Genomic DNA, 169,901 nt, shown 5'->3' with positions numbered 1-169,901 from the left:
CCCCCCCCCACCGCCCGCCCCCCCCCCCGCCCCCCCCCCCCCCCCGCCCCCCCCACAGGGTAAGGGCCCCCCCCCCCCCCCCCCCCTCCCCCGCCCCCCCCCGTCCCCCTGGGCCCCCCCCCCCCCCCCTCCCCCCCCCGCCTGCCCCCGCCTGCCTGCCCCGTCCGCCCCTCCGGTTTCCGTCTGACCCCTTCGGCCCTCTTCCCGATTTTCCCCGGCCTCACCGCCCCTCTTCCCCGCTCTTCCTGTCCTGTCCCGCCCGGCGCCCTTTTCCGGCCGGATATAAATCTTATCCATGATTCTGTAACGAGTCAACGCCGCCAGTTACCTATCTTTGCCGGTGTATGAAACAACGTGCATCCATGAATTCGTCAAAAAACCGCACCGTCGATGCGGTCTTCCCCGTTTCGGGCATGAGCTGTGCGGCCTGCGCCGCACGGGTGGGGCAGGTGCTCCGCCGTCAGGAGGGGGTCGCCGAGGCCTCGGTCAACTATGCCGCCTCGACGGCCGGCGTCCGCTACGACCCGGCGCTCTGCACCCCCGAGACCTTGCGCCGCGTGGTGCAGGAGGCGGGCTACGACCTGCTTCTCTCCAGCGAGGGCGAGGCGTTCGACGCCGCCGAGCGCGAACGCGAAGCCGAATACCGTGCGCTGCGCCGCCGTGCCGTGTGGGCCCTCTCTCTGGCGGTGCCCGTGGCGGTCGTCGGAATGGTCTGGGGAGGACAGCCGTGGGCCGGTTACCTGCTGTGGCTGCTCTCGACACCGGTGGTCTTCGTGCTGGGCGGCGGCTTCTTCCGCCGCGCCTGGCGCCAGCTCCGCCACGGCGCCGCCAACATGGACACGCTCGTGGCGGCCAGCACCGGAGTGGCCTACCTCTTCAGCATCTTCAACCTTCTCTTCCCCCGCTTCTGGCTCGAACGGGGGGTCCAGCCGCACCTCTATTTCGAGTCCGCGAGCGTCGTGGTGGCCTTCATCCTGCTGGGGCGGATGCTCGAGATGAGGGCCCGCCGGAGCGCCTCGGATGCCGTGCGCAAGCTGAGCGGACTGCAGCCCGCAACGGTGCGCGTCGAGCGGCCGGACGGGGTGGAGCTCATCCCCCTGGCGGCGCTGCAGCCGGGCGACGTGGTCGAGGTGCGTGCGGGCGAGCGGCTGGCGGCCGACGGCCGGGTCATCTCCGGCGGGTCGCACGTCGACGAGAGCCTGCTCACGGGCGAACCGCTTCCCAGTGCCAAACATCCGGGCGACCGCGTCTTTGCCGGCACGGTCAACGGCAGCGGCAGCTTCCGCTTCGAGGTGACGCGGCGCGGCGATGCGACGCTGCTGGCCCACATCGTCCGTGCGGTGCGCGAGGCGCAGGGGAGCCGCTCGCCGGTCGAGCAACTGGTCGACCGCGTCGCCCGCGTCTTCGTGCCGGTCATCTTCGCCGTGGCGCTCCTCTCCTTTGCCGCATGGTGGCTCCTGGCCCCCGAGGAGGGCTTCTCGCACGGGGTGCTGGCGGCGGTGACGGTGCTGGTGATTGCCTGCCCCTGCGCCCTGGGGCTGGCCACGCCGACGGCCGTGATGGTGGGTGTCGGCAAGGGGGCCGAGGCGGGCATTCTGGTGCGCGACGCCGAGAGCCTCGAGACGGCCGGACGCATTGACACGGTGGTGCTCGACAAGACGGGAACCCTCACCGAGGGGCATCCCGAGGTGAGCGACGCCCTCTGGGCCGAACTGCCGGCCGATGAGGAGGAGCGCCTGCGCGACGTGCTCAGCGCCCTCACGCTCCGCTCGGAGCATCCGCTCTCGGAGGCGGTGGCCCGTTCGCTGGGCGAGCGGCAGCGCCTCGAGGTGGAGCACTTCGAGACGCAGGCCGGCCGCGGCGTTGCGGGAAGCGTTGCGGGGAGCCGCTATCGGGTCGGCAGCGAGGCGATGCTGCGCGAGGCGGGTATCGAGCCCGACGAGGCGATGCTCCGCCGGGCCGGGTCGTGGAGCCGCGAGGCGAAGAGTCTGGTGTGGTTCGCCGACGAGCGGCGTGCGCTGGCGCTGCTGGCCGTCACCGACCGCGTGCGGCCCGGTTCGCACCGGGCGGTGGAGCGGCTGCGGCGGCGGGGCGTCGAGGTGTGGATGCTCACGGGCGACCGTCCGGATGCCGCCCGTGCCGTGGCCCGCGCCGTCGGCATCGAGCGGGTCGAGGCGGGGGTGCTGCCCGACCGCAAGTGCGACTTCGTGCGGCAGCTGCAGGCCGCCGGGCACCGCGTGGCGATGGTCGGCGACGGCATCAACGACAGCGCCGCACTGGCGGCCGCCGACCTCAGCGTGGCGATGGGCAGCGGCAGCGACATTGCGATGGATGCGGCGATGGTGACCGTGCTGACCTCCGACCTGGGCAAGGTCGACGAGCTGATGACCCTCTCGCAGCGGACGCGGCGCACCATCCGCGAGAACCTCTTCTGGGCCTTCATCTACAACCTGACGGCCGTCCCCATTGCGGCCGGCGTGCTCTACCCCTGCTGCGGATTCCTGCTCGACCCGATGATTGGCGGCGCGGCGATGGCGCTGAGCAGCGTCAGCGTGGTGACCAACAGCCTCCGGCTGCGCCGCGGCTCGCTCTCCCCGGCGGATGAGCCGGCCGAAGAGGCCGCCGACGAGGAGCGCCCGACTGCGGAGGCCTCTGCGGAGAGGGAATGCCCGCTCCCGACCGGGAAGGAGCGTCCGGCGGAGTCTGCTGCGACGGTCTGCCCGGTGGAGCCCTCTACGGCCCGGGCGCAGGAGTGCACAGCGCGTAAAACCTCCGGACAGGCCCCGGCCGAGGGTGCCGCCTCGGAGCGGACGATTGAAACGGAATCAACAAACAATCAAAACAGGAATACTATGGAAAAAGAGATGAAATTCAAGGTCGAAGGGATGATGTGCAACCACTGCCGGACGCATGTCGAGCAGGCGCTCAACTCCATCGAGGGCGTTCAGGCCAGCGTGACGCTGGAGCCGCCCGTAGCGACGGTCCGCTGTGCCGAGGGCATCACCGTCGAGCAGCTGCAGCGCGTGGTTGCGGAGCGTGCCGGCGACTACCGCCTTACGGCGCTCTGAGAACGGCGCCCCGGCCCCGGCGCGTCGCTCCGAGCAGGTTGCGCCGGGGCGGTGCTCTGAACAGGTCGCGCCGGCTGCGGCATCCCGAAGAAGAACCCCCGGCGTGCCGCATGCCGCATCTTGGCGGCCGTGCGCATCCCGCACTCCGAGGGAAAAGCCCCGGACTTCGAGGAAAAAGCCCCGGACCCGCAGCAGGGTCCGGGGCTTTTTATGCCTATGTTGGAGGAAGCCGGTCGGTCGGGAACGTTGCCCTGCCCGAGGCGGGGGCGGCGAGGCCGCATCGATGAAGGTCGGTTGTACCGGTCGGCAAATCCGTACCGGCAGGTCGGTCGGGCGCGGGCGGTAGAGCTGGGCTCAGGCGGCCGTTTCGGAGCCCGCTGCGGGGCCTTCCTCGGGAGCGGCCGAGCGCAGCGCCAGCCGCTTGACCCAGACGACGAATCCGCCCGTGAGGATGAGGTTCAGCACGAGCGTCAGCGCCGAGATAATCAGCGCCGGGCCGCCCAGATTGTAGCCCAGGGCGATGAAGATGACGCCGGCTCCCACCTCGCCGCGGGTGAACATGCCAATCGAGAGGGCCAGACGCTCGCTCTTGCGTCGGTCGCGGTAGAAGAACATCGGCACGAGCTTGCCCAGGTTCGAGAGCGCCGAGACGGCCACCACGTGGAGCAGCATGATGCCCCACGGCATGACGGGCTGCGAACCGGTGACCGAGTGGCCTCCGGCGAGGCTCTCGACCGGATGGGGCGCCCCGGTGACCAGCGGCATGCTCAGCCCGACGAGGAACATGAAGAGGAACGAGACGCCGGTCGAGGCGCGCTGCTCGGCGGGGGTGTCGATGTGGCGGTGGCGCATGACCATGCCCGTCACGAAGGCCGGCAGCAGCACCTCGATGTGGATGCTGTGCTCGGGACCGTAGAGGTGCTTGGTCACCAGATAGACCGCCTGCGTGGCGGCGAAGACCACCACGGCGTAGCCTAGCACGGCCTTCCAGTCCTGCCGCACGTCGTAGTGCCCGAGCCGCCGCCAGCCGAAGGTGAGCAGCACGATGACCACCAGCAGCACGGCGAAGAGCTGCCAGCGCATCCCTATCATCATAATCTGCAGCGGTATCATCAGCAGGATGGTGTCCAGGTCGTCGAAGATGGCCAGCACCTGAATCTTGCGGTAAATCCAGCTCGACTTGAGGCTCAGCGCCGCCAGCATCGTGAAGAGGATGCCGGCCGAGGTGGGGGCCGCAAAGCGGCTCAGCAGCAGGTTCTCCTTCCACGCCTCGGGCGAGCTCCAGAGGTCGGAGGGGAGCAGCACGAAGACGTAGTAGAGGGCGATGAGCAGCCACGGCAGCGCGGCGGTGGCCATGGCGATGAAGTAGTCGGCCGTATAGCTCTTCCAGCGCGACTTGTCGATTTCGAACTCACGTCCGACGTTTATCATGATGAAGGCCAGACAGATGTAGAGCAGCGTGTCGGAGCCGGTCTTGAAGGCGGCGTAGCCCTCGCCGAGCACTCCGGGGAGCAGCTGCGAGGCGACGAGTCCCAGCATCAGAAGCAGGGAAAAGGAGAGAACTTTGCGCATGGGCGGGATGCCTGAGGCGTTTTTTTAAGGGTTTGCGGGTTGATGTTGGGGAACAAAGATAGAAATTTGCGGCGAATTGCCAAATTTGCGGCCCGCTTTGTGTGAAAAAATAACGGAGAGGAAATACTCTTTTCCCGATAATTTTGTACCTTTGCGGTGCAAATCGCACGAAACCGATTGGAAATTAAGTTATTCAAACCATAAAATTATTACGACTATGCAGATTGTAGAGATTCACGCAAGGGAAATCCTCGACTCGCGAGGCAATCCGACCGTTGAGGTCGAAGTTCGTACCGTATCCGGCGCCTTCGGTCGCGCAGCTGTTCCGAGCGGCGCATCGACGGGTGAGAACGAGGCCCTCGAGCTCCGTGACGGCGACAAGAGCCGCTATCTGGGCAAGGGCGTACAGAAGGCCGTGCAGAATGTCAACGACGTAATCGCCCCCGCCATCATCGGCATGAACGTTTCCGACCAGGTCGGCATCGACAAGGCGATGATTGCCCTCGACGGCACGAAGACCAAGTCGAACCTCGGCGCCAACGCCATCCTGGGCGTTTCGCTGGCCGTGGCCCGCGCTGCTGCCGACTACTTCGGCATGCCCCTCTACCGCTATATCGGTGGTGCCAACGCCAAGACGCTGCCCGTTCCGATGATGAACATCATCAACGGCGGTTCGCACTCGGATGCCCCCATCGCATTCCAGGAGTTCATGATTCGCCCCGTGGGCGCTCCCTCGCTCAAGGAGGGTCTGCGCATGGGCGCCGAGGTCTTCCACAACCTCAAGAAGGTGCTCCACGAGCGCGGTCTTTCGACGGCTGTAGGTGATGAGGGCGGTTTCGCTCCCGCACTGAACGGTACGGAGGATGCTCTGGATTCGATTATCAAGGCCATCGAGAAGGCCGGCTATGTTCCGGGCAAGGATGTCATGATTGGCATGGACTGCGCTTCGTCGGAGTTCTACAAGGACGGCATCTACGACTACACGGTATTCGAGGGCGAGAAGGGTGCAAAGCGCACTTCGAAGGAGCAGGTAGAGTACCTCAAGGGTCTGATTGCCAAGTACCCCATCGACTCGATTGAGGACGGTATGTCGGAGAACGACTGGGAAGGCTGGCAGATGCTGACGGCCGAAATCGGCGACAAGTGCCAGCTGGTGGGCGACGACCTCTTCGTAACGAACGTCGACTTCCTGAAGAAGGGTATCGAGATGGGCTGCGCCAACTCGATTCTCATCAAGGTAAACCAGATTGGTACGCTGACCGAGACGCTCGACGCCATCGAGATGGCACACCGCGCCGGCTACACGTCGGTAACCTCGCACCGTTCGGGTGAGACCGAGGACTCGACGATTGCCGACATCGCCGTGGCTACCAACTCGGGCCAGATTAAGACCGGCTCGATGTCGCGTTCGGACCGTATGGCCAAGTACAACCAGCTGCTCCGTATCGAGGAGGAGCTCGGCGACGAGGCTATCTACGGCTACAAGAAGATTTACCGCAACAAGTAATTCCGATACGCAAGGCTCTGCTGAGAGCCGCAGGCGGAGGTGCACCCGACGGTGCGCCTCCGTTTTTTTATGCCTTTTTGTGCCTCCGCCCGCTTCCCGGCTTCCCCGCTTTCCGGCTTCCCCGCTTCCCGGCTTCCCCGCTTTCCGGCTTCCTGCTTCCCAGCTTTTCTGCTTTCCTGCTTTCTGGCTTCCTTCCCCCTTTTCTCCTTCCCTTCCTCCTTCCCCTCCGTCCCTCCTTCTCCTCTGTTTGCGGCCTTTGCCGGAGCCTCCGGTTTCCTGTCCGCTTTGGATGGAATGGCGTGGGAGAGGTCCATGCCCGGATGCCGTTTGGCCTCTGCCTGCCGTTTTTTGGGGGGCTTCGCGGATACCCCGGGTTCCGCCCGCTTTCGGATGGAGGGTGCGGGAAGGGAAGCTCCGCCGGGCCCTTGATGTGGGCTGCGGCGCGGGTCCGCTTGTCGGCCGGTCCGGGCCTTTGGTGCGAGCCGCGGCGTGGTGCCTATTGGCGGGTGGGGCCCAGACACGGAGACGGGACCGCCGGACATGAAAAAAAGCGCCGCCCCCAGTGTGGGGAGCGGCGCCTTCGTTTTGCACTTTACAGGTCGGGGCGGGCAAAGCGGCCTTTCGGCAGCAGTCCGGAGTGGGGAGGTCGCCCTCCCGGTCGGGTTGGGCTTTCGGTGTGGGCCTCGGGTTGCGGGGCCTTTCAGCGGCCGGGTCGGGCCCAGACATGGAGACGGGACCGCCGTACATGAAAAAAGCGCCGCCCCCGATGTGGAAAGCGGCGCTTTCGCCTTGTGTTTTGCCGGCCTGGGACTGGCTCAGACGGTCATAATCTCCTTCTCCTTGCGCTCCAGAACGCCGTCGAGCAGCTTGGTGAACTTCTCGAGCAGCTTCTGCGTCTGCGTCTCGCCATCCTTCGACTCATCCTCGGGCATGCCCTCCTTCTGAGCCTTCTTGAAGGCCTCCACCGCGTCGCGGCGGGCGTTGCGCAGGCTGATGCGGGCCGTCTCGGCCTCACCGCGCACCTGCTTGACCAGCTCCTTGCGCCGGTCCTCGGTCAGCGGCGGAATCGTCAGGCGAATCTGCTCGCCGTTGTTCGAGGGGGTGAGTCCGATGTTCGAGTCGAGAATCGCCTTCTCAATCACGCGCAGCATCTTCTTGTCCCACGGCTGGATGAGAATCGTCTTCGCGTCGGGAACCGTGACGCTCGCGGCGCCCGATACGGGTACCTGCGAACCGAAGTAGTCCACCATCACTCCGTTGAGCACCGTGGGCGACGCCTTGCCGGCGCGTACGTTGATGAGCTCCTCCTCCAGATGGTCGATGGCCTTCTGCATGCGTGCGGAGGCTTCGTTGAGAATCGTTTTGGTATCCATGTTCTTATGCGTTTGTTGTATTGTTGTTCGTAGTGCGTTGCGCCGTCAGTTGCCAAGCGTCTGTTCAATCTTGGCCAGCAGGGCATCGAACTCCTGCTCCTCGTAGCCCACGCTCAGGGCGACAATCCGGCCGTCGCGGTCGATGAGGAAGTTGCGCGGGATGTAGTTCTCGGCGTAGAGGTCGTAGACCTGCTGGTCGGGGTCGAGCCCCATGGCGAAGGTGTAGCCCGTCTTGCGGCGGAAGGCCTCGACGGCCGAGCGCTCCTCGCCCCGCGATACGGGCAGGAAGACGAAGTCGCGGCCGGCGAAGCGGTCGATGACGTCGTGCTGTACCCGCTTCAGCTCCTTGCGGCAGGGCGGGCACCACGTGGCCCAGAAGTTGAGCAGCACGACCTTGCCGCGCAGCGACGAGAGGGTGGTGCGGCTGCCGTCGAACATCTCGACGGTGAAGTCGGGAGCCATGTCGCCCACCTGGACGCGCGTCGCCTCGACGGGCATCTCCTCCTCCGTCGCGGCGGCCGTTTCGGTGGTCACCCCCTCGGCGGCCGTACTCTTTTCGCCGCCATCGGGCAGCAGATAGACCAGGGCGCCCACGACGACGAGCAGTACGAGCAGGAGCCACAGCGTGTTGTTGCTTCTCTTTTTGGTTCTTGTTGCCATATTCGTTTCTTGTCTGGTTGTCTGGTTCATTTTGGGCTCGGTTTCCGGCGGGTCGAGTGCCTTCCCTGCGGTTGGTCCATCCTCCGCTCCCTTCCGGCGGGTCGGCTGTTCCTTCCCTCCCCGGTGTCACGTGCCGGTTTCGGCATCCCTTATTCCCGGCGCCCCTTATTATTTCCTGCACCTCTTTATTCGCCGCCCTTATTCCCGGCGGCGGAGTGCTCCGTAGAGGAGCTCGCCAGCGCCCCAAAGGGCCAGCAGCGCAAAGAGCAGCGGCACCTCGCCGCGCAGCGTTCCGAGTACCGCCAGCGCCCCCGCGCCGCACAGCAGCCGGCCGACGGCCCATGCGTGGCGGCGCAGATAGCATACCTCCCGGCGGCCTCTGCCCCCTCTGCCCTCTTCGGCCTGCTCCCGGATGCCGGCCCCGGGTTGTGCCTCCGCGTACCTTGCCCCGGGTTGTGCCTCCGCGTCCCTTGCAGCTGGTTCCGGCGTCATCGCATCGGGTCGTATCTCCGGCTCCCTTGCCCCGGGTTGCGTCTTCGCGTCCCTTACCTCGGGTTTCGGCTCCGGGCCCCTGGGGGCGGGGTCGGTATCGCTCCGCTTCCGCATGGCGGCAGCGCGGCGTTATCGTCCGACGACGGTGCCGATGGGCTCTCCGGCAAGCACCTTGCCCAGATTGCCCGGCGTGTCCATGTCGAAGACGACGATGCCCAGCCCGTTCTCGCGGCAGAGCGTGAAGGCCGTCAGGTCCATCACCTTCAGCCGGCGGTCGAGCACCTCCTCGAACGAGATGCGGTCGAACTTCGTGGCCGTGGGGTCCTTCTCGGGGTCGGCCGTGTAGATGCCGTCCACGCGCGTCCCCTTGAGCAGCACGTCGGCCTCGATTTCGATGCCGCGCAGCGCCGCCGCCGAGTCGGTCGTAAAGTAGGGGTTCGACGTGCCGCCGCCGATGATGACCACCTCGCCCGCCTCGAGATACTCGATGGCCTTCGCCTTGGAGTAGTATTCGCCGATGGGCTCCATGCGAATCGAGGTGAGCACGCGCGCCTTGACGCCGTTGTCCTCGAGCGCCGACTGGAGTGCCAGCGAGTTGATGATGGTGGCCAGCATCCCCATCTGGTCGCCCTTGACGCGGTCGAAGCCGCGCTTGGCGCCGCTCAGCCCGCGGAAGATGTTGCCGCCGCCGATGACGATGCCGATTTGGAAGCCTTCGGCCGCAGCCGCCTTGATTTGCTCGGCGTAGGACTGGAGCTGTGCCGGGTCGAGCCCGTATTTCTGGGAACCCTGGAGCGATTCACCGCTCAGTTTCAGAAGAATTCGTCTGTATTTCATGCAAGATGACAGTTATCGTTTTGCGAAGATAGGAAATTTTTTCGGAAAAAATCGAGCGCCATTTCATTCATTTGAGGGGCCCGGACGGCTCCTGCGGCGGAGCCTGCGCCGCTCGACCCGGTGCAAGATGCTGAGCGGCAGAGCCATGAAGCCTCTGATGAGCCACAGCAGCAGAGCCGATATGGCGTAGATGAGCATTGCGGCGAGGGCTGAGAGCGCGAAGAAGAGCAGCGGAATGGCGATGAAGAATTCGGCCATGAGCAGCAGCCACCGTCCGAGGGTCCGTATGACGGGGACGTCGTGCCGTTCGTCGATGGCGGCCGCCAGCTGCGTCTCGAGGCTGCGGTACCAGAGCGCGTGGCTGTAGAAGCGGATGCGGCGGCGGATGTCGACCGAGAGGGCGACCTGTCCGAGGTTGTCGCTGAACCAGACCTCGCGGTTGTGGCGGAAGTAGTCGCGGAAGCGCCACCCTGCGAAGAGGAGCGTGTCCCGATGGGGGCGGTGGTAGAGCTCGATTCCGCTCTCGGCGAGGAAGGCGTCGATGAGCTTCGGGTCGCCGGCCAGGGGCTTTTCGAGGAGGGTCGTGTCGCTGTCGTGCGCCATTGCGTGCCGCTCGAAGAAGCGCTGTGCGGCCAGGCGGTTGGCCCGTTCGTGCCGTTCGATGATTGAGTCGTTGAGGTAGATGTCGTTGACGGCCAGATAGAGGGTCCCGCTTCGGGTCACGGGGCGGAATTCGCGTCCCTGGTCGGGGCTCAGCACCTGGACGCGCTCCGCAAAACCGGCGGCGGTGTGGTCCGAGCTGCAGGGCTCCGCGTCGGGGACAATCTGGTAGAGAATTGCGCCGAAGCGGGCTTCGGGGACGATGCACTCCTCGCTTCCGGCCACGACGGAGGGCTGCCGGCCCGTTCCGGCGCCTCCGCCCGGCTCCTCCCGCAGCGAGTCGGTGTCGACGAAGCGCTGCTCGTCCGCGGCGGAGGCGTCCAGCCAGGCGTAGGGCGGGCGTCGGTTTTCGCGTGCGGCCCGCACGAGCTGGGGCAGCGAGCTGTGGAAGGCGCCCGAGACCGAAATCTTGACGCGGTCGCCCTCGTTGAGGGTGATGCCGGTGTCGGCCCAGAGCTGCGAGGTGTTGAACAGATAGAGCGCCTGTTCGCACTGGCAGGCCTTGCGGGGCATGAGGGCCCCCGTGCGGCTCACCGCGATGTCGTTGCGGTAGAGCACCACGTCGTGGATGAGGAAGATGGCCAGCGAGACGAGGAAGATGAGGTAGCCGACGGCCAGTGCCAGCAGCGTGCAGAGACGGAGCTGCTCCCGGCGGCTCCGCTCGATGACGGCGTTGAGCAGGTCCTCCTCCTCGATGGAGAGGTCGCGCAGCCGTTTCCGCGGGGAAACCGCCTGCAATACTTCGCGCAGATGTTTCATGGCCCGCTATTTTTTGCGTTCGACGACGATGAGGAACGACCCCACGTTGTCGTCGTACCACGCGTTGTAGTACCGTTGTTCGTTGTAGTAGCTCATCTCGTTGCGCGAAAGCGTGTTGCAGGGCTCCTGCCCGTCGAGGGCGGGATAGGGGCCGAAGTTGTAGCACGCGCCGTTGCGCGCCCGGTAGAGCGCACAGAGAGCAGGCTCCTTGCCGAGCGCCTCGAAGAGGCGGAAGTTCCGCTCGCGCGACTTGTCGAAGTTCCACCCCTGCCCGGCGGGATGCTGCGCGCGGAACTCCCGGATGAAGCGGTCGACGGCCGGCTCGGCGCCTCCGATGCAGTGGAGGTTGTCGAGCACCATTTCGTAGATGATGTCGGGGGTCAGCACGATGTCGTTGACGGCGAAATGGAGGATGCCGTCCTGGTTGATGTGGAGCTCCGTACGCTCCTTGCCAATCAGGTAGAGGTCGTTGGTCTCGTGCGCACCGTCCTCCGTGAGCGAGAAGGCGGTCAGATGGCGCACGTCGACCGTGCCGCTGTTGGCGATGCCGCCCGGGATGACCTGCATGAGCAGCGCATCCTGCTTCTGCTGGGGAATGATGCGCCACCTGGCCCGCAGCGGGTCGCGCTGCGCCGAGGCGTGGAACCCTTCGGTGTCGCTCCACGGGTCGCGCAGACGGCTGTTGTTCTCGGTGTCCTCCTGCAGGTGGTGGATGGCCGAGTGCGAGAGGCCCGAGGCGCGGATGGTCAGCACGTCGCCCCGCTTGACGGCGATGCCCGAGTTGGCCCAGAGCTCGGCGGTGTTGAAGAGCCAGTAGGTCACCTCCTTGTCCTCGTCCTTGATGGTCATGGCTCCCAGCGCGTTGGTCTGGATGTCGTTGTAGGGGTAGATGCGCTTGACGGTGAGGACGATGGCCAGCAGTGCCATGAAAATCAGGCAGGTGACGAGCGTGATGAGCAGCGCCGCGTTGACAATCTTGCGGCGGTCGGAGACGATGTCGATGAAGGGCTGGTAGCGGGTGATGCGGACGATGAGCCGTTCGGGCTGCTCCGCGTCCCTGCGCGGGGGCTGTTTGTCGGCGGAAGCGGGATGCTCGGTTCCGCTGCCGGAGGCGTTTCGGGTCATGGGCGGATGGTTTGGGGTTCTGTTCTGAAGCGGCTGCTGTTGCAGACGTGCGGCGTGTTGCGCCACACCGTCGGAGGCTGCTGCGGCACACCGCATGCGCTCTTTTCCAAAGATACGAAAAAATCCGCTTCCCGCGACAAAAACGTCCACGAAAAGGGAGGAATGAAATTCGGCGGTGCGCCTCCGCCGGGCGAAAATGGGGCCGGCATGCACGCGTTTCGCAAAAATCACTATCTTTGTACTGCTTTTGTACAGACATGCCTTCCGATTACTACAAACTGCTTGACAAAGTCGACTCGCCGCGCGACCTGAAGCGCCTCTCCGAGGAGGAGCTGCGCCGCTATTGCGACGAGCTGCGCCACTATATCATCGAACAGTGCTCGGTCAACCCCGGCCACCTGGCCTCGAGCCTCGGTGCCGTGGAGCTTGCCGCGGCGCTCCACTACGTCTACGACACGCCCGACGACAAGATTGTCTGGGACGTGGGACACCAGACCTATCCCCACAAAATCATCACCGGCCGCCGCGAGGCCTTCCGCCACAAGCGGCAGCTGGGGGGCATCAGCGGCTTCCCGCGCATGGCCGAGAGCGAGTACGACGCCTTCGGCGGGGGCCACGCCTCGGTCTCGATTTCGGCCGCCTTCGGCATGGCCAAGGCCGCCGAACTGCGGGGCGAGCGGCGCAAGGTGGTGGCCGTCATCGGCGACGGCGCCATGACGGGCGGTCTGGCCTTCGAGGGGCTCAACAACGCCGGGGCGAGCAAGGGCACCGACCTGCTGGTGATTCTCAACGACAACAACATGGCCATCGACCAGGCCACCGGCGCGCTGAAGAACTACCTGCTCAAGATTTCGACCTCGGTCCATTACAACCGCCTCAAGCAGCGGCTCTGGGGCGTGCTGTCGCATACGCCGCGGCTGCTGCGCCTCTGCCAGAAGACGGGCAACGCCATCAAGCAGGGGCTGCTCAACAAGAGCAACCTCTTCGAGAGCCTCAACTTCCGCTACTTCGGCCCGGTCGACGGCCACAACCTCAAGGATCTGGTGCGCACGCTGCGCGGCCTGCACGACATCGGCGGCCCGAAGCTGCTCCACGTCATGACGGTCAAGGGCAAGGGCTACCTGCCGGCCGAGCACGACCAGCCCGTATGGCACGCCCCGGGGCGCTTCAACCCCGATACGGGCGAGCGCATCGTCTCACCGTCGGGCACGGCGCGCTACCAGGATGTCTTCGGCGAGACGCTCCTCGACCTGGCGCGGCTCGACCGGCGCGTGGTGGGCATCACGCCGGCCATGCCCTCGGGCTGCTCGATGAACATCCTCATGCGCGAGATGCCCGAGCGCTGCTTCGACGTGGGCATCGCCGAGGGCCACGCCGTCACCTTCTCGGCCGGTCTGGCCGCCGCGGGGATGGTCCCCTTCTGCAACATCTACTCGACCTTCATGCAGCGCGCCTACGACAATGTGATTCACGACGTGGCCATACAGCATCTGCCCGTGGTGCTGTGCCTCGACCGGGGCGGCATCGTGGGCGAGGACGGCGTGACGCACCACGGTCTGTTCGACATGGTCGCCTTCGCCACCGTTCCCGGGCTGGTCATCGCCGCGCCGATGAACGAGACGGAGCTGCGCAACATGATGTACACGGCGCTGCAGTGGGGCGGACCCTTCATGCTCCGCTATCCGCGCGGCAACGGAGTCGGCGCCCCGTGGCGTGGCTGCCCCTTCGAGACGCTTCCCGTGGGGCGCGGCCGGCGGCTGCGCGAGGGGCGCGACGTGGCGCTGCTCACGGTCGGTCCGGTGGGCAACTTTGCGGCCCGCGCCGCCGAACGGGCCGCCCGCGAGGGGGTCGAGGCGGCGCACTACGACCTGCGCTTCGTCAAGCCGCTCGACGAGGAGCTGCTCGACGAGGTGGGACGCACCTTCAAGCGGGTGGTGACCGTCGAGGACGGCTCGCTGCGCGGCGGTGTGGGCGAGGCCGTTGCGGCCTTCTTCAACCGGCGCGGCTACCAGGTCGAGGTGCATGCGCTCGGCGTGGGCGACGCATGGGTCGAGCACGGCACGCCGGCCCAGCTCTACGCCCTCTGCGGCTACGACGAGGAGGCGATTCTGCGCGCGCTGCTCGGACGGTAGCGGCGGCGCGGGCCATACGACAAAACAGGGCGGCATCGCTCCTTCCCATCGGGGAAGAGTCGATGCCGCCCTTGTTCGTATCTGCGGCTGAGGAAGGTGTGCGTGCGCCGGGTTGCTGCCGCGCTATTCCCGGACTGTTTTCGCGCCGCCGGGATGCCGTCTGGGCGGGAGGCGCCGCCGTGCTGCCAGGTTGCTGCCGCGTTGTTTCCGGGCCGTTTTCGCGCCGCCGGGATGCCGTCTGGGCGGGAGGTCCCAGCCACCGCAATGCCGCCGCGCCTTTGTCGGCTCGCTGCCGGACCGCTATCCGAGCGTGAAGCACCAGCTGTCGCCGCGGCTTGCCGCCGGGTCGAAGCGGAATCCCTCCCAGTCGAAGGTCTTCAGCTCGTCGGGCTCGCGCAGCCGGCCGCAGAGCAGCCGACGGGTCATCTCGCCGCGGCACATCTTCGTATAGACCACCACGGTACGCAGCCGCTCCCCCTCGCGGATGCGGAATTCTGGGGTCACCACCCGCACCTCGCGGCTGAGGCGCTTCCAGTCGAAGAGACGCTTCATCTCGGCGCTGGCCAGATTGACCAGCACGCCGTCGTCGGCCCGCACCTGCTCGATGAGGGGGTCGGTCAGCCGCGTGCGCCAGAAGTCGAAGAGCGGCTCGTCGAGCCCCGGCAGCCGCACGTCGCCCTCGAGCCGGTAGGGGCGGATGGCGTCGAGCGGCCGCAGCAGTCCGTAGAGGAACGAGGTGATGTGGAGGTGCTGCTGGGCATAGTGCAGGTCGTCGGCCGTGAAGCGCTCGGGGGCGATGTGGCGGAAGACAATGCCCGTGTAGGCGGCCAGCGCGGCTACGGCCTCGCCGTCGGGGTCGTGGAAGCGGAGGTAGCGCTGCCGGTTCTCGGCCGCCAGGGTGCCGTTCACGCGCAGCAGGCGGGCCAGCTCGTCGGTCGTCAGGGCGGCCATGCGGACAGCCAGCTCTTCGGCCTCGCGGAGAAAGCGCGGGGCGGTTGTGCGGGGCACCGCAAAGGAGCCCTCGGAGGACATCGTTTTGGCGCAGGAGAGGAGTATCTGCATGGTGTGTCGTCTTTTTCGGGTGCGTCAGGCTACCGAGCAGGCGATGCCGAGCGCCTCGACCCGTGCGGCAATGGCACGGAGCTCCTCGCGTGGAACCTTTTCGAGCGTCGGGCAGGGGGTGTCGCGGTCGAGCGAGTAGACCATCACCTGCCGCGGCCGAATCTCGCCGATGAGGCGCAGCCAGGCCGAGACCTCCTCCTCGGTGGTGTTGTCGACCCGCCGTCCGTTGCACTCGCCGCGCAGGAACATCGTCTGGACGATGAGCTGCCCCTCGAAGAGCTTCATCTGCTCCACGATGCGTGCCACACGGTAGTCGGGGCTCTGCGGGTTGTTGATTAACCGTACGGTGGCGTCGAAGGCCGAGTCGAGCTTCAGAATGTTGTTGTCCACGCGGCGCAGGGCGCGGCGCACTTCCTCACGGTGGAGCTGCGTGGCGTTCGAGAGGACCGAGACCCGTGCCGTGGGGCACAGCTCGTCGCGCAGACGGAGCGTATCGTCGATAATCTGTTCGAAGTGGGGGTGGAGCGTCGGCTCGCCGTTTCCGGCGAAGGTGATGACGTCGGGCGGCGTGCCGTCGGCCACCATGCGGCGGAGCGTCGCTGCGAGGTGCTCATGCACCGCCTCCCGGGGGTTGAAGCGCCGGGCTCCGGGGTGCTCGGCATTCCAGCCGCATTCGCAGTAGATGCAGTCGAAACTGCAGAGTTTCGATTCGACGGGGAGCAGGTTGACTCCCAGCGAGAGGCCGAGCCGCCGCGAGTGGACGGGGCCGAAGATGATGTCGTGATAGAGTGCAGTCATGCGGCAAATTTATCGATTTTTCGGGGAATCGCACCCCGCCGGGCTATTTTTTCGCGGGGCCGGGCCGTTGAAATCCTTTCCGTCCCCAAATAGTTCCCGGTCGGGTATGACTGCCAATTTGTTGGTGCCCTCTTTGTTGGAATGAGGCTGTTCCGGATTTTTGAAAATCCGGAACAGCCTCGAAATATACTTCACACAATACTTCCCGAATCAGAGGGGTGCGGCATAAAATCGAAACAGAGTGAAGAGCAGGGTCCCTGAGCGTGTGATGTTATTGCAGCAAAAAACGCAGAGAAGGGGTAATCTCGACTTTTTGTTGCTTGACGCCATCCACAAGGTATATTTGCTTGTTTTGCTTGTCTACAACAAGGAACAGATACAACTCACGTCGTTGGGATGACGGCATACCGTGATAGTCTGGCTTGTTGGGAGTGGTCTGCACATCCCGGTTTTTATAACACAAAAAACTTTCATACAACTTGCTCTGGGCCAATATGCTAGGAATATTGTCTATAAAGAAATCTTTCATGTCAAAGAAAAATTTATTATTGATAAAGGGGAATATGAATCGGGCTGTTTCATTCATGGAACATTGTTGGTAAATGCGATGGATGTCTTCTTCTGAATTGATTTTCGAGAGCATCTCTCGAATCTTGCTGATTGGGTCTTCACTGAAAAATGATGCTTCCATGGAGGATTCTCCTTTGTGGGACATTTGATATTTCCCACTGCTGAATGTCCAAATGTCATATCCCCTGTCTTTTCCCACAAAGTATAGATTACCGGGCTTCAGATAGGACGGCAGCGGCTTTGCTTTTTTCTTGACGACTTTGCTTAAGTCATAGAATCTTAATGGCCAGGGATTCTCCGATTTTTCATGTTTGAAGAAATCTTCCACCCTCGCAATTACATGATTCTTCAAGTTGTTGCGCAATTCCAAGGAGTCTTTCGAGTATTGAGCAACCGTTTCCGGTAAAAAGCCGCTGAAATCTCCCTTGATGACAGAACAGCTCAACATCTTGTCTTTGGCCCAGTAGGCTTGAATCACCCCTGTCGATTTATACCACAGAATACAACAGCTCATGTTGTCTGGTACGGTAAATTGCAAGACAGTATCCGTTCTGTTAGTCTGATAATTCCTTACGATGGTCGAACCGACTAATGTGACAGTCGGGCTCCATAGATTCCGAAAACGACCGGACCCATCTCCGTATTTGATTGTATGGTTGCGCATTACTGGAATGTCCGCTTTACTCATGCTGCGAACGGATGTTCCGGAATAACCTAAATATTTGGATGCGATATTGTTCATCTTATGGAATCTTGGGAACGCCTCTATCTCTTCTTGTGTCAATAGACTGCCTCCATATAGTTTGTGAATGTAACCGGCGCATGTATCGCGGATTTCCAGGTAGGCTTTTGTTAATCGCTCTTTTGCTTGCTCCTCTCGTCTCGCGAATGTCATCAAAGTGGTAGCGACCCGATTGTCAATGTATTTGTATGCTTCGGGCAAAGAGATGCCTAAAATCTCGGAGATGGCCGCCGCTGCGAGATGTTTGCTCTCTCGTGTGTCGTGTTTCATGTATACGGTAACGGCCTTGTTTGCCGCCTCAACCTGTTTGGCGGACCAATTCTTCTGTTGCCCGAATGTCTGTGCAGGTGCTGCCGATGCCAGCAGGAGCCATAGCACATAAAATACCTTGATTATCTGTTTTCTGTTCATCTTATTGCTCTTGAATTGATTAAACGTAATTGCCTATTTTGTCCGGCTCAGGATGAAGGGGTCGAGCGTCAGGCCTTTTTCATCGGCGCCGACGTAGTACAGATTGCCGTCGGGACGTATGAGCAGCCGGTCTCCCTTCCCGATTGTTATTTGATTGCCCTCGACCCGGTATTTCAGGATGCTGGTCTCTTTCTCTCCCGTCGTTCCCGAGAGCATCGTCAGCATCTGCATGTCGCGATTCACCATGGAGCTTTCGTTGGTCATCTGTACGCGGTTCCCCTCGAGAAACGTCAGGGTCATGCGGATTCTCACATCCATGGCGTCCGGAGCCATGCCGAACATGGCAAAAAGCATCCCGGCGTTCTTGATGCGGCCGATGCTGCTGCCTTCGTATGTCCCGAAGATATAGTCGTCGGCATGGGGCGACACGTCGTACCCCTTGTAGAACGAGAGCTCTTCCGTGCCGAGGCTGTCGCATGGAGCAAGAATCAACTCAAACCCGGCGCAGGTAAGGGTCAGCTGCCCGTTGGAGCGTTGGGGCCGTAAAATGAATCCAAGCTCTTTCCCAATGTAATAGAATGCGCCGTTGCGGTAGCCGTCGTAGACCAATGCCGAGTTCTGTTTGCCGAAAATGGCATTGGAATAGATTGTCAGCGAGTCGCCGTTGAAGACGGCGCACGCCTTGGAGAGCTTTTGCATGTCGCGGATACGTCGAATCTCACCCGTCCAGGGCCCTGAAAAATAGAGCGCCGCATCGGCCGGGACTTCGCGCTTCCGATAAAATGCCAGCATTTCGTCCGTAAAATCGCTCCCGGCGGCGGGCTGCAGGTCGATGGTGTAGTCGGGACCGTAGACGCAGAGCGTCTCCCTGTCTGAACCGCTCTTCGTGTATTCGAATCTCATCGTGAATTTCTCTCCCCCGGTATTGGCGAAAGTGTACATGTCGTTTTGTTTTCGCTGTCGGACCAAGGTCTCGTTCCCGACTCCGAAGATGGCGTTGGAGTAGATTCTCAACGTGTCGTTCGACAAAGCCAGAGAGACGTCGGAGAGCTTTTCGCCGTCAGCTGTACGGTACAAGGCTCCTTCCCATATGCGGTTTTCGTACGGCTTGGGACCGCATCCGGTGAGTAATAAGGTCAGAAGGAGCATGTTTAGAAGCAGAAGTTTTTTCATGACTGCACGTTTTGGTGTGTTTTGTGATAGTCGGGTTTTCATAGTTCAAGAAGATGCGCTGTGCGTGTGTCTGCATGTCCTGATTCAGCCATCTCGGGACTGTCGAAAGCTATGTTTCCATGTCTTTTGGTTTTAAGGATTGAATATTCTGACTGGTATTCTTGCCTTGGTGCATGCATCAACAAAAAGTGCGGAACCTGCAGCCTTCCATTCGGACAACAAGCACCGCCAAGCGCTCTCAACCCTCAATAGAAAAACAAGCAGTCCGCACCATGCAAGTGCAGACCGTGCTTATTCTTCCCGGGTTGAACAGGTAACGGAATCGTCACCTCAAAATTGGCGGTTTTGTTGTCCTGGGAATCCTAAGATTCACGTGTCTTATATCATGTCGCATGTGGCAAACCGCATGCATGGCACAAATATAAGATTTTTGTCGCACAAAACATAAATGTTGGGACTGCTTTTGATGTTGCAAATGTAAGGCCGGTCGGCTGCAGGTCCAAATCCATTACGGTGCATTGCGATTCATTTCCGAAAAATGTATCTTTGTGCCGGTGGAAAACAGGGCGGAACATATCGAACAGCTGAAGCGTGCGGTGATAACCGCATTCGGGCAGACACTGGATGCTCCGACCGATTACGAACGGTTGTCTGCGGATATTCGGCTTAAAACGGGAGAACTGATCAGTGCCTCGACGCTTAAACGCCTGTTCGGCTATATCAAACCGGGGACGATTCCGCGCCCGTCCACCCTGTCAGTCCTGGCTCGCTATGTGGGAAGTACCGGATGGAGCGATTTCTGTTCCGGCTGTTCGGGAGAGGCAGGTCCCGAATTTCGCGAAGCTCCGGAGACGGCTGCCCGCCGTCGCCGGCCCGTTTCTTGGGCGGTGGTGATTCTCTTTCTTGTCGGGCTCCTCGGGCTCACGGTTTGGAACCTTGTCCGGGAAGAGGGTGTGCAGGGGGTTCGTTCGGAACGAGGAGAGGCGCTTCCGCATGTGGTTTCGGATGCGGAAGAAACCGATGAACAGAAATACGAGCGTCTGTTGCTTTCGTTCGTCGCCCTGTCCAAGGAGAAGTGTGATTCCGTGCGGACCTGCCGGCACAATATGGATATCATTTCCTACCGGGAGTTGGTCGACAGTGTCTATTTCCCGTTCGTCTTCACCTTTTTGCGGGACTCTGTCAGGCGGCAGGCAGAACGCCTCTTCCCCGATGATGAATTGTCGAGGGTGCGCTATGGCAACGATGTCTGGGAGCGATGCCGTGAAATATGTGCGGATTTGATGCGCGAAATACCCTCCGACGAACTTCTGAAAGCCTACACCGACTCCGCACCCTCCGGCTCGGCCCATTGACGGTGAGCGGTCCTCCTGCGCTCCATGTGCGCATGCTGTGTTGTCGCGCAGCTGCCGTTTGTTTGGGGTGATTCCGCCGGTACGAGCGCAAAAAAGGAGCCTCGACGAAGGCTCCCCGGAGTGCGGATAAAGGTATTCCGATACAATAGAAACCTGTCTGTATATCAGAATATTAAGCGAACTTTCAAGGCTTGGTTACCGCCTTGCCCACCGGTTTTCTGCGCTGCGTTGCATCGCGTCTGTATCTTCTTGTCAGACAGTGCAAAAGTAGTAAAAACCCCGGAATTCTCCAAATGCGGAAAATTTTGCGGAAGCAGGCGGTTTTTTGTATATTTGAACCTATAGGTCGAAGGTGGTAGATAGCCGTTCGATTGGATTCGGCCATAGGTTAAGTTTATGAAAAAGGTTTGCATCTCAAAATATCGGTCAGAGTCTGCGACTTTGGATCGGCCAAAACAGCATGACATGGAACAAGATTACCGGTTGGCAGTCTTGTCGGCAGCCATTCGGGCTGGGGAAGCAAGTGGCGAGGCATTCGGATTCGATCCCCAACGGCATTTACTGTGGCTGAAAGAGCAACGATCGAGGTAACTATGCCGGTAGTTTATTAGAGATTTACAGAATTCCAGATTTCTGTAAATCTCTAAATCCAGGATTGAATATTTATCCAATTCCGGGGTGATATGGGAGGTTGTTTCGACAGGTCGGTAGAGGAGGATATAGTTAGGGACAGTCGTTTAATTCCGTCATTATGAGTCAATCGGCAGACTGTCCCGGTAATTTTTCCGATCGAACTCATCTTTTTATATTTTCGGCTCCGTTTCGGAGCCCCTTTTTTCATTTTTGGACCNTACAACGCACCTGAAACGCAATCTGCTGAGTTGCGTGCGCAACGGCGACAAGGGAGATCTGGCCGGGGATCTGCGGCAGGTCTTCCGTACAGGGGATCGCAGCTATACGGTGGAGAGAGCTTGGGAACAATGGCAGGCGCTCTGTGAGAAATGGGGGCAGGATTACCGCAGTTTTCGACGACGGGCGGAGGATCCGGCCTACAAAGCCTACTTCACCTATCTGAACTACGAGGCAAGGATTCAGTCAATGATCTACACGACGAACTGGATTGAGCGTCTGCAGAAGGATTTTCGACGGGTTACACGCATGCGGGGAGCCATGCCCAGCGAGGAGTCGGTACTGCTGCTGATGGGTAAAACGGCCATGGATAAGAAATCCTACCTGAGACCGGTGCCGCGGATCGACTTGGATCGGGAATTATTCCCCGAGTGAAGACTATAACACAAAAATTAGATCCACACGCCGCGGCGTGTGGATCTAAAAACAAGAATTGTTATATTTGCATATCTGAAGAATCTGAAGGCTCCTTCTCAGACACACTTTTTGAAACACTACCACAGTCCCTAGTTAGACCCGCATGAAACAATTCATGCGGGTCTAATGGAATGTTTCGGATAATTAGAACTATTAACCGGCTACGAGACCGCCGTCTACCAAGTAGTGGGAACCAGTGCAGAAGCTCGAAGCGTCCGAGGTTGGGTAGTAGACCTCCTCGGCTACTTCTTCGGGTAGACTGGCATTGCCACGCATATAGAAGCAATACCAATTCCGGCGAAGCCACCAGTAATAAAGATGGTTTTCATGTTTTATAAATTATATTGCTCACCTTAGAAATTTATTTCGCATATCTTCATAGGAAGTTATTACGCCATATTTTATATTGCTCGTAGAAACCTCATTGAATAATTTCTCTGCGCATGCTATTTTTGCTTTTTCTATACCTCTGATATCCATCGATTTTAACGATCCTTTGGTTTCTGCAATAAAGAATACATGTTTTACAGAGCCAATATAGAATGCAATAGCCCAATCCGGAGCGTAGTTTCCAACGGGAGTTGGTATCTGGAAGGATCGGGGCAGTTTGGCGTAAACACATACCTCTGCCGCCGCATCCATATCTTTTGCAAAGTCCCGCTCTTTTACAGAATCAGAAAAGACATAATCCAAAATGTGCTTTTTCGCAGGATATGCCTTATCCAGACTTTGTATGGGCTTCTCTCGGGTGAATATGCTGCTGTCGTATTTGCCTTCAATCAGATTGTAGGATATGTGCTCGATAATCATCGTCGCTTTTTCCTCCCGAATCAGTTTGATCGTATTGCGGATAAACTCTTCGGGATTATTGCGGAACATGGCCAACTTGGATGGAGTCAGACCATTGAGAATCTTGACTACCGAACGGCGTGTCAGCGTGGCTCCCCGGGCAATCTCGCCGACGAGATCGTACGCGACTGACGATGTGGATAAGGTATTCAAGGTTTTCGAGGCTGAAGATGTTTCGTCGAATGCATCCACCGTTTGTTGCTCGCCGGAGACTACGACATACCGCAATTGATTGACATGTAATTTGGCGTTTATGCTTTCTATTGCATGGTCAATAAGTTCATTGCTGTTGTAGTGAACCGTATAAGCATATTTGTGGTTGATCTCGTTCCACAAGGCCTGGAACTCTTTCTTGTTGAAGTTCTCATTGAGCCTGTTGTTCTGAACATTGGGCTTATTCCCGTTCTCGAACATCTTGCTGACGGCATCTTGGGTTGCCTCATCGTACAGGGCGCGGATCAACATCTGAATACCTTCAGCCATCGGCGCGAGTTTCCGGGACATGGGGGCAAGCGTATTGTTTTCCAGATCGGATTTGTATTGTTCGGTAATCTGATCCTTGTCGTCAATATAGTCGTTTTCCCACAAATAGCTCCGAATGGCAGTTGCCTCCTCTTTGGTGATTGCATGCTTTTCACCATCACACAAAACAAACATCCCCGTAAAGTATGCAACATCGGCTTTTGTCGGACGCTCCCGCAATACCTCCTTGGTCTCACGCTGCAGGGCGTCGACAAAACTGCTGTAACTCTCATTGGCAATGACCGTCAGTCGGTTCAGATCGTGTACGTTCTCGCCCAGGGTTTCAAAGTCCATTCGAACGCCGTTCCTGTCCACACACAGACGCAGTCCCCGGCCTACCTCCTGACGCTTGGCCACGGCGGAATTGGAGTGACGCAACGTGCAGATCTGGAAAACATTCGGGTTGTCCCAACCTTCCCGCAGGGCCGAGTGCGAGAAGATAAACCGCGTGGGCTCATCGAAACTCAACAGACGCTCCTTGTTCTTCAGAATCAGATCGTAGGCCGATATGTCGTCGGAGATATCCTTGCCGCGTTTCACTTCACTGTCCACGGAGCGCCCCTTTTTGTCGATCGAGAAGTAGCCCCGATGAATGTCGCCCACGTTGAACCGCCGCAGATATTGCTGATAATCCGAATCGAAGAGCGACAACCGCTCGTTGAGCATGTTCGTGTACTCCTCCTCGAATATCTTTGCGAATATCTCTTTGACCTCGTGTCCCTCCGCGTCGTAGCTTTTGTATTTGGCCACCTCGTCGACAAAGAACAACGACAGCGTCTTGATTCCCCTGGCAAAAAGTTCGCTCTCCTTTTCGAAGTGCGACATGATCGTCTCCCGAATTTGCACCCGCTGCATGGCCAGTTCGGTGGTGTCGCCGAATACCTCTCCCTTGTGGAGCGTAATGCCGTTGAGGAAGGTCACGGAGTTGGCATAGGGATCAATCTCCGAGATGTCGAATCCATCGTATTGAGCCAGCCCGCTTTCGCTGATCAGCTTGTCGCCGACCCCGAACGTGTGAGCTTTGCGCTTTATGCCCGACGGGGTGTTTATCTCCAGATCGATACGGGCCATGGGAGGCCTGTTTTTCGACAATACGATGCTGTCGAGGTAGAGATAACTCGACAATCCGCGCAGATTCTTGATCTCGAAGCCCTTCACCTGAATCTTTTTTACCAGTTTCATGTTGTAGGCATCGAGTGCATCGAGCGCGTAGACCGTATTGTGCCGAGTCTTGTGCGTGGCCGAGTAGTTCAGCATAAACAGCGGCTGGAATTTGGCCAGCGCCGTTTGCGTGACCTCGCCCTCCATCTTCTGGGGCTCATCCATGATGATAATTGGATGGTTGGCGGCAATCACATCAATCGGCCGGCGGCTTCCGAATTCGTCGCGCTGCGAGTAAATGATGCGGCTCTCCTTGCTGCGTCCCCCTTCCTTCATCGAGGCGGCAAAAGCCTGCGTATTGATAATCATCACGTTCAGCCCGGCATCCGACGAGAATGAATCGAGTTGTTGCAGGTTGGCACTGTTGTAGATAAACCAGCGGGCCTTCTTGCCGTAATACTCCATAAAGTGGTCTTCGAGCATCCCGAAACTCTTGGCCACCCCTTCGCGGATGGCGATACTGGGCACCACGACGATGAATTTCGACCAGCCGTACCGCTTGTTCATCTCGAACATCGTCTTGATATAGACGTAGGTTTTTCCCGTACCGGTCTCCATCTCGATGTCGAGACTGCAGGCGCCCAATCCCCTGGACAAAGCCTCGGAACGTTTGATGTTGTTGCGGTCCTGTATCTTGTGGATGTTCTCCAGCAGCTCCGAGGCGTTGAGCCAAACCTCCTGGTTCCGGTAGCCGGTCTCCAGCTCACGTTCATCCATCCGGGTTTGGTATTCCTTCTCCCGCTTGCCGAGGTCGCGACGGTATGTGGCATTCCCCTGCGAAGGCTGTCCGGCAAACACATCGACCGTACTCTCCACCGCATCGGTCTGGTATTGCTGTATCTTGAATCTGAATTTCACGGTGTATATAATTATTCTTCGATTATGCCCAGCCCATTACATCTGGAACAACGTGTTTGAATATATGAGTTTCCATTGCATGCGCTGCAACGTACTCTCGTGTAGGGATTTCCATTACAATGTTCACACGTCTCATATCCTTCTGTTCTGACGGGTTTAACACCTATAGTTCCTAATCCATGACATGCCCGACAGGTTGCAAATCGGGAGCATTCTCTATAACCGTAACCTTTGCATATATAACACTCCTCAGTGCATGAACCATGGCATCTAGGACAAACAATCCATTCTCCCCGAATGTTTGTCCTCCCGGAGCCTTTGCATAGCGCGCAAGTACGATGGCCGGCTCCACCGCAACTATTACATTCTACATATCCATTACCATCGCATATGGGACAATTAACTTGTCCGCGGCCGCCGCAGGTACTGCATGTGATACTTTCCCGGGTTTGTCGACTTACCCATTGTTTGCCACTTCCACCACAATAGCTACACGCCACATTGGTATATCCATCGCCGTCACATTGGCTGCAACGAGTATTTACAGATCCTGTTCCATTGCAGTCGGGACACTGTCTGCTGGCACTTTTGTGATTCTCCCAAGTTCGGACTCTGCTATTTGTATTTCCTCCACAAGATACCAGAGAGATAATAACAAAGAAAGAAAATATGAGATTCTTCATCGTGTGATAAATTGAAGGTTAGCAATTAAGTTATTTCATCTCTACAAAATCCGACGGATGGTCTCCTTGCTGTATGCGTTGAAAATCTGGTCGAAGTTGTCCAGCACGTTGTCCGTGGCGGCCGAGGCATCGCGCATCACAAAATAATAGGGCTGCATGCGGGCAATCTCCGTGATCACCTGCTCGTCGATGTCGCGGTCAAAGCAGGCTACCAGGTAGTTGCCGTCGACCGCATAGACCTTCTTGCCGTGAATCTCGCGCTCCTCGATGCGGCTCGACAAGGGCAGATTGCACTCCGGCATCACCTGGAACAACAAATCTTCCGCCGTACGGTCCGGCTTGATGTTGTCCTCGAAGGCCTCGAAACCCAGGGTCTGTTCGATGGGCGTCTGGGCCGGGGTGTAATAGACATCGGCCATGTTCGAGGAGTCGAGTTTCAACACGCGGAATCCGGTGTCGAGACGGTCGATTGCCTCCTTGTCCTTGTTTTCCTCCTTGATCTTCTTTCCGGCCCGGCGAATGCGCTCCTTGCCGAGTTCACACAAATTTACCGGCCGTTTTAGGGTCGTTAATAAGTCTATGGCATTCTGAATAATCTCTTTTTGGCTTTTTGAAGATGCAGCAGCTAAACTTCTATAAAGATCTTCAGCAATCTGAACCATAATATATTTCCTCTTTGAGGTTGGCTTCTCATAATTCAATTGCATTACAGCTTCTGCAGTTGTAGCTGATCCGGAAAAGAAATCAAGAACGATAAAATCTTCAGTATCGTTGTCTAAGAACCCTAACAAGTATTTAATCAGACTTACAGGTTTCGGAAAATTAAATACTTTTTTGTCGAATAAATTTAATTGATATTCTCCTGCATTCTCATTTGTGTCTACTCCTACTTTGCTGTTGATTAAATTGGTGGGAACTTCGGGGGCGTATTCTAATTTTTCATATGCAGGGCTAAATTTCATTGTTGGAATTGAGATAATTGTCCCATTTGCCAATTCGTTGTCTAAATACGATTGTTGCCATTTAAATTTAGCTTTTAAAGAAAAAGTTTTGGTGAATAACCCATCTTTAACCTCAACATCATTTAGCAGTTCAATATCGTATTTGTCAGTTCCGTATTTGCCAGCAGGAATAATTCCATTTGGAATTTTTGTCCGAACCACATTTGCCGGGAATTTAAGAATTCCAATTGGATTAGGTTGATTTAATAATCCATTTGAACTCGTTGAATATTTTTGTACGCCTCTAAATCGAGTTTCATCTTTCTTTTTTTGGTAGCAAAGTACATATTCAATAATTTGTCTACATTTAATTGAAAGATTCTCCGGAGTTTCTGTTTTTGCCCAATTGAATATGTCAATAAAGTTCTGTTCTCCATAAATTTCATCGCATACTTTTTTAAGATTTACTACCTCGTTGTCGTCGATCGAGATAAAGATCACCCCGTCGTCCGACAACAGGTCGCGGGCCACTTTCAAGCGGGGATAGATCATATTGAGCCAATCGGTATGGAAACGACCGTTGGCTTCGGTATTGCGCTGCATCGGGTCGATGGTTTGGTGGCCCTCCTCATCGAACAGCCCGCTGCGCTGTTCAAACTCCGTTTTGCCCTGGGCAAAGTCGTCGTTATAGACGAAATCGTTGCCGGTGTTGTAGGGCGGATCGATGTAGATCATCTTCACCTTGCCGAGGTAGTTCTCGCGCAGGAGTTTCAGCACGTCGAGGTTGTCGCCTTCGATGTAGAGGTTTTGGGTGGTATCGAAGTCGACGCTTTCGGCACGGCACGGGCGCAAGGTTTTCGAGGTCGGGGTATTGGCCAGCCGGATGGCCGCGCGCTTGTCGGGCCAGGTGAACTGGTAACGCTGTTCGGGGCCTTCGACCACGTCGTGAGCCAGGAGTTGGCGGAGTTTGTCGAAGTCGATGGCCTGTTCGACGCGACCGTTGCTGTTGATTCGTTCGGTCAGACACTCGGGGAACAACGCCCCGATTTGTTCTATATTTCTATCGGCCATATCCGCCGTCTGCATCTTCAGGTGTTCCATGGGGATTATTTCTTTTTTATTGATAACACAAGTGGAATCGTGTATTTTATGCGACTGATTGTTTGGCTTTCGACTTTCGACTCAACGTTGCCTCCAAAATTGAAGGCAACAACCTTGATACCTGCCCCGCCACTTTTTCCGTCGCTTTCTGTGGCTGTTATGGCAACATCAAAATCAACGTCAATAACGTTACCTTCGACAGTTCCTCTTACATATCTATAATCGCCATTAGATGCGAGTCCGTTTTTGGGAATATATCCTCCTATTTTTTGTAATTGCGAGTCAGCCTCATTAGCCCCTTCTACAATTTGTACTAACGTTTGGGTTGTAAATTCCTTTATGTCCATATTTATTCCAATTCTTTTTTCAGTTTCTTCAACTCTTCGAATAACTCCGATTTCCGCCGCGGCTGCCGCTCCGAACGGGCCTTGCGTTCCAGCACCTCGATCTGGTGAAGCAGTTTCGCGCGGCGGTCGTCCTGCACAATCTGTTCGGCAACGCTGCGCCCCTCGGTGGGGGTAACGGCTCCGATCGAGGCGACAATTTCATCCCATACGGCATCGAGATTCAATCCCCGGAGCGGTATGCGGACACTCCCGGCGGGTTGCCAGGCCGAGAATATCATCCGCGAACAAAAGAGCGCCAGCCGGACCTCTCCGTCGAACGATAATGCAAAGATAAGATTTTGTGGGATTAATCGGACCAGCAGTTCCAGATTCTTCGCCTGACATTCACGGTGTTTGAGCTGGACGTCAAGCAGATAAAATTTTTTCACCCGTTCGCCCTCCGCAAGGGCCGGAACCGTGGCCGGAGAGACCTCGGCAACGATGTCGATGCGGCTGATGTCGGCATCGAACCGGTCGCGCTGCGCCGCCCGCAATTCAAAACGGGAGTAGATCGTCTTCTTGGGGAGCGACCGGCGCATCTCGGTGGAGGAAGGAAGTCCGTACATGGGTTATTGGATAACGATGAAACAGATCAGTTCGAAATCATCGAGCCCCTTGATCTCGTCGGCGAACAGGCGCCCCGGGGCCCCGCTCAGGAAGCTGTCCAGATCGCTCTCGGCCTTGACCTCCACGATGGAGGCGATGGCCCGGTTGAGCAGTTCCGAGTAGTGGCGCATCTCGCGGCCGTCGCGGGTGAGGCGGTTGAATTCCCGGCAGAGCGTCGCATCGGGTTCGCTGTGGCCCTTGCACAAGCGGCGAAGCCGGTCGAGCAGCTCTTTGGGGGCGAGGTGGTTGATGACGACGGAGCCCGTTTCCGAAATATAGACCAGATAGAACGGATGGAGGCGGTTCTGGCGGTCGATATTGACCGAGTTGTTGCGGTTTTTCAGAACATAGATGACCCCCGGTGGGCAGTTGTCCGTATGGTTGACGACGGCATGTAATCCGAAAGGGGTATGTTCGATATCGGGATTCGTCTTCATGTAATCCAGCAGATCGAGCCGGAATTCATTCAGCCCCAGGTCCATGATGGAGATGCCCGACGACATCTCCTCGATGTCGACCACCTCCGATTGCAGTCGTTTGAGCTGTTCGCGTCGGTATTCCAGGTCGCCCTTCTCCTCGGGTGAAATCGGGTTGTCGTCTCCCGTTGAGGTCAGAACCGACACCTTCATGCGGGCCTCGACACGTCCCTTGAGGTCGATATATTCGTCGAGCGTCATGTCCGGCCAGTAGTTGACCAGCTGGATAACAGCGTTGCGTGACCCGATGCGGTCGATTCGTCCGAAGCGTTGAATGATCCGCACGGGATTCCAGTGGATGTCGTAATTGATCAGATAGTCGCAATCCTGCAGATTCTGTCCTTCGGAGATGCAGTCCGTGGCAATGAGCACATCAATCTGTTCGTGGATATCCGGGAAAAGCACCTCTTTCTCCTTCGATATCGGCGAGAAGAGGGTCAGCACGGTGTTGAAATCGAGTTTCTGGCGCAGGCGCAGAGTGCTTCGGGCCTCCACATCGCCGGTAACAAGCGCCGTGTGGAGACCTGTCTTTTCGTGAATGCGTTCCGCCAGATTGTTGTACAGATACTCGGCCGTATCGGAAAACGCCGTAAAGACAAGAACTTTCATGTTCCCGTCATTGATCGGGTGTTCGAATTTGTGGCGTAAGTCGGCTATGAGCTGCTGCAACTTGCAATCGTGTTCCGGGGTTATGTCGGCCAGCATGAACAGCAGCAGGTCGAGCGTTTCGAGATCCTCGGAAAGGTATCGCTTCCAGCTGACGTAGTCCATGTCCTTCAACGCGATTTGTGACTTACGGCCTCCAATGAAAAGGCTGTCCTGATCGTCGATATCCAGTCCGGAGGTGAAATCGAAATCGTCGATGGCGGTCGTTTCCGTATCGTGGCTGTCGATTTTCCGGATAGTGGCGTTGATGAAGCTCTGGATACGGGTGAGGGTCAGTCGGAAAGAATTGACCGAACTTTCAAGCCGTTTCAACAGATTGCTGCTCATCAACTGACGCAGACCGCTCTCCCGTCCGGCCATGGTGAGGTTCGCATAGCCCTCCTGCGAATCGCTTTTGGTGTATTTGGCACGCGAACTGGGCAAGATGAATAGCGAAGGCGTATAGATGGCCAGATTCAGTTGCTGAAGAAGTCCGAATATCTCGTTATAATTGATTGCCCGATCCAGATCGGTCAGGTGAGGCCGACGAGATATCGGAGCAAGCCGCTTCGGGAATTGGCCGATATCGGCCGTATCGTAATATTGCTCGATGTGTTTGCGGCTGCGGGCAATCGTAACGGAGTCGAGGACCTCGAAGAAGTCAAAACTCAACTTGTCGAGCAGCGCTTTGGTTGTGCGTTCGGCCTGTGGTAGACGAACCCAACTGTTGTATGCAGCTTGAGCCTGTCGGAAAATATCGTCTATTCCGTTCTGGGTATTCAGCAGAGAGTTGATATTGGCTGCATCTCCTTCATAAGCCAGAGCGATCTGATTCTTGAGATCGTTGAACCGATTGTTTACGGGAGTTGCGGACAGCATGAGGACCTTGGTCCGGACGCCTTGTCGGATTACTTTGTTGAGGAGTTGCAGGTAACGGTTTTCTCTTGGGTTCTCATCATTCTCATCCGTGGATACTTTACCTCCATTGCGGAAATTATGCGATTCGTCTATGACGACAAGATCATAATTTGACCAGTTGATATGTGTCAGGTCTATTCCATTGGACTTTCCGCTTTCGCGGGACAGATCGGAATGAAAAAGTATGTCATATCGCAGCCGATCCTTGGCTATGGGATTGTTCTTATAGTTGCTGCGGTAGGTTGCCCAGTTGTCGTATAGTTTCTTGGGGCAAAGGACCAGAACTGATTTGTTCCGGGTTTCATAATATTTTATGACTGAAAGGGCTGTGAATGTTTTGCCCAGACCAACGCTGTCGGCCAAGATACAGCCGTTATATTTTTCCAGCTTGTTTATGATGGCCAGACATGCATCTTTCTGGAAATTATACAGTTTGTTCCAGATGATGCTGTTCTTGAAACCGGTGGCCTCATTGGGCAGGACATCTTCGGATATATCTTCCAGAAATTCGTTGAAAATATTGTACAATGTGACAAAATAGAGAAAATCGGGAGCGTTCTCCTTGTAGGCATTGGTTATGTTGTCCAGAACTTCGTCTGTGACAATCTGCATTCGGGAGGTGTCGTTCCAAAGTTGATCGAACAGGGCCAAAAATTGTTGAGACATGGGGAAATCCAATTTGTTGACCATTGTATATGCATTATTGCCTCGTTCACACCCCAATTCGACTGTGGTGAATCCGGCAATGGGCATATAACTTTTGTTGTCTATATTGGCAAATCCCATCATGTTCTCATTCGTCCGATTGGATTTGAAGCAAGCCTTTCGTCGGATCCACTCCGCACACTCTTTGGCAATGGCTTTTTGAGATAACTCGTTACGAAGCTTTATTTCGAATTCTGAACCATATAGATTGCGTTCTCGGTTTAATCTGGGGATGTAAAACTCCCGTTTTTGCTTGTTGGCTTTTTCAGTAATAAAAGTCGGAGACGTAAAGATGAAGCGTAATTCTTCGATATCTTTCAATTGTTTTTTCAACTCCTGAAAGGCATAAATTGAAAAACAAGATGCTGCAATGGCAATTTTGCTTCCCGATTTAATCTCTTCGATAAAATCGTCCTTCAGGGTCTTGTCTATATTGTTGATTATCTCCATGACTTATATGCATATATAAACACGAATTTAGTTAAAAAAATTTAATTCAGATGAATTGGACAAGATCCCGCTTTGATTTAATTGTTTTTTGGTATTGATGATTTATAACGTAGCTCTTAATGCCGTCGCCCGCGGCGTCTGCGCTGTTGTTCCTGCTGGGTTTGTTCCGCCTCGTCGGGATCAAACCTCGGACGCAGCAAATCGTCCAGCAGGTAGCTGAACGAGGGTGTCAGGGTCGGAGCCGATTGGCGTTCGGGAGCAAGCGCCTGTCGGCTGTTTCGTTCCAGTGCGGTGTCGATTTTCGAATAGCTGAACTGCCGGTCGATCTTCGAACCGTTGAACGGGTAGCCGTTTTTTGCAAACACGACACCCTGCACGTCGGAAGTGCCTCCGCGCATCCGGAACTCCGTAGTGACACCTTCGCGGCGCAAGGCCGTCATTAGCTCCTCCCAGTTGCGGCAGCGGGGGACGGCATCGCACAGGGCATGGTAGATTTCATATTTTGTCTTGTCCGGTTCGCGTAGCCGGTACTCCTTGACCTGCTCCTTGCCCGATGCAAAGTAGAGCCCGTAGCGGGCGGTCAGTTGCTTGCAGAGCCGCTCCGAACGGTAACGGTCGTTGTGGTCGGAGATCGTCCGTCCGTCGTTGCCCACGCGGTTGAAGAGAATATGCAGGTGGGGATGTTCCCGGTCGCGGTGGCGGACAATGATAAGTTGCGTATCCTTAATCCCCATCCGGTCCAGATACTCCACCGCAATGGAGAGCAGCAGTCGGTTGTTCAACCGTGCGGCATCCCGAGGCGAAAAGGAGAGAACAACGTGTCCCACGGGTTTCGAAACCCTGGGGTTTTGCGCAGCCTGCCGTTCGAATCCGCGGATGATGGAGGGCGTGTCCTTGAACAGAACGCCCATTCCGGCCAGGCAGTCGGCGCCCTTCCCGGGACCGAAAATGTATTGGACGGCTCCGCCGAAGGAGCCGCCTTTCGAGAGTTTGGCAATCATGGCAGTTTGTCGATTCGGGTGAGCAGCGCATCAATTCGGTCGACCAACGCCGCCAAAGTGGCGGTATCGCGTCCATACCCGGCCACATGCGCCATGCGGGCGAGTTGGTTGAGGTTGTTCGCCATGCCGGTGAGCTGCCGCAGCAGGGTGAGCATCTCGGGAGTCATCCGAGCGCGGACGATGCTCCGGGCAAGGGCGCGCCGGGCGTATTCGGCACACACGAGACCGGCGACCCGTGCCTTGCGGCACAGGGCGTCGTAATCGGTCTCGTTCAGGCAGACGACCAGCCTTCGTTTGAGTCGTTCCGTTTCGGATTTGGGAGGGCGGCCGCCTCGCGGGCGGTTCGGATTCTTCGGACTTTTCATCTGTGTAATGTATAATAGACCAGCGGGATGGATTCGGAAGGTTTCGAGTGTCTCGAAACATAAACTTGCTTTTATTACAACCCGGAATCTCCCTCCGCGGCAGCCGAAGCCAGTTTTTCGCCGAAAGCCTCCATTTCTCGGCCGATCACCGTCTCGGAAAATTTGGCGTAATGGCGGGTCATGTTGGTGTTAGAGTGCCCAAGAATTTTGGCCAGGACGTCAATCGGCATTCCGTATTCGACCGCCATGCAGGCGAACGTATGGCGGGCGCAATGCGTGGTCAGCACCTTGTCGATGCCGCAGACGATGGCGATCTCCTTCATAAAGGCATTCATCTTCTGGTTGCTCGGCAGGGGCAGCACCCGTCCGCGGGCCTGGCAGACTGCGTCGTGCTCGTAGCGGCGGAGGATCTCCAATGCCATCGGGAGCAGTGGAATGCGGCTCATTACGGCGGTCTTTTCGCGCGGCTTGTGGATCCACCAGCGTCCTTCGTCGTCGCGCGAGATGTGTTCGCTCCGCAGGTGGTCGGCATCGGCGAAGGCCAGTCCCGTAAGGCAGCAGAAGACAAAAACGTCACGTATACGGGCCAGCCGATGGTCGAGTTGCTTGCGGGTCAGGATTTCCAGTTCGCGGGCCGTGAGGTGCTCTTTGGCCTGCGCCTGATCCTCCTTGAGTTTGTAGTAGAGGAAGGGATTCTTGGCAATCCATTCGTTGCGCAGGCAGTAGAGTACGAAGTTGCGAAGACAGTCCATGACGGCCACGGCGCCGTTGTGGCGGCAGCGGTGTGCCGTTTGCAGGAAGAGGCTGAATCCGTCGAGAAACTCGTAGTTCATCCGCTCGACGGGAATATCCTCCTCCGGGCCGCGCTGGGCGAGGTACTGTTTCAGATAGCGTAGCAGCCGTTCGTACTTGTCGGCTGTCCGCTGGGTGATGCGCACGCCGACCTCTGCCTGCCGCCGTTGGACGTAGTCGCCCAGCCCCGCGATCAACATCATGGTGTTTTTAAGCGGGTTGAAGTAACGCTGTTTGATTTGCAGGGCATTGGCCTCGAAACCTTCGGCAAGCAGTTTGCTGCGGATGTCGAGAATCTGTACACGGAATTCGTCAAGCATCTCGTTGATCTTCACGGATAGGCGGCTGGTCCCCATCATCCGTTCTTTTCGCTGGTTCCACAACTCGGGTCGTCCCTCGCAGTTGAAATAGATCTCCTGACGGAAACTGCCCGTTGTAATTCGGGCATAAATGGTTGCGAATCCGTCTTTTTTCGTTCTTCCCTTTCGCATCAGGAAGAGAATCCTGAAACTCTCTTGTCTCATGGTTTTGTAAAATTTAGAGGTTAACAAAACGCTGACAAGAAAAATCTATTGCGATGCAAAATGCAGCAGTTCAGTGTATTATAAGCAAAAAAGGTGGCAGTTTGCTCGCCTGGCTCCCGATTTGACCCCTTTGCCACCAAATTGCCACCCGAAGGTTTTCGGCGAAATACTTTTCGGTGGCGGAGGCCGGGATGCTGATTATTGCAATCAATTTATTGATATACAATCATTTCGCGCTGTTCTGCATCCGGATTCCCACAAAAAAAGGAGCCTCGAAAAAGGCTCCTTTGTGCGGATAAAGGGACTCGAACCCCCACGCCGTAAGGCATCAGATCCTAAGTCTGACGTGGCTACCAATTACACCATATCCGCGTTCGAAAGACAAAGGTAGCGAAAAATTCACAAATCCCAATCCGGGGCGGCCGTTTCTGCTTTTTTTTCGCTATTTTTGTGACCCCCAACCGAGTCATTATGCCTCAGATTGTTACCCTTGTCCTTTCGCCCAAACAGGCGGCGGATACCCGCTTGTGCGATACGCTCGCCGCGCGTCGTCTCGGCCTTGCCGCCGACGAGGTGGCCCTCGTGCGTGTCGTCAAGCGTTCGATTGACGCCCGCCAGCGGCAGCCCAAAGTCAACCTGACGCTCGAGGTCTACGTCGACCGCGAGCCGCTGCCCGCACCCGTACACTTCGACTACCCCTCGGTAGCCGGCCGTACGGAGGTGCTTGTCATAGGCTCGGGCCCGGCCGGCCTCTTCGCCGCGCTGCACCTCATCGAGCTGGGGCTGCGGCCGGTGATTCTCGAACGCGGGCGCGACGTCTCGGCCCGCAAGCGCGACATCGCACAGATTAACCGCAACGGAGCGGTCGACCCCGATTCGAACTACGCCTTCGGCGAGGGCGGCGCGGGAACCTTCTCCGACGGCAAGCTCTTCACGCGCAGCAAGAAGCGCGGCGACTACCACAAGGCGCTCGAGACGCTGGTCTTCCACGGCGCCGACCCCTCGATACTCTACGAGGCGCATCCCCACATCGGCACCGACCGCCTGCCCTACATCATGCGGGCCATCCGCCGGACGATTCTCGATGCCGGGGGAGAGTTCCTCTTCGAGCGGCGGGTGACCGACCTCGAGCTGCGCGACGGCCGCGTGACGGGCGTGCGCTGCGGCGACGAACGCATCGATGCGGCGGCCGTCATCCTCGCCACGGGCCACTCGGCGCGCGACATCTACGAGCTGCTGGCGCGCCGCGGTGTGCGGCTCGAGGCGAAGCCCTTCGCCATGGGGGTACGCATCGAGCATCCCCAGGCGCTCATCGATTCGATTCAGTACCACTGCGAGCGGCGCGGCGAGTACCTCCCGGCGGCGGCCTACTCGCTTGTCAGCCAGGAGGGCGGACGCGGCGTCTACTCCTTCTGCATGTGTCCCGGCGGATTCATCGTCCCGGCGATGACCGATGCGGCGCAGTCGGTGGTCAACGGCATGTCACCCAGCGGCCGCACGTCGCCCTTCGCCAACTCGGGACTGGTGACCGAAATCCGCCTCGAGGACTTCGCCCACCTGCGCGACGAGTGGGGCGAGCTGGCCGGTCTGAAGTTCCAGCAGCAGTTCGAGGAGCTGGCCCGCGAGCGGGGCGGCGACCACCAGGTGGCCCCCGCACAGCGTGTGGCCGACTTCGTGGCGGGACGCCCCAGCACGACGCTGCCGGCGACCTCCTACCTGCCGGGCATCACCCCCTCGCGTCTCGACGAGTGGATGCCCCGCTTCATCGCCGAGCGGCTGCGGGCGGGCATCGCCACCTTCGGGCGGCGCATGCGCGGCTTCTTGACCAACGAGGCGGTGGTCGTCGGCGTCGAGTCGCGCACCTCGTCGCCCGTGCGCATCCCGCGCGACGAGGCGACGCTCATGCACCCCGAAGCTGCCGGGCTCTTCCCGGCGGGCGAGGGTGCCGGCTATGCCGGAGGCATCATCTCGGCGGCCATGGATGGCGAACGAATTGCCGAGGCCGTCCGCAACTACGTCAAATAACTCGATTCAATGGATACCCCCTCCCTTTCAAACGACCGACTTGCCGCCCCCGCGGTGTCGGTCGTCATCCCGGTTTACAACCTTGAGGGCTACCTTGCCCCCTGCATCGAATCGGTCCGGCGCCAGAGCTACCCCGATTTCGAGGCCATCGTCGTCGACGACGGCTCGAAGGACGGCTCGCTGGCCGAAATCCGGCGCCTGACCGCCGGCGACGACCGCTTCGTGGTGCTCTCGACCGAGAACCGCGGCGTGGCCCGCGCCCGTGAGACGGCGCTGTCGCGCTCGCGCGGACGGTATGTCTGCTTTCTCGACGGCGACGACTGGTGGGAGCCCGACATGCTCGAGCGGATGGTTGCGGCCATCGAGGAGCGTGCGGACTGCGACATCGTCTGCGGCAACTACACGCGCGTCTGCGCCTCCTACCGGACGGTCGTCCGCGAGGGACGCACGGCCGACCTCGAGGGGCTGGGCTACCTGCGCGAGGTGATGACCTTCGGCGTCGCCCCCTCGCTGTGGGGCAAGCTCTTCAGACGCTCGCTCTTCGACGGCACGCTGCTCCACTATCCCATGCGCCGGGGGCAGGATACGCTGGTCAACATCCAGATTGCCTGCCGCGCGCCGCACGTGCGCTTCATCGACTACGCCGGGTACAACTACCTGCAGCGCCCCGGTTCGGAGATTCACCGCCGCATCAGCTTCGACTACTGCCGCAGCTACGCCGAGGTGGTTGACGACATCTTCCGCCGCAACGCCGTGCGGCTTGCCGACAGCGGCGCCGACCTCTACCGGCTGGTCAACGAGCTCTGGTGGTACATCCGCTACATCGACCGCAGCAGCAGCCCCTGGCGGGGCGACGACCCCTACGTATGCCGGCTGCGCGACCAGACGCGGGGGCTGCACCGCATTCTGAGCGGCTTCTTCTCGCGGAGCGAGCTGCTGATGTTCGCCCTCGACCGCTGGCATGCGTTGCGGCCGGCAGTCGTGCTCCTGCTCACGGCGCGCCGCTGGGGCACGAGTCTCCGCCGCCGTATGGCGCATTGAAAATTTTCGCTATATTTGTCCTTATGGAGCACTCCGGAACCATCATCCAGATATTCGCGACCCCCGCGTGGGGCGGTGGCGAGCAGTTCGTCTACGACCTCACGCGCCGCCTGCTGGCCGACGGCCGGCGCGTGGAGCTGGTTTCGCGCCGGAGCCGCATCATCGGCGAGCGCACGGCGGGCCTCGGGACCGGGTGCCGCACGATGCCCCTGAAGGGGGCCGTCGACCTCTGGTCGGCACTGCTGCTGGCGCTGCTGATTCTGCGGACGCGGGCCTCGGTGGTCCATGTCCACCACTTCAAGGATGCCTTCACGGCGGCCTATGCCTGCCTGCTGAGCCGCCTCTTCGGCGTGAGGCCCCGCATCGTGCTGACGCGCCATCTGGTGCGGCGCGGCAAGCGGGGATGGCTCTACGGCTGGCTCTACGGCCGCATCGACCGCATCGCCTTCGTCTCGGAGCTGGTCCGACGCGAGTTCCTCGCGGGCGAGCCGCCGGTCGACCCGGCCAGGCTCTGCGTCATCCACAACAGCGTTCCGGAGCCCGTTGCGGCGTCGGACGGGGAGCCTGCCGCCGACCTGCGCCGTCGTTTCGGCATTGCGCCCGCTACGCCGCTGCTGCTCTTCTGCGGCCGCCTGGTCCCCGAAAAGGGGTGCGACGTGCTGCTGCGCGCCTGCGCGCGGCTGGCCGAGCACGACTTCGCGCTGGTGCTGGTCGGCACGGGCGAGGAGCGCTTCGTCGCCGCACTCCGTGAAACGGCCTCCGAAGAGGCGCTGCGCGGCAAGGTCTTCTTTGCGGGCTTCGTCCGCGGGGCCAACCGGCTGCTGCCGCAGGCCGACCTCTGCGTCTCGCCCTCGGTGGTCAGCGAGGCGGGCAGTCTGACGGTGCTCGAGGCGATGCAGGCGGGGCGCGCCCAGGTCTGCTCCGACAACGGCTCGCAGCCCGAATTCATCGACGACGGGCGTACGGGGTTGCTTGTGCACCCGGGCGACGAAGAGGCGTTGGCGCAGGCGCTGCGGCGGCTGCTCGACGATGCCCCTCTGCGTGAACGCATGGGGCGCGAGGCCCGCGCCGATTTCGAGCGCAGCTTCTCCTACGACCACCTCTACGCACGATACCTCAATCTTTACGCATAAGATGCTTATTCCGTCATGAATCTGGATTTCCGAAGCCTCCGCATCGCATTCGACGCCAAGCGCATCACCCACAACGCTACGGGTCTGGGCAACTACGGCCGGACGATGGTCGCCATGCTGGCCCGCTTTGCGCCGCAGAACCGCTACGACCTCTATACGCCCGACCCGGGACGCGATGAGCTGCGCCGGCGGCTCGACGGTATCCCGCAGCTCACCTTCCGCTATCCGCACAAGCCGCTGCACGGCCCCTTCAAGGCGTTGTGGCGCTCGTTCGGCCTGAGCCGCGAACTGGCGCCCGACACGGCGCTCTTCCACGGCCTGAGCGGCGAACTGCCCTCGGGCCTCCGCAAGCGGGGCGTTCGGTCGGTGGTGACGATTCACGACCTGATATTCCTGCGCTTCCCGGCCTATTACAAGCCCGTCGACCGCTGGATTTATACGCTCAAGTTCCGCAGCGCCTGCCGCCGTGCCGACCGCATCATCGCCATCAGCGAAGCGACCAAGCGCGACGTGATGCACTTCTTCGGTATTCCGGAGCAGAAAATCGATGTGATTTACCAGGGGTGTGACGAGCGTTTCAAACATCCGGTCGATGCGGCGCTGCTCGACGACGTGCGCCGGCGCCATGCGCTGCCCGACCATTACATCCTCTCGGTGGGGAGCATCGAGGAGCGCAAGAATCTGCTGTTGCTGCTGCAGGCCGTCGCCCAGCTTCCCGCACCGCGCCACGTCGTGGCCGTCGGCAAACGCACGCCCTATACGCAGCAGGTCGAGGAGTTCGCCGCGGCGCATGGACTGACACCCTATCTGCATGTGCTCGAGGGCGTTTCGTTTGACGACCTGCCGGCGCTCTACCAGGGTGCCGACCTCTTCGTCTATCCGTCGCGCTACGAGGGGTTCGGCATCCCGATGATTGAAGCGGCCAACTGCGGCGTCCCCTCCATCGGCGCTACGGGTTCGTGCCTCGAGGAGGCCGGAGGCCCCGGCGCCCTCTACGTCGACCCCGACGACCCGCAGGAACTGGCCCGGCGGATTGAGGAGGTGCTCGGCGACGAGGCGCTGCGCCGGCGGATGGTTGCCGATGGACGCGCCTGGGTCGCCCGCTTCGAGCCCGAGGTCATCGCCTCGGAGCTGCTCTCGACCTACCGCAAGGTACTTGCCCTGTAGAAGCGTTCGGGAAGGCATTTCCCCGTGTCGCGGTGGGAACGATGTTACGGGATTGTTAAATTTATTTAGAATATTCCTAAAATATTTGCATAATTCACCGAACAGCCTTATCTTTGCAACGAAGTTTTAAGGTTCATTTTAGGTTAGTAGTTTTAGGTTGGTGAGGAAACTGTGGAGTTCGGGCTCAGCCCGATTCCGGGTTTCCTTTTTTTGTGCCCCTTTTTGCGCTTCGGTTCTGCCCGGACCCAGTTTCCGGCGGCTCCGAATTTTTTTATTTTCAGCCCCTCCTCTTCCGGGGTGTCTGCTGCCCTGCTTTTTCTTCCGAGCTGCTCTTTCTCCTTTCCGAGTTGTTCTTTTTCCTTTTGGGCTGCTGTCTTCCTTCTGAGGTGTCCGGTGCCCTGCTGCCTTTTCCCTTTGCCTTCTTTCCTCGCCTCCTTTCCCGTGCGCCCTCTTCCTGCACGCCCTCTTCCTGCACGCCCTCTTCCTGCACGCCCTCTTCCTGCACGCCCTCTTCCTGCACGCCCTCTTTCCTCACGCCCTCTTCCCCGCGTGCCCTCTTTCCCGCACGCCTTTTTTTCGCGCCTCCTTTCCCGTGCGCTCTCTTTCCCGTGCGCTCTCTTTCCGCGCTCTCTTTCCCGCGCGCCCTCTTCCCCGCGCGCCTCTTTCTGCACGCCCTCTTTTCGCGCGTCTCGCACCTTCCTTCCCCGCCTACACTCTTCCCGGCTTGAACCCTCTCCCCAGCTTGAGCATTCTCCAACCGGCACCTCGGCTGAACGGAACGGCTGCGGATGGAACGGTTCGAAATGGGGTTCTAATGTCTGCGCAATCGTTTTCGGTGCCTCTACAGGCCCATCCAGGGCGGTTTATGTTACCAAATTGTTAAATATATTTAGAATATTACTAAAATATTTGCATAATTCAAAACGGCCCCGTATCTTTGCAGTGAAGTTTTAAGGTTCATTTAGGTTAGTAGTTTTAGGTTGGTGAGGAAACTGTGGAGTTCGGGCTCAGCCCGATTCCGGGTTTCCTTTTTTTGTGCCTTGTTTTGCGCTTCGGTTCTGTCGGGACCCTCTTCCCGGTGGCTCCGATTTTTTTTGCCCGCAGGCGTAGGTTTTGCCGCCGCTTCACTAGGTCGGACCGAATGGCCTTTGCCTCGGACGGAACCGTTTGTCGGAGACGCATCATCCTGCTTTCCAACGGTTTCAAGCGGCCGTGGAAATCAGTAGAAGGCTGTTTATGTTATCAAATTGTTAAATATATTTAAGATATTACTAAAATATTTGCATAATTCAAAACAGCCCCTTACCTTTGCAGTGAAGTTTTAAGGTTCATTTAGGTTAGTAGTTTTAGGTTGGTTGAGGAAATCGGCAGGTTGCAGCGGTCCGACTGCTGCTAAGACCGACGGGGCGGTGCTCGTTCCGGGGTCGAATACCTCCGATTGAACCTCGTTTTCGATGGGGGTGGTGCCCTGTCGAAAAAAACGGTTCGAGCTCTCTTCGTGAGAGTCCGGACCGTTTTTTTGTTGTCTGGAGTTGTGCGGCGGGGATGCCGCGGCGGGCTGCGAAGTGCGCGTATGGTTTTGGTTTGCAGTGGATTGCCGCCGAAGGAGGCGAGAGGCGGGAATTTTGCGCCGGGTGGCTGGTGCCGTCTGCCGGTCACAAGACTTTGGGGGCCGGCGGCTGGTGGGGGCTGTCGGTTGCCTATGGCCGGGTGCCGGGTGCCGGACTTCAGCAGACGCCGGAGTTCGGGCGCTGGGCCTCGGCGGCTGCTTGTCGGAGCCCGTCGGGTCAGAGCTGTTCGAGCTCGGCGCGGCTGACCAGCACCTCGATGTCGCCCAGCGCATTGTCGCCGATTTCGTAGGGGGCGTAGCGGAAGAGGATGCCCTCGTCGGTGGGCTGGAAGTTCTCGCACGGGAGGATGTAGTCGGGGAAGAAGCCCAGCGCGGCGAGCCCCTCGTCGTCGGAGACGTGGTACTGCGCCCGCAGCCGGGAGCGGATGAGGCCGGCGAGGCGCTCCTGTTGCTGTGGGGTGAAGAGATCGCCCAGCGTCAGTTCGTAGCCCCCTTCGAGCGAATAGGTGTGCGTCGTGGTGTCGTAGAGGTCGTGGGGACCGCCCAGATAGCCCGAGCGGGTGATGGTGTAGACGAGCAGCGTGTCGACCCGTGCGGCGGTCGCCTCGACCGAATAGCTGTAGCGGGCCGCCTCGTCGCCCGGAAGCATCGAGCCGTCGGCGAGCTGCTCAACGGCCGTGCGCATCGCCTCGCGGGCCGTGCCGGTGAAGCCCTCCAGCTCGAAGAAGTAGGCGATGTCGGCCTCCTCGATGGCCTGCAGCGCCGGCGAGCGGTCGGCCTCCTCCAGCGAGAGGAAGCGGTACTGGATGTCGTATTGCGCGGCGCCCGCGTGCACGAGCGTGTCGAGCGCCAGCGTCTCGAAGCGGGGTTCGCTCTTCTTCGGGGTGCAGGCCCCCAGCATGAGCGCCAGGAGCAGCAGGGGGAGGATGCCGGTTCGTTTCATCGTGAAAAGGTGTTTTCTCGGGAAGCGCCGTTTTGCAGCTTCCTGAAATCAAAGATAAGACAACTCGGTCGATAATGCAAGCGCCGGCCGCGGAATCGCCGCCCCGGCGGGAGGGTGTCGGGGGCGTTGCAGGGGCGATGGGGCCGTGGAAGGTGGTGCGCCGCGGCGCCCGGTGGGTGCGGCGGGGTAATCTGCGGTGCGCTCCGGTGTGCTCCGGTTGCCGGATGGGGGCGGTGTGCTCCGGTTGCCGGATGGGGGCGGGGCGCCCCGGTGCCCGGTGGGGCTCGATGGCGCTCGGCGGGGTCCGGCGAAAGAGAGCAGCCCAGCGCCTGTCCATCCGCTGGCTGTCCACCTGCGCTTGTCCACCCGCGCCTGCCCGCAGTCCCTTGCGGTGTCCGACGGCGCCCGATGGGGCAGTGGAAGGAGGCGCGCTCCGGCGCCCCGAAAGCCCCCTGGCGGGCGGTTTTTGCAGAAAAATGCACTTTTTTTACCGAAAAATTTGCAGATTCGATTTTAGTCGCTATCTTTGCACCACAATTCAACGGTGGATTCATCTAAGGGTTAGGATACATGCCTCTCACGCATGACATAGGGGTTCGAATCCCCTATCCACTACCAATAAGGCGACCGAACTTCCGGTCGCTTTTTTTGTCTCCGCACCCCACCCCGAAACCCCTGTACCCATGCAGCGCTACACGAACCGCAACATACTGAAAATCACCCTTCCGGTGCTGGTAAGCCTCCTCATGGAGCAGCTCGTGGGGCTGACCGACACCATCTACCTGGGCCACTACGGCGACGGGCGCACCGAGCTGGCCGCCTCGGCGCTGGCCGGTGTCTTCTATCTGGTGGTCTTCATGCTGGGCTTCGGCTTCAGCGTCGGGGCGCAGGTGCTCATCGCCCGCCGCAACGGCGAGGGGCGGCTGCACGAAATCGGCCCCGTCTTCATGCAGGGGTCGCTCTTCCTGCTGCTGCTCGCCGCCCTGCTCTTCGCCCTCTCGCGCCTCTGCGCCGAGGGGCTCTTCTCGCTGCTCGTCGAGCAGCAGGCGGTACGCCGCGCCGCCGTCGACTACCTCGACTGGCGCGTCTGGGGCTTCTTCTTCTCCTTCGCCGCGGCGATGTTCCGCGCCCTCTACGTGGGGACGACCCGCACGCGGATTCTTACGGCCAACTCGGTGGTGATGGTGCTGACGAACGTCGTGCTCAACTACCTGCTGATTTTCGGCCGCTGCGGTCTCCCCGAGCTGGGCATCGCCGGTGCCGCCATCGCTTCGGTGGCCGCCGAGGCGGTCTCGGTCCTCTTCTTCCTCCTCTACACGCGGCTGCGCTTCGACTGGCGCCGCTACCGCCTCTTCCGCTTCGGCGGTGTGGACCTCCGCCTGCTGGGCCACATCCTGAGCATCTCGGTCTGGGTGATGCTCCAGGAGGGGATGGCCTTCCTCAGCTGGTTCCTCTTCTTCGTCTGCATCGAGCGGCTGGGGACCGACCAGCTGGCCGTGACGAACATGGTCCGCAGCATCGGCTCGGTGGTCTTCCTCTTCGTCAACGCCTTCGCCTCGACGGCCAGCTCGCTGGTGAGCAACCTCATCGGCGCGGGTCATGCGGAGGAGGTGCGCCCGCTCTGCCGCCGCATGACGCGCCTCTGCTTCTCGTTCGTCGTGCCGCTGGCGCTCCTCATCGCCCTCTTCCCCGAACGGGTGCTGGGCTTCTATTCGGACGATGCGCGGCTGGTCGCCTACGGCGTCCCCTCGCTCTGGGTGATGCTCTCGACCTACGTGCTCTGCGTGCCGGCCTTCATCGGGCAGTTCGCCGTCTCGGGAACGGGCCACACGCGCGTGACGCTGGGCATCGTCCTGGCGGCCATCCTCTTCTATATGGCCTATACGCTCTGGCTCACGCTCGTGCTGCGCGCCGACGTGGCGCTCTGCTGGACCACCGACCACCTCTACTATCTGGTCACGCTGCTGCTCTCGGTGCTCTACCTGCGCAGCGGCCGTTGGCAGCGGGGGACCGTGTAGCGCTCCGTGCTGCGGCAAAAGTGGGGCGGGCGGCGGAGCGAAGCTGCGGCCCGAAGGAGGCGGGTGGACGGTCGGGTGAGCGACAAGGGGTCGGATAGAAGAGAGCCGGCCGGGCCGAAGCGGGTGAAACGCGCCGCCGGAAAGGATATAAAAAAGGGTGTCGGTCGGGAAGGAGGGTGCCGGAAAGGCCAACGTGTCGCTCTCCGCACCGCACGCCGCCCATTGCGGGTTGCGCGGTGCATTCCGTCCGGCTGTGGGTTGCGCGGTGCGCCCCTTCCGGCGGGCACAAAAAAACGGCGGTCCGAAGGCCGCCGTTGCTGCATGGGGGTATGTCGTGCGCCGTTCTATTTGTCGAACTTGCCCTTGAACTTCTCCAGCTGGCGCTTCAGCGCGTCGATGGCTTCGTCGACCGACTCTTCGAAGCTCTTCGAGCGGTGGTCGGCCACCAGGTCCTCGCCCGGCATGTGGAGCGTGATGGTGGCTACCTTGTTACCCCTGTCGTGGTCCTTATCGAGTTTCATGACTACTTCTGCGCCTGTCGAGCGGTCGGCAAAACGGTCGAGCTTGGCCATTTTGTTCTCAACGAATTCGAGCAGCTTCTTGTCTGCGTCGAACTTCACGGATTGAATCTGTACGTTCATAGCACAAAGATTTAAGAGGTGTTATCACTTCCCACCCTTTTCGCGGGGATGGGCCTTGTTGTAGACCTCCCGCAGCCGTGCGATGCTGTTGTGGGTGTAGACCTGAGTGGCCTGCAGCGAGGCGTGGCCGAGGAGCTCCTGGATTTCACGCATGTCCGCTCCGCCGTTGAGCAGATGGGTGGCGAAGGTGTGCCGCAGCACGTGGGGGCTTCGCTTGCCCTGAACCCCGCCCCGTGCCAGCTCTTCGCGGACCACCCGGTAGACGACGCTGCGCGAGATGCGTTTTCCTTTCTGAGTTAAAATTAACGCTTTTTCCGAAGAATTGCAAATATTTTGCCGCTCGATTAGCTCCAGGTAGTGCAAAATCTTCTCGCGGAGGAACTCCATGACCGGAACGATGCGCTCCTTGTCCCCCTTGCCGCGCACGCGCAGCGAGGTGTAGTCCTCCGAGAAGTCCGTGCGGTCGATGCCCACCAGCTCGGCCAGCCGCAGCCCGCAGGCGTAGAGCAGCAGCACGATGAGCGAGTTGCGCTCGGTGGTGAACCGCTCGCTGTCGAACTCGCACTCGCCGACGATGCCCGTCATGCGGCTCTCGGGGACGAAGGCCGGCAGCCGCCGCGAGGTCTTGAGCGCGTGGATGCGCTGGAAGACATTCTGCTCGACGATGCCGCGGCGCAGCATCCACTTGAAGTAGGAGCGCAGCGACGAGACCTCGCGGTTGATGGAGGCCGCCCCGAGCCGCCCCTGCTCCGAGAGGTGGAGAATCCACTCGCGGGCCCGTTCGGCGGTCACCCCGCGGGGGTCGAAGTGTTCGTCGTCGGTGCCGAGCCAGGCGTAGAACTGCTCGATGTCGTGGCTGTAGTTGCGCACGGTGAGCGGCGAGTAGCGCCGTTCGGCGGCCAGATATTGAATGAAATCGGGGAGCATGAAACAAAGATAGCGTTTTTTCCTATTTTTGCGTATCGAAAAAACAGCTTGACATGATGAAACGAAGAGTTCTGTTTGCACTTTTGCTCGCCCTGCTCTGCGGCTCCCGCGCCGCGGCGGCCCGCATCGATACCCTTTCGCTCGACAGCCGGGTACTGAACCGCCCGGTGACGGTGGTGGCCGTGCTGCCCGACGGTGCTTCGGAGCACCACCCCGCGCCGCTGCTTCTGCTGCTGCACGGCTACGGCGGTGACGCCTTCTCGTGGCTGAAAATCAAAACCGGGCTCCCCGCGCTGGTCGACCGCACGGGAATCGCCCTGCTCTGCCCCGACGGTGGGCAGAGCTGGTACATGGACAGCCCCGTCGACACGACCAGCCGCTATGAGAGCTTTCTGGTCGGGGAGCTGATACCCTATGCCGACGCCCACCTTCCCGTGGCGCGCGACGCCCGCCACCGGGCCGTAGCCGGACTGAGCATGGGGGGCTTCGGGGCCATGCGGCTGGGGCTGCTCCACCCCGACCTCTTCGGTGCGGCGGGGAGCATGAGCGGCGGGCTCGACATCCGCCCCTTCCCCGGACGGTGGGAGCTCGACCGGCTGCTGGGACGGCAGTCCGAGTCGCCCGAAAACTGGGAGCGGATGACCCCCATCAACCTCATCGCGCAGCTCGACCCGGCCCGCACGCCGGCGCTCATCATCGACTGCGGCTACGACGACTTCATCTTCGAGGTCAACCGCGCCTTCCACCGCGAGCTGCGCCGGCGGGGCATCCCCCACGACTTCTGCGTCCGCCCGGGGGGGCACGAGCTCTCCTACTGGGCCAACGCCATCGACTACCAGATGCTCTTCTTCAGCAAGTTCTTCGCCGCTGCCGACGCCGAGGAAGAGAGGGCCTTCGACGGCGGCTCCTCTGCGGCTGCCTCCTCCGACGACGACGGCGCCGCGGCTCCGGCTGCCGCATCCGACGCCCGACCGGAGGCACAGACCGGCCGTTGACCAACCTCTGAAATCTCCGCCTCTGATGGAAAAACGCAAAACCTCCGCCCGCCGGAATGCAACCCCGGCCCGTCCCGCATGCCGGCCCTCCTCTGCCGGACGCCCTTCGACCGCCTCCGCCCGCCGCTCCTCCGACGGTGAGGACCGCTCCGCTGCCCCGTCACCCTCTGAGCCTTCGACCGCTCCGGTTCCGGCTTTGACCGCCCCGGCTCCGGCTTTGACCGCTCCGGCAGCGGCGGCCCGTGAGCGCTGGAAGCCCGGCACGCTGATTTACCCGCTGCCGGCCGTGCTGGTGAGCTGCGGCGCCACCCCCGAGGAGTACAACCTGCTGACCGTCGCCTGGACGGGCACCGTCTGCACCAATCCGCCGATGTGCTCCATCTCGCTCCGCCCCGAGCGCCACTCCTACGAGATTATCCGCCGCACGGGGGCCTTCGTCATCAACCTCACCACGCAGGCGCTGGCCCGCGCCACCGACTGGTGCGGCGTCCGCTCGGGTCGTGACTGCGACAAGTTCCGCGAGGCGGGGCTCACGCCGCTCCCCTCCGACCGGGTCGAGGCGCCCCTGGTGGCCGAGTCGCCCGTCAACATCGAGTGCCGCGTGCGTCAGCGGCTGCCGCTCGGTTCGCACGACCTCTTTCTGGCCGAGGTGGTCGGCGTGCAGGTCGACCCCGCCTACATCGACCCCGCAACGGGGCGCTTCGACCTGGAGCGGGCCGGGCTGATTGCCTACTCGCACGGCGAATACTTCGCCCTGGGGCGCAGCCTGGGCCGTTTCGGATGGTCGGTGCGTAAAAAATCCCGCCCGGCGGCCGAAAGCCGTCCGGCGGGAAAGCCGAAGTCGAAATCGAAGAGCCGGTAGCGCGTCGTCCGGCCGTAGGAGGCGGCACGAGCTGTACGGAGCAGGCGCTGCCGGTGTCCGGACGCCCCGGGGCGGAAGGCGAATGTTTGCGCCGCGGTGCTGTGCCTCGGATGCGGTGCAGCGTCGCGTGGAACGCGTTGCGTTGCGGTGAAGCGACGTGGGGGTGCTGCGGTGCCCGCCCGTTGCGCCGCGCCTCTCAGCTCTGCTGCGAGCGGTACTCGTTGGGGGTCTGGCCGGTAACCTTCTTGAAGAGGCGCGTGAAGTGCTGCGGATATTGGAATCCCAGCGCATAGGCCACCTCGCCGATGCTGCGCCCCGGGGCGAGCATCAGCTCCTTGGCCGCCTCGACCAGCTTGAGCTGGATGTACTCCTGGGCCGTCTTGCCCGTCTCGCGCTTGACCAGGTCGCCGAAGTAGTTGGGCGAGAGGCAGAGCTCTCCGGCGAAGTACTTCACCGTGGGGAGCCCCTCGCGGCGGGCGCGGTCGCCGGTGAAGTAGTCGTCGAGCAGCCGCTCGAAGCGGCTCAGCACGTCGTGATTCACATGCTGGCGCGTGATGAACTGCCGCTCGTAGAAGCGCAGGCAGTAGTCCAGCAGCATCTCGATGTTGATGGCTATCAGCCGCCGGCTGTGGCGGTCGATGGCGTGCTCGAGCTCGTTGCGGATTTTTCGCAGCGAGTCGATGACCAGCTCGCGTTCGCGTTCCGAAAGGTGCAGCGCCTCGTTCACCTCGTACGAGAAGAAGGAGTACTCCTTCATGTTGCGGGCCAGCGACGTGCCGCGGATGAGGTCGGGGTGGAAGACCAGCGCCCACCCCTTGGGCTGGAACTTTTCGCCGTTGTCCTCCACGCCGATGACCTGTCCCGGTGCCAGACAGACGAGCGTCCCCTCCTGATAGTCGTAGTGGTGGCGGCCGTAGAGCAGGTCGCCGCACTTCACCTCCTTGAGAAAGATGGCGTAGAAGCCGAAGGTCTGCCGCTGGTGGCGGATGGGTGAGACCTCCGACATGTCAATGACGCTCACCAGCGGGTGGAGTGTCTCGATGCCGAGCTGGGCGTTGTACTCGCCGACCGATTCGATGTGGAGGATTTGCTCCCTTTCTCTCTCTGCCATGGATGCCGTGGAATTGGTTTCAGGACAAAGATAGCTCTTTTTTGCGGGAACGGAGCGCCGGCGGCCGCAAAACCGGAATCGGGGTAGCGCAATCCGGAATCGGGATAGATGCCCGCGCCGTCGGTGCGGATTCCATGCCCCGGTACGGGCCGGATGCTGTCCCGGCCGGACAAAGCGCCGGGCGGAAGAGCCCCCGACCGGACGCGCCCGGGCGGATGAAGCTGCGGGCGGAAGAGCCCCCCCGACCGGGCGGAAGGCCCCCGCTGCCCCGCGCGGAGCGGGCGGCGCAGGCAGAAACCGGAATCGGGGTAGGTTTTCCCGGAATAGGGTTGGGCGGAGCTGCGGCGCGATGCGCTACCTTTGCATCGGACGGAAAGGAGCACCGCCGGTGCGGGAGGCCGACGCGCAACTTCTGCACACATCACACACCGCATCGCCCGACCGGTATTCGCTGCCGGTCCGCTGCCGGCCTCCTCACGGCGGGGCTTTCCTCCACCGTCCGACCAACGCACGAAAAAAACGAACAGCCATGAATGCAAGACTCCGTATGCGAACCGCCCTGCTGGCGGCTGCGGCGACGCTTCTGCTCGCGCCCGCACTCCATGCCCAGCAAAATGCCCGGCAAAACACAACACCGACAACCATGGATAAACAGACCTCTTTCCGGCAGATTTTCCCGCAGGGTGCGGAGAATCCGCCCGTCAATGCACAGTATTTCACCGGGCGCTCCTACCTGGCGCCCCTGACCGCCAACAAGGCGCTCAACGTCCCGCTCTACAACGTCACCTTCGAGCCCGGCTGCCGCAATAACTGGCACAGCCATACCGGAGGCCAGATTCTGATTGTGACCGCCGGCCGCGGCTACTACCAGGAGCGCGGCAGCGCGGCCCGCGAGCTGCTGCCGGGCGACGTGGTGGAGATTGCCCCCGACGTCGAGCACTGGCACGGGGCCGCCCCCGACAGCTGGTTCTCGCACCTGGCCGTCGAGTGCAACCCCGCCACCAACCGCAACACGTGGCTCGAACCGGTCGACGACGAGTCCTATGCCGCCGCCGTGGCCGGTGCGCAGCCTTCACCCGTGCGGCAGTCGCAGGAGAGGCTGCCGCTGACCGACGAGGCGGCCCGCAACCTGGCCGCCTGGCAGTCGGACGAGACGGCACAGCTCGCCCTCACGGACCCCGAGCTGGCCGCCGCGGTCGGCAACTTCGCCTTCGACGAGGTGCGGCGCGTCGGCGGGCTGAGCTCCGAGGAGCGTATCCTCGTGACGATGGCGTCGGCCATTGCGCTGGGGAGCGAACCCCTCTACCGGCAGACGGTCGGGGCGGCGCTCGATGCGGGTCTTTCACCCGAGATGGTCGAGGAGGTGCTCTACCACGCTACCCCCTACGTCGGCTTCGCACGGGTTGAGGGGCTGCTCGGCCTCAAGAACCGGCTGCTGGCCCGGCGGGGCGTCGCGCTCCCGCTCAAGGGCCGTGCGACCGTCACCCGTGACGAGCGGCTCGAAAAGGGGCTCGCCCTCCAGAAGTCGCTCTTCGGCGAGGCCATCGACCGCATGTATGAAACTTCGCCCGCCGACCTGCTCCCCCTGCAGCGCGCCCTCTCGGCCAACTGCTTCGGCGACTACCAGACCCGCACGGGGCTCGATGCGCGGCAGCGCGAGCTGCTGACCTTCGCGATGCTCGTCTCGCTGGGCGGCTGCGAGTCGCAGGTCAAGGGCCACATCCGGGGCAACGTCGCGGCGGGCAACGACCGCAGGGTGCTGCTGGGCGCCGTCATGCAGCTGCTGCCCTACATCGGCTATCCGCGGACGCTCAACGCCGTGGCCTGCCTCGAGGAGGTGCTCCCAGCCGACGCGCGGTAGCCCCCCCCCGATGCTGCCTCTCTCCGCAACGGGCCGGAAGCGCACATGCGCCTCCAGCCCGTTCTCTTTTCCGGCGGTGCGTTCCGCGCAGCCTTTTCCGGCAGGCCCTTTCCAGTACGGTCTTCCCGTCCGGCCCTTTCTGGTGCGGTCTTTTCCGGCGGCCCTTTCCAGCTCCGGTCTTTTTCATCGATGCGTCCTTGCTCGGTCTTTCCCGGCGACTCGTTTTTGCGCAGCCTTTCCCGGCGGTTTTTCCATCGGGGCGCCCCGCCCGACGGACAAAAAAGGTGAAAACGGCGCCGAAACGGGCGGAAAAGGCGCCTGACGGAGGGTCGAGCGGATTTATTTCCTATCTTTACGAAAAGTTCCCCTCCGACATGAAGTTCAAATTCGGTCTTCTGCCGCGCGTACTGGCGGCCATCACCGCGGGCATCCTCTGCGGCCTCTTCTTCCCCGAGTGGCTGACGCGCGTTGCGGCCACCTTCAACGCCCTCTTCGGGCAGTTCCTCGAATTCATCATCCCGCTGCTCATTCTGGGGCTCGTCGCCCCCGGCATCGCCGACCTGGGACGCAACGCCGGGCTGCTGCTGCTCCTCACGGCGGCACTGGCCTACGGCTTCACGCTCATCTCGGGATTCGGCACCTACGCCGCCGGGCGGCTGCTCTTCCCCCTGATGCTGCGCGGCGCAGCGGCCGGCACGGCGGCCGAGGCGGTCAGCTTTGCCCCCTACTTCACCGTCCCCATGCCGCCGGTCATGGGGGTGATGTCGGCGCTGCTGCTCGCCTTCGTCCTCGGACTGGGGATGGCCTATGCGCAGAGCGTGCGGCTGAAGGAGGTGATGAGCGAGTTCCGGAGCATCATCGAGCGGACCATCTCCGGGGTGCTCATCCCGCTGCTGCCCCTCTATATTTTCGGCATCTTCCTCATGATGACGCAGTCGGGACAGGTGGCCTCCGTGCTGGAGGTCTTCGTCAAGCTCATCGTCGTGATTTTCGTGCTGACGCTCCTGCTGCTCGCCTTCCAGTTCCTCACGGCGGGGGCCGTTGCCCGGCGCAACCCCTTCGTGATGCTCCGCACGATGCTGCCGGCCTATGTCACGGCCCTCGGCACGCAGTCCTCGGCGGCAACCATTCCCGTGACGCTCGAGCGGACGCTCCGCCTCGGCGTGCGCCCCGAGCTGGCCTCGTTCGTCATCCCCCTCTGCGCAACCATCCACCTCTCGGGGTCGATGATGAAGATTGTCGCCTGTGCGCTGGCCGTCTCGATGCTCGCCGGGCTGCAGCTCCCCACGGCGACCTTCGTCGGCTTCATCCTGCTGCTGGCGGTGACGATGGTGGCGGCCCCGGGCGTTCCGGGCGGCGCCATCATGGCGGCCGTCGGCCTGCTGGAGTCGATGCTGGGCTTCGACGAGACACTCGTCGGGCTGATGATTGCCACCTACATCGCCATGGACAGCTTCGGTACGGCGACCAACGTCACGGGCGACGGCGCCGTGGCGGTCATCGTCGACAGCATCGACCGTCGGAGCAGACGGTCATAGCAGACGGTCGTAAGCGGACGCGGGGCGCCCCTTTTCCCGAAAAATAAGTATTTAAGCGTACGCGCAAGGGTCGAAAAATGGCTAACTTTGGCCGTCAAATGCGATTTTGCGTACTCAGGTACGCCCCCCGAACCGAACTGAACATCAAAATTAGGATAGAAATGGTTGATATTTTTTCCCGTCTTGAGAAGAATGCCGGCGGCCCGATTGGCCAGTACATGGCCTATGCCCACGGTTATTTCGCATTCCCCAAACTCGAGGGCGAAATCGGTCCTCACATGCGTTTCCGCGGCAAGGAGATGCTCAACTGGAGCCTGAACAACTACCTCGGTCTGGCCAACCACCCCGAGGTGCGCAAGGCCGATGCCGAGGGCGCTGCCCAGTTCGGCATGGCGGCTCCGATGGGCGCCCGCATGATGAGCGGCCAGACGAAGTACCACGAGCAGCTCGAGCGCGAGCTGGCCGAGTTCGTCGGCAAGGAGGATGCCTTTCTGCTCAACTTCGGCTACCAGGGCATGCTCTCGATTATCGACTGCCTGCTCACGCCGCGTGACGTGGTGGTCTACGATGCCGAGGCCCACGCCTGCATCATCGACGGCCTGCGCCTGCACAAGGGCAAGCGCTTCGTCTACGGCCACAACGACATGGAATCGCTCCGCCTGCAGCTCAAGCATGCCACCGAGCTGGCCGAGGAGCAGAACGGCGGCGTGCTGGTCATCACCGAGGGCGTCTTCGGCATGAAGGGTGACCTGGGCAAGCTCGACGAGATTGTCGCCATGAAGAAGGACTTCCAGTTCCGTCTGCTGGTCGACGACGCCCACGGCTTCGGTACGATGGGCAAGGGCGGCCGCGGTACGGCTTCGCACTTCGGTGTGGTCGACGGCGTCGACGTGCTCTTCAACACCTTCGCCAAGTCGATGGCCGGCATCGGCGCCTTCGTGAGCGGTCCCCGCTGGCTCATCAACCTGCTGCGCTACAACATGCGTTCGCAGCTCTACGCCAAGTCGCTCCCCATGCCGATGGTCATCGGCGCGCTGAAGCGTCTGGAGCTGATTCGCAACCACGCCGAGTATCAGGAGAAGCTGTGGGTGATTGTCCGCGCGCTGCAGAACGGTCTGCGCGAGAACGGGTTCAACATCGGCGTTACGAACTCGCCCGTGACCCCCGTCTTCATGAAGGGTGGTATTCCCGAGGCGACGAACCTGATTGTCGACCTGCGCGAGAACCACGGCGTCTTCTGCTCGATTGTCGTCTACCCGGTCATCCCGAAGGGCGAAATCATCCTGCGCGTGATTCCCACGGCAGCCCATACGCTCGACGACGTGAACTTCACGCTCGAGGCCTTCAAGTCGGTGCGCGACAAGCTCGAAAGCGGCTACTACGCTTCGCTGCCGATTCCGATGCGTGCGGACGAGGGCTTCAAGGTCCGTTAATTCGACCAATCGAAAGGGTCAACCCCGCAAAGGTCCGGAACGGTTCGGTTCCGGACCTTTTTTTATGGGGAGGTACGGCTGTTGGGATGAAAAAAACGTGCTTTTTTGCGGGAAAATTTTGCGGAATCGAAAAAAGCGCTTATATTTGCAATCCCAAAACACGGGTAACAGGCCTCTCGGGAGGCGCCCGGCGGCGGGAACCATGCGGAAATAGCTCAGTTGGTAGAGCGCAACCTTGCCAAGGTTGAGGTCGCGGGTCCGAGTCCCGTTTTCCGCTCCGGAGGGGGCCAGAAAAGAAACCCGATAGGAAGCAAAAAGTCTTGTATATCAGCGATATGCAAGGCTTTTTCTTATATTCTCCCACTCTTGTTGACGCAAAAGGCAGCAAGTATTTCACGCCTTAATCGTGACCTTTTTTGCTCGGACCGAAAATAGGTCACGATTTAGCTCTATTTCGCTGATTTGTATTATTTTACTCTACAACATTCCAGTGCTGAAGACGTTTAATTTATCCAAAAACCAAGCAGCCATGTTGCCACGAACCACCTTCAGCGTCGTCTTCTTCTGCAAGAAGACCAAAGTCACGAAAAAGGGCAAGGCCCCGATCTATGCCCGTATCACTACGACCGGTCAGTCGACCGAAATCTACACACAGTGCCAGATCGAGCCCGAACGCTGGAATCAGCGCCTCGAACGCTCTCTCTACAAGGATGAGGTCGACCAGCAGATCAACCGCATCGTAGCCAGCTACCGGGCCTCAATCCTTGCCGCCTACGACCGCCTGATCCAGGAGAACAGGACGCCGACCTGCTTTGCCGTCAAACAACTGCTGGGCTCCGCCTCTTCGAGCCGGATGGTGCTGGCGGAGTTTGGCAAATACTGCGAGAAACGCCAGCAGGAGGTCGGCACCCGTATCACGCAGCTCACGGCCAACAAGTACCACCGCCTGCTGCGCTACATGACCGAATATGTCCGGCAGGTGTATGGCAAAGAGGATCTTCCGCTGGAGACGATCGACTATGCCTACGTCGATGGATTGAACACCTACATGCAGACGGTTTACAACTGCCACAACAACGGGGCGGTCAATTTGCTCTGCTGTTTGAAGAACTTCCTGCTCTATGCCGTCCGCAACGAATGGATCGAGAAGAATCCCTTCCGCTACTACAAGATGAAGATCGACAAGACGAACGTCAAGGTCCCGCTGACGAAGGCGGAACTGGACCTGCTGCTAAGGCGACAGATGCCCAACGAGCGGCTGGACCGCATCCGGGATGTCTTCTGCTTCTGCGCGCTGACGGGACTGGCCTTCACGGATGTCGACCACCTGCGGCGGGAACACTTCACAACGGACGAGGAGGGACAACTGTGGATCCATAAGCCGCGGGAGAAGACTGCGGTGATGAGCCGTGTTCCGGTGCTTCCGCAGGCGGCGGCCCTGCTGGAGAAGTACCGCGACGATGCCAACTGTCGGGCGCGGGGCAAGCTGCTGCCCGTCCCGTCGAATACGAAGATGAATGCCTACCTGAAGGAGATAGCGGATATCTGCCAGATTCAGAAGCATCTGACCACGCACTTGGCGCGCCATACGTTTGCAACGCTGGCGATTGAATACGGGATGCCGATCGACATCATCGCCAAGATTCTGGGCCATACGAATACGAACATGACGCGGCGCTATGCGAAGATCTCCGAGGCGAATATCAGTCGGGAGATGCGCCGCATCGGCAAGGTCTTGACGGCGTAAACCGGTTGTGTTATTTCGGGTAACAGCCGGTAAGCAAAACAGGCGTGATGCCGTCGCAAACGGTATCACACCTGTCATTTACGGTATGGAAACCTTACCAACTAACCGGTTCGTTCAGAATCACGCCGTCGGCAGCGTCCTCGGCCGTAAAGGTGCCGCCCTTGTACTGTACGCAGAGCATGACAAGTGCCTCGCGGCCCGTATTGCGGACGGAGCGCCGCCCGGCAGGAGCTACCCGCACGACCGAACCTTCCCCGATCGGGAAGATCTTGCCGTCGACCTGGAATTTACCCTCGCCCGAGAGAAAGAAGTAAAGTTCCTCGTGTGTTTTGTGGGTGTGCAGGAATCCGGTTTCCGTACCGGGAGCGAACGACTGGAAGGAGAACTCCGCACCCGTTGTCTGCAAGGCGGCACCTCCGAAGACCTTGCCCGGAATCTTGACGGCCGGATTCAGTTCCAGTACGAATTCGTTCAGTTCGCTCAACTTGCCGAGCCCGATAGCACTGAAATTTTCGGCTTCGGCGATTTTTTCAATCTGTTTCATCGTTTATCGTGTTTTAAGAGGTTTTCCGTTTACGGCATCCTACCGCTCCGAGGATCGGTTATTGAGCCGGATCTTTTCATGGTAGAAGTAGTTGACCACGACGGGACGGCCCTTCTCGGAGCGTCCGTACGGCAGGTTGTTCACCCGGTAAGGCATTCCGTTTGCTGCGGCATAGGCGGCCATCTCGAGTTCGAGCGCCTGCCAGTAATCCGTCCGGCGGCGGTTGTAGATCTCCTCGTACAAAGACACCAACTGGGGGTGCTTCTCGCGGATGTAGGCCAGGATCGTTGCCTTGAACGACCCGCGCAGGTTGAGATTTTCGAGCCATACGAGATCGGCAAACTCCCGGACCCGTTCGATGATCGCCTTCGGGTCCGTGATGCCCGGAAAGATCGGCGAGACAAAGCAGACGGTGCGGATCCCCGCCTCGTAGACCTGCCGCATGGCTTCGAGACGCCGCTCGATACTCACGGCACGGTCCATGTCGGCGCGGAAGGCCTCGTCCAGCGTGTTGACCGACCACGAAACCGTCACGCGCGGGAATTCGCGCAGCAGATCCAGATCGCGCAGCACCAGATCCGACTTCGTGCAGATCAGGATCTCGGCCGTCGTGCCGCGCAGCTGTTCGAGCAGCAGGCGGGTTCGTCCGTAATACTCCTCATAGGGATTGTAGCCGTCGGTCACCGAGCCGATGACGATACGCTCTCCGTCGAAACGGTGCGGATCGGCGATGGGCTTCCAGTGCTTGACGTCGAGAAACGTTCCCCAGGGTTCGGTGTGGCCCGTGAAGCGCTTCATGAACGAGGCGTAGCAATATTGGCAGGCGTGAGGACACCCCACATAGGGATTGACCGAATAGCCGCCCACAGGCAGCGACGAACGGGTCATGACGCTCTGCACGTCGATGTCGCGAATCAGTTCCTGTTCCATACTCTTTGTTTGAATGCTTCGGGTAACTCTTGTATCATGCCGCTCTCACCCATGATCGGCAACAGATCCTCCTTCATGAAGACCGCCACGCCCTGCACCCGGGCCTGGGCGACAATGCCCCTCACCCATTCGGGCCGGGCATCGACCTTGCCGCGGCGTCGTCCGGTCTCGGTGCCGACGACGATCCACTCCACGCCCGTCAGGTCGAGCCCTTCGATCGGCCCGAACAGCGGTTCGAAGGTNTGGGCGATGATGCCCCTCACCCATTCGGGCCGGGCATCGACCTTGCCGCGGCGTCGTCCGGTCTCGGTGCCGACGACGATCCACTCCACGCCCGTCAGGTCGAGCCCTTCGATCGGCCCGAACAGCGGTTCGAAGGTCACGTGGTAGTGACGGGCCCTAGCGTGTTGGCGCAGTGTGGCGATACGTCCCTTCTCCGCCTCGCACGTCACGGTGACACCCATCCAGACGTTGTCGTCGTCGGTCTGCAGGTCGAGCCGTTCGGGTCGTTTGGTCAGAAAGAGGTAGGCGTGCTGCGGATTACGGGCCATGCGATCGAAAACTTCCGTCGTCCACTCGGGCCGCCAGTCCGAGAAGTCGCTCATGCCGGTCATTAGAAAGACCCGCGGGTCGCGGCTTTCGAGAATGCGGAGCTTGCGGGGCATGTACTCCGGGACGGAAAAATCGTCGGTCATGTGGAAGCGTCGGCAGTTGTTGCGGGCATAGCAGTAAGTGCAGCCAACGGTGCAGCCGACTACCAGATTCAGATTGCGGATCAACGATTTGATGCAGACACTCATGGACGGATGTTTTTTCACAGACGAATCCGTATCGGATCCTCCGTCGGCAAAGGTCCGAAGATTTTTTGCGCAAAACTATGCCCGAAAGGGGGTAATGTATGCCATTTTGATAAATGATGTCGTATCTTTGTCTTCGGACAAACCGGATGCGAGCGATGAAGACAACGACAAATCCCCGACGGCTGGTCACCGTGCCGTTCAGCAAGACGCAGTGCGGCGTCGACTTCTACATCAATACGGGCCGCAGCGAAGAGATCCGCGGCGTACTGACCGAGAATCCGCTCTTCCGGACCGACTTCTTCGAGTTCTTCTTCCTGCACAGGGCCCGAGGCGTGCTGTTGCTCGGCGGACGCCGCATCGAGCTGCACGACGGCATGGTGCTGCTCCTCTCGCCCCACCAGCAACAGCGCTGGCTCGTAGACGAGGCGGAGCTCGACTACACGTTCCTAATCTTCCGCGAGGATTTCATGCGCACGTTCCTCGCTGACAAGCTCTTCGTCTACCGCCTGCTCTACTGCTACCAGACCGACACGCCGCCGTGGTTCGATGCCGCAGCGGAACAGCTGGCGGAATACGACCGGCTGCTCGAAAAGATCAAGGCGGAGCTGCGCGCCCCGACGGCGGACAGCTACAATTTGATCGTCGCGGTGCTCTATTATCTGCTGGTGACGCTCAACCGCGATTATGCCGCCGCCTACGGACTGCCCGTGACGTTGCCGCGCAATAACTGTGCATTCCGCTTCAAGGCGCTGCTCGAGGAGCATATCCGTGAGGTGCAACGCGTCGAGGAGTATGCTTCGATGCTGCGCGTGAGCCGCGTGACCTTGAACCGGGCTGTCATGGATCAGTTCGGCGTCACGGCCGTACACCTGCTGAAACAGCGGCTGCTGGAGGCTGTGAAGAACGACCTACTCTTCGAGAGGCGCAGCGTCAGCCAGCTGGCCGATGCGTACGGCTTCTCGGATCCGAGCCACCTGATGCGCTTCTTCAAGCAGCAGACCGGACGGACCTGCTCGGCCTACCTCGAAGATTATCGGCGCGGCGCGGGCGAATAAGGCCTGTCGGAATCCGCAACCGGTCTGCGACTCCAGTCCCTCCCGGTGATTCGGAGATGCGGTTTGCATGACTTTCGTCCCAAACTACCCTTTTGAGCTTCCGGCTCGACAGCCCGTATCCCGTCTCTGTCCGTGTATTATCATAGGCACGTTTGCCATATGCGCAAATCAGAATGGCTATAAACCGGCGTTTTCACCGCAGTTTGTCCACCCTCGCGACGCCAACCGACGCCAACCACTGCCACATCACTTTGCGAGCGAAACTTTTGAGGGGCAGCGCACGTTATCCGAGTGCAAGCTTGCAGGAACAAAGATTCATAAACCGGAAAAAAAGATGAAATGCCGTGCCTTTCGGATCCGGGATCGCTGAATGTTCGGCGGCCTCATCCACACAGAGAGCAACCCTCAAAGACGGGTTGCAGCATAGTCAAACCAAACAGAAAAAAAGAAGACCATGGAAAAGATCGTATGTATCGGGGAGCGGAGTTGGCAACGGCTCCTCGAACGGGTGGAACACCTCTCCGCCCTTGCCCAGCGCTTGGAACGCCGTTTGACGCCACCGCAGGACGACGGGTGATTGGACAGCGAAGAGGTGTGCCGGGCACTGAACATCACCAAACGCACGCTGCAAAGCTACCGGGACCGAGGCGCGATTCCCTGCTCGCGATTGGGCGGTAAATTCTACTACCGACGTTGGGACCTGGCCGCATGGCTCTCCCGCAAAACCGTTCAAACGCAATAGCCATGCCGCTGGATTATCTCAACGAAGCGAGCGACGAGATACAACGCTTGTTCGCACGGCTGGACAACGTGGAGCGTATGCTGCGGAAGGCCTCCGAGGAGCGTTGCCCGATGATCGGCGAGGAGCGCTATCTGACCGGAGAGGAGGTCTGCACACGCCTGCACCTCTCGCCGCGCACCCTGCAGACGCTGCGGGACCGGCGGCAGATTCCCTTCACGGTACTTGGCACCCGCCTGCTGCTCTATCCCGAATCGGGGATCCGGGCGGTGCTTGACCGCAACCTTCGGGCGGCTGCCGAGTAACAGACTACACGAGCTCTCGAATCAGATGATTCGAGGGCTTTTTTCGTGCATATACCTGCCACTGGCCCATCTCGCAACTACCGGCAAGAAAGCGCAATCGCGCCCCATGGTGAAACAAAGCGGCGGCGGGTGTCGTTATCCTCGAAACGACGCAAAAATCACCGACCATGACAACGCCATTCATCCCTTCCACGGCTCCCCACTGAAGATCCGACCACCTTCCATCGGTTGCCCACCGTCCCCGGTTGGACGACGATAAGCCCCGATCCGTTCGGGTTAAAAGCTGCACGCTTCCCATTCTTGCCGCGACATGAACCTCCTGCTGTTTGCCGGTACGGGAGCGCCTCCGCGCTGACGCCTTTGCGACCCCGGGATTCCGCACCGTTCGACTTCAAACGTCGAATGTGCTGCTGAATCCCGGGTCCGAAAACCGAAAGGAGCGAGGTTGTGTTCTCGTGGCACAAAAACCCCGCATCGGGTTTTTGGCTGCCACACCGAACCACCTCGCCCTGCGGGGCTGCCCCGCCCGGTCTGCTCCCGAGGGTCGCATCCCGAACCATCCGCCGCTCGCCCGGCTCGCCGCAGATTCGGGGCACGGGACGTCGCTCCAGCCCGACGAAACACGCTGCGCGAAACAACCCCAGTTTGTTTGTTCCACTGCCAACGTCCTCGAGCCATGGAGGTAGTGAAACCCAAGGGAGGTCGCCCGCGGAAGAGCGCGGCGATCTTGCGTTCACGCACAGTACGTTTCCGCGTGAGCGAGGCGGAGTACCTCCGGGTGCAACGTAAGGCAGCGGCCTGCAATCTGACCCTCTCGGAGTATGCCCGCCAGGCGGTCACCTCGGGACGGATCCTGCGGCGGATCGGTCCCGAGGAGTTGCGCCTGGTCTCCGAATTGACGCGCGAACGGAATAACCTGAACCAACTGGCCTTCCTCCAGCACGCCTTCGGGGTTGCCTCCCACGAAGAGGAGCTGAGGCGGATCCTCCGCTTCTACGACGAGGTGATCGGACGGTTGAAACAAAAACTCTAAGACGATGATCGGCAAAATCGTAACCGACAAATCCTTTGGCGGCGCGGTGCGCTACCTGCTCGGCAAAGAGCCGGGAAAGGCTTACATTCTGACGAGCGACGGCGTGGAGCTCACCTCCCGGCAGGCGCTGATCGGCAGCTTCGAGTTCCAGCGCCGGGCCCGCCCCGATGTCAAACGGGTCGTCGGTCATATTTCCCTATCGTTCCACCCCGACGATGACCCGCGGATGTCGAACCGGTTGATGCTCGACTTGGCACGTGAGTATATGCAACGCATGGAGATTACCGGCACGCAGTACCTTGTCGTGCGCCACACCGATACGAAACATCCTCACCTGCATATCCTCTATAACCGGGTACGCTACGACACGACGCTGGTCCCGGACCGCAACGAACGTCTGCGCAATATGCGTATCTGCAAGGAGCTCAAGCAGGAGTACGGGCTGACCTTCTCGCACGGCAAGGAGCAGGTCGCCACGGAGCGGCTGCATGGCCCGGAGCAACTGCGCCATCGCATTTACGACCACCTGCGGGAGCTGCTGCCCGACTGCACTTCCTGGACGGCATTAGCCAAAGAACTGGCCAAACGACAGGTCGCCACGACCTTTGTCCATCGAGGCGGTGATCCGACGAAGGAGATCCAGGGTGTGACCTTCACCTTGGAGGGGCATACGTTCAAGGCCTCGCAGGTGGACCGCAAGTTCAGCTACGGCCGACTGTCGCAACGGGTCGAACAGAATCGCCTCCGGCAGGCGATGATCGAGCAGATCCGCAACTACACGGACGAACAACGTCCGCAGGTTTCGGCTATCCTGCAAAAGTTGGAGACGGAGAAGCAGCAACAGCCACCAGAACAGCCGTGTCCTAAACTGTCGATTGCTGGCAAGCCCTTGACCAAGGAGCAGATCGAGATGCTCCGCGAGGGTGAGCCGATCTACGTGCGGGGAACGCAGTCGGAGGGTTATGTGGTGATGGACGACCAGCTGCAGATGGCGTGGGTCTATCAGGACGATCCGCGGGACTGGGTGGAGTATGGGAAATATACGATGCGGCGCATGGACCGGGACCGGATCGAAGCGGGCTACGTGGTGCGGGCGCTGGTGAAATGGTGGGGAGGCACGACGGCACGTCCCTACCTGTGGAAGGAGAAGGCATCGGATACAACCTACCGGGAGAGTTGGGACGATCCCCGCGAGCCGCGCCCTGCCCAAACTCAAAAGCATCAGGACCGTCCGCGACGCATCATCACCCCGAAGAAGGAGTCGCGTGGCCCGAGTAGGTAACGGGAGAGCGGATTGTTGCAACTTTTTGCCGGAAGTCCTTCCCTTTCCACCCGTCCGCAAAGATCCGACCTGCCGGCACCGGCTGCAAGGCTATACGGAGCGTCCCATGGGGACGGCCGTGCATCCATCGCCGCCAAGCCCGGGCTGGGCGCTATCGGGTGGAAAAGGATGGATTGGAAAAGATGGATAATCTCATAAAAACACCACCTTATGTTGGCGGATGCAGGCCAAACGGTCGTTGCCCCGCTGGTTGACGGGTAGAATCACGTCGTAACGAAGCGGTTGTGCCCATCCGCCCTGTCGGTTGAGCAATCCGTAGCGGCCTCGGCGGCCGATGATATTGAATTGAGCAAAGTGGTTGGTCAGCACATCGTATCGCGGAGGAATGATGGCGCGGCCCTCGAAATCCACCAGTCCGTATTTCCCGTTGCGGCGGATGCGCAGCAGGGTGTCGCCATAGGGTGCCGCACGGTCACAATCCAAACGAATGAGTCGCCCGCTGCGGATGCGCAACAGTGCGTACCCCTCGCCGTCGCGTACCAATGCCCGGCCTGTATCGTCCAGCAGCCAGGCCTCATTCCAGCACGCTTTCGTAAGATGACATCCGCCCGAGGTCTGAAATCCCGTCTTGCCATTTTTGTAGTAGTATCTGATTCCCATATACTCTGCCTTTTCGACAAAGTAAAAGCCCTGCTGTGCGGAATGGCGGCACAACAAGGCTGAATCTGGAGAAAAGAGACTACAGCTCGATCGATTCATTGTCCTGCGGACAGCGAATCGTCCGATCGGGGAAAAGCGTGGCAAAGCGTTCCGGCACGGTGGTGTGAATCGGGATCAACAGCCCGGGATCGACATGCCGTACAATCGATTGCAACGATTTTGCATCGGCGTGGCCGCTGGTATGGATGTGCGGATTGGCAAAACCCCGCTCCCGGATCCAATCCATGAATTCGGACTCGTCTTTTTCGTATCCCTCCCAGATCGAGGTAACCACAACAGACGGTCGATGGCTGTATTTCTGCATGTAAGGCAGCATTGAGGGGCGGATGAGCCAGACATATTTGCCCGGGTTGTGCCCGATGTCTGTCGTATCAACCGTAGGCAGCGCTTTCAGGCGCTGCACAATCTCCGGATCTCCTGCCTTTTCAAACCGCTTTAGCTGGGCGTGTTGGCAGAAATACCGGAAGACATCGTGCCCTTCGAACGGAGAGAGCGGCGACGGGATCGACGGCTTGAAACGATGAACCGCTTCCAGCACATACGCGACGTAGGTATCCACAATCAGCTTACGCGAGCAGACGAGCGCTGCCTTGTAGATCTGGACGATGCGGTCAATATTCTGTCCCGAGCACCAGACATAGTGCAGTTTGTCGGCATCGGTGCGGAACTGCTCCTTGAAACGTTCGCAAATCTCCGCTTCGTTCATACACGCTTTCTCGGTGGCCAGATTGGTCCCCTCGAGCAGCAAGCAGTCGACCTTCCGGGGCAGGTTGTGGTAGAGAAAGCCTTTCACCCCGTGGCGGCGGATGTCTCCGCTGTAGAGGATTCGCCGGCCTTCGGCTTCGATCAAGAAGGCGCACGCATCGTAGGCGGCGTGGTCAACCGTGTAGGGTGTGATGCGGATATCGCCCACGGTTACCGGCTCGAACTTCCGGTCATCAGCCTCCTTGGAGAGTATTCTGATATGGCACAGATAGTCGGCATCGCCACGTCCATGGATCACCTCGGTGACGTGCATCATGGCCGCCGTCCCGGCCGTAGCGTAGATGGCCACATCCCGGTGCGTATCGGGCAGCAGACCGTGGTGGTCGGCATGGTAGTGGCTGATGAAGATGGCATCGGCATCCTGCGCCCATTCGAGGGCCTCGCGGCGGATTTGCTCCTGCTGCTCCTGGGGCCGGGAGTCGAAATCGAGCGGCAGACCCAGATCGAGCAGGATTTTAGTCTGCCGGGTTCGTATCTCAACACAACTGCCGCCGATTTCGTGTGTTCCGCGGTGGATGACTATCTGCATAGCTCTTTCTCTAATGCAGCCTTATTCATAAGGCCGCTTTTGTATAATCCATATCCCATGAAGGAAGAGTTAAAAAAGAGACAATCCTCCATTTCCTGCAGTTCAAGCCGAAGTTGGGTACTTTGGGTTTTATAATTCGCCAGTACGCAGGCAAACTCTACTTTGGGCTGGATCTGGGTTACATCCTTATACTTGTCGGCGTTGTCGCCCAGTTTGAAGCCCGGAATCAAACCCAAGATCCGTTTTTGTCGGAACAGGTTGAGCATGTCATTCTGGAAGTTCTGGACCCGGTCACAATCGGAGACGAAGTCGCGGAAATCGTCCTGGTGGATTTTCAATCCGGGTGATTCCGTTGTCTTGTCGTCTTTGACGCTTTGTGTTGATCGGATGGATTTGTATCCTTGTTTGACCTCTATGATAAACAAGCGGGGAATAGCCGTTTTCGCCAGTTTATGAGCGGCCGGAGTCGATTCCCATTCCAGTGCGACAAGGTCGAAGCGTTTGTCTCCGTATTGGTATTCGCTGTCGATGATAAAATAATCCGTATCGAAGGAGTTACATGAATAATTGTTCTCCTTGATAATCATTTGCTGGATATCCTTTTCTCCCAGATGATTTTTTACATTGGTGGTGTAGATATCCACAATGTGCTTTGCTTCGGTAAGATAGGCATGAATGTTTTCCAATGAGAATTGAGGTACTTGAGCCCCAGGCATATATCGGGGATCAATACTGCCGTAATGTCCTTTATCTTCAAATATTCTCAAAACTGAACCACCTCGATAATAGATCGAGACATAATTGCCTCGCATTTCGAGATCCAGCGAGTTGTCTGCCTTTACATATTCGAGAACGGGATAGAGATCGTTTTTGTCCATGAAGCGGTTCATGAACAATTCACTGATAGAGTGAGCCATGGTATTGAATTTTTAGATTGGTTTTTTACAAAAATACTACTTATTAGCTTAAATCTTTGATTATACTTTTTTATTTTGTGTCGAAATCGTGGATTTTATTGATCGCCTCCTCGAACGACAGCGCATCGCCCTTCGGCAGATCCCGATACTCGCTGGCAATACGCATGATCGGTGAAGCAAGGCGTCCGAAACTGCCTTCGTCGACGTGGCGTTGTTGATAGCCGCATGCGGTGCAGGTGGCCGAATGGCTGCTGCGGCCGCTCAACGGTGACCCCGAGAAGGAGTAGATCAGCATCTGCCCGCCGCATTTCGGACATAGACGCGTGTAGTTTTCTGCGTACTCGGTCCACGCCCGGACCACCACGCCTAGCGGATAGGGTCCCGAATCCTTCATCGAAACATAGGCCATGCGGATACGCATCGGCGTGCGGGCCCCGAAGAGCTGCAGATCGGTAAGAATCCGTTCACGTTGCTGCCAAATGAGCGGCACTGCCTCCGCAAAAAGTTCCCATTGGCGCTCATGTGTCTGTTTGTCTGTTTTTTCTGTCATCATCTTCGTTCGATTTTCTTTTTTACTCATTTGTCGGACGGCAGTACAAAACATGGAGCCCGTCAATGATGCGCCGCATCTCCTCCCGTACATTGTCCGGCGAGAGCACCTCAAAGTTGCAGTGGCAGTTTAACATGGCCTGGTAAAACTCCGGCGTCGGTGCCACGTGAAATTCGAAAATGGCATAGTCGTCATGCGTCTCGACCTCCTGCTGCGAAGCGTGGAGGGGCAGCGTGCGGAGATACTTGACGCCGTCGCCCGCGACCCGGACCCGGATCGTGCAGGGGCGGATATCGTCATAGACCGCCACGCCGAAGGCCCCGGCCAGGTAGCCGGCCGGATCCAGCTCCTCGGGCGGCGTAAAGCGATCGTCGGTCACGCGGATCTTCACCATGCGGTCCAGCGCATAGAGCTTGATCTTCGCATTGTCGGGCTTGTCGGCGTAGAGGTACCAGCGCCGGTCGCGGAGCTTGACGAAAAGCGGCTGAAGACGGAGGTCGAAGGCCTCGTCCCCCGTGAAGGGCTGATAGGTAACGACCACCTGCCGGTTCTCGCGCATGGCGTCGAGCAGTTCGGGAAGATGCCCCCGGGCCGAGGGAACCTCCTCGACCAGCACGCGGTTATGCAGCGTGCGGGCCTCGCGCAGCGACTGCCCGACGGCAAAACTATCGAGCAACCAGTTTGTGATGTTGTGCGAGTTGAGATCCTCGCTGTTGGCAACAGAGTAACGGTTGGTGCGTTCGTCGCAGACGATCGAGATATCGAACAGTTCCTCGACCGCGTCGCGGTGGGAGTGGAAGGTCCGCCGCGCCAGCGGACGACCGTCATAGAGCGCGCTGCGCTGCCAGCGGGCGCGGATCTCGGCCAGCGTGATCGGCCCGTACCGGTGGATCGTATCGGCCAGCCAGATGTACCTTTTGAAGAGATTGGATGCCATGATGTTTGTCTTTTTCTGGTACAAAGGTAGCAAGATTATGTGCTGAAATATTGCACATAGTTGGAATTTTTCATGGTATGCCATTTTTTTCAAAAAAGAATGCATGCGCCGGATTTCGGCAGATTACTGGTTGAACTTTGCCGGAGAAAAAATACGGAAATGATGGAACATCTTGAGACGAAGAGGGGCACGAGCCCGAAAACGGAGGTTGATCAGCCATTGGTAAAGAACCCGAAGGAGCCGGCGTGGACCTTGATCGGAGCCATCGAGCAGATCGTGAATTTGGCCATAGAACTGAAACTCGAAACGCCCTTTTCAGAAAAGGCCCATTCGGCGTTGACGTATGTGTCCGAATGCATGTCGCTTGATGAGGAGCAGGCATTGGCCTTTGCCCTCTTTATGGAGAAAAGCACCGATCCGCGGATTCAGATCAGCGATTTTTCCGACCTGATCGGTTGCCGTACGGTGCGGATTATCTCGTTGATGGCCGCAGCCGACCGCCTGGCACAGCGCCACCTCATTTGGCGACTCAAAAAGGAGAACACGCTCTTCTACTCCGTCCCGATGGAGGTCGTGGAGGCCGTCAAGGAAAACCGCGCCTTCGAGCCGGCGCCCATCGACAACCTGACTGTCGAGCAGCTCTTCGACCGCATGGAGAAGATTCTTGACCGGATGAAAGAGGACCGGAATCTGCTGCTCGCCGATCTGGATGCGCTGGTGGCAGCCAATCCGGAATTGCCGTTCTGTCAGACGCTCCAAATCTATGATTTGTCCGAAGACGTGGAACGCCTGCTGTTTTACGTCTTCTGCCATCTCTATGTGAACAAGGGCAAGGCATACCTCCGGATGCGGGACTGGCAGGACTATTTTACGGGGGATGAGCAACGGTTCCTTTCCTGGATGATGAATGCCTCGGATCTCAAACTGTGCGAACGGAAAATCATCGAGCCCTATAACGCAAACGGATTGGAAGATCCGGAGTATTTCCACCTGACTCGCACGGCCCGGGAGGCTCTTTTCGTCGGTTTGCGTTATGTCGAGCACAAGAGTCGCAAGGGGAGGGATCTGCTCGACTGCACGACCTTTGCCGCCAAGGAGCTCTTCTACAACCCGTCGGTGCAGCGACAGATCGACCGGCTGGGGGAACTCCTCGCCCCCGAACACTTCACCGACATCCAGCAGCGGCTGGAGGCCGGCGGCATGCGCAAGGGCTTTGCCTGCCTTTTCTACGGAGCGCCGGGGACAGGCAAGACCGAGACGGTCTACCAGCTGGCACGCCGCACGGGCCGCGATCTGATGGTTGTCGATGTTTCGCAGATCAAGAGCTGTTGGGTCGGCGAAAGCGAGAAGAACATCAAGGAGGCTTTCGATCGTTACCGCGCCTATACCCGTTATTCGAAACCGGCTCCCATCCTGCTCTTCAATGAGGCAGACGCCGTGCTGGGCATCCGCCAGGAGGGAGCCAGCCAGGCCGTGGAGAAGATGGAAAACTCGATCCAGAATATCATTCTGCAAGAGATGGAGCAGTTGGATGGCATTCTGATCGCTACGACCAACCTTACACAGAATCTGGACCGGGCTTTCGAGCGGCGGTTTCTCTACAAGATTGAGTTTGAGAAACCCTCTGTGGAGGCGAAGAGCCGGATCTGGCGGTCGATGATCCCGGCGCTTGACGAACAGACCGCCGCCACGCTGGCCGAAAGGTACGATTTCAGCGGCGGACAGATCGAGAACATCGCCCGCAAACGGACGATTGACATAATCCTGCAGGGCGCGGAACCTTCGTTCGAGCAACTCGACGGATACTGCCGCTTGGAAGTGCTTGGGCAGCCGGAGCGGTCGCGGCGCAAAATCGGATTTTGAGTTTGTATTTGGACTGAAGATTTCTTATCTTTGTCGAAAGCATTGGGATGCAAACGAGTGCATGATGACCGCATCGCGGGAGTGACCTTTGAGGAAAATGCTTCACGTAATGCGCTGATTGTTAACGAGGAATATGCTTGGGTCGGAAATCCGTTTTCCGCTCCAAAGCAGAAGGGAGAATCTTTAGGGATTCTCCTTTTTTGTTTTTGTATGCCGGTGCATGAGGGGACTCGGCACCTGCGACCTTAAAACGCCCCTACCATGGGCCGGGGGGATGTATCCAAAAAGTGGAGGGGGGCTCTGGTATTCCGACTGCGTATCCTCCTGAGCGGAAGGGCGGATGGACAAAGCATTGAATCTTCGTCATCCGCCCCCCCCCTCATTTCGTTTTCCCTTTCTTGCCCTTTCCCTTGCCCCGTATTTCGGTTCCGTCGTCTCGTTGTGCGAGGCGCAGGGCCGGGGTCGGACCCTGCTTCGATTCTGCAGAGAACAGCTTTTTGTCTGGGGGTGCTTCGGAGTCTCTGCGGTCCTGGGTCCCGGGATTACTCCTTGTCCGAAAATTCGTGAACGAAGATGCCCGTTCCGTCGTAGGAATAGAAGTATTTGCCGATTTCGTCGCAGTAGGTGTTGAAGTCGCTGCCGTTGAGCCGTTCGACGTCGTACTCCTCCGAGAGTTTGATTTCAACCTGTTTGTTCTCCAGCTTTTTGAGCTTGTTGCCGTTGCAGAAGAACTGCTCCAATGCGATGCACGGCGTCAAATCGACCCGTCTCAGGGCGTTTTGGGTGAGATTCATGTACCAGCATTGCGATAGATTCGTGAGCGTGATGTCCTCAAGTTCGTTGTCCTGGAAGCTGAGCTCCTGGATTTTCCCGTTGTGACTCAGGTCCATGGACGTCAGGCGGTTGAAGTCGCAGCGCAGCATCTCGAGATTGGTCAGTGTCGAGACGTCGAGCTTGTCGAAATTGTTCGAGTCGATGCGCAGACTCTTGAGGCTGGTGCAGTTCGCCAGTCCGGTCAGTGCGGAGGAGTTCATGCCGCAGTTTTCGATGCTCAGGTCCTCGAGTCGGGTCAATCCGGTCAGGTCAAGCTCCTTGAATCCCGTATTCCCGATGTTGAGGAAGGTGAGTGTCGATGCGTATTTCGACAGCTCCATTCGGGTCAGGTTTCCGTTCGTATGCACGGCAAGAATCGAGAGGGGTGCTCCGTCGGGCAGAATCAGTTTGTCGTCCGAGAGCGAATTGTAGGAGCAGACCAGCTCTTCGAGAGCCGTGCATCCCGTCAGGTCGAGCGATTCGAGATTGTTGTTGCAGCTCAGGCTGCGCAGTTTGTTCAACCCTGCGACCTTCAGTCCGTCGGGCTTGCAGGCCGAGTTGGCCATGATGTGGGCCTCCTCGAGATTCTTGAGCGGGGTAAGGTCGAACTCGGTGCAGCTGCTGAACATTATCCACAGATACTCGAGTTTGGTGAGCTGGAGAATCTCCTCCATGGAGGAGAGCAAGGTAATTTCGCTGCACTTGAGCCGCTTCAGAGAGGTGAAATACCGGATGCCATCGATGTTCGAGATACCCGTTTCGGAGTTGATGTCAAACTCGCCATCATAGGCGGCCGCATCGGTGATGGAGTAGAAACCGCTTCCGCCGGCGAGCTTCTCGTTGAGCTACTCTCTGAAGGCTGCATCGGGAATGAACTCTTCGGTGAGCAGGTTGTCCGGCCCGAACTCCGAGAGGTCGACCTGCGCCTCGTCGCTGAAAGCGCCTCGTCCCGCCTCGTTCTCTCCGGCAACCTTGTAGATGCCGTTTTCACTGACCGTGCATTGCGGTTGTTCGGTCGTTTCGAACAGAGCACCGTCCTTGAACCATACGTAGCGCAGCGCATCGTCGAGCGGAGCGATGGAGAGCAGGGCCGTCTGCCGGTCATCCTGCACGGTTACGGTTATCTGCCCGGGCCTGGACGGCTTCATGACAGGGTCGGAATCCGATTCGGAGCTGTTGACGCACAAAAGCATGGAGGTCAACGCAATTGTCGAGAGAAGTCTGTGTACCATAACTGTGATGATTGTAGGGATTTGTTTTTCCAATGCTAATTAAGTCAAAACCCTCCGAAACCCAATCGCCCGGAGGAGTGAACTCCCGTTTTGGAAGGATGAACTCCGATATTTGCGGAGTGAATCCGAATATGAAGACGAAGATTTTGTCCGATTGGGAAATGATTTTTATCTTTACGTTGCAAACGCAGGAATGTTTATGCGGAGACTTGACGGGAAATACCTCCTTGTCGGAACAGGAGTCGGCATACTCTTCGACATCATCCTTCAGCTGTTCTACAACCTGGTGCGTCACAACGAACTGCTGCCCTACGATTCGCCGGGAGCCTGCCTGTCGGACCTGCTGTACAACATGGTCCCGTGCCTGTTGATTCTGTTGTCGAACTACCTTGTGATTTTCACGTTGTGGAGCCGGTTCCGGAGGAAGCCGGCACTATGGCTGAAGATGACGGTCGACGCCGTGCTGTCGTTCCTGCTGCTCTTCATCATCAACAGGCTGTTTCTTGTCGTGGCGCGGATTTTCCAACCCGAGACGACGGTCGATGTGCCCGGGACGATACTCTACAACATCGTTATTTTCATGTGTGTCGAGGTTGCCTATCATGTGGCTGCGGCCTATGAGCTGCGCCACAGGCAGGATGTCGCCCGCCAGGAGCTGCTGGCCTACAAGTACAATCTGCTCAACGCCTAGGTCAATCCCCACTTCCTGTTCAATTCGCTCAACAACCTGCTCTACCTCATCCGCAGCAATCCCGACGGGGCGTGTGAATTCACCCGCAATTTGTCCCGTCTGTACCGCCATGTCCTCGAGGTGCGCGACAAATCGACGGTTCCGCTCTCCGAGGAGCTCGATTTCATGTGGCATTACGTGTCGATTCTCTCGATTCGCTACAACAACGCGCTGAATGTCGATTTCCAGGGGCGGGAGCATGTCGGCGGGCATCGGATTCTGCCGCTCGTGCTGCAGATGCTCATCGAGAACATCGCCAAGCACAACGAAATATCGCTCCGGAAGCCGATGACCGTTTCCGTCAGGGTCGAAGCGGAGCGAATCGTCGTCTCGAATCCGATACACCCCCGAAGCAACGTCGCTTCGAGTTCGTTCGGACTCGGCTACATCCGCGAATGCTACAGGCTCCAGGGCGGTACGATGACCTACGGAGGCGACGGAGCGTGTTTCCGGGTCGAACTCTCATACCTTGACCGATGAATATGATGAATTACATAATCATAGAAGATGAACAGTTCGGAGCCCGGATGCTTGCCGAGGCGATAGGCCGGCTCCGCCCCTCTTACAGGTTGCTGTGCATACTCGGCACGGTGCGTGAGAGCGTGGATTATTTTCGCCGGCATCCCGATGACGACTCTCTGGTTTTTATGGACGTGGAGCTCTCCGACGGCCAGTGTTTCGAAATCTTCAACCAGTGCCGCGTGGGCAATCCCATCATCTTCACCACCTCGCACGACGAATGGGCCATCCGGGCATTCCGCGTAAACAGCATCGATTATCTGCTCAAGCCCATTGAGGACGGGGATTTGCTGCGCGCCGTCGAAAAGCACGAATATCAGGTCGGCGTTGCGGAGGCGAATGTCCGGAGGTATGTCAGTCTGCTCGCGGCGGTCGGGGGCAGGCGGACCAGTCAGAACCGGCTGCTGGTCAGCTGCGGAAACCGTTATGTGGCGGTCGAGGTGGAGGAGATGGCGCTCTTTGATGCGGACGACAAGTATGTTACGCTCCACACATTCTCCGGGCAGGAGTATCTGGTGGATTACAAACTCAAGGAGTTGGTCGAGCTGTTGCCGCCGGAGCTTTTCCACCGGGTTTCCCGGAGCTGCATCGTCAATCGGAACGTCATCCGGGAGGTCCGCAAGTTCGACCAGGGGAGGCTGAAGATAAGGTTCAGGAGCCCCTGTCAGGAGCGTGAGGAGCTTGTCAGCGCCTCGCAGCGCGACTCCTTCCTGGAGTGGTTCGGACGATAGTTCCCGCTCCGCTTCAAAAGCGACAAACCCCTGCCGCACAGGTCGGCAGGGGTTTGTCGTGATGTCGAGCCGGGGGCTTCCGGCCTTGTGCCTGTCGGGACGGGGCCGGACCCCTTCCGCTACTTCCGCTTGCCGGCGGGACGGGCGCTCCGTTTGTCGGCGAGCAGGCGCCATACCCCGGCGCTGAGCGCCGCACCGACCAGCGGCGCCACGATGAAGAGCCACAGCTGCGCGAGCGCCGTGCCCCCCTCGAAGAGGGCCGGGCCAATCGAGCGGGCCGGATTGACCGACGTCCCCGTAATCGGGATGCAGACGATGTGTACCAGCACCAGCGTCAGACCGATGGCCAGACCCGCCAGGTTGCCGGCGCCCTGCTTGGCGTCGGTGGTCCCCAGCACCACCAGCACGAAGATGAAGGTGAAGACCGCCTCGGCGATGAAGGCCTGGAGCATCATGCCGTCGGCAAAGCTGTTGGCGCCCGTTGCGGTGGGGCCGCCGTGGCTGCCGCTCGCCGTCAGCGCATAGAGGATTGCCGAACCGACGATGGCGCCGATGACCTGGGCAACCATGTATGCGGCCGCCTCACGGCCGCTCATGCGCCCCGAGAGGAAGACTCCGAAGGTGATGGCGGGGTTGATGTGGCACCCCGAGACGTTGCCAATCGTATAGGCCATGGCAACGACCGAGAGACCGAAGGCCAGCGCCACTCCGATTGTTCCGACGCCGGCGCCCACACCGCCGGCCACACTCCCTGCGAATACGGCGCTGCCGCATCCCATCAGGACGAGGACCATCGTCCCGACCATTTCCGCTAAGTACTTTTTCATTGGTTCAAGGGTTTTAGGTTGTATGGTTGAGCTAAAGTTACGGATAAAAAACGGGATAACCAAAACCCGAGGGTGCGGGAACGGTTGCGCGGCGCGGCTTTCTCCGCCCCGGGCGGCGCTTTGTCGCGAAAAAATGGCTACCTTTGCCCTCCCACCCGTTTCAAGATATTCGATATGGAAGAACTGACACTCACGACGCCGGCGCTGCTTTTCCCGGCCATCTCCCTCATCCTGCTGGCCTACACCAACCGTTTCCTCTCCTACGCGCAGCTGGTGCGTTCGCTCCACGAGCAGCACCGGCAGCAGCCCTCGCGGGTGACGCGGGCGCAAATCGAGAACCTGCGCCGCCGGCTGCGCCTGACCCGTACGATGCAGGCGCTCGGCGTGGCGAGCCTCTTCCTCTGCGTGGTGACCATGCTGCTGATTTACGTCGGCCTCCAGAGCCTCTCGGCCTATGTCTTCGGCGTGGCGCTGCTCTGCCTCATCGGCTCGCTCGGCGTCTCGCTCCACGAGGTGCGCATCTCGGTGCGGGCCCTCGAAATCCACCTCCACGACATGGAGGAGTAGCGCATCCGCTGCCGCCGCCCCTTCGCAGAAACAACCCGAGGCCGCTGTCTCCCCGTCGGGGTGCAGCGGCCTCTCCAAATCCGGTGTATGAAGAAAAGCAGATTTCCCGTTCACGAAGGGAGCGGCAGGGCTTCGGGCCGGGCGTTCCCGCGGGTGAAACCGGAAAAGAGCTTCAAGGTGTGTGTTCCGGTACCTTGCTCCTTTCACCGACAAAGATAGCGCGCCGGTGTTGCATCCCGATGTCGGCCGTGTGACATTGCGGCTATAAAAAAGGGCCCCTGCTTGTGGCGGGGGCCCTTGCGGCGTTGCGGCGGGGGAGAGTCCTCGGCGCCGTGCTACTTCTTGTGCTCGAGGAAGTAGCTCTGCGACTTGAGCAGGTTGCGCGCCTGCAGCACCATGGTCTTCGTCTCGTTGAGCACCGTCAGGTAGAGCACGCTCGAACGAGTGCCGGTGCTCTCGTCGTCGTGGATGCGGCGCAGCTGGCTCTTGACCGCCCCGACGATGGTCTCGAAGAGCCGGTCGCGCATCTCCAGCACCTTGTCCAGCTCCGAGAAGTCCTTCGAGCGGAGCATCTCGTTGATTTTGACGAATATGGCCTCCACGTCATCGTTCACCCGCATCAGGTCGACAATCTGCTCCTTCGAGAGCCCCTCGTGGTTGTTGTCGATGTGTTCGAAGGCCGGGCGCGTGATGTGGATGAGCGCCTTGGTCACCTCCGAGAGGTAGTCGACTACCTGGACGTAGAAGTGTCCCGTGTCGATGTCGCTGTTGCGCAGGCGGCGCAGCGTCGGCATGATGCCGTACTTGCGGGCGCGGGCCTCCTCGAAGAGCCGGTTCGAGGCCTGCACCATCTCCTTGAGCACCTTGCGGTTCTCCTTGAAGACGGCCACCAGCGTGCGGTTGTAGATGCGCGTCACCTGCTCCATGGTGGTGCAGACCTCCTCGATGCAGGTGTAGAGCACGTCGTCGGCCGTTTCGGCCTGCTCGATGCGGGACTTCTCGGCCTCCTCCTTCAGCTCGGGCGTCTTGCGGTGGCTGCGGATGAGCAGCCAGGCGCAGATGGCCGTGAGTGCCACGGCGGCAATCCATCCGCCCCAGAGCAGCAGCAGCGTGACGCCCAGCGCGATGACGAATCCGCCCAGCGCGGTGATGAACCATCCCGAGATGACGGCCATCACGCCCGTGATGCGGTAGACGGCGCTCTCGCGGCCCCACGAGCGGTCGGCCAGCGACGAACCCATGGCCACCATGAAGACCACGTAGGTGGTCGAGAGCGGCAGCTTGTAGGAGGTGGCCACGGCGATGAGAATCGAGGCGGCCGTGAGGTTCACCACGGCGCGAATCATGTCGTAGGGGGCCGACGAGCGCTCCTCGACGGGCAGCGGCTCGAAGCGGCGGTCGATGGCCGCCTGCAGGCGTGCGGGGATGAGGCCCGACCAGAAGTTGTTGAGCATGAGCGTTGCGCGGACCAGCACGCGCGAGGCGAGCGTCGAGCCGAAGCGCTCGTCACCCTCGTGCTGCGAGGCGAGCGAGAGCTCGGTTTCGGTGACGTGGCGCGACTTCTTGGAGAAGAAGAGCGTCAGCACCATGATGACGCCGGCGGCGACCAGCAGCAGGAAGTTGGCCTGTGCGGGGTTCATCAGCTGTCCCATGGTGAGCTGCTCGGTGCCGGCCTCGAGGGCGATGCGGTAGGAGTCGTATCCGGCCAGGGGCACGCCGATGAAGTTGACCAGGTCGTTGCCGGCGAAGGCGAGCGCCAGCGAGAAGGTGCCGGCCAGGATGGTGACGCGCATGATGTTGAGCCGCATGCGCTGCAGCAGCCACAGCACCACGGAGGCGGCGGCCCACAGCACCAGCAGCGTCAGCAGGGTGTGCTCGGCGACGTATTCGTTGATGTAGGGGGGAATGAGCCCCGAGCTCTTGAGCCCCTTGAAGAGGGCGAAGTAGATGATGCCGGCGAAGGAGATGCCGCACCATACGGCACCGTAGCGGCGGAAGGCGGGGGCGTAGCGGAACGAGAAGATGAGGCGCGAGATGTACATGAAGAGGATGCCCGCGCCGAAGGCGAGCGCCACCGAGACCAGAATCGCCGCGATGATGACCATCGCCTTGCCCGAGTTGATGAACTGCGAGAGGTTGGAGAGCTCGAAGGCCGGGTCGACCCAGATGCGGTGCAGCGCTGCGGCGACGGCGGCGCCCAGCAGTCCGAAGACCATCGAGACGGTGGTCGAGGTGGGCAGTCCGAGCGTGTTGAAGAGGTCGAGCAGCAGCACGTTGCCCAGCATCATGCCCAGGAAGAGCATCATCACCTCCGGGAAGGTGAACTCCGAGGGGTAGAAGACGCCGCTGCGGGCGACCTCCATCATGCCGCTCGAGGTGAGCGTGCCGATGAGGATGCCGGCCGAGGCGACCCACAGAATCGTGCGTCGCGGCGCGACTTTCGACCCGAGGGCCGAGTTGAGGAAGTTGACCGCGTCGTTGGCCACGCCGACGACGATGCCCAGTACGGCCAGCACGGCCAGTACGATGACGATGAAGGTGAATAGAGGTGACATACTCCGGTTGATAAGGTTTCGTTGCTCTTTGACGGGTGCCGCATGCGCGTGATGCGACGCTGCAAAGGAACGAAACAATTGTTACAGAACCGTTACAACCGGATTTCGTCTCGGTGACGGATGCCCTCAGGAGTGCTTTCGGAGCGTGAAGATGAATTCGAGGCCCCCCTGCGGGCGGTTGTGCGCCGTGATTGTGCCGCCGTGGATGGCGATGGCGTTGCGGACAATCGACAGGCCGAGCCCCGTGCCGCCCATCTTGCGCGAACGCCCCTTGTCGATGCGGTAGAAGCGTTCGAAGATGTGGGGCAGGTGCTCCTCTTCGATGCCGATGCCGTTGTCGGCGAAGGAGATGGTGCACGACTCCTCGTCGTCGGCCAGCAGGCGGATGAAGATGTCGCGTCCCGAGGAGTAGGCCGTGGCGTTGTCCGTCAGGTTGCGGAAGACGGAGGTGAGCAGCGAGGGGCTGCCGCAGACTTCGACCGGCCCCGGGAAGTCGCAGTGGACGCGCAGCCGGCGTTCGGGCGGCAGCAGCTGGACGTCGGCCGCCACCTCGGCGATGATGTCGTTGAGCACGACGGGCTCCTTGCTGATGAGCTGGCTCCCCTCGTCCATGCGCGTGATGATGGAGACATCGGTGAGCAGCTGTCGGAGGCGGCCCGTCTGGGCCAGGCTCTTCTCGAGGAAGGCGCGTTGCCGTGCGGCGTCGATGCCGGGGTTGGCCAGCAGCGTCTCCAGGTAGCCCTGGATGGCCGCCACGGGGGTCTTCAGCTCGTGGTTGATGTTGTTGGTAAGCTGCTTCTTGATGCGGATTTTCTCCTGCTCCTCGTGCAGCATGAGCTCGTGCTGGCGGTCGCGTTCGGCGGTCGCCTTCTGCAGCTGGGCGTAGAGGCGGATGATGTTGTTCGAGATGTCGCCCAGCTCGTCGTGGGGGAAGGGCTCGCTCTCGGCGATGACCTCGCCGCGCTCGGCCCGCTCGGCGAAGTCGCGCAGGCGGACGATGTTGTGGCCCAGGCGGCGCGTGGCGAAGTAGCCCGCCACGCTCATCAGCAGCGTGACGCCCAGCATGAACCAGAGAAAGCCCCGGTCGGCGGCCAGCACCTCGCTCAGTTCGAGGTTGTAGGGGAGCGCCGAGCGGACGATGAGGCTGTCGCCCCGCATGGCCGAGTAGAAGTAGTGTCCGTGGGTGCTCTCCGAGAGGCGCTCGAGCGTATATCCCGAGCCGTTGATGAGCGCCGCGCGCACCTCGGGACGGTTGAGGTGGTTGGCCAGTCGGGTCGTGTCGCTGCGCGAGTCGTAGTGGACGCGCCCCTTGTGGTCGAGAATCGTCAGCCGCAGCCCCGGGAAGCGGCCGGCATTCCCGGCCATGAGCGAGTCGGGCCGCACGCCGGCGGCCAGCTCGTCGAGCAGGCGGAGGTTGAGCAGCTGGAGCCGGGCGTCGAGCCGCTCGATTTTGAAGTATTTCTCGCGGCCGTACTGGTAGGCGACGAAGCAGCCCACGAGCACCCACGAGATGCCGAGCAGCAGCAGGAAGAGCCGCCGGTGGTAGGAGAGCCTACATTTCGAAACCGTAGCCATAGCCCGGGCGGGTGACGATGTGTTCGCCGCAGGCGCCGATTTTGCGGCGCAGGCGGGTGATGTTGACGTCGATGGTGCGGTCCAGGACAATCACCTCGTCGCTCCAGACGCGGTGGAGAATCTCCTCGCGCGAGAAGATGACGCCCGGATGGCTCAGCAGCAGGGCCAGAATCTCGAACTCCTTCTTGGTCAGGCGCAGCTCCTCGCCCTCGAGCGTGCTGGTCTTGCTGCGCAGGTCCATGTGCAGGGGGCCGTAGTCGAGCGTCTCGGGCTCCTCCTCGCGCTGGGCCGTGCGGCGCAGCACGCTCTTGACGCGGGCCAGCACCTCGCGGATGGAGACGGGCTTGGTGATGTAGTCGTCGGCGCCGAGGTTGAGCCCCGCCACCGTGTCGTCCTCGCTGTCCTTGGCCGTGCAGAAGATAATCGGCACGCCGGCCGTGGCGGGGTTGGCCTTGAGCTGCTGGGCCATGCGGAAGCCGCTCATCTCGCCCATCATCACGTCGAGCAGGATGAGCGAGTAGCGCTCGGGATGCATCGTAAGGGCCTGTTCGGCGCTGTAGGCCACGTCGGCCTCGTAGCCCTCGACCTCGAGGTTGAACTGCAGGATTTCGCAGAGCGACTCTTCGTCGTCCACCACCAGAATCTTTTGTTTTGCCATAGCTGCGTTTTTGCGGTAGTACGTGGGTGCCGGCCGTTGCGCGGGGGCATCCGGACTCCGATTCCGCCTCAAAATTACGAAACCGTTTCGGGAATGGCGCTCTGCGGCGACACTTTTCATGCAAATGTAACACTTCGGGGCGCAGGATGCCGCGGCAGCGGAAGTCGGGTGGAGTTTTTCCGTCCGGAAGGCAAATTTTTCCAGGAGATGGGGAGGAAGGAGCGCAGCGCGGCCGGGAGTGCAGGGCGGGGAACGGCGGAGCCGGGGCGGAGTTGCGGAGTGTGGCGGCGGCGACCGACGTGCGTGGAGAGGAGGGTGCGGGCGGTTGCCGGCGGGCATGACGAATCCGGGAGGCGACGGTGCAGTGCGTGCGGTGTGCGGCCGGGTTGGCCGGATTGGCCGGATGTCGGCGTCGGTCGGTCGTCCGGACTCAGGCGTCGGAGGACGTCACCGCTTCGCTTCGTCCTCGGGCAGCGAGAGCTGCTGGCGCACCGACTCCTCGTGGATAGCCTGCAGCACGCTGCGCATGAACTCGGGAGCCATCCCCAGCGCAGCGGCCTCGGCCGTGCGGCGGGCGAGCAGCTCCTCGTAGCGGCGCGACTGGAGCACCGGCATCGCATGCTCGCGCTTGTAGCGGCCGATGCGGCGCGAGACGGCCATGCGGCGGTCGAGCAGCTCGACCAACTGGTCGTCGAGGCGGTCAATCTCGAGGCGCATCTCGGCCAGCCCGTCGCCCGCGTCGGCAACGCGGCGCAGCTCCAGATGCGCCGCGAGCTCCTTCAGCTCGTCGGGGGTGAGCTGCTGCCCGGCGTCGCTCCACGCCCGTGCGGGGTCGCAGTGCACCTCGACCATCACCCCGTCGAAGCCCAGCTCCATCGCCTGGTGGGCCAGCGGAGCGACCAGCTCGCGCCGTCCGCCGATATGGCTCGGGTCGCAGAGCAGCGGCAGCGAGGGCATGCGGCGGCGCAGCTCGATGGGGATGGCCCACTGCGGCGGATTGCGGTAACCGCCGCAGTCGGCGGCGCCGAAGCCCCGGTGGACGGCCCCCAGCCGTCCGATGCCGGCGTTGAGCAGCCGCTCGATGCCGCCGACCCAGAGGTCGATGTCGGGGCTCACGGGGTTCTTCACCAGCACGGGGATGTCGTGTCCCCGCAGTGCGTCGGCAACCTCCTGCACGGCGAAGGGGTTCGAGACGGTGCGGGCCCCCAGCCACAGCAGGTCGATGCCGGCATCGAGTGCCGCCGCAACGTGCTCGCGCGTGGCGACCTCGGTGGCCACGCGCATCCCCGTCTCGCGCCGCACGCGCTCCATCCATACGAGCCCCGCCGCGCCTACACCCTCGAAGCCGCCCGGCTTGGTGCGGGGCTTCCAGAGTCCGGCGCGGAAGATGCGCAGCCCCTGTGCGGCCAGCGCGCGGGCGGTGGTCAGGAGCTGCTCTTCGGTCTCGGCGCTGCAGGGGCCGGCGATGAGCAGCGGACGTCGGGGGTCGAGGTCGGGAAAGAGGGGGCGGAGTTGTGTCATGGTCGTGCGATGCGGCGGCGCGCTGTGCGGCGCCCTTCCGCAGATGGGTTTTCGGGAACAAAGATAGCGTTTTGTCGCCACAATGCCGCGCCGGGGGCGCCCCGCCGTGCATTTTTTCGCCGCCGCGGGCCCTGCGGCCACCTTGCTGCGCACTCTTCCTGCCGCACCCTCTTCCTGCCGCACCCTCTTCTCGCCGCGACGGCACCGCACCGCCTTTCCGGGTCGCCGCCGTTCCGTCGCCTATCCGTGTTGCCGCACACGCCTTCCGTTCGTGCCGTCCGCCGCGGGCACGAAAAAACCGCGCATCCTTGTGTGATGCGCGGTTTTCCGTGGATGGCCTCCGGGAGCACTCTGCGGCCCGGAGCCCTTGTTGTGCGGAGATTAGTCCTCGAGTTCGGCGCCCCAGGCAACCTCGGTCCCCTCGGGGAAGGTCAAATCGCGGCCGTTGCCCGACGAATCCTTGAGCGTCGTGCCCTCGCCCTCGTCGAGTTTCCAGTAGGCGTACATCTCATCCTTCGACGGATTCTCGACCGTGCGCAGGTGCGAGCGAATCTCCTCCTGCGTGAGGCAGTCCTTCCACATGCGGATTTCGCCAATCAGGCCGTTGAAGTAGTAGCCGCTCGAGGCGTAGCCGAACTGGAAGCCCGTAAGCGTGTAGCCCACCTGGAAGCGCTGGCTCGACGTGGGGCCGAAACGCTTCGTGGGAGCAGCCTCGGCAATCAACTCGCCGTCCAGATAGTAGCGGTAGGCAACCTCCTGGCGCTGACCGGTCTGCGTACCGTCGCACGTAATCGAAATCGTGTGCCACGTGCCGGTCGAGATGGTCTTGCCCTGCGAGGCGAGCGTCAGGTCGCACTGGCGGTTGCCGATGTTGCTGTTACCCTCCTCGCCCGTGACGCGGACTTCGCATCCGCTGAAGGCCTCGTTGTTGTTGTTCGTATCCTGGCCGCGCCACGTGCCGATGTAGTTCGTGCCGCTGTGCCAGCCGTAGCAGAAGATGCGCATCTCGAAGGTGTGGGTATTGCCCTCGATGGTCACCACCTCGTTGTTGGGTATCGAGAGGGTGCGGTACATGGCGCTCGAGTAGTTCTGCATCGAGAGGCCCGGGGTGTAAATCAGCTCGCGGTCAACATCCAGTGCGATGTAGTGGGCCACGTCGCTGCAGTCGACCCGGTCGGCAATCGTCTCGTCGATGACGGCCGCGATGGGGAGCAGGTAGGTCGTACCCTTCTGCAGCCCGTAGAGCGAGCCGGTGAACTCGACCGTCAGGGTGTTGGACTCGGTCTGGCCGGCGGCGATGACGAAGTTGTCGTAGGGAATCCGGTAGATGTTCTCCGGCATGAGCACATACGCGGTGCCGTGCTCGGCGTTGTAGGTGTCGACCAGCGCGGGGTCGACGCGGATGTCGCCCATGGCGACGATGTCGGACGGCTCGTCGAGCTTCAGCGTGAAGGAGTGGCTGTAGTTGCCCGCCAGCACCTCGTCGCAGGTGACGGCCACGGGGGTCTGACTCCCCGCCTCGGGCAGCGAGACGTTGGGCCGTACGACCGTCGTCTCATCGTCCGAGCAGGAGACCGACGCCAGAGCGAATACTCCGGCGGCGCAGAGCGTCAGAAGATTCTTTATGTTCTTTTTCATGGTTTGTGTCGGGTTGGAGGTTATTCAACGCATTTGTTGTAGTCGTCGTCGGTCCACTGGATGGTGATGCCGTTCGTGTAGGCGATGTCGCGCTTGTTGGGCGAGAGGTCGTAGAAGGTGGTGCCTTCACCCTCGTTCATGCGCCAGTAGGAGACCAGACCCTCGGTCGAGGGGTCGACGCCGCAGATGCTGGCCTTGATTTCGCGGGCCGAGAGGGCGCGCGTCCACAGACGCATCTCGTTCAGACGGCCGTAGAAGAGCTGCGAGGACTGGTAGCCGGCCGACGGCATGCCAATCTGTACGCCGTAGAGCGCATACTCGTAGGGAGCCACCGTAATCGAGTTGTCCTTCTCGCCGTCGATGTAGAGCGTCAGCGTGCTGCCGTCGTTAACCAGCGCCACGGCATACCAGCGGTTGGTCGCGAAGCGCGTGTTGGAGGACATCTTGCCCTGCTTGGTGGTCACGTGCAGCTGGTTGGGGTCGTCCGTACCCTCGCCGAAGCGGAGCAGGTTCTGGTCGCACTTGAAGCCGCCGTCGTCGATGGCACCGCCCTCTACCGAGGTCTCGTTGCCGCCGAACGAGCAGACACGCGTCGTACCCGAAGCGCCCAGCTCACGGAAGCGGTCGGCGTAGATTTTCACCTCCCACGTGTAGACCGGAAGCGACGGAATGGGGTCGGGCAGCAGGAACTGGTAGGCCATGGCGGCATTGCCCACATAGGGCGCCTTGAAGTGAATCGTACGCGATACCTTGAGGTAAATCGTACGGCTGGCCTCGATGACCGGGAAGTTGGCGTTCTTGATGGTTACGGGAATCACGTAGACGCGGCCCGTGACGAACTCGCTGTCGTCGACAATCATCACCTCGGCCGAGCTCGATACGGCCTGGCCTTCGGGGATGGTCACCTCGTCGGTCGAGAGCGTGTAGGCCCCGTCGGGGATGGGGTAGTAGTTGGTGCCCATCTTGGCGTTGTAGTCCTCGACGAGCGAGGGGTCGACGGCCACCTGTGCCGTCACCGGCGAACTGACCTGGGTCGTCGAGGAGACGGTCACCGAGTAGGCCGAGGGCAGTGCGTCGATGGCGAACGAGACCATCGGGTCGGAGGAGGTGCCCGTCATCAGGACGGCGTCTCCGTATTCGTCGGCCTCCTGGCAGGAGCCCAGACCGGCGGTCAGGAGCAGCAGCACGGCTGCCGCACGCAATATTCTGTTGGTCTTTTTCATCGGATTAGCTTGTTAGGAGGGGTTATTTGTTTGCGGGATTCTGTTCCTGGATGCCGCGGCGAATCGAGTAGTAGGGAATCGACTTCTGCTCGATGTCGCCCAGCGTGGCATTGGCCGGACGCGTGGTGTTGTACTCATACTCGAAGTAGTAGCCGCCGAAGCCGCCCTTGTGCCCCTGCTCGGGGTTCCAGCGGGCCATGCCGATGACCGAGTAGAGGGGGTTGCCCCACGAGTCGACGGTGTTGCCGTCCTCCTCGGTGAAGGCCACGCCGCCGTTCTTCCAGTACCAGCCCATCTGCTCCGTGGCGATGAACTTTTCGGGCGGGCACCAGCTGCTCATCTGGTCGTAGTATCCCTGCAGGGTCGTCGCTCTGCTGCACGAGTAGCACTGGCGCACGAAGTAGTCGACGTAGGGCTCCGTCTCGGCGGGCGGCACCTGGCCGTAGAAGTCGACAATCAGCAGCTTGTCCGTGCCCGACTTCGGGCCGAAGAATTGGCCCAGCACCTGGATGAACTTGGTGAAGTTCTCTCCCTGCAGCCAGTCGCCTTCGGGCTCGTAGTCCAGGTCAAGGCCGTCGAGGTTGTTGCGCAGCACGCAGCGTGCCAGGTAGAGGGCATAGGCCTCGATGCCGGCGTCGTTCTTCTCGAATCCGGTTCCCTCGATGCGGCAGATGCGGCACATGACGAAGCGCGTACCCTTCTGCTCGCGCACCTGCTGCAGCTCGCGGTAGGCGTTGGGCATGTAGCGCTCGTTGAAGTCGCTCGACTCGACGTATTCGGGGTTGTTCGACGGGATGCCCGACCAGAGGCTGATGATGTCCATGCTGTCGGGCAGACCCGTGAAGTGGAGACCCATCGAGGGCGACGAGTCGGAGGTGTAGCCGGCATACCATCCGAAGCAGATGGCGTGGTCCGACTTCTTGTATTCACGCAGGTTGCGGTAGTACTCGCTGCTGTGGCTGTTCGGTACCTGTATCTCCGTCTTTTCGACGTCCGTGCATCCGATGGCTCCCAGAGCCACCAGGCCGGCTAAGATTGCATATGTCGTACGTTTCATTGTCTTTCGGATAATTTGAACGTTGTTCATGCGTCGTGATTATTTGGCGTCCCACCACAGCTTGGTGCCCGGGTTGTCGGGGCCGCCCAGCAGGGCGATGCCCTTGTCGAGCTGTGTGCGGTTGGTGTTGTACTCCGACTACGGGAAGGCCAGACGGCGAATCTGCGTCTCGGTGTCGACGCAACCGCCGTTGTTCTCGTTCACGCATACGGGGAAGACCTTCGGATAGCCCGTGCGGCGGAACTCGGTCCAGGCCTCCTGGCCGTTGGGGTAGAGGGCGATGTACTTCTGGGAGATGATGCGCTCGAGGTTCTTCTCGAAGCCGTCGCCCTCGTTCCATGCGATGGTAATCTCGCCGCGTGCGTCGGTCGAGTAGGCGGGCGTTACGGGGTCGGTGTAGTCGGCCGGCGTGAGCGAGTCGTCGGCCAGGTACGACGAGGCGTCACCCGCGTTGTTCTCGGCAAACGAGGTCTCGACACCCTTGCGGTAGAGGTTCTCGGCCGTGTCGCCCATGCTCCAGCCGCGCAGCGCGCCCTCGGCACGCAGGAAGTAGGACTCCGAAGCGAGCATCCAGACCACGTTCGAGGTGCTGGTGACGTTGGGCGCCGAGAAGAGGCCCGTGAGCGAGCCGTCGGCCTCGGGTGCGTAGGCGTCCTTCGAAACGGTGTTGGCCATTCCGGCGCGGATGCCGCGGTAGTTGCCGTCGGTGGTGGTGTTGAAGTAGGCCGACAGGCGCGGGTCGTTGTAGCCGTTCATGTAGGAGTCGAGCGTGGCGCCCATGCGCAGGTCTCTCCAGCTTACCCCGACGATGTAGAGCGGGCTCTCGTAGGTCTCCAGCGGCGAGATGTGCTGCAGCTCGGCCTTGTCCGTAGCCTCGGTCATCACGCCCAGCGGGGCGGCCAGAGCGGCCTCGGCCTCCTGCTGTGCCTTCGAGGCGTCGACGTATGCAAGGTGCATGGCCAGACGCAGGCGGAGGCTGTTGGCGAACTTGACCCACTTGGTCAAATCGCCGCGGAAGACGCAGTCGTAATCCGTGAAGAGCGTCTCGCCGGCATTGGCGTAGGGCGCGAGCGTCTCGACGGCGTCGGCCAGCTCCTCGAAGAAGCGGTAGTAGACATCCTTCTGCGAGTCGTAGGGCACCTCGTTCTCGACGCCGAAGCTCAGGTAGGGAATCGGGCCGTAGGTATCCGTCACGCGGTGCATGGCGGCCACCTTGAGAATCTGGGCCAGCGCGAAGCGGGGGTCGTTCTCGTCGTTGATGGCCATGCGCAGCGAACGCCAGGCGTTCATCGTGCGGGTATAGTTGGTGGTGAACATGTCACCGTACCAGCTCTCCTTGTTCCAGTTGTAGCGGCCGGCCGAGTTGATGGAGGGCGAGGGGAAGCCGAAGTAGCCTACAAAGCCGTCGCCGCCCATGATTTCGACCGTCTGATAGCGGTCCGTACCGATGCTTGCGGCCGGTTGGGCGACCACCAGCACGTTCTGCTCCATCTGCAGGAAGTAGGAACCCGTGCGGGCGTTGTCCCAGTCGAGCATGTCCTCGGTCGCTTCGTTGGGGTTGGTGTTCCACTCGGTGAAGTCGGAGGTGCAGGCCGTTGTCAGGGCCGTACCGAGCATCGCGAGCAGTACCCGTCTGATTCTATATGAGTTGTTCGATTTCATGATAGGATTTCTGTTTGTTCGGTTTTAGAAGGTTACTTTGACGGAGAAGCCCAGGCTGCGCAGGCTCGGCTGCATGAAGTAGTCGAAGCCCTGGTTGTAGGTACCCGTGCTGGCCGTCGATTCGGGGTCGAAGGGGGCCTCCGAGTAGAGCATCCAGAGGTTGCGGCCCACGAACGAGACGTTGAGGCCCTTAATCCACTTGCACCACTTCTGGATGGGAATGTCGTAGCCGAGCGTCAGCTCGCCCAGACGGACGTTGGTCATCGAGTAGACATACATCGAACCGATGTAGTTGGCTCCGTTGCCGCCGACGGTCTGATACCACTTCTGTGCGTCAATCTTGTAGCCGTTGACATTCACGCCGCCGTTGTTGCGGGCGACGGCCGAATCCTCCGATACGCCGTAGTAGTCCATGACGGCCTGCGTGGCCGAGATGCCGATGCCGCCTACACGGGCGTTAATCATGAAGCCCAGCGAGATGCCCTTCCACTCGAAGTTGTTGCGCCACGAAAGCGTGTAGTCGGGGTTCGACGTGCCGGCCTTCACCCAGTTGTTGCGGTCGGTCTCCAGGGCGCCGGTCATGCTGTTGACCCAAATGTGGCCCTGCTCGTCGGTGCGCATCGTGTTGACGTAGATGTCACCCATCGTACCGCCGACGGTGAGCATCTGCTTGGCGCCGCCCAGCTGATAGACGTCCAGCTGGTCGAGCTTGACGGTGACGCCCAGCTTGTCGTTGGTGTACTCGGGCAGCAGCTGGTTGACGCGGTTGCGGTTGAGCGACCAGAGCACGTTGGTCTGCCAGTGTACGGGGCCGAGGTTCTGCTTGAAGCCCAGGGCGGCCTCGATACCCTTGTTCTGCACCTCGCCGGCGTTGACGTAGAGCTTCGTGTAGCCGGTCGTCGAGGTGATATCGGGGCTGAAGAGCTGGTTGACGGTCTTCGACAGGTAGCCCGTCACGTCGAGGGTCAGCTTGTTCTGGAAGAACGAGAGGTTGACACCGACCTCCCACGATTTGGTGCGCTCGGGCTGCAGGTCGACGGCCGGGAAGTAGGTCGAGGTGTTCAGACCGCCCGAGAGGGGATAGGTCGTGATGGCGCGGAAGCGTTCGGGGGCATTACCCACCTCACTGTACGATACGCGGAGCTTGGCCAGCGAGAGAACCCTCGAGTTGGCGTGGAAAATCTCGTTGAAGAGTACCGAAGCACCTACCGAAGGATAGAGAATCGACGAGTTGTCGGTGCCGGCCAGGGCCGAAATCCAGTCGTTGCGGACCGAAGCGTCGATGTAGGCCATGCTCTTGTAGCCGAGCGATACGGTTGCGAAGATGGAGTTGGTGCGGTCGTGGTAGTTGTCCTGTTCATAGGTGAGCTTGCCCGCGGGGTCGATGTTCGAGAAGGTGAAGAGGTTGGGCAGAATCTTCAGACCGCCGCCGAAGGACTCCTCCTTGTGGGTGAGGTCCTGCAGGCTGGCGCCCACCGTGGCGGTCAGGTTGAGCGTGTTGTCGGCGAAGTACTTGTTGATGTTGAGCATCACGTCGGCATAGGTCTGCGTGGTGTTGCGGTCGGTCTTCAGGTAGGCGCCCTTCGACGAGTTCTCGGCCAGCACCGAGAGGGTCGAGGCGTACATCTTGCGCTCGTAGGTCTGCACGTCCTTGTCGTACTTCACGCGGCCTTATCGCATGTCGCCGCGCCCTTTTTTCCACCTCGTGTCGCCACCTCGTGTCGCCGTCGTTTTGCGCCTCCGTGCCGCCGTCGTTTTGCGCCTCCGCGCGGTTGCCTCCGGACGCTTTCTTTCCTCTCTTCCTCGGGGCATCCCCTCTTCCCCGGACGAACACTCCCCGATACGTCATCCCTCGAAAGGGGCGCAGGCTGTTCCGTTCGGGGCCTGCCCATAAAACAAAAAAGCCCAAAATCTGCTCTTTGGTCGTCATTTATAGCCCGTTCAGGTTAAATATATGTTAAAAAAGGTGACGAAGTGAACAATCGGAGTAAAAAAAAGCTATATTGGGGAACCTGGAATCTGATGAACGGGATTGAGTTTCCGGGTTCGATGTGGCGTAGTCATAGAAAAAAAGAAAACCGATGAAACGAGTGTTGCTGTTGATTATCTTCGGCATGCTGTGCAGCGTGCCGATTTGTGCGCAGGAGGTAGCAGACTCCGTGAGTCTCTATTATCGGGTGGGATACCGTTTTGTCGACCCCGATTACCGGAACAACCGGGCCGCGCTCGCGCACTTTACGGAGGCCATCCGCGAGGCGCTCGAGCAGGGTACGCTGAACCGGGTCGTCATCCGCGCCGGAGCCTCGCCCGACGGCTCGCAGCAGGCCAACGAGCGGCTGTCGCAGTACCGCGTCGACTCGCTGGCCGCCTATCTGATGCGTACGACCGGCATCCCCGCCGGGATGCTCGTCAAGGAGTCGGTGGGCATCCAGTGGGAGCGGCTGCGCGAGCTGGTGGCTGCCTCGACGATGCCCTCCCGCGACGAGGTGCTGCTAATCCTCGACCGCGAACCCGTCTGGAGCTTCGATGCGCAGGGCCGGGTCGTGGGGAGCCGCAAGCAGTCGCTCATGCAGCTGCACGGCGGACGCCCCTACAACTACATGCTGCAGCACTTCTTCCCCGAGCTGCGCAACAGCGCCTCGGCCATGCTCTATACGCGGCCGACCGAGCCCGAGCCGGCACCCGAGCCCGAACCCGAACCGGCACCGGCACCGGCATCCGAACCGGCACCGGCGCCCGTTCCCGAACCTGCCCCTGCTCCGGCTCCGCTGCCCGACGTGAGCCGCGAGGTGGTTCCCGCCCCCTCGGACGCGTGGAGCCCCGCCATCCACATCAAGACCAACGCCATCGGCTGGGGCATGATGATGGCCAACGTGGCCGTCGAGATTGACCTCTCGCCCCGCATCTCCTTCAGCGTGCCCGTCTACTACTCGGCGTGCGACTACTTCACCTCGACGGTCAAGTTCCGCATGCTGGGCACGCAGCCCGAGCTGCGCTTCTGGCCCCTGCGCGAGCACCGCTTCTTCGCGGCGCTCCACTTCGGGGTGGCCTCCTACAACCTGGCGCTTGGCGGCGACTGGCGCATCCAGGACCACAACGGAAACTCTCCGGCCATTGGCGGAGGCGTCAACCTCGGCTACCGGATTCCGCTGGGCCGCAGCGGACGCTGGAACGTCGAGTTCTCGCTCGGCGCCGGCGTCTACAAGGCCTACTATGACAAGTTCCGCAACGAACGGAACGGCGTCCGCTCCTCGACCGTCCGCAAGACGTTCATCGGGCTGGACAACGCCGCCGTCTCGTTTTCCTACATGTTTGACCTGAAAAAAACTCGGAAATAATGAAAAGGAGCGTGTTGAAAAGGCTGTTTCTGAGTGGTCTGCCGCTGGCTTTCCTGCTCGTGTCGTGCGACGTGCACGAGTTTCCGGGCCCGACCGAACCCGCGAAGTATCCCGTCGTTCTGGATTTGACCTTCGATACCGAACTGCCCGTGTATCAGACGGTCGATGTGAAGACCCGCGTCTCGGACGACCCGCAGGCGTACAACCTGCGCTATACGGTCTGCATCTACCGGGCCGATGCCGAGGGCGCCTTCGGCCGGGAGGAGGAGCGCCGTATGGTGGTGACGAAGTCCGTGACGGCGCAGCCCGACCTGCGCATCGAGACGCAGCTCGAAGAGGGCGCCTACCGCTTCATCGTCTGGACCGACTTTGTCGATGCCGGAACGCAGGAGCACAAGTTCTTCCGTACGGATGATTTTTCGGAGGTCGCCCTCCTCACCTCCGAATATGCGGGCAGCACCGAGTTCCGCGATGCCTTCCGCGGCCGGGCCGACGCCGCCATTGCGAAACCGGCACAGGAGGGCCCCATCGTGGTGCCCGTCCCGATGACGCGTCCGCAGGCGCGCTACAGCTTCGTGTCGACCGACCTGACCGAATTCATGACCCGCGTGCAGGCGCTCCGCGAAAGCCGTGAACACAGCGCCTCACAGGATGCCGGCGCCTCGCAGGATGCAGCCCCCGCCGACGAGCCGACGCGGAGCATCGACCTGGATGATTTCCGCGTGGTGGTTCACTATGCGGGCTACGTGCCTTCGTCGTTCAACCTCTTCACGGACCAGACGGCCGACGCCTCTACCGGCGTGCAGTTCGAGAGCCGCATCACGCGGACGAGCGACTCGGAGGCGAGCCTCGGCTTCGACTACGTGCTGGTCAACGAGGGCGAGGCCTCCGTCAAGGTCTCCCTCGAGGTCTACGACCGCGACGGAACGCAGTTGTCGGCCACGAACCCCTTCGATATACCCCTCATGCGGGGCCGGCATACCATCGTGCGCGGCAATTTCCTCACGTCGGAGGCCTCGGGCGGAATCGGCATTGACCCGGGCTTCGACGGCGACTGGAACTACCCCGTGCAGTAGACCGTGCAGTAGACAGTAAAGTAAAAAGTAATAAACAATAATAGAAAACCTCTTGTTAATCCTTGATGAAATTATGAAACGATTGTTTCTCTTTTTGGCGGTTGCCGGCCTGATGGCGACGACTGCCTGCTCCCGGGACGAGATGGAATCTGCCGGGATGAACGGGGACGGCGTGGTGACCTTCAGCGCACGCCTTCCCGAACAGCTTCAGACCCGCAGCATGGGTGACGGCCAGACGGCCCGCAAGCTGACCTACGCCGTATATGCGGCCGGTGAGCAGACCCCGCTGCTGACGAGNATTATGAAACGATTGTTTCTCTTTTTGGCGGTTGCCGGCCTGATGGCGACGACTGCCTGCTCCCGGGACGAGATGGAATCTGCCGGGATGAACGGGGACGGCGTGGTGACCTTCAGCGCACGCCTTCCCGAACAGCTTCAGACCCGCAGCATGGGTGACGGCCAGACGGCCCGCAAGCTGACCTACGCCGTATATGCGGCCGGTGAGCAGACCCCGCTGCTGACGAGCGAGAGCGAGGGTGCCCCCGCGGTCGAGTTCACCGACCTGAAGGCCCAGCTGACGCTCCGCCTGACGACGGGCAAGAGCTACGACGTGCTCTTCTGGGCCGACGCCTACGGCCAGAAGGACGAGTCGAACCCCTATAAGGTCGACTACCAGGCGCAGACGGTTACGGTGGACTACGCGGCAGCAGAGTCGAACGACGAGAACCGCGACGCCTTCTTCGGCTCGGTTACCGGCATGAAGGTAACGGGAGCGATGAGCCAGGATGTGACGCTGGTGCGCCCCTTCGCGCAGGTGAACGTGGGAACGGATGACCTGGAGGAGGCCGTCGCAGGCGGACTCCAGAGCGCAGCGCTTGCCACCTCGATGAGCGCAACGAACGTGCCGACGACGCTGAACCTGCTCAACGGCACGACGACGGGCAGCACGAGCGTAGACTTCGCCTTGCACGCAGTGCCGACCGAGTCGCTGGTCGTATCGGGCCGTACGTACACCTATCTGGCGATGAACTACCTGCTGATGGGCGCCGACAAGACGACGACCAACATCGCCTTCGAGTTCACGGACGGCGCGACGACGGGCAATCTGACCTTCAGCAACGTTCCCGTGCAGCGCAACTACCGCACGAACATCATCGGTTCGGTGCTGACGGGCGACGTTGACTTCGACATCGACATCGACCCGGGCTTCGGCGAGCCGGACCACAACCTCTCGCAGCTGCTCTTTGCGGCCGAGAACGGCGGTACGGTGGAGCTTGAGGAGGATGTCGAGCTGCCGCAGACGCTCAAGGTCCGCGCCGGCAAGAAGATGACCATCAATCTGGCCGGTCATACCATCAAGTATGTGGGAACCTCGGTGGGCGGTGCCATCGATGTCTACGGCGAGCTTGAAATCAACGGCGACGGTGTCATCGACGGCGGAGCCAACGCCACGGTGACGGCCATCGCTGCCATGGGTCCCGATGCCAAGGTGACGATTAACGGCGGCAGCTACAAGGTGGGGGCCGACGAGAACGGAGCCTGGAACGACTGCATCTATGCCTACAACGGCGGTGAAATCACCATCTACGGCGGTCACTTCGAGAGCGCGGTCGCCTCGCCGAGCGGCATCTATACGGTGCTGAACGTCAACAACTCGAAGCCCGGTACCATCACGGTCTATGGCGGCGAGTTCGTCAACTACGACCCGGCGACGGGCGACGATGCCGGTACGGTGAAGAGCTTCGTTGCCGAGGGCTATTCGTCCATCAAGGCGAGCGAAGACCCCGCCGTATGGGAGGTAATCCGGGGCCTCGCGATTACGACCGAGGAGGATGTGGCAGCCGTGATGGCCGAGATTGCCCAGAAGGGCGGCGAGGTGGTCATCCCCGAGTCGGCCACGCTCAATCTGGAGGGCATCGAGCCCTTCACCATCCAGCACCCGACGGTGATTACAATCGACGGTACGGTCGAGAACAAGACCGAATGGATGATTACCAACGACAGCGAACTGACCCTGCGCGGCAAGGGAACCTACACCTGCCCCAAGGGCATTGTGCGGAACAACGGTGTGCTGACCATTGAGGGCGGCACCTGGGAGACGACGCGCAACGATTCGGGTACGGCCTTCTACAACAACAGCGCCGACGCCGTGCTTACGCTGAAGGGTGTCGACCTGAACGCGGCCTTCTTTGCCGTTGCCGGTTTGGGAACCATCACGATTGAGGACGGCAGCGTCTCCTCCACCTCGTCGAACAAGTACGGCTCGTGGGCCTATGCGATTCGCGCCGAGAGCGGCTGCCGGATGACGCTCAAGGATGTGACCGTCGAGGGCGTCCAGGGTGCCGTCGCCGCCATCGACGGCTCGCATGTCGTCTGCGACAACGTCACGGCTTCCACACGTAATTCGGAACCCGGCCGTCAGGATGCCTTCTATGCGCTTTACGCCGCATCGGAGGGAGTCATCGAGGTGCTGAGCGGCAGCTACTACTCGGACCGCACCCCGTGCGCGCTGGCCTCGAACGACGACGTGCCCGATAATCCGCTGGGCGGATTCATCCTCAAGGGCGGCCGCTTCAGCTCCCAGCCGCGCTCGGCATCCAACCAGCCCTGGACTCCCGAGCAGGGGTATGCCTATCGTCAGACCGGCGACGCGACCTATCCCTATGAAATCGTAGCCGAATAATCGGACGGATAAAATAATACAGACTGTTAAGGTTTACTGATTATGAAACGATTGTTTCTCTTTTTGGCGGTTGCCGGCCTGATGGCGACGACTGCCTGCTCCCGGGACGAGATGGAATCTGCCGGGATGAACGGGGACGGCGTGGTGACCTTCAGCGCACGCCTTCCCGAACAGCTTCAGACCCGCAGCATGGGTGACGGCCAGACGGCCCGCAAGCTGACCTACGCCGTATATGCGGCCGGTGAGCAGACCCCGCTGCTGACGAGCGAGAGCGAGGGTGCCCCCGCGGTCGAGTTCACCGACCTGAAGGCCCAGCTGACGCTCCGCCTGACGACGGGCAAGAGCTACGACGTGCTCTTCTGGGCCGACGCCTACGGCCAGAAGGACGAGTCGAACCCCTATAAGGTCGACTACCAGGCGCAGACGGTTACGGTGGACTACGCGGCAGCAGAGTCGAACGACGAGAGCCGCGACGCCTTCTTCGGCTCGGTTACCGGCATGAAGGTAACGGGAGCGATGAGCCAGGATGTGACGCTGGTGCGCCCCTTCGCGCAGGTGAACGTGGGAACGGATGACCTGGAGGAGGCCGTCGCAGGCGGGCTCCAGAGCGCAGCGCTTGCCACCTCGATGAGCGCAACGAACGTGCCGACGACGCTGAACCTGCTCAACGGCACGACGACGGGCAGCACGAGCGTAGACTTCGCCTCGCACGCAGTGCCGACCGAGTCGCTGGTCGTATCGGGCCGTACGTACACCTATCTGGCGATGAACTACCTGCTGATGGGCGCCGACAAGACGACGACCAACATCGCCTTCGAGTTCACGGACGGCGCGACGACGGGCAATCTGACCTTCAGCAACGTTCCCGTGCAGCGCAACTACCGCACGAACATCATCGGTTCGGTGCTGACGGGCGACGTTGACTTCGACATCGACATCGACCCGGGTTTCGGCGAGCCGGACCACAACCTCTCGCAGCTGCTCTTTGCGGCCGAGAACGGCGGTACGGTGGAGCTTGAGGAGAACATGACCCTCGAGCAGGAGATTACCGTTGCCGAGGGCAAGAAGATGGAGCTCAACCTGAACGGCCATGACATCGTCTTTGACAGCGAGGAGCTCTACACCGCCTTCAACGTCAACGGCGACATGGTCATCAACGGCCCCGGCAACATCTCCTACAAGAACGGCGGCATTCTGATTGTCAACAAGAACGGTTCGCTCGTCATCAACGGCGGCGATTTCAGCTCCGATGTCAACTGCATCCAGGTCTACGGCGGTTCGCTGGCCATCAACGGCGGCCACTTCTCCGTAACGCAGATGGTGGATGGACACTGGTACCTGCTCAACCAGCTCGACTCCGACCCCGGAACGGTCGCCATCAAGGGCGGTACGTTCGTCAACTACGACCCGGCAACGGGTGACCCCGGACGCGGCGGCGACTTCCTGGTTGAGGGCTATTCGTCGGTCAAGGTGAGCGACGACCCGGCAACCTATGAGGTCATCGAGGGCGCCGGTGCAGCAACGGCCGACGAGCTGAAAGCTGCCATCGCCGAGGGTGAGCCGGTCATCACGCTGGTCGGCGACATCGCGCTGAGCGAGGTGCTCTCCTTCCCGAAGGATGTGACGCTGACGGCCCAGGGCGACGTGACGCTGACGGGTGCTCCGGTCTACTTCAACGGTGAGAACACGGTGGTGCGCGGCATCCACTTTGCCAACGGCACCAGCAGTTCGGGCCAGGCTTCGGCGGTCTACGTCACGAGCCAGAAGTGCCGGACGCTGGTCTTCGACAACTGCACCTTCTCCAACGCGCAGTGGGATGCCATCCAGCTGACGGACAAGGATGTGGAGTCGATTGAGATTACCAACTGCACCTTCCGCAACACGGTCGAGGGCGGCTACCGCTACATCCACCTCGAGCTGCGGAACGGCAGCGACTACTACGCCAACGCCCAGGCCAAGGTGACCGTTACGGGCTGCACGTTCGAGAACGTATCGAGCGCCTACTGCAAGGACAGCGCCGTGACCATCTGCGGCTTCATGCACGACAACCTGACCATCGCGGACAACGTGGTGAAGGGCGCCGGTGCCGACAACATCACCAACATGATGTTCTGGATTTGCGACGGCACGAACTTCGGCAAGCTCTTCTCGACGGAGGAGCTCAAGACGATGTTCCGCAACGAATAGCGGCAATCCGAGATGCTGACAGCAAGGCGCCGGACGGTGTATTCCGTCCGGCGCCTCTCTTTTTTTGCCTGTGGGCGTGCGGAGGCGGGAACTTTCTCCCGCTCTTTTGCCGTTGTCCGATGAGGAGGAATACAACAAAAAAAGCTGTAAACAAGTCGTTTACAGCTTTCAGGCCTGCTTTCGGCCTCGTTTGGTGGAGAATACGAGATTCGAACTCGTGACCTCTTGCATGCCATGCAAGCGCTCTAGCCAGCTGAGCTAATCCCCCGATTGTGGTTGCAAAGGTAATACGAATTTCCGAAAATCCAAATCGTCGGGCCGTTTTTTCCGCATTTTCTGCCGGAGCGACTCCATTGCCTGCTGCCGCCCGGCGTCAGAAGGGATAGCCCACACCGAAGTTGAGCGCCGTGTTGCTCCAGCGGAAGTTGTGAATCCACCGCTCTCCGGCCGGGTTGTTGGGGTTGTGGAGCTGGATGCCCCAGTCCAGACGCAGCACCACGAACTTGATGTCGAGGCGCAGGCCGAGACCGGTGTTGAAGCCCAGCTGCTTGTAGAAGGTGTCGAAGTGGAAGAGCGCCGCCTCGGGAATCGAGCCGTCGGTCTGGCGCACATACCAGATGTTGCCCAAATCGAAGAAGGTGGCCCCGTGGAAGATGCCCCAAATCGGGAAGCGCAGCTCGAGGTTGGCCTCCAGCTTCATGTCACCCAGCTGCGTGGGGTAGCTTGTGTCGCTGGGCTTGGGCACGGAGCCCGGGCCGAGCGTACGCGGCGTCCAGCCGCGCATGCCGCCGCTGCCGCCCGCATAGAAGAGCCGGTCGAAGGGGATGGTCACCCCCTTCGAGTTGCCGTAGGCCATGCCCACACCGCCGTAGAGGCGCCCCGCCAGCGCGACCTTGTCGCCCAGCATCACGGTGCGGCTCACACTCAGGTCCGTGCGGAAGTACTGGGCGTAGCGCAGCCCGAAGATGTGGTAGTAGTCGGTCCCCGAAACCGGGCGCGAGAAGAGGTGTTCGAGGCCGTCGATGAGGTTGCCCGCCGTCTCGAAGTTGAAGCGTATGAGCGTGCTGTTGCCGCCCAGATTCTTGAGCTGGCCGTTGTAGGTGTAGCTGAAGTTCAGGCCGCCGATGAACTGCGACTCGTAACTCTTCTTCAGGTACTCGTTCTCCGTATCCTCGAGGAACTGCGCGTCGAGGTAGCTCACGTCGACCACGTTGATGTCGATGGGGCGCAGCGCGAAGGAGGAGTAGCGCTTGTTGCTCCACAGGTAGGAGAGGCTGGCGCTCGAGAGCGTGCGGCGGTAGAAGGGGCGGTCCTGGTAGTTGACCGAGACCTCGAGCTTGGTCTTGGGCTGGTTGATGTTCTGGAAGCGGGAGGCGCTCCACGGCACGAGGAAGCGTGGGAAGAGGAGGCTCGTGGTGACGCCGAACTCCTTGGCGGTCTTCTTGCGGGCGTCGGGCGCCTTCATGAACTCGTAACCGGCCGTGACGGAGACGTCGAACGACTCGGCGCCGCGGAAGATGTTGCGGTTCTGGTAGCCGACGGTGGCCTTCAGTCCGTAGAAGCTCGAGGTGGTGCTCCCCTCGACGTCGGCCTTGAAGCTCTGCTTGAGGGCCGGCGTGCAGAGGATGTGGCAGGCGAGGTACTCCTCGCGCGTGTAGCGGTTGGAGGTCGAGTCGGCCAGGGCGCCGATGTAGGAGACGTAGCTCTGCGTCGAGTCGGCCGTCAGGCGGGGCATCTCGGTGAAGGCGATGCGGGCACTCTTGAAGTAGCCCAGCCCGATGAGGTCCGAGTAGGCGCGGTTGACCTGCGAGGCGTTGTAGAGGTAGTTGGGGTAGATGGGGATGGCCTGCCGCAGCACCACGGGGCGCAGATGGGGCCGACCCTCGTAGACGATGCGCAGCCCCTCGTAGAGCGTCGTGTCGAGCCGCTCGAGGAGCGACGAGTCGACACGGACGGCCGCCGCGTCGTATTCGGGGTAGACGTTCACCCGCCCGATGCGGTAGACCTTGTGGTTCTCGAAGATGGGTTCGCCCTGGGCGTTGTAGCCCGCAAGGTAGGGCTTGATGACCATCGTCACCCCGACGCGGTGTCCGCCGCCGAGCGTGTCGGCTACGTATTCGATGCTGCTCGGCGAGAAGTTGTAGTAGCCCCGCTGCTTGAGGTAAGTGGCGATGCGCGTCCGCTCGGCGTCGAGCTGCGTGATGTCGAAGATGTCGCCCGCATGGATGAGCGAGTGGGCCGTATCGGCCAGAATCAGCGGCCGGAGAAATTGGTCGCGGAAGTCGTAGGCGATGGTGTCGATGCGGTAGGGCGCCCCCTGCCGGATGCGGTAGGTGATGCTCGCCTTGCGCGGGTGGCGCGTCGTGTCGAGCTCGTAGGAGGCCTCCGAGGCGTAGAATCCCTTAGAGTCGAGGTAGATTTTGAAGTTCTGCACCGAGCGCTCCGTGAGGTTCATGTCGAGCAGCACGGGGGCCTCGCCGATTTTGCGCTTCCAGTTGTTCCAGCGGTTGTGCTTCGCCGTATCGGCCTGTTCGTAGAGCCAGACGTAGAAGTAGGTCCCCAGAAAGCGCTTGTTGGGGCTCTGGCGGATGTACTTCTCGAGCTCCGACGAGGTGATTCGCTCCGAACGCGGAGCCTCATGGTCGGTCTCCACCGAGACCTTCGTCAGCAGGTAGGAGCCCTGGGGAATGTGGCGCGTGACGCTACAGGCCGAGCCCAGAAGACTCAGCAGTGCGATGGCCAGCGTGCGCACTCCCCTTGTTCCCATCGGTGTCTCGGCGTCGGTTGTCGACCCGGTTCGGTCAGTTGTTGAAAAATCCCTTTTCGCGCAGCAGGGCGAAGTAGGCCTTCGACACGGCGATGTTGTCCTCGCGGCGGTAGCGGTTGCGCGTGAAAATCTGGGCCAGGTTGGGCAGCTTGTTCTCCTCGAGCAGCTGCTTGGTCTGGGCCGACTCCTCGCGCTCGGCCCACAGCTCGTCGATTTCGGCGGCCGTGTAGTCGGTGTACTTCTCGTAGTGGACCACCGCCTCGAGCGGCAGCCGGTCGGTCAGCTCGGGCGATTCGTCGGGGTAGCCCATCACGACGGTCGTCAGCGGGATGACCCCCTTGGGCAGCTCGAGGATGCGGGCGATGTCGCCCGCCGTGTAGAGCGTCGTGCCGAGGATGCAGATGCCCAGTCCGTGCGACTCGGCCTCGATGCAGAGGTTCTGCGTCGCCAGCAGGGCGTCGGTGGCGGCGTTGAGGAACCACTCGAAGTTGTCGTAGGCGGGGTCGGCGTCGCGCTGCTCGCACCACATCGAGAAGCGGTGCACGTCGGCGCAGACGGTCACCAGACAGGGGGCCTGGCGCACCATCGGCTGGTTGAAGTGGCAGGGCGCGAGCTCGTTGCGCAGCGCCTCGTCGCGCGTTACGATGAGCGAATAGAGCTGCATGTTGCCGCACGTCGAGGCGCGCGTGGCGGCCTCGAGGATTTCGCGCAGCGTTTCGACGGGTATCGGGCGGGACTTGAACTTGCGGATGGAGCGGTGCTTGAAGAGCTGACTTTTCATGATGTTGTGTCAATTAACAATTCCTTTGCCACACGCGGCGCGCCGGGCGGCGGGTGCGGAACGGGGGAGACAATTTTTTACAAAAGTAGTAAAACTTTTAGAAGTTTTATTATTTTTGTGAGGATATAACACCGCTGCACATGCTGCTCAAGTTTGCCAAATACGAGGGTGCGGGCAACGACTTCATCCTGCTCGACGACCGTGAGGAGCGCTTCACGCCCGACCCCGCGCGTATTGCGCGGCTCTGCGACCGCCACTTCGGCATCGGGGCCGACGGGCTGATGACGCTGCGGCGCAGCTCCGAGCTCGACTGCTCGATGCGCTACTACAACGCCGACGGCTCCGAGGGCGAGATGTGCGGCAACGGCGCCCGCTGCTTCACGCTCTTTGCCGAGCACCTCGGTGTCGGCGGCGAGGTGAAGTTCTTCGACGCGGCCGACGGGCTGCACATGGCGCGGATTCTGCGCACGCGGGGGCTCGCCGGCGACATCGAGGTGGGGATGCTCAACGTCTCGGAGATTCGCGACGGCGGCTCGTGGTGGGCCCTCGACACGGGAGTGCCCCACTTCGTGGAGTTCGTCCCCGATGTCTCGGCCGTCGACGTGGTGGGCCGCGGCCGTACGATTCGCCACGACGCCCGCTTCCCGCGCGGAACGAACGTCGACTTTGTTGAGGAGCTGGGCGAAGGGCATCTGCGCGTGCGGACCTACGAGCGCGGCGTCGAGAACGAGACGCTGGCCTGCGGTACGGGGGTCACGGCGGCGGCCATTGTCACCTCGTACGTGCGTCAGCCCGCCGTGCACCGCTTCCGCATCGAGGTGCCGGGCGGCGAGCTGAAGGTGCGCTTCCGCCACGAGGCCGGGACGCAGCACTATACCGACATCCGGCTCACGGGCCCTGCCCGCCGGGTCTTCGAGGGTGAATTCGATACCGAAAACTTCTGATTCTGCGTATATTCAATTCAGTACAACATCTTTTTTCCTTATCTTTTCCATCCATCCATGAAAACATCCAAGGGGGGCCGTGCGCACGACACGGACGAGCTTCGCAAGGCGAAGCGCCTCGAACCGCTGCACAAGAGCGGCAAGGAGCGTCATACGCTCTACCGTCATCTGGACGACGAGGAGGATGAAACGTACGAGGTACGCCCCAAGCGGGAGTCGGCCCTCGACTATTTCGACGACGAAGAGGAGTAATCTTGACGGAAAATGACCGAAAAATTCATCATGGCGGGGCCGGTTGCCCTGCATGTCTGCGACTCGGAGAAGGGTGAGCGCTGCGTCGTGCTGCTGCACGGCTATCTGGAATCGATGCTCGTCTGGGACGACTTCGTGCCGCTGCTCTACAAAGAGGTGCGCGTGGTGACGCTCGACCTGCCGGGCCACGGCATCTCGGTCGTCACGGGCGAGGAGCACTCGATGGAGTTCCTGGCCGACGTGGTGGCCGACGGACTGCGTGCGCTGGGCATTGCGCGCTGCACGCTGGTGGGCCACTCGATGGGCGGCTACGTGGCGCTGGCCTTCTGCGAACGCCATCCCGAGATGCTCGACGGCGTGGTGCTGCTCAGCTCGACGCCCAATGCCGACACGCCCGAGAAGGTGGAGAACCGGCGGCGTGAAATCGCGCTGGTGCGCGCCGGCCGCAAGGAGCTGCTGGCGCATGTGGCCCCCGAGGCGGGCTTCGCCCCCGAGAACCGGGCGCGGATGAAGGATGCCATCGAGGACCTCACCGAGCAGGTCTTCGTCACGGAGGACGAGGGCATCGTGGCGCTGCTCAACGGCATGCTGGCGCGCAAGGACCGCAACGAGATGCTGCGCGCCTCGTCCGTGCCGCAGCTCTTCATCCTGGGACGCGAGGATGGCTACATCCCGGTCGAGAAGGCCGAGGCGATGGTGGCCGCCCATCCGCAGGCGCGGGTGGTGTGGCTCGAACACTCGGGTCACATGGGCTTCCTCGAGGAGCCCGAGAAGACGGCCCGTGCGCTGCTCGACTTCGTGCGCAGCACCGGCCCGGAGGGTGGCAGCGAACAGGGTGGCAACGAGCAAAGCAGCAGCGAGCAGAACGGCAGCGAACAGGGTGCCGTGCACGCGTAGCGGCCTGTATGAACGACAAGGCGTCGGACAACCGAGGTTGTCCGACGCCTTTTTTGTATCGTTGCGGAGCGGTCGGGAGGGCTCAGCTGCGCGTCGCTGCATCCTCGGCGCTCCACTTCGAGTCGCGGATGCGGAGCAGCCGCTTGTAGACCCAGGCGAAGGCCGGTACGAGGAAGGCGACGGCGAAGACCCACGCCGTCGGGTCGCCGAAGCAGACGGCGATGTAGCCCAGCGAGGGGACGGCCAGCAGACTCACCAGTATGCGGGCCACCATCTCCGAGACGCCCGAGAGCATCGCCAGATTGGTGTATCCGACCCCCTGAATCGTGTAGCGCAGTACGCAGAGCATGCCCAGCACCGGGAAGAACGAGACCGAAATGTGGAGGAAACGTACCGTATCGGCGAGAATCTCGTGCTCGGTGGGCTCCACGAAGAGCAGCGCGAAACTCTGCGACCAGAGCATCAGCATGACGAACGAGAAGGCCGAATAGATGAGCATCAGGAGCGTGCTGGCCTTCACGCCGGCCCAGACCCGTTCGGGCTTTCCGGCGCCGTAGTTCTGGCCGCTGTAGGTGGCCATGGCGATGCCCAGACTCTCGAGCGGGCACATGAAGAACATCTTGATACGCATGGCGGCCGTGAAGGCGGCGACGCAGGCCGTGCCCAGCGCGTTGTTGGCGCTCTGGAGCATGATGCTGCCGATGGCCGTGATGGAGAACTGCAGCCCCATCGGGACGCCGATGGTGAGCAGCGTGCGGGCCAGACGGGGGCTGTACTGCCGCTCTTCGCGCGACTTGGGCTGGAGAATCTCGAAGTGGCGCATCATGTAGCGGTAGCAGAGCAGCGCCGAGATGCCCTGTGCGAGGACCGTGGCGATGCCGGCGCCGGCCACGCCCCAGTCGAGCACGAGGATGAAGAAGAGGTCGAGCACGATGTTGAGCAGGGTCGAGAAGAGCAGGAACCAGAAGGGGGTCCGGCTGTCGCCCAGCGCGCGGATGATGCTCGAGAGGAGGTTGTAGAAGAAGGTGCAGGGAATGCCGATGAAGGTGATGAGCAGGTAGACGTAGGCCCCCTGGAAGATGTTCTCCGGCGTGCGCATCCACTGCAGGATGTCGTGGCAAAGCAGCGAGGTGACGAGGGCGATGGAGAGCGACATGACGGTGGCCAGCCTCAGGCTGACAAAGACCAGCTGCCGCATGACGCCGTAGTCGCGCGCGCCGAACTTCTGGGCCACCGGAATGCCGAATCCACCGCAGCATCCGTTGCAGAAGCCGAGAATCAGAAAGACGACCGACGTGCTGGCTCCTACCGAGGCCAAAGCGTTGATGCCCAGAAACTTGCCCACGATGACCGCATCGACCAGCGAGTAGGTCTGCTGGAGCAGGTTGCCCAGCAGCAGGGGCAGCGTGAAACTCAGAATCTGGGGCAGCGGCCGCCCCGAGGTCATCTCCTTCGAAATCGCCATGTGTACTCGTTCTGTTCGATTTACGGTTGCAAAGATAGACGATATTCGGCGTGTTTGTATGCTCCGGGGCGCTTTTCGCCCGTTCGGGAGCGTTCCGTGGCGCTCCGTGGCACACTCCTTGCACCCTTGCGGGGTTGAATCAAAACCTGAGTTCCTATGCAAGATTCCCTGTTCCGTTACCTCGAAGGCTCGCGGCAGGCCGTCCGCTACTGGTGGCTGCTGCTTGCGGGAGGGGTCATTCTCTTCCTCATCGGCGTGGTCGTCTTCGCCTTCCCGGTGCAGAGCTACGTCGGCATGGCCGTGCTTTTCGGCTGGCTGATGCTCCTAACGGGGGTGGTCGAGACGATTGTTGCGGTGCGCAACACCCACTATGTGACCGGCCGCGGATGGATGCTCGCCTGGGGCGTCATCGAGATTGTCCTGGGCCTCATCCTGGTCTTCAACGTGGCCCTCTCCTCGGCGACGCTCCCCGTCGTCCTGGGCTTCTGGCTCCTCATGCGCGGCTTCAGCGCCGTGGGGCTGGGCGGCGACATGCGCGCCGTGGGCATCCGCGGCGCCGGATGGACCATCCTCTGCGGCATCCTGTTGCTGCTCTGCGCGCTGGGCATTCTCTTCCAGCCGCTGGTCTTCGGCTCGACGGCCGTCGTGGTCTGGGTGGGCCTTTCGCTGCTGCTGGCCGGCGCCTCGGCCGCACTGCTCGGCCTGCAGCTCCGCACGGCGCATCGTGTGGCCGACAAGCAGCTCTGACCGCAGCCTCTGTATGGCATGCAAAAACGGGACGGCCGCCCATCGTTGCATGGGCGGCCGTCCCGCTTGCGTATGCCGGAGCGCCGGTTATTCGAAGTCCTCGCGGAAGAGTCCGTACTTGCGAATCAGCCTCGAAATTTCGGGGTCGAGGTTGCCGCGGAACTTGAGGTTCTGCCTCAGCTCGACGGCCCGCAGGAAGTACTGCACGGCCTGCTCCTCGTCACCCAGCCGCGAGGCAACCACCGCCAGCATGTACTGCACGTCGGCAATCGAGTGGGCGTCGGGCACGTTGCGCAGGATGCGGTAGGCCGCCTCGTTGTAGCCCAGCGAGAGGTAGGCCAGCGCCGTGTTGCGGTCCTCGTAGGGGCGCAGAATCGTCAGCGCCGCCTCGTAGTTGCGCCGCTTGAGCAGCTCCATGCCGCGCATGTAGTTCGAATCGACCTCGGTCGTGTAGACCGTATCTTGCCGCATGCCGCGGCGGTGGAGGTTGAAGCGGAAATCGACGGCGCGCATCTGCGGGTAGAGCACCTTGCGCAGACGGTCGTACTCGCGCGGATACTTGAGCCGGAGGCGCCACTCGCGGCTGTCGGGCGCGATGTCGGAGTCGATGACCGCAAGCAGCTCCTCCTTGCGCGTGAGCAGCGTGTCGGCCACCACCAGCCGCCGCAGCTCGGCCCAGTCTTCGGCCAGCGACTGTGTGCGCAGCAGGTTGGGCAGGTCGGGCAGCCCGTCGTCGGCCTGCCCGGCCACGACGCGTCCCCGCTCGTCGAGCGTATAGTTGGCCGCCACCTTGAGCGAGTCGTAGAGCGTGCGGAATTCGCCCACCAGCACCCGGCGCAGCGCCTCGGCGCGTTCGCGTGCCAGCCGCTCGTTGAGGCTCCACGAACCCTCGGGCGAGGAGGTGGCCCGCAGCGTGATGCTGTCGATGATGTAGACGGGGTCGGTCATCAGGTCGTGCGTGAGGCGGCGTACGGCGGCAATCTGCGTGCGGTTCTCCTCCTGCGAGCTGTCGAGCGTCGCCTTGCCCTGGGGGAAGGTGAAGAAGAAGCGGGCGTTGGCCTCGGCGTCGCGCGTGATGATGCGCTGCATGTAGCGCGTCGTCTCGTCGACGAAGGTGGTCATCGAGGCCACCGAGTAGGTCAGCGTGTCGGACTTGGGCAGCACATAGCGGCCGCCGCCCGTATCGTCAACCCGGCCGGTGAGGTAGAGGTAGAGCTTCGAGGTGTTTTCGTCGGCCTGCACCAGCTCGGTGTAGTGGTACTGCACCGAACCGTCCGGCTGGTGGATGACCGTGTCGAGCCGCGGCGAGGGGAGGTAGGGGTAGCGCACGCGGCGGGCGAAGACTTCGCCGCTGCGGGCGTCGAGCCGCTCGTTGCGCTCGATGCGCTCGCGGGGAATCGAGTTCAGCCGCATCTGGTTCGTGTCGAGGTTGTTGAGCCGTCCGAGCACCGCCCCGACGCGCTCCTGGCGCTGCTCATAGCGCCGCTCGACGGTGCTGTCCGACAGCTCGCGCAGCGTCGCCTCGGCCGTCGTGTTGCGCCGTCCCGTATAGTCGCGGCGCATCGCGGCGGCGTAGTAGAGCGACTCGTCGTCGGCATGGGCCAGGCAGGTGCCGAGCCGGTGCGGCGAGCGGGCCGCCTGCTGGAAGTAGCCTTCGCGCTGCTGCTCGCGCTGCTGCTCGTAGCGCCCCTCGACGCGGGTGAAGATGGCGCCGCCCGGCAGCGGGTCCTCCGTGGCGTAGCGGTAGCGCGGGGCGAAGTAGTCGTTCAGATGGTCGTACTCGTTCGTCGTGTCGCGGCGGTACGGCGTGTTGCGGGCCACGAAGCGGTCGGTCGAGCGGGCGTAGCGGCGCAGCTGGCGCATGCGGCCGCGGTAGTCGCCCGATGCCATCCAGCCCACCTGCGGGTCGGTCATCGCCTCCCGGGGCGAGAGCCCGTCGAGGCGCTCCTCGAAGGAGGTGTATCGCTCGCGGCTGCGGGCGACGCGCTGCATGTAGCGGTCGTAGGCGCGGTGGTTGCCGAAGGCCTCGAAGTAGTCGGCGCTGTCGACAATCCGCGCGCGGTAGGCGTCGTAGCGGGCGTAGCCGCGCTCCTGCATGGCGCGGAAGCGCTCACCCGTATAGACCAGCGGGTCGAGCTCCAGCGTGTCGGGTCCCTTCAGCAGCATCGGGTGGAGCTGCAGCCGCCAGTCCTTCTCCTGGAACGCCTCGGGCACCGTGACGACGAATTCGACGTTGATTTTGCCGTTGCGCTCGACCAGGTTGCGGCGGTTCGAGGCCGAGATGACCACCTCGTCGATGGCCACCGAAATCATCTTCTGGCCGGTGGCCGTGTCGACCTCCATCGGTGTGAGGTAAATCTGGGTTCCGTCCTGACGGCGGAAGGTGATGATGCGGTTGGCCGAACGGGCCGTGTCGACGGCCGGTGCGGCGTCGGGCACGGTGGCACGGGCCGGCAGGTTGAGCCCCACCTCCGGTTCGCTGCGGGCCAGGCGGCGCAGGCCGCTGCATGACGGGAGCATCGCCGCGACCAGGAGTGCGACCGCAAGTGCGCCGAGTGTCCGGCGCATCCTCTTTTCAAATCCGTAGTTCATATCCTGCAACCTTTAGGGACGTTCGACGGCTCCGTTGACATCGATGGTGGCGATGCGCTGCGAGCGGTCGGCCGAGGTCAGAATCTGGCGGATGACGAGCGTTGCCTGCTCCATCCACGGTTCATAGGGGACCTTCATCTCGTAGTGAATCGTCTCGTCGGTGCCGCGCACGGCCTCGATGGTGCGGTAGGGTTCGCGCTCCATCCAGCGGCGGCCGGTCAGCACGCGGCGGCGCTCACGCATGTGGCGCTGGTAGGGGCCTTCGATGAGGATATGGGGGAAGAGCTTGACCGACCGGCGGTCGGCGGTGCTCAGCTCGGGGATGATGACGAGGCTCTGCGAGCGGGTGACGGCGCGGTCGCGCACGCGGATTTCGAGCACCATGGTCAGTTCGCCGTCGCGGGCGCTGAGCTTCTTGCGCACCACGGAGATGTCTCCGACGAACTGTGCCCGGGCCGACCATGCGGCCAGGAGCAGAAGCAGCATAAGGCAGTATTTTTTCATGGTCGGAGGCTATTTTTTGGCGTTGAACAGATAGACGAGCGAGATGCCCAGCTCGGTGGGCATCGGAAGGTAGCGCACCCGGTTGAGGTTCGTGCTGGGTTTGGGACCGTTGACGGGCTCGGTGTGGTAGGCGATGCGCGCCACGCCCAGACCGGCCGAGAGCTCCAGATTGAGCCTCGGCGAGAGGTAGAAGGCGTAGCCGAAGCTCACGCCCGCCGCGGCGAACGAACCCTTGTAGTAGTTTCCGGGCAGCCCCGTGAGCAGCTTGTCGCCCAGCAGCGGCAGCTTGAAGCCGCCCACCTCGAAGCCTCCGCCCATGGCGTGCAGCCCCAGAAAGAAGCGCGTATAGGGAGCCGAGAACCAGTAGCGGTACTCGGGGCGTACGAACCAGTGCTGGATTTTGTTGTCCGAGCCGATGGTCCAGGGGTTCCAGTTGACGGTGGCTCCCAGTGTGGAGTGTTTGCCCAGCGCCACCTCGGCTCCGATATTTGGAGTCGTTGCGGCCCAATAGAGCAGATTGGTCTTGGCGGCCCACCGCTGGGCCGAGGCTCCCAGACAGACGAACGCCGTCATCAGAACCGTCAGAATGATTCTCCTACTCATTGATTTCCTTAGATAACATGCACACAACTCATTCGCGGACGGGCGTCTGTTCCGTGAGGATGCCGACGTCGCAAATTTCGGCAAAAATGGGGTGTTTTCGGGAAATGCGCAGTATCATTTGCGATACGCGCGGGCAGGCTCGCCCCCGCGGCCTATCGGCTTTTGAGGCAGCATCTTCCGTTTCGGGAGTGCGGCGGCGGAGTCTGCCGCGGGGGTGCGTGCGGCGGCCGAGGGGCAAAATTCGCCGTTGCAGACCCCTCGCGCGGCGTTCGGCAGGGGCGGCGCGTTTGCGGCCGGAGGTTGCGGCGCATGCTGCGGCGAGAACGGAGGGCCTCGCGGAGTTGTGACCGGACGGCTCGAGGGGGACCCCCAAAAAAGTGGCGCTCCGGCGGCGAAATACCGCTGCACGGGGTTCTCTTTGTCCGAAATGCACTATCTTTGCGGGGAGGACGACGCGTGCGGAAGGGCTCCCTGCCGAGCCTCCCCTCGGGCGGTTGCCGGGCATCGGGCCCGGAGTTCCGGGTTCTGCGCCGCGCTCTCCGAAAAACGCAATGCGATGAAAAGAGATACCTTTGGAGCCGTCGACATCGGCTCGAATGCCATCCGGCTGCTCATCAACTATGTCGAACGCTACGAGGACGGCCGCCTCGAGTACAAGAAGGCGGCCTTCGTGCGGGTGCCTATTCGCCTGGGTGACGACGTCTTCCTGCGGGGACATGTCAGTGCGGCGAAGGCCGGGGCGCTGTGTGACGCACTGCAGGGCTTCGCGGCGCTCTTCCGCGCCTTTGCCGTGCGTGACTACCGCGCCTGCGCCACCAGCGCCATGCGCGAGGCGGCCAACGGGGCGGAGGTCGTCGAGCTGATTCGGAACCGCAGCGGCATTTCGGTCGAAATCATCGACGGAGAACGCGAGGCCGACACCATCTTCGCCGCCGGCGGGCTCAAGGAGACGCTCGACCCCTCGAAGACCTATCTCTATGTCGACGTGGGCGGCGGCAGCACCGAGGTTGTCGTCTACGCCCGGGGAGGCAAGGTCGAGGCCCGTTCGTTCCGGCTCGGCACGGTGCGTATCTTCAGCGGCGCGGAGGAGCCCGAGGAGTGGGAGCGTTTCGAGGCGTGGCTGCGCGACATCGCCGCACGTTGGCATCCTTCGTCCATCATCGGCTCGGGCGGCAACATCAACAAGCTGCACAAGATGCTCGAGAAGAAGTCGCGCGAATGCATCCGCGCCAAGGAGCTCACGGGACTCTACAACCGGCTGCGCGCCATGTCGGTGGCGCAGCGTATGGAGCAGCTCTATCTGAACCAGAGCCGCGCGGAGGTTATCGTGCCGGCACTGCGGATTTTCACCGAGGTGATGTACCTCTGCGGCATCGATACGGTCTGCGTTCCGCGCATGGGACTGGCCGACGGCATCATCCACGAACTCTACCGTCAGTATGAATCGTCGGAACCGGAGCCGTCGGGAACCGGCTGCACCGATTGACCCTGTCAGCACCGACTGATTCTGCCTGCCCGGGGCACGCGGCCAGTCCGGTGCCTGTTCCGCTCCTGCCTCGTGCCTCCGCTCGTGCCTTCTGTTCCCGTGCCTTCTGTTCCCGTGCCCTCGTTTCGGAGTTTGCCGGCCGCTCCCTCCACCTGCACCTCATTTCCCGCATCCGCCCGCCACGGATTGCTTCCTGCTCTTCCCACCCCCTGCGGAACGGCTCCGGCCGGCCTGTAGGGGGTGCCGATTTGCAGAATCGGGATAATGCCCTATCTTTGCAGCCGGGAAATCTCCCGGGGAGCACCTCCGCAACACTGTTCCGACGACCGCTCCGCCTTCGTCGGGAAGCCTTCCGCCGGATGCTGCCGCGAGCCTGTCCCTCAAACGAACCATGAAGATAACGATGAAGATGATGAAAAGAGCCGTATGGATGATGCTGGGGCTTCAGACCTGCCTGCTGGCGGCCTGCACCAGTGATTTGAACGACCCTGCCGCAGGAGGCGGCAATGACCTCCTTGAACTGAATTTCTCGATTGCCGTCACGCGCACCAGCCTCGATGACTCGGGAGCCGGCAGCTTCTCCGAAGGGGACCGCGTGGGGCTCTATATTTAACGGAACGGAGGTGGCCTACCGCGAACTCACCCTTACGGGCGGGGAGTGGCAGCCGCAGCTGCGCCGCAGTGACTTCGGGGCAGGGGAGCAGACCCTCGCGGCCTGCTCTCCGGTGCAGGGTGCCGGCGCGGGGAAAAGCCCGGTTGCGGAGTTCACCCTTGCCGCAGACCAGAGCGCCGAGGGTCTTGCGGCCGCAGACCTGCTCTTTGCGCAGCGGAGCCTGCCGGCGGGGAGCAACCGCGCCGAGTTGAGCTTCACGCATGCCATGCATCGGCTCCGAATCGAGCTCTCGGGCGACGAGCAGGTGCTCTCGGTCGAGCTCCGCAGCCGGATGAAGGGGAGCCTCGAGCTGCTTACGGGCGGGCTCACCCAGGCCGATGAGTTCGGGTGGATAACGCCGCGCCGGAATGCCGACGGCAGCTACGAGGCGGTCATCTTCCCCCAGTCGGTCGAGGCCTTCCGCAGCGACGAGGGGCTGCTGCGCATCACCACCTCGGAGCGTGAAATCATCTACAAGGCTCCCGAGCAGCTCGACGGTGCACCGCTCGAGCGCTTCGAGGCGGGCAAGCAGCTGACGCTCCGTCTGACGCTCCGCAAGCCGTCGGGCGCCGATTCCGAACTGGCCAACCGCTCGCTGTGGGTCTACGGCCTCTCGGTTCCCGACTTCCCGGGCGAGGGGAATCTGCCCACCTACAACGTTGCCTTCGATGTGGGCGCATACCGGCCGGCGTCTGGTTCCGTCGGGACTTCACCGACATGGAGGTTGAAAACCTCACCTGGAGCGAAGGGTGCGGCTGGTTCGACTGCAACAAGTCGAACGATTACGCCGAGCAGGACGGCAGCCTCTGCTGGGCCGCCACGGCCTCGAACCTGCTGCTGTGGTGGATGACGCTGAACAAGGAGTATATCGCCGCCTACGATGCCGAGTATTACGGGTCGAAGACCCCGACGGTCGTTGCCCCCGAATCGGGCCGGACCTTCGAACGCCCGGCTCCCGAGTTCAAGCTCTTCCAGGACAGCGGCTCCTCAAACCGCTCGCCGGTCTTCGAGTTCTTCAAGTCGCTCTTCAGCAAGAGCGGCTGGGAGACCGACGGCGTCAACTGGTTCATCACGGGCGACATCGGCATGTTGCAGACCAACTCGAAGATGTGGGGCTTCCCCGGCTTCTTCTCCGAGGTGTTCAAGCAGTCGGACGTCATTGCCGAGGATTCTCGGCGTTATCCGACCGGCGAGGCCTTCAACAGCTTTGTCACCGAGGCGCTGCAGAATAAAAAGGCGCTCTCGATTTCGCCGACCGGCTACGGAGGCGACGTGGTGGGCAACCACGCCATGACGCTCTGGGGGGCCGAGTACGACGAGAACGGCATCACCTCGCACGTCTACTTCTGCGACAACAACCTGGGAGACCAGGATGCCAACGGGGCTGTCATCTCGCGTTACCAGATTGTCTACGACGCCGACATGTCGAAGGGCTACACCTACATGCAGCCCCTCTACCGCCCTACGGCCCGAATGACCGTCATGAGCGTCGGGGCCGTCGACCTGCGCCGGGACATCTGGGCCCGGAAATACCCCTCGGTGCAGCCCGAAAAGTAACGGGTTGCGGCCGGCAAACAATCAAACCGAAACAATCCATCGAACTCAAACGACATGAAACACATGAAAAGAATTGCAATATGCGGTGCGGCCGCCCTGACGGCCCTCTTCGCTGCAGCCTGCAGCAGCAAATCGAACGAGCCGACCCCTGCCGGGGAGCGCGTAATCACCTTTAAGACCGACATCGGGGCCCTCACGCGCGCCCCGCAGCTCGATGCCGACGGCAGCGGGTCGTTCACTCCGGGCGACAGCTTTACCCTTCTGGCCGGCAGCGGCAGCGCCTCGCGTACGCTCGAGTACACGCTCGGCACCACGACCCTCCGCTGGAGCGACCTGGATTTTGCCGCCGAGGGCGCGACGGTCGACTTTGCCGCCTGCTACCCGACCCGGACGCTCGATGGCGGCCGCTTCGACTTTACGGTGCGGCAGGATGCGTCGGGCGACCTGCTGATGGCCTCGGCCCGGGGCGTGAAGGTGGGCAGCGAGCTGCCCGTTGCGCTCCACTTCCGCCACGCCATGCACCGCCTGGTGGTGAAGTATACGGTCGAGGATGCCTCGGTCGATGCCTCCGCGATTGAGACCTCGTGCACGGCCCGCAACAGCTGCACGGTCGACCTGGCGGCCAACAGCCTCGAGTGCGGCTCGACGGAGGAGAGCTTCTCGGCCCGGGGCGGGCAGGTGACGCTGCTGCTCGTGCCGCAGGCGGCCGACGGTGTCGCGCTTGACATCCGTGCCGGCAGCCTCTCGAAGCAGTGCACCCTCTCGCAGCTCGACGCCTGCCCCGCAATGCTCGAAGGGGGCAAGGAGCTGACGGTGAACCTTACAATCCGCGACGGTGTGATTCTCTTCGACGGGCTGACCATCGAGGGGTGGGGCAGTCAGGGGACCATCGAGGACGAAATCTCCCTCTGAAGAGCCGGAACCGCCGGGGAGAGGCTCTTCGGATGAGGCTCCGCCCCGTGCATCGGACCGCTGCAACAACGGCGGGCAACCCACAAAAGGGTTGCCCGCCGTTTGTTTCGTATGGGGTGGTTCCGGGCGGTGTCGGGTGGAGGTGGTCGGCGCTCGGAGGTGGCAGCTGTCACCGTGGGCTACTGCTGGAAGTTGCGGCTGGCGCGCAGCATGTGGCGCAGCGCCGAGATGATTTCCTGGGACTCCTGCAGCACGTTCAGGTAGACCAGCGAGACGTTGATGCTGCCCTGCTCCTCCTGGATGCGGTTCAGCTGGAGCTGCTGCAGTTCGGTGAGCTGCTCATTGACGGCGGCGCTCTCGCTCATCAGCTCCTCGACGTGCGAGTAGTCGTTGGTGCGAATCATCGCCTCGGCACGCAACAGCAGCCGCTTCACACGGTCGCGCACGGGGATGAATTCGGCGGCGCAGGAGGCGGGCAGCGGATTGAAGTTGTTGTCGACGTGTTCGCGGCAGAGGTCGCACATGCGCTTGAGCGCGTAGTGAAGCTGCACGCAGCAGTTGCTTCCCAGGTGGAACCACATGTTCTTCTCGATGGCCGTGTTGCGGTTCGTGCGACGCAGACCGATGAGCTCGCGGCGACGCACCTTGCGCAGCAGCTCCTTCTTGCGGTCGATGGTCTGGGCCACGCGGCGCAGCGTGCGGCGCTCCTCCTCGATGAAGCCGTCGGTGACTCCCGCATAGTTGTCGGCCGTGTAGGCGAGCATGCCGGCAAAGGTGCCGCTCACGTGGGTGCGCAGCAGCTCCCAGACGCGGTTCTTGTCCTTCTCGGCAAGGATTTGGCGGAAGAGGTTGTCCTCGTGTTCCGACTTGAGTTTGCGGCGGTAGCGGATGTTGCTGTGGATGAGCAGTGCGACGGCCAGCACAATCATGGCGGCCATGACCACCGCGCCGCCGTAGTACATCGCCAGCGCCACGAAGAAGCAGACGGTGAAGGCGACGCCGGCGGTGATGAACCATCCGCCGATGACCGACAGCACGCCCGTGATGCGGAAGACGGCGCTCTCGCGGCCCCAGGCGCGGTCGGCCAGCGACGTACCCATCGCCACCATGAAGGTGACGTAGGTGGTCGAGAGCGGCAGCTTGAGCGAGGTGCCCAGCGCGATGAGCAGGCTGGCCAGCAGCAGGTTGACCGAGGCGCGCACCAGGTCGAAGGCGGCGCCGTCGGCGATGACGGCATCCTCCTGCGAGAAGCGGGTGTCGAGCCACGCCTTGAGGCGCGGTGGGGTGATGCTCGCAACGGTGTTGGCCAGCGACATCGAGGTGCGGACGATGCTCCGCGCCACGGCCGACGAACCGAACATCTCCTCGCCCTCGTCCTGGCGCGAGAGGTCCACCGAGGTCTTGATGACCTTCTGCGCCTTTTTCGAGGTGCAGAGTGTCCAGACCATGATAAGGCCGGCGGCCGCAAGGAAGAGGAAGGGGGTGCGGGCCGGGGTGTTGAGCGCCCCCATGAGGTAGCTGTCGCTTCCGGCGCCGTTGGCCGCATAGTCCAGATAGGAGTCGTAGCCGGCCAGCGGCACGCCGATGAAGTTGACCAGGTCGTTGCCCGCGAAGGCCATCGCCAGCGCGAAGGTGCCCAGCAGGACGACAATCCGGAAGACGTTGACGTGCAGCCAGTGGAGCACCTGCATCACGACCGTGAAGCCGGCCAGGCAGGCGAGGAGCAGCGTGCCGCTGTTGGCGGCTATCCACTCCTTCGCCTCGGGGGTCATGAAGGCGGTCTGCTTGACCCCCTTGATGAGCATGAAGTAGACGATGGCCGTCGTGGCGATACCTCCGAAGAGTCCGATGCTCCACTTCAGATGCTCGCGGTAGCGGAAGGTGAAGAGCAGTCGGGCGAGCCACTGCACCATCATGCCGAAGAAGAAGGCGACGGCCACCGAGAGAAAGATGCCCATGATGACCGAGAGGGCCTTCTCGGTGTTGAGGTAGTCGGCGAAATGCATCCCCTCGGTGCCCGCCATCTTGACGAGCGTCAGGGCGAAGGTGCCGCCCAGCAGCTCGAAGACCATCGAGACGGTGGTCGAGGTGGGGAGTCCCAGCGTGTTGAAGACGTCGAGGATGATGACGTCGGTCACCATGACGGCCAGAAAGATGCAGAGCAGCTCCTGGAAGAAGAACTGCTCGGGACGGAAGATGCCGTGGCGGGCGATTTCCATCATGCCGTTCGACATGAGGGCGCCGCAGAGGATTCCCGTGGCGGCAATCCACATGATGACGCGGTAGGGGGCGACCTTTGCGCCGACGGCCGATGAGAGGAAGTTCACCGCGTCGTTGCTCACGCCGACCACCAGGTCGAAGACGGCGAGCATGAAGAGAAACAGAATGATTCCCAGATAGACGGTCTCCATTTTGGGACGGATTTGAATGTGCTCTCTTATTTTTTTCGGCGCAAAGATGCCGAACCGCTGTTTCGGACCCCTTTCGTCTCCGTTACAATTCGGTTGCAGCGTCGGATTTCACCGAATCTTAACCCTCCCGTCGCAAGACTGAAAGATGCGGAGCGCACATTTGCGGTGTCAAAACCGGATTTTCTGGAAGTCAATGACCGAATCGAAACATTACAGGACCCTTGTCATGTCCGACATCCACCTCGGCTCGAAGTGGTCGAAGGCCCGTGAGGCCAACCGTTTTCTGAAGTACCACACCTGCGACACGCTGATTCTCTGCGGCGATGTCATCGACGGCTGGGAGCTGCTGCGCGGCCGGCGCGAGAAGTGGAAGCGCCGCCACACCAACTTCATCCGCCGGCTGCTGGATATTCAGCACGACACGCACATCATCTACCTGCGCGGCAACCACGACGACTTTCTCGACCGCATCCTGCCGATGCGTTTCGCCAACATCACGCTGCTGCGCGACTACATCTACGTGAGCGGCGGGCGGCGCTACTACGTGCTCCACGGCGATGTCTTCGACCACGTTACCTCGTCGATGCGCTGGCTGGCCAAGGTGGGCGACGTGGGCTACTCGCTGCTCATGTGGTTCAACCGGCTCTACAACCGGCGGCGTCTCCGCCGCGGGCTGCCCTATTACTCCGTCTCGCAGCGCATCAAGCAGAAGGTCAAGGCGTCGGTCTCCTACATCAGCGATTTCGAGGAGCATCTGGTGCGCGTGGCGGCCCAGAAGGGGTGCTCGGGGGTCATCTGCGGCCACATCCACCAGGCCGACAAACGCATGGTGGGCGACATCCTCTACCTCAATTCTGGCGACTGGGTTGAATCGCTGACCGCCCTGGCCGAGGACTACGACGGCAACTGGTCGATTCTGCGCTACGACGCCGAAGAGCAGGAGAGGGGATGACCATGCGTTACCTCTTTTCCATACAGGGTGAGGGTCGGGGCCACCTCACGCAGGCCCTCTCGCTGGCCGCCATGCTGCGGCGCCACGGCCACCAGGTGGTGGGGGTGCTCGTTGGGCGGAGCTCCGTACGCCGTCTGCCCGACTTCTTCTTCGAGCGCATCGGGGCGCCGGTCACCGAGTTCGAGGCGCCGCGCTTCGCCTTCGATCACGCCAACCGGAGCGTCAGCATGCTGCGCACGCTCCTGCTCAACGCCGCACCGGCCCGTCTGGCGGCCTACGACCGCAGCATGCGGCTCATCCGTGACCGTATTGCCGAACTGAAGCCCGACCACATCGTCAACTTTTACGAATTGCTCACGGGCCTCGCCCTCAGGCGTTTCGCCATCCGGGTGCCGATGACGGGCGTCGCCCATCAGTTTCTGCTCAACCATGCGAACTATCCCTACGGCCGCGGCCGCGGTGTCGAGGGGTGGCTGCTGCGGCTCCACGCCCGCATGACGGCCTGGGGCTGCGACCGGCTGCTGGCCCTCTCGTTCCGACCCATGGAGGAGGATTGCCGACACCGCATCCGCGTCGTGCCGCCGCTGCTGCGCCGCGAGGCGCTCACGGGGGACTCCTCGGACGGGGGCTTCATTCTGGGCTACATGGTCAACAACGGCTTTGCCGACGAGCTGTGCCGCTGGAGCGACTGCCATCCCGACCAGCGGCTCCATGTCTTCTGGGACCGCCGCGACCGTCCCGAGACGTGGCAGTCGGGCGCCGGGCTGACGTTCCACCGGCTCGATGACCGGCTCTTTCTGGAGTGCATGCGCCGCTGCCGCGCATACGTCACCACGGCGGGTTTCGAGTCGGTCTGCGAGGCGATGTACCACCGCAAGCCGATGCTGCTCGTCCCGGCCCACATCGAGCAGCGTATCAATGCGGCCGATGCCGTCGCCTCGGGGGCCGGCATCGAGGCTGCGGGCTTCGACCTCGACCGGCTGGTCGACTACCTCGCCCGCCGCGGGGCCGCGACGGGCGACGACCGTTTCCGCGCCTGGGTCGATTCGGCCGAGGAGCGCTTCATCGAATTGCTGACACACTGATTCCACCAACGATGGGTAATATGGATTTCACATACAACAACCGCGAGCTGAGCTGGCTCGCCTTCAACGAACGGGTGCTGCAGGAGGCGCAGGACCGAAGCGTGCCGCTGCTTTCGCGGCTGCAGTTCCTCGGCATCTTCTCCAACAACCAGGACGAGTTCTTCAAGGTCCGCATCGCCAACCTCATGCGGCTCTGCCGCGCCCGGCGGCAGCAGCGTCTCACGGGCGGTTATACGCCGGCCGAGTTGCTGGCCGAGGTGAGCCGCCGCGCCGAGCGCGCCCAGGGGCTCTTCACGCAGACCTACCACGAGCTGCTGCACGAGATGGAGCAGCAGGGCATCTTCGTCGTCGACGAGCGACACCTCTCGCCCGAACAGCGGGAGTTCTGCCGCGACTACTTCGCCACGGTCGTCTCGCCGCGGCTCGTGCCGCTCATGCTCCGCAAGTCGGTCCGGATTCCCTTCCTGCCCGACGGCAACGCCTACCTGGGGGTCCGCATGTCCTCGAACGACGGCAAGGCGCCGCGCTACGCCGTGATTCGGATACCGGTCAGCTCGGCCTGCCCGCGCTTCGTGGTGCTTCCCGCGCGCGAGGGGCGGAGCGAGGTTATCTTCCTCGACGACATCATCCGGCTGATGATTGACGACGTCTTCTTCATGTTCACCTACGACCACATCTCGGTCCATACCTTCAAAATCATGCGCGACGCCGAGCTCTCGATTGACGATGACGTCTCGAAGAGCCTCTTCGAGCGGATTGCCGAGGGGGTCGAGAGCCGCCGCTACGGGTTGCCTATCCGGCTGATATACGACCGCGAGATGCCCGTCGACCTGCTCGACATGCTGGCCGGCAAGCTGAAGCTGACGGCTCCCGGAACGCTTGCACCGGGCGACCGCTACCACCTGATGAAAGACCTGATGCGCTTCCCGAAGGTGCGCTCCGACCTGCTGACGGTCAATCCGGCACCGCTGCAGCACTGCGACATCATCCCCTTCCAGAGCATCCTGAAGGTGGTGCGCAAGCGCGACATCTTCCTCAATTTCCCCTACCACTCGTTCCAGCACTTCATCGACTTCCTGCGCGAGGCGGCCATCGACCCCCGGGTCGAGCGGATTGCCATCACGCTCTACCGCACGGCCGAGCACTCGAAGGTCATCAACGCGCTGGTCAACGCCGCCAAAAACGGCAAGCAGGTCTCGGTGCTCGTCGAGCTGAAGGCGCGCTTCGACGAGGAGCAGAACATCGAGTACACCGACCTGCTGCAACGCGAGGGGGTCAAGGTCATCTATGCCATCGAGGACCTGAAGGTACACAGCAAAATCGTCCTGGTCGAGCGGCGCGAGAGCTCCGGCGTGCGGGGCTATGCCTACATCGGAACGGGCAACTTCAACGAGGATACGGCGCGCATCTACGGTGATTTCGGTCTGCTGACCTCCCACAAGGGCATCGTCGAGGATGTGCACAACGTCTTCCAGTTCCTCTCCAACAGCCACAAGCAGTTCAAGTACAAGCACCTGCTCGTGTCGCCCTACTACATGCGCGAGGCCTTCGAGGAGCTTATCGACCGCGAGACGCGCAACGCCCGCAAGGGGCGCCGGGCCTACATCTACGCCAAGTGCAACTCGCTGACCGACGAACGGACTATCGAGCGGCTCTACCGGGCCGCACGCGAAGGGGTCGAAGTGCGCCTCATCGTGCGGGGCGCCTGCTGTCTGAGACCCTCGGTGCCGGGGATGAGCGACCGCATCCGGGCTATCAGCATCGTCGACAAGTACCTCGAGCACGCCCGGCTGTTCATCTTCTGCAACGACGGCGAGGAGCGCATCTACATCGGTTCGGCTGACTGGATGTCGCGCAACCTCGACCGGCGCGTGGAGGTTTGCACCCCGATTCTCGACCGACAGATTCAGAGGCTGCTGCGCCGGGTCTTCGATATCCAGTGGAGTGACAACGTCAAGGCGCGCGACCTTGCGGACCAGACGGGCAACTCCTACGTCAAGGCCCTGCCGGGCGAGGCACCGCTCCGCAGCCAGACGGCGCTCTACGACTACTATGCCGGCATGTTGAGCAGGTAGTGCGGCCGGCAATGCACCGGTAAAGGAGAGTTCCCCGGGAGTCCGACAATATCGGACTCCCGGGGAACTCTCTTCTCGCCCGTGCTTTTGCGCGTGCCGTCCGGCCCCTCGCCGCTCCTCCGGATAGGGCTTCGCTTCCGTTTCGGACTCCGCTTCTGCTCCGGTCGCGGCCCTCTCCGCCCGGGGGCTCTTCTCGCCCGTGCTTTTGCGCGTGCCGTCCGGCCCTTTCGCCGCTCTTCCTGATGGGGCTTCGCTTCCGTTTCGGACTCCGCTTCTGCCGCGTCGCAGCCGCCCTTCTCCCGGGGTCGGACACAAAAAATGAAGGGAACCGGCTTCCGCCCCGGCTTCTCCGGGTGGAGCATGGCTCCCGTTTCCGCTCCGGCCGCAGCCGCCCCTCACCCGGGGGCCGGGCACAAAAAAATGAAGGGAACCGGCCCCCCGGTCCCCTTCTCCCATCAAAAATTAACCCTTAAAAAAATTATCCCTTACGATAAAGTTCCGTGAGGTAGTGATGCAGGTAATACAAATCAACATCACCTTGTATCACCTCCCTCATCATCAAATCCTCATCGTCCGAGATGGCGTTCGAAAAATCGGTTTTGTCAATCTCCTCCATAGGCAGCATCCTTTAGGCTTTACACTTAACTAACGCACCCCATGGGGAAATATTGCACGGATTTCAGCTTAAAACCAAATTTTTCTCCTTAATCATCCGACGCAGATTAATCAGCGCATATCGCATGCGTCCGAGCGCCGTGTTGATGCTCACGTTGGTCTGTTCGGCAATATCCTTGAAACTAAGTCCCGAGAAGTAGCGCATCATCACCACTTCGCGCTGTTCGCCGGGCAGCAGCTCGACCAGCGCACGGACGTCGCGTTCAATCTGCTCCGAAACCAGGGCGTCCTCGACGCTCCCTTCGGCCAGCCGCAGCGTGCCGAACATGTCGTACCCCGACTCCGACTCGTTGACCTCCTTCTCCTGCTTCTGGGCGCGGAAGTGGTCGATGACCTGGTTGTGTGCGATGCGCAACACCCACGAGAGAAACTTCCCGTTGTCGGTGTAGCGTCCGTCGTCGATGACGCGGACCGCCTTGATGAATGTCTCCTGAAATATGTCTTCGGCGACGTCCCGGTCCTTGACCATCATGTTGATGTAGTCACGAACCCGGCGGCTGTGGCGCTCTATCAGTTGCGATATCGCGCTCCGGTCCCCCGACAGGTAGTGATGAAGCAATGCCTGGTCACTCAATGCTTGAACGTTCATACTCTTCTTTCCGTTGGTTTAAAGAGTAGAATATTTTCCGATAGGCAATCCGTTTTTGGGTTTGTACTCAGTTTCAAATATCGGAAACGCGTCGGGCGTCTACGATTCGGGTGCAAGATAGTCACTTTTCTCCGAATCTCCAAATCGCGCCGTGCGCACGGGCGGTCGGCGCCGTCCGCATTCTCCCCTTGCGCAGCGGTCAAAAACCGTGCCGTGGGCCCTGAGGGGGCGATTTTGGCAGTCGGCGTACGACGGATGGTGTGGTAGGCCGAGGGGTGAAACGACCGAAATGGCAGGTGAAACGCCCACCCGGCAGCCGGGGCATACAGGGGCGAAACGCCTGCATGCGGTTTCAAAACTACAAAAAAGCCGTCCTCCGCACTTGGAGGACGGCTTTTCGATGGGTATAGCGTGCGGTGTGTCGGCGCAGCGGGGAGCAGTCGGGTGCCGCATCGTCGGTTTTGTTCTGCAGGGTGTGGCGCGGTCGAATGCCGTGCGGTAGGAAGCCTGTTCTGCCCGTTCGGGGTGCGGTCGACAGCCTTGTTTCTCCCTGCCTTGGTTCGGGGACGGTACCCCGGGCCCCGGTCAGCGAGCGTCGCTGCAGGGGGTCGAGGCGTGGAGCGGCTCGACGTGGATGGCCACCATGGTCCCCTCGCCGAAGCGGGTGCGGAGCCGACGCTCGATGTCGCGCGTCAGTTCATGGGCATGCTCGACATCCATCCGCCCGTCGACGCGGATGTGCACCTCGATGGAGATGCACGAACCGATGCGGCGCGTGCGCAGGTTGTGGGGCTCGCGCACGGCGGGGTCGTGGGTGACGATTGAGAGGATTTCGGCTTCGGTGTCGGCAGGGAGCGACTTTTCGAGCAGCTCGCCGATGCCCGAGTGGAGCAGCTGAAGGGCAATGCGGAAGATGAAGAACGAGACTATGATGGCGGCAATCGGGTCGGCGATGCGCCACTTCTCACCCAGGAAGTAGGCGCAGCCGATGCCCGCGAGCGTGCCCATCGACGAGAAGGCGTCGCTGCGGTGGTGCCAGGCGTTGGCCACCACGCTGGGGCTCTCGAGCCGGCGTCCGGCCCGCACCGTATAGCGGTAGAGCAGCTCCTTGACCAGAATCGAGACGGCTGCCGCCGCCAGCGCGATGACGCCCGGGCGCGGAAGCTCCTCGCCCGCCACGACCATGCGGATGGAGCGGATGCTCTGCAGGAGGATGCCCACGCCGACGGCGACGAGCGCCAGTGAGATGAGAATCGAGGCCAGCGTCTCGTACTTGCCGTGGCCGTAGTCATGGCCGTCGTCGCGCGGCTTGGCCGAGATGCCGGCGAAGACAATCACCACGATGTCGGTGGCCATGTCCGAGAGCGAGTGGACGGCGTCGGCGACCATCGCTCCGCTTCGGCCCAGAATGCCGGCGGCGAACTTGGCGGCCGTCAGCAGCAGATTGGCCACGAAACCGACGAAGGTGACGCGGTAAATCTCACGTTTGCGGAATTCAGCGGAATCCATTGTTGTGCGTAGCTAAAAAGAAGAGTCATTGCGGGAAACGCAGCGGGGTGCGGCTTTGGTATCCCGGCGTCGGATTTTTTTGCACGGCAGCGGGCACCCCGGGCGGGAAAAAGGGCGGAGCGGTGCATGGCTTCCCATGCATCCGTTCCGCCCGTAGTCCGGTGAGCGCTCCGGCCGAGCATCAATAGCTGCGGGCGAAGAGCACGCGGCGGTGCGACGGACGACCCGTGTAGATGCAGCGTCCCTCCTCCTCCGGTGCATCGAAGGGAATGCAGCGGATGGTTGCCTTCGTGGCATCCTTGATGGCCACCTCGGTCTCGACGGTGCCGTCCCAGTGGGCCAGCAGGAAGCCGCCCTTCGTATCGAGCACCTCCTTGAACTCCTCCCACGTGTCGACCTTCGTAATCATCGAGTCGCGGAAGGCCTTCGCCTTGAGGTAGATGTTCTTCTGGATGTCGGTCATCAGCTGCTCGATGTGGGCGACCAGACCCTCGAGCGGAAGGGTCTCCTTCTCGAGCGTGTCGCGGCGCATGAGCTCGATGGTGTTGTTCTCCATGTCGCGGGGACCCATCGCCAGACGCACGGGTACGCCCTTGAGCTCGTACTCGGCGAACTTGAAGCCCGAGCGGACGTTGTCGCGGTCGTCGATTTTCACGCTGATGCCCTTGGCGCGCAGCTCGGCGGCCAGCTTCTCGAAGCGGTTGCGGATTTCCACGAGCTGCTCCTCGCCCTTGTAGATGGGAATCATCACCACTTGGATGGGGGCCAGACGCGGCGGCAGCACCAGACCGTTGTTGTCCGAGTGGGCCATGATGAGGGCGCCCATCAGACGGGTCGAGACGCCCCACGAGGTGGCCCAGACGTATTCGAGCTTGCCCTCCTTGGTGACGTACTGCACGTCGAAGGCCTTGGCGAAGTTCTGACCCAGGAAGTGCGACGTACCGCTCTGCAGCGCCTTGCCGTCCTGCATCAGCGCCTCGATGGTGAGCGTATCCTCGGCGCCGGCGAAGCGCTCGTTGGGCGACTTGTGGCCCACGATGACCGGCAGCGACATCCAATCCTGTGCGAACGTCTCGTAGACGTGAATCATCTTCTCGGCCTCGGCGATGGCCTCCTCACGCGTGGCGTGGGCCGTGTGGCCCTCCTGCCAGAGGAATTCGGCCGTGCGCAGGAACAGACGCGTGCGCATCTCCCACCGTACGACGTTGGCCCACTGGTTGCAGAGAATCGGCAGATCGCGGTAGGAGTGAATCCAGTTCTTGTAGGTGTTCCAGATGATGGTCTCCGACGTGGGGCGGACGATGAGCTCCTCTTCGAGTTTGGCGTCGGGGTCGACCACCACGCCCTTGCCCTCGGGGTCGTTCTTCAGGCGGTAGTGCGTCACCACGGCGCACTCCTTGGCAAAGCCCTCGACGTGGTGGGCCTCCTTCGAGAAGAAGGATTTGGGGATGAAGAGCGGAAAGTAGGCATTCTGGTGCCCGGTCTCCTTGAACATCTTGTCCAGCGCGTCGTGCATCTTCTCCCAGATGGCGTAGCCGTAGGGTTTGATGACCATGCATCCGCGGACGGCCGAGTTTTCGGCCAGCCCCGCCTTCACGACCAGGTCGTTGTACCACTGCGAGTAGTTCTCCTCCGACTTGGTCAGGTCTTTAAGTTCCTTTGCCATATATCTGTTGTCTATTTTGTGTTCGAATGGTTGTTCCGGAGCGCAAAATTAACGATTTTAATTTAATTTTCACCTCATTCCCCGCGTGAGAATCGCGCGGCGTGCAAAAAAGGCCCTCCGCCGGGGCGGAAGGCCTTGGAGTTTGCCTTGTCTGTACGGTGCCGGAGCGACGCCGAGATGGTGTCGGGATGGTGTCGGGATGGTGTCGGGATGATGTCGGAGCGAGGTCGGTCCGGAGCCGGGCGACTGCTCGGCCGTCGCCGTTCTTCCCGGCACGGGGCCGGGCGGCCCCCCCCCTTGCCGGCCCGCTCAGAAGCGGAAGGCGAGCGTCAGCGCCACGGCGTGACGCGCATAGTCGGTCTTGTAGAGGGCGCTGCTGTTCTGCTCCACGTTGGAACCCGTGTAGAGGTCGGCGTAGTAGAGCCAGTAGGCGTTCTGCTTGGTCTTCTGGTAGCTGTAGGCCACGTCGAGCGTCACCGTGCGCGAGAGGTTGATGCCCACGCCTGCGCCGTAGTAGATGATTTCACGGGCCAGCGGCGAGGAGTAGTCCGCATCTTCACCCGCGAGCCACGAGCCGCTGTAGCCGAAGCCGGCACGCAGGGCGAGGATGGGCAGCGGCTTGAACTCGGCACCGACGCGGAGGGTGTTCGACCCCTTGAAGCTGTTGCGGAAGAGCGCGTTGTAGTCGGCCGGAGCGTAGGCGAACGAGGGGGTCTCCTTCACGCGGATGCCGTTGAACCAGGCCCGCTCGTAGTCGACCGAGATGACCGCTCGGCCGCCGAAGCTGTACGATGCGCCGAAGAGCAGCCGTGCGGGGGTGGTGAAGGCCCAACTTTTGCTGCTCAGCACGGGCGATTCGCCCGGGCAGTTGATGTAGCCGTTGCCGTCGGGCTGCGGGTACTCGCCCGGCCCCGGGTTGTAGTCGGGGTCGTTGCAGACGGCTACGCCAAGCGAGGCTCCCTGATAACGCGTCTCGAGCGAGTAGTAGGTCGGCGTATGGAAGGCCACGCCGATGCGCAGGGCGGGGATGGGGCGGTAGGTGAGGCCCAGCTTGAGGTTTACCCCCGCGCCGTCGGTCACGGTCGCCTGGTTGAGCTTCGACCAGAGCTGCTGGAAGCGCAGGTCGGAGGCCACGCCCTCGGGGCGCTCCGTCGTACCGCCCGGATAGTAGTAGTCCTCGGCGTAGGTATACTGCAGCTCCTGGTGAATCGCCTGGATACCGAGGGTGACGCCCACGTAGAGCTTGTTGCCGAAGTTGGCGCCCAGCGAGAGGTCGTATTCACCCACCGAGCCGCGGCTCTCGACCCCTGCATAGTGGCCGATGTCGATGTTGTTGCGGTCGCTGCCAATCCACGAGGGGTTCCATAACGGGTCCTCTTTTGGTGCGCTCAAATCGTCGACCATACCCGCCTTGTAGCCCAGAATCGCCGGCCAGAGCTCGGGACTCTGGTTGAACCAGTCGAGGTTGTCGCCCGTGATGTCGTAGGCCTTGATTTTTGCCTGACCCAGTTGCAGAGCGTACATGTCGGCAATCGAGCCCATGTTGCCCGTCGAGCGGAACGAGGAGCGGTAGTTCAGGTCGGCCAGGCGGTTGTAGCCGAAGCCGAAGTTGACGCTCGTGGTGCGCCCCGTCCCCTCGTAGAGGTTGAAGACAAAGCCGAAGCTGCTCAATGCGAAGCGGTTGCTGGCGTTCGAGTTCCACGCTTCGGCGCTGTTCTGTGCGCGGGTCATCGTGACGAGGGGCGTAATGGATATCTCGTTGTGGCGGTACATGCCCAGTCCGGCCGGGTTGATGGCCATCGACGAGAGGTCGGCGCCCAGCGAGGTGAAGGCCCCCGCCATGGCCATCGAACGGGCCGTGCCGAAGTTGAACTGTGTCTGCGACAGCTCGGCGAAGTTCGACGGCATGAGTATGTCCTTGTTGGCCATCAGACCGCCCGTTACCAGGGGGCTCTGGGGGCTCTGTGCCGCTGCGGGGGCTGCGAAGAGCGCCCCGGCCAGCAGCAGGCCTGCTGCTTTTACGAATCCTTTCATCTGTTGCACTCCTTTCTTTACTGCACTGTGTTAACGACCTCCGGCGTTGCGGCCTCCTACACTGCCGCCACCGCCGCCGCCAAAACCGCCGCCACCGCCGAAGCTGCCGCTGTTGAACGACGGGCTGCTGCCGCGGTTGAAGTTCGTCGTACCGCGGTTGAAATTCGTTGTGCTCCGGTTGTTGTTCCGGTTGAACGACGACGAGCCCCGGTCGAACGACGACGAGGAGCCGCGGTTAAAGGAGGATGCGGAGCCTCGGTTGAACGACGATGCGGAGCCTCGGTTGAACGAGCTGCCGCCGCGTGTTCCGCTGTTGAAGGTACGGCCGCCCTGCAATGCGCTGCCGCGGCCCGAGAGACCCGTGGCGCGTCCCGGACGAAGGTTGAACGAGCTGCCGCGGCCCGACAGCGAGCCGCCCGGACGGGAGTAGGAGGGTCGGTTGACGATGTTGTGCGGACGGTAGTGCACATGTCCGCCCCAGCCCGGACCCCAGGCGGGTCCCCACCACGGGTCATACCACCCGTAGTAGTACCAGGGGTTGTACCACGGATAGAATCCGAGGCTCCAGCCCCAGCTGCCGATGGCGAAGGAGGGGTATCCCCATCCCCACCAGCCGTAGCGGTAGGGCCAGCCGTAATCCCAGCCGTAGTACCAGCTGCCGTAGTAGGGCGTGGCGCCCCACGTGCCGAACATCGAGGTGATGTACTTGGGCTCGACCCACACCTCGTCGCCCGAAATCATGATGTTGTAGAAGGCCGGGTCGTAGGCCGTCAGGTAGGTGAACTCGCCGCTGTAGCAGAAGTTGTAGTAGCTCGACGGCAGGCGGTAGGTGGGCGACTCGAAGCCGCGCAGACGCCGTGCATAGGCGCTTTCGTAGGTGTCGGCCAACACCCCTTCGTAGGGGTTCGAATCGTAGTAGGCCGCCTCGGCGTCGGCTGCGTTGGCCTCGGCCAGCAGGGCCTCCCACTCGGCGCGCCGCGCTTCGGCCTCGGCCTTGCGCGCCTCGGCCCGCGCCTGCTGCTCCTGGGCGATGCTCGTGCGGTCGTGCAGCCCGTAGAGGTCGTCCGACGCGTAGCTTGCCTCGCGGTAGAAGGACGAGGAGCACCCCGTCGCTCCCAGTGCGAGGAGCAGTCCGAATATGATGGTTCTGTTTTTCATGGTATCCTGTTTTTGGGACGGAAGTCGCTTTGTCAAGAAAACGAAAACCGTACCGTTTTTAGTATTTTCCGGCATTGCGGTCCCGGGCTTTTCCAGTGTTGCGGTCCCGGGCTTTTCCAATATTGCGGCCCCGGGATTCGTCTCCTTTTATATAAACGGTCCCGGGCGACAAATACTGCATCGTGGCCCTCCTTTGCCAGTCGTTTCCCGCCTCGTGTGGCGTCGCGGCCCTCCGCTGTCGGCTGTTTCCCGCCTCGTGTGGCACCGCGGCTCTCTGCAGCCGGCGCTTTTTCGCCCGGCTCCTGGTACGGTCCCCGAATGCCCGGATAAAGCCGGTCTGCCCCGCAGATGGCCTTCCGGTGCGCTGCAGCGGCCTCCGGCATCCTCTACAAAGATAGGAAAAATCACCTCCCGAATCGAAAAAATCGGGGTGAATGCATTTTTTTTGGCCAAAAATATCTTTTTTCAGAAAATATGTCTATATTTGCAGTCCCAAACCGAGAGGTTTTCGGTTGCGGGAAACATCTGGAGAGATGCCGGAGTGGTCGATCGGGCCGCACTCGAAATGCGGTGTACGGGCAACTGTACCGGGGGTTCGAATCCCTCTCTCTCCGCAAGGCACACTTAGAAAAGTAGCGAAAAACCCTGTAAATCACGCATTTACAGGTTTTTTTATTTTTGGAAAAAGTGCTGAAAAAGGCATCTGAAAGCAGGTTATCTGTGGCCTATTCGGTGTACTTTTTTTCGGGCCGAAAAAGTACACCGAATTGCTCGTAACAGATTGGTTTGCACTTATTTGCAGCGGTCTTCCTCTTGACTTAAGACACTTGGGAAACTAATTTTGTAACCCTTAATTCGGTGTACTTATGGAAAGGACTACTTTCAGCCTGTTGTTTTACATTCGGCGGGACAAGCTCAACAAAAGAGGCGAAGCTCCCGTATTTATGCGTCTGACAATCAATGGAGAACGCGCAGATGCTTCAATCAAGCGATTTATCGAACCGCACGCCTGGAACTCGGATAAAGGAAAAGCCAACGAAAAATGCCGTGGCGGAAAGGATTTGAATCTCTATCTGAACGCCATTTCCGCCAACATTTTACAAATCCAAAGAGCTCCGCGAGCAGGTGGCCTCCCTGCAGCAGCAACTCGACATCGAGCGGCAGCAGCCCGACCCGATGGAGGTGGCCGAGGAGCAGTACCGCCTCGCACAGCGCTACCTCGGAGGCCGAACGGAGGTTTCAAGCGAGGCCGACGGCGCGANAGACCCGCACACTGGAGAGGGAGAATGCAGGCGCGGAGAAATTGCTGACAGCCAGACAGAAGAGCGATATTGAAATCATCACAAGAGTGTACCGCCAGCAGAAGGCCCACTTCGAGAACAACAATCCTCGCGAGAGTGTCAAGGACAGGATAGTGAGCATCAGCAAGCCGTATGTGAGGCCGATCGTGAGAGGCAAGGAAGTGAAGAGCGTAGAGTTTGGTGCGAAGTGCAACAACATCCAGGTTGACGGACTCTCATTCATCGAGAAGCTGTCATTCAATGCCTTCAACGAGGGAACCAGGCTTACGCACTGCCTGAAGATGCACCGAAAGCTCTTCGGTGTGGAGGCGAAGAAGGTCGGAGGAGATGCAGGCTATGCCGGCAGCGCCAACAGGGGGTACTGCAAGGATAGAGGAATACAGACGTCATTCGTCAAGCGTGGCCGTCCGTCCTTGGAAAAGAAAGAGAACGACATCATCCGCAACGAGCTGGCGAGGGTGAGGGCAACGAGGATGGAAGGCTCGTTCGGAACGCAGAAGGAACACTATGGCCTGAAACGCATCAAGGCAAGGACGAAGTTGACCGAAATCCTGTACATCTTCTTTGGCATCCACACGGCGAATGCAGTACAGCTCGTCCGGCGGGAAGTCAACGAAATTGCCCAGGCTGCCTGATGTTCGAGGTGAGTGAGAAACGGCCCTTTCACTGGAGTATTGGCTCCAGTTGGGTCCAAAAATGAAAAAAGGGGCTCCGAAACGGAGCCGAAAATATAAAAAGATGAGTTCGATCGGAAAAATTACCGGGACAGTCTGCCGATTGACTCATAATGACGGAATTAAACGACTGTCCCTATTGTAGTCCTGTCCATAATCAATGCCTGATGACGGAGGTGATTCAGAAGGATATGCCTCCGTTGACAGTTCCCTGGGACTCCCATCCTATGATCTCCACTCCGTCCATTCTGATCCCGTCCGAAGAAATCTCAAGCCGCACCGTCAGCATTTTGCCTCCTTCAAGCTGACTGAGCGCCTGACCGTCCCCGGTGGTGTCCGGAAGAGTGAACGTCTTTTTCATACCCTGGAAAGAGACCTCTACAGTGACATCGTCTTTCTGCTGCGGAATCAGCATATATGACACGGAATTCCCCTTCTTTTCCATGTATCTTGCCGGACGGGCAGCAGAGCCTGATTCAACTTCGCCCTTGCGCAGATCCACCGTGCATGAGGACATCGCATTGACGGATGTGGCTACCTGCGAAAGATTGGAATCGGAATAAGTGCCGTCAGACACATATTCTATGGCAAGCCTGTGGAAAGCATGAGAGAATTTCAGCTCCACCGCCGACGCCTGGTACGCCACCGGAACAGCCTTGGCAAGCAGAAGATCCGTCTCGCCGTCTGCCGGCATGTCAAAACGGAAACTGCCGTCTGAAACGGCATCCTGATCAGGATAACATCCTGAAAAATACACCGTACCGGAATTATCCGGAAGCTCCAAATCCGACCAGAAAAGTTCCGTTTCTCCCACCGTATAAATCTCGCTTATATCATCAAAGCCCTCTCCTGAAACCGTAAGCCGGAACATGTCTCCGCTTACGAAATTTCCGGAGCCGTCCTGTCCGAGCTGAGGCGACTTCACAATGGGGCCTACGGCAGTCCTTATGTCGATTTTTCCCGTCACTTCATCGCTGCCGCCGTCCCCGCCGGGAAGGACGGATCTGTCGCATGAGACGGCCGCCGGCAGAATCGCCGCAGCATATAGAAAAAATTTATAACTCTTCATAATCATCATAAAAATGTCTGCAATCCTGCCGTGCACTGCCCGACATCATTTTTCAGCTTCAGTCGTCTGTGCGCACTTCCGGAAAGGCGTTCCGCCATACGTCACGCATAAGATCCATCGTAGTCACTCCGACTATCGCATACGATGTACCCTCCCCAATCAATATCTTGAATCCGCTGCCCTCATTGTAGGTGATCTTCTTGCGGATCAGGCGATGCCTCTGGAACGGAGTGCTGCTGCCTGTGACCTGAAAATTATAATAGTCGTTGTTGTCGACATAATATACGGCCGAGATATATCCTTCATCATCGAATTCGACACCATAGAGAGCCATGACATGCGTCAGTCCGTGTGAGCGTATGAATCCGAGTCCGCGGTCATTCTCAAGGGCGTCTTTTATGAGCTCGTTGAACGTTTCCTTGCTGAAGCCCCCGAAAGAGTCGGCTATCTTCATTCCCTTGAAAACCTCCGTAAAATAGCCTCCGAAGGCATCGTCGTCGAAAGTGTCGTTTAGACCCAATCCGGGAGTGTGGTTGATGAACCAGTTGATGCCGTCCCTCGCATCCCCTCCGCGGTTACGGCTTGCCTCCCTGAAGAAATTGAATATCTCGCTTTTTTCAGTGCCAGAAAATTCAGATGAAGGGCGCGGATATTTCGGGCACACATCTCCATATTTACGGTCATACGCGGCAATATAGTCGCTGTTGATGTTCATCCACCAGTGGAGCATGCATGCCGAAGCGGCCGCCCAGCACATGTTGCTGTCATGATAGCCGGGACGGGAGTTGCTTTCGTCCGGATTGTCCTTGTCGCAGTCATACCAGCGGAAGCCCTCCTGCCAGTTCAGATAGGCTGTTTCAGGATCGCTGTCAAACTTGAACCATACTCCTGAAGGGAAGTTCCACGGATAAAATTTATCCGTATCTGTCAGCACTTTCACGGTCTCCTCATTGTAGTCAGGAGTTTCCGGCGTCTTGACTCCATATACCCAGCATATTTTCCCAGCATAGTCGGGATCAGGCTCCGGCTCCGGCTCTTCCCCGGGGCCGACGCCGCCCTGATTCAGACTCAGGTTCAGCACAGTCTCCTTTCCGCTCTCCAGAAAATCCCTGCCGCCGATTTCCGACGGCGCCTTGAAGGTCGAGGTCTTGCCGCCCGCAGTTATTTCCACCCATCCGTCGGAATAAGGGCCCAGACTGCCCGGGAAAAGTATTGCGGAAAACTTGCCCTGACTCCCTTCCGCTTTTCTGGCATCTATTCTCACCTTTTCACCGGACGGATCATTCAGACTTCCGCTATAGATTGAAAGCGACCCCTCGGTCTTATTGAGGACCTTTACTGAAAGGTCTTCGGGCAATGTACCGTCAGAGCCCGTAATGTTTATGACAAGCCTGTGCATGGCATGCCTGAAAGGGAATTCTATCCTGTTGCCTGAAAGCGAGCCAAGATCAATGTCGAGATGGCTCCACAGAAGATCCGATTCCATGTAGCCGTCCCCGCTCTGGTCGGTCTGCACCTTATGGCGGTGCACGTTTGACCCGATGCCTTCAGCCTCCGATACAGGATAATATGCGGAAAGCCTGGCCGTGCCGGATCCCAGGTCGCTCTTCTTCAGCGCCGGAGTCCACCTGCCGTTCTCAAGAGTGAGAATGACATGCCTGGAAGGACTGCCGTATATATACAACCCGACCTTGTCCCCTTCCGTAAAAGTTCCGCTCCCGTCTTCATCCACATCCGCCTTCACTGATGGCATATCCTGCGTATCATCAACAAAACCGTTTTTGGTGAATGCCAGTTCAATGAATCCGTCATCCTGTACGGAAACAGGCTCCTCCGTCTTCATGCAGGCCGGCAAGAAAAGAAGAAAAGCAGCGGCTGCAAACGCACGCATTGCGGAAGCCGCATTACCACACATAAACATTGTCATATAATTGGTCATAAGACTGCAAATTTACAGATTTTCGCAGAAAAATGCAAAAAAATCAACGCCGGGGGCTTTTGGCAGAGTCAACGAGCAAGTGCAACACGAGACAAAATTATACATGAGTCAATCGGCAGACTGTCCCGGTAATTTTTCCGATCGAACTCATCTTTTTATATTTTCGGCTCCGTTTCGGAGCCCCTTTTTTCATTTTTGGACCCAACTGGAGCCAATACTCCAGTGAAAGGGCCGTTTCTCACTCACCTCGAACATCAGGCAGCCTGAGCAATTTCGTTGACTTGCCGCCGGACGAGCTGTACTGCATTCGCCGTGTGGATGCCAAAGAAGATGTACAGGATTTCGGTCAACTTCGTCCTTGCCTTGATGCGTTTCAGGCCATAGTGTTCCTTCTGCGTTCCGAACGAGCCTTCCATCCTCGTTGCCCTCACCCTCGCCAGCTCGTTGCGGATGATGTCGTTCTCTTTCTTTTCCAAGGACGGACGGCCACGCTTGACGAATGACGTCTGTATTCCTCTATCCTTGCAGTACCCCCTGTTGGCGCTGCCGGCATAGCCTGCATCTCCTCCGACCTTCTTCGCGTCCACACCGAAGAGCTTTCGGTGCATCTTCAGGCAGTGCGTAAGCCTGGTTCCCTCGTTGAAGGCATTGAATGACAGCTTCTCGATGAATGAGAGTCCGTCAACCTGGATGTTGTTGCACTTCGCACCAAACTCTACGCTCTTCACTTCCTTGCCTCTCACGATCGGCCTCACATACGGCTTGCTGATGCTCACTATCCTGTCCTTGACACTCTCGCGAGGATTGTTGTTCTCGAAGTGGGCCTTCTGCTGGCGGTACACTCTTGTGATGATTTCAATATCGCTCTTCTGTCTGGCTGTCAGCAATTTCTCCGCGCCTGCATTCTCCCTCTCCAGTGTGCGGGTCTGCTTCAGTATCTTCCCCAAAAGGTTGAGCAGGCGTCTGGTCAGTTTCCTGGTCTGGACTTTCGTATGCCTGCGCCGCTTCCTGTACGACAGGTTGGCCTTCTCTACGTCTACGTACTTCGTCCTCGGACGGTGCACATTCAGCTTGGCACTCAGAGTGCACATTATCTCATATGACTTCTCTATTCCTTCCCACAGAAGCTTCGCATCCGTAGGATAGCGCATCTCGCTCTCGTAACAGGTTGCATCCGTATACATCGTATCCAGGTCCTTCATGTACGGTTTCCAGGCTCTTGCCAGTATCTCCTGCTGCTGTTGGATCTTCAGCCCGCGGGCCAGCTCCGAAAACACGTCGTCCAGAAGTTTGTAGTTCGTCAGAGGATGCATCGGGTCTATTCTCACATCGCAGAAGAGCTGATAGTGGACGTTGCCGTTAAGATGCTCCATCAACCTCGGGCTGCTCAGACCTGTGTACATCTTCAGGAACATCAGCGCAACCTTGCCCTCCGGGGTGAAGTATGTTTTTCGTCCTTTCTTCGCTCTCATGCTCTTGCTTATCAGTCCAAAGTTCTCTGCCATCTCACTAAGCGGCAGCCTCTTCCTGATTTTTCCCAGCTCGCTAGTCTCGAACGTCCGCCTATACAATTCATAAAAATCGAACTCCGTGAAAGGAAGATCGGGTGATATTTCAGAGAAATTTTGTACCTTAGCCATGCAGATTAATTTTTGCGATACCTCCAAATTTGGCTTTTCTAGGGCAATTGGAGGTATTCTTTTTATCTTTAGCTAAGATGCAAATTTTATATTACATTGGCAATCAATTCATTATAAAGTTTTATTCTTTTTACGACAGTCCCTATTGTAACACCAAAAACCCACCTTATCATGAAAAAACTCTACTTCATCAATCGATGGGTGTTGCCCCTTTTGGCCGTATCCGTCATGGCAGGTTCTTCGTGCTCGGATGATTCAACGGAAGGGGGAGGTGCTCTTCCCTCGGTTGCCATCAAGTTCGATGCGCAGCTCTATCCGCTTACCCGTACCGATGTGAACGAGAAATTCCGGACGGCATGGAAATCGGGTGACGCCATCGGTGTATTCGCAACGGAGTTCGGAAGCGAGCTTCAGAGCGAAGGAAACGTGCTTAACAATGCCAAGCTGGTCTACGACGGTGCGTCGTGGACGCTGGAGAACAACCCCTCGGCGAAGTGGCCCTCGGACCAGCCGCTGGACTTCTACGCCTACTATCCCTACAACGAAAGCTTTACCAATCCGCTCGATATCACCTTCAACATCCTTGCGGAGCAGACCGATGCCGACAGTTTTGCGGCCAGCGACCTGATGCTCGCCCGCACCATCGGCGTGGCACGCGGCGCCACGGTCTGCATGATGTTCTACCATGCGCTCACGATGGTCGACGTGACCTTCGACCCGATGGAGTCCGGCGCGGATGATATTCAGGTTCAGCTGAGCAACGTCTGCAACAGCGTGAAGGTGAACCTCGCCGCCACGGAGCTGAAGGCCGAAGTGGACCTCAGCAGCAAGGGCGACGTCGCTCTCTACCAGTATCCCAATACCCTTGAGGATGGGTATGAGTACCGCGCATGGGTTCCCGCCCAGACCGTCGAGGCGGGGGACCACCTGCTCAAGTTCCTCTACTCGGGCTGGCGCGAAATGGCCGGCAATACGCTTCAGGAGGCGCTGTCGCTTCCCTCGGGCGAGGTTGTCATCATGGAGAGCGAGTTTGTCGGATACCTTGCGCTGACCCGAATCGTCGCCGGTGAATTCATGATGGGTACGCCCGAGAACGAATCCGGCCACACCTACATGGAGACCCAGCACAAGGTCATCCTGACCCAGGACTACTACATCGGCACCTACGAGATTACCAACAGCCAGTACGCACAGTTCCTCAACGCCACGGGCGTGGCCGACGTGAGCGGCGACTTGAGCCAGATTACCGCCAATGTGGAGGGATACGGTGTCCAGACCCTCTTCCAGAAGAGCCCCAACTGGAACGTCCGCTACGACTCGGCAGAGGAAAAATGGGTTCCCGTGCTCGACAAGGGCAACTACCCCATGTCCTACGTGACGTGGTACGGTGCGAAGGCCTATGCCGACTGGATTGGCGGCGAGCTGCCGACCGAGGCGCCGTGGGAGTATGCCTGCCGTGCCGGAACGACGACCGCATGGTCCTTCGGTGCCGACTACTCCGTCATTGCCGACTATGCCTGGTGCGATGAGAACTCCAAGGATAACGGACCGAGCGAGGTCGGGAAGCTGGAGCCCAACCCGTGGGGCCTCTACGACATGCACGGAAACCTCTACGAGTGGTGCTCCGACTGGTTCGACTACTACTACGGCATCGAGAACCTGACCTCCGATACGGTGGTCGAGGACCCCGTGGGAGCCGAGTCGAGCATGTATAAGGTCATCAAGGGCGGTTCGTGGCTCAACTACTGGCACTACCTCCGTTCGGGCTACCGCAACGTCTACTTCCCGAATGCTCCCTCTGACTGCAACGGTTCCCGCGTGGTATTCCCTGTTAATGAGTAGCATTGAGGCAGTCTGATTGGCTGCAGTCTGCCCGGAGCGCATTGACCGCTCCGGGCTTTTTTTGTGTGATGGGGCGTGCCTGCACCTGGAGAGGCGGCCAGCCGGGCAGTCTGGCCGGAATCTCTGCGTCGGAGCTCGGGCCGGGAGAGGAGCCTGGCTGGTGCCGGAGAGGCGTCGGACGGGAGCCGGCGTGGCGGAACCGTGCCGAAGTCAGCGTCTGTGCCGGAGGCGTGTACCGGAGGCTGGCAGCTTCCGTGCCGAAACCTATGCGGGTGCCGGGGAAGTGCACCGGTTGTGGTCGGTTCCGTGCCGATGCCGGCTCTGTATCCGCCGGCAGTGCGGGGCAGTTCAGCCGCCCGGCGGATGTTGAGGGGGGGGGCCCGACGCCCCTCTCCCGCCTGAGGAGTCCGGGGATGACGGTGCCCGGTCACCTATAAAAACTAAGAGCGGAGCCCTCCACGGTGGAGGACTCCGCTCTTTTCATGCGGGGGCGGAACAAGGTCCGGCGTCACTCGCTGATTTTGTACATCACGTAGAAGAGCTCGGTCGAACTGCGCCACATGTTGTCGTAGAAGTTGTCGCGCGACGGCTCGCTGCTTGCATCCGGCAGGATGAAGCGGAAGAGCGTGTTGTCGCCCTCTTCGCCGAAAATCATGGTCGAGGTGACGTTGTTCTGCGTGATTTTCATCTGGTTGGTGGTCAGGTCGAGCGTCCACTGCGATTCGCCCGGCGGCAGCAGGTGGCGCAGACGCGGGTTCATGTCGAGCGGCGACTCGACGCTGTAGGGCGCCATCACGCCGTAGAAGTTGCCGTAGGCGCCGTCTTCGCCAGCCGAGTGGACGAGCGTGCCGGTCAGCGCATTGTCCGTAATCTCGCCCAGGGTGATGGTCACCCGGTCGTCGTACTCGGGGAGTCCGTAGTCGCCGAACTCCGAGCCGCTGAGCTGCGTGGTCCACGAACCGTCGCCGACGCCGCTCACGCGCTGGTCGCACGCCAGCTTGACGTCGATGATGCGCCACGTCCCCAGATAGAAGGGGTCGTAGGTCTCCAGGTATATCCACCAGTCGAGCACGTGGCCCGAGGCCGAGGTCACGCGGATGCGGGCGCGCCGCTCGGGGTTGCTGAAGTTGAGCATGTCGCCCTCCTTGACGTCCGACGTGGCCCCCTTCGAGAGGACGATGCCCGTGACGGGCACGTGGGCGTAGTCGTAGTCGTCCTGGTCGAGGATGTAGACCGTCGCCGTGGCGCGGTCGCCGTCGCGCTCGGTGATGGCCTTGCCCATCTGTCCCTCGATACGCAGCTCGAGCAGCGTGCGTTCGTTTCCCGAAAGCTCCTGGTCGATGGTCTTTTCGCAGGATGCTGCCGTGGCGACGAGCAGCGCCGCGGCGGCTATGGTCATGAGTCTGTTTTTCATCGTCGTGAGGTTTAACGGTTGGGGTTCAGGTCGAGTTCGCGCTGCGGAATGGGGTAGAAGGCAGCCTCCTCCTCGGAGAGTTTGCTGGCCTCGGGAACGGTCGAGGTGACCGAAGCCGTGCGGCGCAGGTCGTAGAGGCGGTTCCCCTCGAAGGCCAGCTCGAGCGCACGCTCCTGGATGACCGCCGTGCGGAACTCCTCGAGTCCCATTCCCGCGGGCAGGTCGGGGATGCCGGCGCGCTCGCGGATGCGGTTCACCAGCGCCAGACCTTCGTCGGGTCCGGCCGCCTCGGCGAAGACCAGTGCGATGTCCGAGTAGCGGATGAGGTAGGGACGGGCGCTCGTGCGCTCGCCGATGAAGTCCGGGTCGACGTACTTCGACGAGAAGTATCCGCGGACGGGCGAGGGGGTCACCACGTTGCCTTGCTCGTCGTAGATGTCGCGGTGGATGAGCTCCGTGCGGCGCTTGTCGGCCGCCATGTAGGTCTGCTCGGCGAAGGAGTCCTCGATGAGGAAGACACCCCAGCCGTTGCCGTTGCCGCGCTGCAGCGAACCGTCGCTGTACTTGATGTAGATGGGCGCCGAGCCGTTGTTCGGGAGGAACTGGAGTGGAATCTTCGAATACATGCCCTCGTCGGTACCGCTGCGGTCGATGGCCATGATGAAGATGTGCTCCGGTCCGTCGGGCTTCTCGACGTCGTAGATGGCGCGCAGGTCATCGTCGAAGCCGTAGATGCCCGGGTAGTCGAAGACCACCTTGCGCGACCACTCCTCGGCCAGACGGTACATCTCGTCGGACGAATAGCTCATGTCGGTGTAGCCCGGCGCACGGTGCGCGATGCTCGAGGCGAGCGTGAGGTAGACCTTCGAGAGGAGCGCCTGTACGCCGACCTTGTCGATGCGGCCGAAGACCTTGTTGACCGTGAGCATCGGCTCGGCACGGTTGAGGTCCTCGAGAATCCGTTCGTAGATTTTCTCGATGGAGGGGGCCATTTCGGGGGTCGTCTGCTCGAGCGAGGCGATGGGCTCGGTGTAGAGCGGCACGCGGCCGTATCCGCGCACGAGGTTGAAGTAGTTCCAGGCGCGCAGGAAGAGCGCCTCGCCGATGACACGGTTCTTGACCGTCTCGCTCAGGCTGCTGTCCGTCACGCGGCGGATGACCGTGTTGGCGCGGTTGATACCGATGTAGCAGTACTTGAAGTAGTACATCGTCAGCTCCGTTTCGGAGTTAACCGTCCACTGCTGAAGCATGTGGATGTCGCCCGGCTCGTCCGACTTGGGATACATCGTCTCGGTGGGGATGTCGCCCAGATACCAGATGCCGCGCAGGTATTCGAGGTAGTTCAGTGCGTTGTAGGCATACATGAGGCCCGACTCGGCATCCTCCTCGGTCTTGTAGAAGTTGTCGCTCGAGTAGAATCCGTAGGGCGTTTCGTCGAGCGAGCAGGCGGTCAGCAGCGAGCAGGTGACCAACAGATGGAATATGCGTTTCATGTTCGGTTGCGTTTTAGAAGTTCAGGTCGAGTCCGATGGTGTACTTGCGGAACTTGGGGTAGCCGCCCCAGTAGATGCCGTCGAGTCCCACTTCGGGGTCATACCCGTCGAAGCGGGTGAAGGTGTAGAGGTTGTCGATGTTGGCGTAGACGCGGATGCTGCGCAGGAAGCGGCTCTTGAGGTTGATGTTGTACCCCAGCGTGATGTTCTGGATGCGCAGGAACGAGCCGTCCTGGATGAAGTAGTCCGAGAGCCAGTACTGGCGGGCGTTGTTCAGCCGCGGGAAGTCGTTGGTGGGGTTGTCCGGCGTCCAGCGCTTGGCCTTCACGCGCGGGCTGAAGGTGTAGTTGTTGTAGAGCACGTCGTTGCCGTAGACGCCGTAGAGGAAGACCGACAGGTCGAGGTTCTTCCAGCGCAGCGAGAGGTTGAGGCTGGCGGTGAAGTCGGGGTTGGGGTCGCCGATGATGCAGCGGTCGTCGGCCGTGATGGCGTAGTCGCCCGTCAGGTCGACATACTTCAGCTCGCCCGGACGGTCCTTCAGTCCGTCGGGGTCGATGAATCCCGGGTCCTCGCCCTCCTGGATGATACCGTCGACGCGGTAGCCGTAGAAGACGTTCATCGGCTGTCCGACGGCATAGATGCTGGCGTTCTGGTTGAACATCGAGATGGGGCTGCCCGTCACCTCGTAGTACATGCCCGTGAGGAAGTCGCGCGACAGACCGCTCGAGATGGCGTCACCCAGGCTGACCACCTTGTTGCGGTTCATCGAGTAGATGAACGTGGCCGAGAAGTCCCAGTCCTTCGTGTGGACGATGTCGCCCTCGAGGCTCACCTCGAAGCCCTTGTTCTCGACCTCGCCGTCGTTGACCCAGATTTTGTCGTAGCTCGACGAGAGGGGCAGGTACTTTTCGCGCAGCAGGTCGGTGGTGCGCTTGTAGTAGACGTCGGCCGTGATGCGCAGGCGGCGGTCAAAGGCGGCGAAGTCGACGCCGAAGTCCACTTGCGAGGTCTGCTCCCACTTCAGGTCGGGGTTGGCGATGCCGCCCCACACCATGTAGCGGTTGTTGGCGCCCGTGCGGCCCACCTCGTAGCCCGGTCCGATGACCGTCTCCCACTTGCCGTCGTGCCAGAACTTCTCCATGCCGTAGCGGTCGAGCGTCTGGTAGCAGCTGATGCCCTGGTTGCCCGAGATACCGTAGCTCAGACGCAGCTTCAGCTCGCTGAGCCACGACGACTTCTTGAGCCACGGCTCGTTGTGCATCTTCCAGCTCACGGCACCCGAGGGGAAGTAGCCCCACTTGTTGTTCTTGCCGAACTTGGTCGAACCGTCGGCACGCATGGTGAAGGTGAACAGGTACTTGTCCTTGAGCGTGTAGTTGAGTCGTCCGTAGAAGGAGAGCAGCTTCGAGAGGTAGTAGCCGTCGTTGGAGATTTGGCGCATCGAGGGGTCGCCGGCATTCATGTTCTCGTTGCCCAGCACGTCGTTGACGAAGCCGCGCGAGGTGGTGTAGAGTCCGCGTCCGGTCTCCCAGTTGTAGGAGTGTCCCAGCATGACGCTCAGGTCGTGGTTCTTGTTGAACTCGCGGTGGTAGGTGGCGTAGGTCTCCGAGAGGAGGTTCTGCGCGAAGGAGTTGTTGATTTGAGCGATGCCGCCGTTGTCGTGGGCGTCCTGCGAGGTGTTGCTGGCGCGGTAGACGTCGGCCACGGTGGTCTGGTAGCGGTAATCCAGCTGCGAGTGGAGCGTCAGCCCCTTAATCAGCTCCCAGTCTACGGCCACCGAGTTGATGTAGTCGCGTCCCGTGTTCTTGTTCTTCACGTTGTTCATGATGATGAGCGGGTGGCTGAAGTCCTGCGCACCGGCGAGGAAGTAGTCGCCGTTCTCGTCATAGACGGGCCAGAGCGGGTTGCGGCCGTATTCGAGCTCGTTGCAGATGTTGCGGTTCGAGACCGAGACGACGCTGTAGGTCGAGAGCTTGAAGTTCTTGAAGAGCTTGTAGGTGATGCCGAGGTTGGCGTTCAGACGGTTGTAGGAGTCCTTCTTGTAGAGTCCCTGGTCGTCGTGGTAGTTGACGTTGAGGTTGATGGAGGAGCGTTCGTTGGCGCTGTTCACCGAGACGGTCGTGCTGTTGAGCACCGGGGTGCGCAGCGTGAGGTCGACCCAGTCGGTGTTGGCCCACTCGCCGTTCTGGATTTCGAGCAGCGAGGGGTAGTAGACGCCGCCGATGGTCTGTCCGATGTAGAGCGGGGTGAGGCCGGCGTTGATTTGCTCCTCGTTGGCCACCTGTGCCATGAGCATCGGGTCGTGCCAGATGTCGAGCTCGTCGGAGAGCTGGCTGACAACGGTCTGGTGCTTGAACGAGATGTTGGTCGTCCCCTCCTTGGCCGACTTGGTCGTCACCAGAATCACGCCGTTGGCACCGCGCGAACCGTAGATGGCCGAGGCCGAGGCATCCTTGAGCACCTCAATCGACTCGATGTCCGAGACGTTGATTTGCGAGAGGTTTCCGGCATCGCCCAGCGGGAATCCGTTGACTACGATGAGCGGGGTGTTCGAGCCTTCGAGCGAGCTGTTGCCGCGGATGCGGATGACGGCGCCCGAACCGGGGTCCTGCGAGGTGTTCATCACCTGCAGACCGGCGGCGCGGCCCTGCAGCAGTCCGTCGACCGAGGTCGAGGGGATGCTCGTCAGGTCGTTCATCTTGACCGAGGCGACCGAACCGGTCAGGTCGCTCTTCTTGACGGCGCCGTAGCCCACCACGACCACGTCCTCCATCAGCTGGGAGTCCTCCGTGAGCGTGATTTCGTAGAACGAGGCGGCCTTGGTGACGGCCTGTTCGGCGCTCTTGTAGCCCAGCATCATAATCTGGAGCGTGGCGCCCGGTGCGGCGTCCAGCGCGAAGCTGCCGTCGCTGAGCGAGGTCGTGCCGGTGGTGGTCCCCTTCACGATGACGCTCGCACCCACTACGGGGTTGCCGGCCTGGTCGGTGATTTTACCCCGGATTTCGGCCGTCTGGGCGGTGACGCTCCCGAGCGACAGCACGAAGAGCAGCGTCACGAGCAGACGTACCGGCTTGAATGGTAGAAGTCGTATCATAGGTTGGTGTTTTAAGGTTTTCAGTAGTTGATGAGTTGCTCGGGCAGCGGCTCGGGGGTGAGTGACCCGCTCAGGTAGTCGTCCAGACAGATGAAGGTGCCGGCCGTCCATCCCAGCATGGCCGGGGTGTCGTATTCGGCGCTCACGTCGGTCGAGCCGTCGAGGACGTTGTACTTCTCCCACAGGTTGCCCGTCGTGCGGAAGGTTGCGGCCACGGCCTGGAGCCATTCGCCGGCCAGACGGCGCGCTTCACGCTCGAATCCGTAGCGGGCCAGACCCTCGACCGCATAGAGGCAGGTGGGGGGCCAGCAGTTGGGGTAGGACCACTGGTAGACGTAGTCGTAGGGACGCTCCTCGCAGGCGGCGATGCCGCAGTCATACTCGAGGCGGTCGAGGGCGGCGACAATCTGCGGGGCATACTCCCGCGTGACGGCTCCCGTGTAGAGGAGCGAGAAGACGGCGGCCGAGAGCACCTCCGAGCGGCGGTCGTTCACGTAGTCGTAGTCGTAGAACTGGCGGCGTTCGGGGTCATAGCAGTAGCGCATGATGCGTGCGCGGCGTTCGCGTGCGCGGTCGAGCCACTGCTGCACCTCCTCCTCGGGACGTCCCAGCTCGCGGGCGAAGCGGGCGAAGTTGAGCTCGTAGAGGAAGAGGTTGGCGTTCAGGTCCAGAGGGCAGAAATCGGTGCAGCGGCGTTCGAAGCGGGGGTTGAAGTCCCACCCCGATTCGGCCTCGGCCACGAAGTCGAGCCCCAGCTTGTGCAGCTCCTCGGGCGTGCGGCCCTGGGCCAGGAAGTCGGTGCCGAGACGCTCTCCCGCCGTGACGAGGAACTCGTTGACGAGGGCATCCGAGGCCGAGCTGCCGTAGCGGTTGAGCCCCACGGGGGTGATGCGTTCGCGCATCCAGAAGTCGTATTCGCGTTCGAGCGTGCGGTAGGCCTCGGCCAGCCAGTCGCGGTCACCCGTGGTCCGGTAGACGCGGTCGACCATCATCGAGAGGTAGGGCTGTTGCGAACGGGCCTCGTAGTAGGTGCGGCTGCCGTTGTAGACCTTGCCGAAGCGGCGCACCATGTAGAGCAGGTTGTCGGTGTTGTTCTTCGCCAGCTCGGCGTGGCCGTCGCGGACCAGCCCCTCGTTGGTGAAGAAGGTGTCCCAGTAGTACATCTCGCGGAACATCGCCCCGGCGGTGGGGACCGTGTAGGGGTGGGGCAGCCCGATGAGGGTTGCCGTGTCGCGCGGCGAATACTGGATGGTGGAGTCCCAGTTTTCGTGGATGAAGGTGCGGACCGCCGCAATCTCGGGCGAACGCCCCTTCTGCGCGCCGCATCCCGCCAGCAGCGGGAGCAGCAGCGCAAGGGTTGTGAGTCGGTTCATGAGGTTCGTTTGGTTGTTTTGGGGGTCGTTTTCGGGAGTGCGGGTCAGTAGGTGTCGGCCAGCGAAAGGGTGCCGAGCCGCGATTCGAACTCCTCCTGCGGCAGCATCGTGCGGACGCTCACCGTGCGGGGTTCGCCGGGCAGCAGGTCGAAGAAGTTGTCCGAGAAGTGGAGCAGCTCGCCCTCGACCGAGAGGTAGAGCCCCCGCACGAAGCAGTCGGACTGGAGCGTCACCTCGTAGCCTCCGTCGGCGGGTTTCACCCGGCGGGTCACCTTCGCATCGGGGTAGTCCATCTGCTTCTGCTGGACCAGGAAGCAGTTGTTCGTGTAGAGCCGCTTCCCCGTGCGGAGTTCGGCGCGGACGACGCACTGCTCGGGAGCCGTGCCGTCGAGCAGCTCGTCGAGCGTGAGCGTGAAGAGCTTCGTGCTGGCGTTTGCCGGAATCAGGACCTTGCGCGAGAGCCGCTCGGTCGAACCGCCGCGAAGCCCCACTACGCGCAGCGTCAGCTCGCCCTCGGCCGGTTGCAGCCGGTCCGAAACGACGTAGAGCTCCAGCTTGCCGTCCTTCACCACGGGCGAGACGAGCAGGTCGTCGAAGGCCTGGCGGGCAAAGTAGTGCTGAGCCTTCCAGGTGCCGTACCAGTCGCGGCTCGACCACGAGGCCACGGGCCAGCAGTCGTTATGCTGCCAGTAGAGCGAGCCCCAGCAGTAGCCCTTGTCGCGGCGGTGCGCCTCGATGGCGGTCTTGATGGCGTCGCCCTGGAGAATCTGCGAGGCGTAGAGGAAGCAGGCGAAGTCGCGCGGTTCGTGGTATTCGCTGAGCAGGTAGCTGCGGATGAGGTTGTTGGCATGGTCACCGCCCCGCTGGTGCGCCATCATCACCTCCGAGGTGATGCTCCAGTCCCCGGAACAGGGCGCATAGCGCTTCACCGACTCGAAGCAGGGGAACGACTGGAAGCCGTACTCGCTGAAGAAGCGGCTCCGCTGGCGGTTGTACTCGGCGATGGGCTTCTTGGCGTGCCATACCTCCCAGTAGTGGCGGTCACCCTCGTGGTCGTTGCTCACCTTGCCGTAGTCGGAGAAGGGCGAGGTGGGCTGATAGCCCGTTCCGGGGGCGTATTGTGCCACCACCTGGTCGAGCATGTGGTAGTACTGCTCCTCGTATTCGGCCCAGATGATGTCGGCATACTTGGGGTCGACCTTCTGCACGTCGTAAATCCAGCCCGTGAGCCACGAGTCCTGGTTCTCGTTGTTGCCGCACCAGTAGACCACCGAGGGGTGGTTGCGCAGCCGCTTGACGTTGTCGATGGCCTCCTGGCGCATGTTCTCGAGCAGTTCGCCGCGTGCCGGATAGACCGCGCAGGCATACATGAAGTCCTGCCAGACGAGGATTCCCATGCGGTCGCACAGCTCGTAGAAGTAGTCATCCTCGTAGATGCCGCCGCCCCAGATGCGCAGCATGTTCATGTTCACGGCAGCCGCATCGCCCACCGTGCGCTCGTAGACCTCGTGGGTGACGCGCGGCAGGAAACAGTCGCAGGGGATGTAGTTGGCCCCCTTGCAGAAGACCGGTTCGCCGTTGAGCACGAAGCGCAGCGAGCGTCCGTAGGCGTCGCGCTCCTTCTCGACCACGACCGAGCGCAGACCCACGCGGGTCTCATCCTCGGCCAGTGTCTTCCGGCCCCGGGTGACCTCGGTGCGGAAGGTGTAGAGGTGCTGCTCGCCCATGCCCAGGCACCACCACAGCTTCGGGTTGCGGATGGTGAAGGGGACGGTGACGGTATTGAGACCCTTGTGCAGCGCCGTGCGGGTCTCGCCCAGCTTGCGCTCGCCGTCGTAGACCGCCACGCGGACCTCCTTCATCGGCTCGGCAGCCTCGATTTCGACCCGGGTCTCCACCTCGGCGCTCTTGCGGTCCACCTGCTTCTGGTAGTGGAAGACATCCTCGATGCGCAGGTCGTTCCAACCCCGCAGCTCGACCGGGCGCCAGATGCCCGAGGTGACCAGACGCGGACCCCAGTCCCAGCCGTAGTGGTAGCCCGCCTTGCGGGTGAAGGGGCTCAGCTTCTTGTCGATGAGCCCGCCGTTGGCCGCCTGGTCGTTCCACGCCTCGTAGTGGTAGGGGAGGGAGTCGTAGAGCGGCAGCGCCACCTTGATGGGCGAGTGGAAGTAGATGAGCAGTTCGTTGCCCTTATCGAGCAGCAGCTCCTCCACCTCGACGGCCCAGCGGCGGAACATGTTGTCGGCTTCGAGAATCCTCTCTCCGTTCAGATAGACGTCGGCATAGGTGTCGAGCCCCTCGAAGCAGAGCCGTGTATGGTCGCAGGCCGCCACCTCGGGCGTGAGGTCGAACATGGTCCGGTAAATCCAGTCCTCCTTGTCAATCCATTGAAGTCCGCGCTCGTTGAGCCGGAAGTAGGGGTCTTCGATGATGCCGTTGGCCATCAGGTCCGTATGGACCACGCCCGGAACGGTGGCCGGATACCAGTTCGTGAGCCGGGCCTGTCTGAAGCTCCACCCCTCGTGGAGCTGCTGTACGGGAGCCTCGGCCCGGGCCGCCGGCATGGCGGCCCCGAGTAGAGACAATGTCATGAATAGTGCGATGATTCGTTGATGCATGGCTGATTATTGTTCCAGGGTGAGCGTGAGCGTCATCGTGTTGAGGTTGAGGTTGATGGTGTAGGTGCCCGAGGCGTATCCGAAGCGCTGTGGATAGAACTGCGGGTCGCCGTACGAATCGCTCGTCGCCTGGTCGTCGATGCGGAGCACGGTGCCGAATGCGGCGTCGGGCTGCTGTCCGTACCAGGGCCACCATCCGTCGGCCGAGGCGAAGATTTTGAATCCCTTGTACTCGTCGTCGAAGTTCATCCGGATGCCCGTGGCCTCCCATTCGTTCTCGCCCTTCTTGGGCAGGTAGGTGCGCGTGTCCCAGCCGCCCGGCGTGGCGGCGCCCGTCATCGAGTAGGCGGTCGAGTAGTCGACACTCTGCGTGAGGGTCATCTTCATCTCGAGCAGGTTGACCTCCATGGTGTAGACGCCGTTCTTGAAGCCCAGCTTGCCGGGGTATACCTGCGGAACGTCGGTGTCGGTGACGCGCTGCAGGGTGATGTTGTCGGCCGTGGCGTCGTCTGCCATCGCGTAGTAGACGCTCCAGTTCTCCAGCTTCTCGTACATCTTGAAGCCGCGGTCGCCGTTGCTGCCGAAGTCCATGACGAGGTTCTCGGCGCGGTAGATGCCCTCCTCGACCTTGGCCAGCGGCGTTCCGGTCCAAACCCAGCCCCAGGTGAAGGCGTCGCCCAGCAGGTAGAGCTGCTCGGGAAGCGCCTCGGCGGGAAGGTCTCCCGTGCGGGTGATGGTAAGCTCCAGGGCATCGAGGTCGAGGCTGATGCTGTACAGACCGTTCTCGTAACCGAACGAACCGGGCTGGTACTGCGCGTCGCCTTCCTTGTAGACAAGCGTCTTGCCGAAGGTGTCCGAGCCAAGGTCCTGGGCCGCAAAGCGCGGGTCGTCCAAATCGTCGAGGTTGCGCGAGAAGTAGAGCTTGAAGCCGTTGTTGATGCTTGCGGGCTGTACGCGCAGCTCGATGTCGGAGGCCTCGTAGCGGTGCGAGCCGGGCGACGTTTCGGGAATTTCGAGCGCCTGCGTGAGGTCCCAGCCCCACGAGGTGGCGGCACCCACCAGGTAGACGGCGGGCGGATAGGCCGGATAGGCGGTCTGCGCCGTCACGGTGCAGACGAGCGTCTGCGAAAGCTGCGTGTCGAATTCATCGTCGCGGTTCTCGGCATAGACCACCAGACGCAGCGGCGTGGCCACGCCCGGTTCGATTTCGAAGTCGGAGATGAGCATCCGGTTGAGCTCCTCGTTGGTGAAGTCGTAGCTCAGTTCGGTGCCGGCGTCGAAGACCAGCGGGTTGGTGAACATGTCGCCCTCGCCGTGGTTGACGTAGAGCGAATAGCGGACATCGACCTCGGGGTCGTCGGTGGCGGCGCTCCACTCGGCGTGGAGTACCGTCTGGTCGGGCTCTTCGGGCTCGACGAGGACCTCCTCGGCCGAGAGTGTCAGCACGGGAGGGGTGAGTATCCCCTCGCCCGGCGGGGTCGGCACGCTTGCCTCATCGTCCGAGCAGGAGACTCCCGACAGCAGAAACAGGGTCGCAAGACCCGTCGTCAGAAAGTGGAATTTACTCCTCATACAGGTTATGTTTAGGTTTTGGTTGTTTCAAGGCACGAGCAAAATTAAACCTTTCCGGAGACCTATGATAAGAAAGGTCAGAAATGCAAAAGAGATTGAACGAATCGTACTACATTCGATACTTTTCGGAACGGGATTGTGTGCATGTTCGAAACGGAAACGGGCTGATGGGGGCTTTTGTGTTTTCTTTTTGTGGTACTATTCGCTCTTTGTTTGGTATTTTCCGATTGAAATAGTTTGCATTCCTTGGAAAATTCTCACGCGAGGCGTATTTTTACATCGAAATGATTCGGCGATTTGCAAATCATTGAAAACCAACATACTGCTAAAACCAAATCCTTATGCGAAAATTCTTTCCCGTCCTTTTCCTTCTGCTGTCGCTGCAGACGGCAGCCCTCGGAAAGGAGAAAACCTGTACGATTCAGTCGCCCGACGGACGCCTCGAATTGACCGTTACGTGCGGTGAGCGAATTGTATACAATGTGAGAACCGAAAATGAGCGAGTCGTATCATCCGACGGAGTCGCTCTGGAGCTTGCCGACGGTCGGACGTGGGGCCTTTCGTCGCATGTGAAGCGCGTGCAGCACTACCTGCTCGATGAGCAGGTGCCTGCCCCCTTTTATAAGAGGTCGCAGGTTGCGGACCGCTGCAACGGCCTGCTGGTCGAGTTCCGCGAGGGCTTCGCGCTGGAGTTCCGCCTCTACGACGACGGCATGGCCTACCGCTTCCTCTCGCGTACGGACGACGAGGTGACGCTCCGCGGCGAGCGCGCCCCGTTCCTCTTCCCCGAAGGCTCAACGGCGGTGGTTCCCTACGTGCGCGACACGCCGCAGCAGCACGAAGGGCTCCCCTTCGGCGAGCAGTTCATGCAGTCGTTCGAGAATACCTATACCGAGACTTCGCTCTCCGCGATGGACTCCACGCGACTGGCCTTCCTGCCGCTGCTGGTCCGCACGCCGGGCGGCGAGCGGGTCTGCATCACCGATGCCGACCTGGAGAGCTATCCCGGCATGTTCCTCCGACGTGCGGTCGCCGACCGGCTCGAGGGTGTCTTTGCTCCCTGCCCGCGGCGCATCGTTGCGGGCGGCTACGACCGCATGCAGGGCGTCGTCGAGGAGTACGAACCCTACATCGCCCGCATTGCGGCGCGGCAGACGCTCCCCTGGCGGGCGATGGCGCTGGTGCGCAACGATGCGGAGCTGGCCCAGACCGACCTGGTGTGGCGTCTGGCCTCCCCCTGCCGGCTGGACGACATCTCGTGGATTGAGCCCGGCAAGGCGGCCTGGGAGTGGTGGAACGGCTGGGGCCTCTACGGCGTCGACTTCGAGGCGGGCATCAACCAGCGCACCTATGAATACTACATCGACTTCGCGGCCGCCAACGGCCTGCGCTACGTGGTGATGGACGACGGCTGGAGCGCCGGCCACCACCGTCCCTTCGAGACGGCGGGTGACATCGACCTTCCGGCGCTGGTCGCCTACGGCGCCGAGCGGGGCGTGGGGCTGATTCTCTGGATTGGCTACCTCCCCTTTGCCGGGCAGATGGAGGAGCTCTGCGCCCACTACTCGAAGATGGGCATCCGCGGCTTCAAGGTCGACTTCATGGACCGCGACGACCAGCTGCTCACCGACTTCGTCTACGAGGCGGCGCGTACGGCCGCCCGCTACGGACTGCTGCTCGACCTGCACGGCATCTACAAGCCGACGGGCGTGCAGCGCACCTATCCCAACGTCATCAACTTCGAGGGCGTGCACGGCCTCGAACAGGTGAAGTGGTCGCCCGTCGAGGTGGACCAGGTGACCTACGACGTGACGATGCCCTTCATCCGCATGATGGCCGGTCCGGTCGACTATACGCAGGGGGCTATGCGCAACGCCGTGCGCGAGAACTTCCGCCCGGTCAACGGCGAACCGATGAGCCAGGGGACGCGCTGCCGCCAGCTGGCGCAGTACGTCGTCTTCGACGCGCCGCTGTCGATGCTGTGCGACGCCCCCTCGCAGTACGAGCGTGAGGAGGAGTGCCTGCGCTTCATTGCCGGCGTGCCGACCGTCTGGGACCAGACCCGCGTGCTCGAAGGCGAGGTGGGTCACTGCATCGTGACAGCCCGCCGCAGCGGCGAGGTGTGGTACGTGGGTGGCATGACGGGCTGGAAGGCCCGCACCGTGCATCTCGACCTCTCGTTCCTGCCCGAAGGTACGTACGACGTGGAGCTCTTCCGCGACGGGGCCAATGCCCGCCGCATCGCGCGCGACTACCGGCGCGAGGTGCTGACGCTCGACGCATCTGAGGGGCTCGACGTGGAGCTCGCCCCCGGCGGAGGCTTCGCCGCACGCATTGTCAAACATTGATGCCGCCGGCCATGCGTCTCTCCGAAAAAATCGGCTACGGACTGGGCGATGCCGCCTGCTCGATGCTCTGGAAGCTCTTCAGCGTCTACCTGATGTTCTTCTATACGGACATCTGTGGCCTCGACGCCTGGGTGGTGGGCCTGCTCTTTCTGGTGACACGCGTGTGGGATTCGCTGCTCGACCCCTTCGTGGGGCTCGTGTGCGACCGGACGCGCAGCCGCTGGGGAACGTTCCGTCCGTGGCTGCTGTGGGGCGCGCTGCCCTTCGGTCTGCTGGGGGTGCTCACCTTCTCGATGCCGGACTGGAGCGAAGGGGGCCGCGTGGCCTATGCCGCGGTGACCTACTCGGCGATGATGGTCGTCTATTCGCTGGTCAACGTCCCCTACGCCTCGCTGCTGGGGGTCATCTCCTCCGATGCGCAGGAGCGCACGACGCTCGCCTCCTTCCGCATGGCCTTCGCCGCGGGCGGCAGCATCCTGGCCGTGCTGCTCATCGAGCCGCTGGCGCGCCTCTTCGGCGGTGAGGCGGGGCATCCCGGCGGGTGGACCGCCTCGGTGGCCGTCATCTGCGCGCTGGTGGTGGCGCTGCTGCTGGCCACCTTCCTCTCGACGCGCGAGCGGGTACGTCCCGTGCGGAGCGAACGCCATTCGGTAGCCGTCTCGCTGCGCGATTTGATGCACAACCGTCCGTGGCTCATCCTCGCCGCGGCGGCCATCTGTCTGCAGCTCTTCAACGCCTTCCGCGAAAGCGGTACGGTCTACTACTTCAAATACTGCATCGGCGAGGGGGACTCCTCCGTCGTGCTGGGAGGCGTGGCCCTCACCGGCTCGGCCCTCTTCGTGGCCGTGGGGCAGCTCTTCAACATCGTCGGTATCATCTTCACCCCGGCGCTGGCCGCCCGCTTCGGCCGCCGGCGCGCACTGGCCGGCGTGCTGCTCGTCACGGCGCTCCTCTCGCTGGGCTTCCGCCTGGCCGAGGGGGCGGGTCTGGCGGCGCTGCTGGCCGCTCAGGCACTCATCAGCCTCGCCGTCGGAGGCGTGCTGCCGCTGCTCTGGGCCATGTCGGCCGACGTGGCCGACTATGCCGAGCGGTGTACGGGCCGCCGCGACACGGGGCTCATCTTCTCCTCCTACTCGATGGCCCAGAAAATCGGCTGGTCGGTCGGAAGCGCCGCCACGGCGTGGATTCTCTCGCTGGCCGGCTTCGAGGCTAATGCCGTGCAGAGCGAGGCGACGCTCTCGGTCATCGGCTTCCTGCAGAGCATCCTGCCGGCCGCCGCTGCGCTGGGCGCCTTCGTCTTCGTGCTGCGCTATCCGTTGCGAGACGGACAACCTGTCGAATCCTAAACACCTGCTGCCATGTCCAACCCCAACATACTGACCGAAATACCGCCCATCTCGCCCCAGGACTGCTTCGTGGTCTTCGACCGCTACAAGCGCGAGTTCTGCTATCCGGTGCATATCCACCAGGAGTACGAGCTCAATCTGGTCTGCGGCGCGCAGGGAGCCACGCGCATCGTGGGAGACTCCATCCGCGAAATCGGGGCGCTCGATTTGGCCCTCATCACGGGCTCCTATCTCGAACATGCCTGGCTCAACGGCAACTATGCCTGCGATGCCGACGTGCACGAGGTCTGCATCCAGTTCTCGCCCGAGCTCTTCGAGAAGGGCTTCATCGACAAGAAGCAGTTCCACCCCATCCGGCGGATGTTCGAATATGCGCAGCGCGGCATCGCCTTCTCCGAGCAGACCATCGTGCGGGCGGAGCCCTATTTCGAGCGGCTGGTCTCCAGCGGCGAACGCTTCGCGTCGGTGCTCCACTTCCTGGCGCTGCTCAACTTCCTCGCCTGTGAGGGGGACTACCAGATTCTGGCCCAGCGGAGCGTCTCGACCGAGCCCGACAACTACAACAGCCCCCGGATTCGGAAGGTGATGCAGTTCCTCAACGAGAACTACCGCCGCGACATCCCGCTTGCGGAGGTGACGGCGCTGGTCAACATGAGCGAGCCCACCTTCCGCCGCTTCATCAAGCAGCACACGGGCAAGAGCTTCGTCACGCTGCTCAACGACATCCGGCTGGGCGCTGCCTCGCGGCTGCTCATCGAGTCGCCGACCAAGAACATCTCCGAGGTGGCCTACATGAGCGGCTTCAACAACCTCTCGAACTTCAACCGGATATTCCGCCGCTGCAAGGGGATGACCCCGCGCGACTTCAAGACCTATTATTCGCAAAAGAAAATCAACGTATAACCAACCTTAAATCCCTGAACGACATGAAATTGAAATTCTCGCTCCTGCTCGCATGCGCCTCCATGGCCATTTCGACGGCCGTCGGTTGCACCGATGAACCCGAGACGCCGAACCGGACGCCGACGGGCTATCCCGAAGGTCCCAAGACGATGGTCGACCCCGCCGCATCGGCCATCACGCGGACGCTCTACGAAAACCTCTTCGTGCTGGCCGAGCGCGGCACGATGTTCGGCCGCCAGATTCCCACACTCTACGGTCTGGACAACAACCAGAAGTGGTATGCCGGTGAGCGGACCGACCTCTCGGATACCAAGTATCTGACGGGCAGCCATCCGGCCGTCTGCGGCTGGGAGCTCTCGAACCTCGAGTTCGGACTGGATGCCAACATCGACGGCGATGTCTTTGACGACGTGCGCAAGCACATCATCGCCGCCTTCGAGCGCGGCGGAATCAACACCCTTTCGTGGCACTGCGCCAACCCGGTGACCGACGGCAATGCGTGGGATGTTACGCGTGCCGTCTACACCATCATCCCGGGCGGTGCGAACCACGAGAAGTTCAAGGGTTGGCTCGACCGCATAGCCGACTTCATCGGCAGCCTCAAGTCCTCCGACGGTGAGCTCATTCCGGTGATTTTCCGCCCCTGGCACGAGCATTCGGGTTCGGGCTTCTGGTGGGGCAAGGGCAACGCCTCGGCCGACGAGTTCATCGCCCTGTGGCAGTTCACCATCACCTATCTGCGCGACGTGAAGGGGCTGCACAACATCATCTGGGCCTATTCGCCCGACATGATTCACATCAATTCGCGCGATGCCTACCTCGAGTACTGGCCCGGCGACGAGTGGGTCGACATCCTGGGACTCGACGCCTATGACCGCGACGGCGAGGACTACGGCCACAAGGGGCTGCAGATGGTTCGCCTGATGAAGAACATCGCCTACACGAAGAACAAGCCGCTGGCGTTGACCGAGACGGGTCTGGAGAACAACAGCCCCGAGGATTCGGACTATTTCAACAAGAAGTGGTGGACGCAGATGCTCTACAAGGTCATCGAGGGGCAGCCCGTCAGCTTCGTGCTCGTATGGCGCAACGGCGACTTCCCGCGCAACGGCGGCCACTACTTCGGCGCCTTCCGCGGATGCTACTCCGAGGAGGATTTCCTCGACTTCGCGGCCAAGAAGCAGGTGCTGCTGGAGAACGACCTTCCCGACATGTACTCGCCGTTGTAGCGAGCGGCCCGACGATGTCGGCATCGGCGGAGCGAACGTGGCTGTTGCGTTCGCTCCGCCTTTTTTGTCCCGTGCATGGGATATGGCGGGCGGTCGCGCCGCTTTTCAGCGGCGGGAAGGGATGCGGTCGGGACGGCAGAGGGGTTGTTGCCGGGCTATTGCTGCGGCCGCTTCGGCGTGAGGGTGGTGAGCAGCGAGCCGAAGGCCAGCACGGCGCCGGCCGCCACCACGCCCGGCCAGCCCCAGCGGCTCCACGCCAGCCCCGAGAGGAGTGTGCCGAAGGCGCCGCCGATGAAGTAGATGCTCATGAAGAGCGTGTTGATGCGGTTCGAGGCCTGCGGCTCGAGTTCGAACAGCGGGGCCTGGTTGCAGAGCTGGATGCCCTGCATGCCGATGTCAATCAGCACGATGCCCGCCACGATGGCCGCATAGCTCCCGGCGCCCGCGCCGAAGAGCCCCCAGGCGGCAAGCTGCAGCAGCGCCCCGACGGCGCTCAGGCGGCGGACGCCGTAGCGCGGGATGTAGACCCCCACGTGCGAGGCGGTGACGGCCCCTGCGATGCCGCAGAGCCCCAGCAGCCCCACCACGTCGCTGCCGGCGTGGAACGGAGCCCCGGCCATCTTGAAGGCGAGCGACGCCCAGAAGCACATGAACGACCCGAAGGCCAGGGCGGCGCGCAGCGCATGGAGCCGCAGCGCGGCGTAGCGGCTGAAGAGCGTGGCCAGCGAGCGCATCAGCGCGCCGTATCCCCCCGTGAAGTTGCGCGGCGTGTCGGGAAGCACGCGCAGGATGACCAGCGCCGAGAGAACCATAAGCCCCGCGGCGATGCAGTACATCTCGCGCCAGCCGAGCACCTCGCCCACCGCACCGCTCACTACGCGCGAGGCGAGGATGCCGCTGAGCAGCCCCGAGAGGATGATGCCCACGTTGCGGGCCTTGTCGGCCGGCCGGGAGTACTGGGCGGCGAAGGGGATGAAGATGTGGGGCATGACCGAGCAGAGCCCCGTGAGGAAGGAGAAGAGGTGGATGGTGCGGATGTCGCGGGCGGCGGCGATGGCGAGCAGCGAGAGGACCAGCACCGAGAAGTTGACCAGCACGATGCGGCGGCGGCTCACCAGGTCGGCCAGCGGGATGATGAAGAAGAGCCCCAGAGCGTAGCCTCCCTGGGTGTAGAGGGCGATGTGGTTGGCCTCGAGCGTCGTGGTGTGGAGCTCTGCGCGGAGCATCTCCAGCAGCGGCTGGTTGTAGTAGAGGTTGGCGACGGAGACGCCGGCGATGACGGCCAGCGTCAGAAGCAGGCTGCGCGGAAATCCGGCACCCTCTCGAAGCATTGCAGGCATGACGATAATCGGTTTGGGCGGCCCAAAGGTACGAATAAAAACGCGAAAACGCGCCGCTTCGCACCGCGCGGCCGTTGCGGTGCGCCGCCCGGTCGGATTTCCGCTCCGAAGGGGCAAACGGGCGATTTTCACGCTTTTTCTTGGCCGTTAGCGACTTTCTTCCTATATTCGCTGTGTTTTCGCAGCGTGCGGAACAGACAGATTCGGTCAACAATACAAACACATAACGATTATGAAAACCAAATACCTGGGACTGGAGCTCTCCAGTCCGGTCATCGTCGGCAGCTCGCCCTATACCTCCACCGTGTCGGGGCTGGTGCGCTGCGCCGAGAATGGCGCCGGCGCCGCCGTCCTGAAGTCGATTTTCGAGGAGCAGATTCTCCACCACGCCGCCTCGCTGGGGCGTCAGTCCGAGTCCTACTACGGTGATGCGGAGCTCTATCTGCAGCGCTACCTGGGTGACAACTACAAGGCGGAGTTCCTCCAGCTGCTCTCCGACGCCCGCGCCAAGTGCTCGATGCCGCTCATCGCCAGCATCAACTGCGTGGGTCTCGACGGCGAGTGGGTCGACTACGCCACGCTGATGGCCCAGGCCGGCGCTTCGGCCCTCGAGCTGAACATCTTCCTCCAGCCGACCGACATCCACACCTCGTCGCAGGAGCTCGAGCGCCGCTATGCCGAAATCGCCGGCAAGGTGGCCTCGGCCGTCCGGGTGCCCGTCTCGGTGAAGCTCTCGATGCGCTTCACCAACCTCTTTGCGGTGGCCGACTCGCTGGAGGCCCGCGGCGTGAAGGGCGTCGTGCTCTTCAACCGCTTCTTCGAGCCCGACATCGACGTCGAGCGGATGCAGTTCATCGAGAGCTCGCCCTACAGCGAGCCTTCGGAGCTGCGCAACGTGCTGCGTACGGCGGCCATCTGCTCGACGGTGCTCCCCAAGCTCGACCTTTCGGTCTCGACGGGCGTACACGACGGTGAGGCGGTGGTCAAGGCGCTGCTCTGCGGCGCCCGGAGCGTGCAGGTATGCTCGGCGCTCCACCGCGGCGGCTACGAGGTGGTGGCCCGCATGAACGAATACCTCGACGCGTGGGCTTCGCGTCACGGCTTCTCCTCGCTCGAGGAGTTCCGCGGCCGGCTCAAGTTCGGCGACGACACGGCAGCCATGGCGCAGCGCGTGCAGTACATGAAGTATTTCCCCGCTTCGGCCGAATAGGCGGAGCCGGGTCACTTTTCCCGATTGAACGGGGGCTCCGCACGGCGGGGTCCCCGTTTGTTTGCGGGAAGACCGTTCGTTCCCTCTCCCGGGCAGGGTTGGCGCCGGCAGCCGCGGTGCGGAAAAATGTTGCCGTCGTGCCTTGGACCGGCAATCGGGGCCCGACTCTTGCAGGAGGCAAGAACAATGCGGAGGTCCGACGGGCCCCCGCAGCGAGTAGTGAAACCTGATAAGATAGTTCAGCTTATGGAAAAGAGACTTTTCTGGAGCCTTGCGGCCGGGGGGCTGCTCCTTGCGGCGGGGCTCGGCGCCCTGCGGGCCGAGGCCTGCACGGGCATCACGCTGCGGGCCGCCGACGGGTCGCAGGTGGTCGCGCGCACCATCGAGTGGGGCGGCAGCGACCTCAACAGCCGCTATGTGGTCACTCCGCGCGGCTATGCCCAGCACTCGTTTGCCCCCGACGGCGGTACGGGCATGTCGTTCACGGCCCGTTACGGCTACGTCGGACTGGCCGTCGAGCGGCCGGAGTTCGTCGCCGAGGGGCTCAACGAGGAGGGGCTCTCGGCCGGACTCTTCTACTTCCCCGGCTACGGGCGCTACGTCGACTTCGACGCCGCGCAGCGCGACGTGACAATCGCCGACCTGCAGGTCGTTCCCTGGATTCTGGGGAGCTGCCGCACGCTCGACGAGGTGTGGCAGGCCGTCGCCCGCGTACGGATTGTCTCCGTCTATCCCGGGGCGTCGACCGTCCACTGGCGCTTTACGGACCCCTCGGGCAGTCAGCTGGTGCTGGAGATTGTCGACGGACAGGCGCACTTCTACGAGAACCGGCTCGGGGTGCTGACCAATTCGCCCGGCTTCGAGTGGCAGATGACCAACCTCTGCAACTACGTCAACCTGCACGGCGGTTCGGCCCCCGGGCAGTCACTCGACTCCGTGGCGCTGGCCCCCTTCGGGGCGGGCAGCGGCATGCTGGGGTTGCCGGGCGACGTCACTCCGCCGTCGCGCTTCGTGCGGGCGGCCTTCTATCAGGCCACGGCGCCCCGTCAGGTGACGGGTGAGGCGGCCGTGCGCTGCTGCTTCCAGATTCTCAACAACTTCGATATCCCCATCGGAGTCGAATTTGCGGCCGGACAGCAGCCGACCGATATCCCCAGCGCCACGCAGTGGACCGCGGCGGCCGACCTGACCCACCGCCGGCTCTACTACCGGACGATGTACGACAGCGCCATCCGCTGCTTCGACCTGACGGATATCGACTTTGCGCGGGTGAAGTACCGCTCCGAACCGCTCGACCGCGTCCGCGAGCAGCCCGTAACGCCCGTTCGGGTGCGGTGACCGGGTGTGCGGTAACCGGGTAAGGAGACCGGCCGTGCTTCGGTTGCCTCACCGCTGCGCTTCTGTCTGTGCCGTTGCGTCCCGTTGCGGAACCGTGCCTGCGGACCGGCCCGAAACGAAGAGGAAGGTCTCCTGTTGCAGGAGACCTTCCTCTTTCTTTGTTGCGTTGCGCGATGCGGCTATCTCTTGTACCTGGATATCCGCTGTGCGGAGCCCGGAGCCTTTGCGCTGCGCTCCCTGAGGCGGTCGAGCGGTCGTACCGACGGTCCCTGCTCCCGAACGCCGATGTGCGGAGCCCGGAGCAGGCTGCGCGTCATGGCCGATGCGCTGTAGTAGGAGTAGTCGGCCGTCGAGATGGTTCCGCTCCAGCTTCCGTCCCAGGCATATCCCTGGTCGTCGACAAAGTCGAACGAGAGGGTGTAGCTTCCGTCGCCGTTGTTGGTGATGTCGAGGTTGCCCGACATGGCGGGGGCATAGGCATATACGTAGCCTTCCGAGTCGAAGTCGCCGACGTAGATGGTTCCACCCAGTCCGCCGTCGCTGCTCACCATGCCGCGAAGATATTCGCCCGGTGCGGGGTAGTCGTTGTCCGCTGCGGTGTAGGTGCCCGAAGTGATGCCGCCGTCGAAGCTGCCCTCCCCGGCTACCAGGTCGATGAGCAGGCCGTCGGGACCCGTCGTGGGCAGGATGGAGATGGTCCAGTTTCCACCGCCGGTGCCGTAGTAGTCCCCGTAGAAGGAGGCTTCGGCCGTTGCCCCATCGAGGTCGAGCGTGTAGTCGCCCGTGAGGGTGGAGACGGCGTCGCCCGTCTCGCCGGACGAGTCGGTCAGAGCGATGGAGCCCGTGTAGCTGGCCGTTACGTTGCACCCTTCGGCGGTGACCAGGTCGCACGTCACCGTGTAGCTGTCGCCTCCGCCCGTGATGGTCATGCTTCCCGAGGCGATGAGTCCCGTCTGGATGCTTACGTCGTCCTTGAAGTAGAGGGCATAGCTTCCGTCGGGGATTCCGTAGTAGCTCGAACCCGGCTGCAGCGTCATGGAGCCTCCTCCGTCGGATACGGTGTAGGTCCCGGCGACGGGCTCTCCCGTGTCGTTGACAGGCATGAAGGCGTTGAGCGTCAGTGTGGTTCCCGGGGCCGTGACGGAACCCGACGCCATGTCGCTCATCTCGATGAGAAGCTCCATCAGTTCACCGTCGCTGCCCTCGTAGGTTGCCGAGCAGGAGGTGGCCTTCAGGTCGATGTCCTCGTAGATGGTGTCGCTCGCGTAGGATGCCGGGCCTTTGTATACGACGTGGTGGGTATTGCCCTCGAGGTCCGTCAGGAAGGCCTCGAGAAGCAGCGTCTCACCTTCGTACGAGACAACCATCCGTCCCTCGGTGAATTCGGCGTCGTGGATGGTATTGCCCTGGTCGTCGACCTGCATGAATTTCGAGTAGTCCGACGAGAAGGTCATCTCGGCGGTCGCTCCGGATGCCCCCAGCCTGTACTCGCCGGCCGGAAGTGCGATGCCGGCATCGGCTTCGGGAGCCGGACCGTAGGTGTCGAACAGATAGTAGGTGCCGCCGTTCTGCGCATAGCCGTCCGGGGTGAACTCCTTGTCGGAAATCCAGATGTACCAGTTGTGTTCGCCGTTGCTTCCGAAATCGTCTCCGTAGTAGGTCCCCGTGAAGATATCCAGCGTGAGGTCGAAGTCATACTGCTCCGAAGCCGTTGTGGCATCCTGCACGGCGGTGATGCGGGCCTCGACGCTCTTCCCCTGGCCGTAGGTGTAGGTCAGCGTCAGCGTCTGGCTGCGGCTCTGGTCGCTTTCGTTGGCGTCGGCCGTGAAGGTGAGCTGGCCGGCCTGGTCGCAGTCGAAGTCGTGTATCCACTCTTCGGCCGACGTGGCGGAGAGGAGGCCTCCCTGTACGGGATTCACGATTTCATAGGCCAGCGTGACGGTTCCACCCTCGGCCGGAATGGTCTGCGGGGTCTGTGCTCCGACCTCGATTTCGGGGGCGTCGGTCGGCTGTTCCGTCGTTCACGAGTCATCGTTCTTGCAGCCTGTCAGCAGCGCGGCGGACATTGCAATCAGTAAGAGATACTTTTTCATAGGCTTGTGGGTATTTGTGGGTATTCGTATCTGTGGTATCGGGTCGACGGAGCGCGGTCGTGTGTATCGGTGCCGGTTCGAATCTAATCCTTGCGCCGGGCGTCGATTTTGCGGTCCTGCTCCCGGGCGCCGTAGAGGGTGCTGTGCTGCGAGCCGTCCTTCGCGCGGTAAATCTGGGGCTGGGGCGACTCCTTGGCCCCCACGTTGACGGCGAAGATGCAGAGGCCGACCAGCACCGCCATGATGATAATCTGCAGGATAATCTTGAAGATGACCACCGCCAGCATCACGGCCGAAATGATGAGTCCCAGCAGATAGACGATGCTGAAGAGCGTGATGAGGATGCCGTTCGAGCGGCCGAAGGTGGCGATGTTCTTCCGCGCGCCGCGGCCGATGAGCAGTGCCGAGACGGCGACGGGAATCAGCAGCGAGAGGAGGTCGGCCACGAAGCCCGTGAAGCCCGCGAGCTGGAAGAGCAGCATGACCACTACCAGCACCGGCAGCAGCAGACCGATGGCCCACGCCACGGGACGGAGCGAGATGCGCGGCTCGTCGCCCTCTTCGGTGCGACGGCCGTCGAAGAGCAGCCGCGCATAGAGCCGGATGCTGTAGTACTGCATCAGCACGACCACCACGAAGGGGATGGCACGCCACAGAGCGCCCCAGAAGCCCCATAGCTCGTCGTCGCACCACCAGGCCATGTCGGACCCCAGGACGATGAAGGCGGCCACCTCGAGCAGCGAGGCTGCAGCCAGACAGAGCGGAAGCGCCTTGAGTGCCACCGAGCGGAGGGCGCGGCTGCGCTGGCCGAGCAGTCCGAGCAGCGTGCCGGCCACCACCAGCAGCACGATGGCCAGGTAGGGGGCCGAACTGGCGAAGAGGTGGGCCAGCGGCGAATGCCGGCGGACAATCTTTTTCGGAAGGGGGTTGGCCACGTCGGGGGCGTTGTCGCTGCTGAAGAGGACAGAACCCGGCATGACGCGGTAGTGGACACCGTCCATATCGAAGACCAGACGCCCCTCGTCCATCTCGACCAGGTCGAAGGTGTAGCCGTCGGGCAGCGTGGCGAAGGAGTAGGGCTGGTACTCGGTCCATCCGCTTTCGGCCCGCACGACGCGGACCACCTTGACCGAATCGGTGAAGAGCGGGTCGATTTCGAACCGTTGGGCCGTGGCCCGTTCGGGCATCAGTGCGAGCAGAAGAGCCGCAAGGAGCAACAGAGTGTTGAGGTGTTTCATGGGATGAGGTTTGTTATGGTTTACTTGATGTCGATTGCATCGCCGTACATGCTTTCCCAGCGAACCATATCGGTTCTTGGACCATTTCCAATGCGGGCGCGGCATTCGGTCATACACTCCCATTTCGCTCCGGGACCAAGTTCGGACGTACCTTCACCTCTCTCGTTACCCCTTGTTACACCTTCATCTCGTCTTCTTCACTTCTTCACATCTTCGTCTTCTCGCACGTTTCCGGATTTGTAGTATATCCGGTTCCTGCGCGCATCCCGTATGCGGCTTGGGGCCATTCCTGAGTCCCGGTTGATTTTCCCGAAAAGGAAAACCCCGCATCATGGACTAAAGATAGTATAAATCAAAATTTTATCCAAATTATCAATGCATTTTGTCGTTTTGTTTTTATGCGGACGTGTGGTGGCGAAGCTTTCCGGAGAGGAGCGGACAGGTCGAGCGGAGCTTCTCAACGGAATCGCACGGTGAAAGGAGTTGTCGCCCGTTGGCTAACGGTAAGTCGGGCAGGGGATAGTTCTCTGTAATGGATTTTGAACATGAGTACATTATATTATAAGCCGACGAGTCCAAAAAATTCGGACTCGTCGGCTTATAAATAAAATATTGCGGCTAATGTACGGGTTCTTGTCCGGTACCACCGCATCGCTTGCATGGATACCAGGTATCGAACAGATAATAACCTTTTCTCCCGCCGCAACTTTTGCAGGGATTGGGGAAGTCTGTCTTTTTAAAGGAGGAGTTGTTTTGGGTGGCAGGTTTATTGGAGTTGGAGGAAGAAGAGCTGTAGCTGCTCGAAGATGAGTAGCCTCTGCTGGATGACTTGGGATAACTGCTGCTGGAACTGCCAAGGGCCATGACGACGAACAGGCAGAGCAGGGTTAGTTGGATAAGAGTTTTTTTGCGCATGGAATAAAAAGAATAAGGGTTATCAAATAGGTAAAAAGGTCGTAGTAGTCAAAAGTTCCGGGCACAAGCCCGAAGAGCTGAGCGAATTCCAGCATGAAGGGGAGCAGTATTGAGAACAGGAGCAAGACCTTGCCTGCTCTTTCCCGACTCGCAAAATGGACTTGTAGGGTCAGCAATGCCGCATACCATAATCCGTCGGGAATGCAGTACAGAAACAGGTACAGGAGCAGGCTGTTCTCATGTTTCGGAACTGAAATGCGGACTGATGCAAGAGTATCAGGGCTGATCCACGAAAGGAACAGAACTCCCTGTCGGAAGAAAAGATAGATGCAGCCTCCCGCAAGCAGCAGAATCAGTCCGGCGTACAGTGTCGGTTTGCTCTTCCGCTGTTTTCTTGTCGGACTCATGATGTAGCCTATGGGCGTATGTCAGAAGCTTTTCATGATTTTGTCCTTCCGTTGTTGGAATTCGGCCTGGGAGATAATTCCGGAATCCCGGAGTGATGCGAGCATCCTGAGTTCTTCGGCTTTGTTGACATTCATTTGGGATTTGTGCAGCGCATTCTGTTTGGACCTGTCGGAGAAATAGTTCACAGCCTTTACTATAAGTATGATAATACCTATGGGAAGGAAAATGATGCACAACAGGATTTCAATGAAGACGACAAAGTCGGGGGTTTCATCCTCTTCTTCGATTCTGTATCTTGTCATGGCAGGACCGCTTAGTTCAATTTCCGGGTAATCGTAAACACGCTGTAGGTAGCAGCGCTGATGTCTCCTCCGTATCCGGTGGTCTCAGTTCCGAATAGCTTCCTCTTGCTTTCGTTCGGCTGCAGAACCATGCTGCCGATTGTTTTGTCGCGTCCGACCATGTAGAGGACCGTGACGGCAAATGAGTTGTAGTTCTTGATTTCTACGATGCAGTTGTGTATCTCGGTCCCGTTGTAGCGACTCGATAAATTGCAGTCTACGAATGCCTCGACACCGCCAATGTCCTGGCGGGACGAGATGCCGTTTATCGAAAACTCGTTGGCATCGTAGGCCTGCTTTGTTTGAGAATTCTGTATTACGACGGTTTGTTGGGCATATGCATTGCCCCCCAAAAACGTCAAGGCTGCGATAATGAGCAACAGTCGTTTCATGTTTTTGTCGTTTTTGTTGCCTGGTCCTCAAGGCATTATAGCTTGGGTTATGCATATAAAAGACGTGGACCTAAACTCTGATTTGCTTTCTGAGGCTCTGGAATAACCTATGCAACCAAATACAGAATGAAGCCCACGTTAAAAACGTGAGCGTCAAACTTCATTCCTTGGTTGCTCTTCAAATTTTCCAGATTTTCAGAAAGCAAGGTACAAAGTAACGCTTTTATATGTTTGCTCCATTTATGAATGGAGCATTGTTGTTCGTAGAAAATTTAGTTCGTTATTTTCCCATAGGCAGAAAATTTTATATAATACGAAGCAAATATACGGAAAATAAACATAAAAGTTCGTTCGTATATCATTTTTTTGCAAACAGGTGGCCCGAATTTCCGTTCCGACGTCTCCAGTGAAGTATTTGCAGAAAGAAGTTGAGTCGCAGCCCGGGGCATGGCTCCGGGTCCTCACTCTACAGGAGTGAGGTGAGGTTCATAAACTGGGGAGGGACGGCATCAATTGCCGTCCCTCCCTTCTCAGTTGCTGGCGGTCAGTGCACGAAGTTGCACCGTCCCTGATATCGATTGCTATCGGAGGCTCTTCAGGCACTCCGAAACGTTCTTCTCGATGCGCTGCAGGATGCTCTGCGCGTCGGCCGCCTCGGCCTTGACGAACTTCTCGCCGGTGATGTGCTCGTAGAGCTCCACGTAGCGGTCGGTGATGCCCGCCACAATCTCCGGAGTCATCTCGGGAACCCGCTGCCCCTGCTGACCCTGGAAACCGTTGGCCATGAGCCATTCGCGGACGAACTCCTTCGACAGCTGGCGCTGGCGCTCGCCCCGTGCAAGGCGCTCCTCGTATCCCTCGGCGTAGAAGTAGCGCGACGAGTCGGGCGTGTGGATTTCGTCCATGAGGTAGATGACGCCGTCCTTCTTGCCGAACTCATACTTCGTGTCGACGAGAATCAGCCCCATTTTTGCAGCAATCTCGCTGCCGCGGCGGTAGATGGCGCGCGTGTAGCGCTCCAGCTGCTCGTAATCCTCGCGGCTTACGAGTCCCGACGCGATAATCTCCTCCTTCGAGATATCCTCGTCGTGGCCCTCGGCGGCCTTCGAGGTCGGGGTGATAATCGGCTCGGGGAACTTCTGGTTCTCGACCATGCCGTCGGGCATCTCCACGCCGCAGATGGTCCGCTTGCCGGCCTTGTACTCGCGCCATGCGTGGCCCGAGAGGTAGCCGCGGATGACCATCTCCACCTTGAACGGCTCGCACTTGCGGCCGACGGTGACCATCGGGTCGGGCACGGCCAGCTTCCAGTTCGGGAGGATGTCGGCGGTGGCGTCGAGGAACTTGGCGGCAATCTGGTTCAGAACCTGGCCCTTGTAGGGAATGCCCTCGGGCAGGACGACGTCGAAGGCCGAGATGCGGTCGGTGACCACCATGACCAGGTACTTGTCGTCGATGTCGTAGACGTCGCGGACTTTTCCCGTATACTTGCTCTTCTGTCCTTCGAAGGTGAAATCGGTGCGAGTGATAGCGTTCATTGTGTTTGAGGTTTTTTCCGCTGCAAAGATAGCACTTTTGCGCGAAGTTCGGTTGCAGCGGCCCGAATATGTTGCCATTTGGCGTCGCCGGGCGGCGGCTCCGTTGGCGGCGGGCGGCGCGGCCCGTGCTTTCGGTGTTGCGGAGAGCTTTGCCCGGTTGCCGGGGAAGCTACACTGAAAAATTTTTCGCTGCTTGCACAAGCGGCGGCGTTGACGTACCTTTGGAAATGAACGGCGAAGGGGCCTGCCGTCCGATGCGGAATGCGGCGCGGTCCCGCGCGTGAATTAAAACGAACGAAGATGAAGGTATTGCTTGTCAACGGCAGCCCCAACCGTGAGGGCTGCACCCATACGGCCCTGAGCGAGGTGGCCGCCACGCTGCAGAAGAACGGAATTGAGACCGAGATGCTCTATCTGGGCAAGAAGCCCCTGGCGGGCTGCATCGCCTGCGGCAACTGCCTCAAGACGGGGCACTGCTTCCGCGACGACGTGGTGCAGGAGATTCAGGCACGGCTGGAGGAGTTCGACGGTCTGGTCATCGGCTCTCCGGTCTATTACAGCGGCCCGACCGGGCAGCTTGTCTCCTTCCTCAACCGGCTCTTCTATGCGACGGAGGGGCGCATGGCGGGCAAGGTCGGCGCTGCGGTTGTCTCGTGCCGCCGGGGCGGCGCCTCGGCCACCTTCGAGCAGCTCAACCAGTATTTCACCATCTGCAACATGCCCATCGTCTCGTCGCAGTACTGGAATTCGGTCCACGGCTTTACGCCCGACGATGTGCGCAAGGACCGCGAGGGGCTGCAGACGATGCGCGTGCTGGGGCAGAACATTGCGTGGCTGCTCCGTTGCATCGAGAGCGGGCGCCGCAACGGCATCGAGAAGCCGCACTACGAGCCGCGTCTGCGCACCCACTTCATCCAGGACAAGTATTGACCCGCGGCTGTCTGCGGGCGTGGCGACGCGGTTGTCTGCGGGCGTTACGCGCGTCCGGGTAAGTCGCTGGCGAGTAATCTGTTAAGTCGGGGTGCCAGTGTGCGGCGCTTCGGCTTGACTGTTTGTTTTCTTTGCGGTATTTTGCCGAACAATTTGCCGGCAGAAGGAGGTTTTGTTACTTTTCGATGCAGAAAAGCGTTGTAACTCGTTAATTTTCTGTTAGTTACGACGTTAACTGATGCCGCAAAAAGACGCACTGTAAAGAGGCGGCAAAACCTTGTTTGACGCTTCATTTCAGGTGTCCGATATTCTCGGAAAAATGTAAAACTCGGGTTCGGAGTCCGATTTTGGGCGGTTCTTTTCCCTCGCCGGAGCGGGTCGCCGGAGGGGTGTGACTCCATGAGCAAAGGTAGTAATTTTTGCGAGAACTCCAAGCCCCGGCGAAGGATTTTTTTGTCGGTGGAGGTGTGATCCGACGGTAAGAAAAAAAAAGCCCGGCACGTCGCAACGTGTCGGGCTGAAAAAGAGGCGTTGTGCCTTATTTCGTCTCGGGGTAGTTGTCGTTGGTCAGCAGCTTGCCCTGGTATTCGCCGGTCAGCGTCTTCAGGAAGGCTACCATCCGGTCTACCTCCTGCTGCGTCAGCTCCTCGCCCACCTCGTAGCGGGCCATCGAGACAACGGCATCCTCCAGCGTAGCCTGCGTGGCATCGTGGTAGTAGGGGGCCGTCAGGGCGACATTACGCAGTCCGGGCACCTTGAAGCGGTGGCGGTCACGCTCCTCCTTGGTCTCCTTGTAGCGGCCGTTGTCCTCGATGGTGAGTTCCGTACCGCGGTCTGCGAAGTAATCGCGCTTGATACCCATCAGCTCGTACGACTGTCCGCCCATGTTCTCGCCGACATGGCACGTAGCGCAGTCGTACTTCTTGAAGAGCTCGTATCCGGCAATCTCGTCGGCGTTCATGGCCGTCTTGTCGCCCTTGAGGTACTTGTCGAAGCGCGAGTTGGGCGTCAGCAGCGTCTTCTCAAACTCCTGGATGGCGTTGGTGATGTTGGCCTGGTTGATACCGTCGGGATAGACCTCCGTAAACTCCTTGCTGAATGCGGCGTCAGCCTTCAGCTTCTCGCAGATCTCGTCGAACGACTTGCAGGCCATCTCCACCGGGTTGACCGGAGGTCCGGCAGCCTGATCGGCTAGCGTGGCGGCACGTCCATCCCAGAACTGCACGAAGTTGTAGTAGGCGTTGAAGACCGTCGGGGCGTTCACGCCGCCCAGCTGTCCGCCAACACCCTCGGAGAAGGCCTTGTTGTCGACACCTCCCGTGTTCAGACCGTGGCACGAGGCGCACGAAATGGTGTTGTCGGCCGACAGGCGGGTATCGTTGTAGAGCTTGTTGCCCAGCATCACCTTGCGGATGTCCACCGGCACCGAGTCCTGAATCGGGCGGATCGTTTCGTTGGCCCACTCCTGGTCGGCCAGCGGGTTGGGGTAGAAGGCCTCACGCTGCGACTTGGCCCATGCGAGTGCCATCTGCGTCTCCTTGTTCGTGAGCGACGCACCCCAGTGTATCAGGTAGTACTTGGCCAGCGGCATCGTACCGTCGGCAATCACCTTCTCGACCTTCGCCAGGTCCACTTCGTTGATCTTCTCTCCGTTCTTCAGCGCCTCCATCATCGGAGCCATGTCGAATGAACGGTAGCCCAGCCGCACATCCTCCTGCACCAGCTTGCCCGCTACCGGGAAGTTGGCATAGAAAGGCAGCTTCGGATCGGCCGAGTGGCAGGAGATACATCCGCTGCTCGCCACGATCTGCTCCATTTGCGCATTGCTTTCGAGGTCGGCCGACGGTGCCTTGTTCACCAGTCGGTAGACGACGCAAAGCACGATTATCACTACCAGCACGGATAGAATAATCTTTGAGCCTTTTTTCATAACAAATGAATTAAAATTAAACAGGTTATATAACTAAGAACGTGAATACATGTGAACACTCTGCCGGGCCGCCGGGAGGTAGTTGACCCCGTACCAGCACATCTGCAGCGCCAGGAACGAGACAATCAGAATCCAGTAGAGCGGCCGTGAGGCGTTTTTACGGAACAGACGCAGGTGGACATAGAGCAGGTAGCCAGCCCACGTGGCCGCGGCCCAGGTCTCCTTTGGGTCCCAGCTCCAGTAGTGGCCCCAAGCCGCCTTGGCCCAGATCGAACCGGTGAGCATGCCGACGGTCAGAAAGGCCAGTCCGGTGTAGACCAGCTTGTCGGTCGCCTCGAGGTAGTCGGCCCGACGTTTGATGAGCCCCATGCAGCCCAGGATGAAGGCGCACCCCAGCACCGAGTAGGAGAACATGTAGACCGTGACATGCGGGATGAACCACGGGCTCTGCAGGGCGGGCATCAGCGTCTGGTCGTGGATTTCGGGTTTCAGGATGTTGATGAGGGCGAAGACCGTCGCCACCACCGTCGAGAAGCTGAGGATTCACGGGTAGCGCCACCGCAGGTAGGTCAGCAGTCCGGATACGCTCATGAAGAAGGAGTACCACAGCCGGGTCTCCCCCATGGTGCGCAGCGGCGGACGCTGCATGTAGAGCCAGAATCCCGCGATGAATGTCGCGAAGACCAGCGTGCCCACGCCGGTCAGCAGAATGGCCCAGCGGTGTCGTTCCCTGCTGAACAACGCCACCCCAGCGCCGGCTGCCCACAGCACGATGGAGACCAGCGCAAACCATTCGAAATTATCCCACGTGAACACCATACTCGCACACTTTTACAATACGTCCTTCGTCACCGCGATGTTTCACAAAGTTCCTTATTTTGTCTGTTCGGGCCGGCCAGAAACAACAGGCAGCCTCCGCACAGCATCATGACCACGCCCAGCCACATGACGTATTTCAGCGGCTCCCGTACAATCTGCACCACGCAGTAGCGCGGCTGCTCCGATTGCACGTCGTACGAGGTCAGGTAGTAGTCCTCCGCCCAGTTGGCCGCATAGGGGTGGTTGACCTCCAGCCGGGCCGGCTTCCCGTCGATCGAGATCTCGGCAAAGAAGTGGCGCGGGGTGCCGTTGGCGTAGTGCTCCACGGTGAAATTGTTCAGCTGCAGCTCCTTCGGCAGGTAAATCTTGGCCCCCTCTTCGCTGACGGCCTCGTTGTTGGGCCGGTCGCGGAAGACCGGGATGCGCAGCGTCTGCTCCTCGGCACTTCCCACCACGCCGGCAAAGAGTGCCAGCCACAGCCCGGCATGGTTGAGGACAAAGCGCCAGCGGTTGCGCCCCGGGCGGAAGCCTCGCCGCAGGGTGATCATCCCCAGATGGGTCAGCAGGGTGAAGAGCCCCACCACGAAAATCCAGGAGGTAGTGAAGTGGTAGCACCCCAGCCGGGCAAGCAGTCCCGAACGTTCGGCAGCCTCCGCGGCCGAGAGCTGCGGGAAGAGCCCGATGACCAGACTGCCGGCAATGAGCCAGCCCAGCGTCCAGTAGGTGCATTGCGGCGAGAGCCAGAGCTGAACGAACCTTGACGAGCGGTTTTCCTTGTAGGCATACACCATTCCTGCAATCCAGAGCAGGGCTATGAGTGCATCCAGCGGGAAGGCGAAGAAGGCAAACGGGAAGTTGCCGAACGCGCATTGAATCACCACCGAAAGCAGCAACAGCAGGATGAACAGATGTTTAGCCTCGAATTTCATATGTCGGTCATCTATCTAATCGGCGCAAATATAAAAAATATCGTTTACCCGGTTACTCCAAATAGTGCGTTTCGGGAGATAAACGGGCTGCCGATTGGAGGAATTTGTCCGTGCAGGCGGCAACAAGCGTTGAGGCAGTTGGCAAACTTCGAAATCGGGAGACGGTCTGCTGGTGCGCTTAATCCGCAGGGCGGCCGTAAGAGTGTCTGAAGGTGATTTTACCATAAATCCGAAAAATGTAAATGCAAAATATTTGCAAATACGAATTATTTGCATTATGTTTGCACCAGAGAAACGAACAAAGCGATGAACAACGAAGGACTGCAAAGAATCAAGGAGGCGGGGCTCAAGCTGACCCCGCAGCGCCGCGAGGTCTACAAGGCGATGCAGGAGCTGCGCCACGCCACGGTGGAGGATATCATCGAACGGGTCCAGTCCCGCAACAAGGAGGTGACCGTTTCGACCATCTATCGGATTTTGGACAGCTTCTGTTCGGCAAACATTTTGTCGTTCATCTATCACCCCGACACCGGGAAGTGCTATTACGACATCACGGTGGCGGAGCACCATCACCTCTTCGACGGCAAGTCGATCGAGGACTATGCGGATCCGGAGCTCTCGCAGCTGATCCGCGAATACCTCGAACGCAAACACTTCCCGACGAAGGAGATCGGTAAAGTACAGGTACAGGTAACACTGAAAAAGAATGTCTAACTTAAAACCGCAATTTGTTATGAGAAGTATCACAACATTCGATCTGCAGTATGCACACCGTTTCTACGGTTTTCAAGGAGAGGCTCAGTATCTCCACGGCCACACGGGACAGTTGACCATCGAGGTGGAGGATAGCATCGAGGCGGGTGTGAACATGGTTTATCCCTGCAACGAGATTCAGAAGGTAGCGTGGGACGTGCTCCGGAATTTCGACCACGCGCTGGTTTTGCGCGAGGATGATCCGCTGCTGCCGGCCGTTCTGGACGTCTACGAGAAGCAGGGCATCCGCAACGGACACCCGCAGAACAAGATGAAGGGCCCGGCTTTCAAGACGGAGCTGGCCACGGCCTATCCCGATTGCCGTCTGGTAGTCACGAAGGAGACGCTGACGGTTGAGGGGATGATCAAGATTGTCTATGACCTGCTGAAGGATAAGCTCAACATCGCCAAGATCACTTTCACGAGTGGTGTGAATGCGGCTTCGGCGGAGTTCGTGACCAAGAACGACATCGACCGCTGCCCACTGTGTGGTGTTGCACTCAACGAGGAGGGTGTATGTCCGAAGTGCGGGTACCGTAAGAAGAAGTAGCCGTCACACACTTTGTGGATAGGGTAGTCGGGTTCCGAAATTCGGAACCCGACTTTTTTATTTGATACCTTCTGGCCGGTTGCAGTGTTTCATGGTGAATATTGCTTAAATGGAAGATATTGATTATATTTGTAAGGAATACTATTTTATTTGTTTTGTGGTATAAATAGCATTTATGAATAATATGATAGCGTTTGATGTCTTAAATCCAGGTGAGGTGGCCATGCAGATTGCGGCGAGAGTCAAAGCTCGGAGATTGGAGCTGGATTTGACGCAGGAGGGTTTGGCTGTGAGAGCAGGAATCAAGTTCGCAACCTATCGCAGATTTGAGCAGACGGGGGAGATCTCGTTGAAGGGACTGCTCCAGATAGGCTTTGCCTTGAATGCCCTTTCGGAGTTCGACGCTCTTTTTGCGCAGAGGCAATATCAATCGCTCGATGAAGTCTTGAATGAGCAAAGTGTCTCGCGTAAACGGGGGCGGAAAAATGAATAGCATCAAACAAATCGAAGTTCTTCTTGCGGATCGGTTAGTAGGTCGTCTGGCTCTGACCAAGGAGGGGTTGTGTGCTTTTGAATATGCTCCCGATTGGCTCGGTTCGGGTTTCTCCATTTCTCCCTTTGAGTTGCCTTTGCGAAGTGGCGTCTTTATCGCCAAACCGCGTCCGTTTGAGGGAGGATTCGGTGTCTTTGATGATTGCCTGCCCGATGGATGGGGCCTTCTTATCTTGGATCGATACCTGCAGCAAAAAGGGGTTAATCCTCGCGAGCTTTCTCTGCTGGATCGCCTCGCATTGGTCGGGTCGTCGGGTCGTGGAGCCTTGGAGTTCCGTCCGGATCATAGTGTCGTGACTCGACAGGATTATGTCGATTTCGAGAAATTGGCATTGGAAGCAGAGCGGATATTGGACAGCGACGAATATAAGGGGGAAGGCATCGAGGAGTTTCAAGACCGAGGTGGCTCTCCGGGTGGCGCACGTCCCAAGATTTTCGCCCGTTATGAAGGCAAAGAGTGGCTGGTCAAATTTCGAGCCAAGAGGGATCCGCAGAGTATCGGTGTGGATGAATACCGTTATTCGCTGCTTGCTAAAGAGTGCGGAATCGAAATGCCTGATACGCGGCTTTTCGAAGGCAAGTATTTCGGTGTGGAGCGTTTCGACCGAACGTCTCATGGCAAGTTGCATGTTGTTAGCGTGGCTGGTCTTATCGGTGCTGATTATCGATTGCCCAGTATCGACTACAAGCATATTTTTCAGGTGTGCGCCATGTTGACGCATAGTGTAGCCGAGTTGTGGAAAGTTTATCGACTGATGGTATTCAATTATCTCATCGGTAACAAGGATGACCACGCTAAGAACTTCGCCTTTATTCATCGGGATGGCGATTGGCATTTTGCTCCGGTCTATGACCTGTTGCCCAGCGATGGCATTAATGGTTTTCGCACGACTTCCATCAACGACAGTATCGAACCGACGAAAGAGGATCTTTTGGCAGTGGCAGCAAAGGCTGGGTTGGATGAGAAAGAGGCTGATACGATGTTTGATAGGATGGACACAATTGTCGGTCAAAAAGAAGACACTGTTGCAAATCGTATGAAATAATTGTCTTGACTATGTTTAATATAATTCATAAATTTATAGTTGCATTGTTGGGAATACTTAAAAACAAAAATATAATGGCAAATAATGAACAGTTCCCACGGTTTATTCCTGATAAACCAACTGGAGATGACGTTTTTGAAGGTCAATCTCAAACCAATCTTGCAAATAATATTTGTGGGTACATTCGCTCTAATGATTCTGCATCTTCTCGTGGTCAAGGGCAGATGCCTAGG

General features: G+C 60.7%; 129 protein-coding genes, 5 tRNA genes and 5 pseudogenes (1 of these 139 cut by a window edge). 61 read left to right on the top strand and 78 right to left on the bottom strand.

The features are described 5' to 3' along the window. Positions 1–362 precede the first annotated feature (362 nt). Positions 363–3,068: a heavy metal translocating P-type ATPase gene (locus tag C8267_RS06965; RefSeq protein WP_234025716.1), complete on the top strand. Its 2,706-nt coding sequence runs from the start codon at positions 363–365 to the stop codon at positions 3,066–3,068. 354 nt (positions 3,069–3,422) lie between these two features. On the opposite strand, the gene C8267_RS06955 is transcribed toward C8267_RS06965, so the two are convergent. Next, positions 3,423–4,640 (bottom strand): sodium:proton antiporter, encoded by a 1,218-nt coding sequence (locus C8267_RS06955; RefSeq protein ID WP_106634154.1) that lies wholly within the window; start codon positions 4,638–4,640, stop codon positions 3,423–3,425. A gap of 217 nt (positions 4,641–4,857) precedes the next feature. On the opposite strand from C8267_RS06955, the gene eno reads away from it, so the two are divergent. Further along, positions 4,858–6,147 (top strand): phosphopyruvate hydratase, encoded by a 1,290-nt coding sequence (eno, locus tag C8267_RS06950; RefSeq protein WP_087362039.1) that lies wholly within the window; start codon positions 4,858–4,860, stop codon positions 6,145–6,147. Here eno and C8267_RS06945 read toward each other — a convergent pair. The 6 genes from C8267_RS06945 to C8267_RS06915 all read right to left on the bottom strand — a co-directional run bounded on the left by C8267_RS06945 (position 6,132) and on the right by C8267_RS06915 (position 12,053). Beyond that, complete coding sequence (locus C8267_RS06945; RefSeq protein WP_106634153.1) at positions 6,132–6,461, bottom strand: hypothetical protein; 330 nt, start codon at positions 6,459–6,461, stop codon at positions 6,132–6,134. The genes eno and C8267_RS06945 overlap by 16 nt on opposite strands. A 501-nt stretch (positions 6,462–6,962) precedes the next feature. After that, positions 6,963–7,520 (bottom strand): ribosome recycling factor, encoded by a 558-nt coding sequence (gene frr, locus C8267_RS06940; protein ID WP_106634152.1) that lies wholly within the window; start codon positions 7,518–7,520, stop codon positions 6,963–6,965. Between the two features lie 45 nt (positions 7,521–7,565). Further along, positions 7,566–8,180 (bottom strand): peroxiredoxin family protein, encoded by a 615-nt coding sequence (locus C8267_RS06935; RefSeq protein ID WP_106634151.1) that lies wholly within the window; start codon positions 8,178–8,180, stop codon positions 7,566–7,568. A gap of 621 nt (positions 8,181–8,801) precedes the next feature. Then, a complete protein-coding gene (pyrH, locus tag C8267_RS06925; protein ID WP_087362034.1) occupies positions 8,802–9,509 on the bottom strand; it encodes a UMP kinase in 708 nt (235 codons plus the stop codon). 63 nt (positions 9,510–9,572) lie between these two features. Beyond that, positions 9,573–10,928, bottom strand: coding sequence for a hypothetical protein (locus C8267_RS06920; protein WP_106634149.1), 1,356 nt, complete (start codon positions 10,926–10,928; stop codon positions 9,573–9,575). 6 nt (positions 10,929–10,934) lie between these two features. Next, a complete protein-coding gene (locus C8267_RS06915) occupies positions 10,935–12,053 on the bottom strand; it encodes a hypothetical protein (protein ID WP_087362032.1) in 1,119 nt (372 codons plus the stop codon). Between the two features lie 257 nt (positions 12,054–12,310). On the opposite strand from C8267_RS06915, the gene dxs reads away from it, so the two are divergent. Then, entirely contained in the window at positions 12,311–14,185 is a 1,875-nt protein-coding gene (gene dxs, locus C8267_RS06910; RefSeq protein WP_106634148.1) for a 1-deoxy-D-xylulose-5-phosphate synthase, read from the top strand. A gap of 300 nt (positions 14,186–14,485) precedes the next feature. On the opposite strand, the gene C8267_RS06905 is transcribed toward dxs, so the two are convergent. The 4 genes from C8267_RS06905 to C8267_RS06890 all read right to left on the bottom strand — a co-directional run bounded on the left by C8267_RS06905 (position 14,486) and on the right by C8267_RS06890 (position 18,941). Then, complete coding sequence (locus C8267_RS06905; protein ID WP_106634147.1) at positions 14,486–15,247, bottom strand: YaaA family protein; 762 nt, start codon at positions 15,245–15,247, stop codon at positions 14,486–14,488. 24 nt (positions 15,248–15,271) lie between these two features. Beyond that, complete coding sequence (locus C8267_RS06900; RefSeq protein WP_087362029.1) at positions 15,272–16,045, bottom strand: radical SAM protein; 774 nt, start codon at positions 16,043–16,045, stop codon at positions 15,272–15,274. Positions 16,046–16,316: 271 nt separating this feature from the next. Next, a complete protein-coding gene (locus C8267_RS06895) occupies positions 16,317–17,768 on the bottom strand; it encodes a hypothetical protein (RefSeq protein ID WP_106634146.1) in 1,452 nt (483 codons plus the stop codon). A 33-nt stretch (positions 17,769–17,801) separates the two neighbouring features. Beyond that, a complete protein-coding gene (locus C8267_RS06890) occupies positions 17,802–18,941 on the bottom strand; it encodes a hypothetical protein (protein ID WP_106634145.1) in 1,140 nt (379 codons plus the stop codon). A gap of 518 nt (positions 18,942–19,459) precedes the next feature. Here C8267_RS06890 and C8267_RS06885 point away from each other — a divergent pair. Both C8267_RS06885 and C8267_RS06880 read left to right on the top strand, forming a co-directional pair. Continuing rightward, a complete protein-coding gene (locus C8267_RS06885; protein ID WP_158699750.1) occupies positions 19,460–20,296 on the top strand; it encodes a hypothetical protein in 837 nt (278 codons plus the stop codon). Positions 20,297–21,148: 852 nt separating this feature from the next. After that, a pseudogene (locus C8267_RS06880) lies at positions 21,149–21,580 on the top strand (transposase); the annotation flags it as partial. 390 nt (positions 21,581–21,970) lie between these two features. Here the strand turns inward: C8267_RS06880 and C8267_RS06875 are convergent. The 9 genes from C8267_RS06875 to C8267_RS06835 all read right to left on the bottom strand — a co-directional run bounded on the left by C8267_RS06875 (position 21,971) and on the right by C8267_RS06835 (position 34,977). Beyond that, on the bottom strand, positions 21,971–25,012 hold the full coding sequence (locus C8267_RS06875; protein WP_106634143.1) for a type III restriction-modification system endonuclease: 3,042 nt from the start codon (positions 25,010–25,012) through the stop codon (positions 21,971–21,973). Between the two features lie 724 nt (positions 25,013–25,736). After that, complete coding sequence (locus C8267_RS06870; RefSeq protein ID WP_106634142.1) at positions 25,737–27,737, bottom strand: site-specific DNA-methyltransferase; 2,001 nt, start codon at positions 27,735–27,737, stop codon at positions 25,737–25,739. 5 nt (positions 27,738–27,742) lie between these two features. Continuing rightward, a complete protein-coding gene (locus C8267_RS06865) occupies positions 27,743–28,084 on the bottom strand; it encodes a hypothetical protein (protein ID WP_106634141.1) in 342 nt (113 codons plus the stop codon). A gap of 2 nt (positions 28,085–28,086) precedes the next feature. Beyond that, positions 28,087–28,689, bottom strand: coding sequence for a DUF4391 domain-containing protein (locus tag C8267_RS06860; protein WP_106634140.1), 603 nt, complete (start codon positions 28,687–28,689; stop codon positions 28,087–28,089). A gap of 3 nt (positions 28,690–28,692) precedes the next feature. Beyond that, positions 28,693–31,923, bottom strand: coding sequence for a helicase-related protein (locus C8267_RS06855; protein WP_106634139.1), 3,231 nt, complete (start codon positions 31,921–31,923; stop codon positions 28,693–28,695). Positions 31,924–32,039: 116 nt separating this feature from the next. Beyond that, entirely contained in the window at positions 32,040–32,924 is an 885-nt protein-coding gene (locus tag C8267_RS06850; protein ID WP_106634138.1) for a relaxase/mobilization nuclease domain-containing protein, read from the bottom strand. Then, complete coding sequence (locus C8267_RS06845) at positions 32,921–33,289, bottom strand: MobC family plasmid mobilization relaxosome protein (protein WP_106634137.1); 369 nt, start codon at positions 33,287–33,289, stop codon at positions 32,921–32,923. Before C8267_RS06845 ends, C8267_RS06850 begins: the two co-directional genes overlap by 4 nt. A gap of 74 nt (positions 33,290–33,363) precedes the next feature. Further along, the gene (locus tag C8267_RS06840; RefSeq protein WP_106634136.1) at positions 33,364–34,605 is read right to left on the bottom strand and encodes a site-specific integrase; all 1,242 of its coding nucleotides are present in this window, start codon (positions 34,603–34,605) and stop codon (positions 33,364–33,366) included. A gap of 290 nt (positions 34,606–34,895) precedes the next feature. Beyond that, positions 34,896–34,977, bottom strand: a tRNA-Leu gene (locus C8267_RS06835). A 99-nt stretch (positions 34,978–35,076) separates the two neighbouring features. On the opposite strand from C8267_RS06835, the gene C8267_RS06830 reads away from it, so the two are divergent. From C8267_RS06830 to C8267_RS06815, 4 genes are read left to right on the top strand one after another with little or no spacing between them, the layout of a single operon-like run. Next, positions 35,077–36,630, top strand: coding sequence for an NAD(P)/FAD-dependent oxidoreductase (locus C8267_RS06830; RefSeq protein WP_106634135.1), 1,554 nt, complete (start codon positions 35,077–35,079; stop codon positions 36,628–36,630). Between the two features lie 9 nt (positions 36,631–36,639). Then, a complete protein-coding gene (locus tag C8267_RS06825) occupies positions 36,640–37,671 on the top strand; it encodes a glycosyltransferase family 2 protein (protein ID WP_106634134.1) in 1,032 nt (343 codons plus the stop codon). Between the two features lie 23 nt (positions 37,672–37,694). Then, positions 37,695–38,804, top strand: coding sequence for a glycosyltransferase family 4 protein (locus tag C8267_RS06820; RefSeq protein WP_106634133.1), 1,110 nt, complete (start codon positions 37,695–37,697; stop codon positions 38,802–38,804). Positions 38,805–38,819: 15 nt separating this feature from the next. Further along, the gene (locus C8267_RS06815) at positions 38,820–39,971 is read left to right on the top strand and encodes a glycosyltransferase family 4 protein (RefSeq protein WP_106634132.1); all 1,152 of its coding nucleotides are present in this window, start codon (positions 38,820–38,822) and stop codon (positions 39,969–39,971) included. Between the two features lie 277 nt (positions 39,972–40,248). Here the strand turns inward: C8267_RS06815 and C8267_RS06810 are convergent, their stop codons facing one another. Beyond that, positions 40,249–40,728: a hypothetical protein gene (locus C8267_RS06810; RefSeq protein ID WP_106634131.1), complete on the bottom strand. Its 480-nt coding sequence runs from the start codon at positions 40,726–40,728 to the stop codon at positions 40,249–40,251. Between the two features lie 1,030 nt (positions 40,729–41,758). After that, positions 41,759–42,484 carry an RsiV family protein gene (locus C8267_RS06805; RefSeq protein WP_087362021.1) on the bottom strand — a complete coding sequence of 242 codons (726 nt, stop codon included), beginning with the start codon at positions 42,482–42,484 and terminating at the stop codon, positions 41,759–41,761. Positions 42,485–43,027: 543 nt separating this feature from the next. Here C8267_RS06805 and C8267_RS06800 point away from each other — a divergent pair. Then, positions 43,028–43,102, top strand: a tRNA-Glu gene (locus C8267_RS06800). 65 nt (positions 43,103–43,167) lie between these two features. Then, a complete protein-coding gene (locus C8267_RS06795) occupies positions 43,168–44,502 on the top strand; it encodes an MATE family efflux transporter (RefSeq protein WP_106634130.1) in 1,335 nt (444 codons plus the stop codon). 344 nt (positions 44,503–44,846) lie between these two features. Here the strand turns inward: C8267_RS06795 and hpf are convergent, their stop codons facing one another. Continuing rightward, positions 44,847–45,143 carry a ribosome hibernation-promoting factor, HPF/YfiA family gene (hpf, locus tag C8267_RS06790; protein WP_087362019.1) on the bottom strand — a complete coding sequence of 99 codons (297 nt, stop codon included), beginning with the start codon at positions 45,141–45,143 and terminating at the stop codon, positions 44,847–44,849. A 24-nt stretch (positions 45,144–45,167) separates the two neighbouring features. Next, entirely contained in the window at positions 45,168–46,070 is a 903-nt protein-coding gene (locus tag C8267_RS06785; RefSeq protein ID WP_087362018.1) for a tyrosine-type recombinase/integrase, read from the bottom strand. 56 nt (positions 46,071–46,126) lie between these two features. Between C8267_RS06785 and C8267_RS06780 the strand changes: the two genes are divergently transcribed. Together C8267_RS06780 and C8267_RS06775 are read left to right on the top strand one after the other, a co-directional pair. Beyond that, the gene (locus C8267_RS06780; protein ID WP_106634183.1) at positions 46,127–47,065 is read left to right on the top strand and encodes an alpha/beta hydrolase; all 939 of its coding nucleotides are present in this window, start codon (positions 46,127–46,129) and stop codon (positions 47,063–47,065) included. Positions 47,066–47,282: 217 nt separating this feature from the next. Then, the gene (locus tag C8267_RS06775; protein ID WP_234025714.1) at positions 47,283–47,927 is read left to right on the top strand and encodes a flavin reductase family protein; all 645 of its coding nucleotides are present in this window, start codon (positions 47,283–47,285) and stop codon (positions 47,925–47,927) included. A 196-nt stretch (positions 47,928–48,123) separates the two neighbouring features. On the opposite strand, the gene C8267_RS06770 is transcribed toward C8267_RS06775, so the two are convergent. Next, the gene (locus C8267_RS06770) at positions 48,124–49,038 is read right to left on the bottom strand and encodes a helix-turn-helix domain-containing protein (protein WP_087362016.1); all 915 of its coding nucleotides are present in this window, start codon (positions 49,036–49,038) and stop codon (positions 48,124–48,126) included. 643 nt (positions 49,039–49,681) lie between these two features. Between C8267_RS06770 and C8267_RS06765 the strand changes: the two genes are divergently transcribed. The 5 genes from C8267_RS06765 (at position 49,682) to C8267_RS06745 (ending at position 55,617) form a co-directional block, all read left to right on the top strand. Then, complete coding sequence (locus C8267_RS06765; protein WP_234025713.1) at positions 49,682–50,899, top strand: cupin domain-containing carboxymuconolactone decarboxylase family protein; 1,218 nt, start codon at positions 49,682–49,684, stop codon at positions 50,897–50,899. Between the two features lie 374 nt (positions 50,900–51,273). Continuing rightward, on the top strand, positions 51,274–52,437 hold the full coding sequence (locus C8267_RS06760; protein WP_106634128.1) for a dicarboxylate/amino acid:cation symporter: 1,164 nt from the start codon (positions 51,274–51,276) through the stop codon (positions 52,435–52,437). Positions 52,438–52,598: 161 nt separating this feature from the next. Next, the gene (locus C8267_RS06755) at positions 52,599–53,870 is read left to right on the top strand and encodes an aminotransferase class I/II-fold pyridoxal phosphate-dependent enzyme (RefSeq protein WP_106634127.1); all 1,272 of its coding nucleotides are present in this window, start codon (positions 52,599–52,601) and stop codon (positions 53,868–53,870) included. A 204-nt stretch (positions 53,871–54,074) separates the two neighbouring features. Continuing rightward, positions 54,075–54,147: transfer RNA gene (locus tag C8267_RS06750), tRNA-Gly, on the top strand. A gap of 252 nt (positions 54,148–54,399) precedes the next feature. Continuing rightward, positions 54,400–55,617 carry a site-specific integrase gene (locus C8267_RS06745; RefSeq protein WP_106634126.1) on the top strand — a complete coding sequence of 406 codons (1,218 nt, stop codon included), beginning with the start codon at positions 54,400–54,402 and terminating at the stop codon, positions 55,615–55,617. Between the two features lie 94 nt (positions 55,618–55,711). On the opposite strand, the gene C8267_RS06740 is transcribed toward C8267_RS06745, so the two are convergent. Genes C8267_RS06740 through C8267_RS06730 form a run of 3 tightly spaced genes read right to left on the bottom strand, consistent with a single transcriptional unit; the run spans position 55,712 to position 57,891 of the window. Then, the gene (locus C8267_RS06740) at positions 55,712–56,161 is read right to left on the bottom strand and encodes a cupin domain-containing protein (protein ID WP_106634125.1); all 450 of its coding nucleotides are present in this window, start codon (positions 56,159–56,161) and stop codon (positions 55,712–55,714) included. Between the two features lie 39 nt (positions 56,162–56,200). After that, positions 56,201–57,091 carry a radical SAM mobile pair protein B gene (locus tag C8267_RS06735; protein WP_106634124.1) on the bottom strand — a complete coding sequence of 297 codons (891 nt, stop codon included), beginning with the start codon at positions 57,089–57,091 and terminating at the stop codon, positions 56,201–56,203. Next, positions 57,076–57,891 carry a DUF5131 family protein gene (locus C8267_RS06730; RefSeq protein WP_234025712.1) on the bottom strand — a complete coding sequence of 272 codons (816 nt, stop codon included), beginning with the start codon at positions 57,889–57,891 and terminating at the stop codon, positions 57,076–57,078. The genes C8267_RS06735 and C8267_RS06730 overlap by 16 nt, the downstream gene beginning before the upstream one ends. Before the next feature lie 155 nt (positions 57,892–58,046). Here C8267_RS06730 and C8267_RS06725 point away from each other — a divergent pair, with 155 nt between their 5' ends. The 6 genes from C8267_RS06725 (at position 58,047) to C8267_RS06705 (ending at position 62,305) form a co-directional block, all read left to right on the top strand. After that, a complete protein-coding gene (locus C8267_RS06725) occupies positions 58,047–58,946 on the top strand; it encodes a helix-turn-helix domain-containing protein (protein WP_106634123.1) in 900 nt (299 codons plus the stop codon). A 454-nt stretch (positions 58,947–59,400) separates the two neighbouring features. After that, positions 59,401–59,523: a hypothetical protein gene (locus C8267_RS11100; protein ID WP_262481252.1), complete on the top strand. Its 123-nt coding sequence runs from the start codon at positions 59,401–59,403 to the stop codon at positions 59,521–59,523. Beyond that, on the top strand, positions 59,524–59,688 hold the full coding sequence (locus C8267_RS06720; protein ID WP_106634122.1) for a helix-turn-helix domain-containing protein: 165 nt from the start codon (positions 59,524–59,526) through the stop codon (positions 59,686–59,688). 2 nt (positions 59,689–59,690) lie between these two features. Further along, positions 59,691–59,990 carry a helix-turn-helix domain-containing protein gene (locus C8267_RS06715; protein ID WP_106634121.1) on the top strand — a complete coding sequence of 100 codons (300 nt, stop codon included), beginning with the start codon at positions 59,691–59,693 and terminating at the stop codon, positions 59,988–59,990. Between the two features lie 727 nt (positions 59,991–60,717). Next, the gene (locus C8267_RS06710) at positions 60,718–61,023 is read left to right on the top strand and encodes a plasmid mobilization protein (protein WP_158699748.1); all 306 of its coding nucleotides are present in this window, start codon (positions 60,718–60,720) and stop codon (positions 61,021–61,023) included. A gap of 4 nt (positions 61,024–61,027) precedes the next feature. Then, positions 61,028–62,305 (top strand): relaxase/mobilization nuclease domain-containing protein, encoded by a 1,278-nt coding sequence (locus tag C8267_RS06705; RefSeq protein WP_106634119.1) that lies wholly within the window; start codon positions 61,028–61,030, stop codon positions 62,303–62,305. A 192-nt stretch (positions 62,306–62,497) separates the two neighbouring features. On the opposite strand, the gene C8267_RS06700 is transcribed toward C8267_RS06705, so the two are convergent. From C8267_RS06700 to C8267_RS06680, 5 genes are all read right to left on the bottom strand, one after another. Then, complete coding sequence (locus C8267_RS06700) at positions 62,498–62,965, bottom strand: WG repeat-containing protein (protein ID WP_106634118.1); 468 nt, start codon at positions 62,963–62,965, stop codon at positions 62,498–62,500. Between the two features lie 79 nt (positions 62,966–63,044). Then, entirely contained in the window at positions 63,045–64,319 is a 1,275-nt protein-coding gene (locus C8267_RS06695; protein WP_106634117.1) for an MBL fold metallo-hydrolase, read from the bottom strand. After that, positions 64,310–65,236, bottom strand: a complete 927-nt coding sequence (locus C8267_RS06690; RefSeq protein ID WP_106634116.1) for a hypothetical protein — start codon at positions 65,234–65,236, stop codon at positions 64,310–64,312. The genes C8267_RS06695 and C8267_RS06690 overlap by 10 nt, the downstream gene beginning before the upstream one ends. Before the next feature lie 70 nt (positions 65,237–65,306). After that, complete coding sequence (locus tag C8267_RS06685) at positions 65,307–65,789, bottom strand: hypothetical protein (protein WP_106634115.1); 483 nt, start codon at positions 65,787–65,789, stop codon at positions 65,307–65,309. A 19-nt stretch (positions 65,790–65,808) separates the two neighbouring features. Next, complete coding sequence (locus C8267_RS06680) at positions 65,809–66,723, bottom strand: helix-turn-helix transcriptional regulator (protein WP_158699747.1); 915 nt, start codon at positions 66,721–66,723, stop codon at positions 65,809–65,811. Between the two features lie 159 nt (positions 66,724–66,882). Here C8267_RS06680 and C8267_RS06675 point away from each other — a divergent pair, with 159 nt between their 5' ends. Next, a complete protein-coding gene (locus C8267_RS06675) occupies positions 66,883–68,586 on the top strand; it encodes an ATP-binding protein (RefSeq protein WP_158699746.1) in 1,704 nt (567 codons plus the stop codon). Between the two features lie 542 nt (positions 68,587–69,128). On the opposite strand, the gene C8267_RS06670 is transcribed toward C8267_RS06675, so the two are convergent. Both C8267_RS06670 and C8267_RS06665 read right to left on the bottom strand, forming a co-directional pair. Next, a complete protein-coding gene (locus C8267_RS06670) occupies positions 69,129–70,073 on the bottom strand; it encodes a leucine-rich repeat domain-containing protein (protein ID WP_106634113.1) in 945 nt (314 codons plus the stop codon). Between the two features lie 171 nt (positions 70,074–70,244). After that, positions 70,245–70,547 carry a hypothetical protein gene (locus tag C8267_RS06665; RefSeq protein ID WP_158699745.1) on the bottom strand — a complete coding sequence of 101 codons (303 nt, stop codon included), beginning with the start codon at positions 70,545–70,547 and terminating at the stop codon, positions 70,245–70,247. A 283-nt stretch (positions 70,548–70,830) separates the two neighbouring features. Between C8267_RS06665 and C8267_RS06660 the strand changes: the two genes are divergently transcribed. From C8267_RS06660 to C8267_RS06650, 3 genes and pseudogenes are all read left to right on the top strand, one after another. Then, positions 70,831–71,322: a hypothetical protein gene (locus tag C8267_RS06660; RefSeq protein WP_158699744.1), complete on the top strand. Its 492-nt coding sequence runs from the start codon at positions 70,831–70,833 to the stop codon at positions 71,320–71,322. Positions 71,323–71,334: 12 nt separating this feature from the next. Continuing rightward, positions 71,335–71,841, top strand: a pseudogene (locus C8267_RS06655) (sensor histidine kinase); the annotation flags it as partial. Positions 71,842–71,843: 2 nt separating this feature from the next. After that, entirely contained in the window at positions 71,844–72,611 is a 768-nt protein-coding gene (locus C8267_RS06650; protein WP_158699743.1) for a LytR/AlgR family response regulator transcription factor, read from the top strand. Between the two features lie 119 nt (positions 72,612–72,730). Here C8267_RS06650 and C8267_RS06645 read toward each other — a convergent pair whose 3' ends face one another. Further along, the gene (locus tag C8267_RS06645; RefSeq protein ID WP_106634108.1) at positions 72,731–73,438 is read right to left on the bottom strand and encodes an MIP family channel protein; all 708 of its coding nucleotides are present in this window, start codon (positions 73,436–73,438) and stop codon (positions 72,731–72,733) included. A gap of 174 nt (positions 73,439–73,612) precedes the next feature. Here C8267_RS06645 and C8267_RS06640 point away from each other — a divergent pair, with 174 nt between their 5' ends. Beyond that, on the top strand, positions 73,613–74,005 hold the full coding sequence (locus tag C8267_RS06640; protein WP_087362732.1) for a DUF2721 domain-containing protein: 393 nt from the start codon (positions 73,613–73,615) through the stop codon (positions 74,003–74,005). Positions 74,006–74,340: 335 nt separating this feature from the next. Here the strand turns inward: C8267_RS06640 and C8267_RS06635 are convergent, their stop codons facing one another. From C8267_RS06635 to C8267_RS06595, 9 genes and pseudogenes are all read right to left on the bottom strand, one after another. Beyond that, the gene (locus C8267_RS06635) at positions 74,341–76,560 is read right to left on the bottom strand and encodes an inorganic phosphate transporter (RefSeq protein WP_106634107.1); all 2,220 of its coding nucleotides are present in this window, start codon (positions 76,558–76,560) and stop codon (positions 74,341–74,343) included. 126 nt (positions 76,561–76,686) lie between these two features. Next, positions 76,687–78,135, bottom strand: coding sequence for a sensor histidine kinase (locus C8267_RS06630; protein ID WP_106634106.1), 1,449 nt, complete (start codon positions 78,133–78,135; stop codon positions 76,687–76,689). Then, positions 78,113–78,793 (bottom strand): response regulator transcription factor, encoded by a 681-nt coding sequence (locus C8267_RS06625; protein WP_087362747.1) that lies wholly within the window; start codon positions 78,791–78,793, stop codon positions 78,113–78,115. The genes C8267_RS06630 and C8267_RS06625 overlap by 23 nt, the downstream gene beginning before the upstream one ends. A 447-nt stretch (positions 78,794–79,240) precedes the next feature. Beyond that, a complete protein-coding gene (locus tag C8267_RS06620; RefSeq protein ID WP_106634105.1) occupies positions 79,241–80,314 on the bottom strand; it encodes a bifunctional 3-deoxy-7-phosphoheptulonate synthase/chorismate mutase type II in 1,074 nt (357 codons plus the stop codon). A 381-nt stretch (positions 80,315–80,695) separates the two neighbouring features. Then, positions 80,696–81,952 (bottom strand): BT_3987 domain-containing protein, encoded by a 1,257-nt coding sequence (locus C8267_RS06615; RefSeq protein WP_106634104.1) that lies wholly within the window; start codon positions 81,950–81,952, stop codon positions 80,696–80,698. A 20-nt stretch (positions 81,953–81,972) separates the two neighbouring features. Further along, on the bottom strand, positions 81,973–83,175 hold the full coding sequence (locus C8267_RS06610) for a DUF1735 and LamG domain-containing protein (protein ID WP_106634103.1): 1,203 nt from the start codon (positions 83,173–83,175) through the stop codon (positions 81,973–81,975). A gap of 22 nt (positions 83,176–83,197) precedes the next feature. Beyond that, the gene (locus C8267_RS06605) at positions 83,198–84,232 is read right to left on the bottom strand and encodes an endo-beta-N-acetylglucosaminidase family protein (RefSeq protein WP_106634102.1); all 1,035 of its coding nucleotides are present in this window, start codon (positions 84,230–84,232) and stop codon (positions 83,198–83,200) included. A 39-nt stretch (positions 84,233–84,271) separates the two neighbouring features. Continuing rightward, positions 84,272–85,849, bottom strand: a pseudogene (locus C8267_RS06600) (SusD/RagB family nutrient-binding outer membrane lipoprotein). 69 nt (positions 85,850–85,918) lie between these two features. After that, positions 85,919–87,559, bottom strand: coding sequence for a TonB-dependent receptor domain-containing protein (locus C8267_RS06595; protein WP_234025711.1), 1,641 nt, complete (start codon positions 87,557–87,559; stop codon positions 85,919–85,921). Between the two features lie 416 nt (positions 87,560–87,975). On the opposite strand from C8267_RS06595, the gene C8267_RS06590 reads away from it, so the two are divergent. The 4 genes from C8267_RS06590 to C8267_RS06575 all read left to right on the top strand — a co-directional run bounded on the left by C8267_RS06590 (position 87,976) and on the right by C8267_RS06575 (position 95,178). Beyond that, positions 87,976–89,232: a DUF3575 domain-containing protein gene (locus C8267_RS06590; protein WP_106634101.1), complete on the top strand. Its 1,257-nt coding sequence runs from the start codon at positions 87,976–87,978 to the stop codon at positions 89,230–89,232. Positions 89,233–89,246: 14 nt separating this feature from the next. Beyond that, positions 89,247–90,308: a DUF6562 domain-containing protein gene (locus C8267_RS06585; protein ID WP_106634100.1), complete on the top strand. Its 1,062-nt coding sequence runs from the start codon at positions 89,247–89,249 to the stop codon at positions 90,306–90,308. A 73-nt stretch (positions 90,309–90,381) separates the two neighbouring features. Then, positions 90,382–92,991: a DUF6562 domain-containing protein gene (locus tag C8267_RS11130; protein ID WP_158699742.1), complete on the top strand. Its 2,610-nt coding sequence runs from the start codon at positions 90,382–90,384 to the stop codon at positions 92,989–92,991. A gap of 42 nt (positions 92,992–93,033) precedes the next feature. Next, positions 93,034–95,178, top strand: a complete 2,145-nt coding sequence (locus C8267_RS06575; protein WP_158699741.1) for a DUF6562 domain-containing protein — start codon at positions 93,034–93,036, stop codon at positions 95,176–95,178. A 191-nt stretch (positions 95,179–95,369) separates the two neighbouring features. Here C8267_RS06575 and C8267_RS06570 read toward each other — a convergent pair. The 3 genes from C8267_RS06570 to C8267_RS06560 form a co-directional block, all read right to left on the bottom strand. Continuing rightward, positions 95,370–95,446, bottom strand: a tRNA-Ala gene (locus tag C8267_RS06570). Positions 95,447–95,551: 105 nt separating this feature from the next. Further along, entirely contained in the window at positions 95,552–97,945 is a 2,394-nt protein-coding gene (tamL, locus tag C8267_RS06565; protein ID WP_106634097.1) for a translocation and assembly module lipoprotein TamL, read from the bottom strand. A gap of 34 nt (positions 97,946–97,979) precedes the next feature. Next, positions 97,980–98,726: a nitroreductase family protein gene (locus tag C8267_RS06560; RefSeq protein WP_087362564.1), complete on the bottom strand. Its 747-nt coding sequence runs from the start codon at positions 98,724–98,726 to the stop codon at positions 97,980–97,982. Between the two features lie 140 nt (positions 98,727–98,866). Here C8267_RS06560 and dapF point away from each other — a divergent pair, with 140 nt between their 5' ends. The 3 genes from dapF to C8267_RS06545 are packed head-to-tail and all read left to right on the top strand — an operon-like array spanning position 98,867 to position 100,819. Further along, positions 98,867–99,670, top strand: a complete 804-nt coding sequence (dapF, locus tag C8267_RS06555) for a diaminopimelate epimerase (RefSeq protein ID WP_106634096.1) — start codon at positions 98,867–98,869, stop codon at positions 99,668–99,670. 57 nt (positions 99,671–99,727) lie between these two features. Then, positions 99,728–99,922: a hypothetical protein gene (locus C8267_RS06550; RefSeq protein ID WP_087362562.1), complete on the top strand. Its 195-nt coding sequence runs from the start codon at positions 99,728–99,730 to the stop codon at positions 99,920–99,922. Positions 99,923–99,934: 12 nt separating this feature from the next. Next, positions 99,935–100,819 (top strand): alpha/beta fold hydrolase, encoded by an 885-nt coding sequence (locus C8267_RS06545; protein WP_106634095.1) that lies wholly within the window; start codon positions 99,935–99,937, stop codon positions 100,817–100,819. 82 nt (positions 100,820–100,901) lie between these two features. Here C8267_RS06545 and C8267_RS06540 read toward each other — a convergent pair whose 3' ends face one another. Continuing rightward, positions 100,902–102,284, bottom strand: a complete 1,383-nt coding sequence (locus C8267_RS06540; protein WP_106634094.1) for an MATE family efflux transporter — start codon at positions 102,282–102,284, stop codon at positions 100,902–100,904. A gap of 156 nt (positions 102,285–102,440) precedes the next feature. On the opposite strand from C8267_RS06540, the gene C8267_RS06535 reads away from it, so the two are divergent. Then, positions 102,441–103,031: an HdeD family acid-resistance protein gene (locus tag C8267_RS06535; RefSeq protein ID WP_106634093.1), complete on the top strand. Its 591-nt coding sequence runs from the start codon at positions 102,441–102,443 to the stop codon at positions 103,029–103,031. Positions 103,032–103,118: 87 nt separating this feature from the next. Here C8267_RS06535 and C8267_RS06530 read toward each other — a convergent pair whose 3' ends face one another. From C8267_RS06530 to C8267_RS06520, 3 genes are read right to left on the bottom strand one after another with little or no spacing between them, the layout of a single operon-like run. Then, the gene (locus C8267_RS06530; protein ID WP_106634092.1) at positions 103,119–105,623 is read right to left on the bottom strand and encodes a tetratricopeptide repeat protein; all 2,505 of its coding nucleotides are present in this window, start codon (positions 105,621–105,623) and stop codon (positions 103,119–103,121) included. A gap of 12 nt (positions 105,624–105,635) precedes the next feature. Further along, positions 105,636–106,109 (bottom strand): DUF3868 domain-containing protein, encoded by a 474-nt coding sequence (locus tag C8267_RS06525; protein ID WP_158699740.1) that lies wholly within the window; start codon positions 106,107–106,109, stop codon positions 105,636–105,638. Between the two features lie 27 nt (positions 106,110–106,136). Further along, positions 106,137–106,730, bottom strand: coding sequence for a DUF3575 domain-containing protein (locus C8267_RS06520; protein ID WP_106634091.1), 594 nt, complete (start codon positions 106,728–106,730; stop codon positions 106,137–106,139). A gap of 556 nt (positions 106,731–107,286) precedes the next feature. Here C8267_RS06520 and C8267_RS06515 point away from each other — a divergent pair. The 5 genes and pseudogenes from C8267_RS06515 to C8267_RS06500 all read left to right on the top strand — a co-directional run bounded on the left by C8267_RS06515 (position 107,287) and on the right by C8267_RS06500 (position 111,337). After that, positions 107,287–108,216, top strand: coding sequence for a Ppx/GppA phosphatase family protein (locus tag C8267_RS06515; protein WP_106634090.1), 930 nt, complete (start codon positions 107,287–107,289; stop codon positions 108,214–108,216). Positions 108,217–108,607: 391 nt separating this feature from the next. After that, positions 108,608–108,829, top strand: coding sequence for a fimbrillin family protein (locus C8267_RS06510; protein ID WP_158699739.1), 222 nt, complete (start codon positions 108,608–108,610; stop codon positions 108,827–108,829). Beyond that, positions 108,774–109,418: pseudogene (locus C8267_RS11040) on the top strand (fimbrillin family protein); the annotation flags it as partial. The gene C8267_RS06510 and the pseudogene C8267_RS11040, both read left to right, overlap by 56 nt. A 167-nt stretch (positions 109,419–109,585) precedes the next feature. Then, entirely contained in the window at positions 109,586–110,425 is an 840-nt protein-coding gene (locus C8267_RS11035; protein ID WP_106634088.1) for an IdeS/Mac family cysteine endopeptidase, read from the top strand. A 63-nt stretch (positions 110,426–110,488) separates the two neighbouring features. Next, positions 110,489–111,337, top strand: coding sequence for a fimbrillin family protein (locus C8267_RS06500; RefSeq protein WP_158699737.1), 849 nt, complete (start codon positions 110,489–110,491; stop codon positions 111,335–111,337). A gap of 179 nt (positions 111,338–111,516) precedes the next feature. Here C8267_RS06500 and C8267_RS06495 read toward each other — a convergent pair whose 3' ends face one another. Next, the gene (locus C8267_RS06495) at positions 111,517–113,748 is read right to left on the bottom strand and encodes an inorganic phosphate transporter (RefSeq protein WP_106634086.1); all 2,232 of its coding nucleotides are present in this window, start codon (positions 113,746–113,748) and stop codon (positions 111,517–111,519) included. A gap of 193 nt (positions 113,749–113,941) precedes the next feature. Here C8267_RS06495 and C8267_RS06490 point away from each other — a divergent pair, with 193 nt between their 5' ends. From C8267_RS06490 to ppk1, 3 genes are read left to right on the top strand one after another with little or no spacing between them, the layout of a single operon-like run. After that, positions 113,942–114,700: a UDP-2,3-diacylglucosamine diphosphatase gene (locus C8267_RS06490; RefSeq protein ID WP_087362550.1), complete on the top strand. Its 759-nt coding sequence runs from the start codon at positions 113,942–113,944 to the stop codon at positions 114,698–114,700. Between the two features lie 2 nt (positions 114,701–114,702). Next, positions 114,703–115,785: a glycosyltransferase family protein gene (locus C8267_RS06485; RefSeq protein WP_158699736.1), complete on the top strand. Its 1,083-nt coding sequence runs from the start codon at positions 114,703–114,705 to the stop codon at positions 115,783–115,785. A 20-nt stretch (positions 115,786–115,805) separates the two neighbouring features. Then, the gene (ppk1, locus tag C8267_RS06480) at positions 115,806–117,860 is read left to right on the top strand and encodes a polyphosphate kinase 1 (RefSeq protein WP_106634084.1); all 2,055 of its coding nucleotides are present in this window, start codon (positions 115,806–115,808) and stop codon (positions 117,858–117,860) included. A 478-nt stretch (positions 117,861–118,338) separates the two neighbouring features. On the opposite strand, the gene C8267_RS10985 is transcribed toward ppk1, so the two are convergent. From C8267_RS10985 to C8267_RS06455, 6 genes are all read right to left on the bottom strand, one after another. Further along, positions 118,339–118,476, bottom strand: a complete 138-nt coding sequence (locus C8267_RS10985) for a hypothetical protein (protein ID WP_199792086.1) — start codon at positions 118,474–118,476, stop codon at positions 118,339–118,341. A 63-nt stretch (positions 118,477–118,539) separates the two neighbouring features. Further along, positions 118,540–119,124, bottom strand: coding sequence for an RNA polymerase sigma factor (locus C8267_RS06475; protein ID WP_087362547.1), 585 nt, complete (start codon positions 119,122–119,124; stop codon positions 118,540–118,542). 585 nt (positions 119,125–119,709) lie between these two features. Then, on the bottom strand, positions 119,710–120,633 hold the full coding sequence (locus C8267_RS06470) for a cation diffusion facilitator family transporter (RefSeq protein WP_106634083.1): 924 nt from the start codon (positions 120,631–120,633) through the stop codon (positions 119,710–119,712). 181 nt (positions 120,634–120,814) lie between these two features. Further along, positions 120,815–122,299 (bottom strand): proline--tRNA ligase, encoded by a 1,485-nt coding sequence (proS, locus tag C8267_RS06465; protein WP_087362545.1) that lies wholly within the window; start codon positions 122,297–122,299, stop codon positions 120,815–120,817. Between the two features lie 309 nt (positions 122,300–122,608). Next, positions 122,609–124,333: an OmpP1/FadL family transporter gene (locus C8267_RS06460; RefSeq protein ID WP_106634082.1), complete on the bottom strand. Its 1,725-nt coding sequence runs from the start codon at positions 124,331–124,333 to the stop codon at positions 122,609–122,611. Between the two features lie 30 nt (positions 124,334–124,363). Beyond that, a complete protein-coding gene (locus tag C8267_RS06455) occupies positions 124,364–125,491 on the bottom strand; it encodes a hypothetical protein (RefSeq protein ID WP_106634081.1) in 1,128 nt (375 codons plus the stop codon). A 527-nt stretch (positions 125,492–126,018) separates the two neighbouring features. On the opposite strand from C8267_RS06455, the gene C8267_RS06450 reads away from it, so the two are divergent. The 3 genes from C8267_RS06450 (at position 126,019) to C8267_RS06440 (ending at position 127,427) form a co-directional block, all read left to right on the top strand. Beyond that, positions 126,019–126,105: transfer RNA gene (locus C8267_RS06450), tRNA-Ser, on the top strand. A 252-nt stretch (positions 126,106–126,357) separates the two neighbouring features. Next, positions 126,358–126,801, top strand: coding sequence for an Arm DNA-binding domain-containing protein (locus C8267_RS06445; RefSeq protein ID WP_106634179.1), 444 nt, complete (start codon positions 126,358–126,360; stop codon positions 126,799–126,801). Continuing rightward, positions 126,795–127,427 carry a transposase gene (locus tag C8267_RS06440; RefSeq protein WP_234025678.1) on the top strand — a complete coding sequence of 211 codons (633 nt, stop codon included), beginning with the start codon at positions 126,795–126,797 and terminating at the stop codon, positions 127,425–127,427. Before C8267_RS06445 ends, C8267_RS06440 begins: the two co-directional genes overlap by 7 nt. A gap of 220 nt (positions 127,428–127,647) precedes the next feature. Here the strand turns inward: C8267_RS06440 and C8267_RS06435 are convergent, their stop codons facing one another. The 3 genes from C8267_RS06435 to C8267_RS06425 all read right to left on the bottom strand — a co-directional run bounded on the left by C8267_RS06435 (position 127,648) and on the right by C8267_RS06425 (position 132,114). Further along, a complete protein-coding gene (locus tag C8267_RS06435) occupies positions 127,648–128,544 on the bottom strand; it encodes a fimbrillin family protein (protein WP_158699735.1) in 897 nt (298 codons plus the stop codon). 49 nt (positions 128,545–128,593) lie between these two features. Continuing rightward, positions 128,594–130,474: an IdeS/Mac family cysteine endopeptidase gene (locus C8267_RS06430; protein ID WP_106634079.1), complete on the bottom strand. Its 1,881-nt coding sequence runs from the start codon at positions 130,472–130,474 to the stop codon at positions 128,594–128,596. 254 nt (positions 130,475–130,728) lie between these two features. Next, positions 130,729–132,114, bottom strand: a complete 1,386-nt coding sequence (locus C8267_RS06425; RefSeq protein ID WP_199792085.1) for a transposase — start codon at positions 132,112–132,114, stop codon at positions 130,729–130,731. 171 nt (positions 132,115–132,285) lie between these two features. Between C8267_RS06425 and C8267_RS06420 the strand changes: the two genes are divergently transcribed. Then, on the top strand, positions 132,286–133,956 hold the full coding sequence (locus C8267_RS06420) for an SUMF1/EgtB/PvdO family nonheme iron enzyme (protein WP_106634078.1): 1,671 nt from the start codon (positions 132,286–132,288) through the stop codon (positions 133,954–133,956). Between the two features lie 508 nt (positions 133,957–134,464). On the opposite strand, the gene C8267_RS06415 is transcribed toward C8267_RS06420, so the two are convergent. Genes C8267_RS06415 through C8267_RS06390 form a run of 6 tightly spaced genes read right to left on the bottom strand, consistent with a single transcriptional unit; the run spans position 134,465 to position 145,520 of the window. Beyond that, the gene (locus C8267_RS06415; RefSeq protein WP_234025710.1) at positions 134,465–135,370 is read right to left on the bottom strand and encodes a hypothetical protein; all 906 of its coding nucleotides are present in this window, start codon (positions 135,368–135,370) and stop codon (positions 134,465–134,467) included. 11 nt (positions 135,371–135,381) lie between these two features. Beyond that, entirely contained in the window at positions 135,382–136,863 is a 1,482-nt protein-coding gene (locus C8267_RS06410) for a RagB/SusD family nutrient uptake outer membrane protein (RefSeq protein ID WP_106634076.1), read from the bottom strand. A 13-nt stretch (positions 136,864–136,876) separates the two neighbouring features. After that, complete coding sequence (locus C8267_RS06405) at positions 136,877–139,957, bottom strand: SusC/RagA family TonB-linked outer membrane protein (protein WP_106634075.1); 3,081 nt, start codon at positions 139,955–139,957, stop codon at positions 136,877–136,879. A 20-nt stretch (positions 139,958–139,977) separates the two neighbouring features. Further along, a complete protein-coding gene (locus C8267_RS06400; protein ID WP_106634074.1) occupies positions 139,978–141,330 on the bottom strand; it encodes a trehalase family glycosidase in 1,353 nt (450 codons plus the stop codon). Between the two features lie 44 nt (positions 141,331–141,374). After that, positions 141,375–143,921 carry a beta-mannosidase gene (locus tag C8267_RS06395; RefSeq protein WP_234025709.1) on the bottom strand — a complete coding sequence of 849 codons (2,547 nt, stop codon included), beginning with the start codon at positions 143,919–143,921 and terminating at the stop codon, positions 141,375–141,377. Positions 143,922–143,954: 33 nt separating this feature from the next. Further along, a complete protein-coding gene (locus C8267_RS06390) occupies positions 143,955–145,520 on the bottom strand; it encodes a SusE domain-containing protein (RefSeq protein ID WP_106634072.1) in 1,566 nt (521 codons plus the stop codon). 341 nt (positions 145,521–145,861) lie between these two features. On the opposite strand from C8267_RS06390, the gene C8267_RS06385 reads away from it, so the two are divergent. Genes C8267_RS06385 through C8267_RS06370 form a run of 4 tightly spaced genes read left to right on the top strand, consistent with a single transcriptional unit; the run spans position 145,862 to position 151,346 of the window. Beyond that, positions 145,862–147,868 (top strand): glycoside hydrolase family 97 protein, encoded by a 2,007-nt coding sequence (locus C8267_RS06385; protein ID WP_106634071.1) that lies wholly within the window; start codon positions 145,862–145,864, stop codon positions 147,866–147,868. 11 nt (positions 147,869–147,879) lie between these two features. Beyond that, positions 147,880–149,214, top strand: a complete 1,335-nt coding sequence (locus C8267_RS06380; RefSeq protein ID WP_106634177.1) for an MFS transporter — start codon at positions 147,880–147,882, stop codon at positions 149,212–149,214. A gap of 12 nt (positions 149,215–149,226) precedes the next feature. Continuing rightward, positions 149,227–150,117, top strand: coding sequence for a helix-turn-helix domain-containing protein (locus C8267_RS06375; RefSeq protein ID WP_087362541.1), 891 nt, complete (start codon positions 149,227–149,229; stop codon positions 150,115–150,117). A 23-nt stretch (positions 150,118–150,140) separates the two neighbouring features. Beyond that, positions 150,141–151,346: a glycoside hydrolase family 26 protein gene (locus C8267_RS06370; RefSeq protein WP_106634070.1), complete on the top strand. Its 1,206-nt coding sequence runs from the start codon at positions 150,141–150,143 to the stop codon at positions 151,344–151,346. A 155-nt stretch (positions 151,347–151,501) separates the two neighbouring features. On the opposite strand, the gene C8267_RS06365 is transcribed toward C8267_RS06370, so the two are convergent. Next, positions 151,502–152,686, bottom strand: a complete 1,185-nt coding sequence (locus C8267_RS06365) for an MFS transporter (RefSeq protein WP_106634069.1) — start codon at positions 152,684–152,686, stop codon at positions 151,502–151,504. 232 nt (positions 152,687–152,918) lie between these two features. On the opposite strand from C8267_RS06365, the gene C8267_RS06360 reads away from it, so the two are divergent. Both C8267_RS06360 and C8267_RS06355 read left to right on the top strand, forming a co-directional pair. Continuing rightward, positions 152,919–153,896 carry a dihydroorotate dehydrogenase-like protein gene (locus tag C8267_RS06360; protein ID WP_087362539.1) on the top strand — a complete coding sequence of 326 codons (978 nt, stop codon included), beginning with the start codon at positions 152,919–152,921 and terminating at the stop codon, positions 153,894–153,896. Between the two features lie 246 nt (positions 153,897–154,142). Beyond that, the gene (locus C8267_RS06355; protein ID WP_106634068.1) at positions 154,143–155,234 is read left to right on the top strand and encodes a linear amide C-N hydrolase; all 1,092 of its coding nucleotides are present in this window, start codon (positions 154,143–154,145) and stop codon (positions 155,232–155,234) included. 179 nt (positions 155,235–155,413) lie between these two features. Here the strand turns inward: C8267_RS06355 and C8267_RS06350 are convergent, their stop codons facing one another. The 6 genes from C8267_RS06350 to C8267_RS06325 all read right to left on the bottom strand — a co-directional run bounded on the left by C8267_RS06350 (position 155,414) and on the right by C8267_RS06325 (position 162,159). Further along, the gene (locus C8267_RS06350; protein ID WP_106634067.1) at positions 155,414–157,153 is read right to left on the bottom strand and encodes a BACON domain-containing protein; all 1,740 of its coding nucleotides are present in this window, start codon (positions 157,151–157,153) and stop codon (positions 155,414–155,416) included. A gap of 257 nt (positions 157,154–157,410) precedes the next feature. Then, positions 157,411–158,565, bottom strand: a complete 1,155-nt coding sequence (locus C8267_RS06345) for a hypothetical protein (protein ID WP_158699734.1) — start codon at positions 158,563–158,565, stop codon at positions 157,411–157,413. An 887-nt stretch (positions 158,566–159,452) separates the two neighbouring features. After that, complete coding sequence (locus C8267_RS06340) at positions 159,453–159,887, bottom strand: hypothetical protein (RefSeq protein WP_106634065.1); 435 nt, start codon at positions 159,885–159,887, stop codon at positions 159,453–159,455. Positions 159,888–159,908: 21 nt separating this feature from the next. After that, a complete protein-coding gene (locus tag C8267_RS06335; protein ID WP_106634064.1) occupies positions 159,909–160,190 on the bottom strand; it encodes an SHOCT domain-containing protein in 282 nt (93 codons plus the stop codon). A gap of 11 nt (positions 160,191–160,201) precedes the next feature. Then, positions 160,202–160,621 carry a hypothetical protein gene (locus tag C8267_RS06330; RefSeq protein WP_106634063.1) on the bottom strand — a complete coding sequence of 140 codons (420 nt, stop codon included), beginning with the start codon at positions 160,619–160,621 and terminating at the stop codon, positions 160,202–160,204. Positions 160,622–161,202: 581 nt separating this feature from the next. Further along, positions 161,203–162,159 (bottom strand): phosphoribosylaminoimidazolesuccinocarboxamide synthase, encoded by a 957-nt coding sequence (locus C8267_RS06325; protein ID WP_106634062.1) that lies wholly within the window; start codon positions 162,157–162,159, stop codon positions 161,203–161,205. A 300-nt stretch (positions 162,160–162,459) separates the two neighbouring features. Between C8267_RS06325 and C8267_RS06320 the strand changes: the two genes are divergently transcribed. Beyond that, the gene (locus tag C8267_RS06320; RefSeq protein WP_106634061.1) at positions 162,460–163,089 is read left to right on the top strand and encodes a flavodoxin family protein; all 630 of its coding nucleotides are present in this window, start codon (positions 162,460–162,462) and stop codon (positions 163,087–163,089) included. Positions 163,090–163,627: 538 nt separating this feature from the next. Here C8267_RS06320 and C8267_RS06315 read toward each other — a convergent pair. The 3 genes and pseudogenes from C8267_RS06315 to C8267_RS06305 form a co-directional block, all read right to left on the bottom strand. Continuing rightward, the gene (locus tag C8267_RS06315; protein ID WP_106634060.1) at positions 163,628–165,019 is read right to left on the bottom strand and encodes a cytochrome-c peroxidase; all 1,392 of its coding nucleotides are present in this window, start codon (positions 165,017–165,019) and stop codon (positions 163,628–163,630) included. A gap of 33 nt (positions 165,020–165,052) precedes the next feature. Then, positions 165,053–165,835 (bottom strand): annotated as a pseudogene (locus tag C8267_RS06310) (cytochrome c biogenesis protein). 32 nt (positions 165,836–165,867) lie between these two features. Beyond that, on the bottom strand, positions 165,868–166,767 hold the full coding sequence (locus C8267_RS06305) for a cytochrome c biogenesis protein ResB (protein ID WP_106634059.1): 900 nt from the start codon (positions 166,765–166,767) through the stop codon (positions 165,868–165,870). A 306-nt stretch (positions 166,768–167,073) separates the two neighbouring features. Here C8267_RS06305 and C8267_RS06300 point away from each other — a divergent pair, with 306 nt between their 5' ends. The 5 genes from C8267_RS06300 to C8267_RS06280 form a co-directional block, all read left to right on the top strand. Continuing rightward, positions 167,074–167,481, top strand: a complete 408-nt coding sequence (locus C8267_RS06300; protein ID WP_106634058.1) for a Fur family transcriptional regulator — start codon at positions 167,074–167,076, stop codon at positions 167,479–167,481. Positions 167,482–167,500: 19 nt separating this feature from the next. Beyond that, positions 167,501–168,070, top strand: coding sequence for a 6-carboxytetrahydropterin synthase (locus C8267_RS06295; RefSeq protein WP_087310883.1), 570 nt, complete (start codon positions 167,501–167,503; stop codon positions 168,068–168,070). Between the two features lie 175 nt (positions 168,071–168,245). Continuing rightward, the gene (locus C8267_RS06290; protein WP_106634057.1) at positions 168,246–168,563 is read left to right on the top strand and encodes a helix-turn-helix domain-containing protein; all 318 of its coding nucleotides are present in this window, start codon (positions 168,246–168,248) and stop codon (positions 168,561–168,563) included. Further along, complete coding sequence (locus tag C8267_RS06285; RefSeq protein ID WP_106634056.1) at positions 168,556–169,668, top strand: type II toxin-antitoxin system HipA family toxin; 1,113 nt, start codon at positions 168,556–168,558, stop codon at positions 169,666–169,668. Before C8267_RS06290 ends, C8267_RS06285 begins: the two co-directional genes overlap by 8 nt. Before the next feature lie 11 nt (positions 169,669–169,679). Further along, a protein-coding gene (locus C8267_RS06280) for a P-loop NTPase fold protein (RefSeq protein WP_106634055.1) crosses the window boundary here: on the top strand, positions 169,680–169,901 show its 5' end (the start). It continues 2,484 nt past the right edge of the window; 222 of the gene's 2,706 nt are visible here — the first part of the coding sequence; its start codon is at positions 169,680–169,682; its stop codon lies beyond the right edge, outside the window.

Source organism: Alistipes sp. Marseille-P5061 (assembly GCF_900290115.1).
Lineage (GTDB): Bacteria > Bacteroidota > Bacteroidia > Bacteroidales > Rikenellaceae > Alistipes > Alistipes excrementigallinarum.
Note: the sequence above shows the minus strand (reverse complement) of the source record. Positions and strands in the feature narration are given on the sequence as shown.

Coding starts and splice junctions, on each gene's coding strand:
- C8267_RS06425 (WP_199792085.1), bottom strand. CDS start 132,114: ATGGCTAAGGTACAAAATTTCTCTGAAATATCACCCGATCTTCCTTTC.
- C8267_RS06695 (WP_106634117.1), bottom strand. CDS start 64,319: ATGCAGATAGTCATCCACCGCGGAACACACGAAATCGGCGGCAGTTGT.
- C8267_RS06660 (WP_158699744.1), top strand. CDS start 70,831: ATGCGGAGACTTGACGGGAAATACCTCCTTGTCGGAACAGGAGTCGGC.
- C8267_RS06605 (WP_106634102.1), bottom strand. CDS start 84,232: ATGAAACGTACGACATATGCAATCTTAGCCGGCCTGGTGGCTCTGGGA.
- C8267_RS06315 (WP_106634060.1), bottom strand. CDS start 165,019: ATGAAAAAAGGCTCAAAGATTATTCTATCCGTGCTGGTAGTGATAATC.
- C8267_RS06290 (WP_106634057.1), top strand. CDS start 168,246: ATGAATAATATGATAGCGTTTGATGTCTTAAATCCAGGTGAGGTGGCC.
- C8267_RS06740 (WP_106634125.1), bottom strand. CDS start 56,161: ATGAAACAGATTGAAAAAATCGCCGAAGCCGAAAATTTCAGTGCTATC.
- C8267_RS06650 (WP_158699743.1), top strand. CDS start 71,844: ATGATGAATTACATAATCATAGAAGATGAACAGTTCGGAGCCCGGATG.
- frr (WP_106634152.1), bottom strand. CDS start 7,520: ATGGATACCAAAACGATTCTCAACGAAGCCTCCGCACGCATGCAGAAG.
- C8267_RS06865 (WP_106634141.1), bottom strand. CDS start 28,084: ATGGACATAAAGGAATTTACAACCCAAACGTTAGTACAAATTGTAGAA.
- C8267_RS06300 (WP_106634058.1), top strand. CDS start 167,074: ATGAACAACGAAGGACTGCAAAGAATCAAGGAGGCGGGGCTCAAGCTG.
- C8267_RS06340 (WP_106634065.1), bottom strand. CDS start 159,887: ATGAGTCCGACAAGAAAACAGCGGAAGAGCAAACCGACACTGTACGCC.
- C8267_RS06900 (WP_087362029.1), bottom strand. CDS start 16,045: ATGACTGCACTCTATCACGACATCATCTTCGGCCCCGTCCACTCGCGG.
- C8267_RS06685 (WP_106634115.1), bottom strand. CDS start 65,789: ATGATGACAGAAAAAACAGACAAACAGACACATGAGCGCCAATGGGAA.
- C8267_RS06485 (WP_158699736.1), top strand. CDS start 114,703: ATGCGTTACCTCTTTTCCATACAGGGTGAGGGTCGGGGCCACCTCACG.
- C8267_RS06715 (WP_106634121.1), top strand. CDS start 59,691: ATGCCGCTGGATTATCTCAACGAAGCGAGCGACGAGATACAACGCTTG.
- C8267_RS06675 (WP_158699746.1), top strand. CDS start 66,883: ATGATGGAACATCTTGAGACGAAGAGGGGCACGAGCCCGAAAACGGAG.
- C8267_RS06575 (WP_158699741.1), top strand. CDS start 93,034: ATGAAACGATTGTTTCTCTTTTTGGCGGTTGCCGGCCTGATGGCGACG.
- C8267_RS06515 (WP_106634090.1), top strand. CDS start 107,287: ATGAAAAGAGATACCTTTGGAGCCGTCGACATCGGCTCGAATGCCATC.
- C8267_RS06355 (WP_106634068.1), top strand. CDS start 154,143: ATGGAAAAGAGACTTTTCTGGAGCCTTGCGGCCGGGGGGCTGCTCCTT.
- C8267_RS06945 (WP_106634153.1), bottom strand. CDS start 6,461: ATGGACCTCTCCCACGCCATTCCATCCAAAGCGGACAGGAAACCGGAG.
- C8267_RS06630 (WP_106634106.1), bottom strand. CDS start 78,135: ATGGCTACGGTTTCGAAATGTAGGCTCTCCTACCACCGGCGGCTCTTC.
- C8267_RS06610 (WP_106634103.1), bottom strand. CDS start 83,175: ATGAAAAAGACCAACAGAATATTGCGTGCGGCAGCCGTGCTGCTGCTC.
- C8267_RS06550 (WP_087362562.1), top strand. CDS start 99,728: ATGAAAACATCCAAGGGGGGCCGTGCGCACGACACGGACGAGCTTCGC.
- C8267_RS06415 (WP_234025710.1), bottom strand. CDS start 135,370: ATGAAAAACAGACTCATGACCATAGCCGCCGCGGCGCTGCTCGTCGCC.
- C8267_RS06325 (WP_106634062.1), bottom strand. CDS start 162,159: ATGAACGCTATCACTCGCACCGATTTCACCTTCGAAGGACAGAAGAGC.
- tamL (WP_106634097.1), bottom strand. CDS start 97,945: ATGGGAACAAGGGGAGTGCGCACGCTGGCCATCGCACTGCTGAGTCTT.
- C8267_RS06375 (WP_087362541.1), top strand. CDS start 149,227: ATGTCCAACCCCAACATACTGACCGAAATACCGCCCATCTCGCCCCAG.
- C8267_RS06615 (WP_106634104.1), bottom strand. CDS start 81,952: ATGAAAAAGAACATAAAGAATCTTCTGACGCTCTGCGCCGCCGGAGTA.
- C8267_RS06955 (WP_106634154.1), bottom strand. CDS start 4,640: ATGCGCAAAGTTCTCTCCTTTTCCCTGCTTCTGATGCTGGGACTCGTC.
- C8267_RS06370 (WP_106634070.1), top strand. CDS start 150,141: ATGAAATTGAAATTCTCGCTCCTGCTCGCATGCGCCTCCATGGCCATT.
- proS (WP_087362545.1), bottom strand. CDS start 122,299: ATGGCAAAGGAACTTAAAGACCTGACCAAGTCGGAGGAGAACTACTCG.
- pyrH (WP_087362034.1), bottom strand. CDS start 9,509: ATGAAATACAGACGAATTCTTCTGAAACTGAGCGGTGAATCGCTCCAG.
- C8267_RS06820 (WP_106634133.1), top strand. CDS start 37,695: ATGGAGCACTCCGGAACCATCATCCAGATATTCGCGACCCCCGCGTGG.
- C8267_RS06345 (WP_158699734.1), bottom strand. CDS start 158,565: ATGAAACACCTCAACACTCTGTTGCTCCTTGCGGCTCTTCTGCTCGCA.
- C8267_RS06640 (WP_087362732.1), top strand. CDS start 73,613: ATGGAAGAACTGACACTCACGACGCCGGCGCTGCTTTTCCCGGCCATC.
- C8267_RS06840 (WP_106634136.1), bottom strand. CDS start 34,605: ATGAGACAAGAGAGTTTCAGGATTCTCTTCCTGATGCGAAAGGGAAGA.
- C8267_RS06535 (WP_106634093.1), top strand. CDS start 102,441: ATGCAAGATTCCCTGTTCCGTTACCTCGAAGGCTCGCGGCAGGCCGTC.
- C8267_RS06745 (WP_106634126.1), top strand. CDS start 54,400: ATGTTGCCACGAACCACCTTCAGCGTCGTCTTCTTCTGCAAGAAGACC.
- C8267_RS06470 (WP_106634083.1), bottom strand. CDS start 120,633: ATGGATTCCGCTGAATTCCGCAAACGTGAGATTTACCGCGTCACCTTC.
- C8267_RS06545 (WP_106634095.1), top strand. CDS start 99,935: ATGACCGAAAAATTCATCATGGCGGGGCCGGTTGCCCTGCATGTCTGC.
- C8267_RS06335 (WP_106634064.1), bottom strand. CDS start 160,190: ATGACAAGATACAGAATCGAAGAAGAGGATGAAACCCCCGACTTTGTC.
- C8267_RS06490 (WP_087362550.1), top strand. CDS start 113,942: ATGACCGAATCGAAACATTACAGGACCCTTGTCATGTCCGACATCCAC.
- C8267_RS06855 (WP_106634139.1), bottom strand. CDS start 31,923: ATGGAGATAATCAACAATATAGACAAGACCCTGAAGGACGATTTTATC.
- C8267_RS06845 (WP_106634137.1), bottom strand. CDS start 33,289: ATGAAAAGTCCGAAGAATCCGAACCGCCCGCGAGGCGGCCGCCCTCCC.
- hpf (WP_087362019.1), bottom strand. CDS start 45,143: ATGAACGTACAGATTCAATCCGTGAAGTTCGACGCAGACAAGAAGCTG.
- C8267_RS06670 (WP_106634113.1), bottom strand. CDS start 70,073: ATGGAGGAGATTCTCCAGCTCACCAAACTCGAGTATCTGTGGATAATG.
- C8267_RS06890 (WP_106634145.1), bottom strand. CDS start 18,941: ATGAAAAAACTTCTGCTTCTAAACATGCTCCTTCTGACCTTATTACTC.
- C8267_RS06725 (WP_106634123.1), top strand. CDS start 58,047: ATGAAGACAACGACAAATCCCCGACGGCTGGTCACCGTGCCGTTCAGC.
- C8267_RS06530 (WP_106634092.1), bottom strand. CDS start 105,623: ATGAACTACGGATTTGAAAAGAGGATGCGCCGGACACTCGGCGCACTT.
- C8267_RS06965 (WP_234025716.1), top strand. CDS start 363: ATGAATTCGTCAAAAAACCGCACCGTCGATGCGGTCTTCCCCGTTTCG.
- C8267_RS06795 (WP_106634130.1), top strand. CDS start 43,168: ATGCAGCGCTACACGAACCGCAACATACTGAAAATCACCCTTCCGGTG.
- C8267_RS06780 (WP_106634183.1), top strand. CDS start 46,127: ATGAAACGAAGAGTTCTGTTTGCACTTTTGCTCGCCCTGCTCTGCGGC.
- C8267_RS06400 (WP_106634074.1), bottom strand. CDS start 141,330: ATGAACCGACTCACAACCCTTGCGCTGCTGCTCCCGCTGCTGGCGGGA.
- C8267_RS06645 (WP_106634108.1), bottom strand. CDS start 73,438: ATGAAAAAGTACTTAGCGGAAATGGTCGGGACGATGGTCCTCGTCCTG.
- C8267_RS06935 (WP_106634151.1), bottom strand. CDS start 8,180: ATGGCAACAAGAACCAAAAAGAGAAGCAACAACACGCTGTGGCTCCTG.
- C8267_RS06430 (WP_106634079.1), bottom strand. CDS start 130,474: ATGACCAATTATATGACAATGTTTATGTGTGGTAATGCGGCTTCCGCA.
- C8267_RS06755 (WP_106634127.1), top strand. CDS start 52,599: ATGGTTGATATTTTTTCCCGTCTTGAGAAGAATGCCGGCGGCCCGATT.
- C8267_RS06365 (WP_106634069.1), bottom strand. CDS start 152,686: ATGCCTGCAATGCTTCGAGAGGGTGCCGGATTTCCGCGCAGCCTGCTT.
- C8267_RS06905 (WP_106634147.1), bottom strand. CDS start 15,247: ATGCAGATACTCCTCTCCTGCGCCAAAACGATGTCCTCCGAGGGCTCC.
- C8267_RS06295 (WP_087310883.1), top strand. CDS start 167,501: ATGAGAAGTATCACAACATTCGATCTGCAGTATGCACACCGTTTCTAC.
- C8267_RS06560 (WP_087362564.1), bottom strand. CDS start 98,726: ATGAAAAGTCAGCTCTTCAAGCACCGCTCCATCCGCAAGTTCAAGTCC.
- C8267_RS06435 (WP_158699735.1), bottom strand. CDS start 128,544: ATGATGATTATGAAGAGTTATAAATTTTTTCTATATGCTGCGGCGATT.
- C8267_RS06410 (WP_106634076.1), bottom strand. CDS start 136,863: ATGAAACGCATATTCCATCTGTTGGTCACCTGCTCGCTGCTGACCGCC.
- C8267_RS06620 (WP_106634105.1), bottom strand. CDS start 80,314: ATGACACAACTCCGCCCCCTCTTTCCCGACCTCGACCCCCGACGTCCG.
- C8267_RS06475 (WP_087362547.1), bottom strand. CDS start 119,124: ATGAACGTTCAAGCATTGAGTGACCAGGCATTGCTTCATCACTACCTG.
- C8267_RS11035 (WP_106634088.1), top strand. CDS start 109,586: ATGGAGGTTGAAAACCTCACCTGGAGCGAAGGGTGCGGCTGGTTCGAC.
- C8267_RS06455 (WP_106634081.1), bottom strand. CDS start 125,491: ATGAAAAACAGAACCATCATATTCGGACTGCTCCTCGCACTGGGAGCG.
- C8267_RS06915 (WP_087362032.1), bottom strand. CDS start 12,053: ATGACCCGAAACGCCTCCGGCAGCGGAACCGAGCATCCCGCTTCCGCC.
- eno (WP_087362039.1), top strand. CDS start 4,858: ATGCAGATTGTAGAGATTCACGCAAGGGAAATCCTCGACTCGCGAGGC.
- C8267_RS06860 (WP_106634140.1), bottom strand. CDS start 28,689: ATGTACGGACTTCCTTCCTCCACCGAGATGCGCCGGTCGCTCCCCAAG.
- C8267_RS06680 (WP_158699747.1), bottom strand. CDS start 66,723: ATGGCATCCAATCTCTTCAAAAGGTACATCTGGCTGGCCGATACGATC.
- C8267_RS06785 (WP_087362018.1), bottom strand. CDS start 46,070: ATGCTCCCCGATTTCATTCAATATCTGGCCGCCGAACGGCGCTACTCG.
- C8267_RS06405 (WP_106634075.1), bottom strand. CDS start 139,957: ATGATACGACTTCTACCATTCAAGCCGGTACGTCTGCTCGTGACGCTG.
- C8267_RS11100 (WP_262481252.1), top strand. CDS start 59,401: ATGGAAAAGATCGTATGTATCGGGGAGCGGAGTTGGCAACGGCTCCTC.
- C8267_RS06705 (WP_106634119.1), top strand. CDS start 61,028: ATGATCGGCAAAATCGTAACCGACAAATCCTTTGGCGGCGCGGTGCGC.
- C8267_RS06420 (WP_106634078.1), top strand. CDS start 132,286: ATGAAAAAACTCTACTTCATCAATCGATGGGTGTTGCCCCTTTTGGCC.
- C8267_RS06665 (WP_158699745.1), bottom strand. CDS start 70,547: ATGAAGCCGTCCAGGCCCGGGCAGATAACCGTAACCGTGCAGGATGAC.
- C8267_RS06920 (WP_106634149.1), bottom strand. CDS start 10,928: ATGAAACATCTGCGCGAAGTATTGCAGGCGGTTTCCCCGCGGAAACGG.
- C8267_RS06635 (WP_106634107.1), bottom strand. CDS start 76,560: ATGTCACCTCTATTCACCTTCATCGTCATCGTACTGGCCGTGCTGGCC.
- C8267_RS06895 (WP_106634146.1), bottom strand. CDS start 17,768: ATGAACAGAAAACAGATAATCAAGGTATTTTATGTGCTATGGCTCCTG.
- C8267_RS06380 (WP_106634177.1), top strand. CDS start 147,880: ATGCGTCTCTCCGAAAAAATCGGCTACGGACTGGGCGATGCCGCCTGC.
- C8267_RS06320 (WP_106634061.1), top strand. CDS start 162,460: ATGAAGGTATTGCTTGTCAACGGCAGCCCCAACCGTGAGGGCTGCACC.
- C8267_RS06305 (WP_106634059.1), bottom strand. CDS start 166,767: ATGAAATTCGAGGCTAAACATCTGTTCATCCTGCTGTTGCTGCTTTCG.
- dapF (WP_106634096.1), top strand. CDS start 98,867: ATGCTGCTCAAGTTTGCCAAATACGAGGGTGCGGGCAACGACTTCATC.
- ppk1 (WP_106634084.1), top strand. CDS start 115,806: ATGGATTTCACATACAACAACCGCGAGCTGAGCTGGCTCGCCTTCAAC.
- C8267_RS06460 (WP_106634082.1), bottom strand. CDS start 124,333: ATGAAAGGATTCGTAAAAGCAGCAGGCCTGCTGCTGGCCGGGGCGCTC.
- C8267_RS06870 (WP_106634142.1), bottom strand. CDS start 27,737: ATGGAACACCTGAAGATGCAGACGGCGGATATGGCCGATAGAAATATA.
- C8267_RS06285 (WP_106634056.1), top strand. CDS start 168,556: ATGAATAGCATCAAACAAATCGAAGTTCTTCTTGCGGATCGGTTAGTA.
- C8267_RS06625 (WP_087362747.1), bottom strand. CDS start 78,793: ATGGCAAAACAAAAGATTCTGGTGGTGGACGACGAAGAGTCGCTCTGC.
- C8267_RS06390 (WP_106634072.1), bottom strand. CDS start 145,520: ATGAGGAGTAAATTCCACTTTCTGACGACGGGTCTTGCGACCCTGTTT.
- C8267_RS06510 (WP_158699739.1), top strand. CDS start 108,608: ATGAAGATAACGATGAAGATGATGAAAAGAGCCGTATGGATGATGCTG.
- C8267_RS06360 (WP_087362539.1), top strand. CDS start 152,919: ATGAAAACCAAATACCTGGGACTGGAGCTCTCCAGTCCGGTCATCGTC.
- C8267_RS06700 (WP_106634118.1), bottom strand. CDS start 62,965: ATGGGAATCAGATACTACTACAAAAATGGCAAGACGGGATTTCAGACC.
- C8267_RS06590 (WP_106634101.1), top strand. CDS start 87,976: ATGAAACGAGTGTTGCTGTTGATTATCTTCGGCATGCTGTGCAGCGTG.
- C8267_RS06850 (WP_106634138.1), bottom strand. CDS start 32,924: ATGATTGCCAAACTCTCGAAAGGCGGCTCCTTCGGCGGAGCCGTCCAA.
- C8267_RS06735 (WP_106634124.1), bottom strand. CDS start 57,091: ATGGAACAGGAACTGATTCGCGACATCGACGTGCAGAGCGTCATGACC.
- C8267_RS06385 (WP_106634071.1), top strand. CDS start 145,862: ATGCGAAAATTCTTTCCCGTCCTTTTCCTTCTGCTGTCGCTGCAGACG.
- C8267_RS06830 (WP_106634135.1), top strand. CDS start 35,077: ATGCCTCAGATTGTTACCCTTGTCCTTTCGCCCAAACAGGCGGCGGAT.
- C8267_RS06825 (WP_106634134.1), top strand. CDS start 36,640: ATGGATACCCCCTCCCTTTCAAACGACCGACTTGCCGCCCCCGCGGTG.
- C8267_RS06540 (WP_106634094.1), bottom strand. CDS start 102,284: ATGGCGATTTCGAAGGAGATGACCTCGGGGCGGCCGCTGCCCCAGATT.
- C8267_RS06805 (WP_087362021.1), bottom strand. CDS start 42,484: ATGAAACGAACCGGCATCCTCCCCCTGCTGCTCCTGGCGCTCATGCTG.
- C8267_RS06525 (WP_158699740.1), bottom strand. CDS start 106,109: ATGCTGCTTCTGCTCCTGGCCGCATGGTCGGCCCGGGCACAGTTCGTC.
- C8267_RS10985 (WP_199792086.1), bottom strand. CDS start 118,476: ATGGAGGAGATTGACAAAACCGATTTTTCGAACGCCATCTCGGACGAT.
- C8267_RS06815 (WP_106634132.1), top strand. CDS start 38,820: ATGAATCTGGATTTCCGAAGCCTCCGCATCGCATTCGACGCCAAGCGC.
- C8267_RS06495 (WP_106634086.1), bottom strand. CDS start 113,748: ATGGAGACCGTCTATCTGGGAATCATTCTGTTTCTCTTCATGCTCGCC.
- C8267_RS06395 (WP_234025709.1), bottom strand. CDS start 143,921: ATGACATTGTCTCTACTCGGGGCCGCCATGCCGGCGGCCCGGGCCGAG.
- C8267_RS06690 (WP_106634116.1), bottom strand. CDS start 65,236: ATGGCTCACTCTATCAGTGAATTGTTCATGAACCGCTTCATGGACAAA.
- dxs (WP_106634148.1), top strand. CDS start 12,311: ATGCCTTCCGATTACTACAAACTGCTTGACAAAGTCGACTCGCCGCGC.
- C8267_RS06770 (WP_087362016.1), bottom strand. CDS start 49,038: ATGGCAGAGAGAGAAAGGGAGCAAATCCTCCACATCGAATCGGTCGGC.
- C8267_RS06330 (WP_106634063.1), bottom strand. CDS start 160,621: ATGAAACGACTGTTGCTCATTATCGCAGCCTTGACGTTTTTGGGGGGC.
- C8267_RS06765 (WP_234025713.1), top strand. CDS start 49,682: ATGGATAAACAGACCTCTTTCCGGCAGATTTTCCCGCAGGGTGCGGAG.
- C8267_RS06500 (WP_158699737.1), top strand. CDS start 110,489: ATGAAAAGAATTGCAATATGCGGTGCGGCCGCCCTGACGGCCCTCTTC.
- C8267_RS06520 (WP_106634091.1), bottom strand. CDS start 106,730: ATGAGTAGGAGAATCATTCTGACGGTTCTGATGACGGCGTTCGTCTGT.
- C8267_RS06760 (WP_106634128.1), top strand. CDS start 51,274: ATGAAGTTCAAATTCGGTCTTCTGCCGCGCGTACTGGCGGCCATCACC.